The following is a 227,122-nucleotide window of genomic DNA, read 5'->3' as shown; positions in this document are numbered from 1 at the left end:
CCGAGCTGCTGGGCGAAGTGTTCGGCGACGCCGGCAAGCATGCGCGCTCCGCCTTCGGCGTGGCGCAGATTCCGCGCGGCTCGTGCGTTGAAATTGAACTGATCGCCGAGATCGCCTAATTTACAAGATACAGGCGGCGCCCACCCGGCGCCGCTCTTTCAAGGCCGCCACAAGCGCGCTTGTTCATCGGCCGGACGCTGTCCGCCGACTTCCTCTGAGAGCAACCGTATGAAAATCGAAAACCCCAATCCATTCCAGTGGCAGTTCTCCGAACGCGCCAGCCAGATGCAAAGTTCCTTCATCCGCGAGATCCTGAAGGTAACCCAGCAGCCTGAGATCATCTCGTTTGCCGGCGGCCTGCCGTCGCCTGCCACCTTCCCGGTGGAACGCATGCAGGCGGCCTTCGACAAGGTGCTGCGCGAACAAGGGAAAGTGGCCCTGCAATACGGCCCGACCGACGGTTACCTGCCGCTGCGCCAATGGATTGCCGATTCGCTGTCCAAGAACGGCGCCAAGATCGTGCCGGAACAAGTGCTGATGACCTCCGGTTCCCAGCAAGCGCTGGACCTGCTGGGCAAAGTGCTGATCGACGAAGGCAGCAAAGTGCTGGTGGAGACGCCTTCCTACCTGGGCGCCCTGCAAGCGTTCTCGGTATACCGCCCGAACTTCGTGTCGGTCGACACCGACGAGCACGGCCTGGTGCCGTCCTCGCTGAACAACGTGGCCGCCGGCGCGCGCCTGCTGTACGCGCTGCCAAACTTCCAGAACCCGACCGGCCGCAGCCTGTCCGTCGAGCGCCGTCTGGAACTGGTGGAAACCTGCGCCCGCCTCGGCGTGCCACTGGTGGAAGACGACCCGTACGGCGCCCTGAGCTACAAGGGCGACCCGGCGCCGAAGATGGTGGCCATGAACCCGGACGGCGTGATCTACATGGGCTCCTTCTCCAAGGTGCTCACTCCCGGCATCCGCCTGGGTTACGTGGTCGCTCCGCTGGCGCTGGTGCGCCGACTGGAACTGGCCAAGCAAGCCGCCGACCTGCACACCTCGCAGCTGACCCAGATGGTGGTGCACGAAGTGATCAAGGACGGCTTCCTGGACCAGCACATCCCGACCATCCGCACCCTGTACGGCGACCAATGCCAGTGCATGCTGGACGCCATGGCCGAACACTTCCCGGCCAGCGCCACCTGGACCAAGCCCGAAGGCGGCATGTTTATCTGGGTCAACCTGCCGAAGCACATCAACGCGATGGAACTGCTGGACGAAGCCATCAAGCAAAAGGTCGCCTTCGTGCCGGGTTCGCCGTTCTACGCCAATGAACCGGAAACCAACACGCTGCGCCTGTCCTTCGTAACCGTGCCGCCGGAACGCATCCGCGCCGGCGTGGCCATCCTGGGCAAACTGATCGCCGACCGCCTGTAAGCTGTCCCCTCTGTCCGCAGCACCGCGTGGGCGCATTCGCCGCCCACGCTCCCTCCCCAGCCGCCCTTCACCATCCTGTTGCCCAACAACAACATGGACTGCCTTGCGCATCGCCGAAGTTACCGGAAGTTACTGTGTTTCGTGGCAGCAATAGCAACATTACGGAAAATAGCGGACGTTCGTCCCTTTTTCGCCCGCAACGACTCTTATTTTTTTACAATTTGAATTGGCAAAGCGGTATGATTTAGACAGATAGTTACCCCTTACCCAGGCGACGAGTAATGACCACAGGCGGTTCCAGTTATTCCCCGCGACACGACCCAGCGATCCTGATTGTCGACGACGCACCGGCCAACCTGAGCGTATTGCGCAAGATGATGGTCGAGCAGGGTTACCAGACGTTTGTCGCCACTTCGGGAGAGCGCGCGGTGCAGATCGCCAAGCGCGTGCACCCCGACCTGATCCTGCTGGACGTGGTCATGCCCGGCATCGACGGACTGGAAACCTGCCGCCAGCTGAAAGCCAATCCGCTCACGGCGCGCATCCCCATCATCTTCATGAGCGCCAAGAACGAGGCGGAAGACGTGGTGGCCGGCTTCGACACTGGCGGCGTGGACTACATCGGCAAGCCGCTGCGCATGGCCGAAGTGTGCGCCCGCGTGCGCACCCAGCTGAAAATCCGCATGAACAGCGAGACCCAGCAAGAGCAGGCTGAGCGGCTGCGCACCATCGTCAACTCGATGGCCGAAGGGCTGCTCATCATCGAGCCGGACGGCCGCATCCAGTTCACCAACCCGGCCTGCGACAAATACCTGGGCTATGCGCCGGGCGAACTGGCCACCAAGACCGTGTTCGACCTGCTCAACCCGCTGGTGGCGCAAGAATACCTGGACTACTTCGGGCGCTACGCCGCCAACCCGGAAACGGCGCACAGCCACGGCACGCGCGAAGTGATCATCCGCCACAAATTCGGCACCTCGGTGTGCATGGATCTGACCTTGACGCCGATGTTCATGCGCCAGCCGCTGTTCATCGGCCTGCTGCACGACATCACGCACCACAAGATGTCCGAAGACGCGCTGCAGCGCGCCGCCATGGTGGACCCGCTGACCAAGATCGCCAACCGGCGCCACTTCGACACCTTCCTGGAAAAGGAATGGCAGCGCGCCACGCGCAGCGGCTCGCCGCTGTCGCTGGTGGTGCTGGACGTGGACCACTTCAAGCTCTACAACGACAGCCTGGGCCACGCGGCCGGCGACGTCTGCCTGCAGCAGGTGGCGCAAGCCATCAACGCGCACGCCCTGCGCGCCACCGACCTGGCGGCGCGCTACGGCGGCGAGGAATTCGTGCTGCTGTTCGCCGAGACCGACGCCGACTCCGCGCTGGCGCTGGCCGAATCGATCCGCTGCCACGTGGAAGCGCTGCAACTGCCGCACCCGCGCTCGATCACCTCGCCGTGGATTACGCTGAGCGTGGGCGTGGCCACCATCCACCCGCACCAGATGGAAAACACCGAAGCCCTGTTCGTCGCCGCCGACCGCGCCATGTACGCGGCCAAGGAAGGCGGCCGCAACCAGGTCCAGTCCAGCACAGCCAGCCCCTCCGCCAGCGACGCCCTCAAGAACCTCGCCGCCAGCTAGCCCCGCAGCGAGCAGTAGCTTACCGGGCGGCGGACGACGCCGGTGCGTGCACAGCCGCCGGCTCCTCGGCCGTGAAGCGCCGCATTGCGAACGCGAACAGCAGGCCGCCGGCGTACATCAGCACGCCGTACACGGCGCCCGGGATGGCCATGGCGTCCTGCTTCAGCATGGTGCTGGCGATGACCAGCGCCAGCGTGGCGTTCTGCACCGCCGTCTCGATGCCGAGCGTGACCGACTGCCGGCGCGACAGGCGCGCCAGCCAGGCGGCCCCGAAACCGCAGCCCAGCATCAGCAGGTTCAGGCACACCGCGAACGGCGCCAGCGTGGCGAAGTTGTCGCGCAGGAGCACCCAGTTCTTGGCCACCGCCGCCAGCACGATGATCACGAACAGCAGCGTCGCCGCCTTGGCCGCCTTGGGCTCGAAGCCGATGGCCCAGGCGGTGTGCTTGTGGCGCACGAACATGCCGACCGATACCGGCAGGCCGAGCATGAGGAAGATCTGCCCCATCATCTGCCCCACCGGCGCCGACACGGCCTGCCCGCTGCCGGTGAAATGGTCCAGCGCGAAGCTGACCACCAGCGGCAAGGTGAAGATGGTGAGCACGCTGGCCACGGCCGTGAAGCTGAGCGCCAGCGCCACGTCGCCGCGCGCGATGTAGGTCAACAGGTTGGACGTGCTGCCGGTCGGGCAGGCGGCCAGGATCATGAAGCCGATGGCGAACGCGCCGGTCAGCCCCGCCACCTGGATCATGCCGAAGCACACCAGCGGCAGCAGCACAAAGTGGCACAGCACGCCCACCAGCAGCGCGCGCGGCTGCTTGACGATGCGCGAAAAATCGCCCGGCGTGAGCCCGAGTCCGAGCGAGAACATGATGAACGCCAGCGACGCCGGCAGCAGCACTGTGGATACGATTTCGCCTTGCATGGCCTGGTCTCCTGCGGCTGCTTTTCGCGGCGCGCTGTCTTTATTATTGGAATGCGCAGCGTATCAGGTGCGGTAGCCCGCGTCGAGCTTGTCGAGCTTGCGTATCAGCGCCGGCCAGGCGAAGGCGCCGCCCATGCCGCTGGTCTGCACGCGCATGGCTTCGGCCACGCCTTGCACGATCTGCGGATGCACATGCACCAGCTCGCCGCCCGCCTGCGCGGCCAGCTGGATCTGGCAAGCCGACTCGAAGATGTACATGGCCAGGAAGGTATCCGCGATGGTGGCGCCGCAGGTGAGCAGGCCGTGGTTGCGCAGCATGAGGAAGTTGGCGCGGCCCAGGTCGTCCTGCAGGCGCGGCTTTTCCTCGTCGCGGAAGGCCACGCCTTCGTAGTCGTGATAGGCCAGCGATGCCAGCACAAAGGTCGATTGCTGCGAGATCGGCAGCACGCCGCACTTCTGCGCGCTGACGGCCACGCCGGCGCGGGTGTGGGTGTGGATCACGCACTGCGCGTCCTCGCGCGCGGCGTGCACCGCGCTGTGGATGACGAAACCGGCCGGGTTCACCGGGAAGGGCGACTCGATCAGCTTGTTGCAGTTCTGGTCGACCTTCACCAGCGAGGAAGCGGTGATCTCGTCGAACATCAAACCGTAGGGGTTGATGAGGAAGTGGTGCTCGGGGCCGGGGATGCGGGCGCTGATATGGGTGAAGATCAGGTCGCTCCAGCCATGCATGGCCACCAGCCGGTAGCAGGCGGCGAGGTCCACGCGCAGTTGCCATTCTTCCGGGCTGACGAGGTGTTGTACGGATGGGATGTTCATGGGTGTCTCCTGTGTTGTTTGCGCTAGTATCGCGACGCGCTGGACTGGAGACTGTCAATTTCTTTACAATCAGTGCATGCCTTCCGCCATCCTCGACGCGAATCCCTGGTTCGCCACCCTCCCCGCCGACCTGCGCGAGGCCATGCTGCATGGCGCCGAGCCGGTGCGGCTGCGGCGCAGCGAGATGCTGTTCCGCCAGGGCGATCCGCCCGGCGGCCTGTACGCGGTGCTGCGCGGCTCGCTGAAAGTGTCCACCCTGCGCGAGGACGGGCGCGAAGCCATCCTCGGCGTGATCGAGCCGGGCACGTGGTTCGGCGAGATCTCGCTGATCGACAGCCTGCCGCGCACGCACGACGCCACCTCGATCGGCGCGTCCGAGCTGCTGGTGCTGCCGCATGAGGCCTTCCAGGCGCTGATGGAGCGGCCGGCGTTCGCGCGCGCGGTGGCGTCCCTGCTGGCCACGCGACTGCGCATGATGTACAGCATGATGGAGGACGTGACCTTGCGCAGCACCCGCGCGCGCGTGGTGCGCCGCCTGCTGCTGCTGGCGCGCGGCGACGCGGCCATGGCCAACTCGGTGCGCCCGCGCGTTCCCGTGTCGCAGGAAGCGCTGGCGATGATGCTGGGGATTTCGCGCCAGACCTTGTCGAAAGAGCTGAAGCTGCTGGAAGAGCTGGGGGCCATCCACATCGGCTACCGCAGCATCGAACTGCTGTCCGAAGAGCGCCTGCGCAGCGCCGGCTAAGCGGGCCCGACTTTGTTAACAGATTCTGTGGATAAGCATGTTAAGAAGCCTGACCGCCATGCATCAAGTGTCTGTTTTTAAAGGAAAAATTTATCCTGCTTAAAAATCGCGCAATGTTGAGTTATGCACAGACGGGGCACAAACTTAATGGCCGAGGTCGCTATCATTTGTTAACAGAAACTGTGGACAAGCTTGTTAACAAGCCTTCCCGGCGATAGCTAAGCCCATGTTTTCAAACGGAAAAGTTATCCTGCTCAATTTTCTCGCAGCTGGAGTTATGCACAGCCCCTCAATTTTGACAGCGCCGCGATGTACTTGCGCATGCGCACTGCGTCCGCATCGGTGAGTTCGGTCAGGCGGGAGGCATCCATATTGTCGATCAAGTCCAGTTCCTTGACCCTGCGCGCGAGCGGATTGGACATCGCGCGTGTGATGAAGGCGAAGTAGTCCTCGCCTTTTTGCTTGGTCAGGCAAGCCAGTGCCCCGATGATCTCGTCCGAAAAACCCAGCTCTCGCAAGGTGGCCGGTGTGGTGTCGGAGTCTTCGATCACCTCGTGCAGCACGGCGACGATGCGAGGAGCCTCGGTTTCGCACTGCATCATCAGCCGTAGCGGATGCAGGATGTAGGGCTTGCCCGCCTTGTCGTACTGTCCCTAGTGGGCGTCCACCGCCAGTTTGATGGCTGGTTCAAGCTTGCTCATTTTTGTCTCCAGTGCGAGTCCGAGGTCACCAGCGCGTACGCTGAAACTCCCGCGACTCCAGGTCCCATTGCCTGCGCTGCGCCCTTTTGGCGTCCGCAATTTTTTTGCGCTCAGCGTTCTGTTTTTCTACCGCTTGTCGCAAAAGGGCGTCGCCACGATCGCCAAAATATACCCTGCGGAACTTCGCGATACCGATTCCGTTCAGCAGGAACTCATTGACTTTATCCTTGGCCAGGCCGGCGATCGAGTCATGTACCCACTCGTCAAAAAAGCTCACAACGTCCGCATGCTGTGGCGTCTCAACGAGCGTCGTGACTACGCTGAGAATGTCACGCTCCGGGGCATCTTCGTCCAACAGAAACGGCGATTGGCGATCTTCAAGCCACGTGCGCCACTGTGCGACTTTCTCATGCACATGATGCGCCAGCTTATCGGTATCTCCGGTGTCCAGGCGATCGTCCAGCGCGCCCAGCCTGTTAAGCATGATCTTGCCAAAGTTCTGCAGCACCGTTGGCAACGACGAACCGTCGTTCTGAAACGGCTGGCCAAAGTACTGGTCAAAAGAGGTGCGCCTCTTGATGTAGTGTTCCAGCGTCATGGACACCGCCGCAAGAATGGCGATAAAGTACTGTTGGGTGTCCCGCAAAAACTCCTGGTCTGCAGTAGCGCGCTTGAAGAACCTCCGGTCATAGTAATGTGCTGCCGCGGACGCGCTACCGCTTACACGCCGTCCGTGATAGCGATAGTTGAAGTATTGCGCCATATGGTCGCGCATCATCTGCTCCACGGGCCCGGCGCTCACTCTGGCATGCTTGCAATACGCGCTGAACGCATCGATGGCGGCACGTGACGGAACCAACGCGCGCGCTGTCTTCCCAGGCATATCCTTTAGCGCTTTGAACGGTACGCCTGCTGCCATTGCAGCGCAGTACATTTCAAAGCCGGGGATGCGTGCAAGCGCGTCCGTTTTGCCTTGCGCTTTGGGATGATAGCCTCCGCCAACATCGGAATGGGCGCCGGGATACACGTACTCCTTCACGTTGGGCGGGTATCGATCGTCGATGCGAACCGAGTCGACCGGGAACGTCGCGCGCACTTCGTGCGCGGCGACGATGTGCAGGCAGCTCTCGACGCCCCTATGCACTTGCATATTGTTCTTCGCCCACGACTGGCGGCCCTCCACTCCCAGCAAACCGCTGGTGAACCCGCCTGCGATCCCCACCGACGCCACCGTATCAAAGATTCCCAGGAACTCGACGCGCAGCGGAATGCCTGCGAATTGATAGCCGCCGTCAACCTCATCGCAAAGGGCGTACATCCAGTTGACGAAGGCACGCGCTTCAGCGGCGCCTCTGGAAAATCCAAAGACGGAAAGATTGATCTGCTCAGGCGCAGGAAAGTTGCGCGAGCGATTGGCGAGTTTCTCTTTCAGCTTCGCCATCCAGTAACTTTTGAAGACATGCTGCCGATGAAATTCCATAGACCCAATGCCACCGACTGCGTTCGCGATGTTGCCACTCTTAGTTTCGTCGATTAACTCCTGATCCGAGACATACAGGCTGACTGTATTAAAAAGCCGCGTCAGCCCCCAGATCAGGCGAGGTTCGCCATTCCAGGACATGCCGGTACCCAGCGTTCCTCCAGCGTCACCTATCGAAGGAAAGGCCGTCCCGACGCCGGGAACATAGTGCGAGAAATAACGATCCGTTGCGCGCTGCACGTCCTGGGGATAAGAGTGATACAAGCGCACCACGTTGCTGTGCTGCTGCTCCGAAGGATTGTCCTGCACTTTTTTGTAATCAACGCCTTCGTTATTGCCAGTCCCATCGAAGAAAATGCCGCAGAATATTTGCCCAGAGCACTTTAGCGCGCCGGTCTGCGGCTGTGCGGCTGCTACTGCCTTGGCGCGCTGCATGGTCTCGCGGCTGGTCAACGGCCGCAGAGACGCCCGCGTGTTTGCAATCTCCGGATTGTGCGCCGGCTGCGGACTGCTAGCACTCATTTTTCCAACCTCCTTTAGCAGCGGCCTTGGTTTCTTCCTGAGTCTCCCGTGGAGTCCATGGAAGCAGCTCTTCTTTGCTCATGGGATAAAAGGAATGACCGGGCCGACAAGACGACACCACTACCCGGACCTTATGACCTGGGTAGAAATGCACTTGAAACGTACCCGGCTTGGTGTATGTAGGCACATCAACCTCCACGGACTGGGAAGCCAAAGGCGGTGCGGGGTCGTCCTGATAGGTGTCATATTCCCAAGCAATTTTCGCCCTTAGCCCGGGGCGCCATTGATTGGGAAGGGCAATGCAGCAGCTTTCCGCTCCGCCAGCCCCGCCCTCGAGATTTCCCCCGCCAGCTCCACCATTAACAGAAAAGGAGTAGATGGGTACTCCTTCCATATGGTTATACCCCGTCACACTGACGCCCGTCGTCCTCGGCTGGCATCCTGAAAAAGCCAGACACACCGCTAAAAAACAAAAATATCGTATGATCATGTCGCACATTTCTTTCAATCGCATTACACAAGTCCCTCCGCTACCAACATGTCGCCCAGGTCTCCCGCCGGCCAGCACCTGGCGCGCAACAGCGCATCGACCTCGGAACTCCGATTGGTTTCCCCCATGGTAAGGCAGGCGGCGACCGCCAAGGAAAACACATCCGCAAACAATTCAATGCCATGTGAGGCGGCAAGCTGGCAGCTGCCACTTATCAATTCATAGAACTCAGAATTTCTGAGGGAGTCCGGAACAACATCCGACATCGCGTTTTTTAACAGCTCGATAATCGCATCCGGCTGAGACGCTATAAGCAATGCATCGACCTGCGGCTCACTCAACTTGATGGACTGGTCAGGCAGAGCGCCAGCGGGGGCCAACGGTATCTGAGTGAAGGTTCCGGTTCTTTCCAGCACAAGCCAATGGACAAGCGGAGAGGAATAGCTGAGCCATTGGCTTGGGGCGAGAATATCTGGCAGTGCCGACAGCACGCGGGTATCGGCAAACCGCAACAGCATTTTTTGCTGATCCACTACGCTTACCCGATGCAGGGAACGCCAATGTTCACTTAATTCGGCCAGCGGAACGCGGCTTGCCAGGAAACTGATCATGGGCCGCGCAGCACAGTGGCGCAATATGCTGCGAAAATGCGCCTCGGATCGGTAGTCGCCGTGTATCGGCACCAGCCAGGGAGCAGCTTTCTGCAGTCCTTGGAATTCATCTGCCGTATAGCAGTTGATGCTCCCTGCGGCATACGGCAAAGTTGCACCGGCTGGATAGTCGAAGGCCGAATCGATCAGAGCGGCCCAATGCAGATCGGGCTGCGCGGCGGTCAGCACTCCCAGCGTGTCGATTGCGGCTGACACCATGATCGGGTCTTGGGCATAGAAATCGTTTTTTTTCATTTCATACCATCGCTAATGCAGTGCCAGATTTCAGAGCCTTCAGCAGGCATTCGATACACACAGGCTCGCTGCTCGGCAATTTGGGCAGAGGGTAGTCTCCCCTTCCCGGACCGTTGAAGCTCTTTTTTCCCGCGTGTATGACGATCTTCCCGGGCGCCTGAACCGTGATGTTGCCGCCATCGATGGTGATGTTGGCGCCGCCGGCAGTAGACAGCGTGATGCGCTTGGCCGCAGCCCAATCCACATGCGCGCCGACGCTGGTGAGCTGGATGCCATCGCGCGCCTGCACCTTCAAAATGTCCGCCTGCGCCTGCACGTCGATCGCGTCCTTGGCTGCGATCAGCTGCATGCCGAGGCCGCCCTCGCCCGCCGCCACCGCGCCCCCCAGCACGCCGATGGCTTGCTGGCTGTGCACGCGCAGTTGGCCGCCGGTGGTGAACTGCGTGTCGGCGCCGCTCATCACGGTGGCGGTCTCGCCGTTGGCGAGTTGCAGGTCTTGGCCCGCCGTCACGCCCAGCCCGGCCTTGGCGGAGATGGCGATCACCGCGTCCGTGCTGTGGGGCAGTTTGCTGTCGGCGGGGGCGATGGATTTGTCGGCAGCGTCGGCCTTGGCGGCGCCGAGCGCGTCGTTCGCCACCATGCCGGAGACGGCGGTGAGCATGGCGGGCAGCGGCGCCGCCTTGTCGTCCAGCGTGCTGGATGCCGCCTTGGCGGCGCCAATGTGGCTGGCCAACGCCACGGTCTCGTGCTTTTTGGCCGCTTCACTGAAGGTTTCGCCCAGCTTGGCCGCCTGCTTCATCAGCGCGATGCCGGCGGCGTTGTCGCCCACCGGCTCACGCGCGCCGGCCGCGTGGGACAGGCCGTAGCTGCTCACCAGCAGGCCCGCGCCGGCGCGCACGGCGCCGTAGGCGTCGGTGCGCAGTTCGGCGCCCTGGCCGCGCAGGCTGCCACGGTAGTTGTCCGCGTTGTGCAGCAGGTGGCCCAGCGTCAGTTCGGTGGCCGCGTGGCTGCTTTTGAGCTGGACGCGGCCTTGCGCGTCGGTGTCATCGAATAGCAGCTGGTTGTAGCCGCTGCCGCCGAACTCCTTGCTGCGCACGCCCCACTGCGCGGCGTTGCTGCGATGGCCAGCCGTGTCGGCCGAGGCGCCGTGCCACAGCGGGCTGTTGCCGCCGGCCAGGTTGCCCTGGCCGGACACCGCATGGTCATGCGCCTTGCCGAAGGGCTGCGCTGCATTGCCCTGCTCCGGCTGGCCGGCCGGCGTGCGCGCCACGCCGCCTTCGCCCTGGCCGTTGTACAGCGCGCCGACGATGATGGGACGGTCGATGTCGTTTTCCAGAAACTGTACCAGTACTTCCTGGCCGATGCGCGGCAGGAACTGGCTGCCCATGCCGCCGCCGGCCGAGCGCTGCGCCACGCGCACCCAGCAGGTGGCGTCGCCGCTGTCCTGCCAGTGGAAGCGGATGCGCACGCGGCCCAGGCGGTCGCAGTGGATCTCGTCCACGCCGTTGGGGCTGTCGCTGCCGTCGAGCCCGACCACGATGGCGCTTTGCGCGCCGCCGGCGGTGGGACGCGGGTGGCTGCACCCGCCGCTGCCCGACAGCAGCGGGCGCCATGGCAGCTCGTTGGCGATGGCGTCAAAGCTGTTGGCGTAGCCGCTGCCGATCGCTTGCGCGATCGTCTGCGCGTAGTCGCCAGCATCTTCCGGCGGCACCGCTTCGAGCAGCAGTTCGGGAATGGGGCCAAACAGTTCGGCCAGCGCCTGCACGGCGGGCAGCGGCAGGTTGTTCACGCCCACGCTGCGCACGCGCAGCACGGTGTAGACGGGAACGGCGTCCCCAGTTGGCGCACCGCTTCGCAGCGGGCCTTGCGTCACGGCGACGCAACTGCCCGCGCGCAGAGTGCGCACGGTGGAGCGGCCGCGCCAGGGCTGGCTGCGCGCTTCGCGGGCCTGCATCTGCAAGTCGGCGTAGCGCTGCGCCTGGGCGCCGCTGGCGTAGTGGTACTGGCCGGGCGCGTCGTAGTTTTCCAGCGCCAGCAGCCCTGCCGTTTTCAGGCGCGACATGGCGCTGGCGCCTACGGCGCGCTTGGCCTTGTAGTCGTAGCTGAGCAAGGTGGTGAGGGAGACGCAGGCCGCGCGGCTGGCCTGGAGCGACTGGATCGTGTCCTGCTGCTCGCCCACGCGGGCGCCGTGGAAGCGGATGCCGCCGCAGGCTTCGCTGCTGGCGTCTTCCGGCACGGCGCAGCGCTGGCTACTGTCGGCAAACAGCACCATCTGCGCGCCATCGTCATCCTGTTCGAAGCGCCAAGCCAGGCCTTCCTCCGCCAGCAGGCGTTCGATGAAGGCCAGGTCGCTTTCGCGGTACTGGCAGCAGTAGCTGCGCGGGACGGCGTCGGCCATAAAGGGCGCGGCTTCGTCGCTCCAGCGCCAGCGCCAGCGCGCCAGAGGCTGGTAGGCGCTGAACACCTCGTCGACGATCTCGAGCACACTCCTGTCCTGCCACACGCGGCTGTTGCGCACCTGCCCCAGGCGCCACACCCAGTGCGTGAGCCGCAGCCGGTAGCGGGCGAAGCCGCCGTTGCTGCCTAGCGCGGCCATTTGCGTCACGTCGCCGCTGAAGCGGGTGCGGGTGCCGTCGGCCAGGCTCAGTTCCAGGGTCGCGGACCGGCCCAGCAGGGATGCAGCCTGCAGATGGGCGTCGGTGGACAGCACGATCACGTCGCGCGGGCCGGTGCCTTGCAGTTCGTCGTCGGCGGCAAAGGCCTCGACCAGCAGATCCGGTCCATCCTCCAGCACCAGGGCGTAAAGACGGGTTTCACTTGAGTATTGCGCCAGCGCGGCGGAGATTTGCGCAATTGCAGCTTGCATGTTTCATTGAGAAATTATTGAATATTTGGCAATTTACTATATTCAACAATTTCTTGCCGCACATTTGACGCGTGCGCGCGCTACAGTGCTTCAGGGTAGCCCGTGATGTCGGCGATCTCCTGGTACATCGGCTGCAGGCGCTTGTACATTTTCAGATAAACGCGCTGATACAGCTGCTCGTAGGTCTTGCGGTTGGCCTCGACCGGGTGGAATACGCGGCCAGGGCGCGTCATGGCCTTGATGGCGGCGGCGAAGTCGGCGTGCAGGCCTAGGCCGGCGGCGGCGCAGATGGCGGCGCCCAGCCCGGAGGTTTCGTACAGGTGGGCGCGCGCGGCGGGCAGGCCGAAGATGTCGGCCGAGAGCTGCATGGCCGCGTCGCTTTGCGAGCCGCCGCCGGCGACGCGCAATTCCGTCACCGGCACGCCGCTGCGCTTCTGGATGCGCTCCATGCCTTCGCGCAGCGCATAGGCCAGGCCTTCCAGTATCGCCCGGTACATATGGGCGCGCGTGTGGACGTCGCCGAAACCGATCATGGCACCCTTCGCTTCCGGCCCCGGCACCTTGATGCCGGGGCTCCAGTATGGCTGCAGCATCAGGCCCATGGAGCCGGGCGGCACGGCGTTCACCAGCTTGTCGAACAGCGCTTCGGGCGGCGTGCCCTTCTCGGTGGCGGTGGCTTGTTCCAGGTGGCCGAACTGCTCCTTGAACCAGTTCACCATCCAGTAGCCACGGAAGATCTGCACTTCGGTGCTGTAGGCGCCCGGCACCGCCGACGGGTACGGCGGGATGAAGGGCGTCACTTCGATGTACTTGGTGTTGGTGGTGTTGATGGTGGCGGTGGTACCGAAGCTGAGGCAGCCGATGTGCGGTTCCAGGCAGCCGGCGCCGATCACTTCGCAGGCCTTGTCGGCAGCGGCGGCCACCAAGGGCGTGCCTTCCGGGATACCGGTGGCCAGCGCGGCTTCGGCCGTGATGGCGCCGATCACCGTGCCCGGCCGCACCAGCTCCGGCAGCATTTCGCGCCGCACCGCCAGTGCCTGCCATTTCCAGTCGCGCGCGCCGGCCCACTTGTGGCCTTTGTAGTCGAACGGCAGGTAGGCCACCTGCGAGCCGATGGAGTCGACAAAGCGGCCGCACAGGCGGAAATTCAGGTAGCCGGACAGCAGCAGCACCTTGCTGGTCTGCGCCCAGATGTCCGGCTGGTGGGCGGCGATCCAGTTCACTTCCGCTTCGCGCCGGAAGTAGTTGATGGTGCCTTCCACGCGCGCCAGCTTGAAGGCGGCCTTCCACAGCGGGCCGATGGGCGGCACGGTATCGGTACGGCGCTGGTCCAGCCAGGTGATGGCGGGCCGCAGCGGCTTGCCATCCCTGTCCACGTTGATGACCGTGCCGCGCTGGGTGGTGACGGCTACGCCTTTCACGTCGGCGCGGTCGATGCCGGATTCTTGCCACAGGCGCTGGCAGGCGATGCTGACGGCGTTCCAGTAGCCGTCGGCCTTGTGCTCGGCCCAGCCGGGGTGGTCCGAGTAGTAGGGCTGGAGATGGACTTGCGCTTTGGCGGCGAGGTTGCCGTCCAGGTCGAACAGCAGGGCGCGCACGCTTTGTGTGCCGTTGTCGATGGAGAGGGTGTAGGGACCGGACATGTTTATGCGGGCAAGCTGTAGTGAGTTTTCCATAATGCCAGATAGGCGACCTGCTCGGCATCCCAGCGGTGGTCGCTCCAGCCCAGTTCCTGCTGGCAGATGGCGCGTACGCGCGGCAGGATCTCCACGCCGCCGCCGCGCAGCTGCAGGCCGATCCGCAGGCGGCGCAGCAGCAGGTCTTCCAGGTGCTGCACGGCTTCGTGCCGCGCGGCCCAGCGCAGCTGCGCCCAGATGCTGGCGGTGCCGGGTATGAGGGCGAGTTCACCGGGCTGCGCATCCGGAGAGTCGTCCGGCTCGCCCCGGCGCGCGCATGCCAGCAGCGCAGCGGCCTGGGCGCCGTAGCGGCCTTGCAGGCGCTGGGCCTGGCCTGCGGGGAGGCTGTGGCCATGGCCGAAGCCATAACCGTGGCTGAGCGCCGGGGGTGGTGCGAAGATGGGCTGCGGCGAGAAGTCCGCTTGCCAGGCAGGCAGCATGGCTGCCGCCTCACGCAAGGCGTCCAGCGCGATCACGCGGAAGGTGGTGAGCTTGCCGCCGGTGACGGTCAGCAGGCCGTCTTCCAGCCACAACGCGTGCTCGCGGGTTTCTTTCGACGGGTCGGCCTGGCCGCTGTCGATCACGGGGCGCACACCGGCGTAGGTGGCGAGGATGTCGGCTTCCTGCAGATCGAGCTGGGAGAACTGGCTGCGCAAGGCGGCCATCAGGTAGTCGACTTCGCTGCGCGTGATGGCGGCTTCGAACTTCATGTCGCCGCGGTGGTCGACATCGGTAGTGCCGACCAGCGTGACGCCCTCCCAAGGGAAAGCGAACACGGGACGTCCGTCGGCCGGATGCATCAGGCTCACGGCCTGCGCCAGCGGCAAGCGCCATGCGGGGAGGACCAGGTGGCTGCCGCGCAGCGGACGCAAGCGCCGACCTGCGCCGCCCTGGGCTCCGGGTTGCGCGCCGCATGGCGTCCGCAGCGCGTCGGCCCATGCGCCGGTTGCGCTGATGACGACGCGCGCCCTGACCTCGTGCTCGGCGCCGCCGATCTCGTCGCGCAACCTGGCACCGCGCACGCGGCCGGCCGCTGCCCCGGCGCCGGCTCCACGCGGGCTGCCATCGCCACAATGGATGGCGTCGCCGCGCAGCAGCGTTTGCACGGACAGGTAGTTGAACGCCGTGCCGCCCAGCGCCTGTGCTTCCTGCAGCACGCGCATCACCAGGCGGGCGTCGTCGGTCTTGGCGTCGGTATAGCACATACCGCCTTGCAGGCCTTCGCTGCTGATGTTGGGCGCCAGCGCCAGGAATTCGTCGCGCGGATAGTAGTGGCGGGCGCGCTGGCCCGCCATGTGGTCGTAGATGGCCAGGCCGGCCAGAAAAGTGCGGCGGCCGGGCTTGCGGCCGGCGTAATCGCCGAATGCAAAGCTTTGCGGCTCCACCAGGCCGGCCGCTTCCCGCAGCAGGCTTTCGCGCTCGTGCACGGATTCGCGCGTCAACGCGAACTTGCCTTCTTTCAGGTAGCGCAAGCCGCCGTGCACCAGCTTGGACGAGCGGCTGGACGTGCCCCAGGCGAAGTCGCGCTGCTCCACCAGCAGCGCTTTCAGGCCGCGACGCGATGCTTCCAGCAGGATGCCCGCGCCGGTGATGCCACCGCCGACGATCAGCAAGTCCCAGTCGCGCGCCAGCAATCCGGCCAGCGCGGCGCGGCCACCTGGCCGCCAATGGCCGGCTTCCCCGGCGCCGCCAGCGTCGTCCACGACGCCATCGGCCCCGCCGCGAGGGGCGGCGCCAGTCATGTCTGCGCCTTCGGCAGCAGCTTGCCGGGGTTCATGATGCCCTGCGGGTCGAAATGGCGGAAGATGGCTTGCATGGCCGCGATTCCCGCCGCGCCCTTCTCCTCAGCGAGATACGGCGCATGGTCGCTGCCGACGCCGTGCTGGTGGCTGATGGTGCCGCCGCAGTCGACGATGGCGTGGCTGACGGCCTGCTTGAGCGAGCGCCAGCGCGCCAGGTCCTCGTCATAGTCGCCCGCCAGCCGGTACACGAAGGTGCTGTACACGCTGGCGCCCTGTGCGTACAGGTGCGACAGGTGCGTATACGCGTGCACCTGCTCGCCGTGCCCGGCAAGCGCCTCGGCAGCGGCAGCTTCCACCGCGCGCATGGTGGGTTCCACCAGCGGCCAGTCCACCGCCGTTTCCACCGTATCGATCACATAGCCGTGCTCCCACGCCGCATTGCGCAGGTAGACATTGCGGAAGCGGTTCTGCTTCCACTTGTCGCCCATCTTGCGGCCAACGTGCACCCCGCCGTGCCGGCGCGCCATGCGCAGCGCCGCAGAGATGGCGGCGCGCGCCTGGGGCTTGGCGCCGCTGGCGCCCAGCATCAGCATGCACTTGCCTTCCTTGCAGCCGCGCAGCGACAGCCAGCCTTCCAGCAGTCCGATCAACCTCTTGTGGCCGGCCAGCGCCAGCATGGTGGTGGTTTCCAGCGCGTTCGACAGCCGCAGCATGGACAAGCCCAGCCTGGCCTGCGCCAGCTCGCGCACCGCCGTCTCGGCGTGCGTCCAGTCGGCAAAAAACACCGCATGGAAGGCCTCATATTCGGGCAGCGGCGACACCCGCACCACCGCCTCGGTCAGGATGCCGATGCGGCCCTCGGAGCCGAGCACGATTTCGCGCAGGTCGGTGCCGGCGGCCGACGCCGGGAAAGTGGGAATCTCCAGCCGCCCCACCGGCGTTTCCAAGGAGCCGCCGGCGAACATCTGCTCGATGCGCCCGTAGCGCAGCGATTGCTGGCCGGACGAGCGCGTGACGACCCAGCCACCCAGCGTGGAATACTCGAACGACTGCGGGAAGTGGCCCAGCGTGTAGCCGTGCGCGCGCAGCTGCGCTTCCAGGTCGGGGCCGTACACGCCTGCCCCGAAGGTGGCCAGTTGCGAAGCGCGGTCCAGGTGCGCCATGCGGCACAGCCGGGTGAGGTTCACGGCCAGCGTGGGCTGCGCGCCCTCGCCCGCCGTCAAGTGGCCGGCCACGCTGGTGCCGCCGCCGTGCGGCACCACCGCCACGTTGTAGCGCTGCGCGTACTGCAGCAGTTCGCGCACCTGCTCCGGGCTTTCCGGATACGCCACGCCGTCCGGCGCCGTGCCGATGCGGCCGTAGCGCAGCTTGAGCCAGTCCGGCAGGCTCTGGCCCAGCGCGTTGCGCAGCCGGACCGGCGCGCTGGTGTCGATCAGCTGGTGACAAGGCAGGCGCGAGGGCGCCAGCGTGGCGCAGGCCTGCTCGAAAGTGGCGTCCTGCCGGCCCTTGCCGGCGCCGATGCGCTGCGCCAGGAAAGCCAGCGCATCGGCCTCCAACGCGAAGTTGACCGCATCGTCGCCCCAGCCGTTCCAACGTCTCATCGTTTCTTTTCTCCGCTTGCTATACTGGCGCACCTGGCCAAAATGATGACTAGAGAATAAGACCAAACCAGACCCCGGTATTGCGCTTTCATGACAAACGCCTTGTTCGATCATGCCAACCACGGCCGCGTGGCCGGCTCCTACCTGCAGCCCTTGCTGGAGGCTGCGGCAGCGCGCGGCGTGACGCCGCAGGCGCTCGAGCAGGCCGCCGGCCTGGCGCCCGGCGCGCTGGCGCCGCTGCCGGAATCCCTGCAGGCGGCGGACTACGTGCGCCTGCTGGACCTGGCCGCCGCGCTGGCGCACGATCCGCACTTCGGCCTGCACGTGGGCGAGCGGGTGAAGCTGGGCACCTACAGCGTGTATGGGTTGATCCTGCTCAGCTGCCGCGATTTCGGCCACGCCTTCGAGCAGACCATACGCTACGAGCAGCTGGCGCACGACCTGGGACGTTCCAGCCTGCAGGTTGAAGACGGACTGGCGCGCTACACCTGGCACAGCCGCTTTCCCGGCGCCACGCGGCACCTGGCCGACAGCGTGTTCGCCGGCATCCGCGTGTTCGGCAACTGGCTGGCGGGCGCGCCGCTGCCGCCGGCCCGGCTCGAGCTGGTGCATGGTTGCGAGCCTGCGCTGCAGGCAGAGTACCTGCGCGTGTTCGGCGACATGCCGCAATTCGGCGCGGACGCCAACCGCGCCACGTTCGACGCGCAGCTGCTGGTGTGGCCGGTGCCGAACGCGGACGTGAGCATGTATCCGGTGCTGCAGCAGCACGCGGAGCAGCTGCTCAAGCAGCGCGCGCAGGCGGACGCCGGCATCGCTGCGCAGGTGCGGGCGGCCATTGTGCGCGGGCTGTCGCGGGGGCAGGTGCGGCTGGCGTCGATTGCGGAAGAACTGGGGCTGTCGCCGCGCACCTTGCAGCGCAAGCTGAGCGAGGCCGGCGTGAATTTCCAGCAGGTGCTGGACCAGACGCGCTTCGCGCTGGCCAGGGACTATTTGCGGCAGCCGGGCTTGAGCCTGGTCGATATCGCCTTCCTGCTCGGCTATCAGGAGCAGAGCGCGTTCAACCACGCGTTCCGGGAGTGGGCCGGCGTGAATCCGGGCGCCTGGCGCGGGCAGCGCTAGGTTTCTTCGCCGCGCACGCGCACGAACGGGCCGAGGCAGGCGTCCATGCTGGCCTCCAGGCACATCAGGAACATATTGCCGGTATGGTGGAACAGGATGAAGCTGGCCACCGTGCGCCCCACTTCCGTGACCTGGCCGGAACAATCGAGCTTGCCGTTGTCTTTGACGATCTTGTCGGAGGTCTTGTAGAAGCCGTTCTTGTCGGGCTGGTCGTCGATGACGAATTCGGTCTCGGCCACTTCGGCCGCGCTGGTGATCAGCGCCGTGCCGTCGGCGCGCATGCGGTACATTTCCTGGCAGGAGCCGTCCGGCAGCACGAAGCGCCAGACGCCCACGATGGGATGGTCGGCCCGCACCGGAGCGGCCTTGCCGGCTGCCGCGCAGCACAGGATGCAGGCGGCGAACATCAGCTGCAACACCCGGCTCGGGATACACATCGGGAACTTCCGCATGGCGAACCTCCGCATTGGGCGTTGGATGCGTCCAGTATATCCCGGCCGGGCGAACCGCGTTTTACTTCTCCGCCGCCGCCTTCATGCTGGCCAGGCCCTTCTCGAAGTCCGGGCCCACCATCTTGTCCATGCTGACGAACACGCCCATCAGCTTGGTGATGAAGGCGCTCGGGCCGGACATGCTCCACGTCACCGTGGTGCTGTCGCCCTGCGGCGCCAGCGTGAACACGGTGGTGTTGTGCGACTCGAACGGTTTCAGGAAGTCGAGCTTGATGTCGATCTTGCCGGGCGGTGTGGCGCCGGTAATCTCCATGCGGCCCGCGCCCACCTGGTCGTTGCCTTCCCAGCCGTAGACGGCGCCCACGCCGCTTTGCGGTCCGCTGAAGGTACGCACCATTTTCGGGTCCAGGTGCTCCCACGGCGACCAGGCGCTCCAGTTGTGGAAGTCGCTGATCAAGGGATAGATCTTCTCCGGCGCCGCCTTGATGGTGGTGCTGCGCGTGACGGTGAAGGTGTTGGGCTGGGCCAGCGCCAGGCCTAGAATGATGACGATGATGGCAGTGATGCCGATAGCGATTTTTTTAAGCATGGGGTCTCCTGCTGCAATGGTTTTTTTAGGTCCGGCTGTTGCCGAAGACGCAAGCCTAGCATGATTTTTTGGCTACGTTGCCAAAAAACATGATCCGCTCCCCAAGCGTCCCGTCAAGCGCCGCGTACGCGCAACAACAGTGGCAAGGCGCTCGGCGTCATCGTGAACGTGAAGCACTCTTCCACCGGCGGTGCGCCCGGCCGCAGCGTGAAATCGAAGTTATGCAGGATCATCGACATCGCCATCTTGATCTCGGCCATGGCCAGGTAGCGGCCCGGACAGAAACGCGGCCCGCCGCCGAAGGGCATCAGCTTGCGCGCCGGGTCGGAAGCGGCGTCCGCCCCGTGCTCCGCGCCTGCCAGCCAGCGCCCGGGCAAGAAGGCCTCCGGCTGCGCAAAGCCGCCGGCGCGCTGGGCCGCCTGCCGCAGCATCAGGAAGATCACCGTGCCGGCAGGGATCTGGACGCCGCCCACCTGCGTCGGCACGTTGGCCTCGGCCGCCATAAACGGCGCCACCGGCTTCAGGCGCATGGCTTCGCGCGTGGCCGCATCCAGGTAGTCCATCCGCTCCAGCAGTTGCGGGTCGCGCGCCACCGCCTCCCCTCCCAGCAGGCGGTCCGCCTCTTCGGCCGCCAGCGCCACGGCGGCGGGCGACTGCGGCAGCAGGTTGAGCAGCCAGGCCACCGTGTTCGAGGTGGTGTCCTCGCCCGCGAACACCATGGTGATGGCGTTGCCGATCACCACGCTGTCGCTGAAGCCGGAATCGGCCTCGTCGCGCGCAGCCACCAGCGCTTCGAGCATATTGGACGGCTTGCCGCGCAAGCACGGATCGGCTGCCATGCGGGCGCGGGCCTGGGCGATGAACCCTCCGATGGCCGCGTGGATGCGCGCCGCGGCGGCGTCGGCCTCCCGGTCCACCGGCAGCTTGAACACCTTCCAGTATTCAACCGGCGTGGTGAGGCGGCGCGCCACGCGCTTGAAGCAGAATTCGATATCGCGCTGCAGCGGGTTGTCCTCGTGCTCCAGCGTATTGATGTCCTGTCCCATGGCCAGGCCGACGGTCACGTCCAGCGTGTAAGCCTTCAGGTCGCGCAGCACGTCCACTTCGCGCCCGGCGGCCAGCGCGGCCCTCCAGCGCAGGCACAGGCGCTCGGTCATCATGGCCAGCGTGGGGAAGAAGCGGTGCACCACTTCCGGCGTCAGCGCGCGCATGGCCAGCTTGCGCTGGCGGCGCCATTCCTCGCCCTCGGCGGTAAACAAGCCGCGCGTGCCGGCGTCTTCCAGCATGCGCGCGGTGCGCGAGGAGCGGCGGTAGGTGTCAGGACGGTCGCGCAGGATGGCGGCGATGGCGTCGCGGTCCGACACCACAACGAAGCTGCGTTTCATCATGGTGAAACGAAAGATGGGGCCGAACTCGCGCGCCCAGTCTTCCATGTTGCGATGGAAGCGGCCGGGCTGGATCTGGCGCAGATTGCCCAGCAGCGGCGCGCCTTGCGGTCCGGGCAGTTCCGCTATGCTGCGCGGCGCGTCGCCGCGTCCCGCTTGATCCAGCGCCATGCTGCTCTTGTCGGCCATGTCTCGTCCCGATTGGCGGTTAATCTGTTATATTTTACGCCACATTTTAAAAAAAGGAACGCCTATGTTGTCGCATGTGTTTATCGGGGTGACGGAGTTCGAGCGCGCCCACGCGTTCTATGCCGCGCTGATGGATGAGCTGGGACTGGTGCGCAAATTCAGGGATGACAGCCGGCCCTGGGCGGGCTGGATGGCGGCGGATGCGCCGCGGCCGCTGTTCGTGATCGGCAAACCCTACGAGGGCGAGGCCAGTTGCGGCAACGGCCAGATGGTGGCGCTGCTGGCGCCGTCGCGCGCGGCGGTGGACCGCGCCTACGCCAGTGCGCTGGCGCATGGCGGCAGCTGCGCCGGGCAGCCCGGCTTGCGGCCGCACTACCATCCGAATTACTACGGCGCCTACTTCCGCGACCTGGACGGCAACAAACTGGGCGTTTGCTGCCACCACGAGGAGTAAATCAGGCCAGCGCTTCCTTGGCCGCTTCCTCCGGCGTCAGGCCGTCATAGAACTGGTCGGTGAACCACTCGATCTGCTCCTCGATGTGCTCCTGGGCCTGCTCCACGGTGGCGCCGCCCTGCACCAGGAAACCTTCCACTTCGATGCACCAGTGGATCAGCGCCAGGGTTTCTTCGTCCAGCTCTTCTTTTTTCTTTGCCATGCTTGCTACGCCTTCACTGTGTCATTAATCGTCCAGCCCACAGTGTACAGTGTAGCAGCACGGACCTGCCCTACTGCGCTTGCTTCGCCGCCACTTGCTCCTTCGGCTCCGGGTACAGCACCAGCTGCAGGTAGTTCTCCTTGTCGAAGTAGCGCCTGGCCGCTGCCTGCAGGTCGGCCGGCTTGATGCCCGCCACGCGCTGCTCGTACTTCAGGAAAGCGGCGGCCGGGTCGGTGCCGTTCAGCGCGGCACCCTGCAGGCGGCTCAGCCAGTAGCCATTCTCGCGCAACGCCTTGCGGTGGCTGGTGTTCCAGTTCTGCTTGACCTTGTCCAGGTCCGCCGCATCCGGTCCTTCGTCCTGCATCTTGCGGATCAGTTCCATGGTGGCGGCGATCACCTTGTCCACGTTCTCCGGCGCGCACGGCAGCGCGGTCTGGATCTGGTAGGCGCCGTAGGGACGCTTGCTCAGGCCGCCGCTGATCTGGCCGCCGTAGATCACCGCCATCTTCTCGCGCAGTGTTTCGATCAGCTTGATGTTCAGCACTTCCAGCATGGCCTGCATGTGCATCTGCGCCTCTTCCGAGTACTTCGCCTCGCCGGTAAACACCAGCGCCACCCGGCTCTTCGGCTCGGACCCCTTGTACACCTCCTTCTTCACCACGCCCTTCACCGGGCGGATGCCCTGGTCCCGGTAATCGACCGGAATGGACGGCGTGGGCAGGCTGGCCAGGTAGGTGGCCAGCAGCGGCTTGATCTTCGCCACCTCGAAGCTGCCCACCAGGTAGAAGGTGAAGCCCCTGGCACTGGCGAAGCGCTCCTTGTAGATTTCCATCACGCGGTCCAGCCGGATCTGGTCGAAGTCCTCCACGCGCGGCGCGCGCGGCGCCAGCGGATGGTTGTTGTACAGGGTCGCCGTGAGCGTATCGCCGAACACCGCTTCGGGCATCAGCAAGGCATTGCGCGCCATTTCGCGCTGCTTGCCGATGAAGGACGCGAACAGCGCCTCGTCCTTGCGCGGCTGGGTGAATTCCAGGTGCGCCAGCTGCAACATGGTTTCCACGTCGTTGCTGCCGGAGCCGCCGCGCAAGCCTTCGGTCAGCGTGCTGATCGACGCGCCCGACGAGGCGGTCTTGCCGGCCAGGATCTTCTGCATGTCGGTGGGCGAGTAATTCAGCAAGCCCATCTGGCCGACGATGGTGCTGGCGTAGCGCGCGTTGAACATGTCCTTGGCGTCATACAGCGACTGGCCGCCGAAGCGGTGCGCGCTCATCAGCACCTGGTCGTTCTTGAAGTCGGTCGGTTTCAGCACCACCTTCACGCCGTTGCTCAGCGTCAGTTCGGTCAGGCCCAGCGCCTTGTTGACGGTCTCCTTGACGATGCTGCCTGCCCTGGGCGGCTTGTCCATCAGGCTGGTGGCGTACACCTTCTCGTCCTGCGCCTTCACCGCCACCATCTCGGCCGCGTTCACCGCCGCCAGCAACTGCTCGCCTTTCGGCGCCGGCTGCTCGGCCTTGTCGTTGCCCAAGTAGACCACCAGCTTGTGCTGGTCGGCGGGCAGCAGCTTGCGCGCGGCGGCGTTGACCTCCTCCAAGGTCACGCCCGGCACCAGCTCGTTGGTGTAGGCGTACTCGTTGACGATGCCCGGCATCGATTCGTTGACCAGGAAGTTGCGCATGAACTCGGCCGCGAAAGCCGCCGATTCGGACTTGTCGCGTTCGTTGTACAGGCGCTCGACCTGGCGCAGCATGCCCTTCTTGATGCGCTCCAGCTCCGACGCGGTAAAGCCGAACTGGCGCGCGCGCTCGCTCTCCTGCACCAGCGCGCTGATGGCCGGCTGCGGGCCGCCCTTGCCCAGCACGGCCAGCGCGCTGAAGGACTTGTAGCCGTGCGCCACCTTGCCCACTGTGCCGCCGCCCTGGATGAAGGGCGGCTCGGCCTGCTGCGTGAGCTCGTTCATGCGCTGGCCCAGCATGGCCATGACCATGCCCTCGACCAGCTTGCGGCGGTAGCCGGCAAAGTCGGTTTCCTCCTGGTACGGCTCGATGGCGTAGCGGATGTACAGCATATTGGCCGGCGACTCCTTGTCCAGGAACACCAGCGACTCGGAATAGGCGCGCGAAGGAATCGGCGCATAGCTGCGCGGGCGCGGCTGCTCGGGGTTTTTCAGGCCGCCGAAGTGGCTGTGCACCAGTTTCTCCGCCTCCGCCGGGTCGATGTCGCCCACCACGATCACCGCCATCAGGTCCGGGCGGTACCAGTCCTTGTAGAAGCGCTTGATGGCTTCCGGCTTGAAGTTCTTCAGCGTCTCTTCCTGGCCGATAGGCAGGCGGTCGGCATAGCGCGAGCCGTTGAACAGCTTGGGCATCAGCACCTTGTTCATGCGGTCGCCGAAGCCTTTGCCGATGCGCATTTCCTCCAGCACGATGCCGCGTTCGCTGTCGATGTCGGCGTCGTTCAGCGACAGGCCGCCGGCCCAGTCCTGCAGCACCTTGAAGCCGGTATGGATGTTCTCCTTCTTCGCCGTGGGGATGGGCAGCATGTAGACGGTTTCGTCGAAGCTGGTGTAGGCGTTCAGGTCGGCGCCGAATTTCACGCCGATCGACTGCAGGTAGGAAACCAGCTCGTGGCGCTTGAAATTGGTGGAACCGTTGAAGGCCATGTGCTCGGTGAAGTGCGCCAGGCCGCGCTGGTCGTCGTCTTCCAGGATGGAGCCGGCCTTGACCACCAGGCGCAGTTCCAGCTTCTGTTCCGGCTTGGCGTTTTTCTTGATGTAGTAAGTGAGGCCGTTGGGCAGTTTGCCCACCTTCACGTCCGGCGCCATCGGCAGCTGGGCCGACGGATGGATCTCGGCCTGCGCCAGCAGCGCGTAGCCGAGCAACACGGTGGCGCACAGGATGCGTATTTTTACAGCTGTCATGGTGTCTGGTTCCTCTTCTTCACTTCGGTTCCGGGTGCAGCACTGCCTGCACATAGTTGTCGAACTTGATGTAGCGCCGGGCCGCCTCCTGCAGCTCGGCCGGCGTGAGCGCCGCAATGCGCTGCTCCTCGCGCAGCAGCAGCCCGGGGTCGCCGCCGTCGGCATAGGCAGCCTGCAAGCCCGCCAGCCAGTAGCTGTTTTCCTGCAGCGCCCGGCGGTAGGTGTTGCTCCAGTTGGCCTTCACCTTGGCCAGGTCGGCCGGGTCCGGCCCCTGCGCCTGCATCTTCTTGAGCACGTCCATGGTGGCCGCAATGACCTGGGGCACGCTGCCGGATGCGCACGGCAGGTTGGCGCTAAACAGCACGCGGCCGTAAGGCAGCTTGTTCATGCGGCCGCTGAAGCTGCCCGAATAGAGCAAGCCCTTGTCCTCGCGCAGCACTTCCACCAGCTTAATGTTGAGCAATTCCCCCAGCGCACGCACGCGCAGGGCTTCGTCCTCCGAGTACGGCGCCTCGCTGGCAAAGCGCAGGCTGACCCGGCTTTTCAGCTCGGCGCCGCGGTACATATCGGTCTTGATCACGCCTGCAGCCGGGCGCATGCCCCGGTCGCGCATGGCGGTGGCGATGTCGGGCACCGGCAGGCTGCCCAGGTAGGCCGCCAGCAGCGGCTTGAGCTTGGCCACCTCGAAGCTGCCCACCAGCACAAAAGTGAAGTCCTTGGCGCTGGAAAACCGCTCCTGGTAAATCTCCGCCACCCGCTCCAGCTTGAGCTTGTCGTAGTCGGCCGGCAGCATCAGGCGCGGCAGCAGCGGATGGTCGTTGTAGATGGCGCCGGCCACCCTGTCGCCGAACACGGCATCGGAACTGGCGGCCCGGGCGCGCGCCCCTTCGCGCTGTTTCGCGATCAAGGAAGCGAACAGCTTGTCATCCTTGCGCGGGCGCGTGAAGCGCAGATGCACCAGCTGCAGCATGGTTTCCACCTCCGCCGTGGCGGCGCTGGCGTTGACGTTCTCGTACAGCTCGTTGATCTCGACGTTGGCCTGCACGGTTTTTCCGGCGAGCACCTTGGCCAGTTCGATCGGCGCGTAATCCAGCAAGCCCATCTGCGACACGAGGCCGCTGGCCAGCCGCGCACTGTTCAGGTCGGCTGCGTCGTACAGCGATTGCCCGCCTTGCCGGAAGCCGCCCAGCAGGACCTGGTTGTTCTTGAAGGCGGTCGGCCTGAGCACCACCCGCACGCCGTTTTCCAGCGTCAGCTCGGTGGTGCCCAGCGCCGCGTCGACGCGTTCCTTGACGATGGCGCCCGGCTTGGGCGGCGCCTCCATCAGGCTGGCGCCATACACTTTCTCCACCAGCGGCTGCAGCGGCGCCGCTTCGGCCGCGGCGGCGGCGGCCAGCAGCGCGGAGCGCGAGGGCGCGCGCACATCCGCGCGGGCGCCGCCACGGTAGACCAGCAGCTTGTGCTGGCCGGACTGCACCGCCTCGCGCACGGCCTGGTTCACTTCGTCCAGCGCAATGGCTGGCAGCAACTCCCTCTGGAGCTCGACCTCATAGACCGGGCCCGGGATCGGTTCGCCCAGCAGGAAGTTGCGCACCAGAGCGCCGACCAGGGTGGACGAGTCGCCCGTGGCGCGCTCCTGGTAGCGGCTCTCGGCGGCGTTCAGGACGCTCTTTTTGGCGCGATCCAGTTCGGCCGCAGTGAAGCCGTGGCGGCGCGCGCGCTCGCTTTCCTGCACCAGCGCGGTCACCGCCGGCTCGGCGCCGCCCTTGCCCAGCACCGCCGTCGACTGGAAGGCCCGGTAGCCGGGCGCCGAAGCGGCCTTGACGCTGGCGGCCCGGACGAAGGGCGGATTGGCGCCCTGCGACAGCTCCGCCAGGCGCAGCGCCAGCATGGCGGTATACAGCCGTTCAATGAGGTGGGCCCGGTAGTCGGCCACCGTGCTGTCCGGGCGGCGCTGCTCGGCCGGATAGAAAATCGTCACCGTGTCCGACGCGATCTCCCTGAAACGCTGCACCAGCGCCTCGGAAGCCGTGTACGGCGGCAGGTCCACGTAGTTGCGGGCGCGGGGAGCAGCCGGCCCCTTGAGTTTGCCGAAGTGCTTGTGCACCAGCTGCTCGGCCTCGGCCGGCTCGATGTCGCCGACCACCACCACCGCCATCAGGTCGGGCCGGTACCAGTCCCGGTAGAAGCGCCTGACGGCGTCCGGCGTGAATTTTTTCAGCGACTCTTCGGTGCCGATGGGCATGCGCTCGGCGTAGCGGGCGCCGTTGTACTGCTTGGCGTACAAGGCCTGCATGGCGCCGGTGCCGCCGCGCAGGCGCAGTTCCTCCAGCACGATGTCGCGCTCGCGCTCGATGTCGGCGTCATTGAACGCCACCCCGTGCGCCCAGTCCTCCAGCACCAGGAAGCCCTGCTCCAGGTTTTCCTTCTTGTCGATCGGCAGCGGCAGCGTGTAGACCGTCTCGTCGAAGCTGGTGTACGCGTTGAGGTCGGCGCCGAACTTCACGCCGATCGACTGCAGGTAGGAGACCAGCGCGTGGCGCTTGAAATTGGTGGAACCGTTGAAGGCCATGTGCTCGGTGAAGTGCGCCAGGCCGCGCTGGTCGTCATCCTCCAGCATGGAGCCGGCCTTGACCACCAGGCGCAGTTCCAGCCGCTGTGCCGGCCTGGCGTTCTGCTTGATGTAATACGTGAGGCCATTGGGCAGCCTGCCCACCTTGACGTCGGCCGCCACCGGCAACGGCGCGTTCAGATTGGGGGCGGCATGCGCCAGCAGCGAGCAGCTGAGCAGGACAACAACCGTCGCGGTACGCAGTTTCAAAAGTCTCATGCTTATCAGGATGCTATTGAATATGTTGCCACAATACACGAAGTTTGACAATTTCCGCTACAATCCTCAGGCCTCATTTTAGAGGCAACAACCAATACGTCTTCGGGGCGGGGTGAAATTCCCCACCGGCGGTAAAACCGGCAACGGTCAAGCCCGCGAGCGCTTGCTCACGCAAGGTCAGCAGATCTGGTGCAATTCCAGGGCCGACGGTCATAGTCCGGATGAAAGAAGATGTGCGCTGCAACGCGGCTTCCCGCTCGAGCGATCGAGACGGGCAGCCGCGCGTCGTCGCTTGCCCTGATGCGTTTTTCGCCCAACTTATGCGAGGAGCGTTTCACATGTCAGTAACTCAAGAAGCAAACCAGTTCTCCCTCTTCAGTCCCGATCTGGAAGGCCGCATCCAGTCTGCGCTGGCGGCCATGCGCGCCGGCGTGCCCGTCATCCTGCTCGACGATTTCGACCGCGAGAACGAAGCGGACCTGATCGTGGCCGCCGACAGGCTCACCGTGGAAACCATGGCGCTGATGATCCGCGAATGCAGCGGCATCGTCTGCCTGTGCCTGACGGCCGACAAGGTGCGCGAACTGGAATTGCCGCCCATGGCGCCGGACAACGGCAGCCGCTATGGCACGCCGTTTACGGTGTCGATCGAAGCGCGGCACGGCGTCACCACCGGGGTGTCGGCGGCCGACCGCGTAAGCACCATCCGCGCCGCCACCGCCACCGGCGCCAGGCCGGAAGACGTGGTGCGGCCCGGCCACGTGTTCCCGCTGCGCGCCACGCCGGGCGGCGTGCTGGCGCGCAAAGGCCACACCGAAGGCTCGGTGGACCTGGCCATCATGGCGGGCCTGAAGCCATCGGCCGTGCTGTGCGAGCTGATGAACCCGGACGGCACCATGATGCGCGGCGAGGACATCGAACGGTTCGCCGAACTGCACGGCATGCCCATCCTAACCATCGCCGAGATGATCGAATGGCGCACTAAAACCGAAGCAGCCTGAGCCGCATTCCGCCAACTTCGGGGTCTGACCCCGAAGGTGCAAAAATGCGGCACAGTTCGCTTGTGCGGAGTTTCAACGAGGCAAGTGGACGTGGCGGTGCACCAGCGTGCCTGCCAGCGCAAACGCCACGGCCGCCACGCCGAAGGCTACCGGCAGCCGCGCGCCCCACTCGGGCAGCGCGTGGATCACGGTGCCCATCAGCGCCACGCCCACCAGTGCACCGATCTGGCGGTTGGCGTTCAGCGCCGCGGCGGCGCTGTTCGAATATGCCTTGCCGGCCACCTGCATCACCGTGGCGGTCATGGCCGGAATCGCAATCCCTACCGCCACATTCATCAGCACGATCACCGTGAGCATCAGCGCCAGCGGCATGGACGGCATGCGCCACGCCAGCGCCAGCAGCACCGCCGCCATGGCGGCGCCCACGGCCAGCCCGCCTAGCAACGGCAGGCGCAGGCCGGTCCGCGCGGAGAGGCGGCCGGACGAGAAATTGCCTATCGTGAAGGCGGCCATCATCGGCAGCAGCGTGTAGCCGGTGTGCAGCGCATCGGCGCCGCGCGCCTGAATGTACAGGCTGAGCAGGAACAGCTGCCCGAACACCGCGAAATTGATCAGCAAGCCGGTGGCATTGGCGGCCGCGAAGCTGCCGTTGCCCAGCAGGGCGCGCGGCAAGATGGGATGGGCGATACGCCGCTCGCGCCGCACCAGTACCGCCGCAAACACCACGGTGGCCGCCAGCCCCGCCAGCAGCGGCGCCGACGTCCAGCCCAGCACCGGGCCTTCGATCAGCACGAAACTCAATCCGGCCAGCGCCAGCACGCCCAGGCCATGGCTGAGCAGCGACAGCGGCCTTGGCTGCGGCCGCACCGCCGGGATCAGCCGGTACGCCAGCGCCATGCCAAGCAAGCCCAGCGGCACATTCACCCAGAACACGCTGCGCCAGCCGAATTCGTGCACCAGGATGCCGCCCGCCAGCGGGCCGATGGCCGACGAGGCGCCCACCATGGCCGACCAGGTGCCCACCATGCGGGCGCGTACCTTGTCGTCCTCGAAGGTGTGGCTGAGCAGGCTGAGCGAGTTGGGCAGAAACAGCGCGGCGCCGGCGCCCTGCAGCAGGCGCGCCGCCGTCAGCGCGCCGCCGCCGGGAGCGATGGCGCACAGGACCGAGCCGGCCAGGAACACGCCCAGGCCGGCAATGTAGGCGCTGCGCGCGCCCATGCGGTCGCCCAGCGCGCCGCCGGCCAGCAGCAGGGCCGCGAAGGTCAGCGTGTAGCCGTCCACCACCCACACCAGGCCCGACACCGGCACCGACAGGTCGCGCGCGATGTCCGACAGCGCGGTGTTGACGGCCGTCAAGTCCACCATCGCCATCACGAAACCGATGGCCAGGGTCAGCAGGGTCAGGTTGCCCGCCTGCGGGGCGCTTTGTACCGCCGCGCCGCCAGCCGGGGCGGCAATACCAGCACATGAATCATTTGCCATAAGAAGCTCCTCTACCTATTGCCCGCATCGTAGGCCGCTTGCGCAATGCAGTAAACACGCATAACATCGGCACCCTGATGCAAAAATGCATTTCACGGAGCCGCCATGGACTGGGACAACGCCCGCATCTTCCTCGCCATCCACCGCGCCGGCACGCTGCGCGGCGCGGCGGCGCAACTCGACATCGACCAGGCCACGGTGGGCCGGCGACTGGCGGCCATGGAGCAGTCGCTCAACGCCAAGCTGTTCCTGCGCACGCCCGGCGGCTACGTGGCCACGCCGGCCGGCGACCTGGCCGCCAGCGCCGCCGAACAGATGGAAACCGCCGCCGACCGGCTGCAGCGCGAAATGCAGGGCATCGACCACCGCCTGTCCGGCACCATCCGCGTGGCCACCTCCGACACCATGGCGGCCCACTTCGTCATCGACGCCATGCAGCGCCTGCACGTGCGCCATCCGGACATCCGCATCGTGCTAAGCGCCTCGACCCAGCTCTCCAGCCTCACCCGGCGCGAAGCCGACCTGGCCATCCGCACCGTGCGGCCGGACAGCCCGGACCTGATCTCGCGCCACCTCACCCGCCGCACGCTGGGCCTGTACGCGTCCAAGGCCTACCTCAAGCAGCACGGCATGCCCACGCCGGGCAACGCGCTGGCCGGGCACGACATCGTGATCTACCAGCACAGCGTGGCGCCGCGCCATGCGGAAAAGCTGTGTGGCGAGCCGGTGGCCAACGCGCGCGTGGCGATGGAAGTCAACACCGGCCTGATATTGCACGAAGCCGTGAAAGCCGGCCTGGGCATAGGCGAGCTGGCCACCCATATTGCCGCCACCACGCCCGAGCTCGTGCGCATCTGGCCCGAGCGCGAACAGAGCTATGAGGTGTACCTGGTGATGCACAGCGACCTGAATCGCACCGCCCGGGTGCGCGCGGCGGCGGACGCCATCATTGAATCGTTCCCATCCCGATAGCACAGAATGCTAAGATGCCAAGATGAGTACACAGGCATCGTTTTTCTCCCCGCTGCGCGAGTTGCAGCGCTGGGCCATGGACTGGATCGCCAGCTGGTGGCAGTTGCTGCACTTCAGCGTGCTGGTTGCCACGCTCGCCCTTGCCCCGTCCAGCTATAATGCCCGCCACCGTCCCGCGCTGGCGCGCCAGCTGGTGCTGGGCAGCGCGCCGCACCTGCCGTGGTTCACGCTGGTGTCCGCGCTGATCAGCATCGTCATCATCCGCATCGTCGTCGTCACTTCGCAGAGCTATGGCCTGTCGCGCTATGCGCTGGAGATGGTGGTACGGGTGCTGGTGCTGGAGCTGATCCCGCTCATCACCGCGCTGTTCGTGGCCCTGCGCAGCACCTTGCCGGCCGGCGTGGAGTTCGCGCAGATGCGCGCCGCATCCAAGGGCAAGAACGCGGTGACGGGCATGATAGGCTTGCGCGACGAGTTCTTCCCGCGCGCCGTGGCCGGCATGTTCTCGGTGTGGCTGCTGGGCGCGGTGAGCTGCGTGCTCACGCTGATCCTGGCCTACCTCACCATCTACGGCTTTACGCCGTACGCGCTGCAAGGCTACACGCGCGTGGTGGGGCAGATTTTCACGCCGCCGGTGGCACTGATCCTGGTGCTCAAGATTTTCTTCTTCAGCCTGGCCGTGGGCCTGATCCCGCTGGCATCGTCCTTCCATGCCGGCTCGTGGCGGCTGCGCCATGTGCATGGCCTGTCCGACATGGTGCGCATGTTCTCCGTGCTGCTGCTGATCGAAGCCGCCTCCCTGGTGGGCAACTATTATTGAACCCGGAACCGATATGACCGAACCGACCCTGGCTCCCGAAGCCTCCCCCGTCCGCAATGCCGAACTCAAAGCCGCCCTGCTGCTGCTGCTGATGTTCGTGCTGGTGGCCGGCACCGCCATCTACCTGCTGTATGCGCGCGGCGCGTTCGAGGCCACGCAAAGGCTGGTGCTGACGGCCGACGACTCGGAAGGCGTGAGCGTGGGCATGGACGTGACCTTCGCCGGCTTCCCCATCGGCCGCGTGCAGCGCATTGAACTGGGCAAGGATGCCAAGGCGCGCGTGCTGATCGACGTGCCGACCAAGGACGCGCACTGGCTGCGCACCAGCAGCATCTTCACCCTGGAACGCGGCCTGGTGGGCGGCGCCAAGCTGCGCGCCTTCAGCGGCATCCCGAACGATCCGCCCTTGCCCGACGGCGCGGTGCGCGAGATGCTGGTGGGCGACGTGGCGGCCGAGATCCCGCGCCTGCTGAACGCGGCCAAGGAACTGCTGCAGAACGTGACCAACCTCACCGCCGCCGACTCCGCACTGGGCGCCAGCCTGGAGAACGTGCGCGGCGTGACCGAACGCCTGAACGGCCCCGGGGGCGCCATGGGCTTTATCGCCGGCGAGGACAAGAAGGCGCAGGAGCTGCTGCGCAACGCCAATTCGCTGATCGTCAAGGCCGACAAGCTGGTGGGCAATGCGGACAGCCGCGTGTTCGGCAAGGATGGCGTGATGACCGACACGCAAGCGGCCGTGGTGCAGATGAATGGCCTGCTGTCGGACGCGCGCACCAGCCTGAAGAAACTGGACGCGGTGCTGGCCGAGGCGCAGGCCGTCGGCGCGAACGCCCGCGTGGCCACGCAGGACCTGGGCGCGCTGCGCGGCGACGTGGACGCCAACCTGCGCAAGATCGAGCAGCTGATCAACGAGATCAACCGCAAATGGCCGTTCAAACGCGATACGGAGATCAAGGTGCCATGAAGAAGATGATGAACCCGGCTGCCGGCGCCGCGCTGGCCGCCATGCTCGGCGCGCTGCTGCTGCTGTCCGGCTGCGGCAACAACCCGCCCGTGCCGGACTGGAAAATGAATGCGCACAGTTCGCTGGAGCGCGCCCAGTCGGCCTACCTGGCCGGCAAGGACAGCGTGGCCGACAGCGAATTCGCGCGGGCGCGCAGCCAGGTCGGCAGCACCGGCAACATCGAGCTGGCCATCCGCGTGGAGCTGGCGCGCTGCGCCACGCAGGTGGCCTCGCTGGTGCTGGACGATTGCCGCGGATTCCACAAGTATGCGCATGACGCGTCCGGCGCGGATATCGAGTATGCGGCCTATCTGGCCGGCACCCTGCCTCCGTCCGACGCGGGACGCTTGCCCGAACAGCATCGCGCGGTGGCAGGCGCCGCCAACGACGTAGCGGCCGGTGCCGCAGTGGCGGCGATCAAGGACCCGCTGTCGCGGCTGGTGGCGGCTGGCGCCGTGTTCCGCGCCAACCGCGCCACGCCGCAGGTGATCGCGGCGGCGGTCGAAACCGCGTCCGAGCAAGGCTGGCGCCGGCCGCTGCTGGCCTGGCTCAACGTCCAGGCCCTGCGCGCCGAGAACGCTGGCGACACGGCCGAAGCCGCGCGCCTGCGGCGGCGCATCGCGCTGGCTGCGGAATAAGCCGCGCCGGAGCCCGGCGGCTTACGGCGTGAACGCCCGATCCGCCCTACCCGTCGCCGGCGCCGCTGCCGTAAGACGGGTTAGCTGCGCGCGGCCCGCCGTGTTCCGCCCGCCGCCTATTCCGAGGCGGCTGCGCGCGTGGCAGCGGCTGCGGCCGCTTCACGCAACTTGTCCTTCTTGCTCTTGCGCGCGCCCTTGATGCCGCCATTGACAATATCGGTGGCCGGATGCGCCACCGGCGCAGTTTCGACAGGCTCAAACCCGGCCACCTGCTCGCGCGGCACGCGGATGCCCAGCCGCTTCTCGATCAGGCGGAAATGCGCCTCCGTCTCCGCACTGACAAAACTCACCGCCATCCCGCTGGCGCCGGCGCGCCCGGTGCGGCCGATGCGGTGCGTGTACTCCGCCGGCGCGCGCGGCAAGTCGAAATTGACCACCACCGGCAGCTGGACGATATCGATCCCGCGCGCGGCCACGTCGGTCGCCACCAGCACCTGCAGGCGCGAATTCTTGAAGTCCGCCAGCACCTCGGTACGCGCGCCCTGGCTGAAATCGCCGTGGAAGGCCTCGGCGCGGATGCCGTTGCGGCGCAGTTTCTCCGCCACGTGCTCGGACGCGTACTTGGTGGCCACGAACACCAGCACCCTGCTCCACTTGTTCTCCTTGATCAGGTGCTTCAGCAGCACCTGGCGGCGCACCGCGTCCACCGCGATGGCGCGCTGCGCGATGTCCGGCTCATGCTCCGGCGCCGACGCCGCCTCCACCCGAACCGGGTTGCGCAGCAGATGGTGCGCCAGCGTCTGCACCGCGCTCGGGAAGGTCGCCGAGAAGAACAGGTTCTGGCGGCGCGCCGGCAGCAGCGCCAGGATGCGTCCGATTTCCTCGGTAAAGCCCATGTCCAGCAGGCGGTCCGCCTCATCCAGCACCAGCGTGGCGGCCGACGAAATATCCAGCGCATTGTGGTCGACCAGGTCCAGCAGCCGGCCCGGCGTGGCCACCACGATATCCGCGCCGCCGCGCAAGGCCATCATCTGCGGGTTGATCGACACGCCGCCAAACACGATGGACACTTTCACCGGCACCGGCAGGTGCTGCACCAGCGCGCGGATCGCCTCGCCCACCTGGGCCGCCAGTTCGCGCGTCGGCACCAGCACCAGGCCGTGCACGCCCTGGCCCGCCGCGCGCGCGCCGCGCTTGGCCAGCAGGGCGTTGAGCATCGGCAGCGCGAAAGCGGCGGTCTTGCCGGAGCCGGTCTGCGCGGCGCCCAGCACATCGTCCCCGCGCAAGGCGGCGGGAATGGCGGCGGACTGGATGGCAGTCGGTTCGGTGTAGCCGATTTCAGTGACGGCGTTGATCAGCGAAGGCGCGAGGCCCAGCGAGGAAAAGGACATGGATGCCTTGTTATGTAGCGCGTGGAGAACCCGACAGTATACGCCACCGCAGCATGCCGCATGTGAATTGCATGTTGCTCCCGGCTTATATTCGTGGGAATATTACCAAGTTAAAAACATTTTAAAGCACCTCCGATGATCAACTGGGACGCCCACATTTGCCTGCCGCAGCATCCGCAGGCCGACTTCACGCCGGTGGAGCAGCTGCGCGCCGCAGGCGTCAACTACGTTTCCCTGAACGTGGGCGCCGACATGAACCCGGTCTCGCAGGTGATGTCGGTGATTGCCGGCTACCGCGCCACCATCGCGGCCGAATCGGACCGCTACGCGCTGGTGTCCAGCGTGGACGACATCATCCAGGCCGCCGCCGACGGCAAGATGGCCATCACCTTCGACCTGGAAGGTTCGATGCCGCTGATGGACCAGCCGGACATGGTGGCGCTGTACGCCCAGCTGGGCGTGCGCCAGATCCATTTCGCCTACAACCGCAACAACAGCGTGGCGGGCGGCTGCCATGACACGCCGTACGGCCTGACGCCGCTGGGCCACCGCATGGTGCAGGCGGTGAACGACGCTGGCGTGCTGATGGACTGCGCCCACACCAGCGTGCGCAGCACGCTCGACATCATGGCAGCGTCGTCGCAGCCGGTGATCTTCAGCCACGCCAACGCCTACGGGCTGGTCCAGCACGGCCGCAACGCGACCGACGAGCAGATCCTGGCTTGCGCCGGCACCGGCGGCGTGGTGTGCGTGTCCGGCCTGTCCTGGTTCCTCGGCAGCGAGAACCCGGCCGCGGCCGACGTGGCGCGCCACGTGGCCTACATCGCCGAACTGGCGGGCGTGGCGCACGTGGGCATCGGCACCGACATCTGCTTCCAGCAGAAGGACCTCGACGACACGCCGCCCGGCGAGTTCGATCCGGCGCACTGGTGGCCAGCCTCCGCCGGCTACCGCGCCGGCTCGCCGCCCACCTTCACGCCGCCGGGCATGTGGCGCGCCATTGCGCCGGAACTGCGCAAGCTGGGCATGTCGGTGAGCGAAATCGAAATGGTCATGGGCCGCAACATGATGCGCGTGGCACAGCAGGTGTGGAGCAGCCCGGCGCAGGACGCGGCGCAGTAATGCCTTACTGCCCGCTGAGCGCGCGCATCTCGGCATACAGGTTGGACTTGCCTTCAAAACCGATGCCCGGCAGGTCCGGCATGGCGATGTAGCCCTGGTCCACGCGCACGCCGTCCGGGAAGCCGCCGAAGGGCTGGAACAGGTCCGGGTAGGACTCGTTGCCGCCCAGGCCCAGGCCCGCCGCGATATTCAGCGACATCTGGTGCCCGCCGTGCGGGATGCAGCGGGTGCGCGACCAGCCATGTTCATGCAGCATGTCCAGCGTGCGCAGGTACTCCACCAGGCCGTAGCTTAGCGCGCAATCGAATTGCAGCCAGTCGCGGTCGGGCCGCATGCCGCCGTAGCGGATCAGGTTGCGCGCATCCTGCATGGAGAACAGATTCTCGCCGGTGGCCATGGGCTTGTCGTAGTAGCTGCGCAGCGTGGCTTGCAGCTCGAAGTCCAGCGGGTCGCCGGCCTCCTCGTACCAGAACAGGTCGTACTGCCTGAGCGCCTTGGCGTAGGCGATGGCGGTGTCCAGGTCGAAGCGGCCGTTGGCGTCCACCGCCAGCTTCTGGCCGTCGCCCAGCACGCTGAGGATGGAGTCGATGCGGCGCAGGTCCTCATCCAACGACGCGCCGCCGATCTTTTTCTTCACTACCGTGTAGCCCCGGTCGATATAGCTGCGCATTTCGTCCTTCAGCGCGTCGTGGCTCTGGCCGGGGTAGTAATAGCCGCCGGCCGCGTACACGAACACCTTCTTGTCCGCTGTCCCATTGCCATAGCGCTCGGCCAGCAGCTGGTACAGCGGCTTGTTGGCGATCTTGGCCACCGCGTCCCACACCGCCATGTCGATGGTGCCGATGGCCACCGAGCGTTCGCCGTGGCCGCCAGGCTTTTCGTTGGTGTACATGCAGTTCCAGATCTTGTGCGCATCGAGGTTGGCGCCGTCGTCGCTCACCAGCGTGGCGGGATCGGCTTCCAGGATGCGCGGAATGAAGCGCTCGCGCATCAGCATGCCCTGGCCGTAGCGGCCGTTGGAGTTGAAGCCGTAGCCGATTACCGGCTTGCCGTCGCGGATCACGTCCGTCACCACGGCCACCAGGCTCAGCGTCATCTTGCTGAAGTCGATGTAGGCGTTGCGGATCGGCGAACTGATGGGCAGGGTCTTTTCGAGGATGCTGACGATTTTCATGCTGGGTCTCCTTGGTTGGAATGGGACCAGCATAGCCTTAAACAAGAGCGCTATAATTCATCGGTATTTACTTTATTATTTACTTGAAGTGAAGAATAGATGAAAAACGACACCTCCGAGCTGGGTTTCTTCGTGCTGCTGGCCAAGCTGGGCAGCCTGGCCGCCACGGCGCGCGAACTCGCCATCACGCCGCCTGCCGCCACCAAGCGCCTGATGCAGATGGAGCAGCGCCTCGGCGTACGGCTAGTGAACCGCACCACGCGCCGCGTCAGCCTTACCAGCGAGGGCGAGACTTACCTGGCGCAGGCGGCGCAGATCCTGGCCGACATCCGCGCCATGGAGGAATCCGTGTCTAGCAGCCGCGCGGCGCCGAAAGGCCTGCTGCGGGTCAACGCCACGCTGGGCTTCGGCCGCACCGGCATCGCGCCGCTGGTGTCCGCATTCGTCCAACAATATCCGGAAGTCGACGTGCAGCTGCAACTGACGGACCGCGCCATCAACCTGGTGGAGGAAGCCTACGACCTGGGCATCCGTTTCGGCGAGCTGCCGGACACGCGGCTAAGCGCGCGCAAGATCATGTCCAACCGGCGCTTCCTGTGCGCCTCGCCGGCCTACCTGAAACGCGCCGGCACGCCCGCCACGCCGGAAGACCTGGCGCGGCACCGCTGTATCCTGCACCGCCAGAACGACGACGCCTACGCCACCTGGCGCCTGAGCAAGGGCCGCAAATCGGAATCGGTCAAGGTACGCGGCAGCCTGTCCAGCAACGACGGCGACGTGGTGCTGGGCTGGGCGCTGGACGGCCACGGCATCCTGCTGCGCTCGGAATGGGACCTGGCCAGATACCTCGACAGCGGCCGGCTGCAGAAGGTGCTGCCCGACTACGCCCTGCCCTCGGCCGACCTGTACGCCTACTACCCCAGCCGCCAGCACCAGCCGGCCAAGCTGCGCGCCTTCATCGACTTCCTGGCGGCGCAGTTCGCGCGCTGACTACATGCCCGTGTCGCCATACGGCCCGGCGATAACGACCACGTAGCCGTCCGGGTCGCGCAGCCAGATCTCGCGATGCGATGCATTGGTGTTTTCGCGCGGGCCGTCCAGCACCACGGCCGAGATGGAGGCGGCGCGCTCCACCGCCTCGTCGAAATCTTCGGTATGGAACCACAGCAGCGCACCGTTGCCGTAAGGGCGCTGCTCCGGATCGCCCAGGTGCGCGTGGCCGTGGGCGTCCCAGCGGTGCAGCTGCAATATCATGTGCTCGCCGAACATCAGCTGTTCGTACTCCTTGCCGCCGTGGCCGCTGCGGGCCCCCAGCACCACTTGATACCAGCGGCTGCTGGCTTCAACGTCGCTCACTGCAATAAGGGGTTGCGCTTGCATGGCTTGCCTCCTTTCAGGGATGGGTAGATGATACTCGCATCATGGTGACCGCGACATTTCGCTTCTACGAAGAACTCAACGATTTCCTGCCACCGGCGCGGCGCCGGCGCGAGTTCGACGCGCCCTGCGCGCGCGCCGCCACCGCCAAGCACATGATCGAGGCGCTCGGCGTGCCGCACACCGAAGTGGAGCTGGTGCTGGTGAACGGCGAGTCCTGCGGCTTCGAACGCCTGCTGGAGGACGGCGACCGGGTGGCTGTCTATCCCAAGTTCGAAACCTTCGACGTCAGCCCCCTGCTGCGGGTGCGCGAACAGCCTCTGCGGGTGCTCGGCCAAGGCCTGCGCTTCATCGCCGACGCCCACCTGGGCGGCCTGGCACGCCTGCTGCGCATGGCCGGCTTCGACACGCTATACGACAACGCCATAGACGACCGCGAAATCGAAGTCATCTCCGCCGAGCAGCAGCGCATCGTGCTCACGCGCGACCGCGACCTGCTGAAGCGGCGCGGCGTTACGCACGGCTGCTACGTGCGCGCGCTCAAGCCTGAACTGCAGTTGCGCGAGATCGTCGGCCGGCTGGACCTGGCCGGCAGCGTGCGCCCCTTCACGCTCTGCCTGCAGTGCAACGCGCCGCTGCGCACCGTGGCCAAACAGGACGTGCAGCGCAAGCTGCCGCCCGCCGTGCGCGCCAGGCATGAACTGTTCGTCACCTGCGATGTGTGCGGCGGCGTGTTCTGGCAAGGTTCGCACTGGCAGCGCATGCGCGCGGTGCTAGCCGGCGTAGGCGCGCTGTAGTTCGGCGATATCGAGTTTCTTCATCGGCATCAGCGCAGCCATGACGCGTTCCGCCTTGGCCGAACCGGACTCCTTGATCATCTCGATCAGCACGCGCGGCACCACCTGCCAGGACACGCCGAACTTGTCCTTCAGCCAGCCGCACTGCTGCTCAGCCGGGTCGCCGCCTTCGGACAGGCGCAGCCAGTAGCGGTCCACTTCCTGCTGGCTTTCGCACATCACCTGGAACGAAACCGCCTGGTTGAACTTGACCTGCGGCCCGCCGTTCATGGCGGTAAACGCCGTACCGTTCAGTTCAAACTCCACCGTCAGCACGGAGCCGGGCTCGCGGCAGTGGATCTCCTTGCCGGCTTCGGAATAATGCGTGATCAGATTGATTTTCGCGTTGTCGAAGATACCGACATAATAGTTGGCGGCTTCTTCGGCCTGGGACTCGAACCACAGGCAAGGAACGATTTGCTGGATGCTGGCCATGAACGATCTCCTAATTGTCTCAGGTGGCAAGGCTGCCAATATTACTCCGCTGCGCGGACTGGGCGCGCACGGGCAGGCACTGGACAACGCACCATGCCGCTTCCAGCACCAGGAACAGCCAGATCAGCGGTTCGCCCGTGACGGCCAGCGCCCAGGCCATCCAGGTGGAGAACAAAAAACGCCCGGCCGCGTCGTATCGGCCGAAGCGCGGCTGCGGATCGGCGATGCGCAGCACCGACCACACCAGGACGATGCTTCCCATCAGGCAGGCGATCAGCACATGGAAAGTCGAAAATGCCGGCAGCGGCGCGCCGCCCAGGCGCTGGTTGACGGCGGATAGCTGGGCAAGCACCAGCGCGAAGGTCCACGGGGTGGCGAACGGCGCGGCCAGCGCCAGGTCGTAGATGGCGCTGGCGCGGACGATGCGGCGGAAAGTGGCGAGACTGGGTATGAAATTGAGCATATAGACTCCTGAAAGATGAGAGTCCAATGCTAAAGCCTGGAGTACACTCCAGGGTCAAGGAGAAAATATGCAGATAGGGGAAATTTCCAGCGCCACCGGCATCAGCCGCGACACGCTGCGCTTTTACGAAAAGCGCGGCCTGCTGCGCGCACGCCGCAGCGCCAACGGCTACCGCGACTATCCGCCGGAGGCGGTGGACTGGCTGTGCTACATCCGCACCGCGCAGCAGCTCGGCTTCAGCCTGAAGGAGATCGAGGCCGACCTGCCGCTGCTGGCCGCCCCGGACGCGTCGGCCGAACAGCTGCGCGAGGCGCTGCAAGCCAAGATGGCGGAGATCGACCAGCGCATTGCCGGCCTCACCGCCCTGCGCGGCGAACTGGCGCGCCGGCTCGGCGAGCCGATGGCGGACTGCCCGTTGCGCTAGCAGGCGGCGGGCGGCGCCATTTATTTGCAGGCTTTCATCTGCAAGCGCTCCGGCGCTTCCACTGGAATGCGCGTGCCATCGACTTCCAGGTCAGGCAAGGGCTTGGGCACGGTTTTCACCTGGCCTGCCTTGAGCTTGGCGACCAGCTCCCCGCAACCGGACAAGAAGTACGGCAGGCGGCCGGCCAGTTCCCACTTGCCGTCCCGCAGCGCCAGCAGCGCTGCGCCAACATGCGGCGCTTCCCCCACCAGCAGCACGTCGGCCTGGCCATCGCCAGTCAGGTCCAGCACAAAGGCGTCGCAATGCACGCCCTGCTGATACAGGCAGAGCGGCAGGTCGACGCCATTGCTGCGCTGCCCGGCCCAGGCAGCCGAAGGGAAGCTCTCCGGCAGGCTGGCGCCTTTCGGCCACACCGCGAGATTGGCGCCGATATCCGCGCTGCTCAGTGCCGCCTTCTCCCCCTGCTGGCCGCGATATTGCTTGCGCAGCGCGGCGGCCGCGCCCGCGCGCCTGATTGCCGCGTCCGGGCCAGTGGCCGCTTTCAAGCGCTCCAGCGCGGCGCGCCCGTAGCGGGCGCCTTCGAATTTCAGGTATTCGTAGTCGAACTTGTCGGCTTTCACCGCGCCGCGTTCCAGCCGCGCCATCTGGCTGTCGACCGAGATGCGGGCCGGGTCGGCGATGGGCGTAAACAGCGCCAGCAGCACCGCCAGCACCAGCCATGCCGCCCCCACATTGGTCAGCGACAGCGTGCGCAGCCAGCTGCCGCGCTGAACCGCAGCGCAGGCGTAGCCCAGCGCGTAGCAAACGGCCACCAGCAGGCAGGCGGCGGCGATCAGGCGGTCCGCACTCCAGCCGTAGTCGCCCACGCGCAGGCTGAGCGCATGGATGGCAATTGCCACCAGCGGCAACAGCATCAGCGCGCCGATACGCGCGCTCCAGCGCACCGCGCGCGCCACCGTGGCCTCCACTTCGCCGTTCTGGTAGGCGGCGTTGATCAGCACCACCAGCGTGCCGGCCGCGCCCAGCAGCACAATGGTGGCGTGGCCGGTCTTCCACAGCGTTTCCAGCCCCGTGAACGGCAGGCTGCCGAGGAAGCCCGCCAGCAGCAGCACCGTGACGGGCAGCAGCCAGGACATGAGCACCAGCAGCAGCGTGCGGATGCCGCGCACGATCGCTGGCCGCACGTCGGTGATGTGCATGGCGCAAGCGAAGGCGAAGCACAGCACCGGCGCGTTGAACCAGGCCTCGCGCAGCAGCAGCTTGAGAAAGTCCAGCTTGACCAGCATGAACAGCCCGCTGCCCAGGCTGAGCATGGCCCACAGCGCCGCGACGAACAGCACCGAGAACGCGGCCTGGATGAAAAGCTTCCACGCGGTCTCGAAATACGTCGCGTAGCCGGCCAGGCGCCGGCCCTCCTGCACGCCCGCCATCACCAGCGAATGCGCGATGAAAAAGAAGGCCGCGCTGAACACGGTCACCAGCGCGGACGGCAAGCGGTCCTCCCTGCCCGCTCCGGCCGGGTGCTGCACCCCGCTGCGACGCCAGGCGTCGTGCCAGGCCAGTGTGACGATTACCGCGGCCGCGACCGCCATCCACAGTGCCAGCTTGCGCCCGCCGATGTGGCCCAGGCTGGAGATCAGCAGGATGGGCAGCAGCACGCTTGCCATCAGCAGCGGCACGAACAGCAAGGGATCGGTGGCCGGCCAGGCATTGCCGCTGTTGGCCCGGTGCAGCAGATACAGCAGGCAGCCCTGCAGCAGGCCGGCGGCCAGGCGCAGATAGCCGTTGCTGCGGGTGGTGGTGGCTTCGAGTACGGTCTGGGCGGAATCTGCCTGCATGCGGTCTTTCACTGGCGTAAGTTTGTCAATGTTGGCATTATTGCATGCGCCATCGGATTTGCAATACCAGCCATCTCCGCTGCGGCGCACAACCACGGCGCGCTGGCGCTATAATGGCTGGTTCCGATTTCCGCCCTTTGGTCCGCCTGTGAATCCACATCTCGATAAGCTGCAACCATATCCGTTCGAAAAACTGCGCCAGTTGTTCGCCAAGGCGGCGCCGAACGCCGACTATTCCGCCATCAGCCTGGGCATGGGCGAGCCGAAGCATCCGACGCCGCCCTTCATCCAGCAGGCGCTGATCGACAATATCAACGGCCTGGCCAGCTACCCGACCACCATCGGCTCGGAAGCGCTGCGCGGCGCCATCTGCGGCTGGCTGGAACGCCGCTACGGCATTCCGGCGCTGAATCCGGCCACCCAGGTATTGCCGGTGAATGGCTCGCGCGAGGCGCTGTTCGCGCTGGCGCAGACCGTGGTCGATCCGGCCGCCAAGGCGCTGGTGGTGTCGCCCAATCCGTTCTACCAGATTTATGAAGGCGCGGCCTACCTGGCCGGCGCCGAGCCATACTTCGTCAACTCCGACCCGGCCCGCAACTTCGGCTGCGACTACGACAGCATCCCCGCCTCGGTGTGGGAGCGCGTGCAGTTGCTGTTCCTGTGCTCCCCGGGCAATCCGACCGGCGCCGTGCTGTCGCTGACGGACTGGGAAAACCTGTTCGCGCTGTCCGAGCGCTACAACTTCATCATCGCCGCCGACGAGTGCTACTCCGAGATCTACCACGGCGACGAGCCGCCTTTGGGCGCGCTGCAGGCGGCCCACATGCTGGGCCTGTCCACCGTGGAGCGCCCGTACGCGCGCCTGGTGGTGTTCTCCAGCCTCTCCAAGCGCTCCAACGTGCCGGGCATGCGCTCCGGCTTCGTGGCCGGCGACGCCGACGTGCTGAAAAAATTCCTGTTGTACCGCACCTACCACGGCGGGGCCATGAGCCCTTCCGTGCAGGCTGCGTCGGTGGCGGCCTGGAACGACGAAACCCACGTCGAAGCCAACCGCGCCCAGTACCGCGCCAAGTTCGCCGCCATCACCCCGCTGCTGCAGCAGGTGATGGACGTGGCGCTGCCGGACGCCGGCTTCTACCTGTGGGCCGACGTCAGCCGCACTGGCCTGTCGGACACCGAGTTCGCCCAGCGCCTGTACGCCGAATATAATGTGACCGTACTGCCTGGCAGCTACCTGGCGCGCGAAGCGCACGGCGTGAACCCGGGCCGCAACCGCATCCGCATGGCGCTGGTGGCCGAGGCCGAGGAAGGCCTGGAAGCTGCGCACCGCATCGTCCAATTCTGCAAAAACCTGTCTAAATAAAAGAGAAGCATCATGACCCAACAACTGCAAAACATCATCGAACAAGCCTGGGACAACCGCGCCGAGATCAACCCTGCCAACGGCAGCGCCGAACTGCGCGACGCGGTTTCGCACGTGCTGGCCGGCCTGGACAATGGCTCCCTGCGCGTGGCGCAGAAGGACACCGGCACCTGGGTGGTGAACCAGTGGATCAAGAAAGCCGTGCTGCTGTCGTTCCGCCTGGAGAACAACGTGGTGCTGCCGTCCGACGGCACCATGCAGTTCTACGACAAGGTACCGACCAAGTTCGCCAACTACACCGAAGCCGACTTCCAGGCTGGCGGCTTCCGCGTGGTGCCGCCGGCCGTTGCGCGCCGCGGCTCCTTCATCGCCAAGAACGTGGTGCTGATGCCTTCCTACGTCAACATCGGCGCCTACGTCGATGAAGGCGCCATGGTCGACACCTGGGCCACCGTGGGTTCCTGCGCGCAGATCGGCAAGAACGTGCACCTGTCGGGCGGCGTGGGCATCGGCGGCGTGCTGGAGCCGATGCAGGCCAATCCGACCATCATCGAAGACAACTGCTTCATCGGCGCGCGTTCGGAGATCGTGGAAGGCGTGATCGTGGAGGAGAACTCGGTGATCTCGATGGGCGTGTACATCGGCCAGTCGACCAAGATCTACGACCGCGCCACCGGCGAAGTGAGCTACGGCCGCATCCCTTCAGGTTCGGTGGTGGTATCGGGCTCGCTGCCGTCGGACGACGGCAAGTACAGCCTGTACTGCGCGGTGATCGTCAAGCGCGTCGATGCACAGACCCGCTCGAAGACCGGCATCAACGAACTGCTGCGCGGTATCTAAGACGGTTTTCCATCCCGGGGATCTTGAGGAGAGCACGATGGCAATGGACCGCCTGTTCCAGCTGATGAAGGAAAAGAACGCGTCGGACATGTTCTTCGCGGTCAATTCGCCAGTGCACATCAAGATCAACGGCAACCTGATCCCGATCAACCAGCAGAAGCTGGAACCGGAAAACATCCACACGCTGCTGGCCGAAATCTGCTCGCCCGGGCAGATGGCGGAACTGGAGCGCGAAAATGAGCTGAACATGGGCGTCTCGGTGCCCAACCTGGGACGCTTCCGCCTGTCGGCCTTCCGCCAGCGCGGCAGCATCTCGGCCGTGTTCCGCTTCGTGCCGGCCAACATCCCGGTGCTGGCCGATCTGGCGCTGCCGCCCATCCTGGCGGAGCTGATCATGGAAAAGCGCGGCCTGCTGCTGCTGGTGGGCGCCACCGGTTCCGGCAAGTCCACCACCATCGCCTCGATGCTGGACCACCGCAACGAGCTGCGCTCGGGCCACATCCTCACGCTCGAAGATCCCATCGAGTACCTGTTCAAGAACAAGAAATCCATCGTCAACCAGCGCGAGATCGGCAGCGACGCCAAGGATTTCCACACCGCGCTGCGCAACTCCATGCGCCAGGCGCCGGACTGCATCCTGATCGGCGAGATTCGCGACCGCGAAACCATGGCCGCCGCGCTGGCCTATGCGCAGTCGGGCCACCTGGTGCTGGCCACGCTGCACGCCAATAACAGCTACAACGCGCTGAACCGCATCATCAGCTTCTACCCGATCGAGAACCGCGCAGCGCTGCTGCAGGACTTGTCGTCCACCGTGAAAGCCATCGTCTCGCAGCGCCTGATCCGTTCGATCAACGGCGGCACGCGCACGGCGGCGGTGGAAGTGATGCTCAACACCCGCCACATCTCGGACCTGATCGAAAAAGGCGAAATCAGCCAGATCAAGGAAGCGCTGGAGAAAAGCCTGTCAGCCGGCTCGCAGTCGTTCGAGATGGCGCTGTTCCAGCTGGTGCAGCAGGGCCTGATCAGCCAGGAAGAAGCCCTGGCCAACGCCGACTCGGCCACCAACCTGCTCTGGCTGCTGAACAACGGCCCGGACAGCAAGCACGAGGAGCCGGAGCAGAAGGCGCCGGTGGCTGAAACCTCCTTCACCGAGTTCACGCTCAACACCTGACGCGCCTCAACGCGCTCCCGCCCCAGCCGGCGTAAACTTGAGATTTACCTCTGGCCGGAGGCACCCATGTCACCAGATCAGCTGGCCTACTTTTCCGGCTGGGCATCGATCATCGGCTTAGCCGTTTCGCTGGCGTCGCTCTCCTACGTGCGCAGCATCAAAGCGAATATAATAAAATTCAGGCGCAGACTGCGGCTGCAGCAAGTATGCGACGACGTACTCGACATTTGTCACGCCAATCAACTACGCCATCCGAAATGGCGCGGCAAAGTGGCCTCGCTGAAAGGCAATCTGCCGATCCATGTTTGGCACAGGTTCACCCCAAAGGGCCGCGCAATCATTACCGTCCACTGCTTCCTGGACGCTGGCGATGCGCCTGCGCTAGTTGAGGCACTGGAGGATTTGCGGTCGTACTCGGAGGATCTATGAACCAGAGTAAGCGCCTTTACAAGGACATCGTTCGATGCACCCAAACCGCAGAACTACAATGGAGACAAGTAGACAAGGCGGCCTATCGGACAACAATCCGAAATGTAGATCAGGCATCGCGCGTATTCGAGGCAACCTGGACCAAGGACAATTGCGTCTGGACACTGGTTCTGGTTGAAAAAACATACCTCGCGCGTGAACATCTTCTCTTCCCACCTACAGAGATCCGCGACGCAAAACTGTTTATCTTTGAAGGGGCAAAGCTGGTCGACCTGCTCAGCGGCACTGATCTGAATCATGTCGAAACATCCTGGCTGAGCAAGAATATCGCCTACGCCGCCCAGAAACCTCCCGCCAGTCTCGTGCCTTCGGACTAATTGCACTATCATTGCGTTTCCATATTGCTACTGCGCAGGTGACGCACGCCAAGCGCTCCTTTGCACAATGAATAACTCAGCAGCACACCGCCTTTCCACCCGCCTTGGATTTTTAACCGCCGGCATCACCATGGCCGCCTGGGCGCCGCTGGTGCCGTATGCAAAAGAACGGCTGCAGATCGAAGCGGCGCAACTGGGCATGCTGCTGCTGTGCCTGGGCATCGGCTCGCTGCTGGCCATGCCCATCACTGGCGCGCTGACCACGCGCTTTGGCTGCCGGCCTGTGGTGCTGGTGTCCGGCGCGCTGGTGTGCACCGTGCTGCCCTTCCTCGCCGTGGCGCCCTCGCCGCTGCTGCTGGGTGTGACACTGTTCCTGTTCGGCGCCACCATCGGCACGCTGGACGTGGCCATCAATGTGCAAGCGGTGCAGGTGGAAAAGGAAAGCGGCGGCGCACTGATGTCGGGCTTTCACGGCATGTTCAGCGTGGGCGGCATCGCCGGCGCGGGCGGCATGGCCGCGCTGCTGTGGGCCGGCATGGATACGCTGATGGCTTCCGTGCTGGTAGCCGCCGTGGCGGCGGCGGTACTGGCGGCAGCCGCGCCGAACCTGCTGCCCGCCCCGTCTGCCGCACACGCGGAGGCGGGCGCCAAGGAAGACACGCGCCTGTTCGTGGTGCCGCGCGGCGCGGTGGCCGTGATCGGCTTGCTGTGCTTCGCCTGCTTCATGGCCGAAGGCGCGGTGCTGGACTGGAGCGCGCTGCTGCTGACCACTTCCACCGGCATCAGCGCCGACCAGGGCGGCCTCGGTTACGCCGCCTTCGCCGTCGCCATGACGCTGGGCCGCTTCAGCGGCGACAAGATCGTGGCCCGCTTCGGCCGCCGGCGCGTGCTGCTGACGGGGGGGCTGTGCGCCGCCGCCGGCTTCTTCACCGCCGTCATTGCACCCTCGCCCGCCGTGGCGCTGCTCGGCTTCGTGCTGATCGGCCTGGGCGCGTCCAACATCGTGCCGATCCTGTTCACGGCGGCGGGCAACCAGCACGACATGCCGGCCGGCCTGGCGGTGGGCGCCATCACCACCATCGGCTACGCCGGCATCCTGGCAGGCCCTGCGCTGATTGGTTTTATCGCCCACGCCTCCAGCCTGCAGGTGGCCTTCGCGGGCCTGGGCTGCGCCATGCTGCTGGTGGCCGCCAGCTCGCGCTCGCGCATCGCCGCCTGACCCTGCCAGGCTCGGGGCGTGCCGCAGTCACGCTATAATGCTGCACTTCGGCCGCCGCCCGGCGCGGCCACGCTCCTGAACTTACGCATCCCATGATTACTCTCTACGGCATCCCCAACTGCGACACGGTGAAGAAAGCCCGCGTCTGGCTGGCTGACCAGCAGCACGAATTCACCTTCCACGACTTCAAAAAGCAGGGCCTGGACGCGCAGACCGTCGGCGGCTGGCTGCAGACACTGAGCTGGGAAGTCCTGGTCAACAAGAAGGGCACCACCTGGCGCGGCCTGCCGGACGAGCGCAAGGCCGCCGTCACCGACGCCGCCAGCGCCACCGCGCTGATGCTGGAGTTCCCCTCCGTGATCAAGCGCCCGGTGCTGCAAGGCGCGGGCGAGGCCTGCCACGTCGGCTTCTCGCCGGACGCCTACCGCCAGATCTTCGCCAAATGACAGCATCCTCCCGCACCTTGGCGCTGACCGAGAAGCTGCTCGGCCGCGCCTCCGTCACGCCCGAAGACAAGGGCTGCCAGGAACAGCTGATCGCGCTGCTGGAGCCGCTCGGCTTCGCTTGCGAGACCATCGTCTCCGGCGAGGTCACCAATCTGTGGGCGCGGCGCGGCACGGCCAGCCCGGTGCTGGTGTTCGCCGGCCACACCGACGTGGTGCCCACCGGCCCGGTCGAGCAGTGGTCGTCCGAGCCGTTCTACCCGACGCACCGCGACGGCAAGCTGTATGGCCGTGGCGCGGCCGACATGAAGACCTCCATCGCCGCCTTCGTGGTGGCCTGCGAGGAGTTCGTGGCCGCCAATGCGGACCATAAGGGCTCGATCGCCTTCCTCATCACCAGCGACGAGGAAGGCCCGGCCACCGACGGCACCGTGGTGGTGGTGGAAAAACTGAAGGCGCGCGGCGAAACCATCGATTTCTGCATCGTCGGCGAGCCGACCTCGGACAAGACGCTGGGCGACATGATCAAGAACGGCCGCCGTGGTTCGCTGTCCGGCCACCTGGTGATCAAGGGCATCCAGGGCCACATCGCCTATCCCCAGCTGGCGCGCAATCCCATCCACCAGTCGGCGCAGGCGCTGGCGGACCTGGTGGCCGAGGTCTGGGACCAGGGCAACGAGTACTACCTGCCCACCTCGTGGCAGATGTCCAACATCAAGGCCGGCACCGGCGCCAACAACGTCATCCCCGGCGCGCTGGAGATCGACTTCAATTTCCGCTTTTCCACCGCCAGCACGCACGAGCAGCTGCGCGCGCGCGTGCACGCCATCCTCGACAGGCACGGCCTGGAGTACGAACTGAAATGGACCCTGAGCGGCCTGCCCTTCCTGACCCCGCGCGGCACGCTGAGCACCGCCATGGCCGACGCGATCCGCGCCGAGACCGGCATCGAGACCGAGCTGTCGACCACCGGCGGCACCTCGGACGGCCGCTTTATCGCGCAGATCTGCCCCCAGGTGATAGAATTCGGCCCTCCCAACGCCAGCATCCACAAGATCGACGAGCACATCGAGCTGCGTTTCATCGATCCGCTGAAGAATATCTACCGCCGTACCCTTGAGAACCTGCTGCGCTGAACGCGGCGGCTCCATTTGCGAGAACAATAATGACCACTTCCATCTTCACCACCCCGCGCGACCTGCTGCGCTACGCCGTTACCCGCTTCAACACCGCCAAGCTGTTCTTCGGCCATGGCAGCGTGGAAGCGCTGGACGAAGCGGCTTACCTGATCCTGCACACCCTCAAGCTGCCGCTGGACAAGCTGGACCCGTTCCTGGACGCGCGCCTGCTGCCGCAGGAGATCGACGCCGTGCTGGCGGTGATCGAGCGCCGCGCCACCGACCGCGTGCCGGCCGCCTACATCACGCGCGAAGCGTGGCTGGGCCCATACAGCTTCTACGTCGATGAGCGCGCCCTGGTGCCGCGCTCCTTCATCGCCGAACTGATCCCGGACTACTTCTCGCCGTGGATGGTCGATCCTGAAGCCACCACCAACGTGCTGGAACTGTGCACGGGTTCGGGCTGCCTGGCCATCATGCTGGCCGAAGCGTTCCCGAACGCGCACGTGGACGCGGTGGACATCTCGAGGGACGCGCTGGACGTGGCCCGCATCAACGTGGACACCTACAAGCTGCAGGACCGCCTGGCGCTGATCGAGTCCGACCTGTACGCCAACGTGCCGGACAAGAAGTACGACCTGATCATCACCAACCCGCCGTACGTGAACTCCGGTTCGATGGCCAAGCTGCCGCCGGAATACCTGGCCGAGCCGCAGATCGCCCTGGAAGGCGGCGCGGACGGCATGGACCTGGTGCGCAAGATCGTGGCCGGGGCCGGCGAACGCCTGACCGACGAGGGCTTGCTGATCGTCGAAATCGGCAACGAGCGCGAATTCGCCGAGAAAGCCTTCGGCCACCTGGGCCTGACCTGGCTGACCACCAGCGCCGGCGACGACATGGTATTCCTGCTGACCGCCGACCAGCTTAAACTGTAAAGAACACGCTATGATCCGCTTTATTCAAGTAAGCCTGATGCGCGGCGTGAAGCCGCTGCTGGAGCAGGTTGATGTCACCCTCAATCCGGGCGACAAGATCGGCCTGATCGGCGCCAACGGCGCCGGCAAATCGAGCCTGTTCGCGATGATGCGCGGCGAGCTGCACCCGGACCAGGGCGAAATCGACTTCCCGGCCAAATGGCGCGTGGCTTACGTTGCGCAGGAAACCCCGCCGCTGGAACGCTGCGCCCTCGATTACGCCATCGACGGCGACGTCAACCTGCGCAAGCTGGAAGCGGAACTGGCGCGCCTGGAATCGGAACCGGCCACCAGCGAAAACGGCATCGCCATCGGCGAGGTGTACAGCGCGCTGGCCGATGCCGACGCCTACACCGTGCAGTCGCGCGGCGAACAGCTGCTGCTGGGCCTGGGCTTCACGCTGGACCAGATGCAGCTGCCGGTGGCCAGCTTCTCGGGCGGCTGGCGCATGCGCCTGAACCTGGCGCAGGCGCTGATGTGCCCTTCCGACCTGCTGCTGCTCGATGAACCGACCAACCACCTGGACCTGGACGCCATCATCTGGCTGGAAGACTGGCTGAAGCGCTACGCAGGCACGCTGATCATCATTTCCCACGACCGCGACTTCCTCGATGAAGTGGTAAACGTGGTGGTGCACATCGACGAGCGCAAGCTGAAGCGCTACTCGGGCAACTACTCGTCCTTCGAACGCCAGCGCGCAGCGCAGATGATCCTGGCCGCCGGCGCGCTGGAAAAGCAGCAGCGCAAGCGCGCCCACCTGGAATCGTTCGTGAACCGCTTCAAGGCGCAGGCCTCCAAGGCCCGCCAGGCGCAGAGCCGCATGAAGGCGCTGGCCAAGATGGAAGAACTGGCGCCGCTGCGCGCCGCCGCCGAGTTCTCGTTCGAATTCCGCGAGCCGCTCAGCGCTCCGAACCCTTTGCTGGTGATGGAAGACGTGGACGCGGGCTACAAGATCGAGAACGAAGCCACCGGCGACATCACCACCAAGAGCATCGTCCACGGCATCAACTTCTCGCTGCAGATCGGCCAGCGCATCGGCCTGCTGGGCGTGAACGGCGCGGGCAAATCGACGCTGATCAAGACCATCGCCGGCGAGCTGTCGCCGCTGACCGGCGACGCCACCATGGGCAAAGGCCTGAACATCGGCTACTTCGCCCAGCACCAAGTGGAAATGCTGCGCCACGACGAATCGCCGCTGTGGCACCTGGCCAAGATCGCGCCGACGGTGCGCGAGCAGGAGCTGCGCAATTTCCTGGGCGGCTTCAACTTCCCCGGCACCATGGTCACCAGCTCGATCGCGCCGTTCTCCGGCGGCGAGAAGGCGCGCCTGGCGCTGGCCTTGATCGTGTGGCAGCGCCCCAACCTGCTGCTGCTCGATGAACCGACCAATCACCTGGATTTGGAAACGCGCGAAGCGCTGACCGAGGCGCTGGCGCAGTTCGAAGGCACGCTGGTGGTGGTATCGCACGATCGCCACCTGCTGCGCGCCACCACCGACCAGTTCATCATTGTTGCCGACGGCAAGCTGCAGCCCTTCGACGGCGACCTGGACGACTACAAGGACTGGCTGTTCCAGACCAAGCTGGGCAAAGGCACCGACGTGCTGCCGGCTGCGGGCAAGGGCAACAAGACCGACTTCCCGGTGGCCTCGCCGGTGGCGCCCGCCTCCGCGCCCGTGGTCAACAACAAGGACCAGAAGCGCCTGGACGCCGAGCAGCGCCAGAAGCTGTCCGCGCTGCGCAAGCCGATCGAGAACAAGATCAAGCGCCTGGAAGAGAGCATCGCCAAGCGCAACGGCCAGAAGGCCGAAGTGGACGCGGCGCTGGGCGACAGCGCCATCTACGACGCGGCCAACAAGGCCAAGCTGAAAACCCTGCTGACCGACCAGGCCTTCTACACCAAGGACCTGGCCCAGCTGGAAGGAGAGTGGCTGGAGTTGCAAGAACAGCTGGAAGCGCTGGCGGCATAAGCGCGGCGCGCCTGTAACTTGCAGGGCGGGTTAGCGCACGGCGCGCAACCCGCCAAAGCCCGCGCGCCGTATCGACATCAGCTTGTCGATATCAACCACAATCAGCCGCCTCCCCGCCTGCGTGCTGCCCAGCCCGAGCAGGTAATCCACATTCGCCAGCCCCGGCATGGGCTGGATGCTGTCCTCCGCCAGCGTGACGATGTCGGTCACGCCGTCGGTCACCATCCCCATCACGCAGTCAGTCAGCTTGAGGATGATCACGTCGGTGCGCGGATCGTGCACCGGCGGGCGCGGTCCGAACGCGATGCGCATGTCCACGATGGGCATGATCACGCCGCGCGACACCGCCACGCCGCTGATCACCTCGCCGTCCGCCGAGAAGCGCTCCAGCGCATTCAAGGGACGCAGTTCCTGCACATTGCGGTAGTCCAGCGCATATTCCAAGCCGCCCAGGCGAAAGCTCAGGTACTGGCGCAGCCCGGCGTCGGCAGCGCCCTGCAAGGTCGAGGATTGCATGATGATCCTTTCACGGTAGGATGACGCGTTCACCATCCTACCCGGCGCGGCTAGCGCAAGTGTTGATTGGAGTCAACGTTATCGGCGCAACACGGGCGCGTGGCAAACAGAAGCCAACCCGCTACAATGGGACGCGCTTCCCCCATCTCGAACAACGGCAACCCGAAGGCGAAACTATGTACCAGTGGCTCAAGCGCTTGATCGGCGGCGGCGCGCCGCGCAGCACGCCCCAGCCCGCCCGCGCCCAGCCGCCCGCGGCGTCCGCAGCGGCATCCACCGCAGCACCGCCGGCGGCGCGTGCCGCCCCGATCGCCGAAGCGCTCGCGGAAGCTGGCGCCGGGACCGCCCCCAGCGTGCCGGCCGCGCCCACCTTCGAGCAAAAAGACCTGCTCAACAGCCGCTACAACCGCTGGCTGTTCGGCGCCGCGCACCAGGACACGCTGGAAACCAGCGCCCCTGAAAAACGCATCCTGCAAACCCTGTCCGGCATCGCCAACTCGCCCGGCTCCGGCGCGGACCTGATGCGCCGCATGCCCGGCCTGATCCCGCAATTGCTGCAAAGCCTGCGCAGCGAGCACTTCGCCGGCGCCGATATCGCCCGCAAGATCTCCAACGACGTGGTGCTGGTGGCGGCCGTTATCCGCCTGGCCAACGGCGCCATGCTGCCCGGCGCGCAAGCCATCACCAGCGTGGAGCACGCCGTCATCGTGATCGGCCAGGAAGGCCTGCGCCAGCTCATCACCACGGTGGCCTTCAAGCCCATCATCGACCTGAATTCAGGCCACTACACCAAGCTGCTGGCGCCGCGCATCTGGGAACAGTCCGAACGCTGCGCCGGGGCCAACCGCGCGCTGGCTGGCCCGCTCGGCGTGGAGCCGTTCGACGCCTTCCTGGCGGGCCTGGTGCAGAACGCCGGCCTGCTGGTATCGCTGCGCATGATGGACCAGGAGGCCGGCGGCGCCAAAGACCTGGGCAGCCCCATGTTCTGCGCCCAGCTGCTGCGCAGCGCGCGCCTGGTCTCGGCCGCCATCGCGCAGGACTGGAACTTTGCGCCGGCCGTCACGCAAGCGGTGCGCGAGCTGGACACGCTGCAGAAAGGCGTGCAGCTGTCGGCCATGGGGCGCCTGCTGTCGCTGGGTGACTACCAGAGCAAGACAGCCATCCTGGCTGAACAGGAACAACAAGAGAGTCAAGAGAACACCCAATGACGCAACCAGATCCTTCCCTGCCGCTGGCCGGCATCCGCGTGCTCGACCTCACCCGCCTGCTACCCGGCCCCGCCGCCACCATGCAGCTGGCAGACCTGGGCGCCGACATCATCAAGATCGAAGACCCCGGCCCCGGCGACTACGCGCGCGTGATGGGCCCGGTGCGCAGGGAAGTGTCGCAATTCTTCGTGGCGGTCAACCGCGGCAAGCGCTTTATGCGCCTGGACTTGAAGGACGCCGGCCAGCGCGAACAGCTGCTGGCCCTGGTGGAGCAGGCCGACGTGCTGGTGGAAAGCTTCCGCCCCGGCGTGATGGACAAGCTGGGCCTGGGCTGGGAGGTGCTGCGCGCACGCAATCCCAAGCTGGTGATGTGCGCCATCTCCGGCTACGGCCAGGACGGCCCATACGCCATGCTGGCCGGGCACGACATCAACTACACCGGCTACGCCGGCATGCTGGACCAGAACGCCGGCCCGGACGGCCGCCCCGCCCTGCCCAACCTGCAGGTGGGCGACCTGCTGGGCGGTGCTCAGGCCGCGCTGCAAGGCATCCTGGCGGCGCTGGTGGCGGTGAAGATGGGCGGCGCCGGCCGCTTCGTGGACGTGTCGATGACGGACGCGGTCTTCGCCTACAACATCATGCCGCTGGTGGCGGTCAACAACGGCGGCGACGCCGCGCCGGGGCGCGACCTGCTCACCGGTGGGGTGCCCTGCTACAACGTTTACCGCACCAGCGACGGCCGCTACATGGCAGTGGGCGCGCTGGAGCTCAAATTCTGGCAGGGCTGCTGCGACGTGCTGCGGCGCCCCGATCTGAAAACGCGGCACTGGCAGCTGGGCCAGCAAGTAGCCGGCGAAGATGCGCTGGCGGTGCAGGCCGAGCTGGACACCATCTTCGGGCAGCGCACGCTGGCCGAGTGGACCGAAGCCTTCGCTGGCAGCGACTGCTGCGTCTCGCCCATCCTGCGCACCAGCGAGGCGCTGGCGCATCCGCTGTTCCAGGCGCGCGGCATGGCGGCGCGCGCAGAGCATGAGAGCGAGGGCGAGTACTGGGCGGCGGCCGGCCCGCTCAAGTTCAAGGCATGAACATCAATCCCGACGAGGTCGAGTTCAGCGCCATTCGCGCGCAGGGGCCGGGCGGGCAGAACGTCAACAAGGTGTCGAACGCAGTGCATGCGCGCTTCGACATCGCCGCGTCTTCGCTGCCGGACGCCATCAAGGAACGCCTGCTCGCGCTGCGCGACACGCGCATCACCAAGGACGGCATAGTGGTGCTCAAGGCGCAGCAGGCGCGCAGCCTGGAAACCAACAAGGAAGAGGCGCTGCGGCGCCTGCAGGAGCTGGTCGACAGCGTGGCCGTGCTGGCCAAGCCGCGCCGCGCCACGCGCCCCACGCGCAGCTCGCAGCGCAAGCGGCTCGATGGCAAGACCAGGGATGCCGCGGTCAAGAAGCTGCGGGGGAAGGTGGAGATGTAGGGTCCGGCGGCGGCAAGGACGGCGAATTGGCGGCCCAGTCCACCGAGCCGCTGCTGCCGGCGAAAATGGCGGCGATGCCGGACGTGCTGCCGCGCAGCCTGGCCTTGATTTCCTTGGGCGCGCGGTCGTACGGCGCGCCAAGGTCCGGGTTGAATTTCATTTCGCGCACAATGGTGTCGCCGGTCACGATCTGCACCGTGCAGCGGCCGTGGCCAATCACGGTTTCCTTCTGCTTGCGCACCAGCGCCGCCTGCTCCAGCGCTACTGCCTCCTGCGCCTTGGCTTCCTTCACCGTGAGCGACAGCTTGCCCACCGAGCGCAGGGCCGGTCCCACCGAGACGGCCATTTTCTGGAACAGCGCCAGCTGCTCCGGCGTCAGCATCACTTCCTGCTTGCGCACGCTGGTGGCCAGCGTGAGATAGTTGCGCAGCTCAGGCTCGCCGGCGATGGCATCCAGCTCCGCCTTGAATTTCTGCGCCTGCGCGCCGAAGCGGCCGGCGCGTTCCGTGTGCTCGGCTATCGCCTGGTCGTATTTGGCGGTATCCGGTACCAGCGGAAACAGCAGCATCTCGGTCTGCCTGCGCGGGCCGGCACGGCCCACCTCGATGCGGCGCGCCGCGATGGCACACCCTTCGGCGCTCTTGATCAGCACTTCGTCGGCGATGATCTCGCAGTTGCTGGCCTCGCCGATCACCACCCGCGTGCCGGAAATGACGCAGCTCTCGGCCCGGCCCAGCACCACTTCGCCCAGCTTGGTCTGGATCACCGCGCCCGAGGCCACGCCCTTGACCGCCACGTTGCCGCCGGCGTTGACGGCGCTCCCGCCCACCAGGTTGCGCTGCAGCGCGATATTGCCGCCGCGCGAAACGATGTTGCCGAACACGTCGCCGTGAATGGTGATGTTGCCGCCTTCCACCACGCGCTGCTCCTGCACCTCGCCGAATTCCTCGTACTCGCCGGTCAGCTGCAAATTGCCGGTGGTGCGCACGCTCACGCCCTCGCGGCTGATGATCTTGGGGCCGATCGAAATCTTCTTGCCGGCGTCGACGCTGATGAAGCCTTCCACCGCCGACACCAGGTATTCCACCCCGCCGGCCTGCTCCAGCATGGTGCCCTCGCCGGCCACGCTGCTCAGCTCCAGGTCACGCGGCTCGGGCGGTTCCAGCGGTATGCCGGACAGTTCATAGCCGCGCAGCCCGGGCGAGCGCGGCACCTTCCTGAGCAGCTTGACGTGCGGCTGCACCTGGGGGAAGCGGTTCTGGAAAGTGTGCAGGTCGAAACGGCCGTTTGCCATCTCGCGCGGGGCGTTGCTGCGGTGGATGCTCTGCGAGACTTCGACAATGGCGGCGTCGCGGCCCGGCGTGGCGTTCAGCCTGCGCGCGGCGATCAGCCGCACCACGCGGCCGGCGGCAATGGTGGCCTTGACGGCCGGCGCATCGATGCCGAAACGGATGCCCTTGACCCACATGTCGGCCACAAACTCGTCGAAATTGAGCCGCGCCGGCTCGGGCGGCATATCGGCCACGTTGAAAAACACCGGCTCGAAATAGTACTCCGCCTCGCCATTGACGATGCGTACCGATTTATACAGTTCGCGCCGGCGCGCCTGGAAAGGCTCCACGCTGCCGGCAAAGCGTATCAGCTGCTGGTCCTTGAGGTTCTGCGGCAGCTCGGCGCCCACGCCGTACAGCACGCGGATGAACACCGCGTAGTCCAGCCCCGCGAAATAGGCCCCGGCCAGAAAGTAGTGGTTGACGCCGGCCAGGCAGGCCGCCGCCGCGGCGTCGCCCTTGAAGAAGACGCCGTCCGCGCGCTTGACAATGGACGGCGGCAGCTCGCCTTCCGCTGGCGAATCTGCGGCCTGGACGTCGTTCTGCACCACGCCTCCTTAATCCGGCTCGACGCTGTAAGTCCAGTCCAGCGACCCGAGGGAGTCGGAGAACAGGCTCTCGTAGCCTACGTGCGGCCCGCGCAGGAAGGTTTTACCGTCTTTGGGCGCCATCAGGTTGGCCGCCGGCGCGCCCTCTTTCAGCGGCATGCTGCGCACCAGCGTCTCGCCTGCCACCATCTGGATCTTACACCGGGCCAGCCCGTTTGAGGCCTGCTTCTGCTTGCGCAGCTCTTCGACCTGCGCGCGCCGCACCATCTGCTGCGATTCGGCCGCCTTCATTTTCTGCAGCAAATGGCCCACGGTCTTGAGCTGCGGCTCGACGGCCGCCGCCATCTTCTTCAGCTGCGGCGCCTGCTCGGGCGTCAGGGTCAGCTCGCCCTTGCGCATCTGCGCCGTCAGCGTCATGTAGCCGCGCACCTGGGGAATGGCGGTGATCTGCTCGGCCTCCTGGCGGAACTGCTGGCGCAGCTGTTCCAGCGCGTCGATCTTGCCCACCAGGCCGGCGATCTCGCCGTTGAGCGGTCCCATGTCCGGCACTTGCACCAGCACCAGCATTTCACTCTGCTTGCGCGGGCCGGCGCTTTCAATCTCGATGCGCCGTGCCGCCACCGCGCAGCCCTCCGCCAGCCCTAGCTTCACCTCGTCGGCCAGGATCTCGCAATTCGACGCTTCTTCGATGAAGACCCGGGTGCCGACAATGACGCAGCTCTCGGCACGGCCGGCGATGCGGATTTCGCCGTCGCGCGTGTGCAGGGTGGAACCGGACGCCACGCCCTTGACCTTGATGTCGCCCTTGACGTTGTAGGCGCTGCCGCCCACCAGGTTGGAACCGAGGATGATGGTGCCGCCGGTGGAGTTGATGTTGCCGAACACGTTGCCGCGGATGGTGATGTCGCTGCCATCCACGGCGCGCAGTTCCTGCACGTCGCCATGCTCCTCGAAGGCGCCAGCCAGGGCCAGGTTGCCCGTGGTGCGGCCGCTCACCCCTTCGCGGCTGACGATCTTGTCGCGCACGGAAATCCTGCCGCTCTTGGTATCGACGTCCAGAAAGCCGTCCTGCGCGGCCACCAGGAATTCGCCGTCCGGCGTATTTTCGATCACGGTGCCGTCGCCCACCCAGCGGCGGAAATCCAGGTCGGCCGGCGGCTGCGGCAGCAGCGCGGTGCCGGCCATCTCCAGGCCCTGCGCGCCGGCCTGGCCGGGCACTTTCTTCAGCAGGCGCATGCCTTGCCGGATTTGCGGAAAGCGGTTCTGGAAGCTGTTCAGGTCCACCCGGCCATCGGCTTTCTCGCGCGGCGCGTCGCTGCGGTGCAGGTCCTGCGACACTTCCACCACATGCGCATCGATGCTCTTGCCCGGCTCCAGCCGGCGCGCCACGGTGCTGCGGTCGCCGCGCGCGGAGGCGATGCCGGCCTTGACGTTGTTGGCGTCGATGCCGAAACGGATGCCCTTGGTCCACAGGTCGGCCACAAACTCGTCGAAGTCCAGCTTCACCGGACGCTCGGGGATCAGGGTGCCGTCGGGCAGCTCCATGGCGTCCAGGAACAGCGGCTCGAACACATACTCGGCCAGCTCGCCGTCCATTTTCACTGCGCGATACAGCGCGCGGCGCTGCGGATCGAACATGCGGATTACGTCGGCGATGCGGATCAGCGCCTGGCCGGGCGGCCCCGGCGGCAACGGCGGGCCGATGTTGAACAGGGCCTTGGTGAAGACGGCATAGTCCAGCCCGGCCAGGAAGGCGCCGGCCGAGAATATCTGGTTGATGGCCGCCACAAACACCGGCCCCTGCAGGGAAGCGTCCAGATACACCCCATCCGGGCGCTGGATGACGCCATGGGGCAACGCTGTCGCGGCAGCTTCTGCTACTTTGTCCACCACAAATCTCCTCCCGACATACGGCAAGGGCCAGCGGCGTGCCCTACACGCGGCCGGCATTCTCACAAGTAACCAATGTTACACGCAAGTCAAGAATGAAAGGGGATTTTCGGTAGCTGGATGAGGCTTCCATACGACGCCGGCGGACAATATCGCGCCGGCTTGAGATGGATCAACGGCGCGGTGGCAAAGCGTAGACTTCGGCGCCCGCTTCATTGATCTGGCGGCGCAGGTCGCGGCGCTCGTCGGCCGTCATGCGGACCCGGCGCGACGCCTCGGCATTGTTGGTGCTATCCTGCAGCATGCGGCGGCGCTCCTCGGCGCGGATTTCCATTTCGCGATGGGCGCGTTCGCGGTCCTCGTTGCGGGAACGGTCGCTGCGCTCTTCCTTGCGCTGCTGCGGATTGTCGGGACCAAAGGCCAAGGCCGGCAAAGCCGAACCCAGCAGGGTACAGACGGCCAGCGCTCCCACGGAAGCGCGGACCAGCTTGGACGCTTGGCGCGCCGCGTTCAGTTTGTCGGGATGCTTGTTCATGGGATTCCTCTGTAGCTTACTGCCATGCGTCCAGTGTATGGACATTTCCCCCCGGGGGTAAGACCAATTGGGTAAAGTTTGTAACAGTTTGTAATGGGTTGGCAATGACATTTGCCTCCGGCGAATATGACGTTACCATAGCAACATAATTAAGACAATTCTGACAGCGTGACAACTATGACTTCGACTGATTCCAGCAACAGCCCCAGCACCGCCAACAGCGGCGGCCATCAAGCCAAGATCATGGTGGTGGACGACGACGTCCGCCTGCGCGACCTGCTGCGCCGCTACCTGACTGAACAGGGCTTCAACGTCTTCACGGCGGAGAACGCCACCGCCATGAACAAGCTGTGGCTGCGCGAGCGCTACGACCTGCTGGTGCTGGACCTGATGCTGCCGGGCGAAGACGGCCTGTCGATCTGCCGCCGCCTGCGCGGCGCCGGGGACCAGACGCCCATCATCATGCTCACCGCCAAGGGCGAGGACGTGGACCGCATCGTCGGCCTGGAAATGGGCGCGGACGACTACCTGCCCAAGCCCTTCAACCCGCGCGAACTGGTGGCGCGTATCGGCGCCGTGCTGCGCCGCAAGCAGCCCGACGAGATTCCGGGCGCGCCGTCGGAAACCCCGCAGACCTTCGAGTTCGGCCAGTTCGTGCTGGACCTGGGCACGCGCACGCTGAAGAAGAGCGGCGAGACCGTGCCGCTGACCACCGGCGAATTTTCGGTGCTGAAGGTATTTGCGCGCCACGCGCGCCAGCCGCTGTCGCGCGAGAAGCTGATGGAACTGGCGCGCGGCCGCGAGTACGAAGTGTTCGACCGCAGCCTGGACGTGCAGATTTCGCGCCTGCGCAAGCTGATCGAGCCGGACCCTTCCAGCCCGCTGTACATCCAGACCGTGTGGGGCCTGGGCTATGTCTTCATCCCGGAGGGTCAGCCGCGCTAGCTTGCGAGGTAGCGCCGTATGAAACTGTCCCGCTATATTCAACTGAGTTCGCTGAAGAGCGGTCTGTTCTGGCGCACCTTCCTGCTGATGGGCGTGCTCACCACGCTCAGCATGTCGGCCTGGGTCGGCCTGGTGAGCGTGCTGCAGCGCGAACCGCAGGTGCAGCAGATTTCGGCCCAGGTGATCTCGGTGGTCACCATCACCCATGCCGCCCTCACCCACTCCGCGCCCGAACTGCGGCGCGAGCTGCTGTTCGAACTGGTGTCGAATGAAGGCATCCGCGTGTTCACAATGGAGGACGACGACGAGGTCGAGCCGCCGCCCGCCAATTCCCTGATGCCCGACATCGAAGCGCTGGTGAAAGCCAAGCTGGGCGCCGACACGCGCTTTTCGCGCAGCGTGAACGGCATGTCCGGCTTCTGGGTCAGCTTCAACATCGGCGAAGACCGCTATTGGCTGATGCTGGAGCGCGAGCGCATCCACGGCATGACCGGCGTGCAGTGGCTGGGCTGGGCCAGCGTGGTGTCGGTCGCCTCGCTGCTGGGCGCGGCGCTGATCTCCAGCCTGATCAACCGTCCGCTGGCGCGCCTGACCGCCGCCACGCGCGAACTGGCGGAAGGGCGCCGCCCGGACAAGCTGCCTGAAATCGGTCCGGCAGAGGTCATCCAGGCCAACCGCAGCTTCAACCAGATGGTGGAGGACTTGCAGCAGGTGGAGTCCGACCGCGCCGTGATCCTGGCCGGCATTTCGCACGACCTGCGCACCCCGCTGGCGCGCATGCAGCTGGAAGTGGAGATGGCCAGCCTGTCGGATGAAGCGCGCGAAGGCATCCAATCCGACATCGGGCAAATGGACGCCATCATCGGCCAGTTCCTGGACTTCGCCAAGCCGACCGAGGCTTCCACCTTCACCACGGTGGACATCACGGCGCTGCTGGCGGAAACCGCGCACGAAGCGGCGCGCCTGCCCGACGTGCGCATCACCACCGACATCGCCGACAGCGCCACGGTGCTGGGCAACCCGACCGACCTGAAGCGGGTGCTGAACAACCTGATCGAGAACGCGCGCCGCTACGGCAAGACCCCGGATACCGACTACACCGAAATCGACATCAAGTGCAGCGTGAAAGGCATGCACACCTTCAAGCGCGTGACGATAGAGGTGCAGGACCATGGCGCAGGCGTGCCGGACGACCAGATCGAAGCGCTGCTGAAACCCTTCACGCGGCTCGACAGCGCGCGCGGCCAGGCCAACGGCGCCGGACTGGGACTGGCGATTGTCGACCGCGTGCTGCTGCGCCACGGCGCCGAACTGCAGGTGCGCAACCGCGAAGGCGGCGGCCTGCTGTTCCAGATCACAATGAAGGTCATGGCATGACCATGCGGCCAGGCGCATCGCCCTTGCCCACCGGCGGCCAGCCGCTATAATCTGGCATGCCCGAAAATACCCTCCCCCGCCCTACTCAGCCCGCCGCATCCCTGTCCACCTTGTCGAGCCGCGTGCTCGGCCTGGCCAACCTGGGCCTGGCGGTGGTCGACTCGAAACACCGCATCGTGCTGTGGAACCAGTGGATGGCCAGCCATTCCGGGCTGTCGGCCAGCCGCGTGCAGGGCAGCGACCTGTTCGAGCTATTCGAGGAATTGCGCGGCCAGCGCGTGGAACAGGCGGTGCACAGCGCGCTGCAGAACGGCACGGCGGCCAGCCTGCCGCACGGCCTGAACCGCGCCCCCTTCCCGCTTTACCCGTCCGGCACCTGGGGTGGCGAACGCATGGAGCAGGCCGTGTCGGTGACGCCGTTCAACGAGGGCAAGGAAAAATACTGCCTGATCGAGGTGAGCAACGTCAGCAGCACCATGGGCCGAGAGCGGCAACTGCGGGTGCAGGCCGAAGCGCTGCGCGCGCAATCGTATGTGGACGGCCTGACCGGCATCGCCAACCGCCGCCATTTCGACGTGGCGCTGAGCCGCGAACTGAAACGCGCCAGCCGCAACGACAGCGCTCTGTCGCTGCTGCTGATGGATATCGATTCATTCAAAGCCTACAACGACCATTTCGGCCACCAGCAGGGCGACGCCTGCCTGACGCTGGTCGCCGAAGCCTTTGCCGCCACCCTGCAGCGCCCGGCCGACCTGGCGGCGCGCTACGGCGGCGAGGAATTTGCCGCCGTGCTGCCGGACACCGACTCGGCGCAGGCACAGATCGTGGCCGAATCCATCCGCGCGCGGGTGGCCGGGCTGGACGTGCCGCACGCCCCCGCCGCCGCCCATCCCAACGTCACGCTCAGCATCGGCGTGGCCACCTTCAGCAAGAGCGACCTGAACGACGCGGCCGCCATGCTGGGCGCCGCCGACCGCGCGCTCTACGCCGCCAAGAAAGCCGGCCGCAACTGCGTCATCGTCGGCACGCCGGAAGTTCAACCGGCATCGCCGGCGGCATAGGCTTCGCCGGTGGCGTAGAACTGGCCGCCCGCGACGTAGTGCAGGCTGCGCCAGCAGGGATCGGCCGATTCGAACGCCAGGCGCAGCGCCGACGGCGCACTCAATCAGCACGGCGGCAATCCGCTCCGCGACGGCGCAATCACACCTCCCACCCGTGCGTCGGCCAGCGCCAGCTGCAACACATGCCGCCCCCCCTAACGGCCGGCCGGGACGATGCGTGACAATGTGTGTATCTCGCGCGGCTGCGTGTCCTGTATAAACACGTTTCGACTAACCGGAGTACCTGTGCATGCGCTTGGTCCCAATATTAAATCTCGCGCTGGCGGCCGTCCTGCCGCTGTCCGCCTCGGCTCAGCCAGCAGACGGAAGGCCCGAGTACAAATTGAAAGCCGACGCCCCGCGCACCGGCACCAACATCTTGCATGACCTGATCGTCTCGCCGCTGCCTTACAACAAGACTTACGCCCAGCTCTCGCCCGACGACAAGCGCATGCTGCGCGGCTTGTACGAGCACATGGGGCCGGACGACGAACCGCCATTCCCGCTGCGCGGCTACAAGACCATCTTCAAGGCCTTGTCGGAAATTCAAGGCAAAATGCTTGTCGTAGGCGAGCTGGACATCGCTGTCATGGTCGACGCCAATGGCGAAGGCAGCAGCGTGACCATCTACAAGGCGCCTGACCCCGAAATAGCACGGGTGGTGGCGACGCTGATGATGCTAGAAAAATACAAGCCCGCCCTGTGCAGCGGCAAGCCATGCGAGCAGGCCTTCCCCTTAAGAGCGCACTTCAGCGTGACCCCTAGGCCTTGATGCCAGCGATTGCCGGCGGATGGGATTAAGCAGAAGCCCACTTGCCTTCGTACACCGGGTTGCCCTCGTCGATATGCAGGGTGATGCGGATGGGCAGTTTTCCGGACAGCGGGGCGAAGTGGGCATCGACCTGGGCCAGCAGCGCCTTGCCCACCGTCTCCACCAGCGCGGCCGTGCGGCCGGGCGTGATGCGCAGGTTCAGGTAGACGAATATCTTGTCCGGCGCGCCGTCCGCCACCGCGTGGTGCGGCGCGGGATAGGCCAGCACGCGCGTGCCGTTCAGCGGGAAGACGGCGTGGCCGCTGCCGTCCTGGAGTTGCACCAGCGTGCGCGACAGGCGCGCGCACAGGGTTTGCATGTCGCTGTGCGCGTCGAGGTTGCCGCAGTAGTCTATGGTCAGGTGCGGCATGAGGTGGAGGCCCTTAAAATCAGCTGAGGTTCGATGCGGGTGCAGCGCTCGGTGGGCTTGCCGTCGATGATGGCCAGCAGCTTCTCCATCGCGGTCGCCCCCATGCGCTCGCTTTGCAAATCCACGGTGGTCAGCGCGGGCGAGCTGTAGTTGCCGAACTGGATGTTGTCGAAGCCCGCCACGGACATATCGCCGGGCAGCCGGAAGCCCAGCGTCTGCGCGGCCTTCATGAAGCCCAGCGCCATCAGGTCGTTGTAACAGATCAGCGCATCCGGATGTTCCGCGCCCAGCATGATGGACGAGCAGATGCGCTCCCCTTCCAGCGACGACGGCGAATCGGTGTCGTACACCGTCAGTTGCTGGCCGTGCGCGGCCAGGCATTCGCGCACGCCGTCGCGGCGCTCTTCGTCCCGGCGCGACCTGGAAAAGCCCAGGTAAGCAAACCTGCGGTGCCCCTGCGTCACCAGGTGGCGCGTGAGCATATAGGCGGCGCGCTGGTCATCGCCCGCCACCGTGGGCATTTCCAGCCCGGGCATGCGGCCGAAGAACACCAGCGGCCGGTCCATCTCCACCAGCCAGCCCAGCTCGGCCTCCTGCAGGCGCGAGAATACCAGCATGCCGTCCACGCGCCGGCTCAGCGCTTCCAGCAGATGGCGTTCGCGGTCCGGGTTTTCCTCCGTGTCCACCAGCAGCACGGTGTAGCCGTGCGCCTGCGCCACGCGGTTGGCGCCCTTGACAATGCTGGTGAAATGCGGATTGGAGATATCCAGCACCGACAGGCCCACGGTCTTGGTGCGGCCGGTGATCATGGACTGCGCCAGCGGGTTGGAGCGGTAGCCCAGTTCCGCGATCACACGCTTGATGGTGTCTTCCACCGGCGGCGAAAAGCGTTGCGCGCCGTTGACGAATTTGGACACGGTGGCAGTCGATACCCCTGCTGCAGCGGCGACGTCGCGGATGGTCGGGACACTTTTCTTCATGTGGCGGATGGGCACGGTAAGCATGGAAGTTAAGAAGACGATCTTATCATGACGAAAACGTTTATCTGCTAATCTTGCCCCCATGATGATGCAAAGGATTTCCAGCCCATGCAAGCTAACAAGCTGAAGCTGGCCGCCGCCGCCGTAGCAGCCATTTCGGCGCTGGCGGTGTGGGGCGTCATGCAGCACGGCGCCAGCCGGACCGCGCTGCACGCCAAGCCGCCGGCCTACGCCGCCCATGCTCCCGCTGCTGCGCCGGCGCAGGGCAGCTGGTTCAGTGCGGTCGGCGGCCCGCCGGCCGGCGAAGCCGGGCCAGCCGCCACCGTGCCGCTGGCCCGGCAGGTGGACCAGCTGGTAGCCGCAGGCAAGCCGGAAGACCTGTACCGCGCCTACAACCTCATCGACGATTGCATGACGTTCCAGCGGCTGGGCACCCTGCCCTTCCTGCATTTCCCGGAGCAGCGCGACATGACCGCCGCGGAGAAGGCCGGCGAGGCCCTGGTCTGCGCCAGCCTCACCGAGCTGCACCGGCGCGCCCGCATCGACTACCTGGCCGCAGCCGCGAAGGCGGGCGTGCCGGGCGCCGACACCGCATTCATGGTGGCCGGGCCCTTTGGCGACCGCGACGCGCTCGCCACCCGCCCGGACGATCCGCTGGTGGTGGAGTGGCGGCGGCAAGCGCTGGCCCAGCTGACCAGCCAGGCCCTGCAGGGCGACCTGGGCAGCTTGAACACGCTGTGGACCGGCCATCTGAGCGGCTGGATCGCCATCCCCAGGGATCCGGTGCTGGCCTACACCTACCACGCGGCGCTGCAGCGCATCGACCACGACCAGAATCCCGACGTGGCAGACGGGCCGTACAGCGGCAATATGTTCGCTTTCCTGAAGGACGGCCTGACGCCGGAACAGCTGGCCGCCGCCAATGCGAAGGCGGATCGCATTGCCCTGAATTTCCACCAGCGCATGGCAGCGCAAGAAGCGAAGCAATAAACCGCCACCAGAAGCAAAAAAGGCCCGGCGGCAAGCAAGTTCGCTTACCGCCGGGCCTCTTGCCCGGTCTGCCATCCAGCTTACAGGTCGGTGATTTCCTTGTGCCTTGGCACCAGGGTCTTCATCACGCCCCACGCCGCCAGGTAGGCCAGTGCGCAGAACGTAAACATGATCATGTAGCCGGTCTGGATCTGGCCCAGCGCGCCGTAGTAGTCGAACAGCCAGCCGCCGGCCTTGGACACGGCCACGCCGCCCAGGCCGCCGGCCATGCCGCCGATGCCCACCACCGAGGCCACCGACTTTTGCGGGAACATATCGGACACGGTGGTGAAGATATTGGCCGACCAGGCCTGGTGGGCCGAGGCGCCCACGCCGATCAGCAGCACCGGCACCCAGAAGCTGATGTAGCCCAGCGGCTGCGCCAGCAGCACCACCAGCGGGAACAGCGCGATCACCAGCATGGCTTTCATGCGGCCGTCGTAGGCGTGCATGCCCTTGTTCATGAAGTAGGCGGGGAACCAGCCGCCGCCGATACTGCCGACCATGGTCATGCTGTACAGCACGGCCAGCGGAATCACGATGGCTTCCTTGCCCATGCCGTACTGCACCGACAGGTATTTCGGCAGCCAGAACAGGAAGAACCACCACACGCCGTCGGTCATGAATTTACCGAAGGCGAAGGCCCAGGTCTGGCGATAGCTCAGCAGCTTGAACCACGAAGTCTTTTCGCCGGCCGGCGCCGCAGGCGCGGCGGCCACGGCGTCGCTGCGGATGTAGGCCAGTTCGCTGGCCGACAGGCGGCGCTGGCGGTCCGGGGTGTCGTACATCAGCTGCCACGCCAGCATCCACAGGAATCCCACCGCGCCGATGGCGATAAAGGCCATCTGCCAGCCCCAGTTGATGGCGATCCAAGGCACCGTCAGCGGCGCCAGGATGGCGCCCACGTTGGCGCCCGAGTTGAAAATGCCGGTGGCAAAGGAGCGTTCCTTGCGCGGGAAATATTCCGCCGTGGCCTTGATGGCGGCCGGGAAGTTGCCCGCCTCGCCCACCGCCAGCACCGCGCGCGACAGCATGAAGCCGGCGATCGAGACCGGAATGGCAGCCAGGCCGACCGCGCCCATCACCTTGGCAATGCCCTCGCCCATCGGCACCGAGTAGGCATGCATGATGGCGCCGATCGACCAGATGACGATGGCCAGCACGTAAGCCTGCTTGGTGCCGATGCGGTCCACCACGCGGCCCGCGAACAGCATGGAAATGGCGTAGACGAACTGGAACACAGCCGTAATGTTGGCATAGTCGCTATTGGACCAGCCGAATTCCTTGGACAAGTCCGGTGCCAGCAAACTGAGCACCTGGCGGTCCAGGTAGTTGACGGTGGTGGCGAAAAACAGCAGCGCGCAGATGGTCCACCGGTATTTGCCAATAACTTGCTGGCTGACAGGCTCACTCAGGTTCATAGGGAATCACTTATTCTGGTTGTACGTTCCGGCCCCTATCTCCACGGGGCCTCTAAGTTGTATGTCATCGTACAACCTTGGGATGCCGCAGGCAAGCAAAAAATAGTACAAAAATATATTTGTGTAGCGTGTCGATCTGGCGTTTCCTCGCCCGTCGTGTGAGTATGAGCGCCGCAGTTGCGTTCAGACCTGATCAACTCATCTATTAAATTGGCAAGGAGATAGTCATGACCCAAGTTGCCCCCATCCCAGAAGGTTTCCACACTGTAACGCCGCACCTCGTCTGCGAGGGCGCCGCCGACGCCATCGAGTTCTACAAGAAAGCCTTCAATGCGGTGGAAATGTGCCGCATGCCCGGCCCCGGCGGCAAAGTGATGCACGCCCAGGTCAAGATCGGCACTTCCATCGTGATGCTGGCGGACGACTTCCCCGAGTGGGGCAGCGTCGGCGCGAAAGCCCTGAAGGGCTCCCCCGTCGTGCTGCACTTGTACGTGGAAGACGTCGACAAGGCCTACGCGCAGGCCGTTGCCGCCGGCGGCACCGCCAAGATGCCGCCCGCCGACATGTTCTGGGGCGACCGTTACGGCATGCTGGTGGACCCGTTCGGCCACAGCTGGTCCATCGCCACCCACAAGCGCGATATGACGCCCGAAGAGATGGATGCCGAGATGCAAAAATCCATGTCCGAAAACTGCGCCGGCAATCAGGCTTGAAAGGAAGCATCATGCGATTCATGCTGATAGTGAAAGCGAGCCCGGAATCCGAAGCGGGCAAGATGCCAAGCGAAGAGCTGCTCACCGCGATGGGCAAGTTCAACGAAGAGCTGGTCAACGCCGGCGTGCTGCTGGCGGGCGAAGGCCTGCACCCGAGTTCGCGCGGCGTGCGCGTCCATTTCTCGGGCAAGAACCGCACCGTCATCGACGGCCCGTTCGCCGAAACCAAGGAGCTGATTGCCGGATTCTGGCTGGTTCAGGTAAAGTCGCTGGAAGAGGCGATTGAATGGGTGAAGCGCTGCCCGAATCCGATGGAAAGCGAGTCGGATATCGAAATCCGCCAGGTGTTCGAGATGGACGATTTCGGCGCCGAATTCACGCCCGAACTGCGCGAGCAGGAACAGCGCATCATGGCGAAGGCGGCGGAGCTTCAGAAACAGCACTGACTTTATCGAGGAGCAGGCAATGCAGTTCATGATCTTACGCAGGAGCGACAAGGTATCGGAAACGGCGGGCTTCCCGTCAGCGGAACTGGTGCGCGCCATGCCGTCGGCGAAGTGGCTGCAGCCCAGCTCCAGCGGCCTGCGCATGACGCGCAGCGGCGGCCAGTGGCGTGTCAGCGACGAGGGGCCTTTCGAACCGCGCGAGCTGGTGGCGGGCTACACCTTCATCGAGGCCGCCAGCCGCGAGGAAGCGGCGCAGTGGGCCAGCCAGTGGCCGGTGGCGGACGCCGAAGGCCAGGCCGAGCTGGAAGTGCGGCAGGCCGGCTGCCCCGGCGGCTGTGTCGGCTTCGACATGGATACGCTGCCCGAAGGCGCGCCGCCGGACCTCAAGCCCGCCGAACTCAGGCCGGGCATGAAACCCTACGCGGTGCTGCTGCGCTCGGACGCGGGCAGCGAGGCCGACCTGGAACCGCCCGCCTCCGTCATCGACACCATGAACCGCGCCAACCAGGCCGGCATCCGCGCCGGCATTGCGCTGGCCGGCGAAGGCCTGCGCGCCTCGGCCAAGGGGGCACGCGTAAAATTCACCGGTGGCAAGGCCGCCATCATCGACGGCCCCTACACCGAAGTGAAAGAACTGATCGCCGGCTACTGGGTGGTGCAGGCCGAATCCATCGAAGGCGTGATGCAGTGGGTCAAGAACTACCCCTACCCGCAGCCGCCGGAAGTGGACGTGGTGGTGGAACTGCGCGCCGTGGCCCTGTGAACCAGCAAGGCATCCACCGCGCCATCGAAGCTGTCTGGCGCATCGAATCGGCCAAGATCATCGCCGTGCTGGCGCGCATGCTGCGCGACGTCGGCCAGGCCGAAGAGATCGCGCAGGACGCGCTGGTGAGCGCGCTGGAACGCTGGCCCGACAGCGGCACGCCCGACAACCCGGCCGCCTGGCTGATGACCGTGGCCAAGAACCGCGCCCTCGACCACCTGCGCCACCGCAAGCTGGAACAGGACAAGGAAGCCGAACTCACCTACGAAATCGAAGGCCTGCTGCAGGACGCCGCGCCCGACCTGGAGCGGGCGCTGGACGACAATATCGGCGACGACCTGCTGCGGCTGGTGTTCGTCGCCTGCCACCCGGTGCTGTCCACCGAGGCGCGCGTGGCGCTGACCTTGCGCTTGCTGGGCGGCCTCACCACCGACGAGATCGCGCGCGCCTTCTTCGTGCCGGAAACCACCGTGGCGCAGCGCATCGTGCGCGCCAAGCGTACCTTGGCCGAAGCCAAGGTGCCGTTCGAAGTGCCGCGCGGCCACGAACTGGTGGAGCGGCTGGCGTCCGTGCTGCAAGTGGTCTACCTGATCTACAACGAAGGCTATTCCGCCAGCGCAGGCGCGGACTGGATGCGCCCGGCGCTGTGCGAAGAAGCGCTGCGGCTGGGCCGCGTGCTGGCCGAACTGGCGCCGCAGGAGCCCGAAGTCCACGGGCTGGTGGCGCTGATGGAAATCCAGTCGTCGCGCGCCCGCGCCCGTACCGACGCGCGCGGCGCGCCGGTGCTGCTGCTGGAGCAGGACCGCTCGCGCTGGGACCAGCTGCTGATACGGCGCGGCCTGGCCGCACTGGCGCGCGCCGAGCAGATCGGACGCGGCCTGGGGCCATACGCGCTGCAAGCGGCCATCGCCGCCTGCCACGCCCGCGCGCGCCGCGCCGAGGACACCGACTGGGGCCGCATCGCCGCGCTGTATGACGGCCTGGCGCAACTGGCGCCCTCCCCCGTGGTGGAACTGAACCGCGCCGTGGCACTGTCAATGGCGTTCGGCCCCGAAACCGGCCTGGAAGTGGCCGACGCGCTGCTGGACGAAGCGGCGCTGAAAAACTACCACCTGCTGCCCAGCGTGCGCGGCGACTTCCTGTTCAAGCTGGGGCGCAAGGCCGAGGCGCGCGCCGAATTCGAACGCGCCGCCGCGCTCACCCAGAACCAGCGCGAGCGCGACCTTCTGCTCACCCGCGCCGCCGCCTGCGCCGAACTGCCTGCGCCCGGGCACAGTCAGTAGTCGTCCGCTAAACGTTCCTCCTGTTCCGGCGGATAGGTGACGCGCAAGCCATCCACGCAGGCGAACGGCGTGAGCTTGTGCGGGCGCCGCTGGCGGGCATCGATGATGTCGTCGACAGGAACGCCGCGCACCAGCAAGGCGTCTGCCACTAGCGAGCGGTGGCAGCGCCACGGTACCGCTTCGGCGCACATCAGCGCGCACGGCTTGCTGCGGCCCAGCTCAACGACCGCATCGACGTTGTCCGCGAATTCCTCGGTCTGCATGTAATCGGCATAGCCGCGAAACGACAGATTGCGCCAGCCTGCGTTCGGCGAATCCTTGCGCGCGCGGCGCAGGCCGCCGAGGCCGGGCAGGTAGCGGTATTCAATGCCGGCGCCGGCCAGCGAGGCCGACAGCTGGTCCTGTCCGAACTGCGGATTGTGGCGCGCCCTGGGCACGGTGCGGATATCGAGCAGGCAGGCAACGCCGTTCTGGCGCAGCAGTCCGATGAAGTCCTCGATGGAACGGTTCGAATGGCCGATGGTGCAGATGCGTTCCGGTGTCATGCGCCTCCCCTCGATAACCTGCGCCCATTCTGGCATGAACGCGCGCGAGGCAGCGCACCAAGGTGATCTTGCGCCTTGGTTCAGCGCTGCATGCTCCCGCTGAACCCGGCGTTCCCGGCAGCATCCAGGGCGAGCGCAGCGAGCGTCATGAAAGCCGAGCGCTCGCGCCCGGAGATCTCAGCCATCAACCTGGATGCCTCAGACAGCGCATCTCGGCTGCTGCACGTGCCGGCCTGCTCGATCAAGCCCGCCACTGCCGTCCACTGCGCGGCGATGGCGTCGAACCCGGTGGCCACGCTGCCCAGCGCCGCCAGGCCGGTCAGCTCCTGGCCCTGCTTGAGGAAGCGGCCATACATCTTCCGGAACAGGCCGCCGCCGGTGCCGGCGCGTTCCATCAGCATGGCAATAATCGGCAGCGACCCGGCCGGATTATCGATCTCGTCGAGCCATCGCGTAACGCTTTCACTACTCTTGAGCACGCCCTTGTAGCCCAGGTTCCTGATCGGCGGATTAAGGTAGGCATGGGCGTTGGCGGCGAGGGCCTTGAAGAACGCAGCGCGCAGCTTGTCTGCCAGTTGCGCGCGCAGCGCTTCCAATCGGGGGCCGCTCTTCACCGTGACAGAGCGGCTCTTCGAACTCATCGGCCCCTTGGCCGAGCGAGCTTCGCTCAGGCTATCGAGACTGGTACGGCCGCCACCGCCAGCACCCTTGGTATCGATCAGCCAGGCACCCTCGCCATCCATCCTGTACAGGGTGGCGTAATGGGCATGGAAGTGCACGCGCTTTTCCGGGAAATACTCGAGGTGGTAGTGATCGAGCTTGAGTCCGACCAGCTTGCCTGCCTCAAGGGCTTGCAGCGCATTATCACGCGCACGGGAGGCCGAGGACGTTTCGCGGACGTCGAATTCCACGCCCAGCACAGTGGACAGATTTTCCGCCAGCGCGTCCGGCTTCACGCGCCCGCCGATGAAGGGAAACGGCATGTTGCGCGCTTCCCAGTGGATGTAGTTCAGCCCCATCCCGAGCCCGAATACCATTTCTTCGGACAAGTCGATGCCCTGCTGGCCCAGCAGGTTGGCCAGCATGGTCGATTCGCAATGTTCGCCCGAATAGGGCTTGTGCCGCACTTCAGGCATGGATGTTCCCCACTGTTTTGCCGCCCGGAACAGGGCTCGACTCGCCCAGCGATGCGTCACGCCGCAAAACGCCAACCATAGTCACGCCGCCAACCGCGCTTTCGCCCGTAGTGACCCGCCACGACGAGTATCGCGGAATAGGACCTACTCGTCATGTCTACTCGCGATTTGCATCAGAACCGCCTGTATCGTTGTCAGATGGCCATTAAGCGATCGTCTAAAGTGAGCGCTTGCCTCGGGCGAAAACTGCCGATGCTCAGGCTCGTGCAGTGCATCCTTGTCAATGCAGCTTGACGCGTACGCAATGAAGCCTTCAGCCGAATCGACGCCCATGCAATACGCCGCATCAATTGCCTTCGGCAGTAGCCGCCCCAACAGATGCGGGCGTTGAGCCGCAATTTCGCACGCCACGGAAAGATAGCCGCAAAAGGCCGCTTCCGCATTGTAACTTACGGGATAGGCTTCAAATTCACCAAGCAGGTCGCTGTCGGTCACGCCCGAGCCGGCTATGCTGTGCGCGACAAGGTCGCTGCGATGGATGTTAGCAAGCATAGTGAAGGTCTAGAACAGTCAGCGGCCATCGCCTTAAATTTCAACATTGATGCCTATCCGCGACAGTCCAAAAATGAGCTGCCCTACCGTCTCGTATCCAGATCCGGGGATACGGCGCAGTTTCACCGACTGAATCTGTTGCGCTTGCAAAAGTTCGATCAATTCCGCTGGCGTGCGCGCTATTCCAAGAGCGCTACGCATCTCAGCGTCGCCAACTTCCACCTCGATTAAACCTGAAGCCATCTTCGTCCCCAATTGGCAGAAAGCACTCAGGGTAGCATGGGGCGCGATAGTTGCATTCTTCAAACTGCCCTTTTGCAATAATTCCTGGGCTCCAATGAGCAGGTGTCAAGCCCATGCCGACGATACAATGTCCTTCCGCACCGAGCCGGTGATGATGGACCAACCGACATTGCCATGCCAACCACCGCCCTCCAGCCCAACGCCCCCTTTTTCATCGCTCTCAACGCCGGCTCGGGCCACGCCGAGACCGAGGAGCGGCGCTCGACCATCGAATCGGTGCTGGGCGAAGCCGGCCGGCAATATCAACTGACGACTATCGATCGGCCGGACGCCATCGACCAGGTCGCCGGCCAGCTTGCCCAGCAGGCTGCGGGCGCCGGCGGCGTGCTGGTGGCGGCGGGCGGCGACGGCACCATCAACGCGGTAGCCCGCCAAGCCATCGAGCACGGCTGCGCGTTCGGCGTACTGCCGCAGGGCACGTTCAATTATTTTGGCCGCGCACATGGCATCCCCGAAGACCTGGGCCAAGCGGTGCATGCCTTGCTTGCTGCGCGCCTGCATCCGGTGCAAGTCGGAATGGTGAACGACCGCGTGTTCCTGGTCAACGCCAGCATCGGGCTGTATCCGAAGCTGCTCGAGGAGCGCGAAATCGACAAGAAGCAATTCGGCCGCAGCCGGCTGGTGGCGGTGCTGTCGGCCATCAAGACCATTCTGATCCCGCATCGCCGCCTGCGCCTGGTGCTGCAAATCGACGGGAAGCTGCAGCGCTTGCGCACGGCGACATTTTTTGTCGGGAACAATCGCCTGCAGATGGAACAAGTCGGCATTCCGCCGCTGAGCGATGCGGTGGAGGACGGCAAGCTGGCGGCCGTGGCGCCACGGACCAAGGGCAAACTGGGCATGCTGTGGCTGATGCTGCACGGTGCACTGGGCAGATTGGGGAGCCCGGATCAGGCCGACCAGCTGACCACCTTCAGCTTCACGCAAATGCAAGTAAAGGTGCGCACACTGGCGCGGCGCCGCAAGGTGAAGGTGGCCATGGACGGCGAAGTGACCCATATGGCCAACCCGCTGGCATTTCGCGTGATGGAGGACCGCTTGCTGCTGCTGAAGCCCGATCCCGAGCTGGCGCTGGGCGGCGAGGGATCGGATCACCAGGCGCCTGCGTATGCGCAGCGTGGGCTGCTCAGTATCCGCTAGCGCCGCGGCGCCTCGGCTGCCTGAGTGTCGTCGAACGTGAATGGCGGCGTTCAGTCTTCCAAGCAGGCTTTGCACGCGGCGTCCGAGAACCGCGCCTGGCAGATGCGCTTGCCGGGGTATTTGAGTTCGAGGCCTTTGTAGTTGGCGCAGGTCTCGGGCTTGAGCGCGGTGATGGCGGGCTGCTGGTAGGCCAGGCCGGATTTGTCGGTAACGCTGAGACGGGAACCGTTGCCGTCCGAGCGCAGTTCGATGCCGCCGTCCTTGGTGATGAGGGTCAGCGCGCTGTTCTGGGAGGCGTCGGGGCCGGCCACCATCAGCGCGGCCATGCGGTGCTTGGAATCCAGCGTGATCATGGCGTTGCTGCCTTCGTCCTGCGTCACGTAGCCGCCGCGCTCGATGCCCTCTTCGTCGTAGATGATCATGCCGGCCGCCTTGCTGCCGCGCTTGGCCACGTGGCCGCCCGCCATGACGGCATCCGGCAAATCGCCGCCCAGGCGGGCGCGGATGATGCCCTTGCCGTCCACAATGACCACCTCTTTGGCCCGCACGCTGTCGAACACCGCGTTCTTGAGGCTGGCGCCAGCGATGGCGCTGCCCCCAGCCAGCAGCAGCAAACCGGCGATCCATGCGCCGTTCTGGCGGCTGAGCCGCTTGCGCAGACGCGCGTTCTCTTGCTCGACCGCGAGCAGCCGTTGTTCGATGCTGGTCAAGTCCTGTCTCCTGGCTTGGTAGAATTGCATTGCCAATTCTGCCACATTTCCACAGAGAAAGGCAAGCTCAGGGAATCCTGCTGCGCGGATAGCGCGGCAGGCCGTCGCCAAGATGCAGCCATCCGAGCTGGTCCTCCACCTGCGTGTGGTCTTGCGGAGGCAGCGCTTCAGGATCATCCAGGCTGCAGGTGGTGATGTCGATGTAGCCGGGCCCGCTGGCCGACTCGTAGCTCAGATGGGCACCGCAGCGGCCGCAGAAGCAGCGCGTGACGCCCGGGCTCGATTCGAAGCGCTGCGGCGTGCCCTGCGTGTAATGCAGGCCCGACAGCGGCACCGTGAACCACGCCACGCACGGCGCGCCCGCGATGCTGCGGCAGCTTTCGCAGTGGCACAGCGTGGTGCCGGCGACGGGGCCGCGCACTTCGTAGCGCACCGCGCCGCAGTAGCAGCCTCCGGCCCAGGCAGTTTGCTGGTCCATATTCCCCTCCCGATGGCGTTTTCTCCATTCTAGCGGCGCCTCAGGCGGGGCGGCGCAGGCTCCAACGCGTTTTGCGGCGCTGAGCGATAATGGCGGGCTCAAGCCAGCCACATTATCCAGGAGCCTGCTTTGCTTAATTTCGATTTCTACAACCCCACCCAAATCCTGTTCGGCCAAGGCCAGATCGCGGCCATCACGCCGCTGGTGCCGGCCGGCGCGCGCGTGCTGATGCTGTACGGCGGCGGCAGCATCAAGCGCAACGGCGTCTATGAGGAAGTGAAGGCTGCCCTGAGCGGCCACACGGTGATCGAGTTCGCCGGCATCGAGCCGAACCCGCACTACGAAACGCTGATGAAGGCGGTGGAAATCGTGAAGGCGGAGAAGATCGACTTCCTGCTTGCGGTGGGCGGCGGCTCCGTGATCGACGGCACCAAGTTCGTCGCTGCCGCAGCGCTGTTCGGCGACGAAGACCCATGGCTGATCCTGAAAAAAGGCGGCGCCAACATCACCGCCGCCCTGCCCCTGGGCGCCGTGCTGACCCTGCCCGCTACCGGCTCCGAGATGAACCCGGCCAGCGTTGTCACGCGCGCGGCCACGCAGGAAAAGCGCGCCTTCCACAGCCGCCATGTGTTCCCGAAATTCTCCGTGCTGGACCCGAGCAAGACCTTCACGCTGCCGCTGCGCCAGGTGGGCAACGGCGTGGTGGACGCTTACGTGCACGTGATGGAGCAGTACCTGACTTACCCGGCCAACGCGCCGGTGCAGGACCGCTGGGCCGAAGGCCTGCTGCTGACCCTGGTCGAGGAAGGCCCGAAAACGCTGAGCGAGCCGGAAAACCTGGACGTGCGCGCCAACGTGATGTGGAGCGCCACGCTGGCGCTGAACGGCGTGATCGGCGTGGGCGTGCCGCAGGACTGGGCCACCCACCTCATCGGCCACGAGCTGACCGCGCTGTACCAGCTGGACCATGCGCAGACACTGGCCATCGTCCTGCCGGGCATCCTCACCGTGCGCAAGGAAGCCAAGCGCGCCAAGCTGCTGCAGTATGCGGCGCGGGTGTGGGGCATTACCGAGGGTGACGACGACAGCCGCATCGCCGCCGCCATCGAGCGCACGCGCGGCTTCTTCGAGCAGATGGGCGTGCAGACGCGCCTGTCCGGCTATGGTTTGGACGCGTCGGCCATCGAAGCGGTGGTGGCCGCGCTGGAGGCGCACAAGATGGTGAAATTGGGCGAACACCGTGACGTGGATGCCGCAGCCGCCCGCGCAGCGCTGGAGCTCAGCTTGTAAAGCATGTTACACTTGTAATTCGCTAGGGGTCCTGGGAATGCGTTTTCCGGGTGAGAGATACCCTTCGTACCTGATCTGGATAATGCCAGCGAAGGAAAGCGCAAAGTTGTTTCCCCTCCTTTGTTCCCTTCCGTTGGCTCCCTTTGTTTACGAGAGCCCGATATGTCCGCACGTAATTTCGCAGTTAGCACGATCGCCCTGGCGGTCTCCCAAGCCTTTTCCGTTTCCGCCTTCGCCGATGAAGCGCCCGCAGCAGCGGCGGCAGCCGAAGGCACCATGACCGAAGTGGTCGTCATCACCGGCAAGACCGGGGCCAGCCGCGCCTCCGTGGCCGGCTTCACCGACATGCCGCTGCTGCAAACGCCGGCCTCGGTCACGGTGCTGAACCGCGAGAAGATGCAGGAGCTGAACATCCGCTCCACCACCGACGCCGCCAAGTTCGACGCCAGCATCGGCGACGCCTACAACGCCGTCGGTTACGCCGAACAGTTCTCCATCCGTGGCTTCAAGCTCGACAACGGCAGCAGCTACCGCAAGGACGGCCTGGTGATCCCGGGCGACACCCAGATTCCGCTGGAAAACAAAGAAGCCATCGAAGTGCTGAAAGGCCTGGCGGGCTTGCAAGCCGGCCTGGCCACGCCGGGCGGCATCGTCAACTACGTCACCAAGCGTCCGACCGACAAGCCGCTGCGCTCCGTCATCGTGGAAGCGAGCGAGCGCGGCACGCTGCTGGGCGCCGTGGACGTGGGTGGCCGCTTCGAGGACCGCCGCTTCGGCTACCGCGTGAACGTGGCCAGCGAGCGCCTGCGCTCCTACGTCAAGGGCGCCGACGGCCGCCGCAACTTCATCTCCGGCGCGTTCGACTGGCAGATTTCGCCGCAAGCGCTGCTGCAGCTGGACGCGGACTTCCAGAAAAAGGCGCAGGTGTCCGTGCCAGGCTTCCAGCTGATTGGCAACCAGACGCTGCCCAATATCCCGGCCGACACCATGCTGAACGACCAGCCGTGGAGCTATCCGGTCGAGACCGAGAGCAGCAACATCGGCGCGCGCTTCACCTACCAGTTCAGCCAGGACTGGAACGCCACCGTCACCGCCAACAGCCACTCTTTCAAGCGCGACGACTACACTGCCTTCCCTTACGGCTGCGGTGCGGAGAACCTGTACCCGGGCTTCTGCGCCAATGGCGACTACGACGTCTATGACTACATCAGCCTGGGCGAGCGCAAAAAGCCGCAGGCCATGCAAGCCATGGTGCAGGGCAAATTCGCCACCGGCGCCTTCAGCCACGCCGTCACGGCCGGCTACTCGTTCTACAAAAACAGCGAGAAATGGGGCCAGGACCTGTACGAATGGGCCGGCACCAGCAATATCTACCATCCGGTGATCGTCAAGCCGACCGGCTTGAGCAGCGGCCCCGTGTCCGAGCGCCGCAGCGACCGCGAACGCGCCGTGTTCTTCCAGGACGTGGTGGGCCTGACGGAGCAGCTGAAGCTGCACGCCGGCGCGCGCCATACGCAAGTGGAGCGCGACCAGCTGGCGGCCAAGGCCCGCACCGACGAGAGCTTCTGGCTGCCCAACGTCTCGCTGGTGTACGCGCCGCGCGCCAACGTATCGGCCTACGCCAGCTGGGCCGAAGGCCTGGAGCGGGGCGGCATCGCGCCCAAGCGCACCAGCAACGTGGGCGAAGCACTGGCGCCTTCGCTGTCGAAGCAGATCGAACTGGGCGTGAAGGCGGACCTGTACAAGGACCTGAGCCTGGCCATGGCCGTGTTCCAGATCCGCAAAGGCCTCGAATACACCGACACCGCGGGCACCTACGTGCGCAACGGCCGCGCGCAGCATCGCGGCCTGGAACTGTCGGCGCAGGGCCACGTCACGCCCGACCTGATGCTGGCCTTCAGCGCCATGGCGCTGGACACCGAGCAAAGCGGCACCGGCCTGGCCAGCATGGACGGCAAGCGCGTGACCAATGTGCCGAAGTTCAAATCGACGCTGTACGCGGAATACGCGGTGCCGCAAGTGGCAGGCCTGAAGGTCAATGCCAACTGGCAGCACGCGGGCAAGAAAGCCTTCGACCCGGAGAACTCCTTCTTCGTGCCGGGCTATAGCACCTTGAACCTTGGCGCATCCTACGCCACGAAGATCGGCACCGCCGCCGCCACCTTCCGCGCGCAGGTCTACAACGCCACCGACAAATTCTACTGGCGCGACGTGACGCCGGACCTGGGCGGCTACCTGTTCCCGGGCGCCGAGCGCACCGTCAAGCTGTCCGCGCAGCTGGACTTCTAAACTAGAAGATGTACTGCACCCGCAAGGTGAAGCTTTTCGCCGTGCGGGCTGAGTTGCGCCCCACCAGCAGGGCCGCGTCGTATTTGATCTCCTGTCCGGCACCCATGCCCAGGGTGCCGAACAGCGCCGGCCCGAGCCGGTGCGAACGCTGCTTCTCCGGCAGCCAGCCGTTCCACTTCCCCACTTCGCCAAAACCCTGCACACCGGGCTGCAGCCAGCTTTTCCAGCGCTGCTTCACCTGCCACTGGTATACCAGCTGGGTCTGCTCCGCCTGGCCGGTGCGGTAGTCCCGCTGCAGGAAGACGTTGAAGTTGAACTGCGTGCGCCAGACCTCGGTTTGTAGCGCAGGACCGATCTCCACGCTGTAGCTGTGCGGGCTGCTGTCGCCCCTGCCGACCACGGTGTGCAGCGCCAGGTCGAAAGGATACTGGCCCTGCGTCAGCATGTAGTCGTTCTGCCAGTCCACCGAAGCCAGCCTGTCGGTGCGCCCGTGACGGCGTATCCAGACGGCCGTCAGCTCGGTGTACCAGCGCGAAGTAAGGCCGTAGCCGAAGCCCAGTTCGGGGGAGGACGTGCTGGAATGACGCTTGTAGTCGGCGTTCCAGTATTTGAAGTCGAGCGACTTCTGGCCTTCCACGTCGTAGATTGAAACAAGATAGTAACCAGTGGCCGCGCAGGCCGGCAGCGGCAGCGCTGTGCCCAGCGTGGCGGCGAACAGGAATGCGGGGACTGTGCGGGTTCTTCTCATCCTGCTAATGTAGCAGGCCTTCCTAGCACTTGCTCGACTTTCATCAAGCGTTGTTCGGGCGCGCCGCTTACCAGCGTGTATGCAATGCCGCGCGCGGCCAGTTCTTCCAGCAGCAGCGCGCTGACAGGCCCGCTGGCGTCCTCCGGCTCGCGCATCAGGCCATCGGGCACCCAGGGCAGGTCCGGCGCGCACAGCAGGGTGACGTCGTAGCGGTGCGAGGCGGCCAGCGCGGCCAGTTCGGCGTCGATGCCGCCGAAGTAGTGGCGGCTGTAGACCGCCGTCATCAGCGGCGTGGTGTCGCAGAACAGGAAGTGGCGTGCCTGCGGCAAGGCGGCCTCCTCGCGCGCCACCTGGGTGCCGGCGATGTGGATCTGGTCGGACGACACCGGCAGGCGCGCCTCGGTCTCGACGAACTCGCGCAGGTACTCCGGCACCCATACGGTGCGGTAGTGCTGCGCCAGGCGCGCCGCCAGCGTGGTTTTGCCGGACGACGCGGAACCGACGATGGCCACGCGCAGCACCGGCGTCATGCAGCCTCCGTCATTTCAGCACCATCGCTTCGGCCGCCGCACCACCCTCGCCCATGGACTTCTTCCATGCCAGCAGGCCGATGGCGGCCATCACCACGAACATGCCATACAGGAGCGCGGTCAGCATCAGCCCTTTGTGGATATAGAGTCCCACGTAGATCACGTCGACCATGATCCAGACATGCCAGTTCTCCAGCTTTTTGCGCGACAGCAGCACCTGGCCCACCAGGCTGCCGGCAGTGAGGAAGGCGTCGGTCTTCGGCACGTCGGTATCGGTGAAACTGTGCAGGAACCAGGCCAGGACGGCGAAGCCCACGGCCCAGCCGGCGGCGGCCATCCATAGCCCGCGCTGCGTGGTGCGGGTGACGGGCAGGCGCTCGTGCGTGGCGTCGCCGTGCAGCCACTGGTACCAGCCCCAGAACGACACGCTGATGAACACCAGCTGCAGCGCCATGTCGCCGTACAGGCGGGCGCCGTAAAACACCACGCCGTACGTGGCCGAGGACAGGATGGCGAACAGCCAGGCCCAGTGGTTCTGGCGGATGTTGAGCAGCACCGTCATGACCGAAAGCACGAAGGAAACCAGCTCAATTGGCGTGGTGCTTAGTCCGAACAGGGCAAATGATTCATTCATGGCGGGCGATCGAAGGTGAACCGTCGATTATGAAGCAAAAAGGGGCCGGGCTCAATATCGAGCCCGACCCCTTCCCATGGAAGCTAGCCGATTTATTTTTTAGGATACTTGATGGTCATTTCCTGCAGCAGGTTGTCGGCGTGGTCCACTTCCTTCATCACCCACAGCATGTAGCGGATGTCGAGGTGGATGGCGCGGGTGATGGCGGTGTCGAAGTACCAGTCCTTGGTGATCGATTCATAGGTCGAATCGAAGTTCAGGCCGATCAGTTCGCCGCGCTTGTTCATCACCGCCGATCCGGAGTTGCCGCCGGTGGTGTCGGCGCTGCTCAGGAAGTTCACCGGCACGGTGCCCAGCACCGGATCCTTGAACTGGCCGTAGCGCCTGGCTTTCACCGCGTCGATCAGGTTGCCCGGCGCGATGAACGGGTCTTTGCCGGTGTGCTTCTCGACGATGCCTTCGACCGTGGTGAATGGGCCCTTGGTCAGGCCATCCTTCGGCGAGTACGGCGACACGGTGCCGTAGGTGACGCGCAGCGTGGAGTTGGCGTCGGGGTACACCGGCTTGCCCTGCGACTTCTTCCAAGCGATGACGGCGGCCATGTATTGCGGCACCACGCGTTCCAGGTTGCCGTCCACTTCCATGCGGCGCTCCTCCAGCGACAGGCCGACGGCGTGCAGCTTGACGGCCAGCTTGAGGAAAGCGTCGTCCGACGCGGCGATGGCGGCGGCGTCCTTGTCCATCAGCGCCAGCCGTTCGGCAGTGGCGCCCAGCTTGCTCTGCGCGTACAGCGCAGGCACCTCGGCCACGGATGGCAACTGCGCGTCCAGCCCCTGCGGGTGGGACTTGGCAGCCAGCCTGGCGTAGCGCGCCAGGCCGTCGGCGTAGCGGGCCTGGTCCACCTTCTGCGTAAACGACTGCTCCAGGCGGGTCAGGCGGGCCCTGATCGGGCTGACGTCGCGCTGCTGGTAGCCAGCCTTGCGTTCGGCGTCCGGCTTCTGCTTCTCCAGCGCCAGGCGGTACAGGGTGCGCGCGCTTTTCAGCAGGTCGCTATTGGTGGCCACGCCCCAGGCGAATTCTTCGTCGGCCAGGGCCATGTCGGCGGCAATCGCCGCGTCCAGTTCAGACAGCATGGAAGCCGACACGCCGGGCTGCCTGGCGTACCATGTGCGGAACTCGGCGTCCTGCGCGTCCTTGACGGCAGCCAGGTCCTTGCGCGCGAAGCCGTCCATCAGGCCCAGCGTCTTTTTCATGCGGTTGTTGATGCTCTTGACCACGCTGGCGTAGCGCACTTCGCCGGCCGCGTCGCCCTTGGTGGCGGCGGCGATGGTGTCCAGGTCGGACTGGTATTCGGCCGCCTGCAGCGGATAGGCCGAATCGCGCGCGTTGCGGATTTCAACCGGCAGCTTGTAGCGGCTGGTGCGGCCGGGGTAGCCGGCCAGCAGGATAGGATCGCCGTTTTTCAGGCCCTCGGCGGACACCACCAGGAAGTCCTTCGATTTGTACGGCACATTGTCCGGCGACGGGTCGGCCGGGCGGCCGTCCTTGCCCACGTAGGCGCGCAGGAAGGAGTAGTCGCCGGTGTGGCGCGGCCATTCGTAGTTGTCGATATCGCCACCGTAATTGCCGATCTTGTCGGACGGCGCGTACACCAGGCGCACGTCGCGGATCTGCATCTGGCGGATGCGGTAGTACTCGGCGCCGCGGTGGAAGCTCGGCACCGAGCAGCGGTACATCTTGTCGGTCTCGCATTCGGCGATCAGGGCCTTGATGCGCTTCTGCGCTTCCTCGTGGCGGGCTTTTCCGCCCAGCTTGTCCAGGCCTTGCAGCACGCGGGCGCTGACGTTTTCCACCTTGTCGGTCACGTAGACCTGCAGGTTCGGGCCGCCAGGCAGCTCGGCGCTGCGGGTCTTGGCCAGGAAACCGTTGGCGATGTAGTTATGCTCCGGCGTGGAGTTGCGCTGAATGGCGCCGTAGGCGCAATGGTGGTTGGTGACCACCAGGCCGTCCGGCGAGACGAAGGAGGCGGAGCAGCCATCGGTCGAGACGATGGCGCTCATCGGGTGCTTGGACAGGTCGGCCAGCTTTTCGGCCGGAATGGCGATGCCGATGCGTTTCAGCTCGGCCTTGAGCTGCGGCAGCTGGTGCGGCTGCCACTGGCCTTCGTCGGCGTGGGCAGGGCTGAAGGCGGCCAGCAAGGCGGCCGGCAGTGCTGAAAAAGCTAGCGATTTGAACAAGATGGTCCCCTAATGTGAAAAGCTGCGGCAGTATAGACCTTGCGCCTGCCGCTGAAAATGCTTTTTAGCTATTGCCAGCCTGGCCAACCTGGCCCGGCAAGCGCATGCTCACCCGGCACCCCTGGGCCGCGCCGTAATCGACCTCCAGCACGCCGCCGTGGGCGCGCAGGCGCTCACCAATGGCCAGCATGGCCAGCGCCTGGCGCTGGCGGCGCCCGGCAAGGGCAACCCCGCCACCGGCATCGCTGTCTACGGCAGTGTCGCCGGCGCCGTCGTCGGTCACCAGCAGCACCGCGCCTGAGCGGCCGAGGCGCCGCAGGCTGACCGCCACCGCGCTGGCGCCGCCGTCGCGCTGCACCGATGCCAGCAAGGCCTGCAACTGGCGGAACAGCATCAGCGCGGCACCGCTCTCCAGGCAGTCGAACGCTTGTTCATCCGGTACGTCCAGTGTGCAAACCAGGCCGCTGCGCTTGCGAAAATCGGCCAGCAGCCAGTCCACCGCTGCGTGCAGGCCCAGGTCCAGCACGGCCGGCCGCAGCTGGTTCAGGATGGCGCGCACGCTGCGCAGGGTGGTGTCCACATTCTCCAGTGCGGCGCTGGCGCGCTGGTGCAGCGGCCCGCCATGCCTGCGGGTGCGCTGGTCCAGCAGGGCAGCCTCGATACGCAGCGCCAGCAGGTTCTGCCCCACGTTGTCGTGCATGGCGCGCGCCATGTCCAGCCGCGCCGCTTCCAGCGCATTCGCTTCGTGCTCGGCCAGCAGGCGCAGTTGCGTGTTGTCCAGCGTCAGCGCGGTGGTGCGCTCGGCCACTTGCGCGGCCACCTGGGACGCCATGGCCAGGGCGCCCTGCTGCGCCAGTTGCGCCGCCAGGCGTGCGCCAAGGGGGCCGGCCGCCAGCGGCTCATGGCCGGGAAAGGCCTGCTCCCGATGGCCGGCTGCGCCGCTGTCCGGCTGCGCGGACGGCGCCGCAGCCAGCGGCGCGATGACCAGGCAACACAGGCCGGAGGCCGCATCCAGGCAGGCGTCGATGCGCACCGCGCAGGCGCCGGGGATGCCGGCAAACAGCTGCGTTTCCATGCCGGCCCGGCCGTCGCCGCTGCGCAGGATGGCCGTAAAGGCGCGCCAGCGCGGCTGCTGCTCGGGCGCCAGGTAACGTTCGAAAGGCTGGCCCTGGAGCGCGGCGGCGCTTTGCGCCAGCAGCGCGGCGCCGGCCTGGTTGGCGCACACCACCAGCCCGCCCTGGTCCAGCGCGTAGGTGCACGCCGGCGACTGCTCGAACAGTTGCTGGTACAGCGCCTGGCCGGTGCGCGCCTGTTCGCTGCGCTGCTGCAGCGCCGACAGCGCCTGCTGCTGCAGTTCCAGCTCGATCTTGCTGAGTTGGAGCGTCTGCCACTGGCGTAGCGCGTCGCTGCGGGGATGGTTGCCCTTGCTCACTGCGCACCTCCGTCGCCGCTTTCCGTCAGGCTCAGCGCGCGCAACTTCGATTCCAGCTGCTTGGCGTCGGTGATGTTGATAAAGGTCAGCACCAGGCCGTCGATCACATTGTCAACCGTGCGGTAAGGCATGATGCGCACCGTGAACCAGCGCCCGTTGCGGGTGGGGATCTGCTTTTCACTGAACACCAGCGTGCGCAGCACTTGCTCGGCGTCCTGTTCCAGTTCCGGGTAAATCAGGTCGCTGGAGATGTCGCTCAGCGGGCGCTGCACGTCGCCGGCGATCAGCTTGTAGACCTGGGCGGCCTGCGTGGTGAAGCGGCGGATGTGCAGCAGGTTGTCGAGGAAGATGGTGGCGATGTCGGTGCTGTTGAGCAGGTTCTTCATGTCGCTGTTGACCAGCGACAGGTCGTCCACCTTCGATTGCAGCTCGGCGTTGACCGTGTAGAGCTCTTCGTTCAGCGACTGCATCTCTTCCTTCGACGTGGTCAGCTCCTCGTTGGTGGACTGCAGTTCCTCGTTGGTCGATTGCAGCTCCTCATTGGCCGAACGCAGCTCTTCGCGCGAGGTTTGCATTTCGTCGCGCACGGCCTGGATTTCCAGGCGCGCCTGGGCCAGTTGCTGCTCCAGCTCGGTCACGCGCGGGTTGGCCGAACGCGCGCGGCGCCCGGCCGGACGCGGCACGCTGAGGAAAGTCAGCAGCACCATGCCTTCCAGCGCATCGCCTTCATGCAACGCTTCGGCGCTCATGTCCACCGCCAGTTCCTGGCCGCTGGCGTTTTTCATCACCAGGCCGCGCAGCACTTGCGGCCCTTCGCTGCCCAGCGCGCGCTGCAGCAGGTCGTCCAGCTGGTAACGCAGGCCGTCGCGCGCCATGGCGTGGATGTTCCAGTTGGCCTTGCCCGCGGCCGGTTCCAGATAGGTGCCGGTGCGGCCGTGGATGTAGAGGATGTCGCCGTCGCGGTTGAGCAGGACGGCCGCCGGCGTGTGCTTTTTCAGCAGCAGCTGCTCGACCTGCGTTTGGAGATTGCCGTTCATCGATACTGACCTGGCTTCGTTGGCAATGGGGGCGGCTGCCGCCATCTTGGTTGGGAAATAGTGTACCAGCCTCTGATCGCCGGCATCGAGCCGCTGGTAGATCCGGCTAACGCCCGGCAGCGGCGCGAACAGTTCGGTAAACTGGCCCGGCGTGTCTGCGCTGCCCAGCAACAGCAGGCCAGCCGGCTTGAGCGCGTAATGGAACAGCGGAATCAGGCGCCGCTGCAGCTTGGGGCTGAAATAGATCAGCAGATTGCGGCAGCTGAGCACGTCGAGCTTGGTGAACGGCGGATCGGAGATGATGTTCTGCTGCGCAAAGATGATCATATTGCGCAGTTCCTTGCGCACCCGGTAGCCGCGCTCCTCGGCAGTGAAGAAGCGCTGCAGGCGTTCCGGCGACACGTCGGCCTCGATGCTGTGCGTGAACAGGCCTTCGCGGGCGCGGTCGATGGCGTCCGGGTCGAGGTCGGTGGCGAAGATCTGCAGGCTGTACTTGGCTTTCGGGCTCACATGCAAGACCGCCTCGCTGAACACCATGGCCAGGGAATACGCCTCCTCGCCGGTGGAGCAGGCCGGCACCCAGGCCTTGAATGCGGCGCCGTCCGGGTGCGCTTCCAGCAGCTGAGGCAAGGCCACGGCCTTGAGCTGCTCCCACACTTTCTGGTCGCGGAAGAAGCTGGTCACGCCGATCAGCATTTCCTTGAACAGCAGTTGCACCTCGCCCGGGTTGTCCTGCAACAGGCGGACGTAGGTTTCCAGCGTGGCACACTGGTGCAGCGCCACGCGGCGCTCGATGCGGCGCATGACGGTGTTCAACTTGTAGCCGGCGAAGTCGTTGCCGGTGCGGGTCAGCAGGAACTGCAGCAGTTCGCTCAGCGCATTGCGGCGCTGAGCGCCTGGCAGTTCGTTCAGCGGCCGCCGGTGGGCCAGGCGGCCGGCAATCAGGGCCGGCATTTCGCCGGCGCGGGCGACGATGTCGGCGCTGCCGGAATCGATGGCGCTTTGCGGCATGGCGGTGAAGCGCGCCGAGGCAGGCTGCTGGGCCAGCGTCAGGCCGCCGCGCTCCTGGATGGCGCGCAGGCCGGCGCTGCCGTCGCTGCCCATGCCGGACAACACCACGCCGGCCGCCAGCGGACCGCATTCGGCCGCCAGGTCGTTTAGAAAATGGTCGATCGACAAGGTCTGGGCGCGGGTGTGCGGGCGGCGCGTCAGGCGCAGCGCACCGCGCGCGTAGCCCAGGTCGCGATTGGGCGGAATCACGTAGACGTTGCCCGCCTCGACCACCATGCCGTCGGCCGCTTCTTGCACCGGCATGGCGGTCACGCGCTGCAGCAGTTCCGGCAGCATGCCGATGTGTTGCGGATCCAGGTGCTGCACCACCACGTAGGCCAGCGGGCTGTTCGGCGGCACCGCCGCCAACAGCTCGCAGATCGGTTCCAACCCGCCGGCGGACGCGCCTATGCCCACCACGGGAATGAGGGGTCTGGATGCCGGCAAGGACTCGGCGGTATCGCTTTGATTCATTGGTGCTGGGCTTAGAAAAGGCGCTAGCCTGGATTGTCGATTATACAAAGCGCCTTGCCTGAAAGCCAGCGCCCGCTATCGGGCGCACCTGCCTTTCGCGACAGCTAGCGGTCTGCATGCCAGCCGCCGCCCAGCGACTGGATCAGCGCCACGGCCGTGGTCTGGCGGTCGGCCTGGGCCTGCAGCAGGGCGCGGCGGGCGTTCAGGGCCGTTACCTGGGCTTGCACCACGTCGGTGTAGGCGACCTGGCCGGCGCGGTAGCGGTTCAGCATCTGCTGCTCCACCTGGTCGGCGGCGGCGGCGGCCGTGCGGCGGTGCGCCTGCTGCTGCTCCAGGGCGCGGCTGGCGGCCAGCTGGTCTTCCACATCGGCGAAGGCGGCCAGCACGGTCTGGCGGTAGCGGGCGATGGCCGCGTCGCGCGCGGCTTCGGCGCCGGCCACGCGCGCCTTGGTGGCGCCGGCGTCGAAGAGGGTCTGTGCGGCGGACAGGCCGAGCGCCCACAGGCTGTTCGACGCATTGAACAGGCCGGAGGCGGCGCTGGCGCCAAAGCCATAGGAGGCGCTCAGGTTCAGGTTGGGGAAATAGGCGGCGCGGGCGATGCCGATCTGCTCGTTGGCGGCGGCCACGCGGCGTTCGGCTGCGGCGATGTCCGGGCGGCGCTGCAGCAGCGCGGAGGGCACCACGGCCGGCACCGCCGGCACCACCGCCCCGCCCCACGCAGCCGGCTCGGCGCCGGCCGGCGAAGCGTAGACCAGCGGCGGCGCCATGACGATGCGCCCCGAGCCGTCAAGCTGCGGCGGCGCGCCTGCGGCCGGGCCGGCGGCGGCAGGACCGCCGGCCGTGGCGGGCATGGCGCCGGGCTGCGAGGCGGCAAGCGATGGCAGTGCGAGAGCGGCGACTTGGGGCAGCGGGGCCAGCGTGAACTCGGCCGGGGCTTTGCCCAGCAGGACGGCGATGGCGTGTTCGAGCTGGGCGCGCTGGCGCGTGACGCTGATCAGGTCTATGCGGGCGTTGGCAAGCTGGGTTTCAGCCTGCAGCACGTCGGACTTGGCGGCAATGGCCGCGCTGAAGCGGTTTTGCGTGATCTGCAGCACACGCTCGTAGCCTTGCACGGTGGCGTCCAGCAGCGCTTTCTGGGCGTCGGCCTGGCGCAGCGCGAAATAATTGGCGGCCAGTTCACCCTGCGCGGACAGGCGCGCTGCGGCCAGGTCGGCGGCGCTGGCGGCGGCACTGGCGCTGGCGGCAGTGCTGGCGGCGCCGAGGCGGCCCCATATGTCCGGCTCCCAGCTGCCGCCCAGGTTCACGCGGTAGGCGCTGGCGGTGCGCGTGGCGCCGCCCCCGCCGCTGCGGTTGGCGCTGCCGCTCAGGTCCACCGCCGGAAAGAGCTGGGCGCGCTGCTCGGCCACCAGGGCGCGCGCCTGCGCATAGGACGCGGCGGCGGCGGCCACGTTCTGGTTGGACACCTCGATGGACGCGGCCAGTTCGTTCAGCACCGGGTCGCCGAACAGCGTCCACCACGGGCCGCGCTCGAGCATGTCGGCCGGCGCGGCGGGCGCCCAGCCTTCGGCCTCCTTGAAGGCGGCAGTTTGCGGCGTGACAGGGACTTCGTATTTCGGCCCGACGGCGCAACCAGCCAGGGATAATGCCGCCAGCAGGGCCAACGAAACGGGAGTGAAGGGGGGCTTGTTCATGGCGTGCTCGGTCCGGCAGTTGCCTGCCTGCTCAATTGGATTTCGGACTCGCTGCGGCTGCGCAGCCTGTCCATCAGGATGTAGACCACCGGCGTGGTCAGCAAGGTCAGCAGCTGGCTGGCGATCAGGCCGCCGATGATGGCAATGCCCAGCGGCTGGCGCAGCTCGGAGCCTTCGCCGAAGCCTATCGCCAGCGGCAAGGCGCCCAGCGCGGCGGCCAGCGTGGTCATCAGGATGGGCCGGAAGCGCAACAGGCAGGCTTCGCGCACCGCCTCCACCGCCGTCAGGCCGCGCGCGCGCTCGGCTTCCAGCGCAAAGTCGATAATGAGGATGGCGTTCTTCTTGACGATGCCGATCAGCAGGAACACGCCGATCAGCGCAATGATGGAAAACTCCATCTTGAACAGCAGCAGCGCCAGCACCGCCCCCACGCCCGCCGACGGCAAGGTGGACAGCACCGTCACCGGGTGCACCAGGCTCTCGTACAGGATGCCCAGCACGATGTAGATCACCACGATGGCCGCCAGGATCAGCAAGGGCTGCTGCTTGTTGCTGTCGTCGGCCGCCTTGGCCGTGCCCTGGAAGCTGCCGCGCACATTGTTGGGCATGCCGATGTCGGCCTCGGCCTGCTTGACGGCGGCCTGGCCGTCGCTCAGGCTGAACCCTTCGGCCAGGTTGAACGAGACTGTGGTGGCCAGTTCGCCGTCCTGGTGGTTGACCGAGGTGGGCGTGGCGCTTTCAGCAAAGCTGGCGATGGCCGGCAGCGGCACCATGGCCGCCGGCGCCACGCTCAGCGCCGCGCCGGTGGACGCGTCGCGCGCGGCGGCCACGTTGTTGGAACCGCCGCCCGCGCCCCTGGCGGACACGTACACGTCCTTCAACGCCTCCGGGCTCTTGGCGTACTCGGGCGCCACTTCCATCACCACCTTGTACTGGTTCAGCTCATCGTAGATGGTGGCCACCTGGCGCTGGCCGAAGGCGTTGTAGAGCGCATTGTCGACGTCGCGCACGCCAATGCCCATGCGGGTGATGGTGTCCTTGTCGATGGTGACGAAGGTTTCCACGCCGTTTTCGGCCTGGTCGGTGTCCACGTCGATCAGCTCCGGCTGCTGCTTCATCGAATCGGCCAGTTTGCCGGCCCAGGCCTTCAGGTCGGCCCGGTTGTCGCTCTTCAGCGTGTACTGGTAGGTGGAATTGCTGGAGCGTCCGCCCATGCGCAGGTCCTGCACCGTGTTCAGGAACAGCGACACGCCGGTAACCTGCGCCAGCTGCGGACGCAGGCGCGCGATCACGGCCTGGCCGGACTCGGTGCGCTCGGAGGCAGGCTTGAGATTGATGAACATGAACCCGCCGCCGGCGCGCGAGCCGCCGGTAAAGCCCACCACGGTGGCCACCGCCGGGTCGCGCTTGATGATGTTGACCAGCTGGCGCAGCTTGCCCTGCATGGCCTGGAAGGAGATGCTCTGGTCGGCGCGCATGCCGCCGTTGATCTGCCCCGTGTCCTGCTGCGGGAAGAAGCCCTTTGGCGCCGCCGCAAACAGGTACACGTTCAGGCCAACCACGAACACCAGGATGGCCATCACCAGCCACACGCTGTGCAGCGCCCAATCCAGCGCATGCTCGTACACCCGCAGCACGGCCTGGAAGCCGCGCTCGAACAGGCGCGCCACCCTGCCCTCGGGCTTGCCGTCGTGCCCGGGTTTCAGCAGCCAGGCGCACATCATGGGCGTGGTGGTGAGCGAGATCACCAGCGAAATCATGACCGCCACCGACAGCGTGACGGCGAACTCGCGGAACAGCCGCCCCACCTGGCCGCCCATGAACAGCAGCGGGATGAACACGGCCACCAGCGACAGGGATATCGACAGCACCGTGAAGCCCACTTCGCGCGCGCCCAGCAGCGCCGCCTTGAAGCGGTCCATGCCGGCCTCGATGTGGCGCGCCGTGTTTTCCAGCACCACGATGGCGTCATCGACCACGAAGCCGGTGGCCACGGTGAGCGCCATCAGGCTCAGGTTGTTCAGGCTGAAGCCCAGCAGATACATGACGCCAAAGGTGCCCAGCAGCGACACCACAGTGGCCACCGCCGGGATGATGGTGGCGCGCGCGCTGCGCAGGAAGGCGCTCACCACCAGCACCACCAGCACGATGGAGATGACCAGCGTCAGTTCGATTTCATGCAGCGAGGAGCGGATCGAGTTGGTGCTGTCGGACGCCACTTCCAGCTTCACGTCCGGAGGCAATTGCGCCTGCAGCTGCGGGATCAGCGCGCGCACGCCGTCCACGGTTTCAATCACGTTGGCGCCAGGCTGGCGCGTGATCAGCACGATCACCGCCGGCTCGCCGTTGAACAGGCCGAGCGTGTTCTTGTTCTCGGCCCCATCCTCCACGGTGGCGATGTCGCGCAGGCGGATGGCGGCGCCGTCGCGCCAGGCCACCACCAGGTCGCGGTAGTCCGCCGCACTGGGGCGTGTCGGAGGGTTGCCGGCGCCCGCACCGGCAGCGGCGCCCGGCACCACGCCGCTCACGCGCGCCGGCGCGGAATAGATCTGCAGGCGGCGCTCGTCGCCTTCCAGCGCGCCCTTCGGGCGGTTGGCGTTGGACGCCTGGATGGCGGCGCGCACGTCCTCCATCGAGACGCCATAGCGGTTCACCGCGTACGGCAGCAATTCCACGCGCACTGCCGGCAACGAGCCGCCGCCGATTTCCACGTCGCCCACGCCCTTCACCTGCGCCAGCTTCTGCTGCACGATGTTGGAGACGGCCTCATAGATCTGGCCCGGCTTGCGGGTGGGCGAGGTCAGCGCCAGGATGATGACCGGCGCGTCGGACGGGTTGGCCTTGCGGTAGGTCGGATTGTTTTTCAGCGTGGCCGGCAGGTCGGCGCGCGAGGCGTTGATGGCCGCCTGCACTTCACGCGCGGCGGCATCGATCTTGCGGTTCAGGTCGAACTGCAGGCTGATGCGGGTGGAGCCGCTGCCGGACGACGAAGTCATTTCGTTCACGCCCGCGATCACGCCCAGCCGCCGTTCCAGCGGCGTGGCCACGCTGGAGGCCATGGTGTCAGGACTCGCTCCGGGCAGGCTGGCGCTGACCGAGATCGACGGATAGTCGACCTGCGGCAGCGGCGACACCGGCAGCACGAAGAAGGCGCCGATGCCCGCCAGCGCCATCCCGATGGTCAGCAGCACCGTGGCAATGGGGCGCCGGACGAAGGGTTCGGACAGGTTCACGGCTGCGCCCCCGGCGGCACGGCACGCGGCGGCGCATTGCCTGCGCCAGCGCCCTGCCCGCCGCCTGTGCCTGTCCTGCCGCGCCAGCGCTGCGCCAGGCGGTCGAAGCCCAGGTAGATCACCGGCGTGGTGTACAAGGTCAGCACCTGGCTGACGATCAGGCCACCGAAGATGGACAGGCCCAGCGGGCGGCGCAGCTCGGCGCCTTCGCCGAAGCCCAGCATCAGCGGCACGGCGGCGAACAGCGCGGCCAGGGTGGTCATCAGGATGGGGCGGAAGCGCAGCAGCGCGGCCTGGTGGATGGCTTCCTGCGGCGATTTGCCTGGGTTGACGCCGTCGCCCCGCTCGGCCTCGATGGCGAAGTCGATCATCATGATGGCGTTCTTCTTGACGATGCCGATCAGCAGGATGATGCCGATGATGCCGATCACGCCCAGGTCCTGGCCGCTCACCATCAGCGCCAGCAAGGCGCCCACGCCGGCCGACGGCAAGGTGGACAGGATGGTCAGCGGATGGATGTAGCTCTCGTACAGCACGCCCAGCACAATGTAGACGCAGATCACGGCCGCCAGGATCAGCCACAGCTGGTTCGACAGCGAGGCCTGGTAGGCGCCCGCCGCGCCCAGGAAGGTCATGGTGACCGACGGCGGCAGCTTGATCTCCTCGGCCGCCGCACGCACCGCTTCCACCGAACGTCCCAGCGACACCCCGGGCGCGGTATCGAAACCCAGGGTGGTGGCCGGGTACTGCGCCACGTGGGTAATCTGCAGCGGCGCCGGCTTTTCCGTGATGGTGGCCACCGCCGACAGCGGCGTGGGCTTGCCGGAGCCGGTCTTCAGGTGCAGGTTGCCCAGCGACTCGGCCGTGGTCAGGGTGCCCGGTTGCGCCTCCAGGATCACGCGGTACTGGTTGGTCTCGGTGAAAATGGTGGAGACGATGCGCTGGCCGAAGGCGCTGTAGAGCGCGTCGTCAATGGCGGCGGCGGTGATGGACAGGCGCGAGGCGCTGTCGCGGTCGATGGTCACTTGCGCCGCCACGCCGGTGGCACCGGCGTCCGACACCACGTTGCGCAGCTGCTCGTGCTTCTGCATCTGTGCGGCCAGCTTGCCGGCCCACTCGGTGACGGTGGCCGTGTCGGCGCCTTCCAGCGACACGCGGTACTGCGTCGGACCGGATTCGGCGTCGATGGTCAGGTCCTGCGTGGGCTGCAGATAGACGGTGACGCCGGCCACGGCCGCCACGCGCTTGCGCAGGCGCTCCATGATCTCGTTCTGGTGGCCGCGCTTGTCCTTCAGGTTGATCAGCATGCGGCCGGTGTGCAGCATGGTGTTGTTGGCCGCGTCCACGCCCACCACGGAACTGAGGGTGGCCACGTCCGGATCTTCCATGATGGCCCGGGCGGCGGCCTGCTGCAGCTCGGCCATGCGGCTGTAGGACACCGCTTGCGCGGTCTCGATGCGGGCCTGCAGCTGGCCGGTGTCCTGGGTCGGGAACAATCCTTTGGGGATGAAGATGTAGAGCACCACCGTCAACAGCAGCGTACCCAGCGCCACCAGCAGGGTCAGGCCTTGGCGGCGCAGCACCCATTGCAGCGAGTTGTCGTAGCGGGCGATCACCTTGTCGAAGAAGCGCTGCACGCGGCCGCCGAAGGAATCCGGCGCGTCGTCCCGGTGGCTGGTGAGCCAGCGCGCCGACATCATCGGCACCAGGGTCAGCGACACCACGCCTGAAATCAGGATGGTGATGGCCAGCGTGACGGCGAATTCGCGGAACAGCCGGCCCACCACGTCGCCCATGAACAGCAGCGGGATCAGCACCGCGATCAGCGACACCGTCAGCGAGATGATGGTAAAGCCGATCTGGGTGGCGCCCTTGATGGCGGCGGCCATCGGCGTTTCGCCTTCCTCGATGTAGCGCGCAATGTTCTCGATCATGACGATGGCGTCGTCCACCACGAAGCCGGTGGCGATGGTGAGCGACATCAGGCTCAGGTTGTTCAGGCTGTAACCCAGCAAATACATCACGCCGAAGGTGCCGATCAGCGAGATCGGCACGGCCAGGCTGGCAATGACGGTGGCGCGCACGCTGTGCAGGAAGAAGAAGATCACCAGCACCACCAGCAGCACCGCCAGCACCAGTTCGAACTCAACGTGCTTGACGGAGGCGCGGATGCCGGTGGTGCGGTCGCTCAGCACTTCCACCTTCAGCGCGCCGGGCAGGCCGGCCTGCAGCTCCGGCAGGCGTTCCTTGATGGCGTCCACGGTGGCGATGACGTTGGCGCCGGGCTGGCGCTGCACGTTCAGGATGATGGCGGGGGTCAGCGCCCCGGTGTGGCCGGACCAGGCGCCCAGTTTGACGTTTTCCGCGCTGTCGACCACGCGCGCCACTTCGGACAGGCGCACCGGCGCCTCGTTGCGGTAGGCCACGATCAGGTTCTTGTAGTCCTCGGCCGTCACCAGCTGGTCGTTGGCGTTGATGGTGAACGAGCGCGTGGGGCCGTCGAAGCTGCCCTTGGCGCTGTTGGCGTTGGAGGACGTGATGGCGGTGCGCAGCGTGTCCAGCCCGAGGCCGTAGGACGCCAGCGCCTGGGTGTCGGCCTGGATCCGCACGGCCGGGCGCTGGCCGCCGCTCAGCGACACCAGGCCGACCCCGGAGACCTGGCTGATCTTCAGCGCCAAACGGGTGTTGACGATATTCTGCACTTCCGTCAGCGGCATGGTGTCGGCGGTGATGGCCAGCGTCAGCACGGGGGCGTCGGCCGGGTTCACCTTGGCGTACACCGGCGGCGCCGGCAGGTCGGTGGGCAGCAGCGAGCCGCCGGCGTTGATGGCGGCCTGCACTTCCTGCTCGGCCACGTCCAGCGTCTGGCCCAGGCCGAACTGCAGCGTGATGATGGAGACGCCGGCGGCGCTGGTGGAGCTCATGCGCTGCAGGCCGGACATCTGGCCGAACTGGCGCTCCAGCGGCGCGGTGACGGTCTGGCCCATCACTTCCGGGCTGGCGCCGGGGTACAGCGTCTGCACCTGGATGGTGGGGAAATCGACTTGCGGCAGCGCCGACAGCGGCAGGAACTTGAAGCCGACCAGGCCCGCCAGCACGATGGCCAGCATCAGCAGCGACGTCGCCACCGGCCGCTGGATGAAGGGGCGCGACGGGCTCATGGCGTCGGCTTCGGCGTTGCGGACGGCGCCGCCGGCGCCGGCGTACCGCCGGGGGCGGACCAGTCGCGGCGGCGGTGTTCGCCATGCGGCGCGCCGGCGCCGGCAGGCGCTGCCCCCTCGGCGCCGGCCGGTGCAGGCGCAGCGCCGCCCTGCCCTTCACGCCTGCCGCGCCGGCCGCCGCCTGCGCCCGCGCCCGGCTTGTCGCCCGGCAGCGTGACCTTGGCGCCGTCCTTCAGGCGGTCCGCGCCTTCGGTAATGACCTGCTCGCCCGCCTTCAGGCCGCTGCGGATCTCCACCTTGTCCACCGTGGCCTGCCCGCGCGTGACGGGACGCGTGCTGACCGTCTTGTCGCCGTTCAGCACATAGACGAAATCGCCCTTGCTGCCATGGCGCAGCGCCGTCACCGGCACCATCACGGCATCCTTGATGGTGCGCAGCTCCAGCCGCACGTTGACGAACTGGCTGGGGAACAGCGTGTTCCTGGCGTTGGCGAAGCGTGCCTTGGCCTTGATGGTGCCGGTCTGCGTGTCGACCTGGTTGTCCAGCGCATAGAAGCGGCCGTCGTCCAGCGTCACGGCGCGGGTGCGGTCCAGCGCCAGCGCCGGCAGCGGCGCGCCGGCGCTCACGCCCTCCATCACCATCGGCCCCTGGTCCTGCGGCACCGAGAATTCCACGTCGATCGGCGAGAGCTGCGTGATGACGGCGATGCCGGCCGCGTCGCCCGAGCTGACCAGGTTGCCGATATCGACCACCCGCAGGCCGACCCGCCCGCTGATCGGCGCCACCACCTTGGTGTAGCCCAGGTTCAGGCGCGCCACGCCCTCGTTGGCGCGGTCGGTCATGACGGTGCCCTCCAGCTGCTTGACTTGCGCGGCCTGGGTATCGACGTCCTGGCGCGCGATCGAGTCCTGCGCCAGCAAGGTGCGGTAGCGCTCCAGCGTCAGCCTGGCGTTTTCCAGCTGGGCCTCGTCGCGCTGGCGCTGGCCGCTGGCCTGCATCAGCGCCAGTTCGAACTGGCGCGGGTCGATCTGGGCCAGCACCTGGCCGGCCTTGACCATCTGCCCCTCCTTGAACAGCACCTTCTGCAGGATGCCGGATACCTGCGGCCGCACCGTGGTGGTGGCCGCCGCCGTGACGGTGCCCAGGGCATCCAGCACCACCGGGATGTCGGCCTTGTCGGCGGTCGCCACGCCCACCGTGGTAGCCGCGCCGCCGCGCCGCCCGCCCCCGCCGCCGGGACCGCCCGGGCCGCCCGGACCTCCGGGGCCGCCCTGGGCGCCCGCTTGCGCGCCCTGGCCGGCGGCCGGGTGGGTCAGATGCCAGGCCAGGCCGCCCAGGCCGGCCATGGCGGCAAGCGCCAGCAGGCCGCCGATAATTTGCGCGCGCCGGCTGCGCCTGGGCGTGGCGGGAAGGGTCTTCGAGGGTGGTGTGGGTGGTGTGGGTGGTGTGGGCGAGGTCATCGCTATTGTCCTTGTTCTTAGGCGTGGCGCGCCCAGTACGCGCCGGGAGATGAACCGACTCTAGCACAATGGAATTTCGGCTACGTGTCGGTTTGAAACAATTACGCCCCCCGCCGCAGGCAGTTTCCATCATGCAAGCCAGAGTGCCTGCAACGGCGGGGCGGCGGCCTGTTACATCGGGTAGCTGCCCGATACAAAGCTGCTACAAATTTGTGGTGACCGGCGGCGGCCATGCTCCGTAAAATGGGGCATGAGCGAACATATCCTGATTATCGAGGACGATCCGCGCCTGAGCGAGATGCTGTCCGAATACCTGACCACGGCCAAATTCGAGGTCACCGCCCACACCCGCGCCAAGCCGGCGCTGGCCTGGCTGGCGGCCAACCATGCCGACGCCGTGATCCTGGACCTGATGTTGCCCGACATGGACGGCCTGGAAGTGTGCCGCACGCTGCGCGCCTCCTCCAACATTCCGGTGGTGATGCTGACCGCGCGCGGCGACGCCATCGACCGCATCATCGGCCTGGAGCTGGGCGCCGACGACTACCTGCCCAAGCCCTTCGAGCCGCGCGAGCTGCTGGCGCGCCTGCGCGCGGTGCTGCGCAGGGGCGGCGAGGCGCAGCGCGCGGCCAACGAGGTGCTGCGCTTCGGGCGCCTGGAAATCGAGCCGGGCGCTTACGGCGCGCGGCTGGACGGCAAGGCCTGCGAGCTGACCGCGTGCCAGTTCGACGTGCTGCTGATGCTGGCGCGCAACGCCGGCCGGGTGCTGTCGCGCGAGGCGCTGATGGAGGCCACCAGCAGCGGCCAGGCCGAGGCGTTCGACCGCTCGATCGACGTGCACATGTCGCGCATCCGCGCCGCCGTGGAGGACGATCCCAAGCATCCGCGCCGCATCATCACGGTGCGCGGGGCGGGCTATCTGTTCGCCAAGGACCAGGACTGATGCCGCGTCTGTATTTCCGCTTCTACGCCGCGCTGCTGGCCAGCCTGGCGCTGCTGACCCTGGCCGTGGTGCTGCTGTGGCAATGGGCCGGCGCGCCGGTCGAGCTGTCCGACCGCACCCTGGGCACGCTGCTGCGCAACGCGCTGCCCCCTGCCGAAGCGCCGCCCGAACAGCAACAGGCAGCGCTGGAGCGCATGACGCGCGGCCTGCGCGCCGACATCACGCTGTTCAGCAAGGACTGGCAGCGGCTGGCCTACGTGGGCGAACCGCTGGAACGCCCGGACCGGCGCATGCTGCGCCAGCAGCGCATGGAACGCATGGAGCGCATGGAGGCCCGCCAGCACGGTGAGGACGGCCAGCGCGGCGCGGACAGCAGGCGCAATGAGCACGGCAATGCTGGCGACCGCCGCGGCGGCGCCGCACACGAGGCAGAGGCGGCCCAGCGCGCCGGCCCGCTGGACCAGGCCCGCCGCTGGGCGCGCGGCGACGAGGACATTGACCGTCCGCTGCGCCAGCGCCGCTTCCAGATGCACCTGGACGACGGCCGCCACATCGTCTCCAATACGCCGCTGCGCCAGGCGCCGTCGCGCATGCGGCTACACACCATCCTGATCGGCCTGGCCATCATCATCGCCATCGCCGCCTACCCAGTGGTGCGGCGCGTGACGCGGCGCCTGGAACATTTGCAGAAAGGGGTGGAATCGCTGGGCGCGGGCAACCTGTCGGCGCGGGTGGAGGTCAAGGGCAGCGACGAGGTGGCCGCGCTGGCGGCCAGTTTCAACCGCTCGGCCGACCAGATCGAAGCGCTGGTGGGCGCGCACAAGACCATGCTGGCCAACGCCTCGCACGAACTGCGCACGCCGCTGGCGCGCATCCGCCTGGCGCTGGAACTGAGCAAGGACAGCGTGGAACCGAAGCGGCGCGCCGGGCTGGAGCAGGACATCGCGGAACTGGACCAGCTGATCGACGAGATCCTGCTGGCCAGCCGCCTGGATGCGGTGGGCGAGCGCACCGAGAACGAGGAGCTGGACTTGCTGCCGCTGGCCGCCGAGGAATGCTCGCGCTACGACGAGGCAGACCTGGACGGTGAATCGCTGATCGTGCGCGGCGATGCGCGCCTGCTGCGCCGCATGCTGCGCAACCTGCTCGACAACGCGCGCCGCCACGGCGTGCCGCCCACCACGGTCAAGCTGCGCCGCAGCGGCGCCGGCAAGGACGTGTGCGCCGAAATCGTGGTGCAGGACGCCGGCCCCGGCATTCAGCAAAGCGAGTACGACAAGGTATTCGAACCCTTCTACCGCAGCAGCAACGCGCGCGACAGCGTGGGTTCCGGGCTCGGTTTGGCGCTGGTAAGGCAGATCGCCCGACGCCATGGCGGCGAGGCGCGCTGCGCCAAGCTGCATACGGGCCGCAGCGCCTTCGTGATCACCTTGCCGCTGGCGCAGCCGGCTTAGCGCCAGCCACGCTGCTGAGCTGCCTTCTCCGCCTGCGCGTCCAGGGCGGGGCCGGCGATGCGGGCATCGATGGCCTCCAGCACGGCGGGGGGCATGGCGCTGCCGGCCTGGCGGTAGTCGCCGCTGGCGCCCTGCTCCGCTTCGGCCAGCACGGCCAGCTTCCATTGGTCGCCGCTGCGGCAGGCCAGGCCGGCCGCACTGCCGGCGATGAAGCTGCGGCACAGCGCGCCGTCCGTGGCAGCGAACGTCACGCCGATCCTGATGGCGCCGCCATCCGCACCCGGCGCGCCGTTGCCGGCCGCTTGCGCACCCACACCAGCGGCAGCGGCAGCAGCTGCGGCCTGCCCTGCTCCGGTGCTGGCCAACTGATTGGACAACGCTGCAGCCAGGCGGCCATGCGCGAGCGCCGCCCCGTCGGCGTCCTGCGCGACAAGCAGCCTTGCCGCGGCACTGGCGCCAGCACCCGAGCCGCCGCCGAGCACCAAGCTCCCCACCAGCACGCCCACCGACAAGGAAGCGGCAATCGCGCCCCACTCCTGCCATGCCCAGCGCCGCTGCGGCTGGCTGCGGGCTGCGCGCGCAGCCCCCAGGTCGCTCACCTTGTCCGGCATGGCAGTGGCCAGCAGCGCCGGTGGCAGCGGCTCGTCGGCAATCGGCGCGAACGCGGCGAACACGTCCGAGCGCATGGCCTGATGCTGCGCCACGCGCGCGGCCAGCGCCGGATCGCCGCGCATGGCGCGCTCGACCTCGGTGCGCGCCGGCTCGTCCAGCTCGCCGTCCGCATAGGCCATCAGGGTCTCGTCGCTAAAGCTCATCTTGCAGTCCTCGCAGTATCGGATAACAGGTCTTGCAGCGCGGCGCGGGCGCGCGCCAGGCGGCTGGTCAAGGTGCCCATCGGGATGTCCAGCACCTCGGCAGCCTCCTTGTACGGCAGGCCGTCGACCAGCACCAGCGCCACCACGATGCGGTGCTCGTCGGACAGCAGGCTGACCGCTTTCTGGATCGCCATGCGCTGCTGCTGCGCCGCCGCGCCCTCGTCGCCCACATGCTCTCCCGCCTCTTCGGGCGCGAACAGCCGGTCGCGCCGCATGCGCGAGCGCATCTCGTCTATCCAGGCATTCTTCATGATCCTGAATATCCAGCTGTCGAGCCGCGTGCCGGCCTCCCACTGGGCGCTACGGTTCAGCGCGCGCTCGACGGCAATCTGCACGAGGTCGTCCGCATCCTCCCGGTGGTGGGTGATGGTGCGGGCAAAGCGCCGCAGGCGCGGCAGCAAGGCGGCGATGTCGCTGTTTATCGATGGCATGGATAACAGGTAAACGATGCGGCGAGGGATTTTAATCCCTGCCCCGTTCGTTTAACCAAAAGAAAGTGCGATTTCCTATACTATCATCCGACTATCATGCGTATCCGAACCCTGACTATCGTGCTGGCCTGCACGCTAAGCGCCAGCGCAGCCAACGCCCAATTGCGCTTGCCGCAATTGCAACTCCCACAGTTGCCACAGCTACAAGACCCAGTCGGCGCCGCCCAGTTGCGCGCCTCCAGCCGCAACCTGCTGGACCGCACCGTCCCCGCAGACCTGCGCACCCTGCGTCTGGAGCGCGTCACCGGCCTGTTGCAGCGGCACCGCGCCGTGCTGGAGGCGGATCCGCGCGGGGAACCGGTTGTGCGGGGCGAAATCCTGGCCTGGTCGCCCAGTGCGCAGGGACTGGCGGCGACGCAGGCGGCCGGGCTGGCCGTGCATAGCGGGCAGGTGCTGGGCGGCGGCGAGCGCATGGTCGTGCTGCGCGTGCCCGATGGGACGAGCACGGCCGCCGCGCTGGAACAATTGCGCGCGCTCGATCCTGAAGGCGCCTACGATTTCAACCATGTATACACCGGCAGCGGCACGGAAATGGGCGCGGACGCGGCGCAGGTTGGCGGTCAAGGCGGGCAAGCGCGCGGCCAGCGGTCGGCTGAAGCGGGTGCGGGTGCGGGTGCGGGTGCGGGTGCGGGTGCGGGTGCGGGTGCGGGTGCGGGTGCGGGTGCGGGTGCGGGTGCGGGTGCGGGTGCGAGGGTGGGCCTGGTGGACGGTGGCATCGACCGCGGCCATGATGTGTTCCGCGATGCGTCGATTATCCGCTGGGGCTGCGACGGCGCAGCCCGTCCGAGCGCGCACGGTACGGCGGTGGCGGCGCTGATGGTGGGACAGTCCGCCCGCTTCAAAGGCGTGGCGCCGCACGCTGCTTTGTATGCGGCGGATATCTACTGCGACAGCGCCACCGGCGGCTCGGCCGCGCGCGTGGCCGCAGCCCTGGGCTGGATGGCGCACCAACAGGTGGCGGTGGTGAACCTGAGCCTGGTCGGCCCGCCCAACCAGATACTGGAGCGCGTGGTGGCCGGCATGGTCAGGCGCGGGCACCTGCTGGTGGCTGCGGTGGGCAACGACGGGCCAGCCGCGCCGCCACTGTATCCGGCCAGCTATCCCGGCGTGGTGGGCGTAAGCGGCGTAGACAAGCGCGGCCGCCCGCTGCCCGAGGCCGCGCGCGGGCCGCAGGTCATGTTCGCGGCGCCGGGTAGCCAGATGGTGAGCGCGGCCATGGGCCGGCCGCCATATCGCGTGGTGCGCGGAACGTCATTCGCTGCGCCCATCGTGGCCACGCTGCTGGCGGACGCCCTGCCCCGGCCCGCGCCGGCCGCCGCCCGCGAGGCGCTCGCGGGGCTGGCCAAGCAGGCGGCCGGCGTGGCGGCCGGCACGCAGAGCAACGAGACCGGCTACGGCGTGCTGGGCGCCGCGTTCCGCACCGATCCGTCGGCATTCCAATAAATTCTGAAAAAATTTGCGCAGCGATGGATTAAACGGCTGAGCAGGGACGTTTTCCTTTCAACGGCGGCAGACAACCTGCGGTCAACGACAAGGAGAACATCATGAAAAACCATACCATCGCCAAACAACTGATTCTCGCGCTGTCCATCGGCCTGGCTTGCTCGGCGCAGGCGCAATTGCTGGGACGCGGAGGCTCCGTGGGCGGCATGATAGGCGGCGCGGGCAGTTTCGGCGGGCAACTGGCCGGCATGGGCGGCATGAGTGGCATGGGAGGCACGGGTGCGGCCGGCAAGCGCGCCACCGTGCTCGATGCGCCCCGCTCGGTCACCGGCGCTATCGATGCCGGCCGCGCGGACGGCGCGGCAAGCGGCAATGCGGCCGGCAGCGGTTCGGGCAGCCTGGCCGCCAAGCTGGCGGACGCGCAGCCGGCGGCCCCCACCGACAGCACGGCTGCAGGCCAGAAACCGGGCTTTTTCAGCAGCCTGTTCGGGTCGAAGTCCGCCACGGCGGATTTGCAGGCAACGGGCGGCGCGAGCGGCTCGGGTTCGCTGGCCACCAACCTGGCTCCGGCCGCAGCGGCCAAGGCCACCCAGCCCGCACAAGGCGGCGCGCCAACAGGCGCAAGCGACTCGGCTCCGGCTACGGCCAATGCCGGTCCACTGCACGCCTTGAACGCCAGTGGTGTGCTTGACGGCGGCAGCCGCGCAAATGGCAGCGGCAGTAGCAGCGGCACTGGCGCGGTGATGGGGACAGGCAACGGCAGCGTAATCGGTAGTGCCAGCGCAATCGGCAACGCGAACGGCGGCGCAAACGGTGGCGCAAGTGGCAACGGGAATGGCACCATCGGCGTCTCGGCCGGCGCGGACGGCAGCGGCGGCCGTCAGCTTGTGGGCAGTGCGGCACAAGCGGCACGGGGCACGGCAACGCCATGGCGCGACGGTGTGAAGGCGCAGGCCGACAACACGCGCTCTTACGCGCAGTCCAGCGCCGCGACGGTTTCCGGTGCCGCGAAGGGCAGCAAGCAGGCTGCGATGAACGGCGCGCGCGCCGCAGCGAAAGGAGCCAGCGCGCAGCCTTCCATCAACCTGGACGGCACGGCGAGCGGCAGCGGTTCGGCCAACGGTTCGGCCAACGGCAGCGCCTCTGCGCGCGGGCGTAGCGCCCCGAACGGCGGCTCTGCGTCGATGTGAAAATCTTCACCACATCCTCGTCCTCGCTGACTCGCGTGTAAAACGCGGTCTTCAGAACGGTTCCCAGTCTGTGTGGACGCGCATGGCGCGGCGGTCGACTTAGGGCCATTCGTCCGGCCCCGGTAGGGCTGCCGAGGGCGATTGGAATATGGCCGGCAGTTCAGGTTCCGGCAGCGCGGGCGGGCAGAACGCACGGGGCGGGATTGGCGCAGGTGGGCGCACTTTGGCGGCAAGTTCCTGCGCGCGCCGCAGTGCAAAAGCGCTTCTGGCGCGCGTTGCGCCAGGAAAGAGGACGGTTACATCGGTCCAGGCGTTGCGGACGTAACCGGAGAAAGGTACTGAAAACGCCATCATCAGTAGTTCGACCTCGACAGCGGCCTTTAGTTCAGTACCGCTTCAGCAGGATTTCAGTAGATTTCAGTACCGTTCAACAGGGGGCGCGAACGAATACATGCCCACCACATCCCCGTCCTCGTCGACCCGCGTGCAGTCAAGGCGGAAGCCGAGCTTGCGGACCACCGCGATGGAGGCGGCGTTTTCGGGGAGAATTTCGGCGAACACCTCGCGCACGCCGTTCGAGAACGCCAGGTCGAGCAAGGCTTGCACGGCTGCTGCGGCGGCGCCCTGGCGGCGGTGCGCGGGAGCGATGCCATAGGCGATTTCAACGCGCCCCTTTGCAGGTTCGCCCTTGAAACCGCAGCCGCCGACAATTTCGCCGTCGTCGCGCACGATCAAAAAAGTCGCGCACCAGAACTCGGATGCGCCCTGCCCTATGCGGTCCAGCGCGCGCTGCGCCACGAAAGCGGGCGGCAAGGCGCCCGGCTGCACGCGCCCTACCATGCCGGCCGGAATGCGCGAAGCCGCCAGATCGGCAAGCTCGCCCAGCGCCAGCGGCCGCAGCGACAAGCGCGCCACCGGCGCTGGCGATGCCGCAACCGCGACCGCCGGTGCAGCCGCAGCATGCACCGGCTGCACTGGCGGAACCTCCGTCAAGGCGATTCGCACAGGCAGTGCGTGACCGCCGTGAACGGCTTGCGTTTGTCGGCCACCTCGGACAGCCAGCTCAGCTCCTGCGCCGCCTCGGCGGCTGCGCCCAGCGGCATGCCGGTCGGCGCCAGCGTCGCCTTGACGTAAGGCGCAACAGACTGCGCCACCGCGTGCGCCGCCGAACCGCCGAAGAACTCGACGATCTTGTCGAACTTGGACACCTCACGCTCAATGTAGGCCACGCGATAATCGCTGCCCAGCTTGGCGCGGTCGGCAGCCGCCTTCAGCGCGTCGCCATAGCTGCCCACGCGGTCCACCAGGCCGCGCTCCTTGGCCTGCACACCGGTCCACACGCGGCCCTGTGCCACTTCGTTGATCTTTTCCGGCGTAGTCTTGCGCGCCGCAGCGGCCTTGGTGGTGAACTCCGAATAAATGTGATTGATGCTGCCCTGGATGATTTGGCCGAAACGCGGGTCCAAAGGACGCAGTGGGTTGGCCGCGTCGGCCAGCCAGGTGGTGGTCACCCCTGCCGTGTGGATGCCCAGCTTGTCGATCACCTTGTCGGCGCGCGGCACCAGCGCGAACACGCCGATCGAGCCGGTAATGGTGTTCGGCTCGGCGATCACCTCGTCGGATGCCATCGAAATCCAGTAACCGCCGGAAGCGGCCAGGTCGCCCATCGACACCACCACCGGCTTGCCTGCCGCGCGCGTCAATTCCAGTTCGCGGCGGATCAGTTCAGAACCGAAGGCGCTGCCGCCCGGCGAATTCACGCGCAGCACGATGGCCTTGATGCTGTCGTCTTCGCGCGCCATGCGGATCAGGTTGGAAGTCGACTGCCCGCCGATGGAACCAGCCGGCGCCACGCCGTCGCTGATATCGCCCACTGCCATCACCACGCCCACCGCATCGCCGATCAGCTTCGGATGCACGCGCGCGAGGTAGTCTTCATAGCTCACCTGGCGGAACGATTTGCCCAGCGCATCCTTCTCGCCGCGCTCCATCATCATCTTGCGGATTTCGTCGCGCGTCTTCAGGCCGTCCACCAGCTTGGTGTCCAGGGTTACCTTGGCCAGGTTACCGCTGGCCGCTTCCACCAGCGCCGGCAGCTCGTTGATGTTCTTCATGATGTGGCCCTGCGGCAGCTTGCGCGCCTTTTCCACGTCATCCGTGTAGCTGGTCCACAGCGCGTTGTTCAGGTAAGCCTCGGCCTCGGTGGCCGCCGGCGACGGGCCGTTGGCGATGAAGGGCTCGGCAAAGCTCTTGTAGGTGCCCACTTTGAGCAGGTTGACCGTCACGCCAATCTTGTCCAGCGCGTCGCGGTAGTAGTTGCGGTGGCGGCCGAAGCCTTCCAGCAGCACCGCGCCCATCGGATGCACGTACACTTCATTGGCGTGCGACGCCACCAGGTACTGGCGCTGGCTGTAGCTGGAACCCCAGGCCACCACCTTCTTGCCGCTGGCCTTGAAGCGGTCGACGGCGCCGGCCACTTCGCGCAGGCTGGCCTGGCCGCCGCCTTCCAGCTCGTCGAGCAGCAGCACGGCGCCGGCGATCTGCGGATCCTTGGCAGCCGTGTCGAGCACGTTGCGCACGTCGCGCAGCTGCACGGTGCGGCGCACTTCGCCGCCCATCAGGTTAGCTTTCACGGCATCGCGCACGCCGGCGCTGCCCTGCTCAACCAGTTCGCCCTTCAGGTCCAGCACCAGCATGGTCTTGGCGCCCAGCGGCTTCGGGCCGCCGCTGAAAATGGCCACGGCCAGCAAGATCAGCACGATCAGGAACAGCAAATTCAGTATGGCGCGGCGGCCAAAGTCCAGCGCGCGCCAGGCATAGGCAAAACCGCTGCCGATGCGGGAAACAAAAGATCGTGACATGGATGCTCCTTGAATAATTTAAATCTGACAACACTGTAAGCGAAATCGCCCCTTTTTGCCTATGAAAAATGCTTAGGGAACGCTTACGGCGCTGCCCGCACGCGCGGGCGCTGAAATCAGGAACAGGCCACCCATTACCAGCAGACCGTTAATAATAAGCAGTTCCAGCCCCAGCCTATACGTGCCGAACAGCCAGGCTTGATTGCGGTCAATGAGCCAGCACAGCAACGGACCGGCCAGCACCATCAGCGGCACCCAGCGGTCCTGCACGGTGCGCTGCGTGAGGATGCCAAAGGCAAACAGCCCCAGCAGCGGGCCGTAGGTGTAACCGGCCAGTTTCAGGATCACGCCTATCATGCTGGCGCTGTCGATCCACTTGAACACCATTACCAGCAGCAGGAACAGCGCGCAGAAGCCCAGGTGCACGCGGTGGCGCAAGCGCGTCCTGGCGCGCTCGTCCAGGCCGGGCCGGCGCTGCAGGCCCAGGATGTCGATGCAGAACGACGAGGTCAGCGCCGTGATGGCCCCGTCCGCGCTGGGGAACAGCGCAGACACCAGCGCGATGAAGAAGATCAGCTGGATGGCGGCCGGCATATGGCCCATCACCACCGCCGGGAACAGCTTGTCGCCCTCGGCGGCCACGCCAGCCAGGGGCGCGTACAGGTGCAGCAGGCCGCCCAGGAACAGGAACAGCGACAGCACGCCCACCAGGATCACGGTCAGCGCCACCATGTTCTTCTGCGACTTGCCCACCGTACTCACCGAAATATTTTTCTGCATCATCTCCTGGTCCATGCCCGTCATCGCAATCGTGATAAACATGCCGGCCAGCACCTGCTTCCAGAAATAGGTGGGGCTGTCCACGTCCGTCGTCAAGACCCGCGCCAGGCCGCTGGCCTCCATGCGTGCCAGGCTGTCGAGCAGGCCCAGGTCCATCTGCTGCATCAGCCAGCCGACGCAGACCACCAGCCCCAGCAGCATGCCGGTAGTCTGCAGGGTGTCGGTCCAGACGATGGTCTTGACGCCGCCCTCGTAGGTGTAGAGCAGTATCATCAGCAGGATTACCAGGTTGGTGGCCCAGAACGGCACGCCCAGGCTGTCGAGGATGGTGGCTTGCAGGATGTTGACCACCAGGTACAGGCGCGCGGTGGCGCCCAGGGTGCGCGACAGGATGAAGAAAGCCGCGCCGCTCTGGTAGGCACGCCGGCCCAGGCGCACTTCCAGGTAGTGGTAGATCGAGGTCAGCTTGAGGCGGTAGTACAGCGGCAGCAGCACGAAGGCCACCGCGATATAGCCCAGCGTGTAGCCCAGCACGATCTGCAGGTAGCCGAAGCCGTCGCGCCCCACCGCGCCCGGCACGCTGATGAAGGTGACCCCGCTCAGGGTGGTGCCCACCATGCCGAAGGCCACCAGCATCCAGTTGCTGTTCTTGTTGCCGATGAAGAAACTGTCGTTGTTGGCGTTGCGCGACGTCAGCCACGCCACGCCCAGCAGCAAGGCAAAGTACGCGAGGACGACGCTAAACAGGGCAACGGGCGACATGGGCATTCCAATTCAGAAATATTTCGCCAGCAATATACACCCGATCCGGCGCGCGCTGGTCTAGAATCCCTTTGCCCCTCCATCACCCAGAGTTATCGCATGTACTCAGCAGAAACTATCGCCTACGCCCGCGAACAGGAAGCCCTGGTGCGTCCCCTTGAATACCGCGTGCACCAGCAGCACGACAGCCGCAGCGACGGCCGCGAGGACGCCATGCGCGACTACGCGCGGGTGCTGTACGCGGCCTCGTTCCGCCGCCTGCAGGGCAAGATGCAGCTGCTGGGGGTGGACGCCAACCAGTCCAACCGCAACCGCCTGACGCACAGCCTGGAGGTGGCGCAGATTGCCCGCTCGATCGCCGCCGACATGGGCCTGGAGCGCTGCGTGGTGTCGGAAACCTGCGCGCTGGCGCACGACATCGGCAACCCGCCGTTCGGCCACTACGGCGAGAAAATCCTCAACAGCCTGTGCACCGAGCATGGCGGCTTCGAAGGCAACGCGCAGGCCTTCCGCATCCTGCGCACCCTGGAAAAGCGCCACTACGGCTACGCCGGCCTGAACCTGACGGTGCGCACGCTGTTCGGCATCACCAAGTACTTCCACACGCGCACCGAGAACGCCCGCAAGTTCCTGTACGACGAGGATCACGCCTTCCTCAGCGGCGAGCTGGCCAGGCACGGCATCACGGCGCGCAAGAGCATCGACGCGCAGATCATGGATTTGTCCGACGAGATCGCCTACGCGGCGCACGACGTGGAGGACGCGCTCAGCTTCGGCATCATCACCGTGGGCGAAATCGCGCACGAGTTCAAGATCAGCGCCGACTACGCGGCCGCCTACCCGCAGTTCTCGGCCATCGCCGACCGCGCCCACAACGAGGCGCTCAAATGCGAGCAGCAGGCCTCCTCCGAAGAATATTCCATCGTGCTGCGCAAGGAGCTGACCTCGGAAATCGTGCACACCCTGTGCCGCGACCTGGCCGTGGTGGACGGCCAGCTGGGCTACCGCAGCGCCGAGCTGCTGGCCAAGGGCTTGAAAAGCCTGCTGTGGAAAGCCATCCTGCGCAAGAAGGACGTGCAGCTATATGAAAAGCGCGGCGAGAAGATCATCCGCGGCCTGTTCGAGGTGCTGACGGACAAGCAGTACAACAAGGACAACATCCTGCTGCCGCCCGAGCTGCGCTGCCTGAAGGACAGCCGCGAGCGCCTGGTGATCGACTACATCGCCGGCATGATGGACTCCTATGCGGCCCAGGAATACGAACGCTACTTCGGCCCCGGCAGCCTGGACGCCATCTACCGGCGCGGCTGACGCGGGGCGCGGGCCAGCGGCCCGCCCGGGCTTGCGGCCTAGTGCGCCGCCACGCGGACCTTGCGCGGCGCCGCCTCGACGGCGCGCGGATTGAGGCGGTCCAGGCGGCCGCTCAGCGCCGTCAGGCCCAGCGCGCCCAGCACCACCAGCGCGCCGATCCAGCCCGTGTGCACCAGGCCCAGGTGCGCGACGATCAGGCCGCCGCCCCAGGCGCCGCCGGCGATGCCCAGGTTGAAGGCCGCGATGTTCAGGCCGGACGCCACATCCACCGCGCGCGGCGTGTAGTGTTCCGCCTGCTGCACCACATACACCTGCAAGCCGGCCACGTTGCCGAACGCCACCGCGCCCCACAACAGCACGGTCGCCACCACCAGCCACGGGTGCGACGCCGTGAAGCTCAGCGCCAGCAGCACGGCCGCCAGGCCCGCGAAAATGAGCTTGAGCGCGCTGACCGGGCCGCGCCGGTCGGCCAGCTTGCCGCCCCAGATGTTGCCGACGGCGACGGACACCCCGTACACCAGCATCACCAGGCCGACCGCGTTCTCGCTGAAGCCGGCCAGACCCTGCAGGATGGGCGCCAGGTAGGTGAAGGCGATGAAGGAGCCGCCGTAGCCGACCGCCGTCATGGCGTACACCAGCAGCAGGCGCGGCTGGCCCAGCACTTGCACCTGCTGCAGCAGCGACGCCGGCGCGCTGTGCTTGATCGACTTGGGCACGTACAGCATGCTGCCGATGAAGGCCACCACGCCCAGCGCCGACACGGCCAGGAACGTGGCGCGCCAGCCAAAGTGCTGGCCGATGAAGGTGCCCAGCGGCACGCCGGTCACCAGCGCCACCGTCAGGCCGGTGAACATGATGGCGATCGCCGAGGCCGCCTTATCCTTCGGCACCAGCGAAGTCGCGATGGTTGAACCGATCGAGAAGAACACGCCGTGCGCCAGGCCGGTCAACACGCGCGCCACCACCAGCGAGGCATAGCCGGGCGACAGCCATGCCATCAGGTTACCCGCCGTAAACAGCACCATCAGCGACAGCAGCAAGGTCTTGCGCGGCAGCTTGCCGGTCAGCGCGGTCAGCACCGGCGCACCGACCGCCACGCCCAAGGCGTACAGGCTCACCAGCAGCCCGGCCGACGGCAGGTTGACGCCCAGGTCGGCGGCGATGGTGGGCAGCAGCCCGACAATGACAAACTCGGTGGTCCCGATGGCAAACGCGCTGATGGTCAGCGCCAGCAAGGCAATAGGCATGACATAACTCCTGTAAAGTAGATGTCACGCAGTATCGGGGCATTCATTATTTCGAAAAAGACGCCGCCGAGCAGAAGATATTTGAATCCTAATCAACAATGAACCTCGACTCCGACGCCCTGGCGCACCTGCTGCGCTATGAAATGCCCTACGGCAAATACAAAGGCCGCGTGCTGGCCGACCTGCCCGGCCACTACCTCGGCTGGTTCGCGCGCGCAGGCTTCCCCGGCGGCCAGCTGGGCGCCCTGCTGGCCCTGATGTACGAACTTGACCACAACAACCTGCGCGGCCTGCTCGACCCCTTGCGCCCCGCGCCGCCGCGTCCCGGCCCGAGCGTGCCGCGATGAGCCGCAGCAGCCACGTCAAATTGATGTCCGCGTATAACAGCTGGATGAACCGGAAGCTGTACCAGGCGGCGGCCGCCCTGCCAGCGGATGAGCTGGCGCGCGACCGGGGCGCGTTTTTCGGCTCGCTGCTCGGGACGCTGAACCACCTGGTGGCGGGCGACACGGTATGGCTGAAGCGCTTCGCGGCCGAGGCGGCAACATCGCCAGCGCTCTCGCCAGCCGCGTTCGCGGCGCTGGCGCCGGTGCGGGCGCTGGCCATGCCGGCCAGCCTGGACGCGCCGCTGTTCGACGCGCTGGGGCCGATGGCGGCCCACCGCGAATGGCTGGACGGGGCGATCACGGCCTGGGCCGAAGCGCTGACCGAGGCCGACCTCGGCGCCACGCTGCGCTATGCGCGCATGAATGGCGACGGCCACGCCAAGCCGCTGTTCGACGTGCTGCTGCACTTTTTCAACCACCAGACCCACCACCGCGGCCAGGCCAGCACGCTGCTGTCGCAAGCCGGCGTGGACGTGGGCGTGACCGACCTGCTGGCGCTGATCCCCGACCTCGCGCCCTAGCGCGCCGCAGGCGCAGCAGCAGGGGCAGCAGCAGGCGCCACGCGGTTCAGCACCTCATACGCCGCGCTGACCCGCTCGCTGCCCGGCAAGCCACGGTTGGACAACATCACGATGCCCACCTTGCGCCCCGGATTGAACAGCGCGTAGGCCGCGAAGCCGCCCGTGGCGCCGGTCTTGTGCAGCCAGGCGTCCCCCTGCGGCGCCGACGGCGGCGCGATGGCGTCCACCGGGTTGGCCTGCCACACCATCTTCTCCGCCGTGCTGGTCAGCAGCTGCTCCAGCCCCGCCTGGCCCGGATACTGTTCCCAGATCAGCGCCTGCGTCATGGCGCCCACCTTGTAATAGCCCGCATGCGTATCGGCGATGGCGCGCGCCAGCTTGGCGTCCAGCGGCAGCAGGCCCATGTTGGCGTCCACAAAGCGGATCATGTCGCGCGTATTGCTCTTCACGCCGTAGGCCTCGTCGGCCAGCACGCCGGGATTGACGCGCACCGGCGCGCCCTTGCTGTTGTAGCCCTGCGCATACTGCGCCATCTGCGCTTCCGGCACCTTGATATAGCTGTGCTCCATGCCCAGCGCCGGGAACAGCGTGCGCTCCACCGCGTCCACATACGGCACGCCCAGGCTGCCGGCGGCGGCAATGGACAGCAAGCCGATGCCCAGGTTGGAATAGGTGCGGTGCGTGCCGGGCGCGTGGCCAGGCTGCCAGTCCTTGTAGTAGTCCATCAGCTGCGCATAGGTCTTGATCCGGTCCGGCACCTGCATGGGGAAATCGCCCACCGTGTGCGTGCCCAGGTGGATCAGGTTCACGCGGTCGAACACGCTGCCGCGCAGCGCCGGCACATGGCGGCTCACCGGGTCCGTCAAGCCCAGCTTGCCCTGCGCCTGCGCGTAGGCTGCCAGCGTCGTCGTGAAGGGCTTGCTCAGTGAGCCCAGCTCGAACAAGGTGGCGTTGCTGACCGCCTGCCCGGTTTCCTTCGACGCCACGCCGTAGTTGTAGAAGTAATGCGTGCCGTTCACGCTCAGCGCCACTGCCATGCCGGGAATCGCATTCTTTTCCAGCAGCGGCTTGATCGCCTGGTCCACCTCGATGGCGTTGACCAGCGCGGGAAATTCGGCAACGAAGCCATCGCGCGCCAGCATGCCGGTCGAGATTTCCTTGGGCGCGTCCCGGTCGCGCTGGATCAGGCGCGCGAACAGGTATTGGCGCCCGCCTTTCGACGCCCAGCCTACGTACCAGCCGTAGCCCGAGCCGGCGCCGGTCTTGCCGTTGATGCGCCAGCCCTCCGGCGACTGGCCGAACGCCGTGAGGCGCGCCGTCATCTCGTAGGCATGGTCGCTCACGCCCAGCCGGCGGTTCACCACCTTGCCCAGGAAGGACAGCTGGCCCAGCGGCGAAATGCGCAGCGAGGATTCCAGCCAGGACGCCGTCAGTCCATCATGCGCGGCATCGCCCGACACGTCGCCGTTACCGTATTCGAAGCGCTTGGTGTAGGCCGCGAGGCGCGCCTTGCCCAGCGACAGCGTGAGCTGCTGCGAGTACCACACCACCGATTCGCCCATCCACCTGGCCGGGTCGGACGCGCTGCGCCAGCTGGGGCGCCAGTCCACATAGCCCTGGCGGAACGGCAGTTCCGGCGCGTGCTCGTCCTTCAGGAAGCCGGCGTCGTAGCCCATCAGGCTGAGCGGGATCTTGAAGGTGGATGCCGGCGTCACCTCGCGCTGGCAGTCGCCGCGCTGCACCAGGATCTTGCCGGTGGCGGCGTCGGCGATGGCCGTGCAGACTTCGGCGGCACAGGCGGCGGGGACGGCGGCCAGGGCGGCCACGCTGCCCAGCGCCGCCATGGCGATCATGCGGAATTTCATACTTCTCCTCTCAAAGCCGCGAAATGCGACAAACATGACCATCATGCGACATTGGTCACATTCATGTCAAATGTTTTATTTCGAGTGACATAAGTCGCAAACCGCTGCACAATAGCGCCATGGCCATTCCCTCTATCTCCGAACTATCCGTGCTCAAGGCGCTGTGGAAACAGCAGCCGCTCAGCGCGCGCGAAATCCACGACCAGGTTGAACCCGAACTGGGCTGGTCCTATTCCTCCACCCGCAAGACGCTGGAGCGCATGCTCGACAAGGGTTCGGTGCGCCAGCACACGCGGCACGGCGTGCAGGTATACGAGCCGGCGCTGGAGAAAGTCGGCACCCTGGCCGCTTTCGCGCATGACTTCGGCAAACGCGTGATGGAGATGGAGACGCCCCTGCCGGTCAATATGTTTACCGGCAGCAAGCTGGTTGACGAGGCCGAACTGGCGCAGCTGGAACAGCTGCTGAACGACTGGCCGGACGACCCGCAGGACCAGCCGGGCCCGCAGGACCGCGCATGACAGGCGCAGTCCTGGCGGACGCATGGCTGCTGCGCTTTCTGCTGGCCAGCGCCGGCTGCCTCGCGGCCGGCCTCGCCGTCTGGGCGCTGACCGCGCTGTGCCGCCGGCTGCCGGGCGTTGCCCTGCACCGCTCGGTCTGGCTGCTGAGCCAGGCCACGGTGGTGGCGGCGTTCCTGGTGATCCTGCTGCCGCACAGCGAGCGCCTGCGCCTGGTGCCGCCCATCGAACTGCCCGAAGCCGCAGCAAGCCGTCCCGCAGCGCAGGACGGTCCGGCCGCGCGCCGCGCCGGCGAGGGCAGCGACGCCGCCAGCACCGGCCAGGTGCAGCCGGCCTCCTGGCTCACGCGCGCCGCGCAAGCGTGGCTGCTGGCCTACCTGCTCGGCCTGGGCTACACCGTGTTCCAGCTGCTGCGGGCGCGCCGCATGCTGAACGGCCTGGCCGCCAGCGGTAGCCGCCTGCCCGCGCCGATCCCGGCGGCAAGCCAGCCCGCGCCTGCCGCCGCGCCCATCGTCATCGAAGTGGACGCGCCGATTTCCCCCATGCTGTTCGGCCTGCGCAAGCCGCGCCTGCTGCTGCCGCGCCACCTGCGCAGCTTCGACGCGGCCCAGCAGCAGCTGATCGTCGAACACGAACTGACGCACTGGCGCCGCCGCGACCTGCAATGGATGAGCATCGGCATCGTGCTGCAGACCCTGCTCTGGTTCAACCCCTTCATGCGGCTGCTGCGCAGCAGCTTGTCCTGGGCCCAGGAACTGGGCTGCGACCGCGACGTGCTGCGCGGCCGCCCGCCGGCGCAACGCAAGGCCTATGCCGCCGCGCTGGTGGCGCAGCTGCGCCTGCAACACGGCACGCCCAAGACCGCGCTTGCTTTCGGCGGCGTCTGCGCCAGCACGCTGGCCTCGCGCATCGCGCTGATCCGCGAACCGGGGCGCGCGCAAGGGCGCAGGGCGCGCGCCGCGCGCCTGCTCGCGCTGGCCGGCCTGGCCTGTGTGTTCGCCGCCAGCCTCGCCTTCCAGCCAGCGCTGGCCTGGCGCATCGCTCCCGCGGCCTCGCAGGTCCCGTTCACCTGCACCGTGATCGCCGACGCCGCCAGCGGCCGGCAGCTGGCGCGCGAGGGCCATTGCGACGAACGCGTCACACCGGCTTCGACCTTCAATATCCCGGTCGCCCTGATGGGCTACGACAGCGGCATCCTGCAGCACGAACACGCCCCGCTGATGCCGTTCAAGACCGGCTACCCCGCTTACGTCCCCTCCTGGCGCGCGGACACCGACCCCAGCGGCTGGCTGCACAACTCGGTGCTGTGGTACGCCCAGCAGGTGACCGCCACATTGGGCGCGGCCCGCTTCCAGCACTATGTGCAGCGCTTCGGCTACGGCAACCAGGACCTGTCGGGAGACCCCGGCAAGGACAACGGCCTGTCGCTGGCCTGGGTCGGCTCCAGCCTGCGCATCTCGCCGCTGGAGCAGGTGGCCTTCCTGCGCAAGGTGGCCAACCGCGAACTGCCGCTGTCGGCGCACGCCTATGCCATGACCGCGCGCATCATGCCGCAGCAGACGCTGGCCAACGGCTGGCAAGTGACGGGGAAAACCGGCACCGCCTCGGCCCTGCTGCCGGACGGCAGCGAGGACGGCACGCGCCAGTATGGCTGGTATGTGGGCTGGGCCACCAAGGGCCAGCGCACGGTGGTGTTCGCGCGCCTGGCGATGGACGCCAAGCAGGAAGGCGCCATGGGCGGCCCGCGCTCGCGCGAAGCGCTGCTGCGCGAACTTCCGGCGCGGCTGGACGCGTTCTAACCCAACGCCCGCACCACAAGTTCCTTGTAGCCCGAGGCCGGATCGGTCTCGCGGCGCAAGCTGTGGCCGGGCAGCAGCGCCAGCAACAGTTCCGCCGTGGTGCGCACCACGCAGCCGGCCGCCACGTGGCCGCCGTACACGCGGCCCTGCGCGTCCGACACCGACATGTGCAGATGCGCGCCGTCCGGCGCCACCGAACCTGCCAGCGTCAGGATTTCCAGGTCGCCGCGCAATTCGGTCGCACCCGGCATGCCCGCATAGCGCAGCTGCGCCACGCTCAGGCTGCCGATGCCCTGCAGCACGAAAGCGGCGGCGCAGGCTTCGGCGGCGGCCGCCTCGATGGCCGCGCGCAGGTCCGCGCCCGGCCCCAGCCGCAGCGGATGCGCCAGCAAGCTCATGCGGGCAGCTTGGGCGCCACCAGCGCGGTGAACTCGCCGCTGTCGACCAGCTTCTTCAGATCCTGGAAGCCGCCCACCAGCGTGCCGTTGATGAACACCATCGGCAAGGTCGGCCAGCCGCTCCACATTTTCAGCGCGGTGCGGCGGCGCCACTGGCTCAGGTAGCTGCCGTATTCCAGGTACACATACGGCGCCCCCTGCGCGTCCAGCAACTGGCGCGCCTTACGGGGAAAGGGATTCATCGCCATGCCGACCACCACCACCTTGTTGGCGGCGACAGCGGCCTGCACCGCCTGCAGAATGTCGGCGTGGTTGCCCGCGACCTTGCTGCGGATGGCGGGATGGATGCGGGATTCTTCTAAAACGGGACGGCTCATGGCGCTTCCATTGTCGTTGCGGATCACGCGATATTACAGCAGCGACAGCGTCTCCGGATCGGGCTCGCCGCCGAAAAAGCGCTTCAGGCAGGCCGTGAACAGGTGCTCGGCGGGCGCGGCCTCGGCAAACAGCGTCACGCAGGAGCGGAATTTGATGTCGTCCGGCGCGCCGAAGATATCGTGCGCCGACACGCCCTGCCCCGCCGCCAGCACCAGCGCGCAGCACTCGCGCAGCCGCCCGCCCAGCAGCGGGTGGTCCAGGTAAGCCCGCGTTTCGGCCAGCCCCGACAGGGCGTAGCGGTGCGCCATCTCGCTGCGCCCCAGCCCGGCCAGCTGGGGAAAGATGAACCACATCCAGTGGCTGCGTTTGTGCCCGGCATGCAGCTCGGCCAGCACCGTCTCGTAGACCGGCTCCTGCGCCGTCACAAAGCGTTCAAGATCCCACATGCCGTCCTCCCTGCAAAGCGATGTGGGAAAAAGTATAGCCCGGTCAGTGCGCGGCCGCCGCACTGCTTCCGGCCACCGCGGGCGCGCCGACAGTACGCCGCGCCAGCCACGCCAGCGGCAGCAGCGCCGCCAGCGAAATGGCCACCCCGGCCCATGGCGTGGCGCCCATCAGGCTGCGCGCCACCATCAGGCCGCCCAGCGAGGAGCCGAGCGAGATGCCGAAGTTGAAGGCCGAGATGTTCAGGCCGGAGGCAAAGTCCACCGCCTGCGGCGTGTAATGCTCGGCCGTGGCCAGCATGCCGGCCTGCAGGCCGGGCGACAGGCCGAAGGAGAACAAACCCCACAGGAACAGCAGCGGCACCAGCGCCCAGGGCGTGTGCACCGACAGCGCCAGGCCGGCTTGCGTCACGGCCAGCAGCACCAGCAGCATGCGCAGCGAACGCTGCCAGCCCATGTGGCTGCTCAGGTAGCCGCCCGCCATATTGCCGGCGAAAGTGGCCGCGCCGAACACGACCAGCATGGCGCTGGCGGTGGTGGCCGAGAAGCCGGCGATATCGGTCAGGATAGGCGTGATGTAGGTGAAGGCGGCGAAAATGCTGCCGAAGCCCAGCGTGGTCACCGCCATCATGGTGAGGATGTGGCGGTCGCCCAGCGCGGCCAGCTGCGTCGAGGCCTTGCCGCTGCTGGCTTGCGCCATGCCGGAAGGCAGCCAGCGCAACATGGCCAGCAAGCCCGCCAGCGCCATGCCGGCCACCGCGAAGAACGGCAGGCGCCAGCCCATCAAATTGCCCAGGAAACTGCCCAGCGGCACGCCCAGCACCATGGCCAGGGTCAGCCCGCCGAACATCACGGAAATCGCCCTGCCCGCCTGCCCCTTGGGCGCCAGCGAAGCCGCCACCGTGGCGCCGATGCCGAAGAAGGCGCCGTGCGCCACCGCCGTGATGATGCGCCCGGCCAGCAGCACGCCGTAGCTGGTGGAAAACGCCGCCAGCAGGTTACCCAGCAGGAACACCGCCATCAGCCCCGCCAGCACCGCCTTGCGCGGGTAGCGCGACAGGCCCAGCACCGCCAGCGGCGTCCCCAGGGCCAGCGCCAGCGCGTACAGGCTGACCAGCGCGCCGGCCGAATCGAGCGGCACCTTCAGGTCCGCCGAAATGGCGGGCAGCACGCCCACCACGATGAACTCCGTCACGCCGATGGCGAACGCGCCCACCGAGAGCGACAGCACGCCGGGATGCATCTTTTTCATGGAATACTCCATCAGTGAATTAATTCCATCCATTGTAGAACCCGGCTCACTGATGATATAGACTGCCACAAAGCCAAACACTTATGAAATGGATTCACTCATGGCCCGGCAGGATATCAACCGCGCAGCGGAAATGGCGGTCTTCGTCGATGTGGTGGACGCCGGCGGCTTTACCGCCGCCGCGCAGCGCTTGAAGATGACGCCGTCTGCGGTGAGCAAGCTCATCTCACGGCTGGAAGCGCGGCTCGGCACGCGGCTGCTGCACCGCTCCACGCGCCAGCTGCGGACCACGCCGGAAGGCGCGGCCTTCTACAGCCAGTGCGCGCGCATCCTGGAAGACATGGACAGCGCCGAACGCGAAGCGTCTTCCACCGGCGCCCCGCGCGGCCGGCTGCGCATCAACTGCTTCGTGCCGTTCGCCATGCTGTATCTGCTGCCCATCCTGCCCGAGTTCCTGGAGCGCTACCCGGACATCACGGTGGACGTGGCCGGCACCGACACCGTGGTGGACCTGCTGGAAGACCGCACCGACATCGCGATACGCGCCGGCAAGCTGAAGGAATCGAACCTGGTGGCGCGCAAGCTGGGCGAAGGCCGCATGGTGGTGCTGGCCTCGCCGGCCTACCTGGCAAAACACGGCACGCCGCAAACGCCGGACGACCTGGCGCGCCACAACCTGCTGGGTTTCAACTTCCGGCGCCAGGTGCCGCTATGGCCCTTCCTGGACGGCAAAGGCGGCATGCTGCAACTGCGCCCGGAAGGCAACGCCCTGCTGGGCGACGGCGAAAGCATGCGCCACCTGGCGCTGGCCGGGGTCGGCCTGGTGCGGCTATCGCGCATGCACACCAAGCACGACATCGCCGCCGGGCGGCTGGTGCCGGTGCTGGAGGAATACAACCCGGCCGACCTGGAAGCGGTGCACGCGGTCTTCCTCGGCCCCGGCAAGCAACTGCCGCCGCGCGTGCGCGTGATGCTCGATTTCCTGATTGAAAAGATCCGCCTCGATTGAGCCCCGCCGCGCGCACCGGCGGGCCGGCCAGCCCGGCCTTAGCGCGCCCCGAACGCCAGCCGTTTGCCTTCGCGCAGCATGCGTTCGAAATCGTCGGCCGGCACTGGCTGGCTGAACAGGTAGCCTTGCAGCTGGTCGCAGCCCAGCTCGCGCAGGAAACGCATCTGCTCGGCCGTCTCCACGCCCTCGGCCACGATCTCCTGGCGCAGCTGCTGCGCCATGGTGACGATGGCGCGCGCGATGGCGCAATCGTTCTCCTCGTACGGCAGGCCGACCACGAAGGAGCGGTCGATCTTCAAGGTGCTGATGGGGAATTTCTTCAGGTAAGCCAGGCTGGAATAGCCGGTGCCGAAGTCGTCCAGCGCCAGCGCCAGGCCCATGGCCACCAGCTCGTTCATGATGGCCACCACGTTCTCGGCGCCGCGCACCAGCAGGCTTTCAGTGATCTCCAGCATGATCTGCTCGGGATGCACCTGGTGCCGCCGCAGCACGTCCGCCATGCGCGCCGGCAGGCCCCGGTCGAACTGGCGCGCCGACAGGTTGACCGCGATGGGCGGCATGATCAGGTTGGCGTCCTTCCATGCGCGCACCTGGCGGCAGGCCTCCTCCAGCACCCAGTTGCCGACCTCCTGTATCAGCCCGGTCTCCTCGGCCACCGGGATGAACACGCCCGGCGACACCAGGCCGCGCAGCGGATGGCGCCAGCGCAGCAAGGCTTCGGCGCCGACGATGCGGCCGCTGCGCAAGCTCACCTTGGGCTGGTAGTACAGCTGCAGCTCGTCGTGCAGCAGCGCCTGGCGCAGCTCGCTCTCGATGCGCAGGTGCTCCTTGGCGCGCTGGTTCATTTCCTCGCTGTAGAACAGGAAGGCCGACTCGGCCTGCGCGGCCTTGGAGGTGGCCACGTCGGCGTGGCGTATCAGCGCGCCGGTTTCCAGCCCGTCCTCGGGGTAGACCGCGATGCCGATGCTGGCTCCCACCTGCAGACTGTGGCTGCCCAGCTGGATGGGCGCGGCCAGCGCGGCAACCAGTTTCTGCGCCACGATGGCGGCGTGCTCGCGCTTTTCGATGTGCAGCAGCGCGACGCCGAAACGGTTGCCGTCCAGCCGCGCCAGGATGTCGGGGTCGCGCAGCACGGCGCGGAACAGCTTGCCGATCGCGCCCAGCAGCTGGTTGCCGACGTCGTGGCCCAGCGTGTCGCTGATGGCGCCCAGGCGGCCGATCTCCACCACCAGCAAGGCGCCGTGCTCGTTGCTGCGGCGCGCCTCGGTGAGCGCCTGCGTCATCAGCTGGGTCAGCAGGCACTGGTTGGGCAGGCCGGTCAGGGTGTCGTAGTTGGCCATGCGCTGCATGCGCGCCTCGGCGTCCTTGTGCACGCTGATGTCCGAGAACAGGGAGAAGGTGTGGCTGATCTTGCCGCTGCTGTCGCGCACCGCGCTGATGGTGACCGACTGCGGGAACAGTTCGCCGTTCTTGCGCCGGCCCACGATCTCGCCGCGCCACGGACCGTTGCCCGCCATGGCCGCACGCACCTTGGCGCGGAACTCGGCGTCGTGCACCCCGGAGCGCAACAGGTCGGGCGTCTTGCCCAGCGATTCGCCCGGCGTGTAGCCGGTGATGCGGGTAAAGGCGCTGTTGATCGAGACTATGCGTTCCCTGGCGTCGGTGATCAGCACGCCCTGCTCGCTGTCCTCGATGATGCGCGCGTGCAGGCTGATCTTGTCGAAGTCCGACAGCGGCTCGCTCACGTGCGCCATGCGCACCCGCATGCCCTGGGCCTCGCCCAGTTCGTCCTGCAGCAACGACAGCGCCAGCTGCACCCAGATCACCTCGCCGGACTTGCGGCGCCGGCGCACTTCGGCCGTGCCGCCGTCCTGCTCGTAGAGCAGCTCGGCCAGCGCGCCGTCGTCGTCCTCGGTGTACAGGAACAGGATGTTCTGGCCCAGCGCCTCCTGCTCCCGGTAGCCGAACAGGCGCTCGGCGCCCCGGTTCCAGGCGGTGATGTAGCCGGCCAGGTCCAGCTCGAGCATGGCCGCCGCGTCGCCATCCTGTTCGATGTTCTGCTCGGCGGCCGCAGCGCCGGCCCGGACCAGCTCGGCGGCACGCGCCTCGGCCACGGCCGCCAGCGCGGCATCCAGTTCGGCCAGCGTTGCCGCCAGGGCGGCGCCCTGTTGCGTCCGGGCCGCCTGGCTCAGCGCCAGGCAACGCGCGATCGCCGCGTCAAGCATGGCCGCTGCCTGCCTTGTCGGTGGCCACGCTCAGCATCCACAGATGCGCATCGGCCACTACGCGGTTGAACTCGGCCCCGTCCAGCTGCAGCGCCTCCAGCCGGCCTGCCACGGCGGCGAAGTCGCCCCGTTCGGCCGCCTCCACCAGCGCCAGCAGTTCGCCCAGCTCGCCCTGCCTGTCGAGCAGGGCCTGCTGCGCCGCGTCGCCGATGGTCAGCGGCGCCAGCACCTCGGCCAGCGGCATGCCGAACAGCACGCCCAGCAGCGAGAACATGCCGACCATAAAAGCCTGCTCCTGCTGCGCCTTGCCCAGGCCGGTGCTGCGCGCCAGCAGTTCCAGCGCGTGCGCCCGCACCGCCACCTTGGCCAGCAGCATGGACGAGCGCAGGTCGCCTTCGCGTGCCGAGAACAGCATCAGGTTCAGCCAGCGCCGCAACTGCTGGCGCCCCAGGATCAGGATCGCCTGCGCAAAACTGCTGACGCGGCGGCTGCTGCCCATGCCCAGCGAGTTGACCAGCTTGAGCAGATGGTAGGACAGGGTCGGATCGCGCCGCAGCAAGGCCTCGATTTCATGGGTATCGCCGTCATTGCTGACCAGCTGCACCAGCTGCAGCGCCAGCGCGCGCGACGCGGCCTGCGCGCCGACCGCCTTGGGCGGCGGCGCCAGCGGCCAGTCGCCTTCAATCAGCACCATGCCCGCCGGCAGCGCCGCCTTGTCGAACACCGTGTCGGCCCGCACCAGCTGGCTGGGCAGCGGCAGCCAGCCGGCCTCCAGCCAGGCCTGCGCATGGTCCAGGCCGGCGCGGATGAAACAGGGGAACTGGCCGGCCAGCACCCGCAGTTGCTCGTCCGGCAACGCGGCGCGGCCGCCGCCGAGCACCATACCGGCCGGCTTGCCGTTGCGGTCGGCCAGCAAATGCAGGAAGACGGGAGGTGCGTCAGTCAATACGGTCATGGCTGGGTTCCGGGCAAACAGGTGGCTGGGCCTTGAATGATTTCATTATGTTACCCCGAAAGTATTGGCACAGGTCAACAAAGCTGCCGCCAGCGTTGCGCACATCACTACCCCGGTCAGCTCGACAGAAAGCGGCACAGGTGGTCGAACATGCCCGGCTGGCGCATGCGCTTGACCCACCAGCTCAGCGCGGCGCCCTCCTCGCCCGTGCGCCAGGCCAGGTAGAAGGTCTCGTCCGGCTTCGGTTCTTCCACGTCCTTCTCCACCAGCTTGCCTTCGGCGATGGCCTTGCGCGCGCAAGGCTCGGGCAGGAAGCCGAAGCCCAGGCCGGCGACCTGGTACTGGAACTTGGCATGCATGGTGGGCACGGTCAGCGTGTCCTGGCCCAGCAGCAGGCCTACGGTGCGCGGCGCCATCTGGCGCGCCGAGTCCGACATGACGATGGCGCGGTGGTGCTGCAACTCGTTGCGGCCCAGCTTGCCTTCCACCTGGGCCAGCGGATGGCTGGGCGCCACCGCGAACACGAACCTGATGCTGCCCATCGGGTGCGACACGTAGCCACCGCCGGCCGGCCCGTCGCCGGGCGCGCCCACCAGCACGTCCACCCGCCGGTCCAGCAGCGCCTCCCAGGTGCCCGACAGCGCCTCCTGCGCGATGCGCAGCCGGGTTTGCTGGGCCACCTCGTAGAAGGCGCGCACGTCCGGGTCCAGCGCCACCGCCGAGAACATGGAATCGATGCCCAGCGCCAGTTCGGTTTCCCAGCCGGAGGCCACGCGCCGCACGCGGTGCTCCAGGTCCAGCGCCGCCTTCAGCAGGTAGCGGCCCTCCTTCAGCAGCTCGCGGCCGGCGCGGGTCAGCTCCACGCGCGGGCCGTTGCGCTCGAACACCTGTACGCCGAGATCGTCCTCCAGCTTGCCGACGGTATAGGAAATGGTGGACGGCACGCGGTGCAATTCCTTGCCGGCGGCGGAAAAGGAACCGCGCCGGTCGATGGCGTCCACGATTTGCAAGGCTTCCAGGCTCAGTCTAAGCATTCGATTTTTTCGATCATAGGTCCATAAATTTTCCGTTTTTTGAAACGGAAGCACAGGTCTATACTTTGACCTATCGATGCAGCGAATTCAAGGCACAAGTTAAAAAGCCATCGAATTTATTGCACATAACCTGAAAAAAGAAACGGAGTTCACCATGTTGCAAGTACGTAAAAGCGAAGAACGCGGTCTGGCTAACCATGGCTGGCTCAATTCGCGCCACACCTTCTCCTTCGGCCACTACCATGACCCGAAACACACCGGCTTCGGCCCGCTGCTGGTCATCAACGAAGACAAGGTGACTCCGGCGCAGGGCTTCGGCACCCATGGCCACCGCGACATGGAGATCATTTCCTACGTGCTGGAAGGCGAACTGGCGCACAAGGACAGCATGGGCAACGGTTCGGTGCTGAAATACGGCGACGTGCAGCGCATGAGCGCCGGCACCGGGGTGCGGCATAGCGAGTTCAACCATTCGGAAACGAATGGCGTGCACTTCCTGCAGATCTGGATCCAGCCCAATGTGACCGGGATTGCGCCCAGCTACGAGGAAAAGCACTTCGCTCCCGACAGCAAAGTGGGCCAGCTGCGCCTGGTCGCCTCAAGTGACGGCCGCGACGGTTCGGTGCTGATCCACCAGGATGCGGCAATCTACGCCACCATCCTGAACGGCGCCGACGCCGTGCAGCACACGCTGGCCCCGGGCCGCACCGCCTACGTCCACGTGATCCGTGGCAGCGTGTCGGTAAACGGCGTGGAGCTGAAAGGCGGCGATGCGCTGAAGGTGACGGAAGAGCAACTGCTCACCCTGGCACGCGCCGAAGCAGCTGAAGTGCTGGTATTTGATTTGCCATATTGAAAATGGGATAGGAGGGCCTAACATAGCTGTAGCGTAATTTTTGCTATGATGGCAGGGCACGCACGATCCGCAACGCGGTTCGGCGTGCCTTTTTTACTTATAAGCACCTGATACACCTGACAGAAGAGCACAACCATGCAGTCCGCCGCCGAAGCACCAGTGAAAGAAGAACTCGATTACGTGACCTCCTGCGCGCTGCCAACGCCGTGGGCGCAGTTCACGCTGCACGCGTTTGTCGAGCACGCCACGGGCAAGGAGCACCTGGCCATGGTGTTGGGCGACATCGGCGACGGCGCGCCGGTGCTGGCGCGCGTGCATTCGGAATGCCTGACTGGCGACGTGCTGTTCTCCCAGCGCTGCGACTGCGGCGCCCAGCTGGAAGGCGCGCTGAAGAAAGTGGCGGCCGAAGGCCGCGGCGTGGTGCTGTACCTGCGCCAGGAAGGCCGTGGCATCGGCCTGATCAACAAGATGCGCGCCTACCGCCTGCAGGAAGCCGGCGCCGACACGGTGCAGGCGAACGAACAGCTCGGCTTCAAGGCCGACCAGCGCAACTATGCGCTGGTGGAACCCATGCTCAAGCAGTTCGGCGTGCAAAGCCTGCGCCTGATGACCAACAACCCGCGCAAGATCGCCGCCATGGAAGCGCTCGGCATCCCGGTGGCCGAACGGGTGCCGCTGCTGGTCAACCGCAACAAATTCAATCAGAATTACCTGAACACGAAGGCCGCCAAGCTGGGCCACATGATGACCCCGCCGCCAGCGGCAGCCGAGGACGGCGAACTGTAAGCGCTAGCCCCTCCCGTCCCAAGTCCAAGGATTGCATGAAACTTACCCGTCTTGCCACCGTATTGACCATGACTTGGGGCTGCGCCCAGGCGCTGGCGGCCCCGCAGGCCGCAGCGCCGCCGCAGGCATCTCCCCCATTTCCCGCTGTTGCGGCCCGGCCCGTTCCCGGCGCCCCGGCCGCACCGGCGCCGCAAAACCAGCCCGGCCAGGCTGCGCCGGCGCCAGGCGCCTCCGACGCGGGTGCGCCCCTGCCGCCGCCGTCCAGCGCGGCGCAAAAACTCTATTCCAGCGCCAAGGCCGACCTGCTGCAGGTGCGTTCGCTGCTGAAAAGCGGCCGCACCCAGTCGTCGGTGGGCTCCGGCTTCCTGGTCGGTAACAGCAACCTGGTCGTCACCAACTACCACGTGGTATCGCAGTTCGCGCTGGACCCGGACAACTACACCGGCGAATGGGTGGACACCGGCGGCCAGCGCGGCAACGTGGAACTGCTGGCGGTGGACGTGCTGCACGATCTGGCCGTAGTGCGCGTAAACCGCAACGGTACCGGCGTGTTCAAGATGCCCGAGCAGCTGGCGCGCCTGAGCCAGGGACAGTATCTGTACTCGCTGGGCAATCCGCTCGACCTCGGCTTTGCCATTTCGGAGGGCTCGTACAACGGCGTTATCGCGCGCAGCTTCTACGACCAGCTGATGTTTACCGGCCCGATCAACTCGGGCATGAGCGGCGGTCCCAGTGTGACGGTGGACGGCGACATCGCCGGCGTGAACGTATCGAAGCGCCTGGACGGCGAACTGGTGAGCTTCCTGGTGCCGGCCCGCTTCGCCCAGGACCTGCTGAAAAAGATCCCCCAGGACAAGGCGCCGCCGCGCAACTTCACCCCGGTGGTGGTCGAGCAACTGCTGCAGCACCAGAAAGCCATGGTGGACCAGCTGCTGGCCACGCCGATGACCTTGAAAGCCATGGGCCCCTACATGGTGCCGGTGCGCGAATCCGAGCAGATGCGCTGCTGGGGCCGCTCAAACGTAAAGGCCAACAAGCCCTACACGGTCGATATCACCAATTGCTCGATGGAATCGGCCATCTTCGTGTCCGGCACCCTGCAGACCGGCGCCATCGGCATCCGCCACCAGTTCATGCGCAGCACCGGGCTGGACGCGCTGCGCTTCGCCCAGCTCTCCAGCGCTTCCTTCGAGAATGAAGGCTTCGGCGGCCACAAGGACCAGCACCTGACCGCGCCCCAATGCACGGAAATGTTCGTCAAGAACAAGAATCTGCCGCTGCGCGCCGTCCTGTGCGTGCGCGCCTACCGCAAGTTTGCCGGCCTGTACGATTTCGCCCTGCTGAGCGCCAGCACCGACGAAGGCTTGATGAACCTGCAAAGCCGCATGGACGCGCGCGGCGTGTCTTACGAAAACGGCCTGCGCGCCACCCAGGCTTTCCTTGAAGCGCTGTCGCGCGGGGCGGTCAAATGACGCCTCCTTATTTCATCGAGGTACTGGCCGCCAACGGCGACGTGCTGCAGCGCCAGCGCATCGAGCACCTGCCGATTCACATCGGCCGTGGCTACCACAACGATTTCATCCTGGACGATGCCCATACGGCCGAGCGCCACGCGGTGGTGGAGGCGGACGACAACGGCCATCTGGTGCTGCACGACCTGGGAACCCAGAACGGCGTGATCCACCTCGGCAAGCGCCAGCTCAGCGTGCCGCTCAACGGTACCACGGTGGTAAGGCTGGGCCATACCCGGCTGCGCGTGCGCGACGCCGGCTTTCCGGTGCCGCCGGAAGTGGCCGACACCACCATGCACGCCTGGGAAGGAGGCGCCCCGGCGCTGGCCGGCGTGGCGCTGATCGCGCTGTTCATTGGCGCCGAGGCGGCACTGGTGGATGCCGAGTCGCAATCGTTCCAGACCATACGCTACCTGCTGCTGATCGCCTCCGGCATCGCCGGCGGGCTGGTGTGGAGCGGCCTGTGGGCGCTGGCCAACCGCCTGTTCGGCGGCCATGCCCGCATGGGGCGCCACCTGTTCATCCTGGGCGCGGGCCTGGTGACGGCCGGCGCGTGGCGCGTGGTGAGCAATGTGCTGGCCTACGCGTGGTCGCTGGAATTCCTCACCCGCTACGGCAATCTTGTCACCTTGGCCATCATCTGCGGGGTGATCTTCTTCCACATGCGCACCATCAAGCCGCGCCATCCCAAGCCGCTGATGAAGGGCTGCATGGTGCTGATGGCACTGGGGTCGGGTTTGATCCTGGCGAGCAATCTGCAGAATTCGGGCCGGCTGGCGGACGAGCTCTACATGTCGGTGCTGCTGCCGCCCGTGGTGCGCCAGAGCCCCGACCATCCGGTCAGCGACTTCATGGCCGAAGCAGCCAAGCTGAAAGCCCAGGCCGACACGGCGCGCTCGCGCTCGGTCAAAGCCGAACTGGACGAGGACGAATAAAACCCGGGCCGGCCGCTGGCTGCATTCAAGTCCAGGCCGGCCCTTTCAATTCCACGGTATTGCCTTCCGGGTCGTTGATATAAATCGACGGCCCTTCTCCTTCCGCGCCATAGCGCGATTCAGCCGGTCCGGCTTCCACGCCGGCCGCTTTCAAATCGGCCAGAATAGCGGCTTCGTCAAAATCTTCCACGCGGAAGCAGAAATGATCCACATTGCGCCCTTCTTTTCCAGGCGCGGCGCCGCCCATCCTGCCTAATTTACCGTCCACTGGCACCAGATCGACCAGCGAACTTCCTGCGCGTAGCTGGATTAATCCGATGGCTTCCTGCCGCTTTTCCATAGTACAGCCCAGCACGCCGGTATAAAACCGGACCATATTATCCAGGTCCACCACGCGCAGCACAATATGGTCGATTTCACGCAATTTAATCATGACGCCTCCCTGGGCATTTAGATGCGGCCGCGAATGAATTTCGCAAGGAAAGTCTTGCATTCTTTGGGCGACAGGACGGCAACCGGATCGCCGTGATAAACATACAGAAAAGGCGTGCCGCCCAGCCTGTCCGTTAATTTTGCGGATACCAGGAAGCGGGTTCCCAGCGGATAAACATCGGTATCGCTCATGGCGCGGGCGCAATGCACCAGCAGGGAATGCGAATACGCCTGCCCCGGCACCGGGCATATTTTCACCTGTCCGTCCCGCCAGCAAGACTCCACCGCCACATCCCGATAAGCATAAATATCGCGCGCCATCGCTCTTCCTTGAAATAGACCAGCCATATTATGCCCGCAAACGCCCGCCACTGCCGGCTGCAAGGTGGACTCATGCCCACTTTCAGCGCGTTCAAGCCAATACTTGGCATATTCGGCCTGTGCGAATGGGCAAACGCAAGGCGCCAGCGCCGGACGTACGACAAAATGCCAAAACTTGTACAAGGTCGGGGAGCGGCTACGACGAGAATCGCTTTACGGAATGGACGAGGATGGGTTGTATGCGGGATGGAGAAACTATTCTGGATGACGAGCATCCAGAGGCGGTCCCGCGCACATGAGCAACATTAAAACAGAAAAAACGGGAGCTGGTGCGCGAGATAAAATCAGAAAATCAGGAACGGATCAGCAATGCGACCGCATCGGCATTAATGCCCTCCTCGCGACCGAGATAACCCATCTTTTCATTGGTCTTGGCCTTGATATTCACCTGCCCAGGCGACACGCCCAAATCTTCCGCAATATTTTCCACCATCGCCGGAATATGGGGCGCCATTTTGGGGCGCTGGGCGATAATCGTGGCGTCGATATTGCCGACATCATAGCCGCTCGCCTTGACCCGCTTGACCGCTTCGCGCAGCAAGGCGCGCGAATCGGCGCCTTTGAATTCAGGGTCGGTGTCAGGAAAATGCTTGCCGATATCGCCCAGCGCTGCGGCGCCCAATATGGCATCGGTGATGGCGTGCAGTAATGCGTCGGCGTCCGAATGGCCAAGCAGGCCGAGATGGTGGGGAATATCCACTCCACCCAATATCAGTTTGCGGCCTTCCACCAGGCGGTGGCAATCATAGCCCTGGCCAATGCGGAATGGGAGGTGTATGGTCATTGGTTTTCTTCCTTTTCTGGATGCGCCAGATACATTTCCGCGATGCGGATGTCGCTGGGTAAAGTCACTTTCAGGTTCCTTGGATGGCCTTCCACCAGTTGCGGCGACAACCCGAGAAGCTCGACGGCGCTGGCGTCGTCGGTGATGGCGTTGGGGTCGGCGGCGCTGGCCAAGGCGCGCAGCAGCAGTTCATAGCTGAACATTTGCGGGGTTTGCGCCAGCCACATGCCCTCGCGCGGGATGGTGGCGGTGGCGCCGGACCTGGTGGTCTTGACGGTATCGACCACCGGCAGCGCCAGCAGGCCGCCAGCCGGATTGGCGCCCGCTTGCGTGATCAGTCTGGCAATCAGCGCCGGCGTCAGGCCCGGCCGGGCCGCGTCGTGCACCAGCACCAGGTCGGCGTCGCCGACCTGCCCGCGCACGGCGCGCAGGCCGTTCAGGATGCTCTCCATGCGGGTCGCGCCGCCGCAGCGCAGCACCGTCACGCCGCCGCCGGCCAGCCCGGCCGCGTCCGTCAGCACCTCATCCACGTAGCCGTCGCCCTCGCTCACCACCACGAAGCTGTGCGCGATCAGCGGGCTGGCCAGGAAGGCGTCCACCGTGTGGCGCAGCATGGGCTTGCCGTTGATGGGCAAATATTGCTTGGGGCTGGCCGCCGCCATGCGGGAGCCGACGCCCGCCGCCGGGACCAGCGCGAAATATCTTGGTGTAGTTGTCATTTTTTCTCGTTATCGGCGGCCACGGCTCTTGTTCAGCACGGCCTGGATCTCGCCATTGCACGCCTTGCTCAGGCGCAGGTATTCGGCGGGCGCGTCGATCAGCGCCTGCACGGCCTCCACTTTGCCCATTTCGGCCTTGATATAGGGCAGCCAGCCGGTGTCGATCTCGCGCGCCAGCGCCACCCGGGCGGTGCCGCCCGGCGCGTACAGCGGCTTGCCGCCGTAGCGGTTGGCCAGCGCCGCGCGCACCGTGCGCTCCACCTTGGGCAGGTGGTCCATATACGCCTTCATGTGGCGGAACTCGTGTTCCAGGATTTCCTTGTAGCCGCAAGTGCCCGGCGGGAATTCGCTGCTGACGTAGATCAGCACCGGCGCGTAACTCAGCTTGACGGTCACTTGCGGCGAGACGCACTCGTAGCCCGTGACCGGATCGGTGAGCATGGCGCCATCGGAGGAAATCGCCACCCGCGACTCGGTCTTGGTCAGGCCCAGCACATAGGTATTGGCCCGCGCCGCCCCCTTCATGGTGGTCAGCGTGCGGTAGGACAAATGGTTGTCCACGCTGTAGCCGTTCTGCTGTGCGGTCAGGATCGAGACTGACTTGTTGATGCTGTCTTCGCAGCGGATCTGGAACGGCGTGCGGCCGGCGCCCGCCGCGGACGCCGTTCCGGCCACCGCGACAAGCAAGCTCAGCACAAGCCACAGTCCAACCCGGCGCCACACTGTCTTCATCGCGTTCAGCCCGGCTGCCAGACCCCGGCCAGTATCTTTTCCGCCCAGAACGCGCCGATGATGGTCTTCACGTCGGTGATTTCGCCGCTGCGCACCCAGTCCAGCACCTGCTCGACGGTGGCGGTGAAGGTCTCCACGAACTCGCCCTCGTCCAGCTTGGGCGGGCCTGCCGTCAGCCCGCGCGCCAGGAAGATGTCCAGGTGCTCGTCCGAATAGGCGATAGCGTTGTGGATGGTGCAGACGAATTGCCAGTCGCTGGCGGTGTAGCCGGTTTCTTCTTCCAGTTCGCGCCTGGCGCCGTCCAGCGCGGACTCGCCGGGATCCTTCTTCCCTGCGGGCAGTTCGATGAATACGCGGTCGAGCGGATAGCGGTACTGGCGCTCGAGCAGCACGCGGCCGTCGTCGAGCAGCGGGATGATGACCACCGCGCCGGGGTGCTTGATGTACTCGCGGCCGGTGGGCTTGCCATCCGGCAGCGCAACGCGGTCTTTGTGGACTTTCAGGAAGTGGCCGTCATAGACCATGCCGCCGTCGATCTTGGTTTCTTTCAGGTGCGCATCCATGCGCCCTCCTCTTGCTGAGACAGAAACCGCAGTGTATCAGTGACGGGGCTTGTACAGGTAGCGCAGCACGAAGCCGGGGAAGGCCAGCACGATGAACAGGCAGGCGGAAATGGCGTAGAACTCCCACGATTGCGGGAACACGGTGCCGATGCGGCCTTCCAGCAGGACGGCCACGCCGCCCACCAGGAAGTACAGCACCGCCAGCTCCACCAGGCGCACCAGGAAGGTCTTGTGCACGGTGTTGCCGGCGCGCCGGGTGGCCGACGGCGCGCCGGAAGTGAGCGCGGCCTTGACCGGGATGACAGCGAATACCTTGTCGTTGAAGAACGGCAGGTTGGCGCCCGCAAGCGCGAGCATGATGACCAGCCAGCTGGAGGCGCCAATATCCATTTACACCGCCAAGGTAGTTTTCATGGCCTTCAGGCAGGCGTCCAGCAGCGGGCCCGGAATCATGCCCATTGCCACCACGGCCAGCGCGTTCAGGCCCAGCACGATGCTGGTGTCCGCGTTCACGGCCAGCGGCGCGGTGTCTGCCGGTTCGTCGAACCACATGACCTTGACCACGCGCAGGTAGTAGAACGCGCCGATCAGCGAGAACATCACGGCCAGCACGGTCAGCCACAGCGCGCCGGTGCTCAGCACGGCTTGCAGCACCGAGAACTTGGCGGCGAAGCCCACCAGCGGCGGTACGCCGGCCAGCGAGAACATCAGGATCGACATGATCATCGCGTACCAAGGGGAGCGCTTGCTCAGGCCCTTGAAGTCGTTCAGTTCGTCGGCTTCGAAGCCCACGCGCGACAGCACCATGATCAGGCCGAAGCTGCCCAGCGTGGTCAGCACGTAGACGATGGAGTAGTACATCGCGGCGCTGTAGGCGGCGGCGGTATTGCTCTTGTCCACGCCCACCACGCCGGCCAGCAGGCCCAGCAGCACGAAACCCATTTGCGCGATGGTCGAGTACGCCAGCATGCGCTTCAGGTTGGTTTGCGCGATGGCCGTCAGGTTGCCGATGCCCAGCGACAGCACGGCCAAGATCATCAGCATCTGCTGCCAGTCGTTGGCCATCGGCAGCAGGCCTTCCACCAGCAGGCGCACGCAGATCGCGAAGGTGGCCAGCTTGGGCGCGGCGCCCAGCAGCAGCGTCACCGGCGTCGGCGAACCCTGGTACACGTCCGGTACCCACATGTGGAACGGCACGGCGCCCAGCTTGAAGGCCAGGCCGGCAACCACGAACACCAGGCCGAACACCAGGATGGCAGGCTTGACGGTGCCGCTGGCAGCCTTGGTGGCCACTTCGGTCAGTTCCAGCGAGCCGGTGGCGCCGTACAGCATCGAGATGCCATACAGCAGGAAGCCGGATGCCAGCGCGCCCAGGATGAAGTACTTCATCGCCGCTTCGGTCGACTGCGCGTGATCGCGGCGCAGCGCCACCAGGGCGTACAGCGACAGCGACATCAGTTCCAGGCCCAGGTAGATCGACAGGAAGTTGTTACCCGAGATCATGACCATCTGGCCCAGCAGTGCGAACAGCGCCAGCACATAGAATTCGCCGCCCAGTTCACCGCCCAGCATGCCGCGCTGGTGCGCGTACTGGCGCGAGTAGATCAAGGTCAGCGCCACGGCAATGTACGACGCGATCTTCAGCAGGTTCGCCATCGGATCGGAGATGAACATGTCGTTGAACGCGTACACCGTGGTGCCGGCGTTGAAGTCGGCAAACGAGAACATCGCGCAGCCGGCCAGGGTCAGCAGCGACAGCACGTAGGTGATCACGCGCTTGCTTTCGCCGAGGAACATGTCGATCAGCAGGATGGCCGAGGCAGCCACCAGCAGGAAGATCTCGGCGTACAGCGGCGTCAATGTGGCCACGTGGGTGGCCACGTCGGTGGCCTGATTAATTGGATTCATGTAGAGCTTTCCCGTTATTTCTTATGGCAGCTTGGTCTGCGCGACATGCTTGAGCAGGTCGGCAACCGAGGTTTGCATCGTGTCGGTGAACGGCGCAGGATACAGGCCCATCCACAGTACCGCGATCGCCAGCACGCCCAGCATGAAGAACTCGCGGCCGTTGATGTCGGTCAGTTCGGCCACGTGGTGGTTGGTCACTTTGCCGAAGATCACGCGCTTGGCCATCCACAGCGAGTACGCCGCGCCCCAGATCAGGGCCGAGGCGGCCACGATGCCGGTCACGAAGTTGAACTGCACCGCGCCCAGGATCACCATGAACTCGCCGACGAAACCGGAGGTCGCAGGCAGGCCGCAGTTGGCCATCGAGAACAGGATGAAGAAGGCTGCGAATTTCGGCATCTTGTTCACCACGCCGCCGTAGTCGGCGATGTTGCGCGAGTGGGCGCGGTCATACAGCACGCCGATGCACAGGAACATGGCGCCGGAGATGAAACCGTGCGAAATCATCTGCACGATACCGCCCTGCACCGACATGTCGTTGAACATGAAGAAGCCCAGCGTGACGAAGCCCATGTGGGCGATCGACGAGTAAGCGACCAGCTTTTTCATGTCCTTCTGCACCAGGGCCACCAGGCCGATGTACAGCACGGCGATCAGCGACAGGCCGATCACGAACCAGGCCAGTTCACGCGAAGCGTCCGGCACGATAGGCAGCGAGAAACGCAGGAAACCGTAGGCGCCCAGCTTCAGCATGATGGCGGCCAGCACGGCGGAACCGCCGGTCGGCGCTTCCACGTGGACGTCAGGCAGCCAGGTGTGGACCGGGAACATCGGCACTTTCACGGCGAAGGCCATGAAGAAGGCGAAGAAGATCAGGACCTGCTCTTTCATCGTCAGCTTGGCCACGTGCCAGTCGAGGATGTTGAAGCTGCCGGTCTTGTTGTACAGGTAGATGATGGCCACCAAGGTCAGCAGCGAGCCGAAGAAGGTGTACAGGAAGAACTTGAACGACGCGTAAATGCGGTTCGCGCCGCCCCACACGCCGATGATGATGTACATCGGGATCAGCGTGGCTTCGAAGAAGAAGTAGAACAGCAGGCCGTCGGTGGCGGTGAAGACGCCGATCATCAGGCCCGACAGGATCAGGAAGGCGCCCATGTACTGCGCCACGCGCTCCTGGATCACCTCCCAGGCCGAGATCACCACGATGATGGTGATGAAGGCGGTCAGCGGCACGAACCACAGCGACAGGCCATCCACGCCCAAGGCGTAGAAGATGTTGAAGCGTTCGATCCACGGCGAGCGTTCGACAAACTGCATGCCGTGGGCGGCGTTGTCGAAGTGCGAAATCAGCGGCAGCGTCGGCAGCAGCGAGACGATGGAACCGATCAGGGCCAGCACGCGCACCAGGCCGGCGCGCGAGTCGCGGCCGATGGCCAGCACGATCAAGCCTGCCAGTATCGGCAGCCAGATCGAGAGGCTCAGGTAGGGAGTAAGATTATTCATTGTTGACTGCATCTTTTTTCTCTTTGCGTGTCAGCTGTTAAGCGTGCCAAAACGGCAGGAAGTAGACCAGGAAACCGACAATGCCCAGGATCATCACGAACGCATAGTGGTAGATGTAGCCGGTCTGCGCCAGGCGGGTCAGCGAGGAGAACCACGCCACCACTTTGGCACTGCCGTTCACTACCAGGCCGTCGATCAGGGTACGGTCGCCCACTTGCCACAGGCCGTTGCCCAGCACACGCGCGCCGCCGGCAAACACTGCCTGGTTGAACTTGTCCATGTAGTACTTGTTGTCCAGCAGGGTGTGCAGCGCCTTGAACTTGGCGTAGAACCATGCCGGTACACGTGGGTTCACCATGTAGCAGTAGTACGCGGTGGCGACACCGGCGATCGCCAGCCACAGCGGCAGCGAAGTCAGCGAGTGCAGCGCCATGGCCATCGGGCCGTGGAACTCTTCGCCCAGGATCTTCATCGCTTCGTGGTTTTCACCGATGGTGATGACGCCCTTGAAGAAGTCGCCATGCAGCATAGGCGCGATGGTGAAGTAGCCGATCAGGACCGACGGAATGGCCAGCATCACCAGCGGGAACCAGACCACGAATGGCGACTCGTGCGGTTTCTCGCCCGGGGCCAGGCCGTGGTGGCCGTGATCGTCTTCCTCTTCCTCGTGGTGCGCGTCCGAGTCATGCGCCGGAGCGGCATGCTTGTCGTGGGCATGGTCATCGTGCGCATCGTGCGCGTGGGCCTTGCCGAATCGCTCTTCGCCGTGGAACACCAGGAAGTACATGCGGAACGAGTAGAACGCGGTCACGAACACGCCAGCCAGCACGGCGAAGTTCGCGAAGCCCGCACCCCAGATATGGGTCTCGTGCACGGCCTCGATGATCGAATCCTTCGAGTAGAAGCCCGAGAACAGCGGCGTGCCGATCAGCGCCAGGGAGCCCAGCAGCGAGGTGATCCAGGTGATCGGCATGTATTTGCGCAGGCCGCCCATGTTGCGGATGTCCTGGTCGTGGTGCATGCCGATGATGACCGAACCGGCGCCCAGGAACAGCAGTGCCTTGAAGAACGCGTGCGTCATCAGGTGGAACACAGCCACCGAATAGGCCGAAGCGCCCAGCGCCACGGTCATGTAGCCCAGCTGCGACAGCGTGGAGTAAGCCACCACGCGCTTGATGTCGTTCTGGATGATGCCCAGGAAGCCCATGAACAGCGCGGTGATCGAACCGATCACCAGCACGAAGGACAGCGCGGTGTCGGACAGCTCGAACAGCGGCGACATGCGGGTCACCATGAAGATGCCTGCGGTCACCATGGTGGCGGCGTGGATCAGCGCGGAGATCGGGGTTGGACCTTCCATCGAGTCCGGCAGCCACACGTGCAGCGGGAACTGGGCCGATTTACCCATGGCGCCGATGAACAGGCAGATACAGGCCACGGTCAGCAGCATCCAGTCGGTGCCCGGCAGCGTCATGGCGGCCAGCGCGTCCTTCTTGGCGAACACTTCCTGGTAGTCCATGGAACCGGCGTAGGCCAGCAGCAGGCCGATGCCCAGGATGAAGCCGAAGTCGCCCACGCGGTTGACCAGGAAGGCCTTCATGTTGGCGAAGATCGCGGTTGGACGGGTGTACCAGAAACCGATCAGCAGGTAGGAAACCAGGCCCACCGCTTCCCAGCCGAAGAACAGCTGCAGGAAGTTGTTGGACATGACCAGCATCAGCATCGAGAACGTGAACAGCGAAATGTAGGAGAAGAAGCGGTTATAGCCTTCGTCGTCCTTCATGTAGCCGATGGTGTAGATGTGAACCATCAGCGACACGAAGGTCACCACGTTCATCATCATGGCCGTCAGGGTGTCGATCTGGAAGCCGACAGCCAGCTTCACGCCGGCCACGGTCATCCAGCGGTACACGTCGGCGTTGTACACCGGTGCGCCGTCCAGCATCGCCAGCAGCGTCTGGAAGGAGATAATGAAAGCAATCAGCACGCCCAGGATGGTCGCGGCGGTTGCCACTTTCCGGCCAACGACGTTGCCGAAGAACTTAGTGCCGAGCAAACCGGCGATAGCTGAGCCCGCCAGCGGAGCCAGCGGTACAGCCAAAAGGAGGTTAGGGTTAAGCCCCGTCATGATGAACCTTAATGTTTATTATTCGAGGTGATTAACTCAGCCTTTGAGGCTGTCCAGGTCTTCCACGTTGATGGTGTCCAGGTTGCGGAACATCACCACCAGGATCGCCAGGCCGATTGCCGATTCGGCAGCCGCCACGGTCAAAATGAAGAAGACGAAGATCTGACCGGCCGCGTCGCCCAGGTAGTGGGAGAAGGCGATGAAGTTCATGTTCACTGCCAGCAGCATCAGTTCGATGGCCATCAGCAGAACGATGATGTTCTTGCGGTTCAGGAAAATACCAACGATCGAGATCGCGAACAGGATCGCGCCCAGGACCAGGTAGTGAGCCAGGGATAAAGTCATTTAGCCTCCTTCGGTGCTTCATTCGTTGCAGCTGCTGCGGGTGCGTCCGGCGCGTTGCGGGTCGACACCGCGTCCATCTTCACGATGCGCAGGCGGTCGTTGCGCTTGACGCGCACGGCGTCGGCAGGATCGAAGTACTTGATGTCCTTGCGCTTGCGCAGGGTCAGCGCCACGGCGGCGATGATGGCCACCAGCAGCACGGCTGCGGCGATCTCGAAGGCGTAGATGTACTCGGTGTAGATCAGCATGCCCAGCGCCTTGGTCGAGCCGATGGTGCCGGCCGCCTCCGGCGCGGCTGCGCCGTTGATGCCGAACGAACGCCAGATCACCGACGCCATTTCCAGCACGATGATGCCGCCGATCACGCCGGCGATCGGCAGGTAGCCCCAGAAGCCTTCGCGCAGCTTGGCCACGTGGATGTCCAGCATCATCACCACGAACAGGAACAGCACCATCACGGCGCCGACATACACCAGCACCAGCACGATGGAGAGGAACTCAGCTTTCAGCAGCATCCAGATGCCTGCGGCCTGGAAGAAGGCCAGCACCAGGAACAGCGCGGCCTGAACCGGGTTCGGGGCCGTGATTACGCGGATCGACGCCAGCACCAGGATGGCGGAGAACACGTAGAACAAAACGGTTGTAAAGTTAAAGTCCATTTATAGTCCAAATCAGTATCGGCGGCGATCAGCGGTACGCTGCATCCGCTTCGCGGTTGGCGGCGATGTCCGCTTCGTAGCGGTCGCCCACTGCCAGCAGCATCTCTTTGGTGTAGTACAGATCGCCGCGCTTCTCGCCGTGGTATTCCAGCACGTGGGTTTCGACGATCGAGTCCACCGGGCAGGATTCTTCGCAGAAGCCGCAGAAGATGCACTTGGTCAGATCGATGTCGTAGCGCGTGGTGCGGCGCGAGCCGTCGTCGCGCTGTTCCGATTCGATCGTGATGGCCATCGCCGGGCACACCGCTTCGCACAGTTTGCAGGCGATGCAGCGCTCTTCCCCGTTCGGGTAGCGGCGCAGCGCGTGCAGGCCGCGGAAGCGCGGCGACATCGGCGTCTTCTCTTCCGGGTACTGCACCGTGATCTTGCGGGCGAACATGTACTTGCCCGTCAGGGCCATGCCTTTGATCAGTTCCGACAGCATCAGGCTGCCGAAGAAGTCTTTAACTTTTTCCATGTTTGCTTCCTTACTTCCAAATATTCCAGGACGTCTGCATCACGCCGGCCACCAGCACCAGCCAGACCAGGGTCAGAGGGATGAACACTTTCCAGCCCAGGCGCATGATCTGGTCATAGCGGTAGCGGGGGAAAGTACCGCGCACCCAGATGAAGATCGAGACGATGGCGAAGGTCTTCGCGAACAGCCAGAAGAAGCCGCCGAAACCGCCGCCGAATTCCAGGAACGAGAACGGTGCTGCCCAGCCGCCCAGGAACATGATCGATGCCAGCACGCCGACCAGGATCATGTTGGCGTATTCGGCCAGCATGAACATGGCGTACGACATGCCCGAGTATTCCACCATGTGGCCGGCCACGATTTCCGACTCGCCTTCCACCACGTCGAACGGGTGGCGGTTGGTCTCGGCCAGGCCGGAGGTCAGATAGATCACGAACAGCGGCAGCAGCGGCAGCCAGTTCCACGACAGGAAGTTCAGGCCGGCGTCGACCATCTGGCCCTTGCCCTGCATGCCGACGATGTCGATGAAGTTCAGCGAACCGGACACCATCAGGATCACCACCAGTACGAAGCCCATCGGGATTTCGTAGGAGATCATCTGCGCCGAGGCGCGCATCGCGCCCAGGAAAGAGAACTTCGAGTTCGATGCCCAGCCGGCGATGATCACGCCGTACACTTCCATCGAAGTGATCGCCATCAGCAGCAGCAGGCCGGCGTTCACGTTGGCCAGCACGGCTTCCGGACCGAAGGGAACCACCGACCAGGCGGCCAGCGCCGGCATGATGGTCATCACGGGACCGATCACGAACAGGCCCTTGGCGGCCTTGGTCGGGATCACGATCTCTTTGAGCAGCAGCTTGAGCGCGTCGGCGATCGGCTGCAGCAGGCCGCCGGGACCGACGCGGTTAGGACCGATACGGATCTGGATCCAGCCGATCAGCTTGCGCTCCCACAGGGTGGCGTAGGCGACCAGGCCCATCAGCGGCAGCAGCACGCACAGCAGCTTGATCATGGTCCAGACGACAAACCACCCTTGCCGGCCCAGCAGGGCCTCGCCATTGGTGGTGATGGTGTTGACGAATTCCAGCGCCATTACTTGGCCTCCCCTGCTTTGGCTACGGTGATGGCACCGAACATGGCGCCCAGCTTGGCGGTCGACTCGTGTGCGGCAGGCACACGGACCACGTTGGCCGGCAGGCCAGCGTCGATCACGGCGTGCAGCACGGCCGAACCGCTACCCTGGCTCACGCTGACCTGGTCGCCGGCCTTGATGCCCAGCGCGGCGGCGGTGGCCACCGAGATGCGCGCCACAGGCGCGGCGCCGTCGATGGTGGCCAGCAGCGGGCCGGAACGGCGCGCGATAGCGTCGGCGAAGTGGATAGGCACGTCGGCCAGGCGCTCCAGCGCACCGGCGGCGCCGAAGCTTGCGGCGGCAACGGCCTTCTTCGACAGGTTGTTCAGTTTGGCCGACAGGTCGGTCACGCCTTTGCCGAACAGCTCGTCGCGGATCGCTTCCGAAGTGTCGTAGTCGAAACCGGACAGGCCCAGCACATTCCCCAGCACGCGCAGCACTTTCCAGGCCGGACGCGCATCGCCCAGCGGCTTGACGGTGCCGTTGAAGCTTTGTGCGCGGCCTTCGGCGTTGACGAAGGTGCCCGAGGTTTCGCTGAACGGCGCGATCGGCAGCAGCACGTCGGCGTAGTCCATGCCATGCTTGAAGGCGGACATGACCACAACCATGTCGGCTTGCTTCAGCGCGGCGGCGGCGGCTTGCGGGTTGGCCGCATCCAGTTCCGGTTCCGCATTCAGCAGCACGTAGGCTTTCTTCGGCGCGCTGAAGGCCGGCGCGGCGTTCTTGGCGGTGGCGTTGACCAGGTAGCCGCCGACGGTGTTGGCGGCGTCCACCAGGTAGCCCAGCTTGGCGCCGGTCTGTTCGGCGATCCACTGCGCAGCGGCGTGCAGCGCGGACGCTTGCGGATGCGCGGCGGCGGCGTTGCCCATGAAGACGGCCTTGCGTTCACCGGACAGCAGCGAGGCGGCGATGCCCTTGGCGGCGTCGGACGCTTCGATGCCCTCAAAGCCGGCAGGCGCGGCCACTTCCTTGGCGGCGGCCACGGCCACCACCACTTGCGACAGCGCGGCCAGCCAGTCGGACGGCGCGGCGGTGATCTGGTTGGCGACGGTGATCAGGCTGTCGTCGGCGGTGCCGTTCAGTACCGACAGCTTGGCGCCCGACTTGACGGCGGCGCGGATGCGCGTTGCCAGCAGCGGGTGGTCCTTGCGCAGGAAGGAACCGATGACGAACACGCGCTGCAGGCCGGTCACGTCGGCAACCGGCATGCCCAGCCATGGCGACACTTCGCCGTCCAGCGCGAAATCGCTCTGGCGCAGGCGGAAGTCGACGTGCTCGGAACCGAGCGCGCGGGTCAGCTTTTGCAGCAGGTGCAGTTCTTCGGTGGTCGAGTGCGCGGTCGCGTAGGAAGCGATGGCGTCGGCGCCGTGTTCATGCTTGATGTTCTTCAGGCCGTGCGCCACGTATTCCAGCGCGGTCTGCCAGTCCACTTGCTTCCATTCGCCGCCCTGCTTCAGCATCGGCTGGGTCAGGCGCTCGGCGCTGTCCAGCGCTTCGTAGGAGAAGCGGTCCTTGTCGGAAATCCAGCACTCGTTGACCGAGTCGTTTTCCAGCGGCAGCACGCGCATCACTTTGCCGCCCTTGACCTGGACGATCAGGTTGGCGCCCAGCGAGTCGTGCGGCGACACCGATTTGCGGCGCGACAGTTCCCACGAACGGGCGCTGTAGCGGAACGGCTTGGAGGTCAGCGCGCCCACCGGGCACAGGTCGATCATATTGCCCGACATTTCGGAGCTGACCGCTTCGCCGACGAAGCTGGTGATTTCCGAGTGCTCGCCGCGGCCGATCATGCCCAGCTCCATCACGCCGGCCACTTCCTGGCCGAAACGCACGCAGCGGGTGCACTGGATGCAGCGCGCCATTTCCTGCATGGACACCAGCGGGCCGGCCTGCTTGGGCACGACCACGCGCTTGTCTTCCGCATAGCGCGATTCGCCCTTGCCGTAGCCCACCGCCAAGTCCTGCAGCTGGCATTCGCCGCCCTGATCGCAGATCGGGCAGTCCAGCGGGTGGTTAATCAGCAGGAATTCCATCACGGACTTCTGCGCCTGCACAGCCTTGTCGCTGGCCGAGCGCACGATCATGCCGGCGGACACGGGCGTGGCGCAAGCGGGCAAAGGCTTGGGCGCCTTTTCCACTTCGACCAGGCACATGCGGCAGTTCGCTGCGATCGACAATTTCTTGTGATAGCAGAAGTGCGGGATGTAGGTTCCCAATTTGTTGGCAGCGTCCATCACCATGCTACCAGCAGGGACTTCGACTTTCTTGCCGTCTATTTCGATTTCAACCATGGTGATCGTTACGCAGCTTAGAGGTAAGCGGGCACCAAGCAATGCTTGTGCTCGACGTGATATTCAAATTCTTCGCGGAATTGCTTGACGAAGGCGCGTACCGGCATCGCGGCGGCATCGCCCAGGGCGCAAATGGTGCGGCCCTGGATGTTGTCGGCGACCGAGTTCAGCAGATCCAGATCTTCCGGACGGCCCTGGCCGTGCTCGATGCGGTGGACCACGCGGTACATCCAGCCCGTGCCTTCGCGGCATGGGGTGCACTGGCCGCACGATTCTTCGAAGTAGAAGTAGGACAGGCGTTCCAGCGCCTTGACCATGCAGCGCGTCTCGTCCATGACGATGATGGCGCCCGAACCGAGCATGGAGCCGGCCTTGGCGATCGAGTCATAGTCCAGATCGGTTTGCATCATGATCTCGCCGCGCACCACCGGCGCCGACGAACCGCCGGGAATGACCGCCTTGATCTTCTTGCCGCCGCGCATGCCGCCGGCCAGTTCCAGGAACTCGGCGAACGAGGTGCCCAGCGGGACTTCGTAGTTGCCCGGACGCTCGATGTCGCCCGAGATCGAGAAGATCTTGGTGCCGCCGTTGTTCGGCTTGCCCAGCGCCAGGTAGTTCTCCGCGCCGATGTTCAGGATGAACGGCACGGCGGCGAAGGTTTCCGTGTTGTTGATGGTGGTCGGCTTGCCGTACAGGCCGAACGAGGCCGGGAACGGCGGCTTGAAGCGCGGCTGGCCTTTCTTGCCTTCCAGCGATTCGAGCAGCGCGGTTTCCTCGCCGCAGATGTAGGCACCGTAGCCGTGGTGCGCGTGCAGCTGGAAGCTGAACTCGCTGCCCATGATCTTGTCGCCCAGGAAACCGGCGGCGCGCGCCTCTTCCAGCGCTTCTTCAAAGCGCAGGTATTCCTGGAAGATCTCGCCGTGGATGTAGTTGTAGCCCACGGTGATGCCCATCGCGTAGGCGCCGATGGCCATGCCCTCGATCAGCGAATGCGGATTGTAGCGGATGATGTCGCGGTCCTTGAACGTGCCCGGCTCGCCCTCATCTGTATTGCAGACGAGGTACTTCTGGCCCGGGAACTGGCGCGGCATGAAGCTCCATTTCAGGCCGGTCGGGAAACCGGCGCCGCCGCGGCCGCGCAGGCCGGAGGTTTTCAGGTCGGCGATGATGGCTTCCGGCGGAATTTTCTCTTCCAGGATGCGGCGCAGCGCCGAGTAGCCGCCACGCTTGACGTAGTCGGCCAGGTGCCAGTTGTCGCCGTTCAGATCCTTCAGGATCAGCGGCTTGATGTGACGGTCGTGCAGACTGGTCATTTGTTCGATTCCTTCAGTTCAACCACGAGCGCGTCGATCTTGTCGTTCGACATGAACGAGCACATGCGGTGGTTGTTTACCAGCAGCACCGGTGCGTCGCCGCAGGCGCCCATGCACTCGCCTTCCATCAGCGTGAATTCGCCGTCGGCGGTGGTGTCGCGGTAATCGATGCCCAGCTTCTGCTTCAGGTGGTGCGCGGCGCGCTCGCCGCCCGACAGGGCGCACGGCAGGTTGGTGCACACGGTGATCTTGTGCTTGCCCACCGGCTTGGTGTTGTACATATTGTAGAAAGTGGCCACTTCCTGCACGGCGATGGCCGGCATGCGGATGTAGTCAGCCAGTTCCTGCATCACTTCGGTGGACACCCAGCCCAGTTCAACCTGGGCGTGGGCCAGCGCGGCCATCACGGCGGACTGGCGCTGGTCTTCCGGATACTTGGCCAGTTCGCGGTCGATCTTTTTGTAGCACTGCTCTGATAACAACATTCTTTTCGCCTCTCGAACTTAGCGGTCAATACTGCCGAACACGATGTCCTGCGTACCAATGATGGTCACGGCATCGGCAATCATGTGGCCACGCGCCATTTCGTCCAGCGACTGCAGGTGGGCGTAGTCGGGCGCGCGCAGCTTCATGCGGTATGGTTTATTGGCGCCGTCCGATAGCAGGTAGATGCCGAACTCGCCCTTCGGATGCTCCACCGCGGCGTATGCTTCGCCCGGCGGCACATGGAAGCCTTCGGTAAACAGCTTGAAGTGGTGGATCAGCGATTCCATATTGGTCTTCATGTCCACGCGCGACGGCGGCGCCACCTTGCGGTTGCTGGACATGACCGGACCCGGATTGTTGCGCAGCCATTCCACGCACTGCTTGATGATGCGGTTGGCCTGGCGCATTTCTTCGATGCGCACCAGGTAGCGGTCGTAGCAATCGCCGTTGGTGCCGACCGGGATGTCGAAGTCCATCAGGTCGTACACTTCGTACGGCTGGTGCTTGCGCAGATCCCACTCGATGCCCGAACCGCGCAGCATGGCGCCGGTAAAGCCCATCGCCAGTGCGTCTTCCGGCGTCACCACGCCGATGCCGACGGTGCGCTGCTTCCAGATGCGGTTGTCGGTCAGCAGGGTTTCGTATTCGTCGACATAGGTCGGGAAACGGTTGCTGAAGTCTTCGATGAAGTCGAGCAGCGAGCCCTGGCGGTTGTCGTTCAGTTCCTTGATGGTCTTGGCCGACTTGATCGGCGAGGCCTTGTGCTGCGGCATAGAGTCCGGCAGGTCGCGGTACACGCCGCCCGGACGGTAGTAGGCCGCGTGCATGCGCGCGCCCGACACCGCTTCGTAGCAGTCGAACAGGTCTTCGCGGTCGCGGAAGGCGTACAGGAACGGCCCCATGGCGCCCACGTCCAGCGCGTGCGCGCCCAGCCACATCAGGTGGTTCAGCAAACGCGTCATCTCGTCGAACATGACGCGGATGTACTGTGCGCGCAGCGGCACTTCAATGCCCAGCAGCTTCTCGATCGCCATCACGTAGGCGTGCTCGTTGCACATCATCGACACGTAGTCGAGGCGGTCCATGTAAGGCACGGACTGCAGGTAGGTCTTCTGCTCGGCCAGCTTCTCGGTGCCGCGGTGCAGCAGGCCGATGTGCGGGTCGGCGCGCTGGATCACTTCGCCGTCCAGCTCCAGCACCAGGCGCAGCACGCCGTGCGCTGCCGGGTGCTGCGGACCAAAGTTCAGGGTGTAGTTCTTAATCTCAGCCATTATTTCATCCCGTAGTTTTCTTCGCGGATCACGCGCGGCACGTTTTCGCGCGGCTCGATCGTCACAGGCTGGTAGATCACGCGCTTCTGTGCTTCGTCGTAGCGCATTTCCACATAGCCGGAGACCGGGAAATCCTTGCGGAACGGATGGCCCACGAAACCGTAGTCGGTCAGGATGCGGCGCAAGTCGTTGTGGCCTTCGAACAGGATGCCCAGCAGGTCGAACGCTTCGCGCTCGTACCAGTTGACGGCACGCCAGATCGGCATCACGGACGCCACCACCGGCATGTCGTCGTCGGGCGCGAACACGCGCACGCGCACGCGCCAGTTGTGCTTGACCGACAGCAGGTGCGACACGACCGCGAAACGCAGGCCGTCCCACGTGCCTTCGCCATAGGTCGAATAGTCGACGCCGCACAGGTCGATCATCTGCTCGAAATGCAGCGTGGCGTCGTCGCGCAGGGTCTGCATGACGGCGTAGTAATCGGCCGCTTTCACGGTCAGGGTGATTTCACCCAGCGCTACTACCGTAGTAACGCGATCGCCCAAAGCCGTAGCCAGGGCGTTTTGCAAGACTTCCAATTGTGTACTCATAGTTCTGAAGCGCCCCGTTTAGCGTGCGATCGTGTTGGTACGCTTGATCTTGTTCTGCAACTGCAGGATGCCGTACAGCAGCGCTTCGGCCGTAGGCGGACAGCCCGGCACATAAACGTCCACCGGTACGATGCGGTCGCAACCGCGCACCACGGAGTAGGAATAGTGATAGTAGCCGCCGCCGTTGGCGCAGGAACCCATCGAGATGACCCAGCGCGGCTCGGACATCTGGTCGTAGACCTTGCGCAGCGCTGGCGCCATCTTGTTGCACAGCGTGCCGGCCACGATCATCACGTCGGACTGGCGTGGCGAGGGACGGAACACGATGCCGAAGCGGTCCAGATCGTAACGGGCAGCGCCCACGTGCATCATTTCAACCGCGCAGCAGGCCAGGCCGAACGTCATCGGGAACATCGACCCGGTGCGCGCCCAGTTGATCAGCTTGTCGGCTGTGGTGGTGATGAAACCTTCGTTTAATACGCCTTCAATAGCCATGGCTTATTCCCAATCAAGGGCACCTTTCTTCCAGATATACCAAAAACCGACCACGAATTCGGCGATGAACACCATCATCGTAATGAAACCGGTCCAGCCCAGTTCGCGCATGGAGACGCCCCATGGGAAGAAGAATGCCGTTTCCAGATCGAACAAAATAAACAGAATCGCGACGAGGTAGTATCGTACGTCGAATTTCATGCGCGCGTCTTCGAAGGCTTCGAAACCGCACTCGTAGGGGGACAATTTGGCCGCGTCAGGCTTGTGCGGACCGAGCAGACGGCCGAGCACCTGGGGAAGTACGCCGACACTAATGCCGACGATCAGGAATAAGAGAACGGGGAAGTAATTTTCGAGGTTCATTGATGAGCTTAATGTTGAACGATCGGTTAGGAAGGCACCGCGCTACCCTGCGGTGCATTTAACGCTCGACCCCAATCAACATTGAGACCAGGATCAAACGACACATCCTCGTAAAAAAACCAGCTTAGGCCCGGGTGGAGGGAAATTCCCTGCCCAGACGCACCTGCTGGCTTTCTGTATTTCTTTTGGTGCCGACGACGAGACTCGAACTCGTACAGCTTTCGCCACTACCCCCTCAAGATAGCGTGTCTACCAATTTCACCACGTCGGCGTTAAGCCCGTTATTCTACAGTGATTTCACCGCTTTGTTAATGCGTATTGCGGAGAAACAAGAAGAAAACGGTAAAGCTTGACTGAATTCCTAGAGTATCAAGGGCTTCCTCGATTCCGGGAATATCAGGTATTACTTTTGCGGCGCAGGCGCAGGCGCTGCGGGAGCTGGCGCGGCAGGCGCCGATGCCGCAGGTGCGGCGGCAGGCACGCCGGCCGCCGCTGCGGCTTCAGCCGCGGTCGGCGCGGCCGGCGCGGCGGCCGGGATCGCTGCCGTGCCCTTGGTCGGCGCCGGCGCGGTGATCTTGTCCATCACGCCGCCACCGCTGCTGACACCGCGGCTGCTGGCCATCGACGCCAGCGCCAGCGTGGCGCCGAAGAACACTGCGGCGGCCACGGCAGTCGACTTGGACATGAAGTTCGACGAGCCGCTGGCGCCGAACAGGCTGCCCGAAGCGCCCGAACCGAAGGCGGCGCCCATGTCGGCGCCCTTGCCGTGCTGCAGCAGCACCAGGGCGATAATGGCCAGGGCCGACAGCACCTGGACGACGACGATGAGGTTGTGCAAAGTGTTCATGCTATTCCATTTCCAGTTGAAGGTGTTTCAGTTAACTCTTACCAGGCTTACTGCTCGGACGCGTGAACGATGGCGAGGAAATCCGCCGCCTTCAGTGCCGCGCCGCCAATCAGGCCGCCATCGATGTCCGGCTGGGCCAGCAGTTCTTTTGCGTTCTCAGGCTTCATGCTGCCGCCGTACAGGATCTGCATGCCGGCCGCCGCTGCCGCGTCGCGCGTGGCAACTTGCTGGCGCAGCTGCGCGTGCACTTCCTGCGCCATGGCCGGGGTGGCGGTCTTGCCGGTGCCGATCGCCCATACCGGCTCGTAAGCCAGCACGATCTTGCCCACGGCTGCCGTGTCCAGCACGTCCAGCACTGCCTGCAGCTGTGCGCACACCACCACGGCGGTGCGCCCTGCTTCGCGCTCGGCCAGCGTTTCACCCACGCACACCACCGGGGTCAGCCCGGCGGTCAGCGCAGCCAGCGCCTTTTGCGCCACCAGCTCATTGCTTTCCTGATGGTAGGCGCGGCGTTCCGAGTGGCCCACGATCACGTAGCGGCAAGCGAAGTCGGACAGCATGGAGGCCGCCACTTCACCCGTATAGGCGCCTGCGGCATACGCCGACACGTCCTGCGCGCCCCATGCAACCGGCGAACCCGCCAGCGCTGCCTGGCATTGTGCCAGGTAGGGCGCGGGCGCACAGACGGCGCAATCGGCCTGCTTGGCCAAGAAACCTGCCGTAATGCCGGACAACAGCACAGCATTGCTGTCGCGGCTGCCGTTCATTTTCCAATTTCCGATGACGAGTTTGCGTCGCATAGTAGCCTAAAGTTCAATAACCCGCTATTTTAACGCGAGCCGCAAACCGGGGTCAAACCAGTGCCGCCACAGTGTGGCGAAAAACTTGGCTATTTGATTACGTCGTAGCCCGGTCACGCGACTTGCAGCATGATTTTTCCGACATGGGTGCTGCTTTCCATCAGCGCGTGCGCGGCAGCGGCCTGCTCCAGCGGGAACACCTGGTGGATCACCGGCTTGATGGCGCCCGACTCCAGCAGCGGCCAGACCCGCGCGCGCAGCTGCGCCGCGATGCGCGCCTTGAACGCCACCGGGCGCGGGCGCAAGGTCGAACCGGTGACAGTGAGACGGCGGCGCAGCACCTGGCCCAGGTCCAGCGTGGCCTTGGCGCCGCCCAGCAGCGCGATCACGGCGATGCGGCCGTCGTCGGCCAGGCAGCCGATCTCGCGCGGCAGGTAGTCGCCGCCCACCATGTCCAGGATCACATCGACGCCCTTGCCGTCGGTCAGCTGCTTGACCACGGCGGCAAAATCCTCACTCTTGTAATTGATGCCGCGCGCGGCGCCCAATTGCTCGCAGATGCGCGCCTTGTCGTCGCTGCCGGCGGTGGCGAACACGCGGTGCCCCATGGCGGCGGCCAGCTGGATGGCCGTCACGCCGATGCCGGAGGTGCCGCCCTGCACCAGCAGGGTTTCGCCCTGCATCAGGTGGGCGCGGTCGAACACATTGCTCCACACGGTGAAAAAGGTCTCCGGCAGCGAGGCCGCCTCCAGCATGGACAGGCCCTTGGGCACTGGCAGGCACTGCTCCGCCGGCGCGGTGCAGTATTCCGCGTAGCCGCCGCCCTGAGCCAGCGCACACACCAGGTCGCCCTTGCTGAAGCGGCTGCCGGCCAGGTCGCCGTCGACAATTTCGCCCGCCACTTCCAGGCCGGGCAAGTCGGACGCGCCCGGCGGCGGCGCGTAGCTGCCCAGGCGCTGGAACACGTCCGGCCGGTTGATGCCGGCCGCGTGCACCTTGATCAGCACCTCGCCGGCCTTGAATTCGGGAATTGGACGCTCGCACAGGCGCAGCACGTCGGCCGGGCCGGGCTGGGAGATTTCTATCGCACGCATGGCTGCCCTCTCTCGGTAAAAACGGCGATTGTACGCGAGACGCCGCAGCGCCGCAGCGCCCGCCTCCTGCCCTCCAGTCAAGATAAGAATGACATTAAGAATGAGATCGATTCTTATTTACTTTGTGCCCAATGGTAACTATACTTTTGGCAACCTCGTTTTGCCCTAAACAAAATCGCACATCTCCAAGGAAGAATTTTGAGCCAGCCTATCCGCAAGCCAAAGAGCATACGCCTCGATCACGACAGCGCCTTCGGCGCCATGAAGAAAACCAGCCTGGCCATGGGCATCTCGACCGCCATGCTGCTGCCGCTGGCAGCCGGCGCGGCCGATGCCGCCCCCGCCGCCAAGGCCGAACAGCAACTGCCGGACGTGGTGGTGCTGGGCAAGCGCCTGGACCCGAACCCGAACGCCGAGCAAGGCGCCGCCTACAAGGCCAAGACCTCGGCCGACAGCCGCCACACCCGCCCTATCGCTGAAACCCCGCAGACCATCTCAGTGGTGACCAAGGCCGCCATCGACGACTCCGGCCTGACCGACCTGAAACAGATCCTGGGCGCGCAGCCCGGCATCACCCTGGGCACCGGCGAAAACGGCAACGCCTTCGGCGACCGCTACATCATCCGCGGCCAGGAAGCCCGCAGCGACGTGTTCGTCGACGGCCTGCGCGATCCCGGCATGAGCACCCGCGAGAGCTTCGCCATCGAGCAACTGGAAATCTCCAAGGGCCCGAACTCCTCGTTCGCCGGCCGCGGCACCGCCGGCGGCGCCATCAACGCCATCACCAAGCAAGCCACGCTGGACCACGACTTCACCCGCGTCTCGGGCGCCGTCGGCAGCGATGCACACCACCGCGCCTCGGCCGACATCAACAAGGGCTTCGGCGAGAACTTCGCGCTGCGCGCCAACCTGCTGGACTCCAAGGAAGACGTGCCTGACCGCGCGCCGTCGAGCCGCCGCCGCCAGGGCGTGGCCCTGTCCGGCCTGTACGAAGCGAACAAGGACCTGTCGGTCACGCTGGACTACTACGGCCTGCACACCCGCGACAAGATGCCCGACCTGGGCGGCTACCTGGTCGGCACCGCGCCGAACCGCACGCCGGCGCCCAACGTGCCCGTCTATGCCCAGGCCGACGACTTCCTCAAGTCGCAGATCGACACCTTCACCGCGCGCGTGAACTGGAAACTGGCCCCTGCGCTAAAGCTCACCAGCCTGACCCGCTACGGCACCGCCAGCAACGCCTACATCACCACCGGCGCCTCGTCCGGCACGCGCTACAACGGCGTCACCGGCGCCGCCTACACCACCGCCACGCTGGACAACGGCCACACCGGCTGGCAGGAAGTGGACTACTTCGCGCACCAGAGCAACCTGCGCTGGGACAAGCAGATCGGCGGCTTGAAGCATGAGTTCATCTTCGGCCTGGAATACACCGACCACAAAGTGCAGTCGGGCGCCTTCGCGCTGAACAACAGCGGCTTCAACTGCCGCAGCGCGACTGCGAATGCCATCCCGCCCGCGCAGTCCACGCCAGCCGTCGGCCCCAACAACGCGTACTGCTTCACCAACCCGAACGGCACGCCGGTGGCCGACCTGTCGCGCCTGGCCACCCGCAACATCCAGCGCCTGAACTGGAACCAGGACTGGCAGGTGAAAACCACCGCCCTGAGCGCGATGGACACCGTGGACCTGACCGACAAGTTCACCGCCTTCGGCGGCGTGCGCGCCGACCACTTCGAGCTGGGCCTGGTGCGCCGCAACGTGACCGCCACCACGGCCACCCAGACCGGCGACTACAGCTTCAACGACACCCTGGTCAACGGCCACTTCGGCCTGAGCTACAAGGTGGCCAACGACGCCATCGTCTACGCCAGCGCCGCGTCGGCGCAGGACATCAACGGCGGCGAGGCCGACTCGGGCACCGCCAGCGGCTACGGCGGCGCGGTCCTGTACAACGGCAACATCGCCGGCGCCAAGCCGGAAACCTCGGTGAACCTGGAACTGGGCACCAAGTGGGACCTGTTCGACCACAAGCTGCTGGCCACCGCCGCGCTGTTCCAGACCACCAAGAAGGACGTGATGGAAGGCGCCAACTACGACACCGTGGGCACCTTCAACACAGGGGAGAACCGCGTGCGCGGCATCGAGTTTGGCCTGGTGGGCAACTTCACCGACAAGCTGTCCGGCCAGATCGGCGGCGCCCTGATGACCTCGAAGGTGCTGGCCTCGGCCAACCCGGCCAACCTGGGCAACGCGCTGAGCAACTTCGCCAAGCAGACCTACTCGGCCCAGCTCAAGTACCAGCCCACGGACGCCTTCTCCTTCGGCGGCAGCGCGCGCCACGAGGGCGACCGCTGCGGCGGCCAGCCGGACACCGGCGCCGGCGTTGCCAACGGCGTGTGCTCGCAGCCGGTGCCGTCGTTCACCGTGTACGATGTGTTCGCCAGCTACCGCTTCAGCCGCCGCTTCGACCTGCGCCTGAACGTGCTGAACGCCACCAACAAGGACTACTACACCGCCGTGTACCGCTCCGGTTCCTTCCTGTACAAGGGCGACGCGCGCGCTGTGCGCCTGACCGTGAACTACGAGCTGTAATCGACGCTTGAAGCTTTAGGTACAATGCCGGGTCCAACCCGGCATTTTTCATTCCCATGACACCATCCGCCACCGCCCCCGCAGCGACCGCCCCCGGCATCCCGCCGGGCATCCGCTGCGCGGCCGACTACGAAGGGCTGGCGCAGCGCGCCATCGCCGCGCCCAGCTTCGCGTACCTGGCCGGCGGCAGCGGGCATGGCCTGACAACGGCGGCCAACCGCGCCGCCTTCGAGCGCTGGTCCATCACGCCGCGCCTGCTGCGCGACGTGCGCGCCGGCCATACCCGCGCCACGCTGCGCGGCGAAGGCTTCGCCCATCCGCTGATGCTGGCCCCGGTGGCCTTTCACAAGCTGGTGCACGCCGGCGGCGAAGTGGACACCGCGCGCGCCGCGCACGCCACCGACACCTGCCTGATCGCCAGCACACTGGCTTCCTGCACGCTGGAGGACATGGCGCGCGCGGCCGGTCGGCAGCGCTGGTTCCAGCTCTACTTCCAGCCCGAACGCGGCGCCACGCTGGACCTGTTGCGGCGCGCCGAAGCGGCCGGCTACGGCGCCATCGTGGTCACGCTGGACGCGCCGATCCAGGTGGCCAGCATGGGCGCGCTGGACCTGCAGTTCCGCATGCCGCCCGAGTGCGTGCCGGCCAACCTGCTGGCCTACCCCGAAGCGCCGCCCGCGCCGCCCGGTGAAGGCGGCAGCCGCATCTTCCAGGGCGTGATGCGCCACGCGCCGCTCTGGGACGACCTGGCCTGGCTGCTGGCGCAGGCGACGCTGCCGGTGTGGGTGAAAGGCGTGCTGCACCCGGACGACGCGCTGGCGCTGCGCGCGGCGGGCGCGGCCGGCGTCGTGGTGTCCAACCACGGCGGACGCAGCCTGGACGGCGCGCCGGCCAGCCTGGACGCCCTGCCCGCCATCCGCGCCGCGCTGGACGGCGTGGATGCAGCCTTCCCCATCCTGTTCGACGGCGGCATCCGTTCCGGCGCCGACGCCTTCAAGGCCCTGGCGCTGGGCGCCGGCGCCGTGGCCGTGGGCCGCCTGCAGCTGTACGCGCTGAGCGTGGCCGGCGCGCTAGGCGTGGCGCACATGCTCAAGCTGCTGCGCGAAGAACTGGAAGTGTGCATGGCCCTGGCCGGCTGCGCCACGCTGCAACAGATCACGCCGGCCGCCCTTACCCCCGCGAGAACACCATGCTGATTACGATAGACGATGTCCTGAGCAAGGACGAAGTGGCCCAGTTCCGCGCCTGGCTGGAAGGCGCGGCATGGCAGGACGGCGCCGCCACCGGCGGCAGCCAGGCGCGCCGCGTCAAGCACAACCTGCAACTGGACGACCACGCCGAACCGGCCATCGGCCTGGGCCAGCACATCCTGCGCAGCCTGGCGGCCAACCCGCTGTTCGTGTCGGCCGCGCTGCCGCGCAAGATCTACCCGCCCAAGTTCAACCGCTACGAAGGCGGCGGCAGCTACGGCACCCACGTCGACAGCGCCGTCATGCAGCTGCCCGGCAGCGGCCAGAGCCTGCGCAGCGACCTGTCGGCCACGCTGTTCCTGGCCGAGCCGGACGAGTACGAAGGCGGCGAGCTGCAGATCGAAACCGAATTCGGCGTGCAGGAAGTGAAGCTGGAGGCGGGCAGCCTGGTGCTGTACCCCTCGTCCAGCCTGCACCGCGTGACGCCGGTGACGTCCGGCGCGCGCCTGGCGTCCTTCTTCTGGATCGAAAGCCTGGTGGGCGACGACGGCGAGCGCAGCATGCTGTTCGACCTGGACCAGGCCATCCAGCGCCTCACGCCCGCGCTGGCCGAACACCAGCGCGAACTGGTAAAGTTGACCGGGATTTACCACAACCTGCTGCGCCGCTGGGCCATCACCTGATTTCAACCGCACTCAAGGAAAACCCATGAACAAGCAACTCGTCCGCCTCGCCCTGCCCTTGCTGCTCGCGCTGTCCGCCGGCGCCGCCTCGGCCCACGGCGACGTCAAATGCACCACCAAGCCCAAGTCCGAATGGAAGTCGCACGAGGAACTGGCGCAGAAACTGACCAAGGAAGGCTGGCAGATCCGCCGCATGGAAGCGAGCAGCTCCTGCTACGAGGTCTACGCCAAGGACCCGAAAGGCAAGCGCGTGGAAGCCTTCTTCGACCCGGTGACGTTTGCCCGTGTTGAAGAATAAAGCCAGGATAAAGGTCTGGGACTTGCCGGTGCGCCTGCTGCACTGGCTGCTGGTCTGCAGTATTGCCGCGGCCTGGTACACCAGCGGCCAGACCGGCCCGCTGCATGAGTACATTGGCTACGCGGCGGCGGCAACGGTAACGGCGCGCCTGCTGTGGAATTTTGCCGGCAGCCGCCATGCGCGGTTTGCCGAGTTCGTGCTGGGCGTGCGGCCCACGCTGGCCTACCTGCGCCAGGTGCGGGCCGGCACCGCGCCGCGCTACCTGGGCCACAATCCGCTGGGCGGCTGGATGGTGGTGGCGCTGCTGTCCTGCGTGGCGCTGGTCGCCTTCAGCGGCTGGCTCACCACCACCGACCTGCTGTGGGGCTACGCCTGGCCGGTGCTGATCCATGAAAGCCTGGCGTGGCTGCTGGTGGCGCTGATCGCAGCCCACCTTGCCGGCGTGGCGTTCACCAGCTGGCAGCACCGCGAAAACCTGGTCGCCGCCATGCTCAGCGGCGACAAGGCGCCCGACTGAACGGCTCAGCCGCCGCCGGTGCGCGACTGCTTCGGCAGCGGCGTGCCGACCTTCCAGCCGGCCGACAGCGCCTGCCCTTCCTCGATCTGCTCCGGCGTCATCTTCTTGACCACGGCGGCGCGCTGCTCGGCCGCATTGGCCGAGCCGTTGGCTGCGGCCAGGTTCCACAGCATATAGGCCAGCACGTTATCCTGCGGCATGCCGCCGATGTGGTAACGGTACATCAGGCCCAGCGTCTGCTGCGCGTCCGGATGGCCCTGTTCGGCCGCCTTGCGGAACCAGATCACGGCCTGCTTGTGGTCCTGGATCACCGCGTTGCCGGTGTAGTACATGGCGCCCACCACGTACTGCGCATCGGACTTGCCCTTGAGGGCCGCCTTGCGGTGCCAGTTCAGCGCCTGCTTGTAGTCCTGCGGCACGCCGCGCCCCATGTAATACATCAAACCGAGCAGATGCTCGGCGTCCTTGTTGCCGGCGCGCGCCAGTGGCTCGATCTCCTTGTAAGCCAGGCTGTAGTTGCGGTTGTTGTAGGCCGTGGCCCCTTCCGCGAAACCGGCCCGGGCGGCGTTGTGCACGCCCAGCGCGAAACCGATCGCGAGTAGTACTTGTAATAGTTTTTTCATGTTGCTCAAGAAATGGGTACTTGTGTCTCTTATTACCGCGCTCCCGCGCGGCACCATTTATTTCCAGCTGACCTTGCCGAGGCCGTCCACGCTCACGTTGCGGTTGGCCGGCTTGCCAAAGACTGTGACCGATCCCAACCCGCTAAGGTTCAAGGTGGCGTTGTCGCGCGCGGTCACGGTGGCGTTGCCCAGGCCGCTCAATTCGAGGCTGACGCTGTCGGCCTGGAACTGCTGTGCATTCAGGCCGCCCAGGCCGCCCAGAGTCGCTTTCAGCATCTTGCTGCGCCCGCCGAGGGTGACGTAGCCCGCACCCTGCAGGTCCAGCTCCACGCTGTCGTTCTCGCTGGCCCACACGTGCATGCTGCCGACGCCGCCCAGGTTCACGCGCATGGTGCGGTAGTCCACCACCACCTTCATGCTGCCGGCGCCTTCCAGGGTCAGTTCGATATCGTCGCCGCTGAAACCGGCCACCTCGGTGGTGCCCACCCCGTCCGACACCACCTGGCGCAGATTGGGCAGTACCAGCTCGGCGCGCAGCGTGGAGCGTTTCAGCTTGAAGCCGTGCACGTCCGAGTCCAGGTATAGCGTGTCGCCCGACTGGGCGGTGGTGATTTTGGCGATATAGCGCCTGTCGGCGGTGACGGTGAGCGAAGGCGCGTCGCCGCGCCGCAACTTCAGGTCGATCACCCCGTCCAGCTTGACCCGCACCACGCGCGCATCGATGGCGCGGGTTTCGGTGACGATCTCGTCGGCGCCGCGGGCGGCCGGCAGGATCAGGCCGAGGGCGGCCAGCAGCAGGCCGAAGTGGTAGAGAATACGGGCGGAAATGGTCATGTCTGGAATCCTCGGGGCGGCGGCCAATGCCGGCTGGCCGCACATTATCGGTATTCCAGCACTATACCCAAGCCCACCCTGCCCGCCCCCGGTTTTGCGACGAACTGCAAAAAACGCGGGGCAGATTACATTCTGGCGGCGGATTCGGCTACCGGGGGGTGGCCTGGGCGGCGGTGCCGCAGGCGTGGCAGAAGCGGCTGAAGGCGTTTTTGCGGGTCTGGCAGCTGCCGCAGTGGTCATACAGGCCGATGCCGCAGTGCGGGCAGAAGTCGATCGCCGGGTCTTTCAGGTCCACCTTGCGCTCGCAGCCGGGACACACGCTTTTCGCCAGCCGCGCCAGCGCCACGTCGTATTGCAGCGTCTCGCGGCGCTGCTGGTCGGACAGCGCTTCGGCGGCCTTCTGGCGCTCCAGGTAGCGCTGCAGCGAGACGATGGCCTGGCGCCCGATCAGCACCGTCAGCGCGATGCCGACGATGTAGCGCACATAGCCGCCGTAGCTCGGCAGATACGGCACCAGCTCGACGAAGAAGGCAAAGCCGGCGAAGATAATGAAGCCCCACACGAAAGGCCAGTACTTGCCCTTGCGCTGGGTCTTGAACAGCCAGCCCGCCACCACCAGCAGCGGCAGCGTGAGCAGCAAACGGTAGCCGAACACGCGCAGCTCCATGGCCCGCACGGCATCCATATACGGCCCGCGTGCCGCTTCTTCCAGCGCGTTCCACTGCTGCTGCGCCTTGTCCTTCGCCTGGCTGGCGTCCAGCTGGGCCTGTTCCTGCGCCTCCACCAGCGCCAGCGCCTGGCGCTCGGCGGCGGCCAGCGCGTCCAGCCCGTGGGTGCGCTTGATGACCTCCGGATCCTGCTCCGAGCGCGCGGTGGCGCTGCGCGTGGCCAGCCAGTTGTCGAAGGTTTCACGCGCCGAGTGGCTGTTGGCCACCGCCACCTGGTGCTTCTGGCGCGCCTGCTGCAAGGCGGCGCCGGCTTCGGCCTGGCGCTGCTCCTGCAGCGCCAGCGCGGCGCGCAACTGCTCGCTGCGCTGCGGGTCCATGAACTGCTCCAGGGCCAGCGGCCGCTCCACCGTGCCGAGATTGTCGACGATCTGCCCGCCCAGGCCGATCAGGAAACCGGCGAAGGCCAGCGCCACCAGCCACAAGCCGCGCTGGAACCATTTCTCGGACAACCGCAGTGATTTGCTCATGTCAGCCTTCTTCAGTGTTCATCTAAAGGGGAACGAACGCGCCGCCCGGCAGCACGATGGTGGCGCGAAAGCCGCCGCCGGGTGCGTTGGCCAACAGCAGTTCGCCGCCGTGTGCCTGCACGATACCACGGGCGATGCCCAGGCCCAGGCCCATGCCGCTGTTGTTTTGATTCCGGCCATGCTCGAGCCGCACATAGGGCTCGAACAAGCCCGGCAGCGCCTCCTCCGGCACGCCCGGCCCATGATCGCGCACTTCGATTTCGATGTTGCCGGCGTGTTCGCGCACCGCCAGCTCCACTTCGCGCCCATAGTGCAGCGCGTTGTTCAGCAGGTTGCCGATGGCACGCTTGAGCGCCAGCGGCTTGGCCGCCACGCTCAGGCCGGAAGCGCTGAACGACACCGCATGACCGGCCAGTTGCGCGTCGCGCACCATGCGGCCCAGCAGCGCGTCGAGCCGCACCTCGGTGGGATTTTCGTGGATGTCGCTGTCCTTCACCGTTTGCAGCGCGCCCTTGACCATCATGTCCAGTTCGTCGAGGTCGTCGTGGAATTCGCTTTGCATGGCCTCGTCGTCCAGCAGCTCGGTGCGCAGCTTGAGGCGCATGATGGGCGTGCGCAGATCGTGCGAGATGGAGACGAACAGCCGCTCGCGGTCTTCCATGTAGCGCTGGATGCGCTGGCGCATGGCCTCGAAGGCGCGCGCCGTGTTGACGAACTCGCGGCTGCCGGTTTCCGGCAGCGCGGGCGCGTTGCCGCCTTTGCCGAAGGCGGTGGCCGCCTCCGACAGCGCCGCCAGCGGCCGCGTGATCCAGCGCACCACCATGATGGACAGCAGCAGCACCGCCGCCAGCGACAGCGCCTGCAGCAGCAGCCGGTCGCGCGTGAGCGGGTTGCCGGTTTCAAGGAAGTACGGATTGGGCATCAGCGTGGCCAGGTAGAGCCAGTGGCCGGGGTCCATCTCGACCTGGATCAGCAGCACCGGCGCCGGCTTGGTCAGCAGGATGTGCTGCACCCAGGTGTCCGGCAAGTCCGCGATGGTGGCGCCGTTGTCGCCTACCGGCAGCCTGTCGGGCCAGGCGAAGGCCAGCCGCACCTGCGAGACATTGGGCAGGTCCTCCTTCAGCGTGGCGCGCACCTGCTTGAGCGCAGCGTCCGCCAGTTCCTGGCCGGCGATGGCGCGCACCTGCACCGGCGCCTGGTTGATGTTGACCAGGAAGCGCGTGCCGCCCATTTCGCGGAACTGCTGGATGATGAGCGGCCGGTAGTTGGGCGGCAGGCTGAGAAAGAAGCGCACCGCACTGGCCGCGCTGTGCGCCAGGTGCTGCGAAGCGGTGGTGGTTTCGCTGAGCGCCTCGGCGCGGCGCTGCGCAGCCCAGATGATGTTGCCCACCAACTGGGTCAGCAGCACGCCGATCACCATCACCAGCGTGAGGCGGCCGAGCAGGGACTGCGGCAGGATACGAGGCAGGATACGAGGCAGGATTCGAGGCAGGATTCGCGACAGCGCCCGGTCCAGCCAGCGCGCGCGCCGGCCAGCAGGGGCAGGGCCTGCACCGCCCGGACCGGACGGCTGGCTGCCGCTATGCATTGGACGCGGTTACGTCGGCCGAGAACACGTAGCCGGCGCCGCGCACGGTCTTGATCAGCAGCGGATTGCGGCCGCCGTCGTTCAGGCGCAGGCGCAAGCGGCTGATCTGCACGTCCAGGAAGCGGTCCAGCGGGCCCGAGTCGCGCCCGCGCGTGCCTTCGCACAGCGCGCTGCGGTCCAGGATGTCGCCCGCGTGTTCGACGAAGTATTTCAGCAGCTGGAAGTCGAGCCCCGTCAGCGGCACGATCTCGCCGGCCGCGTCGGTGACGGTGCGCGCCACCGTGTCCAGCGTGAAGCCGACGAAACGGTAGTAGCGCGGCGCCGACTCGTTGCCCATGCCGGTGCGGCGGTGGATGGCCTTGATGCGCGCCAGCAGCTCGCGCGGGCTGTAGGGCTTGGACACATAGTCGTCCGCGCCCAGCTCCAGGCCCACCACGCGGTCGGTCTCGTCGGAGCTGGCGGTGAGCATGATGATGGGCACATTGGAGCGGCTGCGCACCGCCTTGCACAGCGCAAAGCCGTCCGTGTCGGGCAGCATCACGTCCAGGATCACCAGCGACAGCTCGTCGGCGTAGCGGTTGAACTCGGCCAGGAAAGTCTGGCCGTCGTGGGCCAGGCCGACGTCGTACTGGTTTTTCTCCAGGTAAGTCTTCAGCAGGGTTCGCGTTTTTTGGTCGTCGTCGACGATCAGGATCTTGCGCATGATGGAATCTGTCTCGGTCTATCTGGTCTTGGTAAAGGTGCGGGCGATGGTGCCCAGCCTGCGCTGGGTGTCGGCCACACTCACATTATCGTCCAGGAAGTAGCGGTGCACCTCCGCCACGATGGCGTCGCGCACGATCTCCTCGGTGGCCATGCGGTGCACCAGGCTGGGCACCAGCGCATCCGTGCCGCTGGTAAACAGCTTCCACGAGGCGCGCGCGCAGCTGTCCATCTTGGACAGCAGCGGATTGCGCAGCACCGGGATGGAGCCCTTGATCTGGTTGTAGTCGTTCTGCAGCGCGGGAGACATGATCAGCGCGGCCAGTTTCTCCTGCGCCGGCCGGTGCGATTCGCGCGTGGCCAGCATACCCAGCGTGTCGATGTTGTACAGGTGGTAGCTGGCCGTGCCCGGGGCGGCGGCACAGCCGAAACCCTCCTCCACCGTCAAGCCGCGCGACACCAGCTCGCCCTTGGCCCAGTCGCCCATCACCATGAAGGCGGCGCGGCCGTCGGCCAGCTCGCGCACGCCCTCCTCCCAGCTGCGCTCGGCGATCGGGCTGCCCATCCATTTCTTCAGGCTGCGCAGGCGCTGCAGCGCGGTCGCCAGGCGCGGGTCGGTGTAGGCGGCGGCGCTGCGGCGCTGGAACAGCTCGCGGTGGAACTCGGCGCCTTCGGCCAGCACCAGCGCCTCGAACAAGGTAGTCACCTGCCACGGCTCGCTGCTTTGCGCCAGCGGCACCACGCCGGCCTGGTGCAGCCTGGCGGCGGCCTGCTCGAACTGGGTCCAGGTTTCCGGCACCGCCAGGTGCAGGCGCGCCAGCAGCTTGCGGTTGTAGAACAGGGTATTCATGCGGTGGATGCCGACCGGCGCCGCGTACACATGGCCGTCCGACTTGATGGCGTCGGCCACGGTCGGCAGCAGCTGCTTGTCCCACTTGCCGGCGGCGGCCACCGCGTCCAGGTCCAGCAACAGGTCGAGCCGGGCCCAGTCGCGGATCACGATGCCGTTTACCTGCGCCACCTCGGGCGCGTCCTTGGCCAGCATGCGGCTGCGCAGCACGATGCCGGCGCCGGCGCCCGAGCCGCTGGGCACCATGCTGTCGCGCCAGCCGATATCGGCCTCGGCCTCCAGGCGCGCCGCGATCAGGTCGACCGCCTTGCGCTCGCTGGCGGACTTCCACCAGTGCAGCACCTGCAGCGACTCGGCATGGACGCCGCAGGACGCGGCAAAGCCCGCCACGCTCAAGAGCAGGCAGGCGGCAAGGCGCAGCTTGTGGAAGGCGGTCTCCGTCATGTTTTTTGAAGCCATTCTGGGGATGGCATTTTGTGTGGACAGACTATAACCCAAAGCATTCTTGAAACGATGGTAAGGATGCACAGCATTTTGCAAGAAAGCGTATGGATTTATTGCAAAGTGTTGCAGCCGCTGCGGCGCAGCATGCTGGGGCTTTGTAAAGTTATGTTAGCGCAGGCCTGGTCGCCACAGGCCTGTTTTTCATAAAAATCAACCACTTAAGTAGACCATGGCGCCCGCGCCGGCGCTTGCTGGAATCACATTCCGGCCGATGCTACTGTCCGTTCCGGTAGCAAAAACACATAACAAATCCATACCGGAGACCAACCTTATGATGAACCGATTCATCCGCCGTTCCCTGCCCGCCGCCATCGCGATGGCCCTGTCCTGCGGCGCCGCCATCGCCGGCGACCACGAAACCGAAGGCTTCCACGGCTATGTGCGCGCCGGCGGCGGCACCAGCAACCACGGCGGCACCCAGACCTGCTACGGCCTGGGCGGCATCACCATGGCCTACCGCCTCGGCAACGAGTGCGACAGCTTCACGGAACTGGGCTACACCCAGCAGTTGGCCAAGGCCGCCAACGGCGCCACCTTTGTCGGCACCTTCTGGGCCGACGCCTACAAGAACAGCTCCGACTTCGGCGACGCCAAGCTGGGCGTATCCAAGGCCTATATCGAAGCGAAGAACCTGCCGTTCATGAATGGCGGCATCGTCTGGGTCGGCAAGCGCCACTACTACCGTCCCGACATCCACATGCTCGATATGCAGTACATCAACATGAACGGCAACGGCGGCGGCATCGACGGCTATCCGCTGGGCGCCGGCAAGATCAGCTACGCGGTGTTCAAGGACAACGACTTCAACACCACCGATCCGGCCACCGGCAAGGTGATCGACTCGCCTTCCGCGCTGCGCCAGAACCTCGTCTACGAGGGCCTGCCGGTCAACACCAACGGCACGCTGGACTTCGCCGCCACCTTCATCTCGGCCCAGGGACAAGACAAGAGCACGCACGACGGCTGGCAAATGTCGGTGTTCCACCGCCAGGCCAAGGTCTTCGGCGGCGGCAACACCTTCGGCGTGCAGTACGGCGTCGGCCCCGGCACCGGCATCAACGGCCCGTGCTGCGCGCGCATCGGGCCGTCGGGCAGCACCCTGCTCGGCTCGGACTACACCCGCCTGCGCGTGTTCAACGATGTGGTGATCCAGCCCACGCGCGACTTCAGCATGGAGTTCGTGGCCCTGTACCAGCGCGACAAGAACGGCAAGGACGGCGCCACCACCTGGACCACCGTCGGCACGCGCCCGGTGTATGCCTTCGCCGAGAACTTCAAGCTGCAGGCCGAGCTGGGCGTGACGCAGCTCAAGTCCGACAAGGAACCCGGCACCCAGCGCCTGACCAAGCTGACCATCGCGCCGACCATCAGCCTGGCGCGCGACTACTGGGCGCGTCCCGAACTGCGCCTGTTCGTCAGCTACGGCAAGTGGAACGACGCGGCGGGCAAGTCGGTCAACGCCTTCAATAACTCCGGCGCGGTGTACGGCAGCGACACCAGCGGCGTTTCCTACGGCATCCACATGGAAGCCTGGTGGTAAGCGCGGCGCCAAATACTTTTCTCATACATCAGGAGACACGAACATGAAACTGCAACCCCTGGCGCTGAGCGCCGTCGCATTCGCCGCAGCCATCGCATCGGCAGCCCACGCTGCCCCGCAAGTTGAAGTGCTGCACTACTGGACCTCGGGCGGCGAAGCCAAGTCCGCCGCTGAACTGAAGAAGATCATGGAATCGAAAGGCGTGGCGTGGAAAGACTTCGCCGTGGCCGGCGGCGGCGGCGAAAACGCCATGACCGCCCTGAAGGCGCGCGTGATGGCGGGCAGTGCGCCCACCGCCGCCCAGATCAAGGGCCCGTCGATCCAGGAATGGGGCCAGGAAGGCACCCTGGCCAATATCGACGCGGCGGCAACCGAAGGCAAGTGGGAAACCCTGCTGCCGCCGGTGGTCACCAATGTGATGAAGTACAAGGGCCACTTCGTGGCGGTGCCGGTCAACGTGCACCGCGTGAACTGGCTGTACGTGAACCCGGCCGTGCTGGCCAAGGCCGGCGCCAAGGCGCCCACCAACTTCGCCGAGTTCTTCGACGCGGCCGACAAGATCAAGAAGGCCGGCCTGGTGGCCGTGGCCCACGGCGGCCAGCCGTGGCAGGACGCCACCGTGTTCGAGTCCGTGGTGCTGGGCGTGGGCGGCGCGGACTTCTACAAGAAGTCCCTGGTGCAGCTGGACCAGGCCAGCCTGACCAGCCCCACCATGATCAAGGCCTTCGAGACGCTGGCGCGCATCAAGACCTATATCGACAAGGACGCGGCGGGCCGCGACTGGAACCTGGCCACCGCCATGGTCATCAACGGCAAGGCCGGCATGCAGTTCATGGGCGACTGGGCCAAGGGCGAGTTCACCGCCGCCGGCAAGGTGCCGGGCAAGGACTTCCTGTGCCTGGCCGCGCCGGGCACCGACAAGGCTTTCACCTTCAATATCGATTCGCTGGCCATGTTCAAGGTGAAAAGCGCGGACGACCAGAAGGCCCAGCTGACCCTGGCCAACGCCGTGATGAGCCCCGAGTTCCAGGAAGTGTTCAACCTGAACAAGGGTTCGATCCCGGTGCGCGCCGGTGTCTCGCGCACCAAGTTCGACAGCTGCGCCACCAGGTCGATGGATGACCTGGCCGCCACCAGCAAGGGCAATGCGCTGGTGCCGTCGCTGGCGCACGGCATGGCCGTCGACAGTGCCAAGGCCGGCGCCATCCAGGACGTGATCGCCAAATTCATGAACTCGAACATGACGCCGCAAGCCGCCGCGCAAGCGCTGGCCAAGGCAGCCAAGACCATGTAAGCAGCCGTACCGAGGCAGCGCAACACCGCAGGGCGGGCGACGTCCCGCCCTGCGGATTCCGCCTCACGCTCTGGAGAACCCGCATCATGTCAGCAAAACCTTTATCCGCAGTCCCCTCTGCGCCGCCGCCCGCGCCCCGCGCGTCCGCCAAACCCGCCGCCGCCAACGACAGCACCGCCAGGCATCCCCGCGCCGGCAGCAGCCGCTTCGGCGCCCTGGCCGACGCCTGGCTGCCGCGCCTGGTGCTGTCGCCCACCATCATCGCTTCGCTGGTCTTCGTGTACGGCTTCATCGGCCTCACCGCCTGGCTGTCGCTGACCGAGTCGCGCATGATGCCCAACTTCGAGTACGCCGGCTTCGGCCAGTACGAGCGCCTGTTCGAGATCGAACGCTGGTGGGTTTCGGCCAGCAACCTCGGCATATTCGGCGGCCTGTTCATCCTGTTCTGCCTGGCCATCGGCCTGACCATGGCCATCCTGCTGGACCAGCGCATCCGCCACGAAGGCGCGCTGCGCGCCATCTACCTGTACCCGATGGCGCTGTCTTTCATCGTCACCGGCGCGGCCTGGAAATGGATACTGAACCCCGGCCTGGGCCTGGAAAAGATGCTGCACGACTGGGGCTTCAGCAACTTCACCTTCGACTGGCTGGTCAACTCCGACATGGCCATCTACACCGTCGTCATCGCCGGCGTGTGGCAGTCGTCCGGCTTCGTCATGGCCCTGTTCCTGGCCGGCCTGCGCAGCGTGGACGACAGCATCATCAAGGCCGCGCAGGTGGACGGCGCCAGCCTGCCCACCATCTACCGCCGCATCGTGATCCCCTCGCTGCGCCCGGTATTCTTCAGCGTGCTGCTGGTGCTGGCCCACATCGCCATCAAGAGCTTCGACCTGGTGATGGCACTGACCGCCGGCGGCCCCGGCACCTCGTCCGACGTGCCGGCCATCTTCATGTACCAGTTCTCGTTCACGCGCGGCCAGCTGGGCCTGGGCGCCGCCTCGGCCATGATGATGCTGGCCACGGTGATGGCCGTGCTGGTGCCGCTGATGTATCTCGAAACGAAAGGAGCGCGCCATGGCCGCTGACCTGAACCACGACGGCGGCCGCATCACGGCCGGCCGCCTGATGCTTTACGCCTTATTGGTGCTGGTGGCGCTGTACTACCTGGCGCCGCTGTACGTGATGCTGACCACCTCCGTGAAAACACTGGACCAGATCCGCGACGGCAACCTGCTCGACTTCCCGCTCGCGCCCACCACCGCCGCCTGGAGCAAAGCCTGGTCTGAAGCCTGCACCGGCGTGCGCTGCGAGGGCCTGGCGCCCTACTTCTGGAATTCGATGCAGATGGCGATACCGGCCGTGCTGATCTCCAGCCTGATCGGATCGCTGAACGGCTACGTGCTGGCGCACTGGCGCTTCCCCGGCCACAACGTGGTGTTCACCGCGCTGATGGTGGGCTGCTTCATCCCCTTCCAGGTGGTGATCCTGCCGATGGCGCGCCTGCTGGGCATGGCCGAGCTGGCCAACACCACCAGCGGACTGATCGTGGTGCACATCATTTACGGCATCGCCTTCACCACGCTGTTCTTCCGCAACTATTACGTGACCGTGCCGGAAGAACTGGTAAACGCCGCGCGCATCGACGGCGCCGGCTTCTTCATGATCTACCGCCGCATCATCTTCCCGCTGTCGCTGCCCATTTTCATGGTGTGCTTCATCTGGCAGTTCACGCAGATCTGGAACGACTTCCTGTTCGGCGTAGTGTTCGGCGGCTCCGACGCACAGCCGGTGACGGTGGCGCTGAACAACCTGGTCAACACTTCCACCGGCGTGACCGAATATAACGTGAACATGGCGGCGGCCATCATTGCCGCGCTGCCGACACTGCTGATCTACCTGGTCGCAGGCAAATATTTCGTGCGCGGCCTCACCGCCGGCGCCGTCAAAGGTTAAGGAGACTCTCATGGCAAGCTTATCAATCCGCAATGTGCGCAAGGTGTATCCGAACGGCGCCGAAATCCTCAAGGGCATCGACCTCGACATCGAGGACGGCCAGTTCCTGATCCTGGTGGGCGGCTCCGGCTGCGGCAAGTCCACCCTGCTGAACATGATCGCCGGACTGGAAACCATTTCGCAGGGCGAGATCCGCATCGGCGAGCGCGTGGTCAACAAGGTGCCGCCCAAGGAGCGCGACATCGCCATGGTGTTCCAGTCCTATGCGCTCTACCCCACCATGACGGTGCGCGAGAACATCTCTTTCGGCCTGGGTATCCGCAAGGTGCCGAAGGCCGAGCAGGAAGCGATCGTCAAGCGCGTGGCCGAAACGCTGCAGATGACCCACCTGCTGGACCGCAAGCCGGCCATGCTGTCCGGCGGCCAGCGCCAGCGCGTGGCCATGGGGCGCGCCATCGCGCGCGATCCCTCGCTGTTCCTGTTCGACGAACCGCTGTCCAACCTGGACGCCAAGCTGCGCGTGGAAATGCGCGCCGAGATCAAGCTGCTGCACCAGCGCCTGGGCGCCACCATCGTCTACGTGACGCACGACCAGATCGAAGCGATGACCTTGGGCGACCGCATCGCCGTCATGCGCGACGGCGTGGTGCAGCAATTCGGCAGCCCGCAGGAAATCTATGACCAGCCGGACAATCTGTACGTGGCCGGCTTTATCGGCTCGCCGTCGATGAATTTCCTGCGCGGCAAACTGGTGCAGCACGGCGCCGGCGCAGCCTTCGCTTTGGAGCACCACGGCGTGACCACCCTGCTGCCGCTGCCTGCCCACCACGCCGCCGCCGGCCACTTCGGCGCCTGGCAGGGCCGCGAGCTGATACTCGGCATCCGCCCCGAGCACGTGACCGACGCGCTCAGTGCGCGCCGCGCCGAAACGCCGGAAGGCTACCACCCGATGGAAGTGGCCTGCACCATCGAGATGACCGAGCCCACCGGCCCGGACACGCTGGCCTTCGCCTGGTTCAACGGCGTGCGCGCCACTTGCCGCACCCATCCGCGCGCCGGCGCCGAGCCCGGCGCGCGCATTGCGCTGGCGTTCGACCTGTCGAAAGCCATCCTGTTCGACCCGGCTTCCGAGCAACGCCTGGGCAAGTAATTCCGCTTTACCGCTGCTCCCTCTTTTGACCGGCATGCGCCGGTCTTTTTTTGCCTGCCGCCAGCGTTTTCAAAGTTGAACGAAGTGTTGCCCGGTGCGAATTAGCAATCCGAAAATGAGTGCACACTCACCCGCCGCACGATTGAATTTGCTGTTGACCTCAGTGCCTTGCATCGGAATACTGACCAGCCCGATTACTCCAAGGCATTGTGACATGGCAACCGTTTCCGAAGTCCGCAGCACCACCCTCTCCGGCCTGAACCACATCGACGCACTCCTGGATAACTTGCCGAACTGGAACTACCTTACGTCCGGCGGCAACAACCTCTACTACAGCTTTTCCACTGCCGCCGGTCTCGAATCCGGCAACGCTTCCTTGCTGAGCGCCCCACAAAGTTTCAGCGCGGCACAGCAGAGCGCTACGCGCAGCGCGCTGAACTACATCTCGCAGCTGACCGGCATCAAGTTCACGGAGACCGCCGACGGCAACGCGGCCCAGGTCCACTTCGCCAACGCCAACATCAGCGGCTCGAGCACGACCGGCCTGGACAGCTCGCGCTACAGCTACTCCTACGACGGCAACAACGTGGTGACCCGCTTCACGGCTTCCACCTGGGTCTACCTGGACAACGCCGAATGGGCCGGCATGAACGCCAACCTGACGCCCGGCACGCAAGGCTACGAAACGCTGCTGCACGAACTGGGCCACGCCATGGGCTTGAAGCACTCGTTCGACGGCACCATCCGCCTGCCGGCCGCCACCGACAACACCGCCTACACGCTGATGTCCTACACCCACAGCGGCGGCGTGCATTCCACGTTCGGAGCGTACGATATCGCCGCGCTGAAATGGCTGTACGGCGGCGACGGCCTGGGCGGCGCGCTGGGCGTCAATTCCACCGGCGGCGGACGCTACTTCACCGGCACCAGCCTGGCCGACACGCTGACCGGCACAGCCGCCAACGACATGCTGGAAGGCGGCGCCGGCAACGACACCCTGAACGGCGGCGCCGGCATCGACACCGCTTTCTACAACGGCCTGCGCAGCGCGTATACCGTCCAGCAAGTAAGCGCGTCCGCCTGGAGCGTGGTGGGCGCGCAGGGCAGCGATATGCTGAGCAATATCGAACAGCTGCGCTTTAGCGACGGCACTGTCGCCATCGCCCCATCCGGCCCGGTGACGCCGCCGCCGGACACCAGCGCGCCGAACCAGCCGACGCTGGTGTTTACCAAGGACGGCTGGGCCGCCGCCAGCGGCAACCACCCGACCTTCAGCGGCGTGGCCGAGGCCGGCGCCAAGGTGGAAATCTTCAACGGCACCACCAGCATGGGCGTGGGCACGGCGGCGGCCAACGGCGCCTGGAGCATCACGCCCGTGGCGGTCGGCAACGGCAACTACCACGTCACGGCCAAGGCCACCGACGCGGCCGGCAATGTGTCGGCAGCTTCGACGGCGCAGGACTTCACCGTGCTGAGCGCGCGCAACGTGACCGGCACGGCGGGCAACGACAGCCTGAAGGCGCTCATCGCCAACAACTACATCGACGGCGGCGACGGCTTCGACACCGTGGTCTACGCCGGCGTGCGCGCCAACTACACGGTGGGCAAGACGGCCTATGGCTACAAGGTGACCGACGTGGCCGGCACCGGCGGCGGCAGCGACTTGCTGGTGCGCGATGAGCGCATCCAGTTCGCCGACATGATCATGACGCTGGATAACAGCGGCATCATCGTGCAGTCCGCCAGCGCGGCGGCGGAGTTCAACGGGACCGCGCTGGACGTGGCTGCCGTGCCGGCGCCGGAGCACGAGATCCAGCTGATCGGCCGCCATGCGCACGCGGCCGAGCACGCGCACTTCGCCTGATGCGCTAGGCTCCGAACGGCAGCGGTGCATCGGGCGCCACCAGCTGTTCGGCGCGCAGCGCGTGCCAGAACTCGGCGGGGATCTTCTCGGCCAGCGCCGCCGCATCTTCCGCGATGCGCTCCGGACGGCTGGCGCCGGGAATAACGGCCGCCACCGCCGGATTGGCCAGCGAGAACTGCAGCGCCGCCGCCTTGATGCTGACGCCGAAGCGCTGCGCCAGCGCCTTCAGGCGCGCCACCCTGGCCAGGATGTCTGGCGACGCCTGCTGATACTCGAAGGTCTGCCCTCCGGCCAGCACGCCGGAGCTGTACGGACCGCCCACCACGATCCCGGCGCCGTGCTGCAGCGCCATCGGCATCACACGCTGCAAGGCGCTGGCGTGGTCCAGCAAGGTGTAGCGGCCAGCCAGCAGGAAGCCGTCCGGCTTCGGTTCATCCAGCGCCAGCGTCAACTCGATCGGCTCGACGCGGTTCACGCCCAGCCCCCAGCCCTTGATGACACCCTCGTCCTTCAGTCGCGACAGCGCGCGGAAGGCGCCGGTGCGGGCGCTTTCGAAATGCATCAGCCATTCATCGCCGAAGAAGTCCTGCGCCACGTCATGTACCCAGACGATGTCGAGGCGGTCGGTCTTCAGGCGCTGCAAGCTGCCTTCGATGGAGCGCAGCGTGGCGTCGGCCGAATAATCGTTGACGATCTTGTTGCGCAAGCCATGTTCGAACAGTCCGCCCTTCTCGCCGAAACTGCGCTGGGCCGGGTCCTCCAGCTCGTCCAGGATCACGCGTCCCACCTTGGTGCTCAGCACATATTCCTCGCGCGGGCGCTTGCCCAGCGCCTCGCCCAGGCGGATCTCCGCCAGGCCTGCGCCGTACAGCGGCGCCGCGTCGAAGAAACGCACGCCGTGCTCCCAGGCCGCGTCCACGGTGGCCAGCGCCTCCGCTTCCGGAATGTTGCGGAACATATTGCCCAATGGCGCGGTGCCGAAACCGAGTTGGCCCGGCAGCTTATCTTTAAGACTCATTGCATTTCCTTTCGAGTAGTTGGTGAGGAAATCTTAGCTTGCCAGGTTAATGCAGTCCAAGACATAATTTGCACAACTTAAGTCTCTACGGGTCTAATATGCTGGACATCCGCCAACTGAACTATTTCGTCGCCGTGGCTGAAGAGGAGCACGTGGGGCGGGCTGCGGAGCGGCTGCACATTTCCCAGTCCCCGCTCAGCCGGCAAATCGCCCAGCTGGAAGAGCGGCTGGGACTAATCCTATTCGAACGCAGCCAGCAGCGCATCCGCCTAACGGCCGATGGCAGGACCTTCCTGGCTGAAACGCGCGCCTTCCTCACCCATGGGCAGCGGCTGGAATCGCTGGGCCGCAGGCTGGGCCGGGGCGACGAGGGCGGGCTCTGCATAGGTTACGTCGAGCATGCCATGCACTCGGGCGTGCTGCCGGCCGCCCTGCGCGAAATCCGCAGCACGCGGCCGTCGGTGCATGTGGCGCTGTACAGCCAGCAATCGTCCGACCAGCTGGAAGGCCTGCGCCAGCGCAGCCTGGACGTGGCGCTGGTATGCGCGCCACCGCAGGCCGACGATGCCGAGCTGGACCGCGTGCAAGTGCTCAGCGACTCCATGCTGCTGGCCCTGCCAGCCAGCCATCCGCTGGCGCGGCCCGACGCGCTGCGGCAGGCGCTGCAGGTGGCCGACCTGCGCAGCCAGGAATGGATCGCCATCCAGCACAAGGATGGCGCGCTGGAGCAGGACCAGTTGGCCATCACGTGCGCCAAGGCGGGCTTCACGCCCGACGTGCGCATGCAGGCGCCTGAACCGGCCACGGCGCTGGGCCTGGTGGCGGCTGGCTTGGGCATCGCCATGATCCAGCAAAGCTTGCGCCACCAGGCGCCGCCCGGCGTGGTGCTGCGCGAGGTGCCGTGGTTCGAGTACCGCACGCCGCTGTGGGTGGCCTGGCACCGCGTGACGCTGCGTCCGCTGGTGGATGTCTTCCGCCAAATACTGGTGGCCTAGCATCCCGGCTGGCCATGGCAGTCCCCTTCCGCGCTGTGACGGCGCAGCACGAAAAAAGTTCGCTGCGGAGGGGCTGGATGGCGGTAAGATGCGCGGGTCCCTACAACAACATTTCTACTTGCCATGAACAAGTTCTTAACACTGCGCCTGGCCGGCTTGCTGTGCCTGTCCGCGCTGGCGCCGCTGGCCGCCCACGCCGCCGTCAACGCCGGCGAAAAGCTGTACCAGGCGCATTGCGCGGCCTGCCACGGCGTGCAGCTGCAGGGGGCCACCGGTCCCAGCCTGATCGACCAGGTGTGGCTGCACGGCGCGCCGACCAAGGCCAACCTGATCACCGTGATCAGCAAGGGCGTGGCCGACAAAGGCATGCCGCCATGGTCGCCCACCCTGAGCGCGGCGCAGATCGCGCAACTGGCGGACTACGTGGCGCAAGGCGCCCGCACCGGCGGCAAAGCGGCCGCGCCGACTGCGTCCGCCGCCAGCGCGGCCAGCACAGCCACGGCGGCGCCCAAGGCCGCCCCCGCCGACAAGACCGCCGCCATCCTGGGCGGCCTGAAGCTGCCGAAAGGCTTCCGCATCGCCGTGTACGCCGACAAGGTGGAAACGGCGCGCTCGATGGCCGTGTCCGACAGCGGCATAGTCTATGTCGGCTCGCGCAAGGCCGGCAAGGTGTACGCGCTGGTGGATGCCGACAAGGACGGCGTGGCCGAGAAAGTGGTCACCGTCGCCGCAGGCCTGCAGAACCCGATTGGCGTCACGCTGCTGAACGGCGCGCTGTACGTGGCCGAAATATCGCGCATCATCCGCTTCGACAATATCGACGCCAGCTACGCCGCCCAGCCCGCCTACAAAGTGGTGAAAGCGGACCTGCCGAAAGAAACCTGGCATGGCGAGAAGTTCATCAAGACCGGACCGGACGGCAAGATCTACGTGCCGATCGGCGCGCCCTGCAACACCTGCAACAAGGAAGACCAGCCCTACTCCAAGATCTGGCGCATGAACGCGGACGGCAGCAACTTCGAGGAGTACGCGCGCGGCATCCGCAACACCGTCGGCTTCACCTGGCACCCGCAGACCAGGGAAATGTGGTTTACCGATAACGGCCCGGACATGATGGGCGACAACGCGCCGTCGTGCGAGTTGAACGTGGCGCCCAAGGCCGGCCTGCATTTCGGCTTCCCTTACTGCCACGGCGGCGTGCTGCCCGATCCCGAATTCGGCAAGACGCAGGCTTGCGAGCAATTCGTGGCCCCGGTCGCCAAGCTGGGCCCGCACGTGGCGCCGCTGGGCCTGGGCTTCTACACCGGTACCCAGTTCCCGCAGCAGTACCGCAACAACCTGTTCATCGCCGAACACGGTTCGTGGAACCGCGACAACAAGATCGGCTACAAGGTCAGCCTGGTGACGCTGTACAACAGCAAAGTGGTGAGCACCACCACCTTCATCGACGGCTTCCTGCGCGACGGCGACGAAGTCGTGGGCCGTCCGGTCGACATCGCGGTGCTGGCCGACGGCTCCATGCTGGTGTCCGACGACCATGGCGGCCGCATCTTCCGCGTCACCTACGCCGGAAAATAGCCGCCGCTAGCGCTGCGTGCGCAGGTAGGCCACCAGGTTGGCGATCTGCCGCTCGTCCCCGATACCCCAGAAACGCATCTGGTTATCGGGGACCACTTCGCTGGGCGACTTCAGGAACGCCGCCAGCTTCTGCTCGGTCCACACAATGCCGGACTGCTTCATGGCCGGCGAATAGCGGTAGTCCGCCGTCGCTCCCGCCTTGCGCCCCACGATCCCGTTCAGCTGCGGCCCGAAGGCCCCGCGCGCGGCAGGCCCCACCTGGTGGCACGACGCGCAGCGCTTGAACGCCACCTTCCCCGCCGCCGCATCGCCCGGCTGCACAGTCCCCTGCGCCGCCGCCATGGCGGGCAGCAGCATGCACAGCAACCAGCGCGTCACTCTGTTTTGTCCCATTTTATGCTCCGCATGACAGCCGGCCGAATGGCGGTCCGTCAAGATCGGCTATAGTATAGATCGTGTATCAAAGGAGAAGTAATGAGCCGTTTCTGGAGTGATGTCGTCCACCGCCTGATACCCTATACGCCGGGCGAACAGGTGCAAATGCCAGGCTTGATCAAGCTGAACACCAACGAAAATCCATATGGCCCGTCGCCGCAGGCGGTGGCCGCGATGCAGGCCGCTGCCGGCGATGGCCTGCGCAAGTATTCGGACCCGTCGAACGCCGCGGTGAAAGATGCCGTGGCCCGGCGCTTCGGGTTGAAGCGAGAACAGGTGTTTGTCGGCAATAGCTCGGACGAAGTGCTGGCACACACCTTCCAGGCGCTGCTCAAACACGACAAGCCGCTGCTCAGCCCCGACATCAGCTACAGCTTCTATCCGACCTATTGCAGCCTGTACGGCATCGAGCAGGTACGGGTGCCGCTGAACCAGCGCTTCGAAATCGATATCGACGATTACGCCCAGCCATGCGGCGCGATCATCATCGCCAATCCGAACGCACCGACCGGCATTGCGCTGCCGCTGGAGAAAATTGAAGCACTGGCCGCTGCGCATCGGGACCAGGTGGTGGTGATAGACGAAGCCTACGTGGACTTCGGTGCGCAAAGCGCCGTGACGCTGCTGGACCGCTACCCTCATTTGCTTGTCATCCAGACCCTGTCGAAGTCGCGCTCGCTGGCGGGCCTGCGGGTCGGCTTTGCAGCAGGCCATCCCGATTTGATCGCGGGTATGGAACGCGTGAAGAACAGCTTCAATTGCTACCCGCTGGGCCAGGTGCAGCAAGCCGGCGCCGTGGCAGCGCTCGACGACCAGGCCCATACGGAGCGGACCTCGCGCGCCATCGTTGCCAGCCGCAGCTGGCTGACGACGCAGATGCAGGCGCTGGGCTTTGAAGTGCTGCCCTCGCACGCCAACTTCATTTTCGCCCGCCATCCGCAGCGCGACGCCGCCATGCTGGCCGCCGCCTTGCGTGAGCGCGCCATCCTGGTACGCCACTTCAAGCAGGCGCGCATCGACCAGTTCCTGCGCATCACCATCGGCACTGACGCGGAATGCGCGGCGCTGGTCAGTGCATTGAAGCTGATTCTGGCCTGACGCCCAGCCGGACCAGCCAGCAGAGCCGGCGTGGCCGCCAACGGCGGCGGCGCCGGCCCATCCAACAATTCAGACGCAAGCCGCCCAAGCCGTCCAAACATCGGGACGAGAAGCTTGCGTAGCGGCATTATTACGCTACCCACCACCTTATAAATCAATCACTTACCGGCAATTCCGTCCATGAAAACGGCAGGCACACCGCTTGCTAAAGAGGCAGGACTCCGCCTTCCGCGCGGGGACCTGACTACAAACGGAGACCGGTATGCAAAAGAAGCGCCCCCTCACCCTCTACATCCTGATTGCGATGCTGCTCGGCATCGCCGTCGGCTATGCCTGTCACACGGTGTTCCCTGACAAGAAGCTCACCGCCGACATTTCCGCCCACATCTCCCTGGTGACCGACATCTTCCTGCGCCTGATCAAGATGATCATCGCACTGCTGGTGTTCTCCACCCTCACCGTCGGCATCGCCAACCTGAGCGACGGCAAGGCCGCCGGCCGCATCGGCGCCAAGGCTTTCGCCTGGTTCATCGTCGCCTCGCTGTGCTCGCTCGCACTGGGCATGATCCTGTCGAACCTGATGCAGCTGGGCACCAACCTCGGCCTGCCGCTGCCCGCCATCGACGCCAGCACCGGCCTGAAGACCTCGGCCTTCACGCTGAAGGACTTCATCAGCCACGTGGTGCCGAAGTCGCCGATCGAGGCCATGGCCAACAACGAGATCCTGCAAGTGCTGGTGTTCTCCATCTTCTTCGGTTCCGCACTGGGCGCGCTGGGCGATTCCGGCAAGCGCCTGCTGGCCGTGATCGACGAGCTGGCGCAAGTGATGCTGCGCATTACCGGCGCCATCATGAACCTGGCCCCGCTGGCCGTGTTCGCCGCCATGGCGTCGGTGGTCACCACCAACGGCCTGGGCATCCTGGCCACGTTCGCCAAGTTCATGGGCGGTTTCTACCTGGGCCTGTTCTGCCTGTGGGCGCTGCTGATCGGCGCCGGTTTCGCCGTGCTCGGTCCGCGCGTGTTCCGCCTGGTCGGCCTGATCCGCGAACCTTTCCTGCTGGCTTTCTCCACCGCCAGTTCCGAAGCGGCCTACCCGAAACTGCTGGTGGCGCTGGACAAGTTCGGCGTGCAGCGCCGCATCTCCAGCTTCGTGCTGCCGATGGGCTATTCCTTCAACCTGGACGGCTCGATGATGTACTGCACCTTCGCCGTGCTGTTCATCGCGCAAGCTTACGGCATCGACCTGTCGGTCGGCACCCAGATCACCATGCTGCTGCTGTTGATGCTGACCTCCAAGGGCATGGCCGGCGTGCCGCGCGCCTCGCTGGTGGTCATCGCCGCCACCTTGACCCAGTTCAACATTCCGGAAGCCGGCCTGCTGCTGCTGATGGGCGTGGACCAGTTCCTCGACATGGGCCGCTCGGCCACCAACGCCGTCGGCAACGCCGTCGCCACCGCCGTGGTGGCGAAGTGGGAAGGCGCGCTGGGCGACGAAGAAAAAGACAAAACGGACGAGCACGCCTACGTGCGCGCCGCATAACTAAAACCATCGCAATCAAAGGAGACCTTATGAAATACAGCGTTACCACTTCCCTGCTGGCCCTGGCCTGCTGCACCGCGCAAGCGCAATCGGCCATCAAGGTGTACGGCGTGGCCGATGCCGGCCTGGTGATCGAGCGCGGCGGCGACGGCGCCACCACCAAGGTCGGCAGCGGCCTGGCTTCCGGCTCGCGCCTCGGCTTCAAGGGCACCGAAGACCTGGGCAACGGGCTGTCGGCCGGCTTCGTGCTGGAAAGCGGCGTCAGCATCGACACCGGCGCGTCCGGCCAGGGCGGGCTGACTTTCGGCCGCCAGTCCTATGTGTCGCTGGGCAGCACCACGCTCGGCACCATCAGCGCCGGCCGCCAGTATTCGCCCTACTACAAGGTGCTGCGCGACGTGGCCGACCCGTTCGGCGACGGCCTGGCCGGCCAGGCCGCCAACCTGATGGTGCCCAATGCACGCATGGACAACGCGGTGGTGTACGCCACGCCGGCGCTGGCCGGCTGGTCCGCCAACCTCGCCTACGGCGCCGGCGAAGTGGCCGGCAACAGCACCCGCAAGCGCACGCTGAGCGGCGCCGTCAGCTACAGCGCCGGCCCGCTGGCCGTGTCGCTGGCGCACCACCGCCGCGAAGACGCGCTGGCCAGCACCCACTCGCGCAACAGCATGCTGGCTGCCCGCTACACGCTGGGCGCCTACCAGCTGCACGCCGCCTATGCCGCCAACCGCGGCATGGGCACGGTGGGCGGCAGCGTGCTGGGCACGGTCGTCACCGGCACCGGCGTGACCACGCTGGCCGGCTCGGGCACGTCGGCGGCGGGCCCGGTGGGCGCGCCCGGCGCGGCCAGCCGCGACCTGCTGCTGGGCCTGTGCGCCACCTTCGGCCCGCACAGCTTCGCCGGCTCGGTGGTGCAGCACGCCGACCGCAGCGCCGCCGACAAGGACGCGCGCCAGTACGGCGTGGCCTATCTGTACGCGCTGTCCAAGCGCACCGACGTGTACACCGCCTACGCCCGCATCCGCAACACCAACGGCGCCGCCTTCACGGTGGGCAACGCCAGCGATGACGGCAAGGGCCACAGCGCCATCAATATCGGCCTGCGCCACCTGCTGTAAGGCCGGGCGAACCGCGCGCGCCGGTGCGGGCGCGCAGGTTTGCTATAGTGGCGCCTGATGCTAGCCCAGTCCGACCCTACCGTTGCCGCCCAGGCGCACATGCGCCGGCCCCATCACGTCCGCACGGTGTGGGGCCTGGTGCTGCTGGCCGGCCTGGCCCTGCCCTACCTGGCCTACTGGTGGGTAAACCTGGTCACCACCGACCGCCTGCGCGCAGCCGGTGCGCAGCGGCTGGAGGTGTACGCCACCAGCCTGGAAAACCTGCTCGACAAGTACGACCTGGTGCCGCGCATGCTGGAGCTGGAAAAGGACGTGGTGGCCCTGCTGGAAAAGCCCGGCGACGAGGACTTGCGCAACAGCGTCAACGAATACCTGGAAGGCCTGAACCACAAGGCCGGCTCCAGCAATATCTACATCGTCAACCTGCAGGGCCGCACGCAGGCGGCCAGCAATTGGCGCAGCAAGGACAGCTTTGTCGGCGACGACGTCAACTTCCGGCCCTATATCCGCAACGCGCTGCGCGGCCAGCCCGGCGGCTTCTACGGCGTGGGCACCACCAGCCTGGAGCCGGGCTACTTCTACGCGCACGGCATCTACAAGGACGGCCGCATGCTGGGCGTGGCCGCCATCAAGGTCAGCATCGAAAGCCAGCAGCTGAGCTGGGCACAGGGCGCCGACAAGGTGGCGCTGGTGGACCCGAACGGCGTGCTCTTCCTCAGTTCGGCCTCGGCCTGGAAATTCAAGACCCTGCGGCCGCTGCCGGCCAGCGTGCGCGCCGAGCTGGAGCAGACGCGCCAGTACCATGAGCAGGCGCTGCCCGCGCTCACGCTGGCGCACGACGAGCCGCTGTCGAACGGCACCCGCCTGCTGGCCATCCGCGACAGCAACAACGGCCTGGCCAACGCCCCGCCGCGCATGCTGGCGCAAACCCGCTCGCTGGCGCCGCGCGACTGGACCTTCGTCTACCTGTCCGACCTGAGCGCGGCGCGCGGCAACGCCCGCGTGGCCTTCCTGTTCGCGCTGCTGGCCTACGGCTTCCTGGTGCTGCTGTTCCTGTACTGGCGCCAGCGCGTGCAGTCCAAGGAAGACATGCAGCACGCGTACGGCAACCTGGAGCGCATGGTGGACGAGCGCACCGCCAGCCTGGCCCGCATGACGCAGGACTTGAGCAAGGAAGTGGACGTGCGGCGCCAGGCCGAACAGCAGCTGCACATCACGCAAAACGAGCTGTTCCAGGCCGGCAAGATGGCGGTGCTGGGGCAGATGTCGGCCAGCATCACGCACGAGCTGAACCAGCCGCTGACGGCGCTGCGCACCATGTCCGACAACGCGGTGCTGCTGTTCGAGCGCGGCCGCATGGAGGACGTGCGCAACAACCTGAAAACCATTTCCCAGGTGGTGGCGCGGATGGGCACCATCACCGGCAAGCTGAAGAGCTTCGCCCGCAAGTCCAACGCCGAGCTGGCGGCGGTGTCCATCCACACCTCGATTTCCAACGCCATGGTGCTGGTGGAGCGCCGCCTGCAGCTGGACAAGGTCGGCTTCCAGCTGAACATTGACCAGGCCGACATTTACGCGCTGTGCGACAGCAACCGGCTCGAGCAGGTGCTGCTGAACCTGATGACCAATGCGCTCGACTCGATGGCAGGCTGCCCGGTGCGCCAGCTGCGGCTGGATGTGAACAGCACGCCGGAGCGGGTGTTCATCCGGGTCGCGGACAGCGGCCCCGGCCTGAGCGAAGAAGCGCGCCAGCGCCTGTTCGAACCGTTTTACACCTCCAAGCCGCAAGGCGAGGGGCTCGGCCTGGGCCTGGCCATTTCAGAACAAATCATCCGCGACTTCGGCGGCAGCTTACGGGCGGAACAGGCCAGTGCCGGCGCCTGCTTCGTCATCGAACTCAAAGCGGCACAGGAGACATGATGGATACCATGCCGCAGGGCGACACGCCGATCAACGACATCCAGGTCCTCCTGGTGGAGGACGACCCCACCGTGCGCGCCGGCAGCGCGCAGGCGCTGGACCTGGCCGGCTTCCTCGTGCACAGCTACGACAGCGCCGAGCCGGTGGCCAAGCTGCTGCAGCCGCACTGTGCGGCGGTGCTGGTGAGCGACGTGCGCTTGCCCGGCATGAGCGGGCTGGAACTGCTGGCCGCAGCGCGCGCCATCGACGCCGACCTGCCGGTGATCCTGGTCACCGGCCACGGCGACATCGCGATGGCGGTGCAGGCCATGCACGACGGCGCCTACGACTTCATTGAAAAGCCCTACTCCTCCGAGCAGTTGGCCGAGGTGGTGCGGCGCGCAGCCGACAAGCGCCGCCTGCAGCTGGAAGTACGCACGCTGCGCCAGCGCCTGGCGCACAGCGCCGGCATCGACGCTTATCTGCTGGGCAATGCCCCTGCCATGCAGGCGTTGCGGCAGGTGATCCTGGACGTGGCCGGCCAGCCGGCCGATGTGCTGATCTACGGCGAAACCGGCACCGGCAAGGAACTGGTGGCGCGCTGCCTGCACCAGTTCAGCGAGCGCGGCAAGCACCAGTACGTGCCGGTCAATTGCGGCGCCATCCCGGAAACCATCTTCGAGAGCGAGCTGTTCGGCCACGAGGCGGGCGCGTTCACCGGCGCGGCCAAGCGCCAGATCGGCAAAATCGAGCACGCCTCGCGCGGCACGCTGTTCCTGGACGAGATCGAGAGCCTGCCGCTGGCCATGCAGGTCAAGCTGCTGCGCGTGCTGCAGGAACGCTGCATCCAGCGCCTGGGCTCGAATACCCCGGTGCCGCTCGACGTGCGCGTGATCGCGGCCTCGAAGGAAGACCTGAAGGACTATTCGGACCAGGGCAAGTTCCGTCCCGACCTGTACTACCGGCTGAACCTGATCGTGCTGCACATTCCGCCGCTGCGCGAGCGCCGCGAAGACATCCCGCTGCTGTTCGAGCATTTCATGCAGGACGCGGCGGCGCGCTACAAGCGTGCCTGCCCGGTGGTGCCCGCCGCACAGATGCAGCAGCTGATGGCGCAGGACTGGCCCGGCAACGTGCGCGAATTGCGCAACGCGGCCGACCGCTTCGTGCTGGGCTTGTCCGCCCGCGCCGAGGCCGCGCCGCCGGCGCCGCTGGCCGACCAGGTCAGCGCATTCGAACGCATGCTGATCGAGCAGGCGCTGCGCGCGGCCGGCGGCAGCGTGGCCGAAGCCTGCGCCGCGCTGGGCCTGCCGAAGCAGACCATGTACCACAAGATGCAGAAATACGGCCTGGCGGCCGAGGATTACCGCTGACAGCGCTGAAAAGGGGGCCGAAGGTGGGCTAAGCCCGGGGCAAAGCGCTCAACATTAGATATAAATCAAGGTGTCGGATTTCCTGGCAGTTATATTTTTCCTAACGGAAATTGCCAGGACCGGCATATGTTCAGCTTCGAACGCTCCGGCCTGAGCCGGAAACTCACCTTGATCAGCGCGCTGTCGACCGGCGGCGCGCTCTTGCTGGCGTTCGCCGTGTTCGCCACCACCCACGTCATGAGCCAGCTCGAGCAGGAACGGCGCCAGCTGTACGCACTGGCCGGCAGCCTGGCCGCCGGCAGCGACATCGCGCTGCTGTATGTTGATCCAGCGCAAGGCGAGCAGGCGCTGGCCCAAGCCAGCTTCGAGGGCCGCGACGACATCCGCCAGGTGGCGCTGTTCGACCGCGACGGCAGGCTGCTGTCGCGCATCAGTCCGCGCCATGAGCGGCTGCCGCCGCCAGACCTGGCGCCGGGCACGCTGGCCGCACTGGGCAAGGCCGGCGCGTATGAACTGAGCGGCCCGCTGTGGGCGCCGGGCCTGCGCCAGTTCCGCGGCGTGCATTTCCAGCACGACCAGGTGGGCGCCGTGATGGTGGAGGCCGGGCTGCCGCGCATGTGGCGCGATGTGCTGCAAAACCTGGCGGCGGGCGCGGCCGCGGCACTGCTGTCGTCCTGCGTGGCGCTGTTGCTGGCGCGCCGCTTCCGCGACAACATTGCCGAGCCGATCGCCAACCTGATCGCCGCCGCGCGCCAGACGGCCGACGGCCAGCCTGGCGCGCCGGTGCTGCACGCGCGCAGCGACGAGCTGGGCGCCCTGATCGACAGCTTCAACGACATGCTGGTGCAGGTCGCCAGCCGCGACGCCAAGCTGGCGCAGTACCGCGACCAGCTGGAACGCCAGGTGGGGGTGCGCACCGAGCAGCTGGAAAAAGCCAAGAATGCGGCCGAGGCGGCCAGCCGGGCCAAGAGCAATTTCCTGGCCACCATGAGCCACGAAATCCGCACGCCGATGAATGGCGTGCTGGGCATGACGGAGCTATTGCTGGCCTCGCCGCTCACGGCACAGCAGCGCCACTACACCAGCATGGTCAAGCGATCCGGCGAGCACTTATTGTTCATCATCAACGACATTCTGGATTTCTCCAAGATCGAGGCCGGCAAGCTGACGGTGGAGTACATCCACTTCAATTTCCGCGAGCTGCTGGACGACATCGACAATGTGTTTTCGCCGCAGGCGCAGGCCAAGCGCATCCTGCTGGAGTTCATCATCGCCAACGACATCCCGGTGGCCATTTGCGGCGATCCGAACCGGCTGCGCCAGGTGCTGTTCAACTTGCTGGGCAACGCCATCAAGTTCACCGAGACCGGCAAGATCACGGTCAAGGTGCACGTTGCCAGCGAGGATGCGCAAGCGGTCGGCCTGCGCTTCGAGGTGCACGACAGCGGCATCGGCGTCGCGCGCGAAGCGCGCGCCCGCATTTTCGATTCCTTCTCGCAAGCGGACGGATCGACCACCCGCAAGCACGGCGGTACCGGCCTGGGACTGGCGATCTCCAAACAACTGGTGGAACTGATGGGCGGCACTATCGGCGTTGACCATGCTCTAACGCAAGGCTCGATCTTTTGGTTCGCCGTACAGTTCGACAAGCGCCGCGTCGAGGCAGACGATGCGTCGTTCGAGCACAACTTGACTTTGGGGATGCGGGCCTTGATCGTCGATCATCACAGCGAGCGCCGGATGCTGCTGGAACGCCAGCTGGCGCGCTGGCAGCTGCACTGCGACAGCGCCGCCGGCGCGGAGGCGGCGCTGCGCATGCTGCACGAGGCGGCTGCGCGCGGCCACCCGTACGACGTGGCGCTGCTGGACATGGACCAGCGCCTGGGCAGCGGCCTGATGCTGGCGGCCGAGATCAAGGCCGATCCGGCCATCGCCGCCGTGCGCCTGCTGCTGCTGAGCGACGAGCGCAACGCGGCCGACACGCGCCAGCGGCGCGAGGCGGGCGTGGCGTTCCAGCTCATCAAGCCGCCCCGCGCCTGCGACCTGTACGACTGCGTCGTGTCGCCTGCGCGCGGCGGCAGCAGCGCGGGCGGCAGCGCCAGCCAGGCGGGCCGGTCGGCCGGGCCGGCGCCCACGGCTGGCGTCACGGCGCAGGCCGCGCGCCGCACTGCTGCCGCGGCCGCGTCCGCCGCCCCCCCTGCCGCGCCGCTGTCCCCCGCGCCCGGCGCCGGCAGGCCGCGCGCGCGGCAGCGCAACCGGGTCCTGCTGGCGGAAGACAACCCGGTCAACGTGGAAGTGGCATCGGCCATGCTGCACGAGCTGGGCCTGGACGTCAGCCTGGCGACCAACGGCGCCGAAGCGCTCGACGCGGTGCGTGAAAACCAGTTCGACCTGGTGCTGATGGACTGCCAGATGCCGGTGATGGACGGCATGGCGGCCACGGCCGAGATCCGCCGCCGCGAGCAGCAGCGCGGCGCGGCGCAGCACCTGCCGGTGGTGGCCATCACCGCCAACGCCATGCCGGGCGACCGCGAAACCTGCCTGGCGGCCGGCATGGACGACTACCTGAGCAAGCCCTTCACGCAGCAAGGCCTTGGCGCCACCCTGGCGCATTGGATCGCCCTGCCCCTGGCCGCCACGCTGGCGCGCGACGCCGCCAGCCACGCCGGCGACGGCGACGGCGAGGAGCCCGGTACCCCTATGCTGGCTGGCGATCCGGCCGGCGCCGCCGCGGCAGCGGCGCCGGCAACCATCAATGCGCAAGCGCTGGACTATATCCGCGCCCTGCGCCCCGGCCAGGGCGGCGCGTTGCTCCAGCGCGTGCTGCAAGCCTTCCTGGCCGACACGCCGCGCCACCTGGCGGCACTGCGCGTGGCGCTGCAAGCGGGCGCGGATGGCGCCGGGGACATATCCGAGGGCAGCGCCGAGCTCCTGCGCCGCACCGCCCACAGCCTGAAATCGAGCAGCGCCAACGTCGGGGCCGACGCCCTGGCGGCGCTGTGCAAGGAACTTGAACACCTGGCCAGCGCCGGCCTCCCCGATGGCGCCCTGCCCCTGCTCTCCGGCATGGAGCGGGAATTCGACGCAGTGCGGCAATCGCTCCGCGCCATCCTAGAGAAGGAAGCATGACATGGCAGCCCATCCCTCCCCCAAACGCGGCACCGTGCTGGTGGCCGACGACGATCCAGTGATGCGCCTGCTGATGCTGGAAATGCTGACCCAGGTGGGCCTGGACGCCGTGGAAGCCGCCGACGGGCCGGCTGCCATCGCCAGCTTCCAGCGCCAGCCGCCCGACCTGGTGCTGCTGGACGTGGACATGCCCGACATGGACGGCTTCGCGGTGTGCCGCGCAATCCGCGCGCTGCACGCCATCGAATCGGCCGCCACCGTGCCCATCATCATGGTCACCGGCGGCGACGACCTGGAAGCCGTGACCCAGGCATACGAAGTGGGCGCCACCGACTTCGTCTCCAAGCCCATCAACTGGCCCATCCTCGGCCACCGCGTGCTGTACGTGCTGCGCGCCAGCGACGCCATCGCCCGCCTGCGCGTGGCCGACGCCCAGAACCGCGCCGTGCTGGCCGCCATCCCGGACACCTTCTTCCGCCTGAACCGGGACGGCTACTACCTCGACTACGAACAGGGCCACGAGGCCGGCAACGCCTTCCCGCTGGAGCAGTGCGTGGGCCGCCACGTCAGCCAGGTGCTGCCGCAGCATATCGCCGGCCACTTGCTGGAGCAGGCCCAGGCCGTGCTGGCCTCGCAGCAGATCCGCTCCTTCGACTACGAATTGCAGCTGGGCCTGCAACTGCGCCATTTCGAGGCGCGCCTGGTGAGCACCGGCGCCGGCGACGTGCTGGGCCTGGTGCGCGACATCAGCGAACGCAAGCGCGCCGAAGAACAGATCCGCCGCCTGGCCTATTGCGACAGCCTGACCGGCATCCCGAACCGGCAAGCCTTCCTGGAGTTGCTGGAACGCGAACTGGCGCACTCGCGCCAGGCCGGCAAGAAATTCGCCGTGCTGTTCATGGACCTCGATTCCTTCAAGCGCATCAACGACACGCTGGGCCACAACGTGGGCGACCTGCTGCTGCAAACCGTGTCCGAGCGGCTGCGCGACACCATCCGCCCGAGCGACGTGGTCAGCCACATGGCGAGCGGCAATCACCTGGCGCGGCTGGGCGGCGACGAGTTCACGATACTGATCCCCGACCTGGACCGGGTGGAAGACGCGCTGGCCGTGGCGCAGCGCGTGAAGGACGCCATGCGGCGCCCGTTCCAGCTGGACGGCAACGAGATCTTCGTCACCGCCAGCATCGGCATCTCGCTCTACCCGGAAGACGGCCAGGACAGCGAATCGCTGCTCAAATATGCCGACACGGCGATGTACCACGCCAAGAACTGCGGCAAGAATAACGCCAAACTTTACAGTTCCTCGCTGACCATGCAGATCATGAGCCACGTCAAGCTGGAAGTGGGCTTGCGCAAGGCGCTGCAGAACAACGAGCTGTACCTGCTGTACCAGCCGCAGATCGACGTGCCCAGCTCGCAGATCGTCGGCGTCGAGGCGCTGGTGCGCTGGCGCCACCCCGAGCACGGCGTGATACCGCCCAACGACTTCATCCCGCTGGCCGAGGAAACCGGACTGATCGTACCGATCGGCGAATGGGTGCTGCGCACCGCCTGCACCCAGGCCAAGGCCTGGCAGCAGACCTGCCGGCGCGCCATCCGCATGGCGGTGAACCTGTCGGCGCGCCAGTTCAAGGACGAGAACCTGACCCAGATCGTACTCTCCGCGCTGGGCGACAGCGGCCTGGAACCGCGCCTGCTGGAGCTGGAGCTGACCGAGGGCACCTTGATGGACGACGCCCGCGCCACCATGGCGATGCTGGAGCAGCTGCGCGGCATCGGCGTGCTGCTGTCGATCGACGACTTCGGCACCGGCTACTCATCGATGAGCTATCTGAAACGCTTCGACGTGCGCGCGCTGAAGATCGACAAGAGCTTCATCGTCGGCCTGCCGCAGGACCCGGAAAACGCCGCCATCACGCGCGCCATCATCGCCATGGCGCATGGCCTGAGGATGATCGTGGTGGCGGAAGGCGTGGAGACCGACGAACAGCTTGCGCTGCTGGAACAGTACGGCTGCGACATGGCGCAGGGTTTTTATCTCGGGCGTCCCTCCCCGCAGGAATCCATCACGCAAATGCTCAAGGTCCAGCGCGCGCCGGCAACGCCTGCGGCCCGCTAGTACGTCGCTTTCCTTGACACTGCGGCCGGCTTAAAAGCCAGGGCCGGTGCAAGTGCCTGATTTTGCAAGAGTGGCGCCTGGCTGGCACCGAATATGCTGCCACAGCAGCATACTCAGGAGGTGATCATGGCAATTTGGCCAAGCGCAATGCAGGTAGTGCTGGGGCTGCCTGTTATCGAAAGCGTCAGCGACAAGCTGATCGTTACCCCTGAAATCATCAACGCCGGCGGCTCAGCCATCCGTCATTTGATGTGTCACGACATCACATTGGGCTGCGCACGCCGGCTGGGTCCGCCGCACGGCTATCCGGTGGTGCTGGGCGACATCGAGCGCAGCGGCGTGGCGCGCATGACGGCGGTGTTTTCGGGCCTGGGCATGCTGCCAGGCGCGCAATACCTGCTGACGGTGCGCGGCAGCTACATCGTTGACGATATCAGCTTTCCGCTGGCGCTCACCCGCTATGTGCAGGTGCCGGCGCCGGCCGGCGCCAGCACGCCGTACCAGCCGCCCCAGCTGCGGGCGCGCGTAGCCAGCGCGGTGTGCACGGACTTCTGGAATTACGAGCTGATCAATGAGGAAGTCGCCGGCAGCGGGCTGGACATTGTCGGCTTCGCGCTCAGCCTGGCCGCGCCCATCACCGTGACCGGCATTCCGCTGGGCTGGACCATGGAGACCGATGCGGTGAGCTTCGTGCGCTGGTCGGTGCTGCCGCAGGAACAGGGCTTGGCCGGGCGCATCGGCCCCGGGCGCTCGCTGAGCGGCTTTCAGCTGATGAGCCCGCACACCCGCTCGGAAGCCACGCTCAGCACGCTGGAAGCGTGGGACCACGCGGCCAATCGCGCCGGGCCGGCCGTGCTGGACTACGCCGTGGTGCCGTACAGGTATGGGCTGTAGGCTGCCGGAACAGCCCGCGGCCGGAAAGCGGCACGCCGGCGACTAGAGCACGCCATCGCCGCGCAGCGCGGCGATGGCCGCGTCGCTGTAGCCCAGCGCGCGCAGCACTTCCTCGTTGTGCTGGCCCAGCGCCGGGCCCAGCCAGTTGGTATGGCCCGGCGTTTCCGACAGCTTGGGCGAAATCGCCGGCAGCTTGACCGGCGTACCGTCGGCGAAATGGTGCTGCTCGAACATGCCGCGCGCCAGGAACTGCGGATCGCTCATCATGTCGCGCACCGAGTAGATCTTCCCGGCCGGCACGTCGGCCGCCTTCAGCACGGCCAGCGCCTCGTCGATGCTCAGCGTGTCGCACCAGGCCTGGATGGCGCCGTCGATCTCCGCCGTGCGCTGCACGCGGCCGTCGTTGCGCTCCAGCTGGGGATCGCCCGCCATGTCGATGCGGCCCATGGCCAGCATCAGGCGCTTGAAGATGGCGTCGCCGTTGCCGGCGATGACGATGTTCTCGCCGTCCTTGGTGGTGTAGGTGTTGGAAGGCACGATGCCGGGCAGCGCGCCGCCGGTGCGCTCGCGCACCACGCCCGCGTGGTCGAATTCCGGCACCAGCGATTCCATCAGGTTGAACACGGACTCGTACAGCGCCACGTCCACCATCTGGCCCTGGCCCGCCTCGCGGCCGCCGGTGGCGTCGCGGTGGCGCAGCGCCATCATGGCGCCGATCACGCCGTGCAGCGCAGCGACCGAGTCGCCGATGGACACGCCGACCCGCACCGGCGGCCGGTCGGCGTGGCCGGACACGTAGCGCAGCCCGCCCATCGACTCGCCGATGGCGCCAAAGCCGGGCAGGTCCTTCATCGGCCCGGTCTGACCGAAACCGGACAGGCGCACCATGATGAGGGACGGCTTGAGCGCCTTCAGCTGCTCGTAGCCCAGTTCCCACTTTTCCAGCACGCCGGGGCGGTAGTTCTCGATGACGATGTCCGCTTCCAGCGCCAGCTGCCGCGCGATGGCGCGGCCGCGCGCATCCTTCATGTTGAGGGTGATGCTTTTCTTGTTGCGCGACTGCACCGACCACCACAGCGAGGTGCCGTCCTTCAGCACCCGCCATTTGCGGATCGGATCGCCGTCGCCGGGCGCCTCCACCTTGATCACCTCGGCGCCGAATTCGGCCAGCATGCGGGCGCAGAACGGGCCGGCGATCAGCGTGCCGAGTTCAAGAACTTTGATGCCTTGTAAAGGGCCGTGCGTCGGTTTGTTTTCCACTAGGTAGCGCGCCTGTCGAGCATGGCCCGCGCGATGGTGCCCGCGTCCACATATTCGAGCTCGCCGCCGACCGGCACGCCGCGCGCCAGCCGGCTCACCTTCAGTCCGCGCGCCTTCAGCAGTTCGCTGATGTAGTGCGCGGTGGCTTCGCCTTCGTTGGTGAAATTGGTGGCCAGCACCACCTCGCCGACCACGCCGTCATTGGCGCGCTCGACCAGCTTTTCCAGATGTATATCCTTGGGTCCGATGCCGTCCAGCGGCGACAGCCGTCCCATCAGCACGAAGTACAGGCCCTTGTAGGTCAGGGTCTGCTCTATCATCATCTGGTCGGCCGGGGTTTCGACCACGCACAGCATCTGCCTGTCGCGGTCCTCGTCGCGGCAGGTGCCGCAGATGTCATCCTCGGTAAAGGTGTTGCACAGCGCGCAGTGGTGCACCGCCTCCACCGCCTGATACAGCGCGCGCGACAGCATGGCCGCACCGTCGCGGTCGTGCTGCAGCAAGTGGAAGGCCATGCGCTGCGCCGATTTCGGACCTACGCCCGGCAGGCGGCGCAAGGCCTCCGTCAAAAATTCCAGCGACTTGGACATGGCGAACTTTGCTTGTCAGCCCTGTTTGAAGGCGCTCAGGATATCGGCCGTCATGGTTGGCACGAATTCGGTGATGGTGTAACTGGCGGCGCCCGCTTCGTTGAAGGGATCGAGCTCGATCACCGCTTCAATGTCGGCGCGGCTGTCCGCCGTGGCGATGATGATGCCGCCGGTGCGCGGCACCATGCGGCCCGACATCAGGAACATGCCGTTGTCATACTGCTCGCGCAGGTACTCGCGGTGCGCGGCCAGGAGCGCGTCGATCTCCTCGGCCGGTTTCAAATACGTGAGCGAGATAATGAACATGGCTTTGCGGACCCGGCTTAAAAAGGCATCTTGAAGCCGGCCGGCAGGTTCATGCCGGAGGTCAGGCCCGCCATTTTCTCGGCGGACGTCGCTTCGGCCTTGCGCACGGCGTCGTTGAAGGCGGCGGCCACCAGGTCTTCCAGCATGTCCTTGTCGTCGGCCAGCAGCGACGGGTCGATCGAGACGCGCTTGACGTCGTTCTTGCAGGTCATCACAACCTTCACCAGGCCGGCGCCGGACTGGCCTTCGACTTCGATCGAACCCAGTGCATCCTGGGCTTTTTTCATGTTGTCCTGCATTGCTTGTGCCTGCTTCATGAGGCCAGCCAGTTGGTTTTTCATCATGGTGATGTTCTCCGTGTCAGATTCAGTCAGTATAAATTAATGCGCCGGCGGGGCCGGCGGCGGCACGATGGACCCCGGCACCACGAAGGCGCCGAACTCGCGGATCATGCTCTGGATAAACGGGTCGTTGGCCACGGTTTCCTCGGCGGCGCGCTGCACCGCTTCGCGGTGGGCCTGCGCCTCGGCGCTGGCGGTGTACCAGGTCGGACCGAGTTCCGTTTCCACGCGTATCGGGCGGCCGAAGCGTTCCGTCAGCGCGGTTGCCAGTTTCTCTACATTGGGCGGAGTACGCCAAGTTTCAATCGGCACGCGCACATGAAATACCGCGCTGTGGGTGCCGTCCGGCACGCAGGCGATCAGTTCGGCCTGCGTGGCGAGCTGCTGGGCCACGCCGCGCAGCGGCAGGCGGGCCGACAGCGCGGGCCAGTTGCCGTCCCAATCCAGCTCGGGAATCGGCGTAATGACGTAGGCATGCGGCGCCTTGGCCGGGGCCGGGGCCGGACGCGGCGCGAAAGTCGGCTGCTGCTGGGCTTGCTGGCCGTTGTCGGGCTGGCCGTGCGCCTGCTGGCCGTGGCCTTGCTGGCCATGATGCTGCTGGCCGTACGCCTGCGGCGCCGTGTCGGCTTGGCCGGCTGCGGGCATGGCACTGTCGTCGGAAAACTCGGTAACCCAGGGCGGCAAGTCGTCTTCAGCCGCAGCCTGGGGCGGCGGCTGGCGCGGCTGCGGCTGCGGCTGCGGCTGCGGCGTATTTTGCGGCATGGGCGGCTGCGGTGCTGCCTGCTGCGCGGGCGTATCCGCCGCTGCGCCTCCCATAGCCGGGCGGCCGTCATCCCACGGCGGGGACGCTGGCGCGCGGCTGGCGGGCATGGCGGGGGCGTCGTCCCATGGCGCCGTCTTCTGCGGGGCCGCATTCTGAGGTGCGGCAGTTTGCGCCGCTGGCGCTGGTGCGGCAGGCGCATCCTCCCAAGGCGCTGGCGGGCGCGCCGGCGTTGCCGGGGCGGCGCTTTGTGCGGGAGCAGTCCTGGCTGGCGCCGGTTCCGGCACAGCGGGCCCGGCCGCAGGCGGCGTCAGGCTGGGACGGCTGCTTACCGGCTTCTGGCCGGACGCGGCGCGCGCCGCCTCCAGCGCAGCCTGGATAGCGGCACGTGCCGGGCTGAGTGGCGTGCTGGACGCCGGTGACTGGGTAGCGGGCGGCGGCGCGAAAGCCGCTGCTGGCGCCGGTGCGGGTGCGTGTGCAACGGCTGGCGCCGGTGCTGGTGCGTGAGCAACGGCTGGCGCCGGTGCTGGTGCCGGTGCTGGTGCCGATGTCGATGCTGCTGCCGGCGCTTGGCCAACGGCCGGTGTCGCCTGCGCTGGCGCCGCAGCATGCGGTTGCGCCGGCATTCCTGGCGCAGGAACTGCTGCCGGTGCCGCAGGACGCTGCGCCGGAGCGGCAGCGTCGGCACGCGCCATGGCGGCGGCCCCGGCCACCACCGATGGCGGCGGTACGGACAAATGGCTGGCCGCCGACACCGAAGCGGCGCGCGCCGGCGCGCCGCCCACAGGCAACCCCGCCGCAGCGGCTGCGGCGCGGGCTGCGCCCGGACCGCGCGCTACCGCGGGCGAAGCTGACGGTACCCCTTCGGCGCCACCGACGCCGGGGCGAAAGGCCAGCATGCGCAGCAGGGTCATCGAGAACCCCGCATACTCATCCGGCGCCAGGCCCAGTTCATTGCGGCCGTGCACGGCGATCTGGTAATACAGTTGCACTTCTTCCGCGTCGAACGCGGCCGCCAGGCGCACGATGTCCGCGTACTCGGGCAAGTCCGACGGCACCGCCGACGGCACGGTCTGCGCCAGCGCGATACGGTGCAACAAGGTGCCCAGATCCTGCAAAGCGCCGTTGTACGAAAGGCTGCGCGTGGCCATCTCATCGGCCACGGCCAGCAGGTCCGCCCCGTCCTGCGCAGCGAGCGCGTCCAGCAGGCGGATCAGGTAAGACTGGTCCAGCGCGCCCAGCATGCCCTGCACCGCGTCCAGCGTCACTTCGCCGGCGGCGTAAGCGATGGCCTGGTCGGTCAGCGACAGCGCATCGCGCATGGAACCGTGCGCGCCCTGCGCCAGCAAACGCAGTGCCGGCTGTTCGAAGGCAATGCCTTCCTGGCCCAAAATATTGTCCAGGTGGCTGATGATGTGGCCCGGCGGCATCTGCTTCAGGTTGAACTGCAGGCAGCGCGACAGCACGGTCACGGGTATCTTCTGCGGATCGGTGGTCGCCAGGATGAATTTCACGTGCTCCGGCGGTTCCTCCAGCGTCTTCAGCATCGAGTTGAAGGCGTGGTTGGTCAGCATGTGCACCTCGTCGATCATATAGACCTTGAAGCGCGCATTCGACGGCGCGTACACCGCCTGCTCCAGCAACTGCGCCATTTCGTCGACGCCGCGGTTGGACGCCGCGTCCATCTCTATATAGTCCACGAAGCGGCCGCCATCGATCGCGGTACAGGCTTCGCACACGCCGCACGGCGTGGCGGTGATGCCGCCGTTGCCGTCCGGACCAACGCAATTGAGCGATTTGGCCAGGATGCGCGACAGCGTGGTCTTGCCGACGCCCCGCGTGCCGGTAAATAGATAAGCGTGGTGCAGGCGGCCGCTGTGCAGCGCGTGCGTGAGCGCGCGCACGACGTGCTCTTGGCCGACGAGCGTTTCAAAGTTCCGGGGACGGTATTTGCGGGCGAGGACTTGATAGGACATGGCAGGGATTTTACCGTAGATAGCCAGTGCTGCGGTCAACATTAGACGTCTGGCATGACTTCGCTTACACTCTTGCTTTCTTTTTAACAACTGACAAAATGAAAAAACTTGCTTTCGCCTTGCTGTGCACCCTGCCCCTGCTGGCCCACGCCGACGAGCGCGAATGGGCGCCGTATAGAAAAATCGTGGAAGCGGCCAAGATGGACAAATTCTACAGCCTGCCGGCGGCCGAGCGCGACAAGCTCAAGGTCTACACCCGCTTCGTGCCGCAGAACAAGGCCATCGCGCCCGGCAGCCTGAAGCTGGTGGTGGTGCACGCAGACGGCAAGACACCGCTGGTGTTGGACGAGCAAGGGCGCACCGTGCTGGTGCCGAACGAGAAATGGCTGGCGGAAGACGCGAAAATCTGGACCAACCAGGCCAAGGGCGAGAAGGCCGGCATCGGCTTCGACATCGCGGCGGTGGTGCCGGAGGGGCTGCAATGGCGCTATGCCAGCGTGATGGGCAGCGTGCCGCAGTCCAACGCCGCAATCGACAAGGTGGCCGGGGCGCTGAGCCTGTTCGCGCCGACGATGAAACTGGTGATCTTCAAGTTCCGCAAGCCGGCGCAGCTGGCAGTGCAAGCCAAGGACGGCGAAAAGCGCTACGTGACGGACGCCAAGCACCAGATCAAGCTCAAGCTGGACAAGGGCCTGCTGGCGGAAAACCCGCTGGTGACGGTGAGCGAACAGCCGTACGAGGCGGAAGTGGACGGCGAATAAAGGCGGCAGACGAAAAAAAAGCTGCATCGGCAGCTTTTTACTTCTCAGATCTAAAGAGGCGAGCCTGATCTGCGGCACTTGCGGTGAATAGCTGTGGCTGCTTCGTTCCCGACCTGACCAGGTTGGCCATGCCGCAATGCGCAGGGGCCCGCCGGCTGCAATTATACCCGCTCCCGGCAAATCTGCCTAATCCCCATCCGAACCCCGCCCCAACCGAGCTGAGCCGCATTTCCCCCACTTCGGGGTCAGACCCCGAAGTGGGGGAAATGCGGCTCAGGCTGCTTGTGGGAATCGTCTGAATCGTTAGGGGGAGGACTATAGGCCGAGTTCTTGCCAGATCTGGTCGACGCGGGTTTTTACTTCGGGGGCCATGACGATGGTGGTGCCCCATTCGCGCGTGGTTTCGCCCGGCCATTTGTTGGTGGCGTCGATGCCCATCTTGCTGCCCAGGCCGCTCACCGGGGAGGCGAAGTCCAGGTAGTCGATCGGCGTGTGGTCCACCAGCGTGGTGTCGCGGGTCGGGTCGACGCGGGTGGTGATGGCCCAGATGACTTCGTTCCAGTCGCGGATGTTGACGTCCTCGTCGACCACCACGATGAACTTGGTATACATGAACTGGCGCAGGAAGCTCCATACGCCCATCATCACGCGCTTGGCGTGGCCGGCGTATTGCTTGCGGATCTGCACCACCGCCATGCGGTAGCTGCAGCCCTCTGCCGGCAGGTGGAAGTCGGTGATCTCGCTGAACTGCTTTTGCAGCAGCGGCACGAACACTTCGTTCAGCGCCAGGCCCAGCATGGCCGGCTCGTCCGGCGGCTTGCCCGTATAAGTCGAGTGGTATATCGGGTCGCGCCGCATGGTGATGCGGTCGATGGTGAACACCGGGAAGGAATCCTGCTCATTATAGTAGCCGGTGTGGTCGCCGTACGGGCCTTCCAGCGCGTGCTCGTAGCCGCTCGGGTGGTTCGCGTCCGGGTAAATGTGCCCTTCCAGCACGATCTCGGCCGAGGCCGGCACGCGCAGCTCGCTGCCGATGGCCTTGACCAGCTCGGTGCGGCTGCCGCGCAGCAGGCCGGCGAACTGGTATTCGGACAAGGTATCCGGCACCGGCGTCACCGCGCCCAGGATGGTGGCCGGGTCGGCCCCCAGCGCCACGGCGATCGGATACGGCTGGCCCTTGCTCTGGATGGCGTGCTCGCGGAAATCCAGCGCGCCGCCCCGGTGCGCCAGCCAGCGCATGATGACCTTGTTCGGCCCCAGCACCTGCTGGCGGTAGATGCCCAGGTTCTGGCGCTTCTTGTTCGGCCCCTTGGTGATCACCAGGCCCCAGGTGATCAGCGGCGCCACGTCGCCCGGCCAGCAGTGCTGGATCGGCAGGCGCGACAGGTCGACGTCGTTGCCTTCCCAGACGATTTCCTGGCACGGCGCGCCCTTCATCTCTTTCGGCGACATGTCCCACACCGCTTTCACCAGCGAGCCCATGTCCATCAGGTCCTTGAAGCCCTTGGGCGGCTCCGGCTCTTTCAGGCGCGCCAGCACGTGGCCGATCTTGCGCAGTTCGCTGGTGTCCTGGGCGCCCATGCCGAGCGCCACGCGGCGCTGGGTGCCGAACAGATTGCCCAGCACCGGCATGCTGTGCCCGGTGGGATGCTGGAACAATAATGCCGGTCCGCCGGCCCGCAACACGCGGTCGCACACCTCGGTCATCTCCAAATGGGGGGAAACTGGTGCCAAAACAGGCTTAAGCTCGCCCATTTTTTGCAGCTGGGCAATAAAATCACGCAAATCGGAATATTTCATACTTTTTTACTTTTTTTTCGCTTCGGACGGGCTGGACGAGGTTTTTCGGTCAAGTGGTTGATTTTATTGGTTTTTGCTGGTTTGCAAGGCAAAAAGCTAGATTCAAAAGTTATAAAGAACTCCCGTGTTAGTATTGACGTGATATAAAACGGCTTCTACAATTTGCCTACTTGAAGAGGACATGGTCACTTAGCCAACTTTATCACCGCTAAGACTGTCGCTCATTCATTCACGGAGTCGGGGCTCCACATGACATTTTAAGGAGTGTTTTCAAAAGGCGTCTGCCTTACCCCCGAAAAAAGTTGTATTGCGACTGTTTACAGATAGGCCTCCAGCATACGCTCCAGGCAGTAACAGCTCAGGCAAGCAATGATGGCGTTAGGCGCGCGCTCACGGCGGCGTCGAACGAATGATATTTCTGATGCACGGCATTGGCACATCGATACGACCGCGTATGCACACTTTGCACGCGGCAGGGATGCGCTCGTTACGGACATTTCAGGGGAGTTCTGAATGACTAATCGTTTCACCTCGGTAGCAACCGCTACCCGCCAGCTGGCGCGTGCCGCAACTGGCCTGGCCGGTTCGCGCGTCACCGCGCGCAGCGTACTGACCACCGCGCAACACACTTTGACCGTTTTCGGCGTAAGCGCCCTGGTCATGATCGCCGTCCTGTTTGCCCGTCCCGACCTGGCACAGGCCCTGAGCAAAAGCTTGCTGCCCGAACCTGCTGCCGTCGCCACCGTCACGGCGCCGCCGCTGCACGAGCTGATGGAAGCCCCTGCCGGCGGCATCGCCTCGGCAACCGCCTCCGACGCTTCCCTGACGGCCGAGGAAAAAGCCATCATGGGCACCCGCAAGCAGCAGGAATGGGTCACCTCCTGGCTCTCGAAACGCTACCGCGTGGCGGGCGACGCCACCAATATGCTGGTGTCGACCGCTTACCTGACGGCGCGCGAGATCAAGCTGGACCCGCTGCTGATCCTGGCCGTGATGGCGATTGAATCGGGCCTGAACCCGTTCGCGGAAAGCCCGATGGGCGCGCAGGGCCTGATGCAGGTGATGTCCAAGATCCACCATGAGAAGTTCCAGGACATGGGCGGCGTGCAGGCGGCGCTGAACCCGGTGGCCAATATCCGCGTCGGTTCGCTGATCCTGAAAGACTACGTGACCCGCGGCGGTTCCGTGGAAGCCGGCCTGAAGACCTACGTGGGCGCCGCCGCCTTCGAGACCGACGACGGCTACGGCTCGCGCGTGCTGGCCGAATACAAGCGCCTGAAGCAGGTTTCCGCAGGCAAGAAGGTGCCGACCTACACGCCGGTAATGGCAGCCGCCCCAGCCCCCGGCAAGCAGGTTGAAGCGGCCGTGGCCGCCAATACCGCACAGGTTACGGCCGCAGCCAAGCTGCCGGACGCCCAGTTGGCCGGTTTGTAAGCCCCCCCCCTTTCCTGGGGCCGTAAAAAAAGCCGCTTGAAGCGGCTTTTTTTTACGTCCACAACATCAACGCTTCTTGTCGTTCTCGACTTCTTCCGGACGGATCTTGCCGGCCAGCTTGTCCAGCACGCCGTTGACATACTTGTGGCCGTCGATGCCGCCGAAGGACTTGGTCAGCTCGACCGCTTCGTTGATGACGACGCGGTACGGGATTTCCAGGTTGTTCTTCAGCTCGTATGCGCCGATCAGCAGCACGGCGTGCTCCACCGGCGACAGCTCGGCCACGCCGCGGTCCACCAGTGGTGCGAAGGTGGCGCGCAGCGCTTCGGATTCCTTGATGGCGCCGTACAGCAGGTTGGTGAAGTGCTCGGCGTCGGCCTTGTCGAAGCCGTGCGCGGCACGGATGTGGTTGACGACGGTTTTCGCGTCTTCATTGTTCAGCAGCCACTGGTACAGGCCCTGCAGCGCGAACTCGCGCGCGCGGTGGCGCGGCGTGCGGTTCTTGCTCGGGTTGGCGTGCGTAGAGTTGTCGGTCATGATTTCCTGCCTGTTCTTTTTAAATACTGATTATTCTTCTTCGTCGCCGCCGTCTTGCTGGAGTTCTTCCAGCGCGATCGACAGGTTGGCCATTTCCACGGCCACGCGGGCGGCGTCCGCGCCTTTGACGGCCATGCGTACTTCGGCCTGCTCGTCGTTCTCGGTGGTCAGCACGGCGTTGGCGATCGGGATGCCGAAGTCCAGGCCGATGCGGGTAATGCCGGCGCCGGATTCATTCGACACCAGCTCGAAGTGGTAGGTCTCGCCGCGGATGATGGCGCCCAGCGCGATCAGCGCGTCGAACTGCTGCGATTCGGCCAGCTTCTGCAGCACGAAGGGAATCTCCAGCGCGCCCGGCACGGTCACGTGCAGCACGTCTTCGTCGGCCACGCCGAGGTGCTTCAGTTCGGCCAGGCAGGCCGACAGCAGGCCGTGGCATACGTCTTCGTTGAAACGCGCTTGAACGATACCGACACGCAAGCCTTCGCCGGTCAGATTGGTTTCGTAGCTTCCTACGGTCATGGTGCGCCTCTTTTCTGTATATATGAGTGTTGGTTGAACGGAATTACGCGGCCGGCTTGGCAACGTAACCCGTGACTTCGAGGTCGAAACCTGCCATGGAAGGCATTTTACGCGGGCTGGCCAGCAGCTTCATCTGGCGCACGCCAACCGCGCGCAGGATTTGCGCGCCGATGCCATAGTCACGCAGGCCCATGCTGGCGGCGCGGCCCTGCGGCTTGACGTCCTTGTCCAGCGCGGAGAACTGGCTGAACAGCTGTTCGGCCGTCTCTTCGCAGTTCAGCAGCACGATGACGCCCTGCTCGGACGCCTTGACCGCCTGCATCGAGGCCGAGATGTTCCACGAGTGGGTGGTCGCCTCCGATTCCAGCAAGTCCAGGATGGACACCGGCTGGTGCACGCGCACCAGCGATTCCTTGCCGGCGGCCATGTCGCCGTGCACCAGCGCCAGGTGGGCCGAGCCGGTCGGCGTGTCGCGGAAGGCAATCATGCGGAAGTCGCCGTAGGCGGTCTTCAGCGGACGCTCGGCCACGCGCTGCACGATGCACTCGTTCTGGCTGCGGTAGTGGATCAGGTCGGCAATCGTGCCGATCTTCAGGCCGTGCTCCTGGGCAAATTCCAGCAGGTCCGGCAGGCGCGCCATGGTGCCGTCGTCCTTGACGATCTCGCAGATCACGGACGCCGGAGTCAGGCCCGCCATGGCAGTCAGGTCGCAGCCGGCCTCGGTATGGCCGGCGCGCATCAGCACGCCGCCCTTTTGCGCCTTCAGCGGGAAGATGTGGCCGGGCTGCACGATATCCATCGGCACCGCGTTCTTGGCCACGGCCACCTGGATGGTCTTGGCGCGGTCGGCCGCCGAGATACCGGTGGTCACGCCTTCCGCCGCTTCGATCGACACCGTGAAGTTGGTGCCGAAGGAGGTGCCGTTGCGGGACGTCATCATCGACAGGTCGAGCTGCTTGCAGCGTTCTTCGGTCAGGGTCAGGCACACCAGGCCGCGCGCATGCTTGATCATGAAATTGATCGCTTCCGGCGTGACGAAGTCCGCCGCGAGCACCAGGTCGCCCTCGTTCTCCCGGTCTTCCTCGTCGACCAGGATCACCATGCGGCCAGCGCGCAACTCGGCGACGATTTCTTCGGTGCTGGAGATAGACATTTCAAATCCTTCGGTTCAGGTTTCTTTAACCCTCTATTTTAAAGGATTTGGAGAAACTAATCTGGAACTCCGCCTCGATTCACTCTGTCAGCCCTGAATTGATACCAATGGTAGCGCTACACAGCACTCCGCTTTTCGGGTAAGGTAATGCGTCCACCACTCACCGAATTGCGACCGTGACTGCACAAACGACCACCCTCGCGCCCCGCCTGACCTGGCAACTGGGCGCCGAACTGGGCGAAGGCCCGCTATGGCTGCCCGAACAGCAGCGCCTGTATTTCGTCAACCTGAAGGGCAGCACGCTGCACGCGCTGGACGCGGACGGCGGCCGGCACGCCTGGACCCTGCCGACCTTCATCTGCTGGATCGTGCCGCGCCGGGACGGCGACGGCTTCATGGCCGGCCTGCGCGACGGCATGGTGCGCCTGTGGCTGGACCCGGCGCTGCGCTTTGAATACGTGGCGCGTCCCACCGAAGGCAAGGCCGGCGTGCGCCTGAACGACGCCAAGGCCGATCCGCAAGGCCGCCTGTGGTTCGGCAGCATGAACGCGGCCGATGTGCACAGCCCGGACGGCCAGCTGTTCCGCCTGGCGCCCGATGGCGAACTGACGGTGGCGCAGGACGGCGTCCACATCTGCAACGGCCCGGCCTTCAGCCTGGACGGCAGCGTGATGTACCACAGCGACAGCCTGCTGAACCGCACTTACGCTTACGACGTGGCCGCCGACGGCGGCCTGGGCCCGGCCCGGTTGTGGCGCCAGTTCGGCGACGGCGAAGGCTCGCCGGACGGCATGACGGTCGACACCGAAGGCTGCGTGTGGATCGCGCAGTGGGGCGGCGGGCGCGTGTGCCGCTACAGCGCGGACGGCGAACTGCTGGCCACCATCGCGATGCCGGTGTCGCAGCCCGCGTCGTGCGTGTTCGGCGGCCCCGACCTGAAGACGCTGTACATTACTACCGCCTGGGAAGGCATGAGCGACGCGCAGCGCGCCGCCGAACCGCTGGCCGGCTCGCTGTTCAGCGTGCAGCTGGAAGTGGGCGGCGTGCCGCCTGCCCGCTACGGCAAATAAGATTCACGGCACCGCATCATCCTCCGGGGCGGCGCCCGCCGCCCCAAGTTCGTCCGCCGCATAAGCTTACTCCCCTCCCCCGCATAAACTAGCGCAATCTTATTCGTTCCACAACGCCGAGCGCGTGGCTAGACTCGCTTGTTCCAGGTACTCATAACCTGTCATAACAGGTCAGCCGCCATGCCGAGCAACAGCTTTCACCCAATTGAACTATCGCCCGTTCCGCTCCACACCCAGATCCGCGAACGTCTGCGCGAGCGCATTCTAGATGGCAGCTACCCTGCCCACGCGCAGCTGCCCGCCGAGAGCGAACTGGGCAGCATATTCGGCGTCAGCCGCATCACCGTGCGGCAGGCGCTGGGCGACCTGCAGAAGGAAGGCATGATCTTCAAGGTGCCTGGCAAAGGTACCTTCGTCTCCAAGCCCAAGGCCTTCCAGGAACTCACGCAGCTGGAAGGCTTCGCCGAAGCCATGTCCCGCATGGGCTATGAAATCTACAACCAGGTCATCAGCCACAGGACGCTGCCGGCGCCCGCCAAGGCCGCGCAAAAACTTGGCCTGGCCAAGGACCAGCCGGTGTGCGAAATCAAGCGCATCCGGCACCTGAACCGCGAACCGCTCTCGCTGGAGGTGACGTATCTGCCGGAAGCCATCGGCGAGCGCCTGCGCAAGGAAGACCTGGCCGGGCGCGATATTTTCCTGATCCTGGAAAACGACTACGGCGTCGCCCTCGGCCGCGCCGACTTGCAGATCGAGGCCACGCTGGCCGACGCCGCCCTGGCGCACGCGCTGCGCGTGACCGAAGGCAGCGCCGTGCTGCGCATGGAGCGCCTGACGCACACCGTCTGCGCCGACGGCACGCAAGCCCCGCTGGACTTCGAGTACCTGTACTTCCGCGGCGACGCATTCCAGTACCGCATGCAAATTGCCCGCCGCAACTAAAACACATTCAGGGAGCACACATGGAAACCCATATTCAAACAGTCGACGTGCTGGTGATCGGCGGCGGCACCGCCGGGCCGATGGCCGCCGTCAAGGCCAAGGAAGCCAACCCCGCTTTGCGCGTGCTGCTGCTGGAGAAAGCCAACGTCAAGCGCAGCGGCGCCATCTCGATGGGCATGGACGGCTTGAACAACGCCGTCGTTCCCGGCTTCGCCACGCCCGAGCAGTACGTAAAGGAAATCACTACCGCCAACGACGGCATCGTCAACCAGGCCACGGTGATGGCCTACGCGCAGGGCAGCTATCCGATGATCGAGGAACTGGACAGCTGGGGCGTGAAGTTCGAGAAGGACGAGAACGGCGACTACGCCATGCGCAAGGTGCACCACATGGGCACTTATGTGCTGCCGATGCCGGAAGGGCACGACATCAAGAAGGTGCTGTACCGGCGCCTGAAGCGCACCCGCGTGGAGATCACCAACCGCCTGGTGGCCACGCGCCTGCTGACGGCGGCCGACGGCAGCATCGCCGGCGCCATGGCCTTCGACTGCCGCAGCGGCGACTTCCACGTGATCCGCGCCAAGACGGTGGTCCTGTCCACCGGCGCGGCCGGCCGCCTCGGCCTGCCCGCCTCCGGCTACCTGTTCGGCACCTACGAGAACCCGACCAATGCCGGCGACGGCTACAGCATGGCCTACCACGCCGGCGCTGAACTGAGCGGCATCGAGTGCTTCCAGATCAATCCGCTGATCAAGGACTACAACGGCCCCGCCTGCGCCTATGTCACCGGCCCGTTCGGCGGCTACACCACCAACGCCAAGGGCGAACGCTTCATCGAGTGCGATTACTGGAGCGGCCAGATGATGCAGGAGTTCTACAACGAACTGCAAGGCGGGAACGGCCCGGTGTTCCTGAAACTGGACCACCTGGCAGAGGAAACCATCAGCACCATCGAGGAGATCCTGCACACCAACGAGCGTCCCAGCCGGGGACGTTTCCACGAAGGGCGCGGCACCGACTACCGCCAGCAGATGGTGGAGATGCATATCTCCGAGATCGGTTTGTGCAGCGGCCATTCCGCCTCCGGCGTGTGGGTCAACGAACACGCCGAGACCACGGTGGCGGGGCTGTACGCTGCCGGCGACCTGGCCTGCGTGCCGCACAACTACATGCTGGGCGCCTTCGTGTACGGCAAGCTGGCGGGCGAAAGCGCTGCGCGCTACTGCGCCGGGCATGAACTGCCCGGGGCGGATGAAGCGCAGATCGCTGCCGAGCGCGAGCGCGTATGGGCTCCGCTGAACCGCAAGGAAGGCCTGCCGCCGTCGCAGGTGGAGTACAAGCTGCGCCGCATGGTGAACGATTACCTGCAGCCGCCCAAGGTGACGCGCAAGATGGAGCTCGGCCTGCAGCGCTTCGAAGCCATTCGCGCGGACCTGGACCGGCTTACAGCAGCCAATCCGCATGAACTGATGCGCGCCATGGAAGTGCATTTCATCCGCGACTGCGCCGAACTGGCCGCGCGCGCCTCGCTGTACCGCACCGAGAGCCGCTGGGGCTTGTACCACAACCGCGTGGACTACCCGGAGCGCAACGACGCCGACTGGCATGTGCACGTGCAGGTGAAGAAAGTGGACGGCGAGATGACGTGCTTCAAGCGGCCCATCGCGCCCTACATCGTGCCGCTGGACGAGCAGGAGAAGTCCGCCTACCAGCGCCTGCGCGTGCGGACCGCCACGCCTGACATCACGCCTGCCGCCGAACCGATTGCCGCCTGAGGAGCCATATGACTATCGCCTTTACCCCATCCAGCGTCCCGGTGCGTGTGGACGACGACCTGTGCATCGCCCACAAGGGCTGCACCGTGTGCGTCGACGTCTGCCCGCTCGACGTGCTCGCCATCGACATTGTGAAAGGCAAGGCCTATATGAAGTTCGACGAGTGCTGGTACTGCATGCCATGTGAAAAAGACTGCCCGACCGGCGCAGTCACCGTCGATATCCCTTACCTGCTACGTTAGGAGAACGCCATGCATCAAAAACTGACCTCCCTGCTGATCGCCGCACTGCTAAGCGGCGCGGCCCACGCTGAAACCATCCGCGTCGCCATCGGCACGCAAGACACCACCATCAACTGCGCCACCGGCGGCCTGCTGATCCGCGAACTGAAGCTGCTGGAAAAGTTCCTGCCGCGCGAGGGCAAGTACAAGGACGCGCAGTACGACATCCAGTGGAAGAGCTTCACTTCCGGCGCGCCGCTGACCAATGAAATGGTGGCGGGCAAACTGGATCTCGGCTCGATGGCTGACTTCCCGGGCTCCTTCAACGGCGCGGCCTTCCAGAAGGCGGGCAAGCAAAGCCAGTTCATCACGGTGCTGTCCGGCAGCACGCAAGGCAGCGGCAACGGCATCGTGGTGCCCAAGGCGTCCGCCGTGCAGTCGCTGGCTGAGCTGAAGGGCAAGACCATCTCGGTGCCGTTTGCCTCCACCGCGCACGGCATGCTGCTGCGCGCCGTGAAGGCGCAGGGTTGGGACCCGGAGCGCGATGTGACTATCGTCACGCAGGCGCCGGAAGTGGCGGGCTCGGCGCTGCAGGCCAACAAGATCGAAGCGCACGCGGACTTCGTGCCGTTCGCCGAGCTGTTCCCGCATCGCGGCTACGCGCGCAAAATCTTCGACGGCTCGCAGGCCGGCGCGCCCACGCTGCACGGTAGCCTGGTGGATACCGACTTTGCGAAAAAGTATCCGGAGATCGTGGTCGCTTATCTGCGCGCGGCCATCGAGGCCGAACGCCTGATCGCGGCCGAGCCGGAAAAGTACAGCGAACTGATTGCCAAGGTGACCGGCATCGAGGCGGAAGTGAACTACCTGTTCCACGGCCCGCTCGGCCTGCAGACGCGCGACTTCACATGGAAGCCGGAGTACCGCCAGGCGGTCCAGACTTCCATCGACACGCTGCGCCTGATGAAACGCACCGACGCGGACCTGAACGTGAACAGCTTCATCAACGACCAGTACCTGCGCACCGCGTTCAAGCAGGCCGGCATCGACTACGAAGTGCGCCTGAAAAACTACGCGCGCCAGCCGCTCACCGCCAAGGACGCCGCCAGCGGCAAGGCCATCACGGACTACAAGCGCGTGGCGCAGCTGTGGGTCGAAGGCGAACCGCTGGTGCGCAGCTACGCCAGCACGGAGGCGGCGTTCGGCGAGCTGGCCAAGCTGGAGAAGGCGGGCAAGAAGGTGCGCGTGATGTACGCCCATGACCGCAACAGCGGCCTGAAACTGCTGGCCGAGGACGCTTGGTACGTCAGCGCCAGAAAGGAAATCAGCAGCTTCCTGCTGAAAGAAGCCGCCGAGGCATGGGCCAGGCAGAACGGCGGCAAGGTGCTCGATTACAACGCCGCCAAAAGCGCGATCTGACGGAGGGCGGCCATGACAATCGCAGCAACCTCCCCCCCTGGAGCCCTGGCCGCCGCCCCGCCGGCCGGCGGCCAGGCCGTGCCTTCCGCGCGGTCCACGCACCTACCGCCGGCAGGCGCCGCGCCGCAAGCCGCCGGGCAGGCGAACACGCCGGCATCGGCAACCGCATCCGCATCATCGCTGGGCGCTGGCCGCGCGCCCGCCCGGCGGGCGTCGGTTGCTGGCGGCCTGCTGGCATGGGCGTCGCTCGCGCCGCTGCGGCTGGCGTTGCGGCTCGCATCGCTGCTGGCCTGCGTGCTGGCATGGCAATGGGCTTCGACCAACCACCTCAACCTCGGGCTGGTAACGTTCCAGAACGTGCCGCCGCCGGCAGAAGTACTGCGCGCGGGCTGGGACTTGCTGCAGTCGCCGCTGCTGCTAAAGCATCTTGGCGCCAGCCTGGCGCGTGTGTTCGCAGGCTTCGCGGCGGCGGCGCTGGCCGGCATCGCGCTGGGCCTGCTGATCGGCCGCTCGCGCTGGGCTGAGGACGTGCTGCTGCCACCGCTCGAGATGCTGCGCCCCATCCCCGCCGTCGCCTGGATACCGCTTGCCATCCTGATGTTCCCCTCGTCGGAAATGTCGATGATCTTCATCACCTTCACCGGTGCGCTGTTTCCCATCCTGCTCAACACCGTCCACGGCGTGGAGCACGTGGACGCGCGGCTGGTGGCCTCGGCCCGCAGCCTGGGCAGCGGCAAGCTGTCCGTGTTCGCCGAAGTGATACTGCCCGGCGCCGCGCCCAGCATCGTCACCGGCCTGGCGATCGGCATGGGCACCGCCTGGTTCTGCCTCGTCACCGCCGAAATGATCTCGGGCCAGTTCGGCATCGGCTACTACACCTGGGCCTCGTACACCATCCAGAACTACGCCGACATCGTGGTCGGCATGCTGGTCATCGGCCTGTTCGGCATGGGCAGCAGCGCGCTGATCAAGCGCGCCGGCCATGCCTGCATGCCTTGGCAGCGCCAGGAAAAGGAGAAATCATGACCATACCGCCTACAACTGCGCAGGAATATGGCCGCATCCGCATGGAGCAACTGCATATCCAGTTCGGGCACGGCGCGCAAGCATTCGAAACCGTGCAGGACATCACGCTGGACGTCGCGCCCGGCGAATTCGTCTGCCTGCTGGGACCTTCCGGCTGCGGCAAATCCACCTTGCTGGGCGCCCTCGCGGGCCATTTGCAGCCCAGCCACGGCAGCATCACCGTCGACGGCCAGGACGTGCAGGGGCCGCACCCAGAGCGCGGCCTGGTGTTCCAGCAGCACACGCTGTTCCCCTGGAAGAAAGTGCTGCAGAACGTAGCCTTCGGCCTGAAGATGAAAGGCGTGCCGCGCGCCGAGCGCCATGCGCGCGCGCTGGAACTGATCGAACTGGTAGGCCTGTCCGGATTCGAGCACCATTACCCGTCCCAGCTTTCCGGCGGCATGCGCCAGCGGGTGGAAATCGCGCGCGTGCTGATCAATCACCCGCGCGTGATGCTGATGGACGAGCCCTTCGGCGCGCTCGATGCGCAAACGCGGCTGATGATGCAGGAGCTGCTGCTCGACGTCTGGGCGCGCATCAAGACCACCATCGTCTTCATCACGCACGACATCGACGAAGCGCTATTCCTGGCCGACCGCATCCTGGTCATGAGCCCGCGCCCCGGCCGCATCATCGAGGAACTGCGGCTGGACTTCGAGCGCCCGCGCGGCCCGGAACTGGTGACCTCGCCCGAGTTCACGCGCCTCAAGCGGCACTGCCTGGCGCTGCTGCATCCATCGGTGCACGCGCTGCCGCTGGAACGCCTCAGCCCACTCGGCGGCCTGGCCGCCGCTCCCCATCACAGCCTGTCGAGAAAAACCGCATGACCACACTACTGAACGACGACCCGGCCTTGCTGCAGCGCCTGCAGGCCGACGACAGCGGCATCCGCCGCATCGCCCTGCTCGACCTGGCCGATATCGCCGGCGAAGAACACCTGCAGCTGTTTATTGCCGCGCTGCGCGACCCGGCCGCCGAAGTCCGCGTGGAAGCGGCGCGCGCGCTGGAGACATGGGAAAGCCCGGAAGGCGTGGCCGCGCTGGCCATCGCCCTGGCCGACGACGCGGACGAAGTGCGCGCCGCCGCCGCGCAGACGCTGTCCGAACTGAAGGAGCAGTCCTCCGCCGCCGCGCTGCTGCCGCACGCCGCGCACGCCCTGCCCTCGGTCCGCGCCGCCGTGCTGCGCGGCCTGCGCGAACTGCGCGTGCCAGCCAGCCTGCAGCCCGCCCTCGCTGCGCTGGACGACAGCGACGCCGCCGTGCGGCGCGAAGCCGTCTCCGTGCTGGGCTACCTGAAGCACCCCGGCGCGGTCGGTGCGCTGACGGCCGCCGCCAGCGGCGACGCCTCGCCCGACGTGCGCCGCGCCGCCATCGGCGCGCTGGGCTACGCGGCATTGCCGCCCGCTGCCGCTGCCGCGCCACTTTCCGCCGCGGCGGCCGGCCCGGCACGGCCCCGGCCTGGCGCCGGACAAGCGGCGCCGCAGCCCGAGCAAGGCTGCGCCGGCATCGGCGCATACGGCGGCGTGCCGGCGGCCCTGCTGGGCGGCCTTGCAGATCCGTCCTGGCAGGTGCGGGAGGAAGCGGCCGGCACGCTGGGCAAGCTGCGGCTGCCCGCCGGCGCCGCGCCGCTGACTGCGGCACTGGACGACGCTTACTGGCAGGTACGCCTGCGCGCAGCGCGCAGCCTGGGCCGCCTGCGCCATACCGGCGCAGTGCCCGCCTTGTCCGCCGCGCTGACGCACGCCATCGGCAACCTGCGCAAGGAAGCGGCGCTGGCGCTGGGAGAAATCGGCGACAGCGCCGCCCTGCCGGCGCTGGCCGCCATCGAACAGGACCCGGATCCCGAAGTGCGCAAGGCCGCCCGCATCGCCATCGCACAGCTCCGGCAGCAGGCCACCCCATGACGATCCAGGCCATCAGCAACCATCCGAAGCTCGGCACGCTGGAACTCGTGCTGGACGGCGGCGCCAGCCGCACGCTGACGCACGCCGCGCTGCGCGACGGCTGCCGCTGCGCCGACTGCACCGCATTGCGCCGCGCCGGCACCCCGTTGCAGGCCGACGGCGCCATCCGCCTGCTGGCCATCGAAGCGGTGGGCGCCTACGGCGTGCAGCTGGTGTTCAGCGACCGGCACGACCGGGGCATCTACCCGTGGATTTACCTGGAGCAATTGTCGAACAGCGGCACAGCTCTCCCTTAAGTGAGCGGCGCGCATTCCCGGTTCGGCATAGGATGGTGACTCCCGTAACCCACAATGAGGAGGCACTATGAAGACTCACGGATCGGCCGTCTGGTCGGGCGGCATCAAGGATGGCAAGGGCGCCATCAGCACGCAAAGCGGCGCCATGAAGGACTACCCTTACGGCTTTGCCAGCCGCTTCGAGGGCAAGCCAGGCACCAACCCGGAGGAATTGATCGGCGCCGCGCACGCGGGCTGCTTCACGATGGCGCTGTCGCTGATCCTGGGAGAAGCCGGGCTGACCGCCGAAAAAATGGATACCAAGGCGGAAGTGACGCTCGACAAGGTGGCCGACGGCTTCTCCATCACCGCCGTGCACCTGACGCTGCAGGCGAAAATCCCGGGCGCCGACAAGGCCACCTTTGACGAATTGACCGCCAAGGCCAAGGCGGGCTGCCCGGTATCGAAACTACTGAACGCCAACATTACGCTGGACGCGACCCTGCTCTGATTTACTTACCCGCCGACAGCATGCGTTCGACGTAGCGGGCGATCAGGTCGATCTCCAGATTGACCTTCCCGCCCACCGTCAGGTGCTTGAGCGTGGTGACGGAAATGGTGTGCGGGATCAGGTTGATCGAGAACTGGCACACCATGCCGTCGCCGCTGCCGATGTCGTTCACCCGGTTGACGGTCAGCGACACGCCGTTGACCACCACCGAGCCCTTGAACGCCAGGAACTTGGCCAGGTCGCGCGGCGCTTCGATCACCAGCTCCCACGATTCGCCCACCGGCTCGAACTTGCGTACCACGCCCAGGCCGTCCACGTGGCCGGACACCAGGTGGCCGCCGAGCCGTTCGGCCAGGGTCAGCGCCTTTTCAAGGTTGACTTCGGAGGTGCCGTCCAGTCCCACGGTGCAATTCAGGCTCTCGCGCGAGACATCGACCTTGAAGGTGGTGTCGGTTTTCTCGATGACGGTCATGCAGGCGCCGTTCAGGGCGATCGAGTCGCCCAGGGCGACATCGGCCAGCGGCAGGCCGCCGGCGTCGATTTCCAGGCGCACGCCTGCGTCATGGCCGCCTTCGAGGGGCTGGACCGAAGTGATTTTGCCGACTGCGGCAACAATTCCAGTAAACATGGTGCTATCTCATTGTGAAGTGAATCTGGCAAGGATACGCAAATCTGCGCCGATCTGCTGAACCTGGTGGAATTTCAGGCTCTTGCGCCCGCTTAATTCCGTCAGCGCGGGCAAGGCGAACATGCCCTGGGCGTCGCCCAGCAGCATGGGCGCCAGGTAGACCAGCAGCTCGTCCACGCAGCCTTCCCGTATCAGGGAGCCATTCAACTTGCCGCCCGCCTCCACGTGCAGTTCGTTGATCTGGCGGCGCCCCAGTTCGCGCATCAGCTCCGCCAGGTCCACCTTGCCGTGCGGATTGGGCAGCGTGATGATTTCGGCGCCCACGGCGCGCAGCGCGGCTTCCTTTTCAGGGTCGCCGACGGCAGCCACCACCCAGGTGCCGCCGCCTTCGAGCACGCGCGCGGACGGACTGATGTCCAGGCGGCTGTCCACCACGACGCGGCGCGGCTGGCGCGGGGTGTCCACCGAGCGCACGGTCAATTGCGGATCGTCCGCCTTGACCGTGCCGATGCCGGTCACGATGGCGCAGGCGCGTGCGCGCCAGGCGTGGCCGTCGGCGCGCGCCTCGGGGCCGGTGATCCACTGGCTCTGGCCATTGTGCAGCGCCGTCATGCCGTCCAGGCTGGCGGCGGTTTTCATGCGCACCCACGGCAGGCCGCGCGTCATGCGCGAGAAGAAACCGATGTTCAGCTCATACGCCTGCTGCGCCAGCAAGCCACTGGAGACCTCGATGCCGGCCGCCGCCAGCTTGGCCAGGCCCTGTCCCGCTACCAGCGGATTCGGGTCCTCCATTGCAGCGACCACGCGGCCCAGGCCCGCACGCACCAGCGCGTCCGAACATGGCGGCGTACGGCCGTGGTGGTTGCACGGTTCGAGCGTGACGTAAGCGGTGGCGCCGCGCACGTCGTGGCCGCGCGCCTGCGCGTCCTTCATGGCCTGGATTTCCGCATGGTCCTGCCCGGCAGGCTGGGTTACGCCGGCGCCGATCACCCGGCCGCCGCGCACGATGACGCAGCCGATGCGCGGGTTGGGCGAAGTGGTGTACAGCCCCTTGGCGGCCCATTCCAGGGCCAGCGCCATGCCTTCGGTGTCGTTGTTGATTTCCACTGTTTCGCTTGTCTAATCTGCGCTGGTGCAGACATCCGGCTGCGCGACGGGATCGCACACCCTTACCCGGCCCAGCATGTTGATCTTGATGAGGCGTTTGTGCTCGCCGGCTTCCAGCGTCAGCGTGCCCCAGCGCGCCGCCTGGCTGTTGCCAGCCTGGCAGCTGCGCCCAGCGCCATTATAGGCAAGATATTGCGCGCCCGTGCCGGAAGTGAAGCGCGAAGCGAGATGGACGCCGTCCGCCAGTGGCTGCTGGACGGCGATGCGCTCCTCGCCCGGGTCGGGACGGCGGTTGGCGTTGAGGTCGGCAAAGACGGTCCAGCCGTGCTGCCAGGCCGCGCCGCTCGGGTCGGCGGGCGCCATCAGCACCACGCCTCCCCGCGCAATGGCCATGGAGCGGGTCAGGTCGATGGCGCCCAGCAGGTCGTTCAGGGCGGCGCGCAGTTGCTGCTTTTGCAGCACGGCTTGCAGGCTGGGGGCCGCGGCGCCGGCCAGGATGGCGGCAACCGCCAGCGCAACCAGCAGCTCAATCAGCGTGTGCGCGGACGCGCTGCGGCGAGGGGGCAATCGGAGCGGCGACAGGCGCGGCGACGGCAAGCGGAGCGACGGCATGTGGACGGCCTGCATGCTGACGCCCTGCGCCGAGCCGGCCTGCGCGCGGTCTGCGGCATGGCCGCCGCTTAGTGCCAGCAGCGCACGCCCTGGCCTGTCGCCAGACGCAGGCCGGTGCTGGTCAGTATCAGATTTCCGCATTCGTCGTCCTTGTAATTCGCGTCCACCTGGCTTGTGCCCGGCGAGGCAATCAGCTGCACGCAGTTTTCAATGGTGTCGTCATCGCAGGCTTTCGCCTCTATCTCGTAGGCGCTGCCGGCCGCGCTGGCCCCGGACCACCATTTGAACTGTCGCTCGGCCGGCTCGGTGGAAGCAGGAGAAAACACAATGTAGCTGTTGTGGGCACTGAAGTAGCGCTCTTGCTGCTGCATCAGCAACTGCAAGGCGGCCTGCCCTTCCACCCGCTTGCTGCGCAGGACGAACTGGCTATAGGACGGATAGGAGAAGGCGGCCAGCACCATGCCGATCACCAGCACAATGAGTACCTCCAGCACGGTCCAGCCCTCGCTGCGGCAAGTGCTCATGGCCGCCCCGCCCTCGCCCGCGCAGCGCGGTGCAGCTCACGCCAGTTCGCCACCTCGCGCCAGCCGATGCGGCCGGCAGTGACCACGGCACGGGTCCGCGTTGACGCCGGCGCACTCGCCGTCCGCGCGCCCAGGTTGACGGCCGTGATGCGTTTGGCCACAGCAGAACGGCCCCCGGCCTGGCGTGCGGCCGGCGCCGTGGCCGTCACGATCGCCGCCGGCGCTCCGGGCAGGTGGTCCGCCAGCAGGCTGCCGGCCGGTTCACCGGACATGGGCAGTCCTTCGCTGTTTGGCGCCAGCCCGGTCAGCACATCCATCGCGTAACTGCGGCTGGCGATCGGCGCGCAGGCGCTGGCGCCGGTGATGGCCGTGTTGAAGAAGACCTGCCCCTGCGCCGCCGATGCGCCGGTGACGCTGCGCTCGCCACCTGCTGTGCCGGTAAAGTCGACATACCAGCCCTGCTGGCCGGCGGCGCCGCCATACGTGAAGGCGCGGCCCTGCAGTTCGAGCATGGCGGCGCCGGGCAAGCCTTCAAGAGTGCGCTCGGCGAGATCCGCCCTGCCGAGTGGCCAGCCTGTGCCTGGTGTCGCCGCGGCCGGGGTGCGGGCTTGCGCGGTGGCAGGAACCTCGGCAGCGATGCCGGTAACGGACGCGGTACGGGCGGCGGAAGCTGGATAGCCTTCCGACGCGGCGCGGGCGCCCGGGCTATCGTCCAGCACTGCATAGAACGATTGCTGGGCGTAGTTGGCCGGATCGCGGTCGCGCGCGCCAAAGAGCTGGCCGGTCCCGAACAGGATCAGGTAGCCGCCGTCCGGCGCATTGACGGCGCGCGGCTGGCCGGCAATTGGCTGCCGCGTGCGATTGGCGTCCCGCGCCACGAACACCGGCCCCTCGGCAGCACTGCGCCAAGGCGCACCGCCACTGAAATTGAAGCGCCACAGGTTGCCCTGCAAGTCGCCCGCATAGGCAAAGCGCACGGCGCCGCTGCGGTCCAGCACAAGCGCGGGCGCGCTTAGCGCATTGACGCGTCCCGGCTCGCCGGCGGGCGCGTGCAGGCGATAGTAGTTGCGGTTCAGGCGCCAGGCTTCGCCGGCAGGCTTGTCGAGCGCGAACAGGAACAAGGCACTCGCATTGCCGGCATCGGCATGGCCGTCGGCCGCGTGGTTATTGACGCCGCTGCTGACGATGGCGAAATGGCGGACGTCGTCCGCACCGCTGCTCAGGCGTAGCCGGGCCAACTGCGGCAGCGACGTGACATTGCCCATCGCAGCGTCGTCCCGGTCGGTGAACTCCCACAGCGCGCCGCCGCCCTGCGGAAAGGTGGACGGGCTGGTGACGTCCAGTGCGAACACGCCTTGGGCGCCGGCCCCCATGGCCGATATCAGCACCGTTTTCCAGGCGCCCGCCACCTGCGCGTCCGCCGCGCCGGCCGGGCCGTCCACGAAAGCGCTGTGCTCATAGCCTTGCTCGGGCAGCAGGTTCAGCTGGGAAAACAAGGCGTCCGGCACATAGGCGAACAGCTCGGCGCCGCTGGCAGCATCGAACGCGTGCAGCATGCCGTCGTTGGCGCCGAGATACACGGCCGGGCGGCGCGACCGCTTGCTGTCGTAGAAAGTCCGATAGCTGACACTGCCAGCGGCAGGCGCGCCGGCATCGGGGGGGCCGGCATACACGGGGATGCTGTTCACGGCATCGCCAAGGATGCTGCTGCGCGCGCGGAACAGGCGGCCTTCCTGGCTGCGGTCGCCGCGCAGCCAGGCCAGGCGCTGCTTGCCCCTTTGGTCGGACGCTGTCGGCGCCGGCGGCGGTGCGCGGTTCAACGCAGTACGCTGCGCTGCGGAGAGCTGATCCCACGCCAGCGGAACGGTCTGGCGCACGCCCTGCACCACCTTGGACGTGTAAATGCGGCGCGCATTGGACGCATCCGGCAAGGCGTCCAGCAAGGCAGCGGCATCCCATTGAGGGGGCGAGAGCTGCGGCACACCCGAATCGTCCACGCTGAGTGCAGAACGGGTGAAGTGCCCGCTCCATCCGTCCGGGCGCGCGCTGGCCTGGAACACGGCCATGCCGGAAGGTGTGGACGCCACCAGCGCCGCAGCGCGCACAGCGTCGGGGCGCGGCACGCAGCCGGCGCCCAGCGGTTCCGACGCCAGCTCCACCAGCGGTGGCGACGCCGCGGTGGCAGCGGGCTCCGTAACGCGGCCGACCGCAGCCGCTTGCGCCATGGCAGGCGCAGCAGCAATCGCCAGCCCCGCCCACGCTCGGCAGGACCACTTGCCAGCGTGAATGCTCATGGCATACCTCCCCCATCCGCCCGCCGGTAGCTCCCCTGCAGCACGACTTCGGTCGACTCTTTCGCACCGAATCCGATGGCGGTCACCCGGTAGAAGTAATGCATAGCGCCCGCATCTTCACCGGGCGGATGGTAGGGTACGCGCTCAATGATGTAGCGGGGCCGCTTGAACGGCAGAAAGCCCTGGCCCGTCTCCATGATCGCTCCCGTGTAGCGTCCGAACGGCACCGAGCGCGTGGCCGCGCCGTCGTCGCCGAGATCGACGGCTTCCCATACAGGAGCATCGCCGCCGGTGTAGGCGCACAAGCCCAGCGCCGGATTGTCGGTCCCCAGGCCGCAGTCCGGAACAAACCCCAGGCCATTGCCGGCGGCCAGCAGTGCAGTACGGGCCGGCGCGCTGGCGGCGCCGCCATTGATTTCCCTTTCCGCGTCGGCCAGCGCATCCTCCGCAGCTTGCAGCGCAACGTAGCGGTCCCGCTCCGCGCGCGCCGCCTTCTCACCCAGCATGGCAGTGCGCGCGGCCGAAGCGCCCAGCAACAACACGGCTATCAGCATCAGCAGCGTCACCAGCAAAGCCATGCCCTGCTCGGCCAGCACAGCGCTGCCACTCATTTGCCTGAAGACGGCCATCACGGACCTCCCGGGTTGCGCAGCGCTATCGATGCTTCAAACAGCCGCCGCACGCGCTGGCGTTGGACTTCGGGCAGCAGACTTTCCTGGATGCGCACGCCACGGTCGCGCTCGGCCGCAGTGGCGGAGTAGGCGCCGCCGAGCAAATCGTATGGCGCAGTTTCCGCGCCGGGGCGCGAATGCGCCTCGCCATGCAGCAGCAAGCCGACCTTGATGCTGGCGACGCGCTTCCACCAGGTCTTGCGGTTCAAGTCCTGCGCCCTTGCCGCTGCCGTGGCGCCCTCCAGCACCAGTTCCGCATCCAGCGCGCGGACGGCGCTGGCGTTCAGGTAGCGGTTGGGGATGCCGTCCGAAGGCGTGTCGGTGTCGATGCCATAGAGGACCTGGAAAGAGTCCACGCCGCGCACGATGGCGTCCGCCCCCCAGCTGTTTGCGCTCTTGTATTTGCAGCGTAACTCGGCCACGCCGTCGCCGCCTGCTGCGACGTAGAAGATGCTCCATCCGCGCTGCGCCTCCGTGCCGGCCGCGGCCGTACCGAACCCGGCACAGTTGAGTACCGAGCCGTCCGCGTCCGGACTGCCGGAGCCTGCGAAGCGCAGGGCCAGCACGTCGCTGCCATTGACCGCGTTCGCGAGCGGCTCGTCGATGCCAGTGGAGGTGCGGCTGATGCTGGCCGCGTCCAGTCCGCTGATGTTGGCGCTGGCTTCCGGCAGCGTGGCAGGAGGCACGCCGGCGGCGTCCCAGTTGACGAAGGCGGCCTGGCGCACCGCCTGGCCGACCATGGCCAGCGCGTAGCGGCCGCTGTCATTCAGGCGGGCGCTTTCAGTGTGATGCACATAGTTGGCGCTGGCGTTGACCACCAGCGCACTGGCCGCCAGCGTAACCAGCATGCCAACGGCCAGAGCAACCAGCATTTCAACCAGGCCCAAGCCTCGCATGGCCGCGTTGCGGCGCGCCGTCCCGTGCTGCATGCTGCGCCGGCGCAGCGGCGCGGCCGCGCGCTGAATGGCATCCCCTGCGCCGTTCATGGCGTGGCTCCCGCCATCGCCAGCGCCACGCCGGGGGAGTAGCCGCCCGCTGCATCCCTGGCAGGCGTACCGTCGGGATTCCTGCCGCGCCAGCCTATTTTGATAACGACCGGCGCACCGGGGCCGCCGGCACAGGACCAGCGCAGTTGACCGCTAGCCCACATGCCGGTGTCGCGGCAGATGCGCACCCGTCCGGCCGGCAATTGCGCGGCAACCTGGCGTTTCAGATCGTAGATATCGGCGTCGGCCATGGCCGCGCTGTCGCACATGGCAGCCCAGCACTGGCGGCCCGGTGCGGCCGGGACAGGCTCAGTGTGCGCGTCGTAGTCGAGCGCCAGGTAAGCCATCGCGAGCTGGGCGGGGTTGGCGCGCATGCGGTCGGCCATGGCCGAAGCCATCTGCGCGGCGTTGCTCAGCAATTGCGACTCGTACCGCACGCGCATCGCCACCAGCTGCATGGCGCTGGCACCCAGCACGCCGATGGCCAGCACCACTACAGCCACCAGCACTTCGATCAGCGCAAAGCCGCGCACCCGCCGTTGCGACACCATTCGCCACCTCCGCACATGCCAACTGAGGGACAACCTGAATGCAAGTTAGCAGCGCACGCGGCGGGCGGTTTGCGGCAGATCAAAGCAGAGGTAACTCTTCCTTAAAAATGTGCCATCCGTTTCGAGCTGCAGCGCGAATTTGCTCAAGCCAAGGAAAAAGCGATGCGGGACGGACGGCAGGAAGGGATGCCGCCAGGACGGCAGCAAAGACGGCAGCAAGGAATGCAGCAAGGCCAGGCCGCCCTGCTCGCCCTCCAACTAAGCCAGCGTTTCGGGCCGTTGCCGGACGACATCGCTGCAATGGTCGCCAACGCCGGTGCGGCGCAGCCGCAGGACTGCGCCAAGGCCGTCATCGACGCAGCCTGGACCAGATTTTCCCACGCCACTGAACGGGCGCTAGGACTTCGGCGATTGCCCCACTTCTTCGATAGCGTCCTGAAACTCGGCCAGGTCCTCGAAATTCTTGTAGACCGACGCGAAGCGGATATAGGCCACCTTGTCCAGCCGCTTCAGTTCCTGCATCACCAGCTCGCCGATGTAGTGCGAATCGACTTCGCGCTTGCCGCTGGTGAGCAGCTTCTCTTCGATCGCCTGCACCGCCAGGTCCACCGAGGCAGCCGCGACGGGCCGCTTGCGCAAGGCCAGCGTCAGGGAGCCGCGCAACTTGGCCGCAGCGTATTCCGTGCGGCTGCCGTTCTTTTTGACCACGAAGGGCATCACAAGTTCAATCCGCTCGTAGGTCGTGAAGCGCTTGTCGCACTTGCCGCAGCGGCGGCGGCGGCGGATCGCGTCCCCTTCCTCCGACACGCGGGTGTCGAGGACGTGGATTTCTTCATGCTGACAGAACGGACATTTCATCTGGCGCGGCGCTTTCGAATGTTAAAAGAGCGCCGGACCGACACGGTCACGGCGCCCCTGATGTTACCAAGACAATGTTTAAGCGTAAACCGGATGCGCGTCAGCCAGCACCTTCACCGCCGCTTTGACGCGTTCGATGGTTGCCTCGTCGTGCGGGTTGTCCAGCACGTCGGCGATCAGGTTGCCCACTTGCTCGGCTTCCGCTTCCTTGAAACCGCGGGTGGTCATGGCCGGCGAACCCAGGCGGATGCCCGAGGTCACGAACGGCTTTTGCGGGTCATTCGGGATGCCGTTCTTGTTGCAGGTGATGTGCGCCTGGCCCAGGATGGCTTCGGCTTCCTTGCCGGTCAGGTTCTTGGCGCGCAGGTCCACCAGGAACACGTGCGACTCGGTACCGCCCGAGACGATGCGCAGGCCGCGCTTGATCAGCGTCTTGGCCAGCACGTCGGCGTTCTTCACTACCTGCTGCTGGTATTCCTTGAACGCCGGCTGCAGCGCTTCCTGGAAGGCCACGGCCTTGCCGGCGATGACGTGCATCAGCGGGCCGCCCTGGATGCCTGGGAAGATGGCCGAGTTGATGATCTTCTCGTGCTCGGCCTTCATCAGGATGATGCCGCCGCGCGGGCCGCGCAGCGATTTGTGCGTGGTCGAGGTGACGAAGTCGGCGTGCGGCACAGGATTCGGGTACAGGCCGGCGGCGATCAGGCCGGCGTAGTGGGCCATGTCGACCATGAAGTAGGCGCCCACCGATTTCGCCACGGCGGCGAAACGCTCGAAGTCGATCTTCTTGGAGAACGCCGACGCGCCGGCGATGATCAGCTTCGGCTTGTGTTCCTTGGCCAGCGCTTCCATCGCGTCATAGTCGATGTCCTCTTCCGCGGTCAGGCCGTAGGACACCACGTTGAACCACTTGCCGGACATGTTCAGCGCCATGCCGTGGGTCAGGTGGCCGCCTTCAGCCAGCGACATGCCCATGATGGTGTCGCCCGGTTTCAGCACGGCGAAGAACACGCCCTGGTTGGCTTGCGAACCCGAGTTCGGTTGCACGTTGGCCGCTTCCGCGCCGAACAGCTTCTTCACGCGGTCGATCGCCAGCTGTTCCACCACGTCCACGTATTCGCAGCCGCCGTAGTAGCGCTTGCCTGGATAGCCTTCGGCGTACTTGTTGGTCAGCTGGGAGCCCTGGGCTTCCATCACGGCCGGCGAGGTGTAGTTCTCGGAAGCGATCAGCTCGATATGGTCGTGCTGGCGGGTGTTTTCCTTGCCGATCGCGGCAAACAGTTCAGGATCGATGGAGGACAGGGTGTGATCTTTTGCAAACATGAAAAAACTCCAAGTGAGAGAGTAAATCTGGCAGGTGGATCGAATGAGGAACGCCAATAAGCGAGGAGCAGCCTCTTCGTGCTTTCCATCGGTGGCTGCCCAGGCGAACGGCTGTTGATTTGAAATCTCACGTTCCCCGGTGGATGCCCACCTTTCGCCGACAGATCGCGCAAGCGCAGACCCGGCTTTTCGCCAGTCACGTGAGACGTAATGGAAGCCAGATTGTACTATCAAGTTAGGCAATTACGCTACACTTGCCCTAATTTCCACCATGCCATCTTGCAAGGAACTTAATATGATCGTCTTCATCACCGGCGCCAGCGCCGGCTTCGGCGCCGCCATGGCGCGCGTGTTCACCGCCCATGGCCACAAAGCCATCATCGCCGCGCGCCGCACCGGGCGCCTGCAGGCGCTGGCCGCCGAACTGGGCGAGCAGGTGCTGCCGCTGGAACTGGATGTCACCGACAAAGCCGCCATCCGCGCCGCGCTGGACCGCCTGCCCGCCGAATGGCGCCAGATCGACGTGCTCGTCAACAACGCCGGCCTGGCGCTGGGCGTCAAGCCGGCCCACGAAGCCTCGCTGGACGACTGGGAAACCATGATAGACACCAACTGCAAGGGTCTGGTGACCATGACCCATGCCGTGCTGCCGGCGATGGTGGCGCGCGGCAGCGGCACCATCATCAACATCGGCTCCACCGCCGGCGCCTACCCTTACCCGGGCGGCAATGTGTACGGCGCCACCAAGGCCTTTGTCGAACAGTTCACGCTGAACCTGCGCGCCGACCTGGTGGGTACCGGCGTGCGCGCCACCAACCTGGCGCCCGGCCTGTGCGGCGGCACTGAATTCTCCAACGTGCGCCTGAAGGGCGACGACGCGGCCGCCGCCAAAGTCTACGAAGGCACGGTGCCGCTGTCGCCGCAGGATATTGCCAACACCGCCTACTGGATCGCCACCCTGCCGCCGCACATGAATGTGAACCAGATCGAACTGATGCCGACTTGTCAGGGTTTCTCCCCTTTCACCATCAAACGCGGCTAAAATTAGCGTTTTCGCCGGAAAAACGTAAGTGAGTGTTACAAGATGCTCAAACTGCCCGGCGAAATCGCGTAGAATATTGCCCAATCTCATTAGTAGTCAGAACAACATGCCTTCAGCCTTTACCTGGAATGTCCGTGTCTATTACGAAGACACCGATGCCGGTGGTATTGTCTATTACGCAAATTATCTCAAATTTTTCGAACGCGCGCGGACCGAATGGCTGCGCGCTATCGGCGTTGACCAGCACGCCCTGCTGCAGGAGCACGACGCCATGTTCGTCGTGAAGAATGTCGCCGCCGAGTATCATGCGCCAGCCAAACTGGACGATGTACTAAAATTAACCTTAAGTATCGAAAAGCTGGGCCGCGCTTCGCTGCAGTTCGTGCAGCAGGCCTGGAACGGCGATCAATTGCTCAACACGGCGCGCGTAAAAGTTGGTTGCGTCGATTCCGCGCTGCGGCCGCGCGCGGTCCCCGATGTGGTAGCGGCACGCATGCGCGGCGCCGAGTCATCCCCAAACTCAGACTGAAACAATGAACGTCACCCAAGACCTCTCCTTCATCGCCCTCATCTCCAACGCGCACCTGATCGTTCAGCTGATCATGGCGCTGCTGCTCGGTATCTCGCTCACCAGCTGGACCTACATTTTCCGCAAGATGTTCGCCGTGCGCGCCGCGCGCCGCCAGACCATCGACTTTGAAAAAACCTTCTGGGCCGGCGGCAACCTGCACGCCCTGCACCAGAGCGCCGGCAGCAACCGCGAACAGAGCGGCGCGCTGGCGCGCATCTTCGAAGCGGGCATGGGCGAGTTCATCAAGGGCAAGGCCGCGCACGCGGGCAGCCGCGAAATGGACGCCGGCGCCGTGCTGGACGGCGCGCGCCGCGCCATGCGCGCCGCCTTCCAGCGCGAAATGGACGCGCTCGAATCGCACCTGGCCTTCCTGGCCTCGGTCGGCTCGGTGTCGCCGTACATCGGCCTGCTGGGCACCGTGTGGGGCATCATGAACGCCTTCCGCGGCCTGGCCAACGTGCAGCAAGCCACGCTGGCCGCCGTCGCGCCCGGCATTGCCGAAGCGCTGATCGCCACCGCCATCGGCCTGTTCGCCGCGATTCCGGCCGTGGTCGCCTACAACCGCTTCTCGCACGATATCGACCGCCTGGCTATCCGTTTCGAGAGCTTTGTGGAAGAATTCTCCAACATCCTGCAGCGCCAGTCGCGCTAAGCGGAGAGGACAACCATGGCATCTTCTTTCTCCAGCGGCATGCGCGGCAGCCGAGGCAGCCGCAAGCTGAAGTCCGAGATCAACGTCGTACCCTACATCGACGTGATGCTGGTGCTGCTGATTATTTTCATGGTAATGCCGTCGTCGAACAACCCGTCGCAGGTGGACTTGCCGCAAGCCGAGCGCTCCACCCGCCCGCCGGACGACTATATCCAGATCATCATCAAGCCGAACGGCGCGCTGTCGATCGGCGTGCAGGGCAAGAACGCGGACGCGCCGGAAACCGAGCCGAACCGCGACGCGCTGGTACGCAAGCTGCGCAAGCTGCATGAGGCGCACCCCGAATACCCGGTGATGATTTCCGGCGACAAGGAAAGCAAGTACGACGATGTGATCCAGCTGATCTCCGAATCGAAGAAAATGGGCATCAACCGGGTCGGCCTGGCCACGAAGTAAGCATGACGATGAAACACGCAACCGCAGGCGGCCCGTACCGGGTGCCGAAACGCGACGACCGCTGGAGCTCGATCGGCCTGGCTGCGGCCATGCACGCGGGCCTGCTGTTCTTCCTGTGGGTGGGCGTGGCATGGCAGAACACCGAGCCGGTGGCCGTGGAAGCGGAAGTGTGGGATATGACCACCCAGACCGCCGCGCCGCCCGCGCCGACGCCGCCGCAGGTGAAGCCGGAGCCCGAACCGGAGCCGGAGCCGACCCCGGCCCCGCCGCCCAAGGTGGTAGCGCCACCAGTGGAGGCGCCGCCACCGGCCGTCGATCCGGACATCGCGCTGCAAAAGCGCAAGGCCAAGGAAAAGGCCGAAAAGGAACGCGTCGAAGAAGAGAAGGCGAAGAAAATCCTCGAGCAGAAGAAGCTCGAGGACCAGAGGAAGCTCGACGAGAAGAAAAAACTCGAGGAAAAGAGAGAGGCGGAAGAAAAAGCCAAGGAAGATAAGGCCAGGGAAGAAAAGAAAGCCGCGGAAAAAGCGGCCAAGGCCAAAGCGGAAGCAGAGCAGAAAAAGCTGGAAAAACAGCGTGCGGCGGATATGGCGCGCATCATGGGCACCGCTGGTGCAGGCACCACCGGCACGGCCGCGAAAGCGACCGCGCCGCGCCTGGACAGCGGCTACGTGGCCGCCATTACCGCCAAGATCAAGAGCAACATCGCGTATGGCGGCGGCGACACCGCCGGCAACCCGCGCGCCGAGTTCAAGATCGAGCAACTGCCAACTGGGGAAATTATTTCGGTCCGGAAGATCAAGAGTAGCGGTATTCCCGCCTACGACCTGGCGGTGGAAGCAGCCATCGCCAAGTCGTCGCCTTTGCCGAAGAAGAAAGACGGCTCGGTGGAACGCGAGATTACCGCAGGATTCAACATGAAAGATTTGCCTTGAGAACCAATATGAAAAAACTGACTAGCGTGACCAATGCCCTTGTCGCCGCCAGCCTGCTGGCCAGCCTGAACGCCTACGCGCAGCTGCGCGTGGAAATTTCGGGCGTCGGCAGCAACCAGATCCCGATCGCCGTGGCCGCCTTCGCCGACGAAAACCTGGCCCCTAGCCAGGCCTCGGCCATCATCAAGGCCGACCTGGAACGCAGCGGCATGTTCAAGATCATCGACGCCGGTACGGTCAGCAACGTCAACGACGTCGACTACAGCCAGTGGAAATCGCGCGGCGCCAACGCCATCGTGGTCGGCACCGTGAGCAAGCTGGCCAACGGCGCCTTCGACGTGCGCTACAAGCTGTTCGACACCATCAAGGCCACCAAGCTGTCGCAGCTGGACCAGTCCGCGCACCCCAACGAAACCCGCCTGGCGGCCCACAAGATCGCCGACGACGTGTTTGAAAAGCTGACCGGCGTGCGCGGCGCCTTCGCCACGCGCGTGGCCTACGTGGCCCAGCAAGGCCGCCAGTACCGCCTGGTGGTGGCCGACTCGGACGGCGAGAACGAACAGCCGGCGCTGATCTCCAACGAACCCATCATTTCGCCTTCCTGGTCGCCGGACGGCAACAAGGTGGCCTATGTGTCGTTCGAGCAGAAGAAGCCGGTGGTGTACGTGCAGAACCTGGTCACGCGCGCACGCACCGTCATCGCCAACGAGAAAGGCAGCAACTCGGCGCCATCTTGGTCGCCGGACGGCAGCAAGGTGGCCGTGGCCCTGTCCAAGTCGGGCAACACCCAGGTCTACATCGCCAACGCCGACGGCAGCGGCATCCGCCGCATCTCGAACAGCTCCGGCATCGACACCGAGCCGCAGTTCTCGGCCGACGGCCAGTACATCTACTTCACCAGCGACCGCAGCGGCGGCCCGCAGATCTACCGCATGAGCGCCAGCGGCGGCGACGCCAAGCGCGTCACTTTCAGCGGCAGCTACAACATCAGCCCGCGTATTTCCTCGGACGGAAACACGCTGGCTTACATCTCCCGGCGCGACGGCGGCAACTTCCAGCTTTACGTGATGGATCTCGCCTCCGGCCAGGAACAACGCCTGTCCGACACCACCAGCGACGAGTCGCCCAGTTTCGCTCCGAACGGCAAGTACTTGCTGTACGCGACCGTCTCGGGCGGCCGCAAATCGCTGGCTGTGGTGTCGGTCGACGGCCGCGTAAAGCAACGCTTGACGATTCAAGCGGGTAATATCAAGGAGCCCACCTGGGGTCCTTTCATGAAGTAAATGCAGTCTTTCATCAACGACCAGGAGAACTAAAAATGCGTAACGTTAAAAGCGTAGCCTTCATCCTCAGCACCGCAGCCCTGCTGTCGGCTTGCTCGACCCCAGTAAAAGTGGCAGAACCAGCGAAAGTGGAAGAAAAGCCAGTCGCTGCCGCCCCTACCCCTGAGCCAACCCGCCCAGTGGCGCCGGTCAGCACCGCTTCGATCGATCCACTGGACGATCCTAAAGGCGTGCTGGCCCAGCGTTCGGTATACTTCGACTTCGACAGCTACGTCGTGCGTGAAGACGGCAAGCCAGTGGTACAGAACCACTCCGGCTACCTGACCAAGAACGCCAAGCGTTCGATCCTGATCCAAGGCAACACCGACGAACGCGGCGGCGCGGAATACAACCTAGCCCTGGGCCAGAAGCGCGCGGAAGCCGTCCGTAAAGCCATGACCGCCCTGGGCGTGCCAGAGAGCCAGATCGAAGCCGTATCGCTGGGCAAGGAAAAGCCTAAAGCCGAAGGCCACAACGAAGAAGCATGGGCGCAAAACCGCCGTGCCGACATCGTCTACAAGTAATTCTGTAGTCGCAGTATGGCAACACACGGGGCGGCGCGCAGTTTATACTGCGCCCTGCCCCGTTTCTCTTTTGAAAGCGCACTGCACATGATGACACTGACCAAATCCGGCCTGCGTTCCGCCGCCGCCGCCCTGCTGGCCGCCGGCGCCTTCCTGCCGCTGCACGCCGGCGCCGCCCTGTTCGACGACGACGAAGCCCGCAAAGCCATTCTCGACCTGCGCGCCAAAGTGGAAGCCATGCGCGCCGAGTTGAACGGCCGTATCGACACCAAAGCCGACAAGTCCGTCGCACTGGACATGAACAATCAGCACGAGCAGACCATGAGCGAAATCGCCAAACTGCGCGGCTCGCTGGAAGTGCTGGCCAACGAACTGGCCAACACGCAAAAACGCCAAAAAGATTTCTACGTCGATCTCGACGCCCGCCTGCGCAAGCTCGAGCCGCGCCAGGTGACCATCGACGGCAAGACCGCCGCCGTGGATCCAAGCGAGCAGAAGGCCTACGACGCGGCCATGCTGCTGTTCAAGTCGGGCGACTTCAAGACCGCCGCTGTCGCGTTTGCCGAGTTCGTGCGCCAGTACCCCGAGTCGGGCTACGCGGCCAACGCCCAGTATTACCTGGGCACCACCCACTACGCGCAGAAAGACTGCAAGGCAGCGATCCTGGCCGAGCAAGTGGTCGTGAAAGCCTACCCGGACAGCCCGCGTGCGCCGGAAGCCATGCTGCTGATCGCGGGCTGCCAGGCCGAACTGAAAGCGGCAGCCAACGCCAAGAAGACGCTCACCGAGCTGATCAGCAAGTACCCGGACAGCGAGTCCGCCGCCACCGCGCGCGAGCGCCTGAAGGGCAAGTAGGCGGCAAACAAGCGGCTTGTGGCAAGTCTGATGCTCATGAGCATTTGACAGGACGGCCGGACACCCCTATAATCTTGCTTCTTTCGGGGGTCGTTAGCTCAGCTGGTAGAGCAGCGGACTTTTAATCCGTTGGTCGCAGGTTCGAATCCCGCACGGCCTACCACTCGAAAGAAGCCAAGGTTTTATGCCTTTGGGTCGTTAGCTCAGCTGGTAGAGCAGCGGACTTTTAATCCGTTGGTCGCAGGTTCGAATCCCGCACGGCCTACCAAGAATTATCAAGGAAGCCCACGAATTTCGGTTCGTGGGCTTTTTTGTGTCTGGTCGCTGTCTGGTCGCGCCGGATCGTATTCGTCTCGCCCTTAAGGCGGAAGCGAATTCCCCGTAAAATCGATAGAACCAATCCGTTGCTTGAGTTGCTCAAAGTCCGAGCAAGGGTAAGCAAATGCAATGAATTCTGTATCCCGGGAGTGGTCCAGCGCCTGCTCATGGGTATCAAATGCGCCCAAAAACAAAAGCTGGGAATCTTTCGCTTCGTTGAGCCATGGTATTTCCTCAAACGCAAGGAATAGAACCATGTCATCAAAAGGTGTGCCAGCAGGGGAAGCAACAAACAACCCTTGCCGCATCTTGCCATCCGGGGTCTGAATTCCACCGGGCCGCATCGACGCCGTCACATTATCAGGAACGCCCAAATCACCGATGCTGTATCGCCAAGCGGTAATCTTTAGCGCCCCTTCTTCAGAGGGGCGAACTAGAGTAAGTTGCTTTTTCCGAGCCGACTGCATAAGTGGGAAGCTATCGGCCTTCTGCAACTGAATCGTAAAAAGGTGGCCTCGCTGCGAATCCAAGGGGACAGATTTCCTTCGGATATAAGTAAAGACTTTGCCGTCCTGCGAGAAGTGGGCCTCACCGTCTGCATGATGGGAATACTTCACTAGATGGCTTGTCACCTTACCGTTTTCGGTCAGATCCAAAGAGGAGGTAATTGGTCCCCCTGCACGCAAAACCGCCTTACACGCAATTCCATTCGTCCTAACAAAGCCCGGAAAAAAGACATAAATTCCGCCGTCAGCAGCAAATCTAACTTTCGCAATCCGACGATAGCCGATTGATGATTTAACAACAATATCAAATAGGTCAAATCGTGCAATCGCGCCTTGCAAACTATACCCGCCAGTCATCTTAACCTTTCGTTAATCGCTTTCGCCGGTAGCATTCCATGCACCAAGTTCCCCGCAGCACACTGTCGTAAGAAGTAACCCACTGATGCCCTTCTGCACACGCAATACTAAATCTCCCCAAGACAGTGTGCAAGGTGTGCAGACGGCTTACATGAAAAGCACCGAAATGTCGGACCTTCCGCCAGACCGACCGGAAATAGACCGGACGCTGCCACTAAGGCGGGTACAAAAAAGCACAAGCTGCTATGCCCTTGAGCACTCCAGAGACATTCCACAGCACCCGCAGTTACGACACCCCGATTCACGGATTCGACCTTCTAGTACCCAAAAACGTACCACCATCAACCAACCTACCCACGATAGGAGCGTAAGCAATGAACAGACAGTTCCGCTTCAACAAGAAGCTGATCGATGCCCTCCCTCCGCATCCAGAAGATGCAAAGTCCAAGGAAAGTGAATACTCCGATACCGAAGTAGCAGGCCTGCGGGTGATCGTGACACGGAAGGGCCGCAAGTACTTCCTACTCCGCTATACCCTCAACGGCGCAAAGCGCAGCATGAAGTTGGGGGACTATCCTCAACTGGACGTGGCAGATGCCCGCCACCAAGCCCTAGATATTCGAGGCAAGATTGCGAACGGTATTGACCCGCAGCGCGAGCCAGAACCGACGCCGAAAGCAGATCTAACGCTCAAGGCCTTCGTGACCGACGACTATCTTCCCCACGCTTACGCCGCAAAGCGCAGCGCCAAGGACGACGAAAGCCGAATGCGCAACATCCTCCCTGACCTCGGCCACCTCCCGCTAACCCAGATCACCAGCCACTCCATTCAACAACTACACGACAAACTGCTCGTGCAAAAATGTGCCGCCACGGCCAACAGGCACCTGGCACTACTCAAGCGCTGCTTCAATCTGGCTATTATTTGGGGAAAGCTCGACGGCAAGAACCCTGCTCGCGGAATCCGAATGCACCAAGAGAACAACCAGCGGCACCGCTACTTGTCCGGACAGGAGTTACGGTCCTTCTTGTCGGCGCTGGAGGCGGAGCCGAATCGGGCCTTAGCTGACGCATTGAGCTTCCTTCTCGCGACCGGCGCAAGGCGATCCGAAGTCCTCAACGCTCGTTGGGATGCGATCGACCTAGAACAGCGCCAGTGGTATCTCCCACACACCAAGAGCGGGAGGAGCCGGTTCGTACTGCTCAACGATACGGCGCTGTGGTTCGCGTCAACTATCTTGTCCGGTCGGCGTCAATTATCTTGGCCGGTGAAGCGAGAGGTGTTTAGTCCTTCCTTTTCTTTGACTGTTGCGTAGTGCTAGCGGTCGCAGCGGTGCGGCGGCGGAGATCGGAAGAGCNTGGTTCGCGTCAACTATCTTGTCCGGTCGGCGTCAATTATCTTGGCCGGTGAAGCGAGAGGTGTTTAGTCCTTCCTTTTCTTTGACTGTTGCGTAGTGCTAGCGGTCGCAGCGGTGCGGCGGCGGTAGCTCTCGACGTTCAGCTCGAAGATGGTCGAGTGATGCACCAGCCGGTCGACCGCCGCGAGCGTCATTGCCGGCTCAGGGAACACTTCATCCCAGCCGGAAAATGGCTGATTCGCCGTCAACGCCATGCTCTTCCTTTCATAGCGCGCCGCGATCAGCTCGAACAGCACAGACGTCTCTGCCTGGTCGCGCCGGACGTAACTCAGGTCATCCAGAATTAACAAATCGAAGCGGTCCAGCCTGGCGATTTCTGCCGGAAGTCGCATCTCGCGCCGCGCCACTTGAAGGCGCTGCACCAAGTCGCTGGTGCGCGTGAAATGGACGCGGTAGCCTCGGTCGATCAAGCCATAACCGATGGCACMGACGAGGTGGCTTTTGCCCACGCCGGGCGGTCCAAACAACAGCAGGTTGGCGCCTTGCTCTATCCAGCCGTCGCCTTCCATCAGCGCCGTGACATGGGCCTGCGAGACGGTCGGCGTGCTCGCGAAATCGAAGCTCGACAGCAGCTTGCCCGGCAGCAGTTGCGATTCCAGCCGATGCCGTTCCAAGCGCCTCGCTTCCCGCTCGGCCAGTTCATGCTCCATCAAGGCGGCAAGGAAACGCTCAGCCGGCCAGCCTTCTTTGTTCGACTGCTCTGCCAGAACGGCCCACAGGCGTTTGACGGTCGGCAGCCGCAGTTCATTGAGAATCAGCGGCAGGCGCGCCGCGACACTGCTCATGCCGCCGCCAACAGCATGTCGTAGCTGGCCAGCGTGGGCAGCACGACCGTCACCTCCGGGTGCAATGCCGGGCGCGGAGCCATCTCCTGTCGTAGCTGCTCCAGATCTGGCAACTCGCCGGCGGCGAGCAGCAGCGCCAAGCGTTGCGCCAGTTCCGCCTCGCAGCCGCCATTGCCGGCCAAGTCCAGCAAGCCGACCATGAGCCGGCAGGCGCTGGCCTCGGGCAAATTGTCGCGCAGTTGCGCCCACATCTGGCGGTACTCTGTGCGGGGAAACAGCGCATCGCGCAGCACCGAGCGCGCCAGCGCGCCGGGTTTGCGCTTGAGTGCCGGCAGCAGATGACGGTAGTCGACGACCTTGGCGCGTCCACTGACCGGATCGGGCTGCCCGCGCCGCAATTCGAGCACGCACACATTGCCCAGCCAGCACTCCAGTCGCTCACTGTAGATCCGTACTTTCAGGCGGTGGCCCACCAGTCGCGACGGCGCTGTGTAGAGCACTTTTCTCACCGTCATGGTGCCGTACTTCGTGACGCGGGCATCGACTTCCTCGTAGTCGTTGCTGCGCCGCGCCGGCAAGGCGCGGAGCATGGCCCGCTCCTCGTTGAATTTGCCAGCCACGCGCGCATTGAGACGGCCGAACACTTCGGCCACGAAGCGTCGATATGCATCCAGGTCGGCGAAGTCGCGGTGCCCACGCAGCAGCAGTGCCYGCTCCATGGTGCGCTTGAGCGTGCCTTGGCGTGCTTCAATCGAGCCGTTCTCATGGCTCACGCCCAAGTTGTTGCGGCTGGGGCGCATGCCGTAATGCGTGCACAGCGCTTCGTACCGCCGCGTCAGCAATTCATGCTCGGCCACGTTGTTGAAGGCTGCCGCCAAGCTGTCGGTGCGGTGCTCCTCGGGTACGCCGCCCATCATCCACACCGCATTTTGCAAGCCCGACGACAGGGCCATGAAGCTCTCGCCGCCCAGCACAACCTCGACGTAGCGCCAACCGGAAAACGCCAGCGCGAATTGGTACAGCATGTGCAGCAGCGCTACCCCGGTAATCGTCACATGCAGCACGGCAGCGTGCGTAAAATCGGACAGGCCTAGACGGCCGGGCGGATGGGCTTGTGCGAAGTAAACCTCGCGCTCCTTGCCGTGGCTCGCACTCCAGGCTCGGACCCGACGCTGCAGCGTGCGCAACAAGGCGTCTTCGTACTGACCTGGATGGCGCCCTTGCATCTCTTCTAGAAGCGTTGTGGCCGTCAGCGCCGGTGACGCGACCAGCAACGGCACGATCTCGCTGTCCCAGACGGCTTCAAATGGATCGGCGCGGGTGCGCCATGCTCGCGCTTCGCGCTGTGACGGCAAGGCTTCCGTTCTGTCCAGGCGTCGCGCCGAACGCACGCTGATGCCGACCTTGGCGGCAGCGACTTCCTGGCCGAGCTTGGCTCTGAGTTTCTTGTAGATGCCCACTTGGTGATCTCCAATGCGTTTGCCGGCCACTCGTTGCCTCCCCAGCTCCATGCTGAATGAAACAACTGTAAACCTCGCTTCCGCACCGGGCCGGTTTCAGGTGACAACCGGCCAAGATAGTTGTCGTCTACCGGCCAAGATAATTGTCGCTCACCAG

211 protein-coding genes, 3 tRNA genes, 1 other RNA gene, 2 pseudogenes and 3 riboswitches (1 of these 220 cut by a window edge) are annotated in these 227,122 nt (G+C 65.8%); of the genes and pseudogenes, 99 read left to right on the top strand and 118 right to left on the bottom strand.

What is annotated here, in order from left to right; translation table 11 throughout:
• From ASD15_RS26000 to ASD15_RS25990, 3 genes are all read left to right on the top strand, one after another.
• Positions 1-119, top strand: the final stretch of a protein-coding gene (locus ASD15_RS26000) for a RidA family protein (RefSeq protein WP_057157934.1). 343 nt of this gene lie to the left of the window's left edge; only the last 119 of its 462 coding nucleotides appear in the window; its start codon lies beyond the left edge, outside the window; it ends in the stop codon at positions 117-119.
• A 109-nt stretch (positions 120-228) separates the two neighbouring features.
• Positions 229-1,422, top strand: coding sequence for a PLP-dependent aminotransferase family protein (locus ASD15_RS25995; protein ID WP_057157933.1), 1,194 nt, complete (start codon positions 229-231; stop codon positions 1,420-1,422).
• A 281-nt stretch (positions 1,423-1,703) separates the two neighbouring features.
• A complete protein-coding gene (locus tag ASD15_RS25990; protein WP_057157932.1) occupies positions 1,704-3,062 on the top strand; it encodes a diguanylate cyclase in 1,359 nt (452 codons plus the stop codon).
• A gap of 19 nt (positions 3,063-3,081) precedes the next feature.
• On the opposite strand, the gene ASD15_RS25985 is transcribed toward ASD15_RS25990, so the two are convergent.
• Both ASD15_RS25985 and ASD15_RS25980 read right to left on the bottom strand, forming a co-directional pair.
• Positions 3,082-3,987, bottom strand: coding sequence for a bile acid:sodium symporter family protein (locus tag ASD15_RS25985; RefSeq protein WP_057157931.1), 906 nt, complete (start codon positions 3,985-3,987; stop codon positions 3,082-3,084).
• A gap of 63 nt (positions 3,988-4,050) precedes the next feature.
• Positions 4,051-4,806: a class II aldolase/adducin family protein gene (locus ASD15_RS25980; RefSeq protein WP_057157930.1), complete on the bottom strand. Its 756-nt coding sequence runs from the start codon at positions 4,804-4,806 to the stop codon at positions 4,051-4,053.
• A 76-nt stretch (positions 4,807-4,882) separates the two neighbouring features.
• Between ASD15_RS25980 and ASD15_RS25975 the strand changes: the two genes are divergently transcribed.
• Positions 4,883-5,551, top strand: a complete 669-nt coding sequence (locus tag ASD15_RS25975) for a Crp/Fnr family transcriptional regulator (protein WP_057157929.1) — start codon at positions 4,883-4,885, stop codon at positions 5,549-5,551.
• Between the two features lie 275 nt (positions 5,552-5,826).
• Here the strand turns inward: ASD15_RS25975 and ASD15_RS25970 are convergent, their stop codons facing one another.
• The 8 genes from ASD15_RS25970 to ASD15_RS25940 all read right to left on the bottom strand — a co-directional run bounded on the left by ASD15_RS25970 (position 5,827) and on the right by ASD15_RS25940 (position 17,534).
• Positions 5,827-6,153: a guanosine-3',5'-bis(diphosphate) 3'-pyrophosphohydrolase gene (locus ASD15_RS25970; RefSeq protein ID WP_200954083.1), complete on the bottom strand. Its 327-nt coding sequence runs from the start codon at positions 6,151-6,153 to the stop codon at positions 5,827-5,829.
• A 124-nt stretch (positions 6,154-6,277) separates the two neighbouring features.
• Positions 6,278-8,254, bottom strand: a complete 1,977-nt coding sequence (locus tag ASD15_RS25965; RefSeq protein WP_082552156.1) for a DUF2235 domain-containing protein — start codon at positions 8,252-8,254, stop codon at positions 6,278-6,280.
• Positions 8,244-8,648, bottom strand: coding sequence for a DUF3304 domain-containing protein (locus tag ASD15_RS33920; RefSeq protein ID WP_373888205.1), 405 nt, complete (start codon positions 8,646-8,648; stop codon positions 8,244-8,246). The genes ASD15_RS25965 and ASD15_RS33920 overlap by 11 nt, the downstream gene beginning before the upstream one ends.
• A 119-nt stretch (positions 8,649-8,767) precedes the next feature.
• Entirely contained in the window at positions 8,768-9,649 is an 882-nt protein-coding gene (locus ASD15_RS25960; protein WP_057157927.1) for a DUF4123 domain-containing protein, read from the bottom strand.
• Position 9,650: 1 nt separating this feature from the next.
• A complete protein-coding gene (locus tag ASD15_RS25955; RefSeq protein ID WP_057157926.1) occupies positions 9,651-12,515 on the bottom strand; it encodes a type VI secretion system Vgr family protein in 2,865 nt (954 codons plus the stop codon).
• Positions 12,516-12,595: 80 nt separating this feature from the next.
• Positions 12,596-14,158 carry an FGGY-family carbohydrate kinase gene (locus tag ASD15_RS25950; RefSeq protein ID WP_057157925.1) on the bottom strand — a complete coding sequence of 521 codons (1,563 nt, stop codon included), beginning with the start codon at positions 14,156-14,158 and terminating at the stop codon, positions 12,596-12,598.
• 2 nt (positions 14,159-14,160) lie between these two features.
• Positions 14,161-15,933 (bottom strand): glycerol-3-phosphate dehydrogenase/oxidase, encoded by a 1,773-nt coding sequence (locus tag ASD15_RS25945; RefSeq protein ID WP_082552154.1) that lies wholly within the window; start codon positions 15,931-15,933, stop codon positions 14,161-14,163.
• Positions 15,930-17,534: an FAD-binding oxidoreductase gene (locus ASD15_RS25940; protein ID WP_057157924.1), complete on the bottom strand. Its 1,605-nt coding sequence runs from the start codon at positions 17,532-17,534 to the stop codon at positions 15,930-15,932. Before ASD15_RS25940 ends, ASD15_RS25945 begins: the two co-directional genes overlap by 4 nt.
• 90 nt (positions 17,535-17,624) lie before the next feature.
• Here ASD15_RS25940 and ASD15_RS25935 point away from each other — a divergent pair, with 90 nt between their 5' ends.
• Positions 17,625-18,653 (top strand): AraC family transcriptional regulator, encoded by a 1,029-nt coding sequence (locus ASD15_RS25935; protein WP_057157923.1) that lies wholly within the window; start codon positions 17,625-17,627, stop codon positions 18,651-18,653.
• Here ASD15_RS25935 and ASD15_RS25930 read toward each other — a convergent pair.
• The 3 genes from ASD15_RS25930 to ASD15_RS25920 form a co-directional block, all read right to left on the bottom strand.
• Positions 18,650-19,105 carry a hypothetical protein gene (locus tag ASD15_RS25930; protein WP_229418338.1) on the bottom strand — a complete coding sequence of 152 codons (456 nt, stop codon included), beginning with the start codon at positions 19,103-19,105 and terminating at the stop codon, positions 18,650-18,652. The two genes, ASD15_RS25935 and ASD15_RS25930, sit on opposite strands and share 4 nt — an antisense overlap.
• A gap of 61 nt (positions 19,106-19,166) precedes the next feature.
• Positions 19,167-19,694 (bottom strand): SRPBCC family protein, encoded by a 528-nt coding sequence (locus tag ASD15_RS25925; protein ID WP_057157921.1) that lies wholly within the window; start codon positions 19,692-19,694, stop codon positions 19,167-19,169.
• Between the two features lie 113 nt (positions 19,695-19,807).
• Entirely contained in the window at positions 19,808-21,268 is a 1,461-nt protein-coding gene (locus ASD15_RS25920) for a cytochrome P450 (protein WP_229418337.1), read from the bottom strand.
• Between the two features lie 64 nt (positions 21,269-21,332).
• Here ASD15_RS25920 and ASD15_RS25915 point away from each other — a divergent pair, with 64 nt between their 5' ends.
• Positions 21,333-21,722, top strand: a complete 390-nt coding sequence (locus ASD15_RS25915; RefSeq protein WP_057157920.1) for a VOC family protein — start codon at positions 21,333-21,335, stop codon at positions 21,720-21,722.
• Position 21,723: 1 nt separating this feature from the next.
• Here the strand turns inward: ASD15_RS25915 and ASD15_RS25910 are convergent, their stop codons facing one another.
• The 3 genes from ASD15_RS25910 to ASD15_RS25900 form a co-directional block, all read right to left on the bottom strand.
• Positions 21,724-21,924 carry a hypothetical protein gene (locus ASD15_RS25910; protein WP_057157919.1) on the bottom strand — a complete coding sequence of 67 codons (201 nt, stop codon included), beginning with the start codon at positions 21,922-21,924 and terminating at the stop codon, positions 21,724-21,726.
• 70 nt (positions 21,925-21,994) lie between these two features.
• Positions 21,995-24,841: a pitrilysin family protein gene (locus tag ASD15_RS25905; protein WP_057157918.1), complete on the bottom strand. Its 2,847-nt coding sequence runs from the start codon at positions 24,839-24,841 to the stop codon at positions 21,995-21,997.
• A gap of 19 nt (positions 24,842-24,860) precedes the next feature.
• A complete protein-coding gene (locus ASD15_RS25900; protein ID WP_057157917.1) occupies positions 24,861-27,671 on the bottom strand; it encodes a pitrilysin family protein in 2,811 nt (936 codons plus the stop codon).
• A gap of 94 nt (positions 27,672-27,765) precedes the next feature.
• A riboswitch (FMN riboswitch) is annotated at positions 27,766-27,908 on the top strand.
• Between the two features lie 101 nt (positions 27,909-28,009).
• On the opposite strand from ASD15_RS25900, the gene ribB reads away from it, so the two are divergent.
• Positions 28,010-28,672 (top strand): 3,4-dihydroxy-2-butanone-4-phosphate synthase, encoded by a 663-nt coding sequence (gene ribB, locus ASD15_RS25895; protein WP_057157916.1) that lies wholly within the window; start codon positions 28,010-28,012, stop codon positions 28,670-28,672.
• Between the two features lie 72 nt (positions 28,673-28,744).
• Here the strand turns inward: ribB and ASD15_RS25890 are convergent, their stop codons facing one another.
• The gene (locus ASD15_RS25890; RefSeq protein ID WP_082552153.1) at positions 28,745-30,154 is read right to left on the bottom strand and encodes an MFS transporter; all 1,410 of its coding nucleotides are present in this window, start codon (positions 30,152-30,154) and stop codon (positions 28,745-28,747) included.
• Between the two features lie 105 nt (positions 30,155-30,259).
• Here ASD15_RS25890 and ASD15_RS25885 point away from each other — a divergent pair, with 105 nt between their 5' ends.
• The 4 genes from ASD15_RS25885 to ASD15_RS25870 are packed head-to-tail and all read left to right on the top strand — an operon-like array spanning position 30,260 to position 33,590.
• Positions 30,260-31,126, top strand: coding sequence for a LysR family transcriptional regulator (locus tag ASD15_RS25885; RefSeq protein WP_057157915.1), 867 nt, complete (start codon positions 30,260-30,262; stop codon positions 31,124-31,126).
• Between the two features lie 22 nt (positions 31,127-31,148).
• Entirely contained in the window at positions 31,149-31,946 is a 798-nt protein-coding gene (locus tag ASD15_RS25880; RefSeq protein ID WP_057157914.1) for an ABC transporter permease, read from the top strand.
• Between the two features lie 13 nt (positions 31,947-31,959).
• The gene (locus tag ASD15_RS25875) at positions 31,960-32,913 is read left to right on the top strand and encodes an MlaD family protein (RefSeq protein WP_057157913.1); all 954 of its coding nucleotides are present in this window, start codon (positions 31,960-31,962) and stop codon (positions 32,911-32,913) included.
• The gene (locus ASD15_RS25870; RefSeq protein ID WP_307188308.1) at positions 32,910-33,590 is read left to right on the top strand and encodes a hypothetical protein; all 681 of its coding nucleotides are present in this window, start codon (positions 32,910-32,912) and stop codon (positions 33,588-33,590) included. The genes ASD15_RS25875 and ASD15_RS25870 overlap by 4 nt, the downstream gene beginning before the upstream one ends.
• A 116-nt stretch (positions 33,591-33,706) precedes the next feature.
• Here the strand turns inward: ASD15_RS25870 and ASD15_RS25865 are convergent, their stop codons facing one another.
• Positions 33,707-34,981 (bottom strand): DEAD/DEAH box helicase, encoded by a 1,275-nt coding sequence (locus ASD15_RS25865; protein ID WP_057157912.1) that lies wholly within the window; start codon positions 34,979-34,981, stop codon positions 33,707-33,709.
• 135 nt (positions 34,982-35,116) lie between these two features.
• On the opposite strand from ASD15_RS25865, the gene ASD15_RS25860 reads away from it, so the two are divergent.
• On the top strand, positions 35,117-36,103 hold the full coding sequence (locus tag ASD15_RS25860) for a dipeptidase (RefSeq protein WP_057157911.1): 987 nt from the start codon (positions 35,117-35,119) through the stop codon (positions 36,101-36,103).
• 4 nt (positions 36,104-36,107) lie between these two features.
• Here the strand turns inward: ASD15_RS25860 and ASD15_RS25855 are convergent, their stop codons facing one another.
• A complete protein-coding gene (locus tag ASD15_RS25855) occupies positions 36,108-37,277 on the bottom strand; it encodes a mandelate racemase/muconate lactonizing enzyme family protein (RefSeq protein WP_057157910.1) in 1,170 nt (389 codons plus the stop codon).
• Between the two features lie 99 nt (positions 37,278-37,376).
• Between ASD15_RS25855 and ASD15_RS25850 the strand changes: the two genes are divergently transcribed.
• A complete protein-coding gene (locus tag ASD15_RS25850) occupies positions 37,377-38,267 on the top strand; it encodes a LysR family transcriptional regulator (protein ID WP_057157909.1) in 891 nt (296 codons plus the stop codon).
• Here the strand turns inward: ASD15_RS25850 and ASD15_RS25845 are convergent, their stop codons facing one another.
• Positions 38,268-38,657 (bottom strand): VOC family protein, encoded by a 390-nt coding sequence (locus ASD15_RS25845; protein WP_057157908.1) that lies wholly within the window; start codon positions 38,655-38,657, stop codon positions 38,268-38,270.
• A 41-nt stretch (positions 38,658-38,698) separates the two neighbouring features.
• On the opposite strand from ASD15_RS25845, the gene ASD15_RS25840 reads away from it, so the two are divergent.
• Positions 38,699-39,451 (top strand): Mut7-C RNAse domain-containing protein, encoded by a 753-nt coding sequence (locus ASD15_RS25840; RefSeq protein ID WP_057157907.1) that lies wholly within the window; start codon positions 38,699-38,701, stop codon positions 39,449-39,451.
• Here the strand turns inward: ASD15_RS25840 and ASD15_RS25835 are convergent.
• Positions 39,428-39,925: a VOC family protein gene (locus ASD15_RS25835; protein WP_057157906.1), complete on the bottom strand. Its 498-nt coding sequence runs from the start codon at positions 39,923-39,925 to the stop codon at positions 39,428-39,430. The genes ASD15_RS25840 and ASD15_RS25835 overlap by 24 nt on opposite strands.
• Before the next feature lie 19 nt (positions 39,926-39,944).
• Positions 39,945-40,388 carry a hypothetical protein gene (locus ASD15_RS25830; protein WP_057157905.1) on the bottom strand — a complete coding sequence of 148 codons (444 nt, stop codon included), beginning with the start codon at positions 40,386-40,388 and terminating at the stop codon, positions 39,945-39,947.
• Between the two features lie 67 nt (positions 40,389-40,455).
• On the opposite strand from ASD15_RS25830, the gene ASD15_RS25825 reads away from it, so the two are divergent.
• Positions 40,456-40,812 (top strand): MerR family transcriptional regulator, encoded by a 357-nt coding sequence (locus ASD15_RS25825; RefSeq protein WP_057157904.1) that lies wholly within the window; start codon positions 40,456-40,458, stop codon positions 40,810-40,812.
• Positions 40,813-40,832: 20 nt separating this feature from the next.
• Here ASD15_RS25825 and ASD15_RS25820 read toward each other — a convergent pair whose 3' ends face one another.
• Positions 40,833-42,650, bottom strand: a complete 1,818-nt coding sequence (locus ASD15_RS25820; protein ID WP_057158075.1) for a DUF4153 domain-containing protein — start codon at positions 42,648-42,650, stop codon at positions 40,833-40,835.
• A 148-nt stretch (positions 42,651-42,798) separates the two neighbouring features.
• Between ASD15_RS25820 and dapC the strand changes: the two genes are divergently transcribed.
• The 10 genes from dapC (at position 42,799) to ASD15_RS25770 (ending at position 52,556) form a co-directional block, all read left to right on the top strand.
• Positions 42,799-44,013: a succinyldiaminopimelate transaminase gene (gene dapC / locus ASD15_RS25815; protein ID WP_057157903.1), complete on the top strand. Its 1,215-nt coding sequence runs from the start codon at positions 42,799-42,801 to the stop codon at positions 44,011-44,013.
• 12 nt (positions 44,014-44,025) lie between these two features.
• Positions 44,026-44,853 (top strand): 2,3,4,5-tetrahydropyridine-2,6-dicarboxylate N-succinyltransferase, encoded by an 828-nt coding sequence (dapD, locus tag ASD15_RS25810; protein ID WP_057157902.1) that lies wholly within the window; start codon positions 44,026-44,028, stop codon positions 44,851-44,853.
• 37 nt (positions 44,854-44,890) lie between these two features.
• Positions 44,891-46,027 carry a PilT/PilU family type 4a pilus ATPase gene (locus tag ASD15_RS25805; RefSeq protein WP_057157901.1) on the top strand — a complete coding sequence of 379 codons (1,137 nt, stop codon included), beginning with the start codon at positions 44,891-44,893 and terminating at the stop codon, positions 46,025-46,027.
• A 66-nt stretch (positions 46,028-46,093) separates the two neighbouring features.
• Positions 46,094-46,456, top strand: a complete 363-nt coding sequence (locus tag ASD15_RS25800; protein WP_057157900.1) for a hypothetical protein — start codon at positions 46,094-46,096, stop codon at positions 46,454-46,456.
• Entirely contained in the window at positions 46,453-46,833 is a 381-nt protein-coding gene (locus tag ASD15_RS32670) for a hypothetical protein (RefSeq protein ID WP_157201154.1), read from the top strand. Before ASD15_RS25800 ends, ASD15_RS32670 begins: the two co-directional genes overlap by 4 nt.
• 67 nt (positions 46,834-46,900) lie before the next feature.
• Positions 46,901-48,052 (top strand): MFS transporter, encoded by a 1,152-nt coding sequence (locus tag ASD15_RS25790; protein WP_057157898.1) that lies wholly within the window; start codon positions 46,901-46,903, stop codon positions 48,050-48,052.
• Between the two features lie 92 nt (positions 48,053-48,144).
• Positions 48,145-48,498, top strand: a complete 354-nt coding sequence (locus tag ASD15_RS25785; RefSeq protein ID WP_057157897.1) for an ArsC family reductase — start codon at positions 48,145-48,147, stop codon at positions 48,496-48,498.
• Complete coding sequence (gene dapE, locus ASD15_RS25780; protein ID WP_057157896.1) at positions 48,495-49,631, top strand: succinyl-diaminopimelate desuccinylase; 1,137 nt, start codon at positions 48,495-48,497, stop codon at positions 49,629-49,631. Before ASD15_RS25785 ends, dapE begins: the two co-directional genes overlap by 4 nt.
• Positions 49,632-49,660: 29 nt before the next feature.
• Complete coding sequence (gene prmB, locus ASD15_RS25775; protein ID WP_057157895.1) at positions 49,661-50,548, top strand: 50S ribosomal protein L3 N(5)-glutamine methyltransferase; 888 nt, start codon at positions 49,661-49,663, stop codon at positions 50,546-50,548.
• A 10-nt stretch (positions 50,549-50,558) separates the two neighbouring features.
• Positions 50,559-52,556, top strand: a complete 1,998-nt coding sequence (locus tag ASD15_RS25770) for an ATP-binding cassette domain-containing protein (RefSeq protein ID WP_057157894.1) — start codon at positions 50,559-50,561, stop codon at positions 52,554-52,556.
• Between the two features lie 30 nt (positions 52,557-52,586).
• On the opposite strand, the gene ASD15_RS25765 is transcribed toward ASD15_RS25770, so the two are convergent.
• A complete protein-coding gene (locus tag ASD15_RS25765; protein ID WP_057158074.1) occupies positions 52,587-53,072 on the bottom strand; it encodes a chemotaxis protein CheW in 486 nt (161 codons plus the stop codon).
• A 176-nt stretch (positions 53,073-53,248) separates the two neighbouring features.
• On the opposite strand from ASD15_RS25765, the gene ASD15_RS25760 reads away from it, so the two are divergent.
• From ASD15_RS25760 to arfB, 3 genes are read left to right on the top strand one after another with little or no spacing between them, the layout of a single operon-like run.
• Positions 53,249-54,280, top strand: coding sequence for an HDOD domain-containing protein (locus ASD15_RS25760; RefSeq protein ID WP_057157893.1), 1,032 nt, complete (start codon positions 53,249-53,251; stop codon positions 54,278-54,280).
• A complete protein-coding gene (locus ASD15_RS25755; RefSeq protein ID WP_057157892.1) occupies positions 54,277-55,365 on the top strand; it encodes a CaiB/BaiF CoA-transferase family protein in 1,089 nt (362 codons plus the stop codon). The genes ASD15_RS25760 and ASD15_RS25755 overlap by 4 nt, the downstream gene beginning before the upstream one ends.
• Positions 55,362-55,754, top strand: coding sequence for an alternative ribosome rescue aminoacyl-tRNA hydrolase ArfB (gene arfB / locus ASD15_RS25750; protein WP_057157891.1), 393 nt, complete (start codon positions 55,362-55,364; stop codon positions 55,752-55,754). The genes ASD15_RS25755 and arfB overlap by 4 nt, the downstream gene beginning before the upstream one ends.
• On the opposite strand, the gene ASD15_RS25745 is transcribed toward arfB, so the two are convergent.
• The 3 genes from ASD15_RS25745 to ASD15_RS25735 form a co-directional block, all read right to left on the bottom strand.
• The gene (locus tag ASD15_RS25745; RefSeq protein ID WP_057157890.1) at positions 55,723-57,633 is read right to left on the bottom strand and encodes a flagellar assembly protein A; all 1,911 of its coding nucleotides are present in this window, start codon (positions 57,631-57,633) and stop codon (positions 55,723-55,725) included. The genes arfB and ASD15_RS25745 overlap by 32 nt on opposite strands.
• Positions 57,634-57,642: 9 nt before the next feature.
• Entirely contained in the window at positions 57,643-59,523 is a 1,881-nt protein-coding gene (locus ASD15_RS25740; protein ID WP_229418335.1) for a flagellar assembly protein A, read from the bottom strand.
• 172 nt (positions 59,524-59,695) lie between these two features.
• Positions 59,696-60,058 (bottom strand): hypothetical protein, encoded by a 363-nt coding sequence (locus ASD15_RS25735; RefSeq protein ID WP_229418334.1) that lies wholly within the window; start codon positions 60,056-60,058, stop codon positions 59,696-59,698.
• 177 nt (positions 60,059-60,235) lie between these two features.
• Between ASD15_RS25735 and ompR the strand changes: the two genes are divergently transcribed.
• From ompR to ASD15_RS25720, 3 genes are read left to right on the top strand one after another with little or no spacing between them, the layout of a single operon-like run.
• Positions 60,236-61,003 (top strand): two-component system response regulator OmpR, encoded by a 768-nt coding sequence (gene ompR / locus ASD15_RS25730; RefSeq protein WP_057157888.1) that lies wholly within the window; start codon positions 60,236-60,238, stop codon positions 61,001-61,003.
• A gap of 18 nt (positions 61,004-61,021) precedes the next feature.
• The gene (locus tag ASD15_RS25725) at positions 61,022-62,380 is read left to right on the top strand and encodes an ATP-binding protein (RefSeq protein ID WP_057157887.1); all 1,359 of its coding nucleotides are present in this window, start codon (positions 61,022-61,024) and stop codon (positions 62,378-62,380) included.
• Positions 62,381-62,436: 56 nt separating this feature from the next.
• Positions 62,437-63,441, top strand: a complete 1,005-nt coding sequence (locus ASD15_RS25720; protein WP_057157886.1) for a GGDEF domain-containing protein — start codon at positions 62,437-62,439, stop codon at positions 63,439-63,441.
• On the opposite strand, the pseudogene ASD15_RS32665 reads toward ASD15_RS25720, so the two are convergent.
• Positions 63,417-63,524 (bottom strand): annotated as a pseudogene (locus tag ASD15_RS32665) (flavin reductase); the annotation flags it as partial. The gene ASD15_RS25720 and the pseudogene ASD15_RS32665 overlap by 25 nt on opposite strands.
• A 299-nt stretch (positions 63,525-63,823) precedes the next feature.
• Between ASD15_RS32665 and ASD15_RS25715 the strand changes: the two are divergent.
• Positions 63,824-64,252 carry a hypothetical protein gene (locus ASD15_RS25715; protein WP_057157885.1) on the top strand — a complete coding sequence of 143 codons (429 nt, stop codon included), beginning with the start codon at positions 63,824-63,826 and terminating at the stop codon, positions 64,250-64,252.
• 25 nt (positions 64,253-64,277) lie between these two features.
• Here the strand turns inward: ASD15_RS25715 and ASD15_RS25710 are convergent, their stop codons facing one another.
• Positions 64,278-64,661: a 5-carboxymethyl-2-hydroxymuconate Delta-isomerase gene (locus tag ASD15_RS25710; protein WP_057157884.1), complete on the bottom strand. Its 384-nt coding sequence runs from the start codon at positions 64,659-64,661 to the stop codon at positions 64,278-64,280.
• Entirely contained in the window at positions 64,649-65,641 is a 993-nt protein-coding gene (locus ASD15_RS25705; RefSeq protein ID WP_057158072.1) for a LacI family DNA-binding transcriptional regulator, read from the bottom strand. Before ASD15_RS25705 ends, ASD15_RS25710 begins: the two co-directional genes overlap by 13 nt.
• A 108-nt stretch (positions 65,642-65,749) precedes the next feature.
• Between ASD15_RS25705 and ASD15_RS25700 the strand changes: the two genes are divergently transcribed.
• On the top strand, positions 65,750-66,631 hold the full coding sequence (locus ASD15_RS25700) for a hypothetical protein (protein WP_057157883.1): 882 nt from the start codon (positions 65,750-65,752) through the stop codon (positions 66,629-66,631).
• A gap of 80 nt (positions 66,632-66,711) precedes the next feature.
• On the opposite strand, the gene ASD15_RS25695 is transcribed toward ASD15_RS25700, so the two are convergent.
• The gene (locus tag ASD15_RS25695; protein WP_057157882.1) at positions 66,712-68,091 is read right to left on the bottom strand and encodes an MFS transporter; all 1,380 of its coding nucleotides are present in this window, start codon (positions 68,089-68,091) and stop codon (positions 66,712-66,714) included.
• Positions 68,092-68,318: 227 nt separating this feature from the next.
• Here ASD15_RS25695 and ASD15_RS25690 point away from each other — a divergent pair, with 227 nt between their 5' ends.
• From ASD15_RS25690 to ASD15_RS25675, 4 genes are read left to right on the top strand one after another with little or no spacing between them, the layout of a single operon-like run.
• Positions 68,319-68,804, top strand: coding sequence for a VOC family protein (locus ASD15_RS25690; protein WP_057157881.1), 486 nt, complete (start codon positions 68,319-68,321; stop codon positions 68,802-68,804).
• Between the two features lie 11 nt (positions 68,805-68,815).
• Positions 68,816-69,250: a YciI family protein gene (locus ASD15_RS25685; protein ID WP_057157880.1), complete on the top strand. Its 435-nt coding sequence runs from the start codon at positions 68,816-68,818 to the stop codon at positions 69,248-69,250.
• Positions 69,251-69,269: 19 nt separating this feature from the next.
• Positions 69,270-70,013, top strand: coding sequence for a YciI family protein (locus tag ASD15_RS25680; protein WP_057157879.1), 744 nt, complete (start codon positions 69,270-69,272; stop codon positions 70,011-70,013).
• Complete coding sequence (locus ASD15_RS25675; RefSeq protein WP_057157878.1) at positions 70,010-71,296, top strand: RNA polymerase sigma factor; 1,287 nt, start codon at positions 70,010-70,012, stop codon at positions 71,294-71,296. The genes ASD15_RS25680 and ASD15_RS25675 overlap by 4 nt, the downstream gene beginning before the upstream one ends.
• Here ASD15_RS25675 and ASD15_RS25670 read toward each other — a convergent pair.
• The 4 genes from ASD15_RS25670 to ASD15_RS32655 form a co-directional block, all read right to left on the bottom strand.
• Positions 71,290-71,841: a DUF488 family protein gene (locus ASD15_RS25670; protein WP_057157877.1), complete on the bottom strand. Its 552-nt coding sequence runs from the start codon at positions 71,839-71,841 to the stop codon at positions 71,290-71,292. The two genes, ASD15_RS25675 and ASD15_RS25670, sit on opposite strands and share 7 nt — an antisense overlap.
• Positions 71,842-71,921: 80 nt before the next feature.
• Positions 71,922-72,977, bottom strand: coding sequence for a BtrH N-terminal domain-containing protein (locus ASD15_RS25665; protein WP_057157876.1), 1,056 nt, complete (start codon positions 72,975-72,977; stop codon positions 71,922-71,924).
• 144 nt (positions 72,978-73,121) lie between these two features.
• On the bottom strand, positions 73,122-73,529 hold the full coding sequence (locus ASD15_RS32660; RefSeq protein WP_157201152.1) for a hypothetical protein: 408 nt from the start codon (positions 73,527-73,529) through the stop codon (positions 73,122-73,124).
• A 33-nt stretch (positions 73,530-73,562) separates the two neighbouring features.
• Positions 73,563-73,772, bottom strand: coding sequence for a hypothetical protein (locus ASD15_RS32655; protein ID WP_157201151.1), 210 nt, complete (start codon positions 73,770-73,772; stop codon positions 73,563-73,565).
• Between the two features lie 174 nt (positions 73,773-73,946).
• Between ASD15_RS32655 and ASD15_RS25655 the strand changes: the two genes are divergently transcribed.
• Positions 73,947-74,972, top strand: a complete 1,026-nt coding sequence (locus ASD15_RS25655; RefSeq protein ID WP_082552148.1) for a diacylglycerol kinase family protein — start codon at positions 73,947-73,949, stop codon at positions 74,970-74,972.
• A 50-nt stretch (positions 74,973-75,022) separates the two neighbouring features.
• On the opposite strand, the gene ASD15_RS25650 is transcribed toward ASD15_RS25655, so the two are convergent.
• Positions 75,023-75,682, bottom strand: a complete 660-nt coding sequence (locus tag ASD15_RS25650) for a hypothetical protein (protein ID WP_057157874.1) — start codon at positions 75,680-75,682, stop codon at positions 75,023-75,025.
• A 67-nt stretch (positions 75,683-75,749) separates the two neighbouring features.
• Positions 75,750-76,160: a GFA family protein gene (locus tag ASD15_RS25645; protein WP_057157873.1), complete on the bottom strand. Its 411-nt coding sequence runs from the start codon at positions 76,158-76,160 to the stop codon at positions 75,750-75,752.
• Between the two features lie 129 nt (positions 76,161-76,289).
• On the opposite strand from ASD15_RS25645, the gene ASD15_RS25640 reads away from it, so the two are divergent.
• Complete coding sequence (locus ASD15_RS25640; protein ID WP_057157872.1) at positions 76,290-77,450, top strand: iron-containing alcohol dehydrogenase; 1,161 nt, start codon at positions 76,290-76,292, stop codon at positions 77,448-77,450.
• 14 nt (positions 77,451-77,464) lie between these two features.
• Positions 77,465-77,564, top strand: a riboswitch (TPP riboswitch).
• Positions 77,565-77,612: 48 nt separating this feature from the next.
• Positions 77,613-79,739 (top strand): TonB-dependent siderophore receptor, encoded by a 2,127-nt coding sequence (locus ASD15_RS25635; RefSeq protein ID WP_057157871.1) that lies wholly within the window; start codon positions 77,613-77,615, stop codon positions 79,737-79,739.
• 1 nt (position 79,740) lies between these two features.
• Here the strand turns inward: ASD15_RS25635 and ASD15_RS25630 are convergent, their stop codons facing one another.
• The 10 genes from ASD15_RS25630 to ASD15_RS25585 form a co-directional block, all read right to left on the bottom strand.
• On the bottom strand, positions 79,741-80,487 hold the full coding sequence (locus tag ASD15_RS25630; protein ID WP_057157870.1) for a hypothetical protein: 747 nt from the start codon (positions 80,485-80,487) through the stop codon (positions 79,741-79,743).
• A complete protein-coding gene (locus ASD15_RS25625; RefSeq protein ID WP_057157869.1) occupies positions 80,484-81,017 on the bottom strand; it encodes an AAA family ATPase in 534 nt (177 codons plus the stop codon). The genes ASD15_RS25630 and ASD15_RS25625 overlap by 4 nt, the downstream gene beginning before the upstream one ends.
• Before the next feature lie 10 nt (positions 81,018-81,027).
• The gene (gene pnuC, locus ASD15_RS25620; protein ID WP_057157868.1) at positions 81,028-81,651 is read right to left on the bottom strand and encodes a nicotinamide riboside transporter PnuC; all 624 of its coding nucleotides are present in this window, start codon (positions 81,649-81,651) and stop codon (positions 81,028-81,030) included.
• A gap of 92 nt (positions 81,652-81,743) precedes the next feature.
• Positions 81,744-83,888: a S46 family peptidase gene (locus tag ASD15_RS25615; protein ID WP_057157867.1), complete on the bottom strand. Its 2,145-nt coding sequence runs from the start codon at positions 83,886-83,888 to the stop codon at positions 81,744-81,746.
• A gap of 64 nt (positions 83,889-83,952) precedes the next feature.
• Positions 83,953-85,320, bottom strand: coding sequence for a sensor histidine kinase (locus ASD15_RS25610; RefSeq protein WP_057157866.1), 1,368 nt, complete (start codon positions 85,318-85,320; stop codon positions 83,953-83,955).
• On the bottom strand, positions 85,317-87,881 hold the full coding sequence (locus ASD15_RS25605) for a chemotaxis protein CheB (protein WP_057157865.1): 2,565 nt from the start codon (positions 87,879-87,881) through the stop codon (positions 85,317-85,319). The genes ASD15_RS25610 and ASD15_RS25605 overlap by 4 nt, the downstream gene beginning before the upstream one ends.
• Before the next feature lie 104 nt (positions 87,882-87,985).
• Positions 87,986-89,572, bottom strand: a complete 1,587-nt coding sequence (locus tag ASD15_RS25600) for a TolC family protein (protein WP_057157864.1) — start codon at positions 89,570-89,572, stop codon at positions 87,986-87,988.
• Positions 89,569-92,805, bottom strand: coding sequence for an efflux RND transporter permease subunit (locus ASD15_RS25595; RefSeq protein WP_057157863.1), 3,237 nt, complete (start codon positions 92,803-92,805; stop codon positions 89,569-89,571). The genes ASD15_RS25600 and ASD15_RS25595 overlap by 4 nt, the downstream gene beginning before the upstream one ends.
• Entirely contained in the window at positions 92,802-95,966 is a 3,165-nt protein-coding gene (locus ASD15_RS25590) for an efflux RND transporter permease subunit (RefSeq protein ID WP_057157862.1), read from the bottom strand. The genes ASD15_RS25595 and ASD15_RS25590 overlap by 4 nt, the downstream gene beginning before the upstream one ends.
• Positions 95,963-97,426 (bottom strand): efflux RND transporter periplasmic adaptor subunit, encoded by a 1,464-nt coding sequence (locus ASD15_RS25585; protein WP_057157861.1) that lies wholly within the window; start codon positions 97,424-97,426, stop codon positions 95,963-95,965. The genes ASD15_RS25590 and ASD15_RS25585 overlap by 4 nt, the downstream gene beginning before the upstream one ends.
• Positions 97,427-97,676: 250 nt before the next feature.
• Here ASD15_RS25585 and ASD15_RS25580 point away from each other — a divergent pair, with 250 nt between their 5' ends.
• Entirely contained in the window at positions 97,677-98,369 is a 693-nt protein-coding gene (locus ASD15_RS25580; protein WP_057157860.1) for a response regulator, read from the top strand.
• Positions 98,369-99,823: a HAMP domain-containing sensor histidine kinase gene (locus ASD15_RS25575; protein WP_057157859.1), complete on the top strand. Its 1,455-nt coding sequence runs from the start codon at positions 98,369-98,371 to the stop codon at positions 99,821-99,823. Before ASD15_RS25580 ends, ASD15_RS25575 begins: the two co-directional genes overlap by 1 nt.
• Here ASD15_RS25575 and ASD15_RS25570 read toward each other — a convergent pair.
• Together ASD15_RS25570 and ASD15_RS25565 are read right to left on the bottom strand one after the other, a co-directional pair.
• On the bottom strand, positions 99,820-100,638 hold the full coding sequence (locus ASD15_RS25570) for an anti-sigma factor (RefSeq protein WP_057157858.1): 819 nt from the start codon (positions 100,636-100,638) through the stop codon (positions 99,820-99,822). The two genes, ASD15_RS25575 and ASD15_RS25570, sit on opposite strands and share 4 nt — an antisense overlap.
• A complete protein-coding gene (locus tag ASD15_RS25565; RefSeq protein ID WP_057157857.1) occupies positions 100,635-101,129 on the bottom strand; it encodes an RNA polymerase sigma factor in 495 nt (164 codons plus the stop codon). The genes ASD15_RS25570 and ASD15_RS25565 overlap by 4 nt, the downstream gene beginning before the upstream one ends.
• Before the next feature lie 96 nt (positions 101,130-101,225).
• Between ASD15_RS25565 and ASD15_RS25560 the strand changes: the two genes are divergently transcribed.
• On the top strand, positions 101,226-102,632 hold the full coding sequence (locus ASD15_RS25560; RefSeq protein ID WP_157201150.1) for a S8 family serine peptidase: 1,407 nt from the start codon (positions 101,226-101,228) through the stop codon (positions 102,630-102,632).
• A gap of 101 nt (positions 102,633-102,733) precedes the next feature.
• Entirely contained in the window at positions 102,734-103,822 is a 1,089-nt protein-coding gene (locus tag ASD15_RS25555) for a hypothetical protein (RefSeq protein WP_057157856.1), read from the top strand.
• A gap of 417 nt (positions 103,823-104,239) precedes the next feature.
• Here the strand turns inward: ASD15_RS25555 and ASD15_RS25550 are convergent, their stop codons facing one another.
• From ASD15_RS25550 to ASD15_RS25540, 3 genes are all read right to left on the bottom strand, one after another.
• On the bottom strand, positions 104,240-104,815 hold the full coding sequence (locus ASD15_RS25550; RefSeq protein ID WP_229418333.1) for a GNAT family N-acetyltransferase: 576 nt from the start codon (positions 104,813-104,815) through the stop codon (positions 104,240-104,242).
• Entirely contained in the window at positions 104,812-106,683 is a 1,872-nt protein-coding gene (gene sppA / locus ASD15_RS25545) for a signal peptide peptidase SppA (RefSeq protein WP_057157854.1), read from the bottom strand. Before sppA ends, ASD15_RS25550 begins: the two co-directional genes overlap by 4 nt.
• 72 nt (positions 106,684-106,755) lie before the next feature.
• Entirely contained in the window at positions 106,756-108,225 is a 1,470-nt protein-coding gene (locus tag ASD15_RS25540; RefSeq protein ID WP_057157853.1) for a sodium:solute symporter, read from the bottom strand.
• A 99-nt stretch (positions 108,226-108,324) separates the two neighbouring features.
• Here ASD15_RS25540 and dgt point away from each other — a divergent pair, with 99 nt between their 5' ends.
• Entirely contained in the window at positions 108,325-109,536 is a 1,212-nt protein-coding gene (dgt, locus tag ASD15_RS25535) for a dGTP triphosphohydrolase (protein WP_057157852.1), read from the top strand.
• 38 nt (positions 109,537-109,574) lie between these two features.
• Here the strand turns inward: dgt and ASD15_RS25530 are convergent, their stop codons facing one another.
• Positions 109,575-110,783, bottom strand: a complete 1,209-nt coding sequence (locus ASD15_RS25530) for an MFS transporter (RefSeq protein WP_057157851.1) — start codon at positions 110,781-110,783, stop codon at positions 109,575-109,577.
• A 98-nt stretch (positions 110,784-110,881) separates the two neighbouring features.
• On the opposite strand from ASD15_RS25530, the gene ASD15_RS25525 reads away from it, so the two are divergent.
• Positions 110,882-111,130: a DUF3820 family protein gene (locus ASD15_RS25525; protein ID WP_057157850.1), complete on the top strand. Its 249-nt coding sequence runs from the start codon at positions 110,882-110,884 to the stop codon at positions 111,128-111,130.
• Positions 111,127-111,690, top strand: coding sequence for a DinB family protein (locus tag ASD15_RS25520; RefSeq protein WP_057157849.1), 564 nt, complete (start codon positions 111,127-111,129; stop codon positions 111,688-111,690). Before ASD15_RS25525 ends, ASD15_RS25520 begins: the two co-directional genes overlap by 4 nt.
• Here the strand turns inward: ASD15_RS25520 and ampC are convergent.
• Positions 111,687-113,555 carry a class C beta-lactamase gene (gene ampC, locus ASD15_RS33415; RefSeq protein ID WP_162249946.1) on the bottom strand — a complete coding sequence of 623 codons (1,869 nt, stop codon included), beginning with the start codon at positions 113,553-113,555 and terminating at the stop codon, positions 111,687-111,689. The two genes, ASD15_RS25520 and ampC, sit on opposite strands and share 4 nt — an antisense overlap.
• A 119-nt stretch (positions 113,556-113,674) precedes the next feature.
• On the opposite strand from ampC, the gene ASD15_RS25510 reads away from it, so the two are divergent.
• The 3 genes and pseudogenes from ASD15_RS25510 to blaOXA all read left to right on the top strand — a co-directional run bounded on the left by ASD15_RS25510 (position 113,675) and on the right by blaOXA (position 115,872).
• Positions 113,675-114,076, top strand: a complete 402-nt coding sequence (locus ASD15_RS25510) for a BlaI/MecI/CopY family transcriptional regulator (protein ID WP_057157848.1) — start codon at positions 113,675-113,677, stop codon at positions 114,074-114,076.
• A pseudogene (locus ASD15_RS33915) lies at positions 114,073-114,978 on the top strand (M56 family metallopeptidase); the annotation flags it as partial. The gene ASD15_RS25510 and the pseudogene ASD15_RS33915, both read left to right, overlap by 4 nt.
• 87 nt (positions 114,979-115,065) lie before the next feature.
• A complete protein-coding gene (gene blaOXA, locus ASD15_RS33910; RefSeq protein WP_373888204.1) occupies positions 115,066-115,872 on the top strand; it encodes a class D beta-lactamase in 807 nt (268 codons plus the stop codon).
• Here the strand turns inward: blaOXA and ASD15_RS25500 are convergent.
• The 4 genes from ASD15_RS25500 to ASD15_RS25485 are packed head-to-tail and all read right to left on the bottom strand — an operon-like array spanning position 115,869 to position 118,343.
• Positions 115,869-116,264 (bottom strand): PPC domain-containing DNA-binding protein, encoded by a 396-nt coding sequence (locus ASD15_RS25500; RefSeq protein WP_057158069.1) that lies wholly within the window; start codon positions 116,262-116,264, stop codon positions 115,869-115,871. The genes blaOXA and ASD15_RS25500 overlap by 4 nt on opposite strands.
• A gap of 2 nt (positions 116,265-116,266) precedes the next feature.
• Entirely contained in the window at positions 116,267-116,647 is a 381-nt protein-coding gene (locus ASD15_RS25495) for a glutaredoxin (protein ID WP_057157846.1), read from the bottom strand.
• A gap of 33 nt (positions 116,648-116,680) precedes the next feature.
• On the bottom strand, positions 116,681-117,094 hold the full coding sequence (locus ASD15_RS25490; protein WP_057157845.1) for a DUF1810 domain-containing protein: 414 nt from the start codon (positions 117,092-117,094) through the stop codon (positions 116,681-116,683).
• A 43-nt stretch (positions 117,095-117,137) separates the two neighbouring features.
• The gene (locus tag ASD15_RS25485; protein WP_200954082.1) at positions 117,138-118,343 is read right to left on the bottom strand and encodes an MFS transporter; all 1,206 of its coding nucleotides are present in this window, start codon (positions 118,341-118,343) and stop codon (positions 117,138-117,140) included.
• A 100-nt stretch (positions 118,344-118,443) separates the two neighbouring features.
• Between ASD15_RS25485 and ASD15_RS25480 the strand changes: the two genes are divergently transcribed.
• Positions 118,444-119,352 (top strand): LysR family transcriptional regulator, encoded by a 909-nt coding sequence (locus ASD15_RS25480; RefSeq protein ID WP_057157843.1) that lies wholly within the window; start codon positions 118,444-118,446, stop codon positions 119,350-119,352.
• A gap of 38 nt (positions 119,353-119,390) precedes the next feature.
• Here the strand turns inward: ASD15_RS25480 and ASD15_RS25475 are convergent, their stop codons facing one another.
• The 3 genes from ASD15_RS25475 to ASD15_RS25465 all read right to left on the bottom strand — a co-directional run bounded on the left by ASD15_RS25475 (position 119,391) and on the right by ASD15_RS25465 (position 123,566).
• Positions 119,391-121,577, bottom strand: coding sequence for a bifunctional diguanylate cyclase/phosphodiesterase (locus ASD15_RS25475; protein WP_057157842.1), 2,187 nt, complete (start codon positions 121,575-121,577; stop codon positions 119,391-119,393).
• Entirely contained in the window at positions 121,570-122,532 is a 963-nt protein-coding gene (locus tag ASD15_RS25470) for an EAL and HDOD domain-containing protein (protein WP_057157841.1), read from the bottom strand. The genes ASD15_RS25475 and ASD15_RS25470 overlap by 8 nt, the downstream gene beginning before the upstream one ends.
• Before the next feature lie 116 nt (positions 122,533-122,648).
• Complete coding sequence (locus ASD15_RS25465) at positions 122,649-123,566, bottom strand: LysR substrate-binding domain-containing protein (RefSeq protein ID WP_057157840.1); 918 nt, start codon at positions 123,564-123,566, stop codon at positions 122,649-122,651.
• Positions 123,567-123,720: 154 nt separating this feature from the next.
• On the opposite strand from ASD15_RS25465, the gene ASD15_RS25460 reads away from it, so the two are divergent.
• From ASD15_RS25460 to ASD15_RS25445, 4 genes are all read left to right on the top strand, one after another.
• Positions 123,721-124,422, top strand: a complete 702-nt coding sequence (locus tag ASD15_RS25460; RefSeq protein WP_057157839.1) for a pirin family protein — start codon at positions 123,721-123,723, stop codon at positions 124,420-124,422.
• Positions 124,423-124,557: 135 nt separating this feature from the next.
• Positions 124,558-125,208 carry a GTP cyclohydrolase II gene (ribA, locus tag ASD15_RS25455; protein ID WP_056397224.1) on the top strand — a complete coding sequence of 217 codons (651 nt, stop codon included), beginning with the start codon at positions 124,558-124,560 and terminating at the stop codon, positions 125,206-125,208.
• A gap of 35 nt (positions 125,209-125,243) precedes the next feature.
• Positions 125,244-126,680 carry a serine protease gene (locus tag ASD15_RS25450; RefSeq protein ID WP_057157838.1) on the top strand — a complete coding sequence of 479 codons (1,437 nt, stop codon included), beginning with the start codon at positions 125,244-125,246 and terminating at the stop codon, positions 126,678-126,680.
• A complete protein-coding gene (locus tag ASD15_RS25445) occupies positions 126,677-127,654 on the top strand; it encodes an FHA domain-containing protein (RefSeq protein ID WP_057157837.1) in 978 nt (325 codons plus the stop codon). The genes ASD15_RS25450 and ASD15_RS25445 overlap by 4 nt, the downstream gene beginning before the upstream one ends.
• A 25-nt stretch (positions 127,655-127,679) precedes the next feature.
• On the opposite strand, the gene ASD15_RS25440 is transcribed toward ASD15_RS25445, so the two are convergent.
• The 25 genes from ASD15_RS25440 to ASD15_RS25320 form a co-directional block, all read right to left on the bottom strand.
• A complete protein-coding gene (locus tag ASD15_RS25440) occupies positions 127,680-128,087 on the bottom strand; it encodes a VOC family protein (RefSeq protein WP_057157836.1) in 408 nt (135 codons plus the stop codon).
• A 17-nt stretch (positions 128,088-128,104) separates the two neighbouring features.
• Complete coding sequence (locus ASD15_RS25435) at positions 128,105-128,407, bottom strand: hypothetical protein (protein WP_057157835.1); 303 nt, start codon at positions 128,405-128,407, stop codon at positions 128,105-128,107.
• A 352-nt stretch (positions 128,408-128,759) separates the two neighbouring features.
• A complete protein-coding gene (ispF, locus tag ASD15_RS25430) occupies positions 128,760-129,251 on the bottom strand; it encodes a 2-C-methyl-D-erythritol 2,4-cyclodiphosphate synthase (RefSeq protein WP_057157834.1) in 492 nt (163 codons plus the stop codon).
• Positions 129,248-129,970, bottom strand: a complete 723-nt coding sequence (gene ispD / locus ASD15_RS25425) for a 2-C-methyl-D-erythritol 4-phosphate cytidylyltransferase (protein WP_057157833.1) — start codon at positions 129,968-129,970, stop codon at positions 129,248-129,250. The genes ispF and ispD overlap by 4 nt, the downstream gene beginning before the upstream one ends.
• A gap of 9 nt (positions 129,971-129,979) precedes the next feature.
• A complete protein-coding gene (locus ASD15_RS25420; RefSeq protein ID WP_082552145.1) occupies positions 129,980-130,666 on the bottom strand; it encodes a hypothetical protein in 687 nt (228 codons plus the stop codon).
• A gap of 41 nt (positions 130,667-130,707) precedes the next feature.
• Positions 130,708-131,265, bottom strand: a complete 558-nt coding sequence (locus ASD15_RS25415) for an NUDIX domain-containing protein (RefSeq protein WP_057157831.1) — start codon at positions 131,263-131,265, stop codon at positions 130,708-130,710.
• A gap of 36 nt (positions 131,266-131,301) precedes the next feature.
• A complete protein-coding gene (locus ASD15_RS25410) occupies positions 131,302-131,655 on the bottom strand; it encodes a DUF2818 family protein (protein WP_057157830.1) in 354 nt (117 codons plus the stop codon).
• The gene (gene nuoN / locus ASD15_RS25405) at positions 131,656-133,173 is read right to left on the bottom strand and encodes an NADH-quinone oxidoreductase subunit NuoN (protein ID WP_057157829.1); all 1,518 of its coding nucleotides are present in this window, start codon (positions 133,171-133,173) and stop codon (positions 131,656-131,658) included.
• 21 nt (positions 133,174-133,194) lie between these two features.
• On the bottom strand, positions 133,195-134,679 hold the full coding sequence (locus ASD15_RS25400) for an NADH-quinone oxidoreductase subunit M (protein WP_229418332.1): 1,485 nt from the start codon (positions 134,677-134,679) through the stop codon (positions 133,195-133,197).
• A gap of 37 nt (positions 134,680-134,716) precedes the next feature.
• Complete coding sequence (gene nuoL, locus ASD15_RS25395; protein ID WP_057157827.1) at positions 134,717-136,807, bottom strand: NADH-quinone oxidoreductase subunit L; 2,091 nt, start codon at positions 136,805-136,807, stop codon at positions 134,717-134,719.
• A 36-nt stretch (positions 136,808-136,843) separates the two neighbouring features.
• Positions 136,844-137,152, bottom strand: coding sequence for an NADH-quinone oxidoreductase subunit NuoK (gene nuoK, locus ASD15_RS25390; protein ID WP_008450334.1), 309 nt, complete (start codon positions 137,150-137,152; stop codon positions 136,844-136,846).
• The gene (locus tag ASD15_RS25385; RefSeq protein WP_057157826.1) at positions 137,149-137,811 is read right to left on the bottom strand and encodes an NADH-quinone oxidoreductase subunit J; all 663 of its coding nucleotides are present in this window, start codon (positions 137,809-137,811) and stop codon (positions 137,149-137,151) included. The genes nuoK and ASD15_RS25385 overlap by 4 nt, the downstream gene beginning before the upstream one ends.
• Before the next feature lie 28 nt (positions 137,812-137,839).
• On the bottom strand, positions 137,840-138,328 hold the full coding sequence (gene nuoI, locus ASD15_RS25380) for an NADH-quinone oxidoreductase subunit NuoI (RefSeq protein WP_056397264.1): 489 nt from the start codon (positions 138,326-138,328) through the stop codon (positions 137,840-137,842).
• Positions 138,329-138,338: 10 nt separating this feature from the next.
• Positions 138,339-139,421, bottom strand: coding sequence for an NADH-quinone oxidoreductase subunit NuoH (gene nuoH, locus ASD15_RS25375; protein ID WP_057157825.1), 1,083 nt, complete (start codon positions 139,419-139,421; stop codon positions 138,339-138,341).
• On the bottom strand, positions 139,421-141,751 hold the full coding sequence (gene nuoG, locus ASD15_RS25370) for an NADH-quinone oxidoreductase subunit NuoG (RefSeq protein WP_057157824.1): 2,331 nt from the start codon (positions 141,749-141,751) through the stop codon (positions 139,421-139,423). The genes nuoH and nuoG overlap by 1 nt, the downstream gene beginning before the upstream one ends.
• Positions 141,752-141,768: 17 nt before the next feature.
• The gene (gene nuoF / locus ASD15_RS25365) at positions 141,769-143,064 is read right to left on the bottom strand and encodes an NADH-quinone oxidoreductase subunit NuoF (protein ID WP_057157823.1); all 1,296 of its coding nucleotides are present in this window, start codon (positions 143,062-143,064) and stop codon (positions 141,769-141,771) included.
• On the bottom strand, positions 143,061-143,549 hold the full coding sequence (gene nuoE / locus ASD15_RS25360) for an NADH-quinone oxidoreductase subunit NuoE (protein ID WP_057157822.1): 489 nt from the start codon (positions 143,547-143,549) through the stop codon (positions 143,061-143,063). The genes nuoF and nuoE overlap by 4 nt, the downstream gene beginning before the upstream one ends.
• Before the next feature lie 18 nt (positions 143,550-143,567).
• Positions 143,568-144,821 (bottom strand): NADH-quinone oxidoreductase subunit D, encoded by a 1,254-nt coding sequence (locus ASD15_RS25355; protein ID WP_057157821.1) that lies wholly within the window; start codon positions 144,819-144,821, stop codon positions 143,568-143,570.
• Positions 144,821-145,414: an NADH-quinone oxidoreductase subunit C gene (locus ASD15_RS25350; protein ID WP_057157820.1), complete on the bottom strand. Its 594-nt coding sequence runs from the start codon at positions 145,412-145,414 to the stop codon at positions 144,821-144,823. The genes ASD15_RS25355 and ASD15_RS25350 overlap by 1 nt, the downstream gene beginning before the upstream one ends.
• An 18-nt stretch (positions 145,415-145,432) precedes the next feature.
• Entirely contained in the window at positions 145,433-145,909 is a 477-nt protein-coding gene (locus tag ASD15_RS25345) for an NADH-quinone oxidoreductase subunit B family protein (RefSeq protein ID WP_056397301.1), read from the bottom strand.
• Between the two features lie 3 nt (positions 145,910-145,912).
• Positions 145,913-146,272 (bottom strand): NADH-quinone oxidoreductase subunit A, encoded by a 360-nt coding sequence (locus tag ASD15_RS25340; RefSeq protein WP_057157819.1) that lies wholly within the window; start codon positions 146,270-146,272, stop codon positions 145,913-145,915.
• Positions 146,273-146,458: 186 nt separating this feature from the next.
• Positions 146,459-146,543, bottom strand: a tRNA-Leu gene (locus tag ASD15_RS25335).
• A 132-nt stretch (positions 146,544-146,675) separates the two neighbouring features.
• Positions 146,676-147,119: a preprotein translocase subunit SecG gene (gene secG, locus ASD15_RS25330; RefSeq protein ID WP_057157818.1), complete on the bottom strand. Its 444-nt coding sequence runs from the start codon at positions 147,117-147,119 to the stop codon at positions 146,676-146,678.
• A gap of 47 nt (positions 147,120-147,166) precedes the next feature.
• A complete protein-coding gene (gene tpiA, locus ASD15_RS25325; protein WP_082552144.1) occupies positions 147,167-147,919 on the bottom strand; it encodes a triose-phosphate isomerase in 753 nt (250 codons plus the stop codon).
• A 113-nt stretch (positions 147,920-148,032) separates the two neighbouring features.
• Positions 148,033-149,013, bottom strand: a complete 981-nt coding sequence (locus tag ASD15_RS25320; RefSeq protein ID WP_057157816.1) for an NAD(P)H-quinone oxidoreductase — start codon at positions 149,011-149,013, stop codon at positions 148,033-148,035.
• Positions 149,014-149,211: 198 nt separating this feature from the next.
• On the opposite strand from ASD15_RS25320, the gene ASD15_RS25315 reads away from it, so the two are divergent.
• The 5 genes from ASD15_RS25315 to ASD15_RS25295 are packed head-to-tail and all read left to right on the top strand — an operon-like array spanning position 149,212 to position 154,296.
• Positions 149,212-151,608 (top strand): TonB-dependent siderophore receptor, encoded by a 2,397-nt coding sequence (locus tag ASD15_RS25315; protein ID WP_229418331.1) that lies wholly within the window; start codon positions 149,212-149,214, stop codon positions 151,606-151,608.
• Between the two features lie 56 nt (positions 151,609-151,664).
• Positions 151,665-152,804 (top strand): alpha-hydroxy acid oxidase, encoded by a 1,140-nt coding sequence (locus ASD15_RS25310; RefSeq protein ID WP_057157815.1) that lies wholly within the window; start codon positions 151,665-151,667, stop codon positions 152,802-152,804.
• Complete coding sequence (locus ASD15_RS25305) at positions 152,798-153,481, top strand: Fe2+-dependent dioxygenase (protein WP_057157814.1); 684 nt, start codon at positions 152,798-152,800, stop codon at positions 153,479-153,481. Before ASD15_RS25310 ends, ASD15_RS25305 begins: the two co-directional genes overlap by 7 nt.
• A 25-nt stretch (positions 153,482-153,506) precedes the next feature.
• A complete protein-coding gene (locus ASD15_RS25300; protein WP_057157813.1) occupies positions 153,507-153,779 on the top strand; it encodes a PepSY domain-containing protein in 273 nt (90 codons plus the stop codon).
• Positions 153,766-154,296 carry a cytochrome b/b6 domain-containing protein gene (locus ASD15_RS25295; RefSeq protein WP_229418330.1) on the top strand — a complete coding sequence of 177 codons (531 nt, stop codon included), beginning with the start codon at positions 153,766-153,768 and terminating at the stop codon, positions 154,294-154,296. The genes ASD15_RS25300 and ASD15_RS25295 overlap by 14 nt, the downstream gene beginning before the upstream one ends.
• Positions 154,297-154,301: 5 nt before the next feature.
• Here ASD15_RS25295 and ASD15_RS25290 read toward each other — a convergent pair whose 3' ends face one another.
• From ASD15_RS25290 to ASD15_RS25265, 6 genes are all read right to left on the bottom strand, one after another.
• Positions 154,302-154,919 carry a tetratricopeptide repeat protein gene (locus tag ASD15_RS25290; protein WP_057157812.1) on the bottom strand — a complete coding sequence of 206 codons (618 nt, stop codon included), beginning with the start codon at positions 154,917-154,919 and terminating at the stop codon, positions 154,302-154,304.
• A gap of 57 nt (positions 154,920-154,976) precedes the next feature.
• Positions 154,977-155,753, bottom strand: coding sequence for a GIN domain-containing protein (locus ASD15_RS25285; protein WP_057157811.1), 777 nt, complete (start codon positions 155,751-155,753; stop codon positions 154,977-154,979).
• A 148-nt stretch (positions 155,754-155,901) separates the two neighbouring features.
• Entirely contained in the window at positions 155,902-156,948 is a 1,047-nt protein-coding gene (locus ASD15_RS25280; protein WP_057157810.1) for a serine endopeptidase, read from the bottom strand.
• 22 nt (positions 156,949-156,970) lie between these two features.
• Positions 156,971-158,536 carry an ATP-binding protein gene (locus tag ASD15_RS25275; protein WP_082552143.1) on the bottom strand — a complete coding sequence of 522 codons (1,566 nt, stop codon included), beginning with the start codon at positions 158,534-158,536 and terminating at the stop codon, positions 156,971-156,973.
• On the bottom strand, positions 158,529-159,242 hold the full coding sequence (locus ASD15_RS25270; RefSeq protein WP_181259912.1) for a response regulator: 714 nt from the start codon (positions 159,240-159,242) through the stop codon (positions 158,529-158,531). Before ASD15_RS25270 ends, ASD15_RS25275 begins: the two co-directional genes overlap by 8 nt.
• Positions 159,243-159,257: 15 nt before the next feature.
• On the bottom strand, positions 159,258-160,532 hold the full coding sequence (locus ASD15_RS25265; protein ID WP_082552142.1) for an ABC transporter substrate-binding protein: 1,275 nt from the start codon (positions 160,530-160,532) through the stop codon (positions 159,258-159,260).
• A 331-nt stretch (positions 160,533-160,863) separates the two neighbouring features.
• Between ASD15_RS25265 and ASD15_RS25260 the strand changes: the two genes are divergently transcribed.
• The 6 genes from ASD15_RS25260 to ASD15_RS25235 all read left to right on the top strand — a co-directional run bounded on the left by ASD15_RS25260 (position 160,864) and on the right by ASD15_RS25235 (position 168,393).
• Positions 160,864-162,132 carry a carbohydrate porin gene (locus ASD15_RS25260; RefSeq protein ID WP_307188307.1) on the top strand — a complete coding sequence of 423 codons (1,269 nt, stop codon included), beginning with the start codon at positions 160,864-160,866 and terminating at the stop codon, positions 162,130-162,132.
• 43 nt (positions 162,133-162,175) lie between these two features.
• Positions 162,176-163,426 (top strand): ABC transporter substrate-binding protein, encoded by a 1,251-nt coding sequence (locus tag ASD15_RS25255; protein WP_057157808.1) that lies wholly within the window; start codon positions 162,176-162,178, stop codon positions 163,424-163,426.
• An 86-nt stretch (positions 163,427-163,512) separates the two neighbouring features.
• A complete protein-coding gene (locus tag ASD15_RS25250) occupies positions 163,513-164,511 on the top strand; it encodes a carbohydrate ABC transporter permease (RefSeq protein WP_082552141.1) in 999 nt (332 codons plus the stop codon).
• Positions 164,512-164,551: 40 nt separating this feature from the next.
• Positions 164,552-165,379 carry a carbohydrate ABC transporter permease gene (locus ASD15_RS25245; protein WP_373888203.1) on the top strand — a complete coding sequence of 276 codons (828 nt, stop codon included), beginning with the start codon at positions 164,552-164,554 and terminating at the stop codon, positions 165,377-165,379.
• 10 nt (positions 165,380-165,389) lie between these two features.
• A complete protein-coding gene (locus ASD15_RS25240) occupies positions 165,390-166,529 on the top strand; it encodes an ABC transporter ATP-binding protein (protein ID WP_057157807.1) in 1,140 nt (379 codons plus the stop codon).
• Between the two features lie 214 nt (positions 166,530-166,743).
• Entirely contained in the window at positions 166,744-168,393 is a 1,650-nt protein-coding gene (locus ASD15_RS25235) for an Ig-like domain-containing protein (RefSeq protein WP_057157806.1), read from the top strand.
• A 4-nt stretch (positions 168,394-168,397) separates the two neighbouring features.
• Here the strand turns inward: ASD15_RS25235 and ASD15_RS25230 are convergent, their stop codons facing one another.
• Positions 168,398-169,411, bottom strand: coding sequence for an aldo/keto reductase (locus tag ASD15_RS25230; RefSeq protein WP_057157805.1), 1,014 nt, complete (start codon positions 169,409-169,411; stop codon positions 168,398-168,400).
• A gap of 98 nt (positions 169,412-169,509) precedes the next feature.
• Here ASD15_RS25230 and ASD15_RS25225 point away from each other — a divergent pair, with 98 nt between their 5' ends.
• Together ASD15_RS25225 and ASD15_RS25220 are read left to right on the top strand one after the other, a co-directional pair.
• The gene (locus tag ASD15_RS25225; protein ID WP_057157804.1) at positions 169,510-170,406 is read left to right on the top strand and encodes a LysR substrate-binding domain-containing protein; all 897 of its coding nucleotides are present in this window, start codon (positions 169,510-169,512) and stop codon (positions 170,404-170,406) included.
• Positions 170,407-170,529: 123 nt separating this feature from the next.
• Positions 170,530-171,984, top strand: a complete 1,455-nt coding sequence (locus ASD15_RS25220) for a c-type cytochrome (protein ID WP_057157803.1) — start codon at positions 170,530-170,532, stop codon at positions 171,982-171,984.
• A 6-nt stretch (positions 171,985-171,990) separates the two neighbouring features.
• Here ASD15_RS25220 and ASD15_RS25215 read toward each other — a convergent pair whose 3' ends face one another.
• Positions 171,991-172,341 carry a cytochrome c family protein gene (locus ASD15_RS25215; protein WP_373888202.1) on the bottom strand — a complete coding sequence of 117 codons (351 nt, stop codon included), beginning with the start codon at positions 172,339-172,341 and terminating at the stop codon, positions 171,991-171,993.
• 117 nt (positions 172,342-172,458) lie between these two features.
• Here ASD15_RS25215 and hisC point away from each other — a divergent pair, with 117 nt between their 5' ends.
• The 8 genes from hisC to ASD15_RS25175 all read left to right on the top strand — a co-directional run bounded on the left by hisC (position 172,459) and on the right by ASD15_RS25175 (position 185,592).
• Positions 172,459-173,517 (top strand): histidinol-phosphate transaminase, encoded by a 1,059-nt coding sequence (gene hisC / locus ASD15_RS25210; protein ID WP_057157802.1) that lies wholly within the window; start codon positions 172,459-172,461, stop codon positions 173,515-173,517.
• Positions 173,518-173,779: 262 nt separating this feature from the next.
• Positions 173,780-175,057, top strand: a complete 1,278-nt coding sequence (locus ASD15_RS25205; protein WP_057157801.1) for a dicarboxylate/amino acid:cation symporter — start codon at positions 173,780-173,782, stop codon at positions 175,055-175,057.
• A 29-nt stretch (positions 175,058-175,086) separates the two neighbouring features.
• Positions 175,087-176,175: a porin gene (locus ASD15_RS25200; RefSeq protein WP_057157800.1), complete on the top strand. Its 1,089-nt coding sequence runs from the start codon at positions 175,087-175,089 to the stop codon at positions 176,173-176,175.
• Between the two features lie 57 nt (positions 176,176-176,232).
• Complete coding sequence (locus ASD15_RS25195) at positions 176,233-178,095, top strand: ATP-binding protein (protein WP_057157799.1); 1,863 nt, start codon at positions 176,233-176,235, stop codon at positions 178,093-178,095.
• On the top strand, positions 178,092-179,447 hold the full coding sequence (locus ASD15_RS25190; protein WP_307188306.1) for a sigma-54 dependent transcriptional regulator: 1,356 nt from the start codon (positions 178,092-178,094) through the stop codon (positions 179,445-179,447). The genes ASD15_RS25195 and ASD15_RS25190 overlap by 4 nt, the downstream gene beginning before the upstream one ends.
• A gap of 126 nt (positions 179,448-179,573) precedes the next feature.
• Positions 179,574-182,576: a response regulator gene (locus ASD15_RS25185; protein ID WP_057157798.1), complete on the top strand. Its 3,003-nt coding sequence runs from the start codon at positions 179,574-179,576 to the stop codon at positions 182,574-182,576.
• 1 nt (position 182,577) lies between these two features.
• The gene (locus tag ASD15_RS25180) at positions 182,578-184,698 is read left to right on the top strand and encodes a bifunctional diguanylate cyclase/phosphodiesterase (protein WP_057157797.1); all 2,121 of its coding nucleotides are present in this window, start codon (positions 182,578-182,580) and stop codon (positions 184,696-184,698) included.
• 126 nt (positions 184,699-184,824) lie between these two features.
• Positions 184,825-185,592 carry a hypothetical protein gene (locus ASD15_RS25175; RefSeq protein WP_157201149.1) on the top strand — a complete coding sequence of 256 codons (768 nt, stop codon included), beginning with the start codon at positions 184,825-184,827 and terminating at the stop codon, positions 185,590-185,592.
• Positions 185,593-185,634: 42 nt separating this feature from the next.
• Here ASD15_RS25175 and ASD15_RS25170 read toward each other — a convergent pair whose 3' ends face one another.
• The 5 genes from ASD15_RS25170 to dnaX are packed head-to-tail and all read right to left on the bottom strand — an operon-like array spanning position 185,635 to position 190,825.
• Positions 185,635-186,852, bottom strand: coding sequence for a CaiB/BaiF CoA-transferase family protein (locus tag ASD15_RS25170; RefSeq protein ID WP_057157795.1), 1,218 nt, complete (start codon positions 186,850-186,852; stop codon positions 185,635-185,637).
• The gene (gene recR / locus ASD15_RS25165) at positions 186,852-187,442 is read right to left on the bottom strand and encodes a recombination mediator RecR (protein ID WP_057157794.1); all 591 of its coding nucleotides are present in this window, start codon (positions 187,440-187,442) and stop codon (positions 186,852-186,854) included. The genes ASD15_RS25170 and recR overlap by 1 nt, the downstream gene beginning before the upstream one ends.
• A 15-nt stretch (positions 187,443-187,457) precedes the next feature.
• Entirely contained in the window at positions 187,458-187,748 is a 291-nt protein-coding gene (locus ASD15_RS25160) for a YciI family protein (RefSeq protein WP_056397381.1), read from the bottom strand.
• A 17-nt stretch (positions 187,749-187,765) separates the two neighbouring features.
• Positions 187,766-188,092 (bottom strand): YbaB/EbfC family nucleoid-associated protein, encoded by a 327-nt coding sequence (locus ASD15_RS25155; protein WP_057157793.1) that lies wholly within the window; start codon positions 188,090-188,092, stop codon positions 187,766-187,768.
• A 36-nt stretch (positions 188,093-188,128) separates the two neighbouring features.
• Complete coding sequence (gene dnaX / locus ASD15_RS25150; RefSeq protein WP_057158059.1) at positions 188,129-190,825, bottom strand: DNA polymerase III subunit gamma/tau; 2,697 nt, start codon at positions 190,823-190,825, stop codon at positions 188,129-188,131.
• Between the two features lie 98 nt (positions 190,826-190,923).
• Here dnaX and ASD15_RS25145 point away from each other — a divergent pair, with 98 nt between their 5' ends.
• On the top strand, positions 190,924-191,586 hold the full coding sequence (locus ASD15_RS25145; RefSeq protein ID WP_057157792.1) for a hypothetical protein: 663 nt from the start codon (positions 190,924-190,926) through the stop codon (positions 191,584-191,586).
• A gap of 54 nt (positions 191,587-191,640) precedes the next feature.
• On the opposite strand, the gene ffs is transcribed toward ASD15_RS25145, so the two are convergent.
• Together ffs and ubiD are read right to left on the bottom strand one after the other, a co-directional pair.
• An RNA gene (gene ffs, locus ASD15_RS32000) (signal recognition particle sRNA small type) lies at positions 191,641-191,739 on the bottom strand.
• Between the two features lie 162 nt (positions 191,740-191,901).
• Entirely contained in the window at positions 191,902-193,386 is a 1,485-nt protein-coding gene (gene ubiD / locus ASD15_RS25140; protein WP_082552138.1) for a 4-hydroxy-3-polyprenylbenzoate decarboxylase, read from the bottom strand.
• 513 nt (positions 193,387-193,899) lie between these two features.
• Between ubiD and ASD15_RS25135 the strand changes: the two genes are divergently transcribed.
• Complete coding sequence (locus ASD15_RS25135) at positions 193,900-194,820, top strand: lytic transglycosylase domain-containing protein (protein WP_082552137.1); 921 nt, start codon at positions 193,900-193,902, stop codon at positions 194,818-194,820.
• Between the two features lie 66 nt (positions 194,821-194,886).
• Here ASD15_RS25135 and nusB read toward each other — a convergent pair whose 3' ends face one another.
• The 3 genes from nusB to ribBA are packed head-to-tail and all read right to left on the bottom strand — an operon-like array spanning position 194,887 to position 197,032.
• Positions 194,887-195,357, bottom strand: a complete 471-nt coding sequence (gene nusB, locus ASD15_RS25130; RefSeq protein WP_057157791.1) for a transcription antitermination factor NusB — start codon at positions 195,355-195,357, stop codon at positions 194,887-194,889.
• A gap of 30 nt (positions 195,358-195,387) precedes the next feature.
• Positions 195,388-195,879: a 6,7-dimethyl-8-ribityllumazine synthase gene (ribH, locus tag ASD15_RS25125; RefSeq protein ID WP_057157790.1), complete on the bottom strand. Its 492-nt coding sequence runs from the start codon at positions 195,877-195,879 to the stop codon at positions 195,388-195,390.
• A 43-nt stretch (positions 195,880-195,922) separates the two neighbouring features.
• Positions 195,923-197,032, bottom strand: coding sequence for a bifunctional 3,4-dihydroxy-2-butanone-4-phosphate synthase/GTP cyclohydrolase II (gene ribBA, locus ASD15_RS25120; protein WP_057157789.1), 1,110 nt, complete (start codon positions 197,030-197,032; stop codon positions 195,923-195,925).
• Positions 197,033-197,208: 176 nt separating this feature from the next.
• Here ribBA and ASD15_RS25115 point away from each other — a divergent pair, with 176 nt between their 5' ends.
• The 10 genes from ASD15_RS25115 (at position 197,209) to ASD15_RS25070 (ending at position 206,213) form a co-directional block, all read left to right on the top strand.
• Positions 197,209-198,102 carry an SMP-30/gluconolactonase/LRE family protein gene (locus ASD15_RS25115; RefSeq protein ID WP_082552136.1) on the top strand — a complete coding sequence of 298 codons (894 nt, stop codon included), beginning with the start codon at positions 197,209-197,211 and terminating at the stop codon, positions 198,100-198,102.
• 180 nt (positions 198,103-198,282) lie between these two features.
• Positions 198,283-199,044, top strand: a complete 762-nt coding sequence (locus tag ASD15_RS25110; RefSeq protein ID WP_057157788.1) for a GntR family transcriptional regulator — start codon at positions 198,283-198,285, stop codon at positions 199,042-199,044.
• A gap of 20 nt (positions 199,045-199,064) precedes the next feature.
• On the top strand, positions 199,065-200,819 hold the full coding sequence (locus ASD15_RS25105; protein WP_057157787.1) for a fumarate reductase/succinate dehydrogenase flavoprotein subunit: 1,755 nt from the start codon (positions 199,065-199,067) through the stop codon (positions 200,817-200,819).
• An 8-nt stretch (positions 200,820-200,827) separates the two neighbouring features.
• Positions 200,828-201,061 (top strand): ferredoxin family protein, encoded by a 234-nt coding sequence (locus tag ASD15_RS25100; RefSeq protein ID WP_057157786.1) that lies wholly within the window; start codon positions 200,828-200,830, stop codon positions 201,059-201,061.
• A gap of 9 nt (positions 201,062-201,070) precedes the next feature.
• The gene (locus ASD15_RS25095; protein ID WP_057157785.1) at positions 201,071-202,459 is read left to right on the top strand and encodes an ABC transporter substrate-binding protein; all 1,389 of its coding nucleotides are present in this window, start codon (positions 201,071-201,073) and stop codon (positions 202,457-202,459) included.
• Between the two features lie 228 nt (positions 202,460-202,687).
• A complete protein-coding gene (locus ASD15_RS25090; protein WP_373888201.1) occupies positions 202,688-203,485 on the top strand; it encodes an ABC transporter permease in 798 nt (265 codons plus the stop codon).
• Positions 203,482-204,351, top strand: a complete 870-nt coding sequence (locus ASD15_RS25085; RefSeq protein WP_057157784.1) for an ABC transporter ATP-binding protein — start codon at positions 203,482-203,484, stop codon at positions 204,349-204,351. The genes ASD15_RS25090 and ASD15_RS25085 overlap by 4 nt, the downstream gene beginning before the upstream one ends.
• Complete coding sequence (locus tag ASD15_RS25080) at positions 204,348-205,427, top strand: HEAT repeat domain-containing protein (RefSeq protein WP_057157783.1); 1,080 nt, start codon at positions 204,348-204,350, stop codon at positions 205,425-205,427. Before ASD15_RS25085 ends, ASD15_RS25080 begins: the two co-directional genes overlap by 4 nt.
• Positions 205,424-205,723, top strand: coding sequence for a DUF971 domain-containing protein (locus ASD15_RS25075; protein ID WP_057157782.1), 300 nt, complete (start codon positions 205,424-205,426; stop codon positions 205,721-205,723). The genes ASD15_RS25080 and ASD15_RS25075 overlap by 4 nt, the downstream gene beginning before the upstream one ends.
• A gap of 67 nt (positions 205,724-205,790) precedes the next feature.
• The gene (locus tag ASD15_RS25070) at positions 205,791-206,213 is read left to right on the top strand and encodes an OsmC family protein (RefSeq protein ID WP_057157781.1); all 423 of its coding nucleotides are present in this window, start codon (positions 205,791-205,793) and stop codon (positions 206,211-206,213) included.
• Between the two features lies 1 nt (position 206,214).
• Here the strand turns inward: ASD15_RS25070 and ASD15_RS25065 are convergent, their stop codons facing one another.
• The 11 genes from ASD15_RS25065 to glyA all read right to left on the bottom strand — a co-directional run bounded on the left by ASD15_RS25065 (position 206,215) and on the right by glyA (position 215,767).
• Positions 206,215-206,841, bottom strand: a complete 627-nt coding sequence (locus ASD15_RS25065; RefSeq protein WP_057157780.1) for a riboflavin synthase — start codon at positions 206,839-206,841, stop codon at positions 206,215-206,217.
• A 9-nt stretch (positions 206,842-206,850) separates the two neighbouring features.
• Positions 206,851-207,948: a bifunctional diaminohydroxyphosphoribosylaminopyrimidine deaminase/5-amino-6-(5-phosphoribosylamino)uracil reductase RibD gene (gene ribD / locus ASD15_RS25060; RefSeq protein WP_057157779.1), complete on the bottom strand. Its 1,098-nt coding sequence runs from the start codon at positions 207,946-207,948 to the stop codon at positions 206,851-206,853.
• Positions 207,949-207,960: 12 nt separating this feature from the next.
• Entirely contained in the window at positions 207,961-208,560 is a 600-nt protein-coding gene (locus ASD15_RS25055; protein WP_082552170.1) for a GspH/FimT family protein, read from the bottom strand.
• Positions 208,561-208,628: 68 nt separating this feature from the next.
• On the bottom strand, positions 208,629-209,084 hold the full coding sequence (locus ASD15_RS25050) for a type IV pilin protein (protein ID WP_057157778.1): 456 nt from the start codon (positions 209,082-209,084) through the stop codon (positions 208,629-208,631).
• Positions 209,081-211,378 carry a pilus assembly protein gene (locus tag ASD15_RS25045; RefSeq protein ID WP_082552135.1) on the bottom strand — a complete coding sequence of 766 codons (2,298 nt, stop codon included), beginning with the start codon at positions 211,376-211,378 and terminating at the stop codon, positions 209,081-209,083. The genes ASD15_RS25050 and ASD15_RS25045 overlap by 4 nt, the downstream gene beginning before the upstream one ends.
• Positions 211,375-211,989, bottom strand: a complete 615-nt coding sequence (locus ASD15_RS25040; protein ID WP_082552169.1) for a PilX N-terminal domain-containing pilus assembly protein — start codon at positions 211,987-211,989, stop codon at positions 211,375-211,377. The genes ASD15_RS25045 and ASD15_RS25040 overlap by 4 nt, the downstream gene beginning before the upstream one ends.
• Positions 211,990-212,006: 17 nt before the next feature.
• Positions 212,007-213,035 carry a PilW family protein gene (locus tag ASD15_RS25035; protein ID WP_229418329.1) on the bottom strand — a complete coding sequence of 343 codons (1,029 nt, stop codon included), beginning with the start codon at positions 213,033-213,035 and terminating at the stop codon, positions 212,007-212,009.
• A complete protein-coding gene (pilV, locus tag ASD15_RS25030) occupies positions 213,032-213,586 on the bottom strand; it encodes a type IV pilus modification protein PilV (RefSeq protein ID WP_057157775.1) in 555 nt (184 codons plus the stop codon). Before pilV ends, ASD15_RS25035 begins: the two co-directional genes overlap by 4 nt.
• Before the next feature lie 45 nt (positions 213,587-213,631).
• Entirely contained in the window at positions 213,632-213,817 is a 186-nt protein-coding gene (locus ASD15_RS25025) for a hypothetical protein (RefSeq protein ID WP_157201148.1), read from the bottom strand.
• Positions 213,818-213,982: 165 nt separating this feature from the next.
• Positions 213,983-214,444 carry a transcriptional regulator NrdR gene (nrdR, locus tag ASD15_RS25020; RefSeq protein WP_057157773.1) on the bottom strand — a complete coding sequence of 154 codons (462 nt, stop codon included), beginning with the start codon at positions 214,442-214,444 and terminating at the stop codon, positions 213,983-213,985.
• A 78-nt stretch (positions 214,445-214,522) separates the two neighbouring features.
• Positions 214,523-215,767 (bottom strand): serine hydroxymethyltransferase, encoded by a 1,245-nt coding sequence (gene glyA, locus ASD15_RS25015; protein ID WP_057157772.1) that lies wholly within the window; start codon positions 215,765-215,767, stop codon positions 214,523-214,525.
• Between the two features lie 90 nt (positions 215,768-215,857).
• Positions 215,858-215,977, bottom strand: a riboswitch (ZMP/ZTP riboswitch).
• 85 nt (positions 215,978-216,062) lie between these two features.
• Between glyA and ASD15_RS25010 the strand changes: the two genes are divergently transcribed.
• The 10 genes from ASD15_RS25010 (at position 216,063) to ASD15_RS24965 (ending at position 222,389) form a co-directional block, all read left to right on the top strand.
• The gene (locus tag ASD15_RS25010; protein WP_057157771.1) at positions 216,063-216,809 is read left to right on the top strand and encodes an SDR family oxidoreductase; all 747 of its coding nucleotides are present in this window, start codon (positions 216,063-216,065) and stop codon (positions 216,807-216,809) included.
• A 106-nt stretch (positions 216,810-216,915) separates the two neighbouring features.
• Complete coding sequence (gene ybgC / locus ASD15_RS25005; protein WP_056397459.1) at positions 216,916-217,338, top strand: tol-pal system-associated acyl-CoA thioesterase; 423 nt, start codon at positions 216,916-216,918, stop codon at positions 217,336-217,338.
• 4 nt (positions 217,339-217,342) lie between these two features.
• A complete protein-coding gene (tolQ, locus tag ASD15_RS25000) occupies positions 217,343-218,032 on the top strand; it encodes a protein TolQ (RefSeq protein ID WP_057157770.1) in 690 nt (229 codons plus the stop codon).
• A gap of 15 nt (positions 218,033-218,047) precedes the next feature.
• Entirely contained in the window at positions 218,048-218,488 is a 441-nt protein-coding gene (locus tag ASD15_RS24995; protein ID WP_057157769.1) for an ExbD/TolR family protein, read from the top strand.
• A 2-nt stretch (positions 218,489-218,490) separates the two neighbouring features.
• Positions 218,491-219,420, top strand: coding sequence for a cell envelope integrity protein TolA (gene tolA / locus ASD15_RS24990; RefSeq protein ID WP_307188304.1), 930 nt, complete (start codon positions 218,491-218,493; stop codon positions 219,418-219,420).
• Positions 219,421-219,428: 8 nt separating this feature from the next.
• Positions 219,429-220,703 (top strand): Tol-Pal system beta propeller repeat protein TolB, encoded by a 1,275-nt coding sequence (tolB, locus tag ASD15_RS24985; RefSeq protein ID WP_057157768.1) that lies wholly within the window; start codon positions 219,429-219,431, stop codon positions 220,701-220,703.
• A gap of 35 nt (positions 220,704-220,738) precedes the next feature.
• A complete protein-coding gene (pal, locus tag ASD15_RS24980) occupies positions 220,739-221,266 on the top strand; it encodes a peptidoglycan-associated lipoprotein Pal (RefSeq protein ID WP_057157767.1) in 528 nt (175 codons plus the stop codon).
• 87 nt (positions 221,267-221,353) lie between these two features.
• A complete protein-coding gene (ybgF, locus tag ASD15_RS24975) occupies positions 221,354-222,121 on the top strand; it encodes a tol-pal system protein YbgF (protein ID WP_057157766.1) in 768 nt (255 codons plus the stop codon).
• An 87-nt stretch (positions 222,122-222,208) separates the two neighbouring features.
• Positions 222,209-222,284, top strand: a tRNA-Lys gene (locus tag ASD15_RS24970).
• A 29-nt stretch (positions 222,285-222,313) separates the two neighbouring features.
• A tRNA-Lys gene (locus ASD15_RS24965) sits at positions 222,314-222,389 on the top strand.
• A 91-nt stretch (positions 222,390-222,480) separates the two neighbouring features.
• On the opposite strand, the gene ASD15_RS32650 is transcribed toward ASD15_RS24965, so the two are convergent.
• Complete coding sequence (locus tag ASD15_RS32650) at positions 222,481-223,302, bottom strand: hypothetical protein (RefSeq protein WP_157201147.1); 822 nt, start codon at positions 223,300-223,302, stop codon at positions 222,481-222,483.
• 374 nt (positions 223,303-223,676) lie between these two features.
• Between ASD15_RS32650 and ASD15_RS24955 the strand changes: the two genes are divergently transcribed.
• Positions 223,677-224,618: an integrase arm-type DNA-binding domain-containing protein gene (locus ASD15_RS24955; RefSeq protein ID WP_057157764.1), complete on the top strand. Its 942-nt coding sequence runs from the start codon at positions 223,677-223,679 to the stop codon at positions 224,616-224,618.
• 107 nt (positions 224,619-224,725) lie between these two features.
• Here the strand turns inward: ASD15_RS24955 and istB are convergent, their stop codons facing one another.
• Together istB and istA are read right to left on the bottom strand one after the other, a co-directional pair.
• Positions 224,726-225,505, bottom strand: coding sequence for an IS21-like element helper ATPase IstB (istB, locus tag ASD15_RS24950; RefSeq protein ID WP_057157763.1), 780 nt, complete (start codon positions 225,503-225,505; stop codon positions 224,726-224,728).
• Entirely contained in the window at positions 225,502-226,995 is a 1,494-nt protein-coding gene (gene istA, locus ASD15_RS24945; protein ID WP_057157762.1) for an IS21 family transposase, read from the bottom strand. Before istA ends, istB begins: the two co-directional genes overlap by 4 nt.
• Positions 226,996-227,122: the final 127 nt, after the last annotated feature.

The organism is Massilia sp. Root351 (genome assembly GCF_001425045.1).
Classification (GTDB): Bacteria; Pseudomonadota; Gammaproteobacteria; order Burkholderiales; family Burkholderiaceae_D; genus Rugamonas.
The sequence above is the reverse complement of the archived record's forward strand: the minus strand, read 5'-3'. Positions and strand labels throughout refer to the sequence as shown.

Coding starts and splice junctions, on each gene's coding strand:
- ASD15_RS25995 (WP_057157933.1), top strand. CDS start 229: ATGAAAATCGAAAACCCCAATCCATTCCAGTGGCAGTTCTCCGAACGC.
- ASD15_RS25990 (WP_057157932.1), top strand. CDS start 1,704: ATGACCACAGGCGGTTCCAGTTATTCCCCGCGACACGACCCAGCGATC.
- ASD15_RS25985 (WP_057157931.1), bottom strand. CDS start 3,987: ATGCAAGGCGAAATCGTATCCACAGTGCTGCTGCCGGCGTCGCTGGCG.
- ASD15_RS25980 (WP_057157930.1), bottom strand. CDS start 4,806: ATGAACATCCCATCCGTACAACACCTCGTCAGCCCGGAAGAATGGCAA.
- ASD15_RS25975 (WP_057157929.1), top strand. CDS start 4,883: ATGCCTTCCGCCATCCTCGACGCGAATCCCTGGTTCGCCACCCTCCCC.
- ASD15_RS25970 (WP_200954083.1), bottom strand. CDS start 6,153: ATGATGCAGTGCGAAACCGAGGCTCCTCGCATCGTCGCCGTGCTGCAC.
- ASD15_RS25965 (WP_082552156.1), bottom strand. CDS start 8,254: ATGAGTGCTAGCAGTCCGCAGCCGGCGCACAATCCGGAGATTGCAAAC.
- ASD15_RS33920 (WP_373888205.1), bottom strand. CDS start 8,648: ATGGAAGGAGTACCCATCTACTCCTTTTCTGTTAATGGTGGAGCTGGC.
- ASD15_RS25960 (WP_057157927.1), bottom strand. CDS start 9,649: ATGAAAAAAAACGATTTCTATGCCCAAGACCCGATCATGGTGTCAGCC.
- ASD15_RS25955 (WP_057157926.1), bottom strand. CDS start 12,515: ATGCAAGCTGCAATTGCGCAAATCTCCGCCGCGCTGGCGCAATACTCA.
- ASD15_RS25950 (WP_057157925.1), bottom strand. CDS start 14,158: ATGTCCGGTCCCTACACCCTCTCCATCGACAACGGCACACAAAGCGTG.
- ASD15_RS25945 (WP_082552154.1), bottom strand. CDS start 15,933: ATGACTGGCGCCGCCCCTCGCGGCGGGGCCGATGGCGTCGTGGACGAC.
- ASD15_RS25940 (WP_057157924.1), bottom strand. CDS start 17,534: ATGAGACGTTGGAACGGCTGGGGCGACGATGCGGTCAACTTCGCGTTG.
- ASD15_RS25935 (WP_057157923.1), top strand. CDS start 17,625: ATGACAAACGCCTTGTTCGATCATGCCAACCACGGCCGCGTGGCCGGC.
- ASD15_RS25930 (WP_229418338.1), bottom strand. CDS start 19,105: ATGCGGAAGTTCCCGATGTGTATCCCGAGCCGGGTGTTGCAGCTGATG.
- ASD15_RS25925 (WP_057157921.1), bottom strand. CDS start 19,694: ATGCTTAAAAAAATCGCTATCGGCATCACTGCCATCATCGTCATCATT.
- ASD15_RS25920 (WP_229418337.1), bottom strand. CDS start 21,268: ATGGCCGACAAGAGCAGCATGGCGCTGGATCAAGCGGGACGCGGCGAC.
- ASD15_RS25915 (WP_057157920.1), top strand. CDS start 21,333: ATGTTGTCGCATGTGTTTATCGGGGTGACGGAGTTCGAGCGCGCCCAC.
- ASD15_RS25910 (WP_057157919.1), bottom strand. CDS start 21,924: ATGGCAAAGAAAAAAGAAGAGCTGGACGAAGAAACCCTGGCGCTGATC.
- ASD15_RS25905 (WP_057157918.1), bottom strand. CDS start 24,841: ATGACAGCTGTAAAAATACGCATCCTGTGCGCCACCGTGTTGCTCGGC.
- ASD15_RS25900 (WP_057157917.1), bottom strand. CDS start 27,671: ATGAGACTTTTGAAACTGCGTACCGCGACGGTTGTTGTCCTGCTCAGC.
- ribB (WP_057157916.1), top strand. CDS start 28,010: ATGTCAGTAACTCAAGAAGCAAACCAGTTCTCCCTCTTCAGTCCCGAT.
- ASD15_RS25890 (WP_082552153.1), bottom strand. CDS start 30,154: ATGGCAAATGATTCATGTGCTGGTATTGCCGCCCCGGCTGGCGGCGCG.
- ASD15_RS25885 (WP_057157915.1), top strand. CDS start 30,260: ATGGACTGGGACAACGCCCGCATCTTCCTCGCCATCCACCGCGCCGGC.
- ASD15_RS25880 (WP_057157914.1), top strand. CDS start 31,149: ATGAGTACACAGGCATCGTTTTTCTCCCCGCTGCGCGAGTTGCAGCGC.
- ASD15_RS25875 (WP_057157913.1), top strand. CDS start 31,960: ATGACCGAACCGACCCTGGCTCCCGAAGCCTCCCCCGTCCGCAATGCC.
- ASD15_RS25870 (WP_307188308.1), top strand. CDS start 32,910: ATGAAGAAGATGATGAACCCGGCTGCCGGCGCCGCGCTGGCCGCCATG.
- ASD15_RS25865 (WP_057157912.1), bottom strand. CDS start 34,981: ATGTCCTTTTCCTCGCTGGGCCTCGCGCCTTCGCTGATCAACGCCGTC.
- ASD15_RS25860 (WP_057157911.1), top strand. CDS start 35,117: ATGATCAACTGGGACGCCCACATTTGCCTGCCGCAGCATCCGCAGGCC.
- ASD15_RS25855 (WP_057157910.1), bottom strand. CDS start 37,277: ATGAAAATCGTCAGCATCCTCGAAAAGACCCTGCCCATCAGTTCGCCG.
- ASD15_RS25850 (WP_057157909.1), top strand. CDS start 37,377: ATGAAAAACGACACCTCCGAGCTGGGTTTCTTCGTGCTGCTGGCCAAG.
- ASD15_RS25845 (WP_057157908.1), bottom strand. CDS start 38,657: ATGCAAGCGCAACCCCTTATTGCAGTGAGCGACGTTGAAGCCAGCAGC.
- ASD15_RS25840 (WP_057157907.1), top strand. CDS start 38,699: ATGGTGACCGCGACATTTCGCTTCTACGAAGAACTCAACGATTTCCTG.
- ASD15_RS25835 (WP_057157906.1), bottom strand. CDS start 39,925: ATGGCCAGCATCCAGCAAATCGTTCCTTGCCTGTGGTTCGAGTCCCAG.
- ASD15_RS25830 (WP_057157905.1), bottom strand. CDS start 40,388: ATGCTCAATTTCATACCCAGTCTCGCCACTTTCCGCCGCATCGTCCGC.
- ASD15_RS25825 (WP_057157904.1), top strand. CDS start 40,456: ATGCAGATAGGGGAAATTTCCAGCGCCACCGGCATCAGCCGCGACACG.
- ASD15_RS25820 (WP_057158075.1), bottom strand. CDS start 42,650: ATGCAGGCAGATTCCGCCCAGACCGTACTCGAAGCCACCACCACCCGC.
- dapD (WP_057157902.1), top strand. CDS start 44,026: ATGACCCAACAACTGCAAAACATCATCGAACAAGCCTGGGACAACCGC.
- ASD15_RS25805 (WP_057157901.1), top strand. CDS start 44,891: ATGGCAATGGACCGCCTGTTCCAGCTGATGAAGGAAAAGAACGCGTCG.
- ASD15_RS25800 (WP_057157900.1), top strand. CDS start 46,094: ATGTCACCAGATCAGCTGGCCTACTTTTCCGGCTGGGCATCGATCATC.
- ASD15_RS32670 (WP_157201154.1), top strand. CDS start 46,453: ATGAACCAGAGTAAGCGCCTTTACAAGGACATCGTTCGATGCACCCAA.
- ASD15_RS25790 (WP_057157898.1), top strand. CDS start 46,901: ATGAATAACTCAGCAGCACACCGCCTTTCCACCCGCCTTGGATTTTTA.
- ASD15_RS25785 (WP_057157897.1), top strand. CDS start 48,145: ATGATTACTCTCTACGGCATCCCCAACTGCGACACGGTGAAGAAAGCC.
- dapE (WP_057157896.1), top strand. CDS start 48,495: ATGACAGCATCCTCCCGCACCTTGGCGCTGACCGAGAAGCTGCTCGGC.
- prmB (WP_057157895.1), top strand. CDS start 49,661: ATGACCACTTCCATCTTCACCACCCCGCGCGACCTGCTGCGCTACGCC.
- ASD15_RS25770 (WP_057157894.1), top strand. CDS start 50,559: ATGATCCGCTTTATTCAAGTAAGCCTGATGCGCGGCGTGAAGCCGCTG.
- ASD15_RS25765 (WP_057158074.1), bottom strand. CDS start 53,072: ATGCAATCCTCGACCTTGCAGGGCGCTGCCGACGCCGGGCTGCGCCAG.
- ASD15_RS25760 (WP_057157893.1), top strand. CDS start 53,249: ATGTACCAGTGGCTCAAGCGCTTGATCGGCGGCGGCGCGCCGCGCAGC.
- ASD15_RS25755 (WP_057157892.1), top strand. CDS start 54,277: ATGACGCAACCAGATCCTTCCCTGCCGCTGGCCGGCATCCGCGTGCTC.
- arfB (WP_057157891.1), top strand. CDS start 55,362: ATGAACATCAATCCCGACGAGGTCGAGTTCAGCGCCATTCGCGCGCAG.
- ASD15_RS25735 (WP_229418334.1), bottom strand. CDS start 60,058: ATGAACAAGCATCCCGACAAACTGAACGCGGCGCGCCAAGCGTCCAAG.
- ompR (WP_057157888.1), top strand. CDS start 60,236: ATGACTTCGACTGATTCCAGCAACAGCCCCAGCACCGCCAACAGCGGC.
- ASD15_RS25725 (WP_057157887.1), top strand. CDS start 61,022: ATGAAACTGTCCCGCTATATTCAACTGAGTTCGCTGAAGAGCGGTCTG.
- ASD15_RS25720 (WP_057157886.1), top strand. CDS start 62,437: ATGCCCGAAAATACCCTCCCCCGCCCTACTCAGCCCGCCGCATCCCTG.
- ASD15_RS25710 (WP_057157884.1), bottom strand. CDS start 64,661: ATGCCGCACCTGACCATAGACTACTGCGGCAACCTCGACGCGCACAGC.
- ASD15_RS25705 (WP_057158072.1), bottom strand. CDS start 65,641: ATGAAGAAAAGTGTCCCGACCATCCGCGACGTCGCCGCTGCAGCAGGG.
- ASD15_RS25700 (WP_057157883.1), top strand. CDS start 65,750: ATGCAAGCTAACAAGCTGAAGCTGGCCGCCGCCGCCGTAGCAGCCATT.
- ASD15_RS25695 (WP_057157882.1), bottom strand. CDS start 68,091: ATGAACCTGAGTGAGCCTGTCAGCCAGCAAGTTATTGGCAAATACCGG.
- ASD15_RS25690 (WP_057157881.1), top strand. CDS start 68,319: ATGACCCAAGTTGCCCCCATCCCAGAAGGTTTCCACACTGTAACGCCG.
- ASD15_RS25685 (WP_057157880.1), top strand. CDS start 68,816: ATGCGATTCATGCTGATAGTGAAAGCGAGCCCGGAATCCGAAGCGGGC.
- ASD15_RS25680 (WP_057157879.1), top strand. CDS start 69,270: ATGCAGTTCATGATCTTACGCAGGAGCGACAAGGTATCGGAAACGGCG.
- ASD15_RS25670 (WP_057157877.1), bottom strand. CDS start 71,841: ATGACACCGGAACGCATCTGCACCATCGGCCATTCGAACCGTTCCATC.
- ASD15_RS25665 (WP_057157876.1), bottom strand. CDS start 72,977: ATGCCTGAAGTGCGGCACAAGCCCTATTCGGGCGAACATTGCGAATCG.
- ASD15_RS32660 (WP_157201152.1), bottom strand. CDS start 73,529: ATGCTTGCTAACATCCATCGCAGCGACCTTGTCGCGCACAGCATAGCC.
- ASD15_RS32655 (WP_157201151.1), bottom strand. CDS start 73,772: ATGGCTTCAGGTTTAATCGAGGTGGAAGTTGGCGACGCTGAGATGCGT.
- ASD15_RS25655 (WP_082552148.1), top strand. CDS start 73,947: ATGCCAACCACCGCCCTCCAGCCCAACGCCCCCTTTTTCATCGCTCTC.
- ASD15_RS25645 (WP_057157873.1), bottom strand. CDS start 76,160: ATGGACCAGCAAACTGCCTGGGCCGGAGGCTGCTACTGCGGCGCGGTG.
- ASD15_RS25635 (WP_057157871.1), top strand. CDS start 77,613: ATGTCCGCACGTAATTTCGCAGTTAGCACGATCGCCCTGGCGGTCTCC.
- ASD15_RS25630 (WP_057157870.1), bottom strand. CDS start 80,487: ATGAGAAGAACCCGCACAGTCCCCGCATTCCTGTTCGCCGCCACGCTG.
- ASD15_RS25625 (WP_057157869.1), bottom strand. CDS start 81,017: ATGACGCCGGTGCTGCGCGTGGCCATCGTCGGTTCCGCGTCGTCCGGC.
- pnuC (WP_057157868.1), bottom strand. CDS start 81,651: ATGAATGAATCATTTGCCCTGTTCGGACTAAGCACCACGCCAATTGAG.
- ASD15_RS25605 (WP_057157865.1), bottom strand. CDS start 87,881: ATGAATCAAAGCGATACCGCCGAGTCCTTGCCGGCATCCAGACCCCTC.
- ASD15_RS25600 (WP_057157864.1), bottom strand. CDS start 89,572: ATGAACAAGCCCCCCTTCACTCCCGTTTCGTTGGCCCTGCTGGCGGCA.
- ASD15_RS25590 (WP_057157862.1), bottom strand. CDS start 95,966: ATGAGCCCGTCGCGCCCCTTCATCCAGCGGCCGGTGGCGACGTCGCTG.
- ASD15_RS25585 (WP_057157861.1), bottom strand. CDS start 97,426: ATGACCTCGCCCACACCACCCACACCACCCACACCACCCTCGAAGACC.
- ASD15_RS25580 (WP_057157860.1), top strand. CDS start 97,677: ATGAGCGAACATATCCTGATTATCGAGGACGATCCGCGCCTGAGCGAG.
- ASD15_RS25575 (WP_057157859.1), top strand. CDS start 98,369: ATGCCGCGTCTGTATTTCCGCTTCTACGCCGCGCTGCTGGCCAGCCTG.
- ASD15_RS25570 (WP_057157858.1), bottom strand. CDS start 100,638: ATGAGCTTTAGCGACGAGACCCTGATGGCCTATGCGGACGGCGAGCTG.
- ASD15_RS25565 (WP_057157857.1), bottom strand. CDS start 101,129: ATGCCATCGATAAACAGCGACATCGCCGCCTTGCTGCCGCGCCTGCGG.
- ASD15_RS25560 (WP_157201150.1), top strand. CDS start 101,226: ATGCGTATCCGAACCCTGACTATCGTGCTGGCCTGCACGCTAAGCGCC.
- ASD15_RS25555 (WP_057157856.1), top strand. CDS start 102,734: ATGAAAAACCATACCATCGCCAAACAACTGATTCTCGCGCTGTCCATC.
- sppA (WP_057157854.1), bottom strand. CDS start 106,683: ATGTCACGATCTTTTGTTTCCCGCATCGGCAGCGGTTTTGCCTATGCC.
- ASD15_RS25540 (WP_057157853.1), bottom strand. CDS start 108,225: ATGTCGCCCGTTGCCCTGTTTAGCGTCGTCCTCGCGTACTTTGCCTTG.
- dgt (WP_057157852.1), top strand. CDS start 108,325: ATGTACTCAGCAGAAACTATCGCCTACGCCCGCGAACAGGAAGCCCTG.
- ASD15_RS25530 (WP_057157851.1), bottom strand. CDS start 110,783: ATGCCTATTGCCTTGCTGGCGCTGACCATCAGCGCGTTTGCCATCGGG.
- ASD15_RS25525 (WP_057157850.1), top strand. CDS start 110,882: ATGAACCTCGACTCCGACGCCCTGGCGCACCTGCTGCGCTATGAAATG.
- ASD15_RS25520 (WP_057157849.1), top strand. CDS start 111,127: ATGAGCCGCAGCAGCCACGTCAAATTGATGTCCGCGTATAACAGCTGG.
- ampC (WP_162249946.1), bottom strand. CDS start 113,555: ATGAAATTCCGCATGATCGCCATGGCGGCGCTGGGCAGCGTGGCCGCC.
- ASD15_RS25510 (WP_057157848.1), top strand. CDS start 113,675: ATGGCCATTCCCTCTATCTCCGAACTATCCGTGCTCAAGGCGCTGTGG.
- ASD15_RS25495 (WP_057157846.1), bottom strand. CDS start 116,647: ATGAGCCGTCCCGTTTTAGAAGAATCCCGCATCCATCCCGCCATCCGC.
- ASD15_RS25490 (WP_057157845.1), bottom strand. CDS start 117,094: ATGTGGGATCTTGAACGCTTTGTGACGGCGCAGGAGCCGGTCTACGAG.
- ASD15_RS25485 (WP_200954082.1), bottom strand. CDS start 118,343: ATGAAAAAGATGCATCCCGGCGTGCTGTCGCTCTCGGTGGGCGCGTTC.
- ASD15_RS25480 (WP_057157843.1), top strand. CDS start 118,444: ATGGCCCGGCAGGATATCAACCGCGCAGCGGAAATGGCGGTCTTCGTC.
- ASD15_RS25475 (WP_057157842.1), bottom strand. CDS start 121,577: ATGCTTGACGCGGCGATCGCGCGTTGCCTGGCGCTGAGCCAGGCGGCC.
- ASD15_RS25470 (WP_057157841.1), bottom strand. CDS start 122,532: ATGACCGTATTGACTGACGCACCTCCCGTCTTCCTGCATTTGCTGGCC.
- ASD15_RS25465 (WP_057157840.1), bottom strand. CDS start 123,566: ATGCTTAGACTGAGCCTGGAAGCCTTGCAAATCGTGGACGCCATCGAC.
- ASD15_RS25460 (WP_057157839.1), top strand. CDS start 123,721: ATGTTGCAAGTACGTAAAAGCGAAGAACGCGGTCTGGCTAACCATGGC.
- ribA (WP_056397224.1), top strand. CDS start 124,558: ATGCAGTCCGCCGCCGAAGCACCAGTGAAAGAAGAACTCGATTACGTG.
- ASD15_RS25450 (WP_057157838.1), top strand. CDS start 125,244: ATGAAACTTACCCGTCTTGCCACCGTATTGACCATGACTTGGGGCTGC.
- ASD15_RS25445 (WP_057157837.1), top strand. CDS start 126,677: ATGACGCCTCCTTATTTCATCGAGGTACTGGCCGCCAACGGCGACGTG.
- ASD15_RS25440 (WP_057157836.1), bottom strand. CDS start 128,087: ATGATTAAATTGCGTGAAATCGACCATATTGTGCTGCGCGTGGTGGAC.
- ASD15_RS25435 (WP_057157835.1), bottom strand. CDS start 128,407: ATGGCGCGCGATATTTATGCTTATCGGGATGTGGCGGTGGAGTCTTGC.
- ispF (WP_057157834.1), bottom strand. CDS start 129,251: ATGACCATACACCTCCCATTCCGCATTGGCCAGGGCTATGATTGCCAC.
- ispD (WP_057157833.1), bottom strand. CDS start 129,970: ATGACAACTACACCAAGATATTTCGCGCTGGTCCCGGCGGCGGGCGTC.
- ASD15_RS25415 (WP_057157831.1), bottom strand. CDS start 131,265: ATGGATGCGCACCTGAAAGAAACCAAGATCGACGGCGGCATGGTCTAT.
- ASD15_RS25410 (WP_057157830.1), bottom strand. CDS start 131,655: ATGGATATTGGCGCCTCCAGCTGGCTGGTCATCATGCTCGCGCTTGCG.
- nuoN (WP_057157829.1), bottom strand. CDS start 133,173: ATGAATCCAATTAATCAGGCCACCGACGTGGCCACCCACGTGGCCACA.
- ASD15_RS25400 (WP_229418332.1), bottom strand. CDS start 134,679: ATGAATAATCTTACTCCCTACCTGAGCCTCTCGATCTGGCTGCCGATA.
- nuoL (WP_057157827.1), bottom strand. CDS start 136,807: ATGACGGGGCTTAACCCTAACCTCCTTTTGGCTGTACCGCTGGCTCCG.
- nuoK (WP_008450334.1), bottom strand. CDS start 137,152: ATGACTTTATCCCTGGCTCACTACCTGGTCCTGGGCGCGATCCTGTTC.
- ASD15_RS25385 (WP_057157826.1), bottom strand. CDS start 137,811: ATGGACTTTAACTTTACAACCGTTTTGTTCTACGTGTTCTCCGCCATC.
- nuoI (WP_056397264.1), bottom strand. CDS start 138,328: ATGGAAAAAGTTAAAGACTTCTTCGGCAGCCTGATGCTGTCGGAACTG.
- nuoH (WP_057157825.1), bottom strand. CDS start 139,421: ATGGCGCTGGAATTCGTCAACACCATCACCACCAATGGCGAGGCCCTG.
- nuoG (WP_057157824.1), bottom strand. CDS start 141,751: ATGGTTGAAATCGAAATAGACGGCAAGAAAGTCGAAGTCCCTGCTGGT.
- nuoF (WP_057157823.1), bottom strand. CDS start 143,064: ATGACCAGTCTGCACGACCGTCACATCAAGCCGCTGATCCTGAAGGAT.
- nuoE (WP_057157822.1), bottom strand. CDS start 143,549: ATGTTGTTATCAGAGCAGTGCTACAAAAAGATCGACCGCGAACTGGCC.
- ASD15_RS25355 (WP_057157821.1), bottom strand. CDS start 144,821: ATGGCTGAGATTAAGAACTACACCCTGAACTTTGGTCCGCAGCACCCG.
- ASD15_RS25350 (WP_057157820.1), bottom strand. CDS start 145,414: ATGAGTACACAATTGGAAGTCTTGCAAAACGCCCTGGCTACGGCTTTG.
- ASD15_RS25345 (WP_056397301.1), bottom strand. CDS start 145,909: ATGGCTATTGAAGGCGTATTAAACGAAGGTTTCATCACCACCACAGCC.
- ASD15_RS25340 (WP_057157819.1), bottom strand. CDS start 146,272: ATGAACCTCGAAAATTACTTCCCCGTTCTCTTATTCCTGATCGTCGGC.
- secG (WP_057157818.1), bottom strand. CDS start 147,119: ATGAACACTTTGCACAACCTCATCGTCGTCGTCCAGGTGCTGTCGGCC.
- tpiA (WP_082552144.1), bottom strand. CDS start 147,919: ATGCGACGCAAACTCGTCATCGGAAATTGGAAAATGAACGGCAGCCGC.
- ASD15_RS25320 (WP_057157816.1), bottom strand. CDS start 149,013: ATGCGTGCGATAGAAATCTCCCAGCCCGGCCCGGCCGACGTGCTGCGC.
- ASD15_RS25310 (WP_057157815.1), top strand. CDS start 151,665: ATGACACCATCCGCCACCGCCCCCGCAGCGACCGCCCCCGGCATCCCG.
- ASD15_RS25305 (WP_057157814.1), top strand. CDS start 152,798: ATGCTGATTACGATAGACGATGTCCTGAGCAAGGACGAAGTGGCCCAG.
- ASD15_RS25300 (WP_057157813.1), top strand. CDS start 153,507: ATGAACAAGCAACTCGTCCGCCTCGCCCTGCCCTTGCTGCTCGCGCTG.
- ASD15_RS25290 (WP_057157812.1), bottom strand. CDS start 154,919: ATGAAAAAACTATTACAAGTACTACTCGCGATCGGTTTCGCGCTGGGC.
- ASD15_RS25285 (WP_057157811.1), bottom strand. CDS start 155,753: ATGACCATTTCCGCCCGTATTCTCTACCACTTCGGCCTGCTGCTGGCC.
- ASD15_RS25280 (WP_057157810.1), bottom strand. CDS start 156,948: ATGAGCAAATCACTGCGGTTGTCCGAGAAATGGTTCCAGCGCGGCTTG.
- ASD15_RS25275 (WP_082552143.1), bottom strand. CDS start 158,536: ATGCATAGCGGCAGCCAGCCGTCCGGTCCGGGCGGTGCAGGCCCTGCC.
- ASD15_RS25265 (WP_082552142.1), bottom strand. CDS start 160,532: ATGACGGAGACCGCCTTCCACAAGCTGCGCCTTGCCGCCTGCCTGCTC.
- ASD15_RS25260 (WP_307188307.1), top strand. CDS start 160,864: ATGATGAACCGATTCATCCGCCGTTCCCTGCCCGCCGCCATCGCGATG.
- ASD15_RS25255 (WP_057157808.1), top strand. CDS start 162,176: ATGAAACTGCAACCCCTGGCGCTGAGCGCCGTCGCATTCGCCGCAGCC.
- ASD15_RS25250 (WP_082552141.1), top strand. CDS start 163,513: ATGTCAGCAAAACCTTTATCCGCAGTCCCCTCTGCGCCGCCGCCCGCG.
- ASD15_RS25245 (WP_373888203.1), top strand. CDS start 164,552: ATGCTTTACGCCTTATTGGTGCTGGTGGCGCTGTACTACCTGGCGCCG.
- ASD15_RS25240 (WP_057157807.1), top strand. CDS start 165,390: ATGGCAAGCTTATCAATCCGCAATGTGCGCAAGGTGTATCCGAACGGC.
- ASD15_RS25235 (WP_057157806.1), top strand. CDS start 166,744: ATGGCAACCGTTTCCGAAGTCCGCAGCACCACCCTCTCCGGCCTGAAC.
- ASD15_RS25230 (WP_057157805.1), bottom strand. CDS start 169,411: ATGAGTCTTAAAGATAAGCTGCCGGGCCAACTCGGTTTCGGCACCGCG.
- ASD15_RS25225 (WP_057157804.1), top strand. CDS start 169,510: ATGCTGGACATCCGCCAACTGAACTATTTCGTCGCCGTGGCTGAAGAG.
- ASD15_RS25220 (WP_057157803.1), top strand. CDS start 170,530: ATGAACAAGTTCTTAACACTGCGCCTGGCCGGCTTGCTGTGCCTGTCC.
- ASD15_RS25215 (WP_373888202.1), bottom strand. CDS start 172,341: ATGCTGCTGCCCGCCATGGCGGCGGCGCAGGGGACTGTGCAGCCGGGC.
- hisC (WP_057157802.1), top strand. CDS start 172,459: ATGAGCCGTTTCTGGAGTGATGTCGTCCACCGCCTGATACCCTATACG.
- ASD15_RS25205 (WP_057157801.1), top strand. CDS start 173,780: ATGCAAAAGAAGCGCCCCCTCACCCTCTACATCCTGATTGCGATGCTG.
- ASD15_RS25200 (WP_057157800.1), top strand. CDS start 175,087: ATGAAATACAGCGTTACCACTTCCCTGCTGGCCCTGGCCTGCTGCACC.
- ASD15_RS25195 (WP_057157799.1), top strand. CDS start 176,233: ATGCTAGCCCAGTCCGACCCTACCGTTGCCGCCCAGGCGCACATGCGC.
- ASD15_RS25190 (WP_307188306.1), top strand. CDS start 178,092: ATGATGGATACCATGCCGCAGGGCGACACGCCGATCAACGACATCCAG.
- ASD15_RS25185 (WP_057157798.1), top strand. CDS start 179,574: ATGTTCAGCTTCGAACGCTCCGGCCTGAGCCGGAAACTCACCTTGATC.
- ASD15_RS25180 (WP_057157797.1), top strand. CDS start 182,578: ATGGCAGCCCATCCCTCCCCCAAACGCGGCACCGTGCTGGTGGCCGAC.
- ASD15_RS25175 (WP_157201149.1), top strand. CDS start 184,825: ATGGCAATTTGGCCAAGCGCAATGCAGGTAGTGCTGGGGCTGCCTGTT.
- recR (WP_057157794.1), bottom strand. CDS start 187,442: ATGTCCAAGTCGCTGGAATTTTTGACGGAGGCCTTGCGCCGCCTGCCG.
- ASD15_RS25160 (WP_056397381.1), bottom strand. CDS start 187,748: ATGTTCATTATCTCGCTCACGTATTTGAAACCGGCCGAGGAGATCGAC.
- ASD15_RS25155 (WP_057157793.1), bottom strand. CDS start 188,092: ATGATGAAAAACCAACTGGCTGGCCTCATGAAGCAGGCACAAGCAATG.
- dnaX (WP_057158059.1), bottom strand. CDS start 190,825: ATGTCCTATCAAGTCCTCGCCCGCAAATACCGTCCCCGGAACTTTGAA.
- ASD15_RS25145 (WP_057157792.1), top strand. CDS start 190,924: ATGAAAAAACTTGCTTTCGCCTTGCTGTGCACCCTGCCCCTGCTGGCC.
- ubiD (WP_082552138.1), bottom strand. CDS start 193,386: ATGAAATATTCCGATTTGCGTGATTTTATTGCCCAGCTGCAAAAAATG.
- ASD15_RS25135 (WP_082552137.1), top strand. CDS start 193,900: ATGACTAATCGTTTCACCTCGGTAGCAACCGCTACCCGCCAGCTGGCG.
- nusB (WP_057157791.1), bottom strand. CDS start 195,357: ATGACCGACAACTCTACGCACGCCAACCCGAGCAAGAACCGCACGCCG.
- ribH (WP_057157790.1), bottom strand. CDS start 195,879: ATGACCGTAGGAAGCTACGAAACCAATCTGACCGGCGAAGGCTTGCGT.
- ribBA (WP_057157789.1), bottom strand. CDS start 197,032: ATGTCTATCTCCAGCACCGAAGAAATCGTCGCCGAGTTGCGCGCTGGC.
- ASD15_RS25110 (WP_057157788.1), top strand. CDS start 198,283: ATGCCGAGCAACAGCTTTCACCCAATTGAACTATCGCCCGTTCCGCTC.
- ASD15_RS25105 (WP_057157787.1), top strand. CDS start 199,065: ATGGAAACCCATATTCAAACAGTCGACGTGCTGGTGATCGGCGGCGGC.
- ASD15_RS25100 (WP_057157786.1), top strand. CDS start 200,828: ATGACTATCGCCTTTACCCCATCCAGCGTCCCGGTGCGTGTGGACGAC.
- ASD15_RS25095 (WP_057157785.1), top strand. CDS start 201,071: ATGCATCAAAAACTGACCTCCCTGCTGATCGCCGCACTGCTAAGCGGC.
- ASD15_RS25085 (WP_057157784.1), top strand. CDS start 203,482: ATGACCATACCGCCTACAACTGCGCAGGAATATGGCCGCATCCGCATG.
- ASD15_RS25080 (WP_057157783.1), top strand. CDS start 204,348: ATGACCACACTACTGAACGACGACCCGGCCTTGCTGCAGCGCCTGCAG.
- ASD15_RS25075 (WP_057157782.1), top strand. CDS start 205,424: ATGACGATCCAGGCCATCAGCAACCATCCGAAGCTCGGCACGCTGGAA.
- ASD15_RS25070 (WP_057157781.1), top strand. CDS start 205,791: ATGAAGACTCACGGATCGGCCGTCTGGTCGGGCGGCATCAAGGATGGC.
- ASD15_RS25065 (WP_057157780.1), bottom strand. CDS start 206,841: ATGTTTACTGGAATTGTTGCCGCAGTCGGCAAAATCACTTCGGTCCAG.
- ASD15_RS25055 (WP_082552170.1), bottom strand. CDS start 208,560: ATGCCGTCGCTCCGCTTGCCGTCGCCGCGCCTGTCGCCGCTCCGATTG.
- ASD15_RS25050 (WP_057157778.1), bottom strand. CDS start 209,084: ATGAGCACTTGCCGCAGCGAGGGCTGGACCGTGCTGGAGGTACTCATT.
- ASD15_RS25045 (WP_082552135.1), bottom strand. CDS start 211,378: ATGAGCATTCACGCTGGCAAGTGGTCCTGCCGAGCGTGGGCGGGGCTG.
- ASD15_RS25040 (WP_082552169.1), bottom strand. CDS start 211,989: ATGAGTGGCAGCGCTGTGCTGGCCGAGCAGGGCATGGCTTTGCTGGTG.
- ASD15_RS25035 (WP_229418329.1), bottom strand. CDS start 213,035: ATGAACGGCGCAGGGGATGCCATTCAGCGCGCGGCCGCGCCGCTGCGC.
- pilV (WP_057157775.1), bottom strand. CDS start 213,586: ATGGTGTCGCAACGGCGGGTGCGCGGCTTTGCGCTGATCGAAGTGCTG.
- nrdR (WP_057157773.1), bottom strand. CDS start 214,444: ATGAAATGTCCGTTCTGTCAGCATGAAGAAATCCACGTCCTCGACACC.
- glyA (WP_057157772.1), bottom strand. CDS start 215,767: ATGTTTGCAAAAGATCACACCCTGTCCTCCATCGATCCTGAACTGTTT.
- ASD15_RS25010 (WP_057157771.1), top strand. CDS start 216,063: ATGATCGTCTTCATCACCGGCGCCAGCGCCGGCTTCGGCGCCGCCATG.
- ybgC (WP_056397459.1), top strand. CDS start 216,916: ATGCCTTCAGCCTTTACCTGGAATGTCCGTGTCTATTACGAAGACACC.
- tolQ (WP_057157770.1), top strand. CDS start 217,343: ATGAACGTCACCCAAGACCTCTCCTTCATCGCCCTCATCTCCAACGCG.
- ASD15_RS24995 (WP_057157769.1), top strand. CDS start 218,048: ATGGCATCTTCTTTCTCCAGCGGCATGCGCGGCAGCCGAGGCAGCCGC.
- tolA (WP_307188304.1), top strand. CDS start 218,491: ATGACGATGAAACACGCAACCGCAGGCGGCCCGTACCGGGTGCCGAAA.
- tolB (WP_057157768.1), top strand. CDS start 219,429: ATGAAAAAACTGACTAGCGTGACCAATGCCCTTGTCGCCGCCAGCCTG.
- pal (WP_057157767.1), top strand. CDS start 220,739: ATGCGTAACGTTAAAAGCGTAGCCTTCATCCTCAGCACCGCAGCCCTG.
- ybgF (WP_057157766.1), top strand. CDS start 221,354: ATGATGACACTGACCAAATCCGGCCTGCGTTCCGCCGCCGCCGCCCTG.
- ASD15_RS32650 (WP_157201147.1), bottom strand. CDS start 223,302: ATGACTGGCGGGTATAGTTTGCAAGGCGCGATTGCACGATTTGACCTA.
- ASD15_RS24955 (WP_057157764.1), top strand. CDS start 223,677: ATGAACAGACAGTTCCGCTTCAACAAGAAGCTGATCGATGCCCTCCCT.